Raw genomic sequence first — 228614 nt, forward strand, 5'->3', positions numbered from 1 at the left:
TCTACTCAAACGGAACAAAACCTGGGACACTTCAGAACACGGCACTCCGATCACGAACATGACAATGCCGTAGAGGTGGGCGTCGAAAAGCACTGTAGATGCGGCCGTCGATTGCCCGACGACGCCTAGTGGGATCCAGGCTGTACCTGCGGCTGCGCCACTTGGGTGGTAACGGTGGCGCATGAATGACCAAAAGCAATAGGCAAACAGCGGAATTGCCGTTGTCAACGTGAGCCAGAAACACACCACACCGACATAGTGGTAGAGCGCTCCATGCTCATCGGATAGCTGCCCTCCAGACGTTGCGGCCACCATTGGCGTGACCAACGCAAGGCCCCAGGGAAACGCAGGTTTTCCATAGAGGCTCGGTCGCTTCCAAAACGCCCAAAGCTGCCACAAACACACTAGTGCGGAAAGCGGTGCACCGATCCACCAACTGGCCAACTGGAATCCATCGTTACCGGTCAGCGCGGTCCACGCTGAGCCGCAAGACAGTAGCCCCATCGTGTACATGCCCCACGCCGCCATATTTTGGTGGCGAGGAGGCTCATGTCGAGCGCCCACCGTAAAAACCGCAAGCAACACAGCGGCACACAGGGCGAACGCGATCTGGCAGAGACGAAAGCCATGCAAACCAGACAAGGTGGAGGCAATTGAAGTGCCCATCAAGGCACCGGCCCACGCCGGACCGTACTTTGGCAACTGCATGATAGCCACGCTATGCCTGTTCCCAACCTATTAGCGAATCTGTGTGTGCAGCTCCCCCGATTGTTGCCTCTGCTGTTCTCGCTCACTGCAATGGTCATGAGACTTCAATAGGCATCGCTTCACCAAAATCCGGAGCGGCTATCCTACCGGCGTGCAGAAACTTTCTGGTGGCCTCCTCGCCGCGCTGGCTTTGTTTACCGCCTCTGGCCCCCTGGGCATCGACATGTACCTCCCGGGCATGCCAGAGCTTGCGACGAGTTTGTCGACGTCACACTCATTTGCCCAGATGACCATTACCGGGTTCATGCTCGGTATGGCCCTTGGCAATCTCTTGTTTGGGGCGATTTCCGACGGGACCGGACGAAAGCCTGTCATTATTGTGGCTTCCGCCGTTGCCCTTGTTGCCTCGGTGGCTTGCGCGCTAGCCGATTCCATCGCATTCCTCATTTGCGCCCGCTTCTTCCAAGGCCTCGCAGGTGGATGCGCGATCGTCGTTGCTCGTGCTGTCGTCCCCGACATTGCTCACGGAAAACAAGCCGCGCGCGGACTTTCAGCGCTCATGGCGATCTCCGGGTTTATGCCTGCAATCGCCCCGGTGCTTGGTGGCCTCATCATTCCCGCATTCACCTGGCGCGGCGTTTTTTGGACAATCGCTGCAGTCAATCTTGCGCAGCTCGTTGTCGCTTTGTGGCTCGTTCCCGAGACGCTGCCCTCCCACAAGCGGACAAGTGGCACCTTGCGCCAGATGTTTCCGCGGATGGGGCGCTGTCTACAACGTCCCGCGTTCACTGGATACATGGTGGCTGCAGGTTTGGGCTTTGGCACGCTCTTTTCCTACATCGCGGCTTCTCCCCTAGTCCTCCAATTGCAGCTCGGTCTGAGCCCAACCACATTCTCTCTCGTCTTCGGGAGCATCGCGTTGCTCATTCCACTGAGCAACACGCTCAACATGCGGCTGCTCAAGCGGCACCAGCCGCGCGCGCTCCTTACCGTCGCACTCGGAGTTGATCTCACAGTGGGTGCGATACTCCTCGCATTTTCCATTTTGGGTCCAAGCACCGCAATGATTCCTTTTATCGCAATCCTCTCCGCGATGGCGGGATTCATCATGGCGAATGCTTCCGCTCTCGCTATCGAGGAAGTGCGAGACATCGGTACCGGAGCCGGAACCGGTGTCATGGGGTTCTTCCAATTCATTATCGGTGGACTCGTTCCACCACTTGTTGCGCTCGGCCCAAACCCAGCCGCTGCGATGGCGCTCGGCGTGCTCACCTGCGCTGGTTTGGCGCTTACGGGAGCACGCATCAGCTCACGCTTTCACCGAAGCTGATCAGCTTCAACCCACCACGTTCCAAAACCACGAGGCCAGAAACAAAACCGCTTTACAATTAACGACGATGCTTACCCCCAACACCTCAGACCAGCTTCCCGACTCGATCGACACGCAGGTATTGATTGGGCCGGTTCTTCCACCTGGGGAGTGCGAGACACGCTTGATTGGTATTGCTTCGCTCACCGGGGTTGCCGCAATCGAGGGAGCATCTGCCGGCTTGGGAAATGCGACCGATTTCGCATTGCTCAACGCCCTTCGCGTGTGGTCTGATGCAGTGCTCGTTGGTGCGGAAACGGTACGAAAGGAAGACTACTTCGGTGCGCGAGTCTCGCCAGAGAAACAGCAACAACGGAAGGAAAACGGGCAGTCTGTCGCGCCTCCGATTGTGGTGTTAAGCCGCAGCCTCGGTTTTGATACGTCCTCGCAGCTCTTCTCCAATAGTCTCGCAGCGCCGATATTCGCCGTCCCCCAGGATATGCTCGATACACCTGAGGTTGCTGCTCGCGCACATGACATCACCGAGGCTGGTGGCAGCATCCTCCCGCTCGTAGATGACTCCATGCGAACAGCAATTGAAGCGCTGCACATGCACGGTATGTCCCGCATCGTTTGCGAGGGAGGTCCACAGCTCAACACCCAGATGCTGAATGAAGACGCGGTAGACGTATTTCATTACACCATCAGCCCTCACGCAGTGCTGCAGCCTTCTGAAGTGAGGTTGTTCGGGCACAGTGACGACGATCGCAACATCCCCTTTGTTCTCGAGTCGGTTAAAGCAACAAGCGATTCCCTGCTGTTTTGCCGTTACCGAAGGGTGCGGGACCGAAAAGGCTAATCGAGCCGGTACGGTATCACCCGTGATGTTGCAAACTCGCCTCCATGATTTTTGGGTCGCCCCAGCGCCCGTCGCGACGCGTTCCCACGCGGAGGTACCAACCTCCACGCTTCGAGGCGCAGGTGCTTTGGCTTGGCCACTGGCAGTCATCTTGATCGTGCACAGGCTTTTTGTCCTCGCACGCACCGGATCGGTGACCGACGACTTCACTACGGTCTGGTCGGCGGCACGCCGCTTCGTCGACCGAGTACCTGTGTACAACGAGATTTACGAGCACGTTGACCCGCACTACCTCTATAACCCGGGTGCTACGCTGCTACTTTCTCCTCTTGGGATGCTTCCAAGTATGGAAAGCGCGAGGCCATTTTTCATCCTGTTCAACGCGCTTTGCATTATTGCTGCAGTCACATGGCTTACGCGGCTAGCGGGCTTCCGCATGTCTCACCCGGTGCTTCCAATCGCATTAGCCCTTGCATTTATGACGGAAGCCGTGACAAATACCTTGGTGTTTTCGAACATCAACGGCGTACTGCTTCTCGCCCTGACTGCGTTTATCGCGTTGTTTCTCGCTAGGCGTGATGTCGGTGCGGGTATCGTGCTCGGGCTGGCGGTCGTCGTCAAGCCAATGTTCGCTCCGCTTCTCGTACTGCCACTGATGAAAATGCGGTGGAAGGTAGTTGCTAGCGGTGTCGCCGTACCTGTATTCCTCAACGTCATTGCCTGGCCGCTGACTCCAGGTGCTCGCGACTACATCGGCGTTGTTGTGCCGTATCTAGGCATCACACGCGACTATGCCAACTCTTCGCTCGCAGGTTTTGCCGTCTATTTCGGTATGCCTGCCTGGGCGCACACCATCCTCTTTGTCGTCGCTGCATCTGCTGTTGCGGCGGCGATCATTGGTTTAGCCCGCTGGCGTTATAGCGACGAATGGCTTTGGCTGACCCTGAGCACCGGCGTCCTGCTCGCAGGCGTATGCCTACTGTCCTCACTCGGACAGGCGTACTACTCGATGATGCTCTTCCCCGCCCTGTTTACTGTGTTTCACCGCGCCAGCCCCCTGCACACTTGGCCAACGTGGCTGGGCGCCGTTTTATGTCTCGCGCCACTGAGTTGGGTTACGCCTGACGCGATACTGCTTGGACGGTGGCTGAACACTTTTCTTCCCACATTTGGATGGGCCGTGTTTATTGTCGCGGTGGCATCGTGGGTATGGTCTACTCAAATCACATCGGCGCCACAAAAGGAGAGGACGCGACAATGAGCGAATCCAAACCAAATTACAAGGACTTCACCGAAGCACAGTGGCGAGAAAAACTTAGCCCTGAAGAGTTTCGGGTCCTGCGGGAGGCCGGCACCGAGGCACCCGGTGTGGGCGAATACACCAACACCACCACTGAAGGTGTCTACCGTTGTAGAGCATGTGGTGAGGAACTGTTTCGGTCCTCAGAAAAGTTCGACGCACACTGCGGGTGGCCAGCATTCTTTTCCCCACTGGCGGGCGATCGGATTATTGAGCGCGAAGACCGCTCTCACGGAATGATCCGTACGGAAGTACTCTGCGCGAACTGTGGCTCTCATCTCGGCCACGTGTTTGCCGGCGAGGGTTTTGACACCCCCACCGACCTGCGTTACTGCATCAACTCCATTAGCCTGACGCTGGAAGAGGCCTAGGGCCTCATCCGGCCTACGGCAGGATGTTGATGATCTCCGCGATGTCGCTGACGCGACGTCCGGTCTGGAACGGAACCTCCTCGCGCACGTGCAGGCGGGCCTCGGTGTAGCGCATCGTCTTCATCAGGGCCTCAATGCGCTCGAGCGTTGGCGCCTCAAATGCCAGCATCCACTCGTAGTCGCCGAGCGTAAACGCCTCGACGGTGTTCGCGCGCACGTCCGCAAAGTCGCGGGCGGCTTGGCCGTGTTCAGAAAGAATTCGGCGACGCTTCTGGGGGTCCATGATGTACCAGTCATACGAGCGAACGAAGGGGTAGACCGTGATCCAGTCACCCGGTTCCTCCCCCATAATGAAACTCGGCAGGTGGGACTTGTTGAACTCTGCAGGACGGTGCAAACCGTTGCCAAGCCAGCTCACCTCAACGAGCTGACCGAACGCAGTCTCACGTCGGAAATCAGCCAGTGCCTTTTGTAGGTCGGAAAACTCTTCTGCGTGCCACCAGATCATGAAGTCTGCATCAGCACGAATGCCGGTGTTGTCGTAGATGCCACGAACAACAACGACGCCCTCTTCTTCAAGCTTGCGGAAGAAAGCCTGCGCTTCTTCGATGATACGAGTACGTTCCGTCCCAAGAGCACCGGGAATTGCACGGAACACTGCAAACTGCAGATAACGCTGCGTGGCGTTGAGTTTCGCAAAGTCAAGCTTGGCCATGATGACGCTCCTTCCCTGCCGATACGGCAGATCAAACTAAAGTCGTAATGAGTCTACGCTGTCGCACATTGCGTCTCGACGATATGTCGGCGCGCCTCCCCCACCACACGCAACGGGTCTATACCTTTATGCGTGTGATGAATCCGGACACCACCCCCCAGACCTCCACACATAGTGCGGATACGCTCGGGGAAGGCGCAAACGAGAACTGGCCGGCGGATTTTTCTAAGGCCGTCGAGTCAATGCATGCAGCCCAGCTTCGTCCTGAGATTTCCCTCGGGACTATCCGACCGCCGCAGCGACCAGCACCGTTTAGCCATGCTGTGGGGCTCGAAGTAGTCCACCCGAACGAGGACGGTGACAACATCCCGGTCGATTCAGAAGGCGATGCTTTCGGCCGACTAATCCTGCTGCACTCCCCTGCCGCCGAGGAGGCCTGGGAGGGCACCATGCGGCTGGTGGCCTATATCCAAGCGGACATGGATGATGCTGTGGCGTCAGACCCGTTGCTACCTGACGTCGCTTGGCAGTGGCTCAATGAATCGCTCGCGGAGACCAGTGCTGGGTTCACCAATCTTGGCGGCACGGTTACGTCGACCGCATCAGTACGCTTCGGTGAGATCGGTGGACCTCCCCGCGCATACCAGTTGGAGATGCGCGCCTCCTGGACTGCTGAGGGGATCGACTTGAAGAGCCACGTCGAGGCTTTTTCCAAGGTTTTGGCACATGTTGCCGGGCTTCCACCAGAGGGTGTGACACAGCTCAACGCACGCTAGGGCATACTTACGCAACATGACATCCCAGGTGCAGTACCACCTCGTAGAAACTCCCGAGCAATTCTCTCGCGCAGCGGCGGCATTGGCAGAAGGTCGAGGCGCTTACGCCATCGATACCGAGCGCGCAGCGTCATTTCGTTATGACGACCGAGCGTTCCTCGTGCAGATTTATCGACGAGATACCGATACGTACCTGTTCGCCCCGGAAGGCAACCGGGACGCGCTTCATGATGCCCTCGCTCCCGTCATCAACGGTGAGGACTGGATTATCCACGCTGCCGTCGATGATCTTAAGTCGCTCGCAATGCTCGGTCTCTACCCAGGCACAATCTTTGACACAGAACTCGCATCCCGCTTCGCAGGGTTTAATAGGCCAAATTTGGCGGCGATGGTGCAGCACTTCGTGGGAGTAGAACTTAAAAAAGGTCACGGCCACGAGGACTGGTCCACCACACCTCTGCCACCAACGTGGCAAGAATACGCCGCGTTAGATGTCGCACACCTCCACGATCTCGCAGAGGCTCTCGCCGAGCAATTGGACAACGAAGGCAAGCTTTCGTTCGCCGAGCAGGAGTTTGAGCGGATTGTCAACGAGCTCGGACCGGACAACGCACCCTTTAATGAGACATGGCGTGACATGAAGGGAGTGTCAGGGCTACGCTCCGCCAGGAGCCTGCAGCTCGCTAAAACGCTGTGGACCGCCCGCGACGAGCATTGCCGAAAAGAAGACATCTCTCCCGGTCACATGCTCTCGAGCGAATCAATCGTCACCATCGCTCGTACTGTGCCATCCTCCCCATGGGAACTACGAAACTGCCTGCGCTACCGATCGCTCAATACAACGAAAGCCAAATTCTGGTTTAGTCTCGTCGAACAGGCGCTCGCTGAGAACCCCGAACAATGGCCAACCCCCGCGCAGCCTGCACCGACTGACCCTCCCGCAAAAATTGTGTGGGAACACGACTACCCACGTTCCTGGCACGCATTGCAGTCGGCGCGAAAGTACGTATCTGAAGTGGCGGCGCAACAAAACATCCGTCCAGATATGCTGCTCTCTTCTGCAGTGCTGCGACAAGTTATGTGGACCGCCCCAGACTCCGACGCCGTATGGAGCACTGACGCTGCTGCTATGCAACTGAAGCGTGCTGGGGCACGCCCATGGCAGATCGCCCTTACGGCACCGCTGCTCGCACGGGCCCAAGCTGAAGCGAAAGCAGCAGGAATCCCGCAGGGCAAAACCCCGTCATCTGGGCGAGCTGCAGCACGTCGCCGTCGCAGGAAGCGCGCTCAATAGCGCCTTACTCGCTGTCAGCGAGTCGCTGTGCCCACTCTCTAATCTGCAGGGCGGCAGACTCCGCATCGAGTCCATACTCCTCGAGGATTTCGTCGCGGGACCCGTGCAGGGGGAACACATCCGGAAACGCGAGTTGGCGTAGCGGTGTGTCCACCTCTGCTGCCGAAAACGCCTCAGCGATAGCAGATCCGACGCCGCCTCGAATGATGCCGTCTTCATAGACCACAACCATGTCAGCTTCGACAGCCAGGTCACACAGCGCGGCGTTGACCGGAATGATCCAACGGGGATCGACAACAGTTACGCGGATACCGTCGTCGACAAGCGCATCTGCAATCTCGAGCGCGGCCTGACCAAATGCGCCGACGGCAACGAGTAGCACGTCGATTTCTGAATCGCTGCTATCACCTGTGGGTTCGGCGAGGATATCTACACCGCCGACGTTTCGCAGTGCCGGGATCGTCGGGCCGGCAGAGCCCTTCGGGAACCGTACGATCGTCGGGGCGTCGTCGACAAGAAGGGCCTCCCTGAACTCTTCGCGCAACGACTGAGTGTCTCGAGGTGCGGCGATACGGACACCCGGGACGATCGATGCGATCGCCATATCCCAAACACCGTTATGGCTTGCGCCGTCGGAGCCAGTTACGCCTGCACGGTCCAGCACTAACGTAACCGGCTGGTGGAGCAAACCTGCATCCATAAGCAACTGGTCAAAAGCACGATTGAGGAAAGTCGAGTAAATCGCCACAACTGGGTGCAATCCACCGAGTGCCATACCAGCGGCAGACGTCACTGCGTGCTGTTCCGCAATCCCCACATCGAAGAACCTGTCTGGGAACTGCTCACCAAATGGCTGCAGACCGGTTGGCCCCGCCATTGCCGCAGTGATCGCAACGATGTCATCGCGTTCGTGGCCTGCGCGAAGCAGCTCTTCGGTGAAAGCGGCGGTCCAACCTGGCTTAGAGGTGGCCAGTGCTTTTCCTGTTACAGGGTCGATCACGCCGGTAGAGTGCATCTGGTCGGCTACGTCATTGACTGCCGGGGCGAAACCGTGGCCTTTCTCAGTGACAACATGCACGATCAACGGCCCCTCGTAGCGCTTGGCATACTTAAAGGCGTTGAGCAGTGCCTTGAGATCATGCCCCTCGACTGGACCGACATATTTCATACCAAGGTCCGGGAACATTTCGGTTGGAAGAACCTGATACTTCACGCCCTCCTTGAGCGCATGCAACGCATCAAAGGTCTTCTCTCCGACCCACCCCATAGATTTGAGGGTCTTTTTCCCAGACTCCATGACCTCGTCGTAGCCAGGCTGGATCCGAATAGCGGCAAGCTGGTCACGGAGCTTGGTCAGGTTATTGGCCAGCCCGCCAATCGTCGGAGAGTACGAACGGCCGTTGTCGTTAACCACGATGACGACGTTGCGGTTTCCAGCCGCGATGTTGTTGAGTGCTTCCCAACACATGCCACCTGTGAGCGCTCCGTCACCGACAACTGCGATGACGTGATCGTCCGAATTACCGGTGAGTTCCTTCGCTTTGGCAAGACCGTCCGCATAGGACAGCGAGGCGCTGGCGTGGGAAGATTCGGTCCAGTCGTGTTCTGATTCAGATCGCGACGTGTACCCAGAAAGACCGCCCTTCTTGCGCAAGGAATCGAACTGGTTCGCACGTCCAGTCAAAATCTTGTGCACATACGACTGATGCGACGTGTCAAAGATGATTGGGTCGTTCGGGGAATCGAAAACGTAATGCAGCGCCAGTGTCAGCTCAACAACGCCGAGGTTCGGTCCGAGGTGTCCTCCGGTTGCTGACACTTTCTGGATGAGCAGCTGCCGGATCTCGTCCGCGAGCGCGTTGAGCTGGCTCGGCGCGAGCTTCTGCACGTCTGCCGGTGTCTCAATATGCTCGAGCAGTCCCACTATCCTGTCGCTCTCCTTCAGGTTTTTCGCCGCGATGCGGTCCGCATCTGCGGTGTTCCCGTATGGTTTCCGCACGTTGCGTAGTGCGGAATCGGTTCTGGTCAGCTTACACTCCGAAATTGGTTGGCCCTATTCCTCCGCACCACTATTGTGGTCAGGCACAAGTGATGCCATGACCTCAAAATGGTGAGTATTGGGAAAAGCATCGATAAGAGCAATGTGCTCGACTCTAAATCCGTGCGCGCCAAAGCCTGCGAGGTCGCGCGCAAAGGTTGCTGGATCACAACCGATGTGAATGATGCGTTCTGGAGCCGCTTGCGCAATCTTGTCGACGACATCACGCCCTGCCCCTGACCGAGGCGGATCTAAGACAACAAGTCCCGGAGCCGGAAGCTCGCTGATTCCAACTTCCACCTTCACATTGTGGCGATGCACATCAAACTCGTCTTCCACTGGCTGTGGGTTCGCCGTCGCCGAAGCGGAGTAATCAACACTGTCGATCCTGCCGCCGCCGATTGCCTCATTGATCGCAGGCACAAATGCACCAACGCCTCCGTACAGATCCCATCCGTTACGGTGCGTGTAGTTGTCGCTTCCCCATTCTTTAATGAGGTCGCTATAGGTTTGCGCCGCGTTGAGGTGCGCTTGCCAAAATGCTGTCGGGGGAAAGGAAAACTCGTGACCGTCTACCACCTCGGTGACCAACCCCGGGCCTTCAAGCACCTTGTGAATACGCTCAACGCGTCGGCCACGCTGCGCCGACTGTGTTTCCACAACGTGACGTTTCCCGCGGGCATCCACGACCGCCACAATCTCACTGCCGGGCGTGTATCGAGCCGCGTCGTCGCCAATGATGCCGTCGAGCACTTGCGGCGCGACCTGACTACACACGACACCACCGACAACGTCTGTCGATTTCAGTGCACGCATTCCGGCTCGTCCTTGCGGGTCAACGCCCATGCGGACACGGGTGCGCCAACCAGTTCTGGGTTCAAGCTCCACAACCCGCAATTGCTTCTCGACGACATCCGCCTCGACAACACCACTCTTGCTCGCAAGCGCACCGAGTTGGCCAAGAAGAACGTCGCGTTTGAGCGATACCTGTACCGCCGGGTCAATGTGCGCGAAGTCGCAGCACCCCGCACCTGCTGCTGCCGCAGGACAAGCCGATCTGACCCGGTGAGGCGATGGATCCACTACTCTGACAAGCTCTGCACGTGCCCAGCGTTTTTTCACACGGGTCAGTCGCGCTTCAACCGTGTCGCCGGGAATTGCGCCCGCGATGAAAACGACGCGCCCGTCTGGGGCGTCGGCGATGCCTTCTCCCCCGTGCGCCATTGCCCTCACAGACAACTTCAGCACGAGGCCGGCAGTAATCTCGTCAGTCACAGCTACTCGGACTTACCGCGTCCGGCTTGGCGCTGAGCGCGCTGCGCCTCACGGAATTCGCGGAGCTGCTTTTGGCCTTCGACATTTTGAGCGATGATCTTCTGCAACGCGTCGCTCAGCACGTTCGGGTTACCCTCCGCGGGGGCTTCCTGAGCGCCCTGAGCCTGCTGAGCACGCGCCTCCACAGCCTCTTGCACCTGCTTTGCCAGCTGCTCAGGAAGCACAACGGGGAGAGAGTTTCCAGCAAGAATCGGGTCGTCGCCACGGTAAACAAACGAGCGCGCGACCGTTTCACGACCAAGTTGCGCAAGCTGGTCTTCCGAACCGGACGGAGCAGCAAGTGTCACGCGGTAGAGCCAGCGCGGCCCCTCCACACCGATGATTCGAATGACGCCGTTAGTACCGGTTCCGACGATCTCTTGACCCCAGGGTCCCTGCTCAACTTCGACGGGCATACCCTCAGAACGCATACCTTCGATGATCTCTTCGGAAGATTCCTCCCACAAACCACCGGTTCGCGGAGCAGCAAACGCCACCGGGGTCAGGCGGCCGAAGCGGGTGACGATGTGAACCATCTTGGGGCCCTGCTCGCCCATCTCCACCTGGACCTGGGATTCCTTCGGCAGTGGAATCCGGATGGATCCGAGGTTCAGCGTGGCCTGGGAGAAGTCCGAAAAGTCAAAGTCATCAATGTTGACGTTATCGCCATCGAACGGACCCGTGGAGCCATTGATCGGGTCATAATCTGTAAGGACCTGCACGCCTTCTGCCACACGAAGCTCCGGCGCCTCTACCTGCGCATCTGCCGTAGCAGATGCCGACTGGGTATCAGCAACCGGTTCGGGCGCCTCAGCCTCGGACGCTGCCGGTGCCGCGGTTGACTCCTCTACAACCTTCTGCGGTTCCGGGGTTGTTTCGGCTTTCTTCTTCCTCCTGAACGGCCAGATTGCCATTGCAGGTACCTCCTCTAAATTCTCAGTACGTTTTCGTCGCTAAAGACTGTAGCCCCCAGAGCGACACAGAGTTAGTTCGTGCCAGTCGATCCGTAGCCGCCAGCGCCTCGGACCGTCTCATCGAGCTCGTCCACTTCTTGAAAGCTTGCCAGTTCCACACGTTGCACGACGAGTTGTGCGATACGCATTCCACGTGTGATGACAATCGGCTCAGACCGGTCGGTGTTAATGAGGCACACCTTGAGCTCGCCCCGGTACCCTGCATCGACGGTTCCGGGAGTATTCACAATGCTCAAGCCCTGCTTTGCTGCGAGCCCGGAACGCGGGTGAATCAATCCCACTGTGCCTACAGGAAGCGCAATCGCAATTCCTGTGCCAATAAGCGCTCGCTCACCTGGCTGGAGCATCACATCCTCTGCGGAGTAAAGGTCAGCTCCGGCATCTTCCGGGTGAGCCCGGTGAGGCAAGGGCAAATCAGGGTCAAGTCGCTTAACTGCGATTGGGCCGATGGTGTCGTCGATACGCGCGATTGATTGTTGCTCTTCCACGCTGCCAACCATACGGCAGCTGGGTTCCTCCGATATCAATGCCTAAGGTATGAGGGGTGACTACGAACCCAGTGAATCCTTCCGACACTTCCGCTCCGGATGCAGCGAAAGTGCTGTATACCGAGCGCCAATGGGTGCCTTGGTACTGGTGGGCTGCAGTTGCAGGCCTGACGCTGCTCCTCGCAGGCGAGCTCGCACTGAACCGCAACATGTGGTGGTTTGTCGGCGGCTTTGTTGTCGCAGGCGCGTTGGCGGTCTGGTTTTTAGTATGGCTGTCGCGCTACACCCTAACCGTTGAGCAGGACCCTGACGGGACCCGCTGGTTGCTCGCCGGGGATGCGAACTTGCCCAGTACGGTCGTGGACCGCGCGACGGTTGTGCCGGCTTCCGCCCGCCAGAATGCTTTGGGTAGGCAACTCGATCCGGCAGCGTTCCTCATCACGCGGTCGTGGGTGCCCGAGCATGTTCTTCTCGTGCTCGATGACCCAGAGGATCCGACGCCGTATTGGCTCATTTCAGCAAAAGACCCGGAAGCCGTGCTTGATGCATTCGTTCCGGGCCTTAAGGACCGCTCCTAATCCCCGCGAGGAGCGGATAACGGCTTGCGCCGCCTGGTACTAATTACTCGCAGTCGAGGCAGATCTTGGAGCCGTCGTCCTCGACATAGGCGAGGCGCTTGTTCTTTTGCACCAAGAAGCAGGACGCACAGGTGAATTCGTCTTCCTGGCGTGGCTTGACCTCAACATTGAGTTCCTCACCCGAGAGGTCCTGCGTCGGGGGCTCGACAGGCTCAACGATTTCCCCATCATCGTCCATGCTGCTGCCTGCAACCTCTGCTGCCTTCAGGCCTTCGAGGGAGTCGGTTTCGATGTCGTCGTCCATGCGGCGGCGCGGCGCATCGTAATCGGTGGCCATGCTTGATGTTCCTCCAGCTCAACGTCGTGCTTGATCGCGCCTCTACACGCGACATTTGAGCGGAATACTAAAGCACGTCCATGCTTCTGTCATCTTTGCTGGTAGAAACTCATTTTTTCGACATCATCCGCACAAGGGTGCAAGTTTGTACACTGCGCACATGACCTCACCTCAACCACACAACGAGTCGCACGCACCACGCACGATCCAGTCCTCTCCCCGGTTCGGCTTTGGAGTTGACGTTGGAGGCTCCTCTTTGAAGGCTGCGGTTGTCGACCTTCACAGTGGCGAATTACACGGTGAAAGACTTGAGGTGCCTACGCCACAATCGGCGACCCCTAACGCTATTGCAGAGGCCGTCGCGCAGTTAACGCGTCAAGCAGCATGGACCGGCCCTGTTGGGATTGCACTTCCGAGCGTGATTGTCCGCAACATTGCTCGCACTGCGGCGAATATTGACCCGACCTGGGTGGGCACGGATGTGGTTGAGCTCTTCTCTACCGTGCTGGGGCAGCACGATGTCACTGTGCTCAACGATGCCGACGCAGCCGGGCTTGCGGAGGTGTCTTTCGGATGCCCCGAAGCACAGCGCGGCTCTGCCTTGTTTCTGACGTTTGGCACGGGCATCGGCTCAGCGCTTCTAGCTAACGGTCAGCTCTTTGCCAATAGCGAGCTCGGGCATCTGCTTATCGACGACACCGAGGCCGAACACCTTGCGTCATCCGCCGTGCGCACGAGGGAAGGCCTTTCTTACGCCGATTGGGCCAAGCGCGTGGAAACTGTTCTTTGCGAATACGAACGACTCCTCAACCCGGATGTCATCATCGTTGGCGGCGGTGTTTCGGACAACAGTGACCAGTGGGTTCCACTGCTGAACGTCAACACTCCAGTAGTTGTGGCCAAGTTACTGAATCGAGCAGGCATCGTGGGCGCTGCCAAGGCCGGTGCCGGTCATGTCGCTGGCTCACCTCATAGGTAAATCCTGTAGGGTGTTGACATTCTGCATATTCGGGCTACGCGCCCATACGTGCAGTAGGCACATAAAAATGGAACGTTCACCTGCTTGCTAGGATGGGCGTTCTGAAAATTTTTATGTGCTTGCGTACCCTGGTTTTCCAGTGGTAGCAAACACTGCACCAACTGCACTTCACAACGATGAAGTGCACATCGCAGTGGTTGTGGGCCGAACCTCTTGCTAGGTTCCGGCCCCGAGATAGTCTGATGAGTCGAAAGGGCGTACGTGGTAGCCAGCGAAGCTTCAAGCAACAACACCGTTCATGGCGAGCCTGTGGATCCGTCAAACGGTGGCGAGAGCAACGGTTCCGGTACCGACTCGAAGCCTGCCAAGAAGACGGTGAAGAAAGTAGCCAAAAAAGCAGTGAAGAAGACCGCGAAAAAGACTGCTAAAAAGACTGCGAAGAAAACCGCGAAAAAGACAGCCAAGAAGACGGTAAAGAAGTCCGCGAAGAAAACTGTCCGTAAGTCTGCGGCGAAGCGCACCACAAAGGCTGCTCAAACCGCTGCAGCGAAGGCGGACGAAGCCGAGACCGAGGATCTCGAGGCAACAAGCGCGGACGACGAGTCCTTGGATCCGACCGATGCCGAGGATTACGACCCGGACATGGGCGACGATGAGGACGACGCGTTCGACGAAGATCTCGACGGTGCCATGGACGACGCCGACGAGACCGAAGACGAAGATGACGAGGAAGAAGAGGACGACGGTTCTTCTGTCTGGGACATTGAAGAATCCGCTGCCCTGCGCCAAGCACGCAAGGATGCTCAGCTGACCGCATCCGCGGACTCTGTTCGTGCCTACCTCAAGCAAATCGGCAAGGTTGCACTTCTCGATGCAGAGCAAGAGGTCTCTCTTGCGAAGCGCATCGAGGCAGGACTCTACGCACAGCACCGTCTCGACGAGATGGCACGTGCTGCTGCAGAAGGCGACAAGGATGCAAAGCTCACGCCTGCGGTAAAGCGTGATCTCCGCGCGGTTGCTCGTGATGGCCGCAAGGCAAAGAACCATCTGCTCGAGGCGAACTTGCGTCTCGTCGTGTCGCTGGCCAAGCGTTACACCGGCCGCGGGATGGCATTCCTGGATCTGATTCAGGAAGGAAACCTTGGCCTCATCCGTGCCGTTGAGAAGTTCGACTATTCCAAGGGCTACAAGTTCTCCACCTATGCCACGTGGTGGATCCGCCAGGCAATTACGCGTGCTATGGCAGACCAGGCCCGCACCATTCGTATTCCGGTGCACATGGTCGAGGTCATCAACAAGCTTGGCCGCATTCAGCGTGAGCTGCTGCAGGACCTCGGTCGCGAGCCAACGCCGCTCGAACTGGCAAAGGAAATGGATATCACCGAGGAGAAGGTCCTCGAGATCCAGCAGTACGCTCGTGAGCCGATTTCGCTCGACCAGACGATTGGTGACGAGGGCGATAGCCAGCTCGGCGACTTCATCGAAGACTCCGAGGCAGTCGTTGCCGTGGATGCCGTGTCCTTCACGCTTCTACAGGATCAGCTGCAAGACGTTCTGCACACGCTCACCGAACGTGAGGCTGGCGTCGTTCGCCTGCGCTTCGGCTTGAGCGATGGCATGCCGCGCACCTTAGATGAGATTGGTCAGGTCTACGGCGTCACGCGTGAACGTATCCGCCAGATCGAGTCGAAGACGATGTCGAAGTTGCGTCACCCGTCGCGCTCCCAGGTGTTGCGCGACTACCTGGACTAAATTTTCACGCGACAAAGCTCAGCGCCCCGGCCAGATCATGTATCTGCCGGGGCGCTGAGCTTGCGCTTTACTCGGTGCTACTCGTTTACGGCGAGTATCACCGCGGTCTTTAGTTCGAGGACCCTTCCATTTCATTTATCTTTTCATTGAAGCCATCTTCGATGCACTTCTGGTATGCAGCGTTGTCCGATTGGTACTGTTCACAATCGCCGATGATGTCCTTGGCAAAGTACACACCCCAGAAGATCATCACCGCAGTTGCGATCATTGCGAAAGCGCCTAGGACCAGGCCGGTCACCGCCATGCCTTTGCGGGAACCCGGCCCCACGATGTTCTTCGATTTACGGATACCAACGATGCCGAGGATCACCGCGATGACACCAAGAATGATGGCACCGAACAACGTGAACATGGCAGGGATCGAGAGAATGCCGAAAATCAGGGCTGCCATTGCAACGCCATTAGGTTTCTGCTCCCCTACCGGCGCTGTGCCGTAGGGCGCGCCGTAAGCGGAGGGGCTCTGGGCCGTGTCATAGCCCGCTGGTGCCTCATAGCCCGCGTAGTTGTTCGCTGTGTCGTAGCCTTCCGGCTGCGGCTGGTTATAGGGCGAGACTCCCTCAGGGTGGCCGTTCGGGTCGTTCGGGTAACCGTTGGGGTTGTAGCGGTCAGTCATTCGTTTCTCCTCGTTTTACGTAATGTGCCCGCCCACTGTACCGACTTCGGTGTCACCAGTCACGAAGGTATGCGATGCGTTCTCGGAGCTGTTCCGCGCTACACAGTGCAGTCGGTGGACCTCCGCAGGCCTTTCGTACCTCGGTGTGGATCGCACCGTGTGGGCGACCAGTTTTGCTGGCGACGATGGATACGCGCGCGTTGAGTTCGCTGCGTAGCTGAGGGAGTTCGTCAGCTGCAGTTGCGCTTTGGGGCGTGTCCTCCACCGGCTGTGTTACCTTCTGCGGCTCCCCGAGGATCTCTGCTCGTTCACGAGCGCGTCGTTCCTCTGCCCGGCGCGCTTTTTCTTCAGCATCGCGTGCGTCGAGTTGGTCGGCCTGGCGTTTGGCCAGCAGGGTGCGTACTTGCTCGGCGTCGAGGAGGCCGGGCAGTCCGAGGAAGTCTTGTTCCTCTGCAGAGCCGGCGACTGTTGGGGTGCCGTAGGTGGATCCGTCGAAGATCAGCGAGTCGAGCTCCGCTGATGCTCCGATGGTTTCGTATCCGGAGGTTTCGTCGGGTTCGTTTTGGGTGCGGTTGGCCTGCTCGAGCAGTTCGTCGGACCAGCCGGATTCGCGGTGAGGTTTGCCTAGGACGTGGTCGCGTGAAACCTCCATTTCCTCAGCCAGGCGCAGCAGCACTGGGACGGAGGGCAGGAAGACGGAGGCCGATTCGCCGGGCATGCGGGAACGGACGAAGCGTCCGATGGCCTGGGCGAAGAACAATGGTGTGGATGCTGAGGTTGCGTAGACGCCGACGGATAGGCGTGGCACGTCGACGCCTTCGGACACCATGCGGACAGCGACCATCCATTCGTCGCGGGATGCCGAGAATTCATCAATGCGGTCGGAGGCGCCTGGTTCGTCGGAAAGAACGAGCGTGACTGGGGTGTTGGAAAGTTTTTCCAGGATTTTCGCGTACGCGCGGGCGGTGGTTTTGTTGGTGGCGATGACTAGTCCGCCAGCGTCTGGCATGTTTGCGCGGACTTTCATCAGGCGGGTGTGTGCAGCATTAAGGACGGCTGCGACCCAGTCACCTTTCGGGTCCAGTGCGGTCTTCCATGCACGTGCGGTTTGTTCGGCGTTCAGTGGTTCGCCGAGGCGAGCTGAGTACTCCTCCCCTGCTGAGTCCTTCCATTGTGCTTCGCCGGAGTATGCAAGGAACACCACGGGTCGGACGACGCCATCGGCAAGTGCGTGGGAATAGCCGTAGGTGTAGTCCGATTCTGAGACGAGGTGGCCGGCGCCGTCTTCGACGTAGCGCACGAAAGGAATCTGCGAGTCGTCGGAGCGAAACGGTGTACCGGTCAGAGCGAGTCGGTGTTCGACGTCGTTGTATGCCTCGTAGACACCATCACCCCAGCTCTTGGAGTCACCTGCGTGGTGGATCTCGTCGAGAATCACCAGCGTGCGTCGTGCTGAAGCGACAGCATGGTGTTTGAAGGGGTGCATACCTACTTGCGCATACGTGACGACGATGCCGTCGTAGGCGGCGTTGACTGCCGAAGAGTTGGTGAAGTTGGGGTCCAACGACATTCCGAACCGCTTGGCGGCGTCCGACCACTGGTGCTTGAGGTGTTCGGTCGGTACGACAACGATAATGCGCTGAACGGTGCGGTCAGCGAGCAGGGTCGAGGCAAGCGTGAGCGCGAAGGTGGTCTTACCTGCGCCGGGCGTTGCCACAGCCATGAAGTCGCGTGGCTTGGTACTCAGAAACGAATCGAGGGCCTCCTGCTGCCATTTGCGCAGCGAAGGCCCAGAAGACGCGGCTGTCACTTGCGGCGCAGCCCCTTATAGATCCGCTCGCAGTCCGGGCACACCGGAGAGCCGGGCTTTGCTTGTTTTTTCACCGGGAAGGTTTCGCCACACAGGGCGACGACCATTTTGCCGGAAATCGCAGAGTCGACAATTTGGTCTTTTTTGACGTAGTGGAAAAACTTCGGGGTTCCGTCGTCGGTTGTCGACGAGGTATCTTCCCGCAAATCCGGGCGTTCAAGTGTCTTCGTCGTCGTGTTCACGCGCTCTATCATGCCCCAAATTGAGCGAGAGGTTAAGCCGGAGGGCTAACCTCGACGCATATGAGCACCAATGAGAACGTTTCCCCCGATTCTGATCCGCGGGACCGAGCCCGTGACGGGTTGTTCTCTAGTTTGAGCCAGGACGATCAGACGGTTGACGCTCAAGCCGAGGATGTCGTCGACTCCTCTGTGCCTCACTCGCGTCGGCGTCGTCGCATGGCCCGCGCTTTGATCACAGACGCGGTGACGAGTCCTGAACAAAACCGGCAGTCTCGTGAGAAGCAGTACGCCATTTTGCAGGGGCTTCGCCTACCGTTCATCCTCGCCGCGATCTGGGCTGCGTGGATGAGCTGGTGGGTGCTGGCGGCAATATTGTTCGTCGTCTCGGTACCGCTGCCTTGGATTGCGGTGGTGTTGGGCAACGCACAGGGCGAGAAGCGGGATGCACGCTCAAAAAACGTGTACAAGCCTGCGGTAGTGCGTGAGGAGATTCGGTTGGAGAATTCTCGTCGTACGGCGCTCGAGAGTTCGTCGTCAAGTACGGCAAACGTGCCCGATATCATCGATCACGACGACGGTGGGGATGATGCAACAGGAGACAACGATGAGTGATTCAGTAACGGTAAGCCCGGAGACAGCGAAAACTCTTGCCCAAGCATTGGCAAAGGCCGGTTTTACGTCCGCAGGGATTGCTGAGCACCTTGGGCCAGCCGCGACGCAGGCGATGTTTCGCGGTGAGCCTGGAGTAGTGCGCCACGCGTGCCAGGATGGGTCCCGTTTGTCGCGGTTGATCCGGTTTTTTATCTTGCGCGAGCCATGCACCGCAGCGGAACTCAGTGATGTGCTGTCGCAAGAGCTCGTGCAGCTGCTTATCGACGACTGCGTGGTCGCCCCTGCAACCGACAATGCCGAACTTCACATCGCACTCGATGTGCGCCCGCATGCGATCGCAGATAAGGAGCGCTTTGTCTTTTCCGATCTCGACGCGTCGATGACCGACATCGTCCCAGGACACGATCATGTTCTCGGCGTTGGCGCCGCTTCCTTATCACTGCTTTCGGCTGCGCCTCAGACACCGGTGTCATCTGTATTGGATTTGGGAACGGGCTCGGGGGTGCAGGCACTTGCACAGGCCCACGTTGCTAAGAGAGTTGTCGCGACAGATGTTCACGGTCGAGCGCTGGACTTAGCTCGAGCGACGTTTGCTGCCAACGGTGTAGACAATGTGGAACTGAGGCAAGGAAGTTGGTTTGAACCTGTTGCGAGCGAACGGTTCGACCGCATTGTGGCCAACCCCCCATTTGTTGTCGGACTACCCGAGGTGGGCCATGTCTACCGCGATTCAGGCTTGGATCTTGATGCGGCCTCCGAACTCGTTGTCTCCGGCGCAGTGGAACATCTTGCCGAAGGCGGCCGTGCTTTCATCCTGGGTTCCTGGGTGCACAGCAAGGATGCGTCCTGGCAGTCTCGGGTGGCGTCGTGGTTGCCCAGCACAGGAGTGAACGCCTGGGTGCTGCAACGCGATGTTGTGGATCCGGGGATGTACGTCTCCACGTGGCTTCGCGACGAATCCATCGACCCCCGCTCTGCTGAAGGCATCGAACGCACCGAACGGTGGCTGGAGCACTTTGCGCAAAATAACGTCACTGGAATCGGATTCGGGTGGATCGTCTTGGAAGATATCGGCGATGCCTCAACTGAGGTCACCGCTGAGGAACTATCCCAGCATTTCACTGACCGCTTAGCACCGGAGGTTGAAGAATACTTCCTGCGTAGCGATTGGCTGCGTGGAAAATCCTTCGCCGAAGTTCTTGATGCCCAATACATGCTGCGCCCAGGGGTCGCGCTTGAGGAGGTCAGTTTGGCCGACACCGAAACCGGTATCGGCTTCGCACCCGAGGTCATCCGTGTGACTCGCACGGACGGGCCACGGTTTACCCATACCGTGGATGCTGGGGTGCTCTCCGTACTTCGTGGGCTGCACCCGCAAGGCCTTGCGCTTCGCGACGTCACTGGGCTCTACGCTGCTGCCAACGGTATTAACGACGAAGCTGCACTACATGAGCTTGAGCAATCCAGCTCGGCAGCCATAGTTGATCTTGTCCGTCATGGCGTTGTCCTACCCGCAGAAATCGCCGCTATCTGATCAGAAACAGAGGAATATCCTGTGAAAGCCGTCCTGACCCGCGTTTCCGAGGCTTCCGTCACCGTCGACGGCGACGTTGTCGGCGCTATCAATTGCGCTGAGACAGGCGGAATCCTCGCCCTTGTCGGCGTTGGCCGCGAAGACGACGAAGAAGCCTGGCAAAAGATGGCCCGCAAAATTGCAGAACTGCGCATTCTCGACGGGGAAAAGTCCGTTGAAGACGTCAATGCTCCGGTGCTTTTAGTCAGCCAGTTCACGCTTTTAGGCCGCACTGCCAAGGGTCGCCGCCCATCGTGGGGAGACGCTGCCCCTGGCGAAGTTGCGGAGCCAATCATCGCAAAGATCGCGTCGGCACTGCGTGAACGCGGAATTCATGTCGAAGAAGGGCGATTCGGCGCCAACATGCAAGTCCAGAGTGTCAACGAAGGGCCGTTCACCGTGTTGGTAGAAACGTAACGCTCAGTGAATATAAATGGTGCCCGCGGGAACACCTCTTCACCTCGGACCGTTGGTCTATCAGATTGCACCGATGCAACATGAAGTGTTTCACCCCAGTCCGAGGAGGCGTTGTCACATGACCCAGCCGGATCGTGCCACAGAAAAAGAAGAGAACGTCGACCGCGGTAGCCGACGTAATCAGACCAACGACAACCCATCCGCAGACCTTGTACGCGTTTATCTCAACGGCATCGGCAAAACCGCCCTACTCAACGCTGAAGAAGAGGTCGAGCTTGCCCAACAGATCGAAGTTGGCCTCTACGCTCAGCATCTTCTCGACGATCCGGAGGTGAAACTCACCCGGGCAAAAAAGCGCGACCTGACAATCCTCGCTAAGCAAGGCCGCAAGGCGCGCGCGCACCTCCTCGAGGCGAACCTGCGCCTGGTCGTATCGCTTGCGAAGCGCTACACCGGCCGCGGAATGCCACTGTTGGACCTCATCCAAGAAGGCAACCTCGGCCTTATTCGTGCGATGGAAAAGTTTGACTACGCCAAGGGCTTTAAGTTTTCCACCTACGCCACCTGGTGGATCCGCCAAGCAATCACGCGAGGTATGGCTGACCAGTCCCGCACAATCCGCCTCCCTGTGCACCTTGTCGAACAGGTCAACAAGCTCTCACGTATTCGTCGCGAAATGTATCAATCTCTCGGCCGTGAGCCGACGAACGAGGAACTGTCCGAAGAGTCCGGCATCGAAGAGTCCAAGATCGAAATGCTGCTGCGCCAATCCCGCGACCCCGTCAGCTTGGATATGCCGGTCGGTGCAGATGAAGAGGCGCCTTTGGGTGACTTCATCGAGGACGCGGAAGCCACCGACGCCGAAGACGCCGTCGTGACTACGCTGCGCCATGACGACATTCAAGACATCATTAACGGCCTTGAGCAGCGCGAACAGGATGTCATCCGCATGCGCTATGGACTGACTGACGGTGTGCCGCGCACCTTGGACCAGATTGGCCGACAGTACGGACTATCCCGGGAACGCGTACGTCAGATCGAACGCGAAGTCATGGCGAAGCTTCGTGTGGGCGAACGTGCAGACCGTCTTCGCGATTACGCAATGTAGCCATTAGGAAAAACAACAACTACGCCCAGTGATGGGACTTAGGTCACTATCGCTGGGCTACAGTATTTGTCGAACGTTCGTTATAGCAGCAACAGCCGCTGCCTCGTCGAGTGGAAGGAACCAACAACCGTGCGTGACCTCGTCGACACCACAGAAATGTACTTGCGAACGGTCTACGAGCTGGAAGAAGAGGGCATCACTCCCCTTCGCGCTCGCATCGCTGAACGGCTTGAGCAGTCTGGCCCCACCGTGTCGCAAACTGTGGCACGCATGGAGCGCGACGGACTTATCGTTGTTGAGCAAGACCGTTCCCTCTCCCTCACTGAGGAAGGGCGCGCACTCGCAACCGCGGTGATGCGCAAACACCGTCTCGCGGAACGTCTTCTGACCGACGTGCTGCGCCTTGATATTGAGAAAGTGCACGACGAGGCATGTCGCTGGGAACACGTCATGAGCGAAGAGGTCGAACGTCGCCTTGTCGCAGTGTTGGATAACCCCACCCACTCCCCATTTGGTAACCCGATCCCCGCACTGGAAGAGCTGGGAGCACCACAGGGGGTGCCCGAGACACGCGGAACTCGAGCGACCGATCTTCGAATCCAGGAACCGACCAGAGCGCGTGTTGTGCAGATTTCGGAAATTCTTCAGGTCCCGTTGACAGACGGTGTCTCCCTTGCAGGCATCGGTCACTTCGTCGGCCAAGAAGTGACGTTGACTCCATTTGAAGACGGCGCGCTGGAAGTCAAGACCGCCAACGGAGAAACTGTTGTACTTCCATCTGAGCTAGCACACGCGCTGCGCGTCGAACCGCTCAACTAACGCTTCGAGGAGAAACCCCATGAAACTTGTAGTCACAGGCGGCGCAGGATACGTCGGAAGTGTGTGCGCGCAAGCACTGCTTGAAGCAGGCCACGACGTCACCGTTATCGACGATTTCAGCACTGGAAACCGCTACGCTGTCCCTGAGCAGGCTGTGCTCGTTGAGGGAAACATTGTCGATGTTATCGACGACGTACTGGCTGACGGTGACGTCGATGGCGTACTGCATTTCGCTGCACGCTCGCTTGTCGGCGAGTCGATGGAGGATCCCGCCAAGTACTGGCATGGCAATGTCGGAGTATCACTCGCGTTGCTCGACGCAATGCGCAAGCACGACGTGAAATCCCTGGTGTTTTCCTCGACCGCTGCCACCTACGGTGAACCAGACACCGTGCCGATTACCGAAGATGCGCCAACACGTCCAACGAATCCCTACGGCGCCTCCAAGCTAGCGATTGACCACGCAATCACGTCCTACGCCAATGCGTACGGCCTCGGCGCAACGAGTCTGCGCTACTTCAACGTCGCCGGCGCACACAACGGTGTTGGTGAAAACCACATCACTGAAACCCACCTCATCCCCATTGTGTTGCAGGTTGCCATGGGCTACCGCGACAAGATCATGATGTACGGCGATGACTGGCCAACAAACGACGGTACTTGCGTGCGCGACTACATTCACATCCGCGACCTCGCCGACGCCCACATGCTCGCTTTGGAAAACAACACGCCTGGCCAACACAAGATCTATAACCTTGGTTCCGGTGCTGGCTATTCGGTGCGAGAAGTTGTGGAGATGTGTCGCGAAGTCACCGTCCATCCCATCCCAGCTGAGGTAGCTCCTCGCCGTGCAGGCGATCCGGCTGTGCTCATCGCGTCGTCCGAAAAGATCAAAAGTGAGCTTGGTTGGAACCCCACCCGCACAGATCTACGCCGAATCGTCGAGGACGCATGGGCGTTCACCCGCGAACTGGGAAGCCGTTCGCACTCGGCGCGTTAACCTCCGAATTCGAGCCACGTGTCTCTGCATGCTCGACTGCTCACTTCAAGAATCTCTTCTGCCTTGCCCGCCAGCATCACTTGCAGCAGCAGATTCGACAGCGCATGACCTGGAACTTCCTCGTCTGCGCACCGCAACGCAGTGCCCGCCCATGCGTACAAGCGTTGGGAAAGGGCAACCATCGCCCAAAGACACAACGCGTTGGCCCGAATGGCTCCGGTGAAGTTCCTCGCGATACACAACATCACCGCGGATGCCCCGAACGGGTATGCAAGCGCGTCGACGATTAAGCAGTCGCGCAACCGGCTTCTGCTCAGCATCGCGGCGATAAGTTCGACTTCGTCATCCGACTGAAACACATCGCTCAGTTCAACGTATCCATCCCCGTCAATGATCGAATCCGCTGGCGTTGAGACGAAGAGCTCGCAGGCCCGCTCGACGTCCCGGCGCGCAAGAGCAGGTGCCACTGAGACCAGATCCATTAGGTCAAGGCCTCGTCGATACGCAGCGGGCGCGACCTCGTCGCAACGCACAGCATCGCTGAGCAATAGCGGGTCGAAGTGCTCGAACGTATCCGCGCGATCGAGCTCCGGCAGCAAGCCGTTATCGATGTACGGCCGCATCGCCGGCGACGCGATCACCGAAGCGACCGTACCCGAAGCGAATGTGTCCTCCCACCCCCAGATCTGTGCGTTCTCCGTCTCGTTGGAGAACGCGAGGCGGTACGGGGTGCCATCAGCGACTTCCGAAACTAACCAGCACGCGTCGACCAGTGGCACAATCCCCTGATAACTGTCTCGCAACTCCTTAACGGCCTGTTTGACCATCTCCGAATCAGGGACTCGGCTAATGATCACGCCAAACGTCGCCACACGTTGCGTTATTGGCAGTTGCTCAAGCATGTTGCGAAGCTGCTCTGTGCTGCCCAAATCAGAGCATAAGTACGGCCCAACATCCAAGATGTCAGGTTCCCCCGGACGCGCTTGCAAGGTGATCAGCGAAACAGTTTCAGTTGGAAAGTAACCGAGAGTTCCAGGAAGTGATGCAATCAAGTGCGCGGGCGATTGCAATGTGTAGGTGTCGTGGTGCGCCGCGCCAGCACCATCCGATGAATGAGTTCCTTGTGGTTGAGTGTCTGTCATAAATATCAGACGCACTGAAGCAGTGTTCGGTTCCATCCAAAAACATAACGGGGAATGTTTTGCTCGCTTCCTTCGTTGTGGTGGGGGAATCAGCGATACCATTTCAGGAGATCTACAACCGTGACTTACGATCAGCAGATGTACGAGCTTGAGTACCCCTCGCCCACCGTGGACAGCACCTCCCAATCGGGCCCGGCGCTGATTATTGCCATGCACGGCTACGCCGACGCAGGTCACGCAGTTGAGTCTGCAGCCGACCATCTTAAGGCCGCGCTAGAGACCCATACGGTGGCGACGTTTAGCAACGACGAGCTCATCGACTACCGCTCACGACGCCCAACGGTGACACTCGCCCATGCTGAAATCGCAGACGTTGCAGACCTGCAACTCGATATGCGGGTCCTGCGCGACAGCAAGGGCAAGTCTTTCTTGCTCCTGTCCGGGCCTGAACCGGATCTTCGCTGGGAAGCGTTTAGCAATGCAGTCGCCGACCTCGTCGAGCGTTTCAATGTGGATAAAACGATCTGCCTCTACGCTGCCCCTATGGGCGCGCCACACACTCGCCCCCTTGTGGTATCAGCACACGGCAACGACACCGACCTCGTCGGCTCGATGTACACCTTCGACGGTATGGTGAGCGTTCCTGGCTCCGCCGCAATTCTCATTGAGCGCGAACTCCACAAGCGTGGGCGAAATGTCGCAGGCTACACAGCGCACGTCCCGCACTATGTCGCTGCTTCTCCGTACCCGCACGCAACTTTCCAGCTCTTGCAGTCGGTAGAGGATTCCACCACGTTGACCTTCCCGCTTGGTTCGTTGGAAGGCGACATGAAGCGGGTCTCCCAGCAACTTGCAGAACAAACGACGAACTCCGCTGAGATCACCCATGTGGTCCAGGCCTTGGAGGAACACTATGACCAGGAGATGGAGGAATACCGTCGCCACCACCCGCAAGCCATGATGCCCGGTGAGGCACAGATGCCCTCGGGTGAGGAAATCAGCGAGGCTTTTGAGAACTACCTCACCGCCATCGAGGACCGAGACCGCAACCGTGGTCAACAGCGCAGTCTGCCTCACGATGAGGACACTGATCGGCGCTTGCGTGACTACTACTTCATCGACCCCGACGCTGAAGAAGGTGACGGCGACAGTGACGACGACAGCGAAGGTGACACCGGCGCAACATCCTAAATGCTGATGGGATGTCGGGGCGGTCAGCTACGGTGGTGAGCGTGACGCTCACTGATATGCTCTCCGACATTGCCGAAGCACCTGAGTCCCTCTTCGAGGACGTGGTGTGGGACTCGTTTACCTCGTGGACCGAGTCCCGCGGTATCAGCCTCTACCCTGCTCAAGAGGAAGCTTCGCTAGCGTTGCTCGCTGGCGACAACGTTATCTTGGCTACCCCAACTGGATCCGGGAAGTCCATGGTGGCCAACGCGGCGCATTTCATTGCCCTCGCCCGTGGACAACGATCGTTTTATACGGCGCCGATTAAGGCACTGGTAAGCGAGAAGTTTTTCGCGCTGTGCGAGATTTTCGGCGCTGAAAACGTCGGCATGATGACCGGTGACGCAACGGTGAACTCCAATGCGCCAATCATTGCAGCCACAGCGGAGATCGTCGCAAATATCGCGCTACGAGAGGGCGAGCATGCACGGATCGACCAGGTCGTCATGGACGAGTTCCATTACTATTCCGAGCCGGAGCGCGGATGGGCCTGGCAGGTTCCGCTCCTCGAGTTGCCAAAGGCACAGTTTCTGCTGATGTCGGCGACACTAGGCGATACTGCGTGGCTCGAGGAGGACCTGACGAAACGCACCGGGCGCACCACCACTTATGTGGGCGGCGCTGAGCGTCCCGTTCCGCTGGATTTCCACTATGTGTTCACGCCGGTGCACGAGACGATTGAGGAGCTGCTCGCCGACGGCAAGGCACCGATCTACGTTGTGCATTTCTCTCAGCGCGAAGCCACCGAACGAGCGCAGGCGCTGACCAGCATGAAAATCATTACGGATGAGGAAAAGCAGCGGATCGCTGAAGAGATTGGCAATTTCCGCTTTACCACCACGTTTGGCAAGACGCTGTCCAAACTTGTGCGTCGTGGCATCGGAATCCACCACGCAGGCATGTTGCCGAAGTACCGTCGCCTTGTCGAACGGCTTTCCCAAACCGGCTTACTGAAGGTCATCTGCGGTACAGACACGCTCGGTGTGGGGATTAACGTGCCGATTCGTACAGTGCTCATCACTGGGTTGGCCAAATACGACGGAACTCGCCAGCGCATCTTGAAGTCGCGTGAATTCCACCAAATCGCAGGCCGCGCAGGTCGCGCAGGCTACGACACCGAAGGCACTGTAGTGGTGGAAGCACCCGAACACGAGATAGAAAACGTAAAGCTGCGCCGCAAGGCGGGTGATGATCCGAAGAAACTCAAGAAGATACGGAAGAAATCTGCCCGCGACGGTGAAGTTTCCTGGTCTGAGAACACTTTTGAACGTCTGAAGGTCGCTGAACCCGAAGAGCTGACAAGCCAGTTCAAGGTGAGCAACTCGATGCTGCTCAACGTGGTGGCACGCCCTGGTGACGGCTACGAGCACATGCGCAAGTTACTGCGCGACAACCACGACAACCGTGCGAAGCAGAACAGGGACATCCTCACCGCAGTGGAGCTATTCCGTGGGCTGATTAACGCTGGAGTGGTGGAACGTACTCCGGACTCTCCCGCGTTTCGCCCATACACGCTGACGCAGGAGCTCGACCGCGACTTTGCGCTAAATCAACCTCTCGCTCCGTTCGCACTGGCGTTTCTTACCCTGCTGGATCCGGAATCGGATACATACACCCTTGATGTCATCTCAGCATTTGAAGCGATCCTCGACGACCCGAGGCAACTCCTCCAAGCGCAAGAGAAAGCCGCTCGTGGAGAAGAAATTGCTGCGCTAAAGGCTGAAGGTGTTGACTACACCGAGCGCATGGCGATTATTGAGGATGTCACCTATCCGAAGCCATTGACCGACGAGTTGGACGAAGCGTTCGATACCTTCACCCAAGGCAACCCATGGGCGAAGGAGTTCGAGCCGTCGCCGAAGTCTGTGGTGCGGGACATGATCGAGCACGCAATGACGTTCTCCGATCTCATTTCCACATATGGGCTGGCGCGCTCCGAGGGTGTGGTGCTTCGCTACCTCACCGATGCTTGGCGCACGCTCTCCTACTCCATCCCCGATGCCTACATGAACGACGAGCTCGAGGACATCGTCGTATGGCTCGGCGAGATGATTCGTCAGGTGGACTCGTCGCTCATCGACGAATGGGCGCACATGACCGGAGAAGACGAACCTGTCAGCCAGGAAACCATCGACCGAGAGCTGGCGTTTGGTGTACAAGACCCATCCGCACTGACCGCCAACCGTCGTGCGTTCACAATCATGGTCCGCAACTACTTCTTCCGAATGGTCGAACTGTTCGCTTATGAGAAAGAAGATGAGTTGGCCGAGATGCTCGACTACCTAGAAACAGACGAGCGGGTGGATTGGCCGGGGGCGATGGACGACTACTTCGACGAGTACGACGATGTCGATCTTGGCCCAGACGCACGCGGTCCTGAATTCTTCCACATCGGTGATCAATCCGGCAGATCCTGGCAGGTCACCCAGATTATTAACGACCCCGAAGGCGACAACGCGTTCCAGATTCACGGTGTGGTGGATCTCGACGCATCCGATGAAGCGGGTGAGGTTCGGGTCTCCTCGTTGGAGGTTCGGGGGCAGTAGAAGTGCTCGCATGAAACGGAAAGTTCTAATTTGCCCCAAAACACATCCACCCCGGCTAGATTGTGTGGGGCAAACTTTGGTTCTAGCGTGACAAGGAGCACAACGTGACGCGCACAATTGTTGTCGGCGCCGGCATGACCGGTCTGTCAACCGCATGGCATCTGCAGGAATATGGCCATGAGGTGGAAGTTCTCGAACGCATCGATGTTGCGGCCGGTTCTTCCTGGGGCAACGCCGGCTGGTTGGCACCGGGCAAGACGATCCCGCTGTCCAACTCGAGCCTGTGGGCATACGGCCCGACCGCACTGTTTGATAAGCACGCTGCTTTGGATGTGCCGGTGCGTTTCGACCCGAAACTGTGGCGCTTCTGCGCCAACTTCATGGCACACGCGACGGGACGCGCATGGGACAAGACCATGGCTCGCCTCACTAAGGCAGATATTGCTTCCCTCGCTGCTTTCGACGAGCTCGAAGCAGGTGGTGTGAAGGCCTCCACACATGAGGGTCCGTTCATCATCGGTTTCGAAAACGAGAGCAAAGCCGCCGGCTTCCTCAAGGAAGTCGAAGGCGCTCAGCGTCACGGCCAAGATATTCCTTTCGAGCAGATCACGCTTGACGACGCCCGCACTGACGCCCCGATGCTGACCGAGAAGGTCGGCGCAACCTACCGCATGGGCGGTCAGCGCTTCATCGAGCCGGGTCCGTACTGCCGGGCCATTGCAGATTCGATTATCGAGCGCGGTGGCAAGATCACGACGGGTGTTGAGGTCGTAGAGGTCACCTCCACCCGCAAGCCAGCCGTGAAGCTTTCCACCGGGGAGTGGCTGCAGGCCGACAACGTTGTTTTGGCAACCGGTGCGTGGCTTCCGTCCTTGGCTAAACAGCTTGGTGTGAACACGATGATTCAGGCTGGTCGCGGCTACTCCTTCTCGGTTGTGACAGCTGAGCCTGCTACCTGCCCGGTGTATCTGCCGGATCCAAAGATCGCCTGCACCCCGTACCAGGGTCGCTTCCGCATTGCAGGCACGATGGAGTTCCGCGGCCCGGATGAGCCGTTCCAGCCAGGCCGTATTGCCTCGATGATTCACTCGACGAAGCCGTTCTTCCGTGGCATCGACTGGGAAGATCGCCAGGACGAGTGGGTCGGTTCCCGCCCGGTCACTCCGGACGGTCTCCCACTGGTTGGCGCGACGAAGGTGCCAAACGTGTACACCAACGGTGGTCACGGCATGTGGGGCATCATCCTGGGCCCGCTGTCCGGCAAGATGCTGGCAAAGCAGATTGTGACCGGCGAGATCGACGAGACGATCAAGCCATTCGACCCGCTGCGCGGCCCGTTCGGTGGCCTGTAACGCACCAACGTTTCAAACCCCGTCACTGCACTATGCATGTGGCGGGGTTATTTTTATCCCCCGTTTTCCCCACCCGTCAACGCTGTGCGCTGCAGGTTTCCTCGCACGACTCGTGCGACGGCATCTAATTGCATTGAAAATCGCAGTTGTGCCTTATCTTAATCCCTGTCACATTGGTCAGTTTTGAGTGATAAGGAACACAAATGCCACAACTGAGCACCAACCAGATCGCGCCGTCGAATAGCGATGACCTCGAGGCAGTAATCGAGGCAGCTGTTGCTCGCGCCTACCACTGGATGGAAGCTACCGCCGAAGCAGACGCCGACGACGCCTCCACCCAGCAGCTCGCTGAGTTGCTTCGCGACGAAAACGGTGTCCGCTTCACCATGGACTTCGTTGACCGCGTCATGCGACCGGAAAGCAACCGTGTCGCAGCACACGCACTGCGAGCGATCACGCGCGGTGTCGACGCCCGATTCCTCGGCCAGATCAACTCTCTGCTCGTCGGAATTGGTGCTTTCGTCGGCCCATTCCTGCCAAACGTAGTTGTTCCTGCGGCACGTGCCCGTCTCCGCCAGCTCGTTGGCCACCTGGTTCTCGATGCCGAAAGTGACGCACTGAACAAGCTTCTCGACAACGCACAGAAGCGTGGTGAGCAGCTCAACTTGAACCTGCTCGGTGAGGCCGTCCTCGGCGAGAAGGAAGCAACAGATCGTGCAGAACGCACCCTCAATTTGATCAAGAACCCACGCGTTACCTATGTGTCCGTCAAGGCATCGTCGATGGTGTCGCAGCTCAACCACTGGGATTACGACGAATGCGTTCGATTGGTCAAGGACCGCATCCGCCCGCTGTACCGCGCTGCGCGCGACCGTAGCCCTCAGGTGTTCATCAACATGGACATGGAGGAGTACCACGACCTGCATCTCACGCTGGACGTGTTCACGCAGCTGCTCAGCGAAGAGGAGTTCAAGGACTACCAGGGCGGCATTGTGCTTCAGGCGTACTTGCCGGACACGCTTGGTGCTCTCGAGTACCTGGCCGACTTCGCCCAGAAGCGTGTGACCGACGGTGGCTCCAAGATCAAGATCCGTCTGGTCAAGGGTGCGAACCTGTCCATGGAACGCCACCACGCTGAAGTCAAGGGTTGGGAGCAGGCTCCGTACCTGACCAAGGATGAGGTGGACGCAAACTACTACCGCCTGCTGGATTTCATCCTGCGCCCTGAGTTTGCAGATGCGGTTTCTATCGGTATCGCCTCGCACAACCTGTTCACGTCTGCGTTGGCATACGAGTTGGCACAGCGTCGCGGTGTCACCGCGATGATCGACTCTGAGATGCTGCAGGGCATGTCCCCTGCGCAGCAGGAAATCGTGCGCGAGGTGTACGGCGACCAGATCCTGTACACCCCGGTTGTCGGCCGCGATGACTTCGACGTGGCGGTGAGCTACCTGGTGCGTCGTCTCGAGGAGAACGCTGCCCCGCAGAACTTCCTGCATGCCCTGTTCGCTCCGAAGACTGAGGACCGTGATCCGATTAAGGAGCAAGAGAACGTCTTCCGCTGGGCTGTCGGCAACCGTTGGGACGTGCACAATGGCCCGAACCGCACGCAAGACCGTAATACGGAAACTGAGCGCCACGTCGCACATGCTTCCGCAACGACCGGCCGCTTCTTCAACGAGCCGGATACGGATCCTGCCCTTGAGGCCAACCGTGCTTGGGCGATCAAGCACCTGAGCACTCCGCCATCGATCGACACCGGTGAGGAGATCACCGATCCTGCTGCTATCCGTGACAACATCGAGCGCGCTCTCGAGGCGCAGAAGAAGTGGGGTGCCCTGTCCGCCAACGAGCGTGCAGAGGTGCTGGAGGCGATTGGCGACGAGATCGCACGCCGCCGTGGCGAGTTCGTCTCCGTTGCGGCTCACGAGGCCGGCAAGACTGTCGACCAGTCTGACCCAGAGATCTCCGAGGCGATCGACTTCTGCGACTACTATGCAGATAGCGCCCGTCACCTCGACGACATTGAGGCAGAGTTCGAACCGAACAAGCTCACGGTGGTTGTTCCGCCGTGGAACTTCCCGGTCGCTATTCCGACCGGTGGTGTCATGGCGGCGTTGGCGGCAGGCTCTGCTGTGATCCTGAAGCCGGCACCGCAGGTAACGCAGTGTGCCAAGCTGATCGCGGATTGCATCCAGGCAGTCTTCGCAGAGAAGGGCATCGACCCGGATACGGTGCAGTACGTTCGCGCTGACGAAGGTGAGGCGGGCAAGGCACTGCTTACCGACGACGCCGTGGACGCCATCATCCTCACCGGCGCATCTGAGACAGCCCAGCTGTTTAAGTCGTGGAACCCGCAACTTAACGTCATGGCTGAGACCTCGGGCAAGAACGCCATCATCATCACGCCGTCCGCCGACCCGGATCTGGCGATCAACGACCTGTATCTGTCGGCATTCGGCCACTCCGGCCAGAAATGCTCCGCGGCGTCGCTGGCAATTCTCGTCGGCTCCGCGGCCGAGTCTGAGCGTATTCGTGGCCAGCTCCTTGACGCTGCTTCCACTCTCGTGGTCGGCCCAGGCACCGAGCTCTCCACCACGATGAACGGCTTGATTGAAGCTCCGGGCGAGAAGCTGCAGCGCGGTTTGACCAAGCTCGAACCGGGCGAGAAGTGGTTGCTCCGGCCGAAGAAGCTCGATGATGAAGGCAAGTTCTGGAGCCCCGGTATCCGCGACAACGTTAAGCCTGGCTCCTGGTACCACCAGAACGAGTGCTTCGGACCGGTCCTGGGCATCATGCACGCCAAGGACCTCGATGAGGCTATTGAGTGGCAGAACTCCACCGGCTACGGCTTGACTGCGGGTATTCACACCCTTGACGGCGACGAGATCAATACCTGGCTCGACCGTGTGGAAGCTGGCAACGTCTACGTCAATCGCGGTATCACCGGTGCGATCGTGCAGCGTCAGCCGTTCGGTGGCTGGAAGAAGTCTTCGGTCGGCCCAGGCGCGAAGGCTGGTGGCCCGAACTATGTGGCACAGATGGGCACGTGGCGTGACCGCGATGGTGTGGCTCCGTCGCCGGGCGTGAGCATCTCCGCCGATATCCAGGAGCAGCTGGAGGCGTTCCGCCCGAACGTCGATGCGGAGGACTACGGCTGGCTCTCCCGTGCTGCTGAGTACGACCAGCGCGCATGGGACCGCGAGTTCGGTCGTGGTCACGACCACTCTGGTCTTCGCTCGGAGGCGAACATCTTCCGTTACCGCAACACGCTCGAGCCGGTCGTGATCTACGTCGGTGAGAACTACCGCTTGCGCGATGTCTACCGCCAGCTGCTCGCAGCAGCGATCACCGGCTCCGAGATCCGTGTCGTTGCTCCTGCGGAAATCGCCTCGGATCTGGAGGCTGCTGCGATCACGGTCGATGCGAACCGTGTGGAAGGCACCCCGTCGCGCATCCGCGTTATCGGTGATGCCCCAGCAGACATCTACGGCGACATCACCACCGCCGTTTTTGATAGCCCGGCGCTCATCGACGGTCGACGTGAGTTGCTCCCGTACCTACTGGAGCAGGCCATCTCCGCAACCCTGCACCGTTTCGGCGTCATCCACGACCCGGCCGGCATCAGGAACTAGTCCCCCACTAACCGACACAACCCTGGGAGAACCCGATGACTACGAAACCACCACCATCGGAAGCATCAACTCGTCCTAAAGCTGGCGTCATTCCTGACGAAGACGCCGGCTTGCAGAAAGGGCTGTCCACCCGTCAGATCAACATGATCGCAATTGGCTCGGCGATCGGTACCGGTCTGTTCCTTGGCGCAGGTTCGCGCCTTGAGGCCGCCGGACCGTCGCTAGCCCTGATGTACCTGCTCTGCGGTTTCATCGGATACCTCATCCTGCGGAGTCTGGGTGAGCTCATTGTCCACCGTCCAACCTCGGGTTCGTTCGTGTCCTACACTCGCGAATTCTTTGGCGAGAAGGCCGCATACGTCTCGGGCTGGTTGTACTGGTTCAACTGGGCAGCGACCGCCGTTGCTGACGCGACAGCGCTTGCGATCTACATTCGCTGGTTCGGCCAGTTCTACGGTTGGATTAACGACATTCCGCAGTGGGTCATCGCACTTGCGATCATCGCTCTTGTGACGGGGATGAATCTCGTCTCGGTGAAGTTCTTTGGCGAGATGGAGTTCTGGTTCTCCCTGATCAAGGTGGCGTTCCTGCTCACGTTCCTCGCGGTCGGCATCTTCATGGTCATCTTCGGCAATCCGAGTGGTGATCTGACTGGCCTGACGCTCATCTCCGATCACGGTGGCTGGTTCCCGAACGGCGTACTGCCGGCACTGATCGTGATCCAAGGCGTCGTGTTCGCTTACGCAGGTATCGAGCTGCTGGGCACGACCTCTGGTGAGGCAAAGAACCCCCGTAAGGACATCCCGAAGGCGATTAATGCTGTTGTCTTCCGCCTGCTGGTGTTCTACTTCGGCTCCGTGCTCCTGCTGTGCATGCTGCTGCCGTACACCCAGTACTCCGGTGACGAGTCACCGTTTGTGACTTTCTTCAACTCCATCGGCGTGCCGTACGCCGGTCCTATCACTCAGTTGGTGGTCATCACCGCTGCGTTGTCCTCCCTGAACGCCGGCCTCTACTCCACGGGCCGCATCATGTACTCGCTGTCCAAGGCCGGTTCCGCACCGCAGTGGGCAGGCAAGGTCACCAAGGGTGGTGTGCCCTACGGTGGCATTCTGATGACCACCGGCGTCGCCCTGTTCGGCGTTGTGCTCAACTACTTCGTGCCGGAGGCAGCGTTCGAGGTTGTGTTGAATATCGCGGCACTTGGCACGATGGCGTCCTGGGCGGCAATTTCCCTGTCGCACATGCGCTTTGTGCGGCTGGCCCGGCAGGGCAAGTACACCCGTCCGGATTACCGCGCACCATTCTCGCCGTTCACCGATATTGTCTCGCTGCTGTTCCTTGGGCTGGTTGTCGTGCTCATGGCCTTCGACTACCCAATTGGCACCTGGACACTGATTGTGTCGCTGCTGATGTGGCCGGCGCTTGCGTTCGGCTGGTTCAAGGTCCGCGATCGCGTCGAGTTCATTTCACGCTCGCACGTAAACTACGAGCACGTCACTGGTGAACAAGCCCCTGATATCGATCCCCCAATCGTTGCCCATTAATTCCCCACATTTTTGAAAGGAACTACCCGTATGACTCAACTCGTCGACGTCACCAACATGTGCCGCTGGATCGACCACCACGGTGTGGAGAAGATCATCGCCGGCATCCTCGAATACATCGAAAAGGACTTCGTCCGCTGGGAAGAATTCGACAAAATTCCGCGCGTGGCTAGCCACACCCCGATCGGTGTCATCGAACTGATGCCCACCTCCGACTCAGTCGAGTACGGATTCAAGTACGTCAACGGCCACCCGTCGAACCCGGCTCGTGGCTTCCAAACTGTGACCGCTTTCGGTTTCCTGGCTGACGTAGACAACGGCTACCCCACGTTTGAAGCCGAGATGACCTTGCTCACTGCACTTCGTACTGCTGCAACCTCCGCAATGGCGGCAAAGTACCTCGCCCGCAAGGACTCTGAGGTCATGGCGATGATTGGCTCCGGTTCGCAGTCGGAGTTCCAGGCACTCGGGTTCCGTGCGGCGCTGGGCATCGAGCGGGTTCGCATCTTCGATATCGACCCGAACGCTATGGAGAAGTTCCGCCGCAATATCGAGCCACTCGGCATCGAGGTCTACATCGCCGACAGCGTTGAGGATGCGCTCGAAGGCGCAGACATCATTACGACCTGCACCGCCGACAAGGCCCAGAACACCATCCTGGACTACTCGTTGGTTCGCCCGGGCGTCCACATCAATGGTGTGGGCGGCGACTGCCCCGGCAAGACGGAGCTTGATCCGCGCATTCTTGACGACGCCACCGTGTTCGTCGAGTTCCCTCCACAGACCCGCATCGAAGGCGAGATCCAGAACAAGGACGAGGACTTCGAGGTTGTCGAACTGTGGAAGGTCATCGCAGGCAAGGTCCCGGGCCGCTCCAGCGATGAGGAGATCACGCTGTTCGACTCCGTGGGCTTTGCTATCGAGGACTTCTCCGCCCTGCGCTACCTGCGCGACTCGACTGCTGGCACCGACTTCCAGACCTATATTGAGTTGGTCGCCGATCCGGATGATCCGAAGGACCTGTTCTCGCTGACCACCAAGGTGCTCAGCCCCATGTAGCGCGCTCTGCTTAACGACGAAACGCCGCTGGCTCCGAACAGAAAGGTTCGGGGCCAGCGGCGTTTAATCGTCGATACGCGCTAGTGGCTTAGCGTGCGTCTTCGATGGTGATCGTCTGGGCAACAGCCTGGACAACACCGGCAATCTTGATGGATTCCCAGACTTGTTCCTTGGTCAGGCCTTCCTCGCGGACGGTGTTGGCGTGGGCGACAGCGCAGTGCTCGCAACCATTGATGGTGGAAACGGCGAGCGACCACAGCTCGAAATCAGCCTTTTCCACGCCCGGCTTGGAGATGATGTTCATGCGAAGACCGAACTTCACGTTGGCGTAGTCGTCACCCAACCAGCCCTTAGCGCGGTACGCGACGTTGTTCATCGCCATGACAGTGGCCGCACCGAAGGCTGCGTCGATGGCCTCCTCGGAGAGGTGCTCCTTGGCCTCGTCGGTGATCTCGGAGATGACGGTTGCGTTGCGGGTCGCGGCCGCGGAGGCGACGAGCGTGCCCCACAGTTGCTGCTCATTCAGCTCGGTCGAGCGGGTCAGCGAACCAAGGTTGAGCTTCTGGTCCTTTGCGTACTCGGGAAGTGCGTTGCGCAGGTTATCGATAGACATACGTTGATCCTTTCGGTTGGTATGGGAATGCCCCGCCACTCCAGCGTTAAGGAGCGCGGGGCGGCACGGAAACTAAAGTTCGGGTGCTACTTCAGGGACTCCTGGACCACAGCCATCTTGTCGATGTTCTTGGTCGGGTCGTTCTTCTGCCAATCGCAAGCGCAGACCTCTTCAGACTGCAGAGCGTCGAGGACACGCAGGACCTCGTCGACGTTACGGCCAACAGCGTCCGGGGTGACGGACACGAACTGGATGATGCCGTCCGGGTCGATGATGAAGGTTGCACGGTCTGCGACACCGTCAGCGTTCTCAACACCGAGGGCGCGGATCAGGTCGTGGCGGATGTCCGAGAACATCGGGAACGGGATGTCCAGCAGTTCCTCGTGGGTTGCACGCCAGTTGAAGTGCGAGAACTCGTTATCGATGGAGCCGCCGAGCACCTGGGTGTCGCGGTCCTCGAACTCCTCGTTGAGCTTGCCGAATGCGGCGATCTCGGTCGGGCAAACGAAGGTGAAGTCCTTCGGGTAGAAGAAGATGACCTTCCACTTGCCCTCGTACTTATCCAGGGAGACGCGCTCGAAGTAGTCGTCCGGGGAAGCAGCGTTAGCTTCCTTCAGGTTGCCACCCTTCAGTGCGAGAAGGTCGAACTCCGGAAAACGCTCTCCAACGGTCATGATCGGCATGATGATCCTCCAAAAGAATCTGGTCAAACGAATGTGTTTCGGACGTAAAACAGTATGACACAGTTCGCAGAAGGTTGCAACCAAAAACCTATTAGCCGGTGTAGGATTCATAAGTATGAGCAATCGAGAGTATAAACCGACACTCGCACAGATCCGTACCTTTGTCACGGTTGCAGAACAGAAACACTTTGTGAGCGCAGCAGCGAAACTTGGCATCTCCCAGCCTTCCCTGTCACAGGCTTTGGCGTCGCTTGAAAATGGTCTTGGCCTGCAACTTATCGAGCGTTCCACCCGGCGCGTGATCGTCACCCCCACCGGTGAAGCGCTGTTGCCATATGCGAAGGCAACCCTCGACGCTGCCGATGCTTTTCTTGCCCAGTCGCGCGGAGCGCTCGGCGAGCTCGCCGGCCCACTGAACATTGGCATCATCCCTACAATTGCGCCGTATCTCCTTCCGGGAGTGCTTATTGGGATCGAGGAAAACTACCCGGATTTGGAACCGCGCATCGTAGAAAACCAAACGGATCAACTGTTACAAATGTTGCGCGACGGGCAACTCGATCTGGCAGTGCTTGCCACTCCGACGCACGCACCAGGTTTGGAGCAATTGCCGCTTTACGACGAGCCGTTTGTGGCAGTGACCAATCCGGACGATCCACTTGCCGGCCGCACCGATTTGGGGCTGGACAGCCTGAAGGACCTCAACCTTTTACTACTGGATGACGGCCACTGTCTGCGGGATCAGATTGTGGAGCTGTGCAAGATCGCTGAGGCAACTCCCGGCGCGCGCAAGCATGCTGTGACACGCGCATCGTCACTGACCACGATCGTCCAGTTGGTCGTGGCAGGGCTGGGGTCAACGTTGATTCCGGCCTCCGCGGTAGGCACTGAGTGCTCTCGCCCCGGAGTCGCTTCCGCAACGTTTGCAAACGGCGTACAGGCGCAACGCACGGTGAGCTTGGTCTACCGCGCGTCCTCGCAGCGTGTTGCGGAGTTCGAGCAGTTAGGGCAACTCGCGAAGGCTTCGTATGAGCGAGCCCTGGAATCAGGTAAATCCCTGCTTCCGCGCTAAGCTCTGCCTCTGGCTATGACTGATCATTCTTCCTCCTCCCCCGCCCCGCCGAAGCCGCAGCTCTACGATGCGCTCGATGCTGTACCGATTGCGGATGTTCGACGGTTCCGTAGGCGACTCAAAAATGCGAGCGCGCCGGATGCGCTGCGGGCGATTGGGAAGGATATTGAGAGGGCACGGGGTGTCGTCGAGAAGCGCGATGCTCTGATCCCTGAAATTACTTACCCGGAAAACCTGCCGGTGTCTGCGCGCCGCGACGACATCATGGAACTGGTGCGCGACAACCAGGTCGTTGTTATCGCCGGCGAGACGGGATCGGGCAAGACCACCCAGATTCCAAAGATGCTGCTGGAGATGGGGCGTGGCCGGCGTGGACTGATTGGACACACGCAGCCGCGCAGACTCGCCGCTCGCACCGTTGCGGAGCGCATCGCCGACGAGCTCGGCCAGGACATCGGTGAATCTGTCGGCTACGCCATTCGTTTCGACGACAAAGTATCCCCGTCTACTGCGGTCAAGCTGATGACGGACGGCATCTTGCTCACAGAGATGCAGCGCGATCGCTTCCTCAACGCGTACGACACGATCATTATCGACGAGGCCCACGAGCGCTCACTCAACATCGACTTCCTGCTGGGCTACCTCAAGCGACTGCTGCCCAAGCGGCCGGACCTCAAAGTGATTGTCACATCTGCGACCATTGACCCGGAGGCATTTGCCAGCCACTTCGCCGACGCCGAGGGCAACCCAGCTCCGATTATCGAGGTCTCCGGGCGTACTTACCCAGTCGAAATCCGCTACCGACCACTGGTTGAGCAGATTCAGAAAAAAGACGGCTCCATCAAGGAGATTGACACCGACTTGATCGACGGTGTCGTCGCCGCCTGCAAAGAACTTATGGGTGAGGGCAACGGCGACATTCTGTGTTTCTTCTCTTCAGAGCGCGACATCCGTGACTGCATGGAGGCGATTGAGAAGCAGCACTGGCGTGGCGTTGAGGTTGTTCCGCTGTTCGGTCGCCTCTCCAACGCGGAGCAGCACCGTGTGTTCTCCCCACACTCGGGTCGTCGCATTGTGTTGTCGACAAACATCGCCGAAACGTCTCTGACCGTGCCGGGCATCCACTATGTGGTGGACACTGGCCTGGCGCGTATCTCGAGGTATTCGACACGCACCAAGGTCCAACGTCTGCCTATCGAGGAAATCTCCCAGGCTTCCGCGAACCAGCGTTCGGGCCGATCAGGCCGTACCGCCGACGGCATTGCCATCCGCCTGTATTCGGAGGAGAACTTCGAAGCGCGCCCAGAGTTCACTGACCCGGAGATTCTGCGCACAAACTTGGCGTCAGTCATCTTGCAGATGATCTCGCTGCGGCTTGGGGATATCAATGAGTTCCCCTTCATCCAGGCGCCTGACCATAAGGCGGTCCGCGACGGACTTATGCTGCTGCACGAATTGGGGGCGATCTCGCAAAAAGAACGTGGTGGCGCACCGACCCTCACCAACGTTGGCCGCGATATTTCCCGCATTCCTGTGGACCCCAAGATGGCCCGCATGCTGGTGGAGGCCAATCGCCTCGGCGTGCTCGATGACGTCACTGTCATCGTCGCAGCCATGACCATCCAGGATGTTCGAGAACGCCCCTTGGAGTACCAGGCCCAGGCCGACCAAGCACACGCCCGCTTCAAGGACAAAGAGTCCGACTTCCTGTCATCGCTGAAACTGTGGGATTACATCGGCGATTCCCGCGACGAGCTGTCCGGCAACGCATTCCGTAAGCGTATGAAGCGCGAGTTCCTCCACTACATGCGCATCCGTGAGTGGCGCGATCTTGTCCGCCAATTGCGCGACGTGGAGCGACAGCTCGGCTGGTCTCCCGCCGATAGTGTCGCGGGTGAGCGCGATGCAGCTGCAGTCCACCAGTCGCTCTTGACTGGTTTGCTCTCCAATATCGGCGCGCGTGACGGCAATTCCAAAGAGTTTCAGGGAGCGCGCGGGACACGGTTTATGGTCTTTCCCGGCTCGTCGCTGGCTAAGCGGCCTCCGGAGTTTCTCATGGCCGCTGAACTCGTCGAAACGTCACGGCTCTGGGCTCGTGACGTAGCCAAGATCGAACCTGTTTGGGTTGAGCGTGCCGCCGGCGACCTGCTCAAACACTCCTATTCGGAACCTGTGTGGTCGCGTAAGCGTTCCGCAGCGATGGTCCACGAAAAATCCATGCTTTACGGCGTGACCATCGTGCGTGATCGGCTTGTTCCCTACCACCGGGTGGATCCTGCCGCTGCGCGCACAATGTTCATCCGCCACGCGTTGCTGGAGGGCGATTGGAACCGTCACCATAAGTTCATCGACCACAATGAAGCGTTGCTTGCGGAAGCAGCCGAGGTCGAGGAAAAGGTTCGCCGCCGCGGCCTTGTCGTCGACGAAGATACGTTGTTCGACTTTTACGACGCTCGCCTGCCCGACAATGTCACCACCGCTCGCCACTTTGATTCGTGGTGGAAGAAACAGCGTGCGAAAGACAAGCATTATTTGGACTTCGATCCGAACGCATTGCTTGACGACGACAACGTTGACGCCTCTGCGACCGCCTTTCCCGAGGCCAAGCGCCAGGGCTCCGTGGAATACGCACTGCGCTACAAGTTCGAACCGGGCGACCCGTTTGATGGAGTCACTGTCGAGGTACCCGTGCCACTCCTGGCAAACCTTGACCCTGACGGCTTCGATTGGCTCGTCCCAGGCTTGCGCTCTGAACTCGCTGCCGAGATGATCCGCACCCTACCGAAGGCGTTACGTAAAACCGTCGTCCCCGCCCCCGACTTTGCGCAGCGTGCACTCGAGGTAATGCCCGAGGACGTCAACACGGACATCCCGTTTACTGAAGCGCTCGCCGATGCGCTTCGAAGCGTTGGTGGCCGCGGTATTAACGCCACGGATTTCAACCCCCAGGCGTTGCCACCGCACTTGCAGGTTACCTATGCGGCAATCGACCGCCGCGGCAAGATCGTCGACCACGACAAGGATCTCGCAGCGTTAAAACGCCGTCAGGCGGGCAAGATTAAGTCGTCTGTATCCAAAGCTGGACGCCAATCGGAGTCTGAGTCTGTAAAAAAGTGGACGTCGGACTCGCTCGGCGCTGTACCGGAGACTGTGACCACAACAATCGACGGTAACGAGGTTGATGCTTACCCAGCACTCGAAGCTACAAAAGACGGTGTCAAGGTCACGGTGCATCCGACGAAGGCTGCCGCCGACGCGTCGATGGTCACTGCGACACTGACGTTGCTGTTGCGCGAAATCAACGTGAATGCGCAGCAGATGACCAAGGGCCTACCGCTGCGCCACAAGGTCGCTGTTGACCGCTATCCCCACGGCGGAGCAAATGACCTGGTCGAGGATGCTCGTGTAGCAGTGATTCGCGATCTGATGATGTCGCACGGGGGCCCGGTGCGCACTCCGGAGGAGTTCGACGCCCTTCTCGCCGAGATTAAGCCACAGGTCTCGGGTGGTGTAAGGCGTGCTGTGGTCAACACTGCTCCAGCGCTTGCCGCGTACGCCGACATTTCGGTGGAGCTCGATCAGTGGGAGGGGCCTGCGATTGATGACATGCGTTCGCAGCTCGTCTTCTACCTCCCCCGTCACGCAATAACGGTTCATGGGGTGCAGCACTTGCAGCATTTGCCGCGCTATATCGATGCGATGCGGATCCGGCTGGAGGATATGCGTCTGGACCCGGACCGAGATGCTGACCGCCAGGAAGTTGTCGATGGGGTGAAACGCTACCTTGCTGATCATATGAAGCGACTTCCCGCACAACGGTCGAAGACGCGGGCCTACAAGGATATTCTTTGGCTCATTGAGGAGTTGCGGGTCAGTTTGTTCGCGCAGCGACTTGGCACTCCCCGACCGGTCAGCCAGCGCCGGATTGAGAAGAAAATTGATGCGCTGCGCTAGCGATATTCTTCGCGGTCGCGCCGACGCATAAGCCTGATTTCCGACTCGAAATCGTCGGCACTTTCAAACGACTTATACACAGATGCGAAGCGCAGGTATGCAACCTCGTCAAGCGCACGAAGTGGCTCGAGTACTGCCAAACCAATCTCGTGAGCAGGAACCTGCGAGCTGCCCTGCGCACGCACGATTTCTTCGACTTCTTGTGCGAGGCGCTTCAGTGCATCGTCGGAAACGTCCCGACCTTGACATGCACGCCGCACACCAACGATGAGCTTGTCGCGGTCGAACGGCTCACTTACTCCATTACGTTTGACGACGGTGAGTACCGCGTTTTCAACAGTGGTGAATCGACCACCGCATTCTGTACATTCACGGCGACGGCGAATTGCAGAGCCTGCTTCGACAAGTCTGGAGTCAGCGACTCTGGTCTGTTCGTTATGACAGAAGGGGCAATACATAGGGCTCAGACTACCCCTCTAGCGGACCACCTCAGAGTCTGCGATGAAAACCGGCTGGGACGACCCCGGCACCTGGCCTGCATCACTAAACACTCCACCAAACGCAGAGCCGGCTAAAAGCGCTCCAGTCAGCAACGCTGCTAAGACGAAACCTTCCTTGCCCTCGCGGTGAGATTCGAATGCCTCAGATACATATTCCCGACGTCCATGACCTAGGTTCTCTGTACGCTCACCCTTTCGATCAATAACGTCAAGCGTTCGAACACCGCTATAAACACCGCTACGATCTCGTCCTGGATTAAGGTCCCACACCTCGACCGGCTGCGCTAACCGAGGCGTCCGAGATACACCGCAATCGCTCCCATACCCACTGTTCACTGCTGGATTAATCGTTACCGACATTTCACTCTCCTTCAATCTCGTGCACCACTGTACGAATGCACTCGACATGTTCGAATATGTAATCGTTTGTATGTTCGATTCCGCTTACATGTTCGATTTATAGCAAAGCGAGCAAATACTGTCTAGCCCAAAGTGGAAAATATCGAACAAACTTGCCCTATCTGGTAGGTTCTATGCCTACAGACCTAGAAACAGAGACACGCGGAAAGAGGAAAAGCAGTGGCAAAGAAAAAATCTGACGCAGGCAATCTCGACATGAGCACACTTTCAGACAGGCAACGTCGAATCCTTCAGGTCATCCAAGACGCCGTTGTGCTCCGCGGCTACCCGCCAAGCATCCGTGAGATCGGCGACGCTACCGGGCTGCAATCAACCTCATCCGTGGCATACCAGCTCAAGGAACTGGAGAAGAAGGGATTCCTGCGCCGCGACCCCAATAAGCCGCGTGCCGTGGATCTGCGCCACCTGCAACAGACAACCAAACCGAAGCGCAAGACCCCCCAGCAGGACACACCCGAGGACGCCACTCCCGCGCGTTACGTTCCAGTTTTGGGACAGATAGCAGCTGGCGCGCCAATCCTGGCCGAAGAAAACGTCGACACGTATTACCCACTTCCTAGTGACCTACTCGGCGATGGCGACGTTTTCATGCTTCAGGTTGTTGGAGAGTCCATGCGCGATGCTGGCATCCTCAACGGCGACTGGGTTGTTGTACGTTCGCAGCCTGTTGCCGAGGAAGGCGAGTTCGTCGCTGCATTGCTTGACGGCGAGGCGACAGTCAAAGAGTTCCACCGCGATTCCACCGGTGTGTGGCTCCTTCCCCACAATGATGCTTTTGCCCCAATCAAGGGCGATAACGCAGAGATCATGGGGCGTGTTATTTCCGTTTTCCGCACCCTTTAGCGGGAATCTGCCCTCCTTTAGGGGCAAAACAAACACAATCGCAGACATCCGGGCATGAATGTCTGAAATACTGAGTACTCCGACCAAAACGATTGAGGAGTGCGATGTACGCCGAGGAGCGCAAACGCCAGATTGCGTCACTTACTGCTGTGGAAGGCAGGGTGAGCGTCGCTGAACTCGCGGAGAAGTTCGATGTCACTGCCGAAACGATCCGCCGCGACCTCACCGCACTTCACGCCGATGGGATTGTGCACCGCGTACATGGTGGTGCTGTTGCAAACCAAGCGTTTCTCACCTCTGAACTCCCGCTCGATGCCCGGTCTCGTGCGGCATCTGATGCGAAAACCGCGATCGCGAAAGCTGCACTGGATTTTCTCCCCCGCCACGACAACGCCGCGATTTTTCTGGATTCTGGCTCTACAACCAGTTACTTTGCACAGTTGCTTTGCGAGGGCACCCGCGCTCAAGACTGCTCTATCGTGACAAATTCGCTGCCAATCGCCCTGGATCTTTCCTCCGCAGGCCTTGATGGCGTACAGCTTCTTGGAGGGTCAGTTCGTGCAATCACGCAAGCGGTAGTTGGTGCGACCGCACTACGAACGTTGGCATTGCTCCGCGCCGATGTCGCATTCATTGGTACCAATGCACTGACAATTGACCACGGCCTGTCTACCGCCGACTCTCAGGAAGCAGCCGTGAAATCGGCCATGGTCACAAATGCCCAGAAGGTCGTGGTCTTGTGTGATTCATCGAAGATCGGCAACGATTACCTTGTCAGTTTCGCACCCCTCGATGCCATCGACATCGTCATTACCGATAGTGGTGCACCTGAGACATTCCTCGAAGATCTCGAGCGCAATGATATTGAGGTCGTTCTTGCGCCGGTGACATCCAGCGCACATTAGTTCCGATTGTGTGGGATTCGTTGCAAAAACGGATACAATCGGACACACTGGTTGTGTGAGCAGCACAAAGAACACGGTGCGGGTAGTCACCCTCACCCCAAACCCCAGCATGGATGTGACCGTAAACGTCCCCGTGCTTAAACGCGGTGAGGTTGCGCGGATTTCCCAGACCCGAAAAGAGGCGGGTGGAAAAGGGGTCAATGTCGCGCACGCGTGTGCCAAAGCGGGCATTCGAACCATCGCGATTGCCCCCTGTGCCCCCTCCGATCCGTTTGCGGACGTCATCCGTAAACTGCCGGTGCAGTTTCACCCCGTTGCTATCGCGGCATCGGTGCGAACCAATACTGCGATCGTTGAAGATGACGCAACAACGACAAAGATCAACGAACCAGGAGCGAGGCTTTGCGACGACGAAAAGGCGGCCGTTGAATCAGCTATAGATTCAGTCGTCGCAGACGCTGAAGCCGTCGTTCTTGCAGGATCGCTTCCCCCTGGTGTCCCAACTGACTGGTACGCAGATCTTGTGGAGCGCATCCGTCGGGTTAATGCTGGCGCGCTGGTCGCAGTGGATACTTCCGATGCACCGCTGCAGGCAATTGGTGAGCGACTCGATACGAGCGCGCCGGACGTGTTGAAGCCAAACGCGTTTGAGCTCGCGCAGCTCACCGGTGGCGACGGCAGCGCATTGGAGCGCAGCGCTTCCGAGGGCGACTACGCCGCCATCGTTTCGGCAGCACAGAAACTGATTGACCACGGGGTCAACGAAGCACTGGTCACCTTAGGCGGCGCCGGTGCATGCTTAGTTACTCGCGCTGGCGCATGGGCGGCGAACCCACCTCCAGTCACGGTGCTCTCAACCGTCGGCGCTGGTGATAGTTCGTTGGCTGGCTACCTGATGGCACGGATCGCCGGGGATGAACCAGCCGAGTGCCTCCGCCGTGCAGTGGCGTACGGCTCGGCTGCGGCGTCGCTGCCGGGCACTGGCATCCCCTCTCCTTCCGATATCGACCTTGAACACACTCACGTATTCCCCGTATAGCTGCATGAAAGAAGACAACGTGAATCAACCTCTCATCACGCCAAAACTTGTCACGCTTGATGCTGACCTTGGCATTTCTCCCTCCGATGTCATTGGCCAGCTCGCTGCACGTATCGCAGATTCTGGCCGTGCGACTGATGCCGCAGCGGTGGCTGAGGCAGCCGTCGCGCGCGAGGCTAAGGCCGGCACCGGCGTGAACGGACGGGTCGCTATCCCGCACTGCCGTAGTGCCGCTGTCACCGAACCCACGCTTGCGTTTGCCCGGCTGTCCAACCCTGTTGACTTCAACGGCCCCGACGGTGACGCCGAGCTGGTGTTTCTCATTGCAGCACCTGAAGGCGGCGGCAAGGCACACTTAAAGATTCTCTCGAAGCTCGCCCGCGCACTTGTCCGCGGCGATTTCGTTGATAACCTCCGCTCCGCCGCGTCTGAGCAGGAGATTGTGGATCTTGTGCACGGCGTGGTCAATGCTGAACCGAAGAAGGCTGAACCGAAGAAGGCTGAACCGAAGAAGAAGGCCGATGCGGTGGTGTCGTCGCAAAGCAATGCGCCAATTCGTATTGCAGCGGTCACATCGTGTGCGACCGGCATTGCGCACACCTACATGGCAGCGGATGCACTGACGCAAGCAGCTAGCAAGCGCGACAATGCTGATCTTCGTGTCGAGCCGCAAGGCTCCTCCGGTGGGGATCCGCTCGACCAGGCGTTTATCGATTCCGCTGATGTGGTGATTTTCGCCCATGATGTCGCTGTTCGCGGAAAGAGTCGCTTCGCGGGTAAGCCCGTGGTCGACAGTCCAGTCAAGCGTGGTGTCAACGAACCGGACGCGATCATCGATGAGGCGATCGCCGCATCGAAGGACCCAAACGCACCTCGAGTAGCTGCAGCGTCGAAGGCAGATAGTGACGACACCGCGTCTGCCGCGACACAGAGCTGGCCAAAGCGTATCCAGCAAGCGATCATGACCGGCGTTTCCTACATGGTGCCGTTCGTCGCCGCCGGTGGCCTGCTGTTGGCCCTCGGATTTCTCTTCGGCGGCGCGGACATGGCGAATGGCTGGCAGGCACTGGTCACCGAGCACTCCCCGACCAACCTGCCGGGCAATCAGATCACTGTGGACGGCGAACTCATTGCGTTCAGCCGCTCCGGCTGGTTGCTCTACCTCGGCGCAGTGCTCTTCGCCACTGGGCAGATGGCTATGCAATTCGTCGTGCCGGCACTGTCCGGCTACATCGGCTACGGACTCGCTGGGCGCCCGGGTATCGCACCTGGCTTCGTCGGCGGCGCAATCTCCGTGATGGTCGGCGCTGGCTTCATCGGTGGCCTGATCACCGGTTTGCTCGCAGGTGTGATCGCCCACTGGATTCAGACCTGGAAGGTTCCGCGCTGGCTGAGCTCGCTCATGCCGGTGGTGATCATCCCGCTGCTGACATCGCTGTTCATCGGCGTACTGATGTTCCTGCTGCTGGGCCGTCCGCTCGGCGCTGTCATGGAAGGACTCACCGCGTGGCTGGAGTCCATGTCCGGTTCGTCTGCCGTGCTGCTTGGCGTGATCATCGGTCTGATGATGTGCTTCGACCTGGGTGGTCCGGTGAACAAGGCTGCTTACCTGTTCGGCACCGCTGGCTTGTCTGCGGGTACCCAGGGTGCGTACGAAATCATGGCTGCGGTGATGATCTCGGGCATGGTGCCGCCGATCGCGCTGTCTATCGCCACCTTCCTGCGTTCCTCGCTGTTTACCCCGGCTGAGCAGGAGAACGGCAAATCTGCCTGGCTGTTGGGATTGTCGTTCGTGTCAGAAGGCGCAATTCCGTTCGCAGCTGCAGATCCGTTCCGTGTGATCCCTTCGATGATGCTTGGCGGTGCAACCGCAGGTGCGGTCTCGATGGCCCTTGGTGTGGGTGCGCAGGCACCGCACGGTGGCGTGTTTGTGATCATCGCCTACCACCCGTGGTGGGGCATGCTCGTGGCGTTGGCTGCCGGTGTCGCGGTGGCAACGCTCGCTGTTGTGGCGCTCAAACAGTGGTGGCCTAACGATGAGATCCGAAAGGCTGCGAAACGCGAGGAAGAACTCGTGTCGGCTTAAGCACAAGGGCGTACACTCAACTGCAAAACGCATTCTTGAAAAACCGCGTGAAAGGAAAGTTGCATTATGGCTTCGAAGACGGTCAAGGTCGGTTCCACGGTTGGTCTGCACGCTCGTCCGGCGACGGTGATTGCGGACGCTGCTGGTGAGTACGATGACGAGATCCTGCTTACCCTGGTCGGCGGCGACGAGGACGATGAGACTGATGCTGCGTCCTCGCTCATGATCATGGCGATGGGTGCAGAGCACGGCGATGAGGTCATCGTCACCTCTGATAATGCCGAGGCGGTTGAGAAGATCGCCGCACTGATCGCGAAAAATCTCGACGACGAGTAAAAGCTTCTTGCTTAGCGACGACTACGCCCGGGCAACCACAGTGGTTGCCCGGGCGTAGTCTTTTTGATGGGTGAGGTTAGCGGAACTGGCCTTCACCAATATGGTCGTAAGCCCACCGCATCAGCGGATAGATAACGATGATGCCGACGGAGCCGAGGGCGATGCCTTCCAGGGTGACCTGCCCGACCTCGAAGGTGAGGTTGCCGATGCCGACAATCAGCGCGACGGCAGCTGCGGTGAGGTTCGCCGGGTCAGTGAAGTCGACCTTGTTGTCCTGCCAGATACGCACGCCAAGCATGCCGATCAGGCCGTAGAGCACCAAGCACGCGCCACCGAGCACGCCGGCGGGAATGGTGAAGATGACGGCGCCGAACTTCGGGATGAACGCGAGGATGATCGCGAAGGTGGCAGCCACCCAGTACGCAGCGGTGGAATACACCTTGGTCGCGGCCATGACTCCAATGTTTTCGGCGTAAGTAGTGGTGCCGGAGCCGCCGAAGCCACCCGCCAGGGTCGTGGCGATGCCATCGCCGATCAGTGCCCAGCCCTGCATGTGGTCCAGGTTGCGGTGGGTCATCTCGGCGACCGCCTTGACGTGTCCGACGTTTTCAGCAATGAGCACAACAAGCACCGGAAGTGTCACTAGCACGGCAGAAAGGTGGAACTCCGGAGTGTGGAACTGCGGCAGGCCAACCCAGGCGGCGTCACCGATTGTGGCCAACGCGTCCTCGCTCAAACCGCCAGTGAGCGCAGCGAAGAGCCAACCCACCAACACACCAATCAGGATGGACAGTCGGGAAAGCATCCCGCGCGTTGCAACCGTGACCACCACGATGGTCAGCAAAGTCACGCCTGCAACAGCAGGCTGGGTTTGTACGTTACTGACCGCAGTCGGTGCGAGGTTAAAGCCGATCAACGCCACAATCGCCCCTGTGACTACAGGGGGCATTACGGCGTCAATGACGCGTTTGCCGGCTTTTTGCACGATCACGCCGACAAGGATGAGCGCCACACCCGTCAGCAGCACGCCACCGAGTTGCGATCCAATGCCATACTGCTGAGACGCGGTCAGCGGGGCGATGAAGGCAAAAGAAGAGCCGAGGTAGCTCGGCAACTGGTTCCGGGTGATCAGCAGGAAGATAATCGTGCCAAGTCCGGAAAACAGCAACGTGGTGTTTACTGGGAAGCCAGTGAGCGTGGGCACCAGCAGTGTTGCGCCAAACATAGCCACCACATGCTGCATGCCGATGCCGATGGTGCGCGACCACGACAGTCGTTCGTCGGGAGCGACAACCGCCCCGGGTTTCACATGGCGTCCGTCGCCATGCAGGGTCCAACCAATTGAGTTCGTCACGAGTCTTCATTATGGCCCTCGCGCGCTTTGCATAGCTAATCGCAGCCGCAGCAGTTCGAGCGGGTAAGTTGCTCCTCATGGACATCATCATTCGACGCACCCCCGAGGAAGTCGGCACATACGCCGCCGATTGCATCGAGCCGTTCGCACGCCAAGGCGCCACCATCGGCCTTGCGACCGGATCCTCACCCAACCCAACCTATAAAGAGCTCATCCGCCGACACCGCGAAGAAGGCTTGAGCTTCGCCAACTGCAAGGCCTTCTTGCTGGACGAGTACTACGGCATCCCTCGTGACCACGAGCAGTCTTACTACTCGACGATTCGCCGCGAGTTCACCGGCTCTATCGACATTCCGGATTCGTCCGTTGCGTCTCCCGACGGCGAGGCCGCCAACCCCCAGGCAGCAGCTACCTCCTACGACCACGCCATCCGCCACGCGGGCGGTGTAGATATCCAAATTCTCGGCATTGGCGCAAACGGACACATTGCGTTCAACGAGCCGACGAGTTCGCTGCGCTCCCGTACCCGTCTCATCGACCTGCATCCACGCACGATCGAGGACAATGCACGCTTCTTCGATTCTGCCGACGAGGTCCCGCGCCAAGCCCTGACACAGGGCATCGGCACCATCCTTGAGGCACGCCACCTGGTGCTTATCGCCACTGGCCCGGCGAAGGCTAACGCGGTACAAGCACTCGTCGAGGGGCCTCTGTCCGCATCGTGCCCGGCATCGGCACTGCAGCTGCACAACGCCGCGAAGGTTGTCGTAGACGAAAGCGCCGCCGAGATGCTCACCGGGGCCGAAACCTACAAGGCGTTCGACCCTTACTGGCGCTAACACCGGGGTCAACGCCAACCCGAACCGCCAGGCTTAGGAGACGACGAACTCCGCATACTGGTCGGCGAGGACACGTGGCAGGCGGACGTCGATACGCGTGCCCTCTGCCTCGTACTCCTCGGAGCGCACTGTGCCCTCCTCGTGCACGCGGCTTACCACATCACCGCGGGTGTAGGGCACGACCATGGTCACGTGCGCGTCGATGGAGTTGAGGTGCTGCTCGATGCGCGCCTCTAGCTCGTCGATTCCCTCCCCCGTCAGCGCGGACACAAACACCGCGGTGCGGCCGGTTTTTTCAAAGGCGTGGCGAAGTTCGGCGAGCACGATCGGGTCAGCGTCGTCGATCTTGTTCACCACAACGATCTCCGGCGGCATCTCCTCGCCCGAGTCGCGTGTGACCTCTGCAAGGACCGCATTGACTGCTTCGATCTGCTTCAGTGGGAACGGATCCGAACCGTCCACGACGTGCAGGACAAGGTCGGCGCCGCTGACCTCTTCGAGCGTGGACTTAAACGCCTCAACCAGCTGGGTAGGCAGGTGGCGCACAAACCCGACAGTGTCGGTCAGCACTACGTTGCGCCCGTCTGCCAACTTGGCCTTGCGCGTCGATGGGTCGAGAGTGGCAAACAGCGCGTCCTCCACCAGCACGCCCGCACCCGTCATCGCGTTGATCAACGAGGATTTACCTGCGTTGGTGTAGCCCGCGATCGCGATCTTCGGGATAGTGGAGCGCTGGCGCTGCGCGCGCTTGATCTCTCGGGCAGTCTCCATATCGCGCAGCTGGTGGCGCAGTTTGGCCATCTCGGTGCGCAGGCGGCGACGGTCGGCCTCGATACGCGTCTCACCAGGACCACGCAGGCCCACACCGCCGTTGGAGCCAGCACGACCGCCCGCCTGACGCGACAGGTTGCCACCCCAACCGCGGGTACGGCTGTAGAGGTACTCCATCTGCGCAAGGCTGACCTGTGCTTTGCCCTCTTTACTCTTCGCGTGCTGGGCGAAGATATCGAGAATTAACATCGTGCGGTCGATCACCTTGATCTTGAGGGCTTCCTCCAGCGCGATCATCTGCGACGGCGAAAGCTCACCATCAAAAATCACCGTGTCAACGCCGGTAGACAGCACAATCTCACGCAACTCCGCAACCTTGCCGGAGCCGATATACGTACCCGGATCAGGTTTGTCGCGCTTTTGATACAGCATGTCGACGACTTCAGCGCCGGCTGTTTCCGCCAGTGCTGAAAGCTCCCACATGCGAGCCTCAATCTCTGCAAGGGTGCCTTCGGTCCACGCGCCAACGAGCAAGACCTGTTCGATGCGGAGTTTGCGGTACTCCACCTCGGTGATGTCTTTTTGGTCCTGCGAGCGGATCTCGGTCGACCCGGTCACGGAACGAAACGCGTTGCGCTCCTCCAGGTCAAGCGCGCCTACCGTCGGTGCGGATTCGTCAGGGACGGTGTTGTGCCGAAAAGCCTCACGGAGAAGTTCGTCGTGGGCGCGTTGCTCGGGCGTGGTGTCGTCGTCACGCAAAAAGCGCTCACGGCTACCGCCGAAACGGTCAAGGTGGGGTTCAGTCATTACATCCTTTAATGGAGCTTGAAATGTCCTCTTCATATCTACCCCATTAAACGCAGATACGGCCGAGATTCTTCCCCGTGTGCGACTGCGACTATTATCGGGCGCCATGAGCACAGCAATCAGCAACGACCTCGCCGCAATCGGCTTGAACTTTGATAAGTGGCAGGACGCTGTGGAAGCCGCCATTGCCACCGACCGTCTCGCAGTCACCGGTGAAGTGCGCGGCGGCCAACTGATCCAATACGCCGACCCCTCAGGTGCGCAGCTCAACATTTTGGCAGTTGAGCCGTTCGCTACCTTTGCAGGATTCGATTCCGTGACCCGCACCTACGCGCACGTCACCCCAATCAACGACGTAGTTGCGCTCGCCGACGTCGTCGACCCGCGCGGCAACGCCATGGCATCGCTGACGGTGAATCTTGCACAGGGGCCATTGCTTGTCGACGAGCCCACCCTCCAATGGCAAGAACTCTCCGTCACCGCCCTCGCACTGTCGGTGGAGAACTACACCTCCACCGACGCATACCTCGCCCTGCACCCGGGAGCGGTCGTTGGCACGGTAACCTCCCCGGGCGCCGAAGCAGTCGCATCCGGTGCCGCCGCTACCCCGGACGCACGCGCCGAATTCTCCGGCCGCGTACTGGATGCGGAATACCGCACCTCCGAACTGACCGGCCAGCGCTTCATCCACGTCTCCGTCGACGCCGCGTTCCCGTTCGACGTATGCCTGCCCGACGGCGACCTGCCGTCCCGCGACTCCGTCATCGCAGGCACCGCAGTGATGGCCGGCTCCATCCCCACTCCGACCGGTGGCGGCTGCGGCGGTTGCGGCGGATCCTGCGGTTGCGGCGGCCATTAATCCCGTAGGGCTTGAACCATGAGTTCACCGGACAAAGACCTCTCGCGAGCACTACTCGGCGCGCTCGTACTCGCCGCCTCAGTAGTGCTTGTCTTGACGTTGAAACTACCCGGTCTGCTCGTGTCTGCCCTACTGATTGTTTGTGCATTCTTCATCAGCCGACATCTGCAGCCTGACCCCGAAGTGGCAGCAATGCGCTCGTCACTGCAGTACGCGCGCGACGACATCCTCGAAATTCTCGACGCGTACGAAAAGCTCCAAAACGGCGCATCAGCCGCCGACATCGCAGACCGCACGCTGCACTACCCCGCCCTGGCAAACCCCGATAACTCTGTGCCCCAAATCAACGAGTTTCTGCTTCGAGCATCCTCTGCGCGACGCTTCATTGAGCGCGTCGACGGTTATCTCGAATCCCCCGGCACCGACAAAACCCAGCTAGAGCGCATTCTCATGGTTGCCGACGAGCGTGCCTTCGAGCTTCAGGAGGCCTGGGACGACGCACGCCGGGCCGCAAAGGAGATCGGCCCGGCGTAACGGTTTGAAGTTGCTGGTTTAGAACGGCAACTTGATCCCAAGCTGCGGCGCAAACGACAGGTGCATTGTAAGCAGGAACACACACCCATGCGCTGGGTTTTGAAAAACTCCTCGTTAAAGCGCGCTGGTCAGTTCTCCTCGAAACACGATGGTGGCCGGGCCGGTCATGGTGGCTTCGCCGTCGTTGAGCTCGACCTTGACTGCGCCACCGGGCACGTTGATGGTGACGGCACCGTTTTCAATTCCGGCGTCTGCAAGCACTGCCTGAGCTGCGGCAACCGTGCCGGTGCCGCAGGAGCGGGTCTCCCCGACGCCGCGCTCCCAGACGCGCATGTGCGCTTCGCCGTCGCGAAGTTCGGTAAGCACTTCGACGTTGACGCCTTCGGGGAAGAACTCGGGGTCGAAGGTCGGGGCGACAAAATCCATTTCCGCAAGCCCCTCAGGGGTCAGGCTCGGGATCACACAGGCGAGGTGTGGGTTGCCCACGTCCACGCCGATGCCAGCGAACTGGTTCTCCCCCATCGATGCGGTGGATACACCGGTGACCTGAACCGCCCCCATGCCGACGGAGACGACGGCGTTGGCGTCGTCAGCTTCAAGCACGCGGATGTGCTTCACCCCGGCGCGGGTGTCCACGTCGAACTCGCGGGCATCTTCAAGCCCTTCGGCGACGAGCACATGGGAGAAGGCACGGATGCCGTTGCCACACATCTCGGCGATGGAGCCGTCGGCGTTTCGGTAGTCCATGAACCACATACCGTCACGTCGGACGACACGCAGCAGGCCGTCGCCGCCGACGCCAGCGCGACGGTCGCAGAGGAAGGCGACCTGCTCAGGGGTGATGTCGAGTTGGTCGTCGACATCGATCAGGACGACGAAATCGTTTTCGGTGGCATGTGCTTTCAGGAACTTCACGCCAGCGAGTCTAACGCGAGATCCACCACGTTCGAATCGGCAGCGTCGAGCCACACCGTGCGCGGGTCGCGGTTAAACCAGGAGCGTTGCCGGCGCACGTAGCGGCGAGTACCAGTGATGGTCTGTTCGAGTGCTTGTTCTTCGGTGAGTTCCCCGTCGAACATTGCGAGAACCTGCGCGTAGCCGATGGCTCGCCCGGCAGTGGAATTGCGGACGAGGCCGTCTGTGACCAGGGCGCGGGTTTCGTCGATAAGCCCATGCTCGAACATCGTGCGGGTGCGCAGCTCGATGCGGGGGTTGAGCCACTCGGCGTTCGTGCGCAGTCCAAGAATGCGCGTGCCCCAACGTGGAGGTGCATTTTTCGGCGGTTGGGAAGCCTTGAACGGTTTGCCGGTCAATTCGATGACTTCGAGGGCGCGCACGGTGCGGCGCGGGTCTTTGTCCTCGATGATGCTGGCTGCTTCCGGATCAACCTCGGCGAGTTCGGCGTGCAGTGCGTCGACGCCGATCTCCTGCAGGCGCGCTTCATAGCGGGCGCGCACGGCGGGGTCGGTGGGTGGGAAGGACCAGGCGTCGATAAGCGACTGCACATACAGCATCGAACCACCCACCAGCACCGGCATCTTGCCGCGCGCCATAATCTCCTCAACCGTGGCCACGGCAAGTGCCTGATACTCCGCGACGGAGGCGGTCTTGGTCACGTCCCAAATATCCAACAGGTGGTGCGGTATGCCTTCGCGCTCCTCCACCGGCAACTTCGCGGTGCCGATATCCATGCCCCGGTAGAGCTGCATCGAATCCACGTTGACCACTTCCCCGCCGAACTCGTGCGCAAGCGCAATGCCAAGCGCGGACTTGCCGCTGGCGGTAGGACCTACAACTGCAATGGGATTCATACGCTCCACTCCGCTACATACCGTCCGACACCCAGCGTGTCATCGGCATCGATCAACCGCGCATCCTTGCGCTCAAGTCCTGCGAGTTCGCGCCACAGTTCCGGTTCGAGCACCTGCGTATCGACGAGCACAGCTTCACCACCGTCCAACCACCGCACAATGGCCTCGTGCGTCTCCGGCGCGCCGGGCACCAAGGCCAGCGGGGCGCGCGGAGTTAACCCCGCAGGCCCGTCGACGACGACAACGGTGATGGCGGCGGGGTCAGGGTCGTCAATGCGCGAACGTACCTCGCGAACCTCCGGGTCCCCCAGCGCAAACCTAGCGACCAGCTCTCCTAAGTGGTTCCCACACCGCACCGTGATGTCCGGGCCGCCCCAGGCACGAAACGATCCGGTGTGCGCCGTGTGCCACTGCTCGTCGAGGCAGCAGACGATATCGATCGGGTGGCCACCTGCAGTTTCTGCCAACGCACGGGTGGCGGCCAGGAGGCGCTGCGAGGCGTCGTCGTGAGGCGAGAGCGCCAACGCAGGCGATCCGGGGATGATCCAAAGGTTTGCTCTCACCCGCCCAACCCTACCCAGAGACCCAAATCACCCCGCAGCGATGTGTGTGGCTGTACGATCGCATGCATTGCGCAAAGGCAGCCGCGGCGCGCGGCACAGTGCGGCCCCAAGGCCGCGGAAAGGACGACCACCATGACCGAGTCGAACCCCACCAACACCTCTGGCAAGATCCCCTCGCCTGCCGCCATGGCGAAGAAGGGTCCGAAGCCTCGGCCACGCCCGGCCGCGGCGCCTGCCGCCCCGTCAGTGACACCGGCGCCTGTTCCGGCGCGTACGCCGTCGGACCCGTCGAAGTTTGGCCGTGTTGATGCAGACGGCAACGTCTTCCTCACCCGCGGCGGCACTGAACGCCAGATCGCGTCCTGGCAGGCAGGTACGCCCGAGGAAGGCCTCGCACACTACGGGCAGCGTTACGACGACCTGGTTACCGAAGTCGAACTCATCGAGACTCGCCTGCGCGCTCACCCGGAAGACGCCGATGCGATCCGCAAATCCGCAGAGGCACTCAAGGCATCGCTTGACGACGCCGCAGTGATCGGCGACCTCGACGCCGTCGAAGCCCGCCTCGATGCTGCCATCGCCGCATCCGCCGATGCGCGTGAGCAGGCCAAGGAGCAGAAGGCGGAGCGACGTAAGGCAGCGATCGCCCGCAAGGAAGCCCTCGCCGCCGAGGCCGAAGACCTGGCGGAAAACTCCACCGAATGGAAGCGCGCCGGCGACCGCATCCGCGACATCCTCGAGGAGTGGCGTGGCATCCGCGGCATCGACCGCGCAACCGACGACGAACTGTGGAAGCGCTACTCCCGCGCCCGCGACAGCTTCAACCGCCGCCGCGGCGCCCACTTCGCCGAGTTGGACCGCAACCGCGCCCAAGCCAAGAAGGTCAAGGAAGAACTCGTCGACCGTGCCGAAGCACTCAAGGACTCCACGGATTGGGGCAGCACCGCCCGCGCCTACCGCGACCTGATGACGGAATGGAAGGCCGCCGGCCGCGCCCCACGCGAGGTAGACGACAAGCTCTGGGAGCGCTTCCGCGCAGCCCAGGACCACTTCTTCGAAGCCCGCAACGCCGTCAACGCCGAGCGCGACCGCGAATTCGAGGCCAACGCGGAAGCCAAGGATGCGCTCATCGCTGAGTACGACGCACAGATCGACCCCGCCAAGGGCCTCGGCGCCGCAAAGGCGAAACTACGCGAACTGCAAGACAAGTGGGACGAGATCGGCTTCGTCCCCCGTGGTCGCGTCCGCGAATACGAGGACAAGATCGCCCGCATCGAACAACGCGTCTCCGAGGCCGAAGACTCCCGCTGGCGCAAGACCAACCCTGCCCAGCAGGACAAGGTCAACCAGTTCCAGGTCAAGGCCGACGACTTCGAGCGCCAGGCTCAGGAGGCGGAGGCCAAGGGCAACGCCGCCAAGGCAGCAACGCTGCGTGAGCAGGCGAAGCAGTGGCAGGAGTTCGCCGACGTTGCTGCGAAGGCTGTGAACGAGGGCTAGTGCTCACACCACAGCAGTACGTCCCCCGGCCCAGCTCATCGGAGGCAGTGGTCGGGGGTTACGCATTTTCCGCCACGCTCGCCATCCAAGACATCACAGGCCTTGCCACCTCTGGTGTGTCCGCATCGCACATTGCGAAGCGCCTCGAGCCGTCCGCCGAGTCGGAAGCAATCCTCTTCGCGCTCACCTCCCAGCAGGCACCCCGCCCTGTGACGGATTTGGGCTACCGCGAACTTTTCGACGACGACCTCGACCACACCGACGCCTGGCTCTTCATCTCCCTGCCTTTGCTCGAAGACCGTCGCGTGATCGAAGCGAACTTCACCTTCGACGCCGAGATCGCGCCCATGCCCGGCGAAGATGAACCGCCCGAACCGTGGGCCGCAGCGCTGTTGCTTCTCGACGACCTCTCCACCCGCCTCGAACGCCCCATCCGCCAACTCTGGGTGACACACCTGCCCGACGCTCCGGCATCCCCCGCGTTGACCGAAGCCGGCTACACGGCGGCCTTCCGGGAAGACCAGGCCACGTTCGAGATCAGTGCACTGGATGCCCTGCCTCGTACTGTGGCCGCCGAGTTCGCAGTCATCGAAGGCCCAGGGTTCTTCTCCAAACGCAAAGCAGGCGCCGACGAGGTAGAGCAGTTCTCCAGTCTGCTCACCGCGGCATCGCGCGACTACCCTCGCGGCGACCTGGTGATGGACACCATCAACTGGGACCTTGAGCGCATCCGCGACGCCGGCGCGAGGCTGCAAGACCGAGGCGGCTCGCAACTGACCGGGCTGGCCTACGTCGACGGCGTCATCGTCGGGCTCTGCGAAGTCGTGCGCTTCCACGCCGACGACCCGAAGGTCTGCGAACTCGGTCTTGTCTACGTCCTGCCAGAGCACCGCGGCCGTGGCATCGGCAAATCCCTGCTGCGCGCTTCACTCGAGCGAGCACACGCAACCTGGGAAGACTTGGAGACGGTGTACTGCTCCTACCCCGCCGACTCCGCGCCAGCAGCCGCCATCATGAAAACGGTCGTCGCGGAAGTGGTTTCCGCGACGACCGGGTGGCAGAAATTAGAGACATAAGCGACTTTAGCGGCTGCCAATGCTCCCTATACCGAGTTGCTTAGCATCTTTCTGAATTCGGGTTGCAAATATTTGGATAGGTCCGGAGAGTTCACGGCCCATTCTTCCCGAATCGTTTGCGTTGGATAAAAAACAGTATGTCTCACAGCATGTATAGAGTCCTTCCAAATCTTCGTATGTCATGGGTTCATTCTCCTGTAGCCCCAGGGAACTGGACAGTCGAACCAACGCCTCCTGAGTTTTGGAAAGACACTGATCGAGCCATTTTCTTCGAAATCTAGAGAATCGCCGCCTGAGAAGAATTGCTTGATACAGCTCCTTTAGGTCACCCTCGATCCTGCCGATGGACTCGATTATCAATGAATTTACGCTAAACGCCTCGGTTTCCTGCAGCCGACGGTCCAGCAGTCTCAAGTCTGCACCAAATTCAAACACGGCCAGTTCGTATTCGCTGTCTGCATTTCGCTTGCTTTTGCGGGTGCCGAGAACTTCAGTTGTAACGGCGCCTAAGACCCCACCAGTAACTGCGGCGCTGGAAAAAGCCCCTGCAGCCGAAATAATTTCCACACTGCGGACGTCGAATATCAGTTGATCTAGCAAGTTCACGAGGCGTCCTTAATGCGAATTCCCACCCTTTCCAAGAGCTCCTCCCCGCTTTGTTCTGTAAGTTCTAAAATGGCGGTTGGCACCCCGATAAGATCCATTAATTTATCCACGGCGAGAGCAGCCTTCCCAAATTCCCTCAAGTGTAGAACTACCAGTTGCGTAGTTGTTGGCGGAACCTGACGGAGGTCGTTACACAGAAGTTTACTCAACTCTTGTGATTTCTCAGACTCTTCTATATAAAGGATATTTTCTTCAATCGCCCAAAAATTTTGAGATACCTGCGCAAATTGAAGCTTCGAGAGCATAAGTTTTGCCTGTGTAATGTTAGGTCTCAACCCCGTAAACTCGATGTTTTCGGCGAATTTCTCGAGAGCGTCAGCGAACAGAATGTAGGTAGAACTACCCAACAGTTGGGGTTTTAAATCGAGCTGATAAATGTTCGAAAGCTCTCCATACGATATTAAACGGTGATCCAGGTGGCTCAACTCGGTGCTAATTCTCCCTAAGAGGCCTAGCTGACGGTAAAATTTATCAAACTCGTCTGAAATCCCGACAGACTCTTGCTGCACTTCAGGAACGTTTTCAGGCCCGACTAAAATCCGCACTCTGAACAGTTCGTGACTCAAATCCGCCAAGGGGCTATTCGATTTATCACGCTTAAAGGTGAAAGGATTCTTAAAGAGCTTCATTGAAGCTCCTCGCCAGCTGTATCTTAGCGTGTAAAACTCTATCGATATCGTTTTCGGTACTATCAAAGAATCCAGCTGGCCACTGGGCAAGGTCGCCGTATGTGTCCAGAGCGAGGGGGCTAATGGTGAACCCCAATTCATCTGCTGCCAATTGCGACCAAAGAAACGAAACATTCGGAAGCTGCCCGTGCACAGCTGGTGAAATATTAGATTCTAATATTCTCAACCGAAGGCGATTCATCAGATAGTCGCTATGCGTCTCAACAATTAGCGATTTATCGTTTGCATGTCGCAGCAAAACGTCACCGATTCTTGATTGCATGGCAGGATGCAAATGAACTTCTGGCTGCTCAATTACGACTACAGAACCGGGCGGGCTTGAATTTAAGAGAACCAAAATCGGCAGCACTTGAGACACCCCTGTCCCTAAGTCGGTCACGTTCCACGTTCCGTGTTCATTCTCTACCTGTAGCTCGTAACCGATTTTTCCTCGAGCAAACGACAAGACGCGTTCGCCCGCTCCGATCGAGATCAGATCCGATTCGATCCCATCAAGAATCTCTTGAGGACTAATAGCACTCTCTCTACGCGCCTCGCTCCAGGCACCGGCTCGAGAGGCGGCAGCTCGGACGCTATCTAAAAAGGACGCTGTGCTACCCCCTGTAATACCCAAAGGCGTGGTTCGAGAATTAACTTCGACTCCGTACGCAGGCTTTGCTTCTGCCCTTAGTGGTCCAATATATCTAATACGGTTAGCTAACTCGGCTATCGAAGCCAGGACTGCTCGTACGATCGCTACAGAGCGTACAAGCGGCAGCAATTCTGTTTTCAGACTAGCTGCTGCATCGCCTAAGAGTGGCAAGACAAGATAGTCGGACTCGCCCGCAGTAGCATCCAGGTACGCACGTATTGTCGAACCTACGGTAGGATCCGTTGGCTCGGCGACTCCATCCAGGGCTGCTTGCAGGAGGTTCTCGATCTCGTACAGCGAATCCTCTCGCCGGTTGGTGATTCTACTCCGGAACACTCTCCCTTTTTCCGCAAATGAGTCACTACCGACTAAAACTTGTAGAGTAGATGACACACGATCTATATCCTGCTTATCGATACCCTCAGTGGGTACGACAAGGAGCTTCAAAAGTTCTTCCACCGAAAGTACGCAGAACGCATCTGCGATCCTCGAATTCTCTATCCGAATAAAACTGCGAATGTCTGAGGCTTTCGACGTCGTCACTTCGTAGAAATACCCGGCCTGTTTAAGGTCTGAATCGGAATCTTCTTGATCTCCACTTGCCCCCGCAGCCTTGGAAGCAGTAGAAAGATCCAGCCAATCCAACGAGTGCACAAGTCTCAACTGAATTTCTCCAGGGGCGAAAGCACTTTTGTCGCGATCGAGATTAACGACCATCCGCTGAAGATTAAGTCGAGTGGTATCGTAGATGTCTACACCGTATTCGAGCTCGGTCTCCGCCTGAGAAGCTTCACCGGAATCCAAAATTTCCTTCCAATCAAAACCTTTAACGTCGCGGAAGCTAGGTGGCCGAAAATGAAAACGTCGTGCTCGATGCATCAGCGGATTAGCAGGAAATGCAAATCTAAAGTACGTTCTTCTTTCCCGGTCCGCCCTATTACTTAACTCCCTTGCATTCCCTAGCAATACGACTTCACCGTTTGCATTTAAACTTTCTACCTCACTCTGTGCCAATAATAAGAGTGATTGAAGAAACGATGACTTACCCGAACTATTCGGACCAGCAAGAACTGCCAAATCTTCGATGGGAACCGTTGCGAGACGGACCCCCTTGAAGCCCTCTAATTGAAAGTTAGACTTTTTCGCCGAACTCAAGCTCATACTGTGACAATTTAGCGCCACTTTAGTTGATGTATCTAGCGACCGCTTTGCTGGCGCTGGTAACGGCTGGTTTTGTAGCGCTGTGCCGCGCGGGCGCGGCGGTCGTCGACAAGCAACGGGTTCTCCTCACGTGCGTTCGCCTGATACGTCGCGGACTGCTGTAAGAGCGCCACGTCGTCACGCACCTGCGCCTTCGCACGCGCATCGGCCGCCTTCACCTGGGATTCAGACCGGGAAAGCAACAGCGGAAACAGCGTGAACACCGCAACAAACACAGCCAACATGGCCAGGTAATAACCGATGCCACGCGAAGTATCCGGGGCACTCTGGTTACGCAGCCAAATACCAAGAATGGAAAACACGGCAGAGACCGTCGTGATCATCCAGGCGGGGACGATGACAGCGAATCGTCGCAAAGCAACTGCGAGCGATGCCAACACTCCAACACCAATGAAGGAAAACCACACAAACAGGTACTCAGTAACAGTGGTGCTCGCATCGCGTGACGCCTGCGTCAGCCCCAAAACCTGCCAACCGGCCACCCCGCCCGCAAACGGCAACACCAAAGCTACGAGATACACCACTGCACACACGGCGAGCACCCACCGTCGCGTACCCATCGTGATCTGCGATGCGGCGGACTTCTCCGCGCGAGCCAACGTCTGCGAATCCTGCTGCGTCATAGCAGCCACTGTAGCCCCTAGCAGCCGCAGGACGAATCGCCGGTGGGCTGCTTGGGCGGTTGACCGATCGTCGGTAAGCCAAGCCCCACGCCGACAGGTGCAGTCGTCGGCACCTGGCCCGCCGCCGAATTGTCGCCGGCCTTCGTACGACGGTGATCACGCACCCCAGAATCTGCGATAAGGAAGTGCGGCTTGGACTCAGTGATGGTGACAGTGACGTAATCGCCCGGGCGGATCTCGCCATCAATGTCACCCTCAACCGCGAAGTGCACCAGGCGGCCATCGCGAGCGCGACCCGACATGCGGTGCGTGCGATCATTCTTGCGTCCACCACCCGCTTGCACGAGCAACTCCTGCTCCGTGCCAATCAGCTTCTCGTTCTCCTCAGCACTAATACGATCCTGCAAGGCAAGCAGGCGCTCGAAACGATCCTGCACCACAGCCTTCGGGATCTGCTGCTCCATCTCCGCAGCCAGCGTGCCCGGACGCGGCGAATACTGGAACGTAAACGCAGAGGTAAAACGAGCCTTCTCCACCACATCGAGCGTCGCCTGGAAATCCTCCTCAGTCTCACCCGGGAACCCGACAATGATGTCAGTGGTGATGGAAGCGTGCGGAAGCTTCTCACGCACCTCCTCCAAAATCCCAAGGAACTTCCTCGACCGGTAGGAACGGCGCATGTCCTTGAGCACCTTGTCGGAGCCCGACTGCAACGGCATATGCAGCTGCGGGCACACGTTCGGAGTCTCCACCATCGCGTCAATCACATCCGAGGTGAACTCCGCCGGGTGCGGCGACGTAAAACGCACACGCTCCAAGCCCTCGATGTCGCCACAGGCACGCAAGAGCTTGGAGAACGCAGAACGGTCGCGCTCCATGTCCTCGTCGACAAAGTTCACGCCATACGCGTTCACATTCTGACCAAGCAGCGTCACCTCGGACACACCCTGATCGACGAGCGCCTGCACCTCCGCCAAAATATCGCCCGGGCGGCGATCCTGCTCCTTACCACGCAACGACGGCACGATGCAGAACGTACACGTGTTATTGCAGCCCACCGACACGGACACCCAACCGGCGTAGGCAGACTCGCGCTTCGCCGGCAGGACAGACGGAAACACCTCGAGCGACTCAACAATCTCTACCTGGGCTTCGTCCTCCACCCGTGCGCGATCGAGCAACGCCGGCAATGCGGAGATGTTGTGCGTGCCAAAGACGGCGTCGACCCACGGTGCCTTCTCAATCACCGTGTCGCGATCCTTCTGCGCCAAACACCCGCCGACCGCAATCTGCATGCCCGGATGATTCGCCTTCGTGTTCTTCAACTGTCCGAGCGAGCCATACAGGCGCTGATCCGCGTTTTCACGCACCGCACAGGTATTGAAGACCACCAGGTCGGGCTCAGTCCCCTCGTCTGCCGCCACGTACCCAGCATCCTCGAGCAGACCCGAAAGACGCTCAGAATCGTGCACGTTCATCTGGCAGCCGAACGTCCGCACCTCATAGGTGCGCGAAGTGGTGTTTTCAGAGGTATTTGCCGTAGTCACGGCGAGACAGTCTAACCAGGCAAAGCGCCCAAACCTAACCGCAAATGACAAACACTTTCCCAGTTTTGGTCACCCGCATCACAGTTTTGGCCTACTGTGCCTTGTATGACACAGGAGATTGCCGAACCCATGATTCGCATGGTGGGTGTGGAGAAGTACTTCGACGACTTCCACGCACTACAAAACATCAACCTTGAAGTCCCCCGCGGACAAGTAGTCGTAGTGCTGGGACCGTCCGGATCGGGAAAGTCCACCCTGTGTCGGACGATCAACCGCCTCGAAACCATCGAGGAAGGCACGATCGAAATTGACGGCCGTACCCTCCCCGCCGAAGGGAAGGAACTGGCCCACCTCCGTTCAGACGTAGGCATGGTGTTCCAACAGTTCAACCTGTTTCCGCACCTGACCATTCTGGACAACGTCACCCTGGGCCCCATCAAGGTCCGCAAGGTGAAAAAGACCGACGCCACCGCACGCGCTCGCGAACTGCTCGACCGCGTGGGGATCGGCAACCAGGCAGAAAACTATCCGGCACAGCTCTCCGGCGGCCAGCAGCAGCGCGTCGCAATCGCACGCGCCCTTGCGATGGAGCCGAAAGTCATGCTTTTCGACGAACCCACCTCCGCCCTCGACCCCGAAATGGTCGGCGAGGTCCTCGACGTCATGACAGAACTGGCCGAAAGCGGCATGACCATGGTCGTGGTCACCCACGAAATGGGCTTCGCCCGCAAAGTTGCCGACCGCATCTTGTTCATGGCCGATGGCGAAATCGTCGAAGACACCGACCCCGAGTCGTTCTTCACCAACCCGCAGTCCAGCCGTGCACGAGACTTCCTCGGCAAGATCCTGCCCCATTAACCCACCCACGTTTCTTACAAGGAGAATCACCATGAAGCGCACCGCACGTTTCGCATCGACCACTGCCGCAGCTCTGCTCGCGGCCACCACACTCGTCGCCTGCGGCGGCGACTCCGCCGGCGACGCCGAAGGCCTTCTCGCACAGATCGAGGCCGGCAACGTCACCCTCGGCACTAAGTACGACCAGCCGGGCCTAGGCCTGCGCGAAGCCGACGGCTCCATGACCGGCCTCGACGTCGACGTCGCCACCTACGTGGTCAACCACATTGCCGACGAAAACGGCTGGGAGCATCCAGAAATCACCTGGCGCGAAACCCCCTCGGCACAGCGCGAAACCGTGCTGCAAAACGGTGAAGTCGCAGCAATCGCCGCGACCTACTCCATCAATAAGTCACGCTCCGAAGCAGTCGACTTCGGAGGCCCCTACCTGCTGACCCACCAGGCCCTGCTCGTCCGTTCCGACGACGCCGAGATCACCGGCCTCGAAGCCCTCGACGGCCGCATCCTCTGCTCCGTCACCGGCTCCACCCCGGCACAGAAGGTCAAGGACACCCTGCCGGGCGTCCAGCTCCAGGAATACGACACCTACTCCTCCTGCGTCGAAGCCCTGCGCAACGGCAACGTCGACGCCCTCACCACCGACGCAACCATCCTCGGCGGCTACTCCGCACAGTCCCCGGGCGACTTCAAGGTCGTCGAGCTGAAGAAGGACGGCGAGCAGTTCACCAACGAGCACTACGGCGTCGGCCTGAAGAAGGAAGACCCGGGCGCACTCGAGGCCGTCAACAAGGCACTCAACGCCCTTTACGAGGACGGATCCTTTGACAAGTTCGTCAACGACAACCTCGACGGCGGCCAAGGTGTTGAAAAGGACAAGGTCGGCGACCTGTCCTTCGTCGAGTAGCACCTGCCGTGTGGCTGGGTGAACCCCACCCGGCCACCGAGCCCCAACCTTTCTTCATCTCCTTCACGTATTGGAAGTTCCCGCCATGGATGCAATGTGGGCTGATCTCGCGCCCAAACTGTGGCCAGCATTCTGGACCACAATCAAGCTGACGTTCTACTCCGCCATCGGATCAATGATCCTGGGCACCCTGCTCACCGCATTGCGGGTCTCCCCCGTTGCCATCCTGCGAAACCTGTCAGCGTTTTACATCAACACCGTCCGCAATACCCCGCTGACGCTGGTGATCCTGTTCTGCTCGTTTGGCCTCTACCAAAACCTTGGCCTTGAGCTCGCGAGCCGCGAATCCAGCACCTACCTTGCAGACCAAAACTTCCGCCTCGCAATCCTCGGCTTCATCCTGTACACCTCGTGCTTCGTCGCCGAATCGCTCCGAAGCGGCATCAACACCGTTCACTTCGGACAAGCCGAAGCCGCACGCTCCCTCGGACTGAGCTTCGGGCAGATCTTCTCGTTGATTATCTTCCCCCAAGCTCTGCGTGCAGCAATCGTTCCGCTGGGCAACACGCTGATCGCTTTGACGAAGAACACCACGATCGCATCGGTCATCGGCGTCGCGGAAGCATCGCTGCTGATGAAATCCACCATCGAATTCCACGCAAACCAGCTCTTCGCCATTTTCGGCATCTTCGCCCTCGGCTTCATCGTGCTCACACTGCCAACAGGGCTCGTCATCGGCTGGCTGTCTAACCGTCTGGCGGTGAAACGCTAATGCCATCCTCACTCCGCGCAACCGTGCTTTACGACGCCCCCGGGCCCAAAGCCGTACGCCGCAACTACATTTACACCGCAATCACCATCGCTGTCCTACTTCTCGTCGGCTGGTGGGTACTGAGCAAACTAGCCACACACGGCCAACTCGATGCTGAGCGCTGGACCCCCTTCACCCAGGGAAACACCTGGACCACCTACATCATCCCCGGCCTCGTCGGCACCATTAAGGCCGCCGTCGTATCGGTGCTGCTCGCAATTGTCTTCGGCGTGTTTTTCGGGCTTGGCCGGCTCGCCCCGAACAAACTCGTACGCGGGTTCTGCGCTGTGGTTGTCGAGTTCTTCCGCGCCATTCCAGTGCTGCTACTCATGATCTTCCTGTACCAGGTCTTCGCGGTATACAAGATCGTTCCACCAGCGTCGCTCGCGTTTTGGGCCGTCGTTGTGGCACTGACGCTCTACAACGGCTCCGTTATCGCCGAGATCCTCCGCGCCGGCATCAAATCGCTACCCCGCGGGCAAACGGAAGCAGCCCAGGCGCTTGGGCTTAGCCACTGGCAAACCATGGGCAAGATCTTGCTGCCCCAGTCCGTCGCAGCCATGCTGCCGGCACTGATTTCCCAGATGGTCATTGCGCTGAAGGATTCCGCCCTGGGCTACCAAATTGGCTACGTCGAGGTTGTCCGCTCCGGCACGCAGGTCGCCTCTGCAAACCGGAACTACTTGGCGTCGCTCATCGTGGTGGCCATCATCATGATCCTGATCAACTACGCGCTGACAATGCTCGCAACCCGCGTCGAGCGCCAACTACGCGCCGGCCGAGCGCGCCGCAACCCCTTTGCCAAGGTGCCCACCGCTGGCAAGGAAGTGGGCCTGGACACCAAGGACACCGTCAACCTCGACTGGCAAGCCCCTGGGTACCAGCAGATCGACAACCCCGTGGAGAAACACTAACCCCGCGTGCGGAGTCACCACCCCGCGTCACGCGTGGGCTTCGCACTCGGCGATGCGTTCGTCGAGCGCTTCCCGGCCCAGGCGCATTGCCAGCCCCTGGTGAAACCCACGGCGGGCAAGCGCCCCAACGATCCGGCGCAAAAACTTGTCGTACTCTGCCCGATCCTCGGGTGCGTGTTTCACCTTGCGCGCCGCCTTTTCGGCGACCCCGCGGGCGATGCGCTCTTCGTCGTCGTCTGTGATCTGCTCGAGCGCAGCCGCACGGTCCGCACTACCCACCCCTTTGTCACGCAGCTCCATATCGAGCGCACGAGCAGACTTTCCGCGACGCGCAGCGCGCTGACGCACCCACTCAGAAGCAAATGCTGCGTCGTTGAGCAGGCCTGAGCTGGCGAGGTCGTCGAGAACTTCGTCGACAAGCATGGGCTCAAACTCAGCCTTGATCAGCCGACCACGCAGCTCCTCACGCGAGCGCGCCCGCTGATCCAGCAGCCCTAATGCGCGTTTGCGTACCGGCGCCTTCGCCTCCTCATGTGCGTGGTCGATGAAACCCGACCCCGGCTCGTACGCCTCGAGAGCAGCTTTGAGGCGCGCAATCTTTTCGGGGTCTGCCATATGCTACTTCTCGTCCGCCTTGGCGTCGTCTTCGTCGTCAAAATCGATGTTGGGCACCATGTCTACGGGATCATCCGACAAGGCATCGTCGTCAACATTGGCATACTTGCCCACACCAAGCGCGCGGAAGATTTTGTCTTCGATTTCGTCGGCCAGGTCCGGGTTGTCTTTGAGGAACAGGCGCGCCTTTTCCTTACCCTGCCCCAACTGGTCGCCCTCGTAGGTGAACCACGAGCCGGACTTCTTCACAATGCCGTTTTCCACGCCCATGTCGATGATGGAGGACTCCCGCGAGATGCCCTCGCCGTACATGATGTCGAACTCGGCGATCTTGAACGGCGGGGAAACCTTGTTCTTCACAACCTTCATCCTGGTGCGGTTACCGATGGAATCCTGGCCGTCCTTCAGGGTTTGAATACGGCGGACATCGCAACGCACAGACGCGTAGAACTTCAAGGCCTTACCGCCAGTGGTCGTCTCCGGGGAGCCGAACATCACGCCGATCTTCTCGCGCAGCTGGTTAATGAAGATAGCGGTAGTCCCGGAGTTGTACAGCGCACCGGTCATCTTGCGCAGTGCCTGCGACATCAAACGTGCCTGGAGGCCGACATGGGAGTCACCCATCTCGCCCTCGATTTCAGCCTTCGGGGTCAGCGCTGCAACAGAGTCGATCACGATCATGTCGATAGCACCAGAACGCACCAGCATGTCCGCGATCTCAAGCGCCTGCTCGCCCGTATCCGGCTGGGAGACCAGCAAATTGTCGGTGTCCACGCCGAGCTTGCGGGCGTAGTCAGGGTCGAGGGCGTGCTCGGCATCGATGAACGCCGCGATGCCGCCTGCGCGCTGCGCCTCCGCAATCGCATGCAGGGCAACGGTCGTCTTACCGGACGACTCCGGGCCGTAGATCTCCACGACCCTGCCGCGTGGCCAGCCGCCGATACCAAGGGCAACGTCGATAGCAGTGTTGCCGGAAGAGATGGACTGAATCGGCGGGCGATTCTCGTCGCCCAAGCGCATGACGGCGCCCTTGCCAAAGTCCTTCTCAATCATCGCAAGCGCAGCGTCGAGCGCGTTCTGGCGCGAGTTCGCGGCGGAAGCGGCAGTCTTCTTCTTCGTTGCCATGTGGTGTTTTCCTCCAAATTGTCGGTGGTGCGACGGTTGCCGCATCCACACTGTGTGTTAGTCCGTGCCTATTAGACGCACGCGCCTACCCTTCGGTTCCCTCCAAAACAAGGAAAGTTCCTCGGGGGGCGAATACAGGAGCCACTTTAGAATGCGGCTACGACATCGAACACTGTACACGCAAGCGTGTTCGAACGGGAATTCAAAACCCGGGCCTGTCAATGCCAAGTCGGCGCTCTTCCGGAATGTCAAACGCTTCACAGAGTCCGCGCCACGCCTCGCGGGGATCGACACCACTTTCGATCATGTCCGCCGCGGTGCGCTCGTAGCCCGGTATCACCTGCGTATCGATAATCCACTTGGCTCGACCCGCGCCAAATTCGTCCTCGACCAGTTGATGAAACTCCGTCAAACGCATGACTCAACACGCTACCCGAACACGCGTTATTGAACGGCGTTCAGGTACACTGCCGCGCATGAGTAAATCTTCCACCGCGCAGGACATTGCGCTCATCGCCGTCTTCGCGGCCATCATCATCGCTCTCGGCTTCGTCTCCATCCCCGTCGGCGCCGCAGGCGTGCCTATCGTGCTGCAAAACGCAGCCATCATCCTCGCCGGCCTCGTCCTCGGCTGGCGCCGCGGCCTGTTCACCGCAGGTATCTTCCTCCTGGTCGGCCTCGCACTACCCGTGCTTGCAGGCGGCCGCACCGTCATCTCCGCACTCGGCGGCACGACCGTGGGCTACCTTGTGGGCTACCTCGTCTCCGCTACCGTCGCGGGCCTGATCGCCTACCGTGCGCCATTCCGCCGCAACACCGCAGCTACGATCGGCGTCCTCATCGTCGCCGGCTACGTTGCCCTGTTCTTCCAGTACCTCTGCGGCGTATTCGGCCTCATGGCCCGCGCTGAGATGTCCTTCGGCGCAGCATGGGCCGCACAGGTGCCATTCCTGCTGCCTGACGCCGGCAAGGTCGCTCTCATGATCGCCATCGCAATCGCGGTGCACCAGGCGTTCCCTGACCTGCGCGGTAGTCGTCGATAAGCACGATGCCCGTCATCGAATTCAAAGGCGCAGCCGTCACCTACGACGGCAACACCGTCCTCCAACCACTCACCACGCGCCTCAGCGAACAGCGCATCGGCATCATCGGCTCCAACGGATCCGGCAAATCCACCACCGTGCGCCTCATCAACGGACTCATCGAACCCACTTCAGGGCAAGTGCTTTACGACGACCTCTCGCCCACCACCCAAGGCCGCGACGTCCGCAAACGCGTCGGCTTCGTATTCTCCGACGCCGAATCCCAAATCGTCATGCCACGCGTCTCCGACGACGTCGCCTTCTCTCTTCGCCGCTTCAAACTCCCCCGCGACGAAGTGCGATCGCGTGTCGACGACGCTCTCGCCCGCTTCGAACTCACCGACCTCGCCGAAAACTCACCACACACCCTGTCGGGCGGCGAAAAACAGATGCTCGCACTTGCATCCGTGATGGTGATCGAACCAGACACCATCATCGCAGACGAACCCACGACACTGCTTGACCTGCGCAACCGCAAACGAATCGTGCGCGAACTTAACGCACTCGAGCAGCAACTCATCGTGGTCACACACGACCTGGACATGCTGCGCGACTTCGAACGCGTCCTCGTCATCGACGACGGCACACTCGTCTACGACAGCAACCCCGCCGACGCCATCGCGTTCTACACCGACCTCATGGATAAAAAACCATGATCCGCGAACTCCCCCTCGGCGTCTACATCCCCGGCGACACACTGCTCCACCGCATCCAGCCAGCGCTGAAGTTCGTGCTGCTGGTGGTCTTCATCATCGGGGTCACTGTCCTGCCCACCCGGCCCTGGCACGCAGCCGCCGCACTCGGGTTTGTGCTGGTGCTCTACTTGTGGGCACGCATCCCAATGAAGATTGCGTGGCGCCAACTCGTGCCACTCCTGCCCTTCCTGATCTTTTTAGGCGCGTTCATGGTGTGGCAAAACGGCGTCGAATCGGCGCCGACGCTACTCATCGGGCTGCTTGCCACCATCGCGGCGGCGAACCTGCTCACACTGACCACCCCGGTCCAGGAACTCCTTGACGCCCTCGACCGAGCACTCGCACCGTTGGGACGCACAGGCGAACTCATCTCGCTCACCATTGCACTCACCATTCGCCTGATTCCGCTGACACTCGCGACCGCGAACGAAGTCCTCGACGCCCGCAAAGCCCGCGGGGCTGGCTTCTCCCTCCTAGCGTTCGGCACTCCCCTGGTCATCCGCTCCGTGCGGCGGGCGAAGATGATCGGTGAAGCGCTCATGGCGCGCGGCGCCGTCGACTAACCCCACGCAGTGAAAAGGCCCGAAGCGATGTGCTTCGGGCCTTCGACGTTGTGATTTACTCGCCGCGCAGTTCGCGCATGCGCTGCGCAACCGCGTCGTCGCTGACGTTAGCGTCGGTAGCGGACTGCCCCGGCTCAATCGCCTGTTTCTTGCCAGCGGTGAGCTCGCCTGCCATCTCCGCACGCAGCTGCTCCAAGCGGCCGTGACCAGCCATCTGGATACCGGCCTGCTCAACCTCAGCCATACGACCCTGAATGGAGTTCTGCGCCAACTCGGCGGCACCAAGCGCGTTAGCGTAACGACGCTCAATCTTCTCACGAACCTGATCCAAGTTCGGACCGGACGCAGTAATCGAGTTCATCGACTGCATCGTCTCCGAAACCTTCTCCTGCATCTTCGCCTGCTCAAGCTGCGACAGGAGCTTCGAGCGCTCAGCAACCTGCTGCTGCAAGTGTGCCGCGTTACGCTCCACAGCCTGCTTCGCCTGAGCTGCCTGCTGCAGCGCCTGGTCGTGGAGCTGCTTAGTATCCTCCACACCCTGCTCAGCGGTGACCAGCTGTGCCGCAAACGCCTCCGCGGCGTTTTCGTACTCCTGTGCCTTCTGCGCGTTGCCCTCGCCGCGAGCTTTATCAGCAAGCTTGAGCGCCTGGCGGGCATTCGCCTGCAGCTTCTCAACATCCTCGAGGCGACGGTTGAGCTGCATCTCCAACTGACGCTGGTTACCAATCACCGCGGCAGCCTGCTGCGACAGTGCCTGGTGCTGGCGCTGCGCCTCGTTGATGGCCTGCTCAATCTGGATCTTCGGGTCAGCGTTCTCTTCGATCTTGTTATCGAAGAGAGCCATCAGGTAGTTCCAGAACTTGGAAAAGGGGTTCGCCATGGCTAATCACCGCGACCTTTCATCTTCATTAGTTAGTGCGTCAAACTCCACCCACAATAGTCGGGTGAGCTCCGTTACGCTTCCGCAGCCGCCGGAGAGGTAACCGCGAGTTCCTCGTTGAAGGAATGCAGCGACATATTCGCCACCGCTTCCAGCAACACCTCAGACACCGTGGTGTCCAGTGCCTCGCACAGCGCTGCAAGCAGTTCAGAGGACACTTCCTTGCGACCGCGCTCCAGCTCCGAGATGTAGCCGGAAGACACGCGAGCCTCCTTCGCCAACGTGCGAAGAGTTACGCCCTTATCAGCGCGAAAAGCGCGCAGCGACATACCGAGGGCTTCGCGGAACAGCGGCTCACGCGCTGGGGCGGATGCAATCGGCAGTTCTACCGGGGCTTCGTAAAGCAGAGTCGTAGTTGTCATCAGCTGCTCCAACGATCGGTGGTCTAGTTTTGTTCCTGAACGCCAGTCAGCGCACCAACCAGGGCCGCTTCGACCGCGCGTCGGCGAATCTCGTTGCGCGACCCTGCGAGGACTCGGACAGGGGACGCATGTCCATCGACAAGCGCATACCGGCCCGCTTCCGAATCGAGCAGTTCCGCAGCTTGCGACGACGCCGTCCACTGCGGCCCAGCCAGCCCAATCCACACCGTGCCAGCCGGCATACCGTCTTGCGCACCGGGCCCTGCGACGCCAGTAAGCGCAACCGCCCAATCCGTCCCGCACACCTTACGAGCACCGCGCGCCATCTCCCGGGCCACCGCAGCAGAGACCACGCCCTCTTGCTCGATCAACTCTGCCGGAACGTGGGCCAACTCGGTTTTGAGCTCCGCCGAGTACGTCACCAAACCGCCGACGAGTACGTCGGAAGCACCCGGCACGTCCGCAAGGGTCGCAGCAGCAAGCCCGGCAGTCAGCGACTCGCAAAAAGCGATGGTTTGGTTCCGGGAACGTAGTTCGTCGATAAGCAATTGCGCCGTCGTCATTTGTTCGCCTTTCCTGCATCAACCAAATACTGCACACCCGTAACCACGGTGACCGCCACCGCGAGCAACATCACCACAAACACCGGCGTATCCGCCCATGCGGGCAACGGACACAAGTACAGGCCAACCGCCAGCGACTGCAGGACAGTCTTCACCTTGCCGCCCTTCGACGCCGGCACCACCAGACCGCGACGCAACATCCACATACGCCACACCGTGATCCCCAGCTCACGAGCCACGATCACCACAGTGACCCACACCGGCAACGGCCCCGCAATATTCAACGTAACCAGCGCAGTAATCATCAACGCCTTGTCCGCGATCGGATCAGCAATCTTGCCGAAATCCGTAATCAGCCCCCGCGCACGAGCAATATCCCCGTCAAGCTTATCTGTGATCATCAACGCCACAAACAGGCCAAACGCCCACCACCAGCGCTCCGAAAGCACCAGCCACGCGAACACAGGAATGAACAGAATCCGCAGAGACGTCAACACATTCGGCAGATTCCAATTCGACGGCTTATCCGTTTGCATCACGCGATCCACCATACCCATCTCACGCGTTCCACCTAGACTGCCCTCCATGAAGTATTTCGCAGCAACCTACACCTACGGCGAGCAAACGCTTGTCGACGACACCCGCCCCGCCCACCGCGAATTCATCTCCTCGCAACTCGCACTCGGACGCATCGTGGGATCCGGTCCTTTTATCGGCGTCAATCAAGCCCTAATCATCCTGCAACTGCCCGACACTGCCACTGAAGCTGATGCGGCGGCCGTGCTGGATCAAGACCCATACACGACCGCCGGCGCACTCGCAGCGCGCGAGATCCGGGAGTGGAACCCGGTGATGAATATCTTCGGCTAAGCCTTCCTACCGCCACGCGCGACATCGAGGTGGGCGGTCTCGCGCGATCCGGTCGCGGTGTGATCGCCCTTGCCAGAGGTCGCCGGGTCGTCGATCCACTCAACATGGTGGCCGTGACGGTCGACCTTGCGGCGGTTGCCGTGGTCGTCGAAATCAATGTGGTACTGGTTTTCGTTCGGATCACGAACACCAGCCTTCACGTCAGCGCGGTCCTTGATCACCGAGGCAATCGCGGTGATCGCGAGCACGCCGACGATGATCAGCAGCGAGGCGACAGTGCCGACCTCCGGCACGTCGAGACCCTCGCCGCCATTGATGAACGACAGGTTGTTCTCGTGCAGCGCGTGCAACAGCAGCTTCACGCCGATGAAGCCGAGCACCACCGCGAGGCCGTACGGCAGGTATACCAGGCGGTCGAGCAGGCCGTTGAGCAGAAAGTAGAGCTGGCGCAGGCCCAGCAGCGCGAACGCGTTGGCGGTGAACACGAGGAAGGATTCCTGGGTGATGCCGTAGATCGCCGGGATGGAGTCGAAGGCGAACATCACGTCGATGAAACCGATGGACAGCAGGGCGACGAACAGCGGCGTGACAGCCTTCTTTCCGGCCTGAGTCCTCGAAACGAGACGGTCGGAGTGGTACGACTTGGTTACCGGGATGACCTTGCGTAGCGTCTTGACCACCATCATGTCGTTCGGATCCGGATCCTCTTGGTCCGTCACCTCGTCGTACACCATCTTGATCGCGGTGTAGATCAGGAAGGCGGCGAAGATGTAGAACACGTCCGACCAGGCCTCGATGATCACGGCACCCAGCAGAATGAATACGAGACGGCAGATCAGCGCGATCACGATGCCGATCAGCAACACCTTTTGCTGATACGCGCGTGGGATCTTGAACGCACCCATGATCAGCGCGAACACGAAAAGGTTATCCACCGACAGCGACAGCTCAGTGATGTAGCCGGTGAAGAACTGCATGCCGTGTTCGCCGTCCCACAGCCACCACACGATCCCGCCGAAAATGCAGGCCATGGTCATGTAGAACAGGGCCCAGCCGCCCGATTCCTTCATCGTCGGCTCGTGCGGGGTACGCACGTGCGAGACGAAGTCAAAGATGAAAAATCCCAGGATCACCGCAGAGGTGATCAGCCAAATACTTAACGGCACATGCATGCGTTTAATCCTCCGGTAGCAGAAACAACCGGAGGTCTCCCCCACCCAAGTGGGCTGTTCGGACCGGGGCCATCACTTTTCGACGACACCGTGTTGACGATCCAGAACACTTCCGGGGTACTCCCCTCCAAGTGGGTAACACAATACACACACTTTTTTGGTGTCGCGAATGTGGATAACCACCCCAGTTTGTTGACGTGTCAACGCGGTTATCCACAAGGGCCCTGCCAGGCATTGCGCAACTGGTTTAACGTGCGAGGCATGAGCCCATTTGAAACCTTCCTCGCGGACCTACCCACGGTGGATAGCCTGCAAGGCTTCAACCGTGCAGCCGCACTTGCCAGCCGCTGCCGGCCAGCAACCGTGACCGCCTGGGGCCGCATCCACGACGTCTACTTCGGCGCCACAAAGTGGACCAAGCAGCAGCGCCGAGCCCTGGAGGCGGCCCGCGCTGGCGCGTTCGACTTGGACCGGCTGTCGTACATCGAGAACCGGCTGACTGCAATCGACGATGAGGGCGAACGTTGGCGCGTGCGCCACAAGCTCCTCGCCGTCCACGGCAGCTTCGCCGCACTGCGCCAGGCCGCAAAAGACCTCATCCCACCCACGGCGCCGAGGATGCCGAAGGCACAGGTCACGTTCTCCTGCTCCACCCTTGGGATGCGGACGATGAGGGTCACCGCCTCCGAGCGAGACATCGCGGATCTCGAGCACGCCCTGCGCCAGCACGTGGACAGCTCACGGCCCGCGGCACCGCAGATGCTTGACGCCTTTCTCTCACTGCTTCGCGACGGCACCTCCATCCCACACGCCGCTCCCCGCCCTATAGTGCTCGCACCGCTACTTGAGCACATCCAGATCCTCTCCGGCGACGGCGAGGATGTGACCCTCGTACTTACCGACGGCACCACCATGACCGGAGCCGAGTACCTCAATCTCACCTTCGGCGAAATCGCCCTGTTCCACCCGCAAGCCGGGGCGGTGAACCTCTACCGGACACAGCGCTTCGCCAACCAAAAGCAGCGCGACCTCGCACGCCTGCTCATGCCTCGTTGTCCCTTCCCCTCTTGCCGTCATGGAGCTGACTCGTGCGAGATTCACCACATCACGGCCTGGAAGCACGGCGGCGAAACCAACATGGATAACCTCGCACCCCTGTGCAGCTACCACAACCGGGTCAACGACGACGACCCTTGGTACACCAGTCGAGGGCGCATCGAAATCATCAACGGCACCCCGACGTGGGTCTCGCCAAGTGGTGTGCCGGTTCCCGTGACCGAAGCGGGGGCGATGCAGCAACTCTTCGGCTAGCGGCTGCTTAACGACGAAAACCCGCACACGGCGGGTTATTCGACATGCCCTCAGACAGGCTAGAAGGCTCCCCCAGTGGGGTTGTACGTGGCGGTGACGGTGCGGGTGTCGCCGTCGGTGCCGCCAGTGTCACTGCCAGAGTCAGGGCCGTCGGTGGTGGTGTCGTCGTCAAGCATGACGTCCTTGGGTGCCTCAGCCGGATCGGCGCCCTTGATCATCCAGATGATCGTCTCCAACTCCTCCGGCTTGACCAACACCTCGCGAGCCTTCGACCCCTCAGACGGGCCGACCACACCGCGAGATTCCATCAGGTCCATCAGGCGGCCAGCCTTGGCGAAACCGATACGCAACTTGCGCTGCAGCATCGACGTCGAACCCAGCTGGGAGGTCACCACCAGCTCGACGGCCTCGAGGAGGTCGTCCATGTCCTTACCGATGTCGTCGTCAATGACCTTGGCTTCCGCCTGCTTATCCTCCGTGACGCCCTCAACGTAGTCGGGTTCGTCCTGTTGGGACTTCGCAGCGTCGACAACCGCCTGGATCTCCTCGTCCGAAACGAACGCGCCCTGCATACGCTGCGGCTTGCCGGCACCCTGCGGGATGAACAAACCATCACCCATACCGATGAGCCTCTCGGCACCGCCCTGGTCGAGGATCACGCGAGAGTCCGTCAACGACGAGGTCGCAAACGCAAGACGCGACGGCACGTTCGTCTTAATCAGACCAGTCACCACATCCACGGACGGACGCTGGGTCGCAAGCACCAAGTGGATACCGGCCGCACGCGCCTTCTGCGTGATACGAACGATCGAGTCCTCGATTTCCTTCGGCGCCGTCATCATCAGGTCTGCCAACTCGTCGACAACACACACGATGAACGGGTACGGACGCATCTCACGCTCCGACCCCGGAGGGGCCGTCAGCTCACCAGAGCGCACCTTGCGGTTGAAGTCCTTGATATGGCGCACGCGCGCGGACTTCATGTCCATATAGCGCTGCTCCATCTCCTCCACCAACCACTGCAAGGCTGCGGCCGCCTTCTTCGGCTGAGTGATAATCGGCGTGATCAGGTGCGGGATACCCTCGTACGGGGTCAGTTCCACCATCTTCGGGTCCACCAAGATGAGGCGGACCTCCTCAGGGGTGGCGCGCGTGAGCAACGAGATGAGCATGGAGTTCACGAACGCTGACTTACCGGAACCCGTCGAACCCGCAACCAGCAGGTGCGGCATCTTCTGTACCGACGACGCGATGAAGTCGCCTTCGATGTCCTTGCCCAGACCGATGAGCATCGGATCGTCCTGCGACGCCACGTTCGGTGCGTCGAGCACGTCGCGCAGGCGCACCATTTCGCGGTCAGCGTTGGGTACCTCGATGCCGACGGCGGATTTGCCGGGGATCGGGGTGAGCAGGCGGACGTTGTCGGTGGCCACCGCATAGGCGAGGTTGGACTGCAGGTTGGTGATCTTGGAGACCTTCACACCTGGGCCAAGTTCGACCTCGTAACGGGTCACTGTCGGGCCGCGGGAGAAGCCGGTGACTTGTGCGTTGACGTTGAATTCTTCGAAGACATCGGTGATGGCTTCGATCATGCGGTCGTTGGCTTCGGTGCGCGTCTTCGGCGGGTTGCCGGGGATGAGCAGGTCGGTTGAGGGCAGGGTGTAGTCGCCCTGCGGGATCTTGCGTACCTGCTTCGGTGCCGGTGGTTGGGTTTCGGACTTTGGGGTGGTTGCAGGGATCTTGGAGGCGTCGATGCCGGAGCGTGCGGCGATGGCTTTCGCCATCTGCTCGCGCGAGGTCTCGACGGCATCGGGGGCCACTGCTTGTCGACGATCCGACGTCTCTTCCGGGCGCTCCAACACCTTCGTCTCGTTGGGGTTGTTGTCGGCGCGGGTCGTCTGCGCTGGTGCCGGCGCTGGCGTCGGTGCAGGGCGACGCTTCGGACGAGGAACGACCGTGGTCGCCTCCGGTTCTGGTTCTGGTTCGGAGGTGTCGTCGGTGTCGTCGGTGTCGTTAAGGTCGTCGGCGAAGTCGAACAGGTCGTCGTCTTCGTCCTCGTTGGTGGGGTAACTCTCCATCGGCGTGCGCGGGCGGCGCGGACGAGGCATCAGACGTGGCGCTGGACGCGACGCGCGTGGGCGTGGGCGGTCGCGGCCTTCTGCAATGTCATCGAGGTCTGCGTCGACGTGCGAGTACGGGTCGTCGTCCTCATCGTCTTCTGCGTTGAGCATGCCGGTAACGAGGCCCTTGACGTAGTCGTAGGCCTCGCGCACCGTAATACCTGTCGCTTTGAGCGCGCCGTACAGCACGATCAAGCCCAGCAGCGGCACGGCAACGAACGAGGAAAAACCAGCAGCGAGCAAACCACCGGTGAAGGCACCGATCGCGCCGCCAGCGATCCGGCGGTCTTCCCATGCCGAAGGGTTGCCGGCAAACACGTGGATGAGGCCAAGCATCGCCACTGCGATGATGCTGAAGCCCAGAGCGGCGCGTGCGCGAACCTCGTCGCTCGCGCGCACGTTAAGCATGAGCGCAATAGCGACGCCGACGAGCACGACCGGCAGGATCAGCGCACCCGCACCGATCAACCAGTGCGTGCCGGTGGAGATCAAATCCCCGACCGGGCCCGCAACATCGAACCACACTGAGCCGCCGATGACGGCCGCGAGGCCGATAAGTACAAGACCCCATGCGTCGGCGTGGTGCTCGAAGGTGCTGGAACGCGGCGTGGGGTCGTCGTCACGCTGCTCGAGCTCGTCGTGGTCGTCGTACTGGTCGCGTCGCGGGCGACGGCGTGAGGTACTCAGATTCTCTTCTTCCTGCTCATGGTGGCGCGGCTCGCGCCGGAGAAACGAACCGACGCCGCGGGCTGCGGCGCCGAGGGAACTACCGACCACTTTGTACGCAGAGCCGACGCGCTCATCGGCAGTGTCGGCGGCCACGGTGGAAGAGGTCGGCGGGTGTGTCATCGACACCGGCCCGCCGTAGCGGGTGCCGTCCGCCGAGCGGCGTGAAGAAGACCGCGAGTTACGCGGTGCGGTGTTTTTGACAGACATGGGTGTAACTCTAACGCCTTAAGTCACATTTTCCCCATACGCCACACCAGAGGCGCGGTGTCAAGCGTTAAATCTTGACATCCAGACCATCGAGCGCTTCCAATGCGCCGGTCAGTTCAATCTCCGCAGCGTTGCGACCCGATACCCACAACAGCAATTCGCCGGGTGCCCCGCTGACGCGCACGACGTCGTCGCCACGCTGTGCCACCCCTGCCTTATCCCCGAGAGTCACCGGCGGCAGGTCCGGCGGTGTCAGAATCACGGGCGCTTGAGCCTTGCGCAACGTCATCGCGCCGAAGCGCTTCGCCAGCGCCAAAAGCTGCGCGTTCACCGTGCGAGAAAAGTCGCGCGGGCGCACCTCTCCCCCACCCCGGCGCACATCCTCGTGGTGAATAAAGTGCTCGGCAGTGTTCATTGCAGCATCGAACGGCTTGATCCACACCGGCGGGCCGGCCGCCCACTCGTTCACCACCTCGGTGTATGGGCGGGCCTTCACCTTTGAGGTTTCCTTCTCCGTCATACCCGACAGTGCGTCCACGAACATGCCCGGCAACGCCAAGGGCTTCGACTCGCGGATCAGCAGGTGTGCGGCCAAGTCGAAGGTGTTCCACCCTTCGTTCAAGGTGGGCGCATCAGGGCCTACCTCAAGGAACAACTCGGCCAGACGTGAGCGTTCTCGTTGTGCAAAAGACATGCCAACGAGCATAGCCACGAGCTTTTAGAGCAGCTGCGCGCTCCGGAACACGCTAAAGAGATTCTGCTCGATATTGATGAACACTCGGAGTACAGGTGCGAACATCGCCCACGTCTTGTCAGTGGTCACGACCCGACCCGACGCGCCGTAACCCAAATCGGTGACCGTCTGACCTTCGACGTAGCACCCCTGCATGCCACCTTTGTAGTGTGCGCACAGGATCTGGTCGCCGTCGAAACGACCCAGCACGCGAATCGCATCGTTATTAGCCGAGTAGTAGTCCTTATCACCAGGGCGCACAACGTCGTGGCTCATCCAGTATCCGGTGTAGCCCGGATCGTACGGAACCGGTGTCCCCTCCGGCAGCGGATGTGCTCGCTCGTCGGCAAGTGCAGGCGTGGCTGTGAGAAGGGTCGCGGTGGCGGTGAGTGCTACGAGTGACTTTTTCATACCTCTGAAATAGCAAAATCGGGGCCCGGCGTTACGGCCAGACCCCGATTTGGGGGTTAACGCAGCGAACTAGCGGGACTCGCGGGTAGCGGCGATTTCCTCCTCAGTCGCGATGTGGTTGTCGGACGACATCGGCACAACGGTCGGCAGGATCACAGGCTGACGCTTGTAGTTCTGCTCGATCGCGCGCGAGACCTTGCGGCGGATCTGCTGCACCATGCGGAACGGATCGTTCTCGCCTTCCGCAGCGAGGTCACCCATGACGGCTTCAACACCTTCGACGACCTTCTTGTTGAAGTCGCGGTCATCGTCGGAGTAGCCGGTCGTCGATACGCGAGGTGCTTCAAGGAGACGACCCGTGGCGTCGTCGATAACACAGGTAATCGACACGACACCGCCGGATGCCAGCGACGTACGATCCGCCAACACGTCCGGGTCGACGTCACCCATGGTCACGCCGTCAACGTAGAGCTGGCCCACCTGGTACTGGCCGGCAACCTTGATGTTGCCCTTGTGCATATCGACGACAACACCATTCTGGGCAAGCGCCGTGTTATTCGGCTTCACACCAGTAGAGATCGCGAGCTCCTTGTTCGCGCGCATGTGACGCCATTCGCCGTGCACCGGCATGGCGTTGCGCGGGCGTGCTGCGTTGTACAGCGCAAGCAGCTCGCCAGCGTAGCCGTGGCCGGACGCGTGAACGTGCGCCTCAGCGTTGGTGATCACGTTCGCACCGATCTGGGCGAGGTTGTTAATCACCGCAAACACGGCCTCCTCGTTGCCCGGAATGAGCGAGGACGACAGGATGATCGTGTCGCCGTCATGGATGGTGATCTGACGGTGCTCGCGGCGAGACATGCGCGACAGTGCCGCCATCGGCTCACCCTGCGTACCTGTGGTGATCAGCAGCGTCTTGTGCGGAGCCATCTTCGCGGCTTCTTCGATCGGAATGATCGTGCCCTTCGGAGCCTTGAGCAGGTTCATCTTCTCCGCAATCTCCATGTTGCGGAGCATGGATCGGCCGTTGAAGGCAACCTTGCGGTTGTTGGCCACAGCGGCGTTGACCGCCATCTGCACACGTGCAACGTTGGAGGCGAACGAGGCAATGACAACGCGCTGGCGAGCATTACCGACGAGGCGGATCAGCGTCTCCTCAATACCCGCCTCAGAGGCGGAGATGCCCGGGATGGTGGCGTTGGTGGAGTCACACATGAACAGGTCGATGCCCTCGTCGCCAAGACGCGACAGGGCCGGCAGGTCGGTCGGCTTGCCGTCGTACGGGGTCTGGTCAACCTTGACGTCGCCGGTCATCACGACGTGTCCGGCACCGGTCTTGATGGACACGCCGAGGCACTCCGGAATGGAGTGGTTGACGTGCCAGAAGCGCAGGCGGAACGGGCCGACGGTGACCTCGGAGTCCTTGTTCACGTCGTTGAGCTTCGGACGCTGGCGGTGCTCCTGCGTCTTTGCCTTGATCAGGGCGTTGGTGAACTTGGACGAGTAGATCGGGATGTCGTGGCGCAGCTTCAGCAGCCACGGGATCGCACCGATGTGGTCTTCGTGGCCGTGGGTGACGATGAGCGCGTCGATCTTGTCCAGCTTGTTCTCAATCGGGCCGAAGTCCGGCAGGACCAGGTCCACGCCCGGCTCGTCGGAGTTCGGGAACAGCACGCCACAGTCCACGATAAGCAGACGGCCGTTGTATTCGAAGACCGTCATGTTGCGGCCGATTTCGGAAATGCCACCAAGTGCGTAGATACGCAGGGTGTCCTTGGCCAGTTTCGGCGGGGCTGGCAAGCGCTTGGTCAGATCGGCGCCTTGCATTCCCTTCACCGGGTTGCGACGACCGCCGCCCTGGTTGCCACCGCGACCACGGCCACGGCGACGGTTTCGGCTGCTGCCACCACCGTTGCCGCCACCACCGTTGTTGCCGCCGTTACCACCACGGTTGCCGCGCGGCCTTTCGCCGCCATTGCGACCACCGTCGCGACCGCCATCACGGCCCGCGTCGCCGCCATTATCGGCGGTGTTCTTCTGTGCGTTTGTGTCCGGGGTCTCCGGAGCTTGGAAGACCGGCTGTTGATCAGCCGGTTCCGGGGGTCCTGCCTTGCGCGTCACCTTACGGGCGCGGTTGCGGGGTTCGTTCATATTTATAGGACTCCAGCCTGTTTCATATCTTCTTGGAGCCGCTTGACCTGATCGGCTGTCGCTGGTGCGACAGGCAGGCGCGGGTCTCCCACTTCGATGCCCTGCAGTCGCAGAGCTGCTTTTGCAAATGTCACGCCACCCAGCTCGGCCTGCTGCCGTGCGAGGACGTTGAGTACGTTGGCGTTGATTTCCCGTGCGCGGGTGAGGTCGCCAGCCTCGAATGCGTCCACGAGTCCCCGCAGCGCTTGTGGTGCTGCGTGTCCGACGACGGAGATAACTCCGGTTGCGCCGAGTGTGAGCCAGGGCAGGTTGAGCGGGTCGTCGCCTGAGTACCACGCCAGGCCTGTCTCTTGGATGAGCCCTGCGGCTTCGAAGAGGTCGCCGCGGGCGTCTTTCATTGCCTGAATGTTGTCGACCTCGGCGAGTTCGCGGATCGATTCGGCAGTGATGGGGATCCCGGAGCGTCCCGGGATGTCGTAGAGGCAGACGGGTAGGTCGGTTGCGGCTGCGATTGCTTTGAAGTGCGCGACTACTCCGGCCTGTGAGGGCTTGGAGTAGTACGGGGTGACTGCGAGCAGGGCGTCTGCGCCCGCGTCTGCAGCTTGTTGTGCCAGCGTGACTGCGTGGCGGGTGTTGTTGGAGCCGGCTCCAGCGACGATTTTTGCGTTGGTGCCAACTTCTTCGCGCACTGCTTTGAGCAGCTCAACTTTTTCTTCTGCGCTGGTTGTTGGGGATTCGCCGGTGGTTCCGGCGAGGACGAGTGTGTCGATTCCGTTTTCTACAAGGTGGGCAGCAAGCCGACGTCCTGCGGCGAGGTCGAGGTTGCCGTCGGAATCAAACGGCGTAACCATGGCGACGCAGACGGTGCCGAATGTGTTGGCACCTGTATCAACTTTGCATGATGAGCCCATGAGCAAGAAGAATACCTCCTATTGACACGTATGTGCTTATCGACGTTCCCCTGCCGCCAAATCTTCAAACACCAAGGGTGCTTCCGGCTGGAGCACATCGAGGCACGCGCGTGCGATCATTCTGATTTCTTTGTCTTCATATTTTCCGCTGTGCTTTTCGACGAAACCACGCCACGCCCCGTACGACCCCGTGATTACCAGTTGCGTTGCGGTGGCTAACGGCAAAAGAGAACGGGCTGCTTCGGCGGCTCGTTTGCGCCGAGAGAGCAGGTTGGGGTCGTCGACAAGCACGTGCTCGAGACCGTCGAGGAGTTCTTGGCGGATGAATGCAATGTGTTCGATGGCGGTGTCAAACAGGTTGACGAGGTCCTCGTCTTCCGCGATGAGGTGTGGGACGACCGCGCCGTCGTCGTCACGCAGGCTCACCGCGAAACCGGGGTGTGCATGGATGATTTCTGCCGCGGCGCGCGATACCCCGTACACGTGGAGGGTGGCGCTGGCGTGGGCGAGAAGGTCGGTGCGGTCGTCGTCGATAAGCCTGCGCAGCACTGTTTCGGCGCCGTGGGACGACATTGCGGCGTGCGCGATAACCGCCTCTGCGTCGGTGACATCGGTGCCGCCTGCGGGGCGGGTGTTGCGCAGGGCGGTTGCGGCGACGAGTTCGGCACGCATTTAGAGCCCGAGGTACTCGTCGAGGCCGATCGTCAGACCTGGGCGGTTGGCCACTTCGCGCACACCAGTCAAAACACCTGGGACGAAGGATTCACGGCCGTAAGAGTCCTGACGGATGGTCAGTGACTGATCGGTGGTGCCGAAAATGACCTCTTCGTGCGCGACCATGCCCTGCATGCGTACCGCGTGGACGGGCACACCATCGACATCGGCGCCGCGGGAGCCGTCGAGTGCTTGCTCGGTTGCGTCCGGCATGGTGCCCATGCCGGCTTCCTTGCGGGCCTGCGCAATCCCCTGCGCTGTCTTGACCGCGGTGCCGCTCGGCGCGTCGAGTTTGTTCGGGTGGTGGAACTCGACGACCTCCGCCGACTCGAAGAATGGCGCCGCCTGGCGGGCAAACGCCATGGTGAGTACCGCAGAGATGGCGAAGTTCGGAGCGATGAGCACGCCGACGCCCTCGTTGGCGGCGCACCAGTCGCGGACCTGCTGGTAGCGGGCATCGTCGAAGCCAGTCGTGCCAACAACGCAGTGGATGCCGTTGTTAATGCAGAACTCCAGGTTGTCCATCACCGCGTTCGGGGTGGTGAAATCGACGATGACGTCGACGCCTTCGTCGACAAGCGTTTGTAGCGAGTCCCCCTTGTTGATCTCCACCGCCAGCTCGAGATCGTCCGCCTTCTTCACCCCGGCGACGACTGCCGAGCCGACCTTGCCCTGTGCGCCAAGCACTCCAACCTTGATCATGTGCATCCTTTCTTTCGCTCGCCCGCAATGGTAGCGCCACCTAAGCTGGGCGACTATGAAACGCCACACGACACTACTTATCCCGGGTGCCATTGCGGCGCTGCTGCTCGGCGCGTGCTCTGCGGACAACGACACCGGCACTGATTCCAATACCGACGCCACCGTTACAGCACCAACGTCGCAGAGCACGACCGCTACCTCGAGCGAAGCGGCGACGACCACTGACGTCTCCCCCGCCGCAGCAGCTGCCCCCGTAGAGCCACCCACCAAAGATGGGTTCTCGCTCGAAGACACACACATCCAGTCCGAGCAACTCGCCGAGATGATGATCGAAGACGTGCGTGCTGGTTCGCACGAGGGATACGACCGCCTCGTAGTGGAACTGTCTGGCACCGGTTCGCCGAGCGTGATCGCCGGGTACGACACCGACCCGCGCCAGCAGGCTTCCGGGCTCCCACTGAAACCCGCCGGTAATGCGTACTTCACGCTGATCATCCAGGGTGTGCCGCTAAGCATGTCTGCAGATGAGGCAGTCTTGGCTAAGTCCAGCCCCGCCGGCGTTGCGGCCGGCAGCATCACGGAGATCGCGGACGGCGGCGTGTACGAAGCGGACGCCCAGTACGTTGTCGGTTTGGACAAGCAGCGCCCGTACAAGCTCAGCGTGCTTGAAAACCCGACCCGCATCGTCGTGGACTTTCAGAAGTAATGAACGCCACATCGTGGCTTGGGCTCGCCTTCGTCATCGGGGTGAGTGTCCTTGGGTTGTTCGTCTTGTGGCGCAAGTTGCGCGAGATTCAGCGCAGCGATCTTGACGACGACGCCAAGCGCCGCTGGGGCCTGCTTTTCGGTATCTCGCCGCTTGCCGGATTGTTTACGTGGAATCGTCGCGAAGAATTGCTCGGCCATCGTGACGATTCGGAAGAAACTTCCAGTGAGACAGGTCAAGGGAGAGCGTGATTGTGTTACGCTTCACACCATGCCAAGGCCACAGCCATCCGATAGCTTCGACGACCTGCTCGACGGCAGTGTCAAAACCGGCAAGCGCGACGTAAAACGCGCACCGCTCGGCCCTGACTCGCTGCTGTGGAAATGGGGCGCCGACAACCGCATTCAACTCCTGCGCGGCTACACCGGCGTGCTGCAGAATATGCACCCAGCCATCGGCCAGTCACTGCTGGATCACTCGAAGTTTTTCGAGGAGCCTTTCGCACGCCTTGAGCGCTCCACCCCGCAAATCATCGCGTCGATTTACGACGACCAGGACGTGATCGGTAAACAAATCCGCGATTACCACGTAGATATCAAGGGCAAGCTCCGCGACGGCAAGCGCTACCACTCGCTCAACCCAGAAACCTACTGGTGGGCACACGCAACATTCGTCTACCGTGTCATCCTCGCTCAGGAACTGTTCGGGACCCCGTTTACCCACGCGGAGAAAGACCAGATCGTGCGCGAGGGCGTGACCTGGTGGGACATGTACGGCCTGTCCGAGCGCCCTGTCATTGACAACTACGACGACCTGATCGCCTACATCGAAGAGATGGAAGACACCGTGCTTGAGCGCAACGATACGGTCGATTTCGCGCTGCGTACCGCCCGCGTCGAACCGGTAAAGGCGCCGGATGGTGTCCCCGAGGCTGTGTGGAAGGTCATCTGGAAGCCGATCATGCGCAGCGTGATTTGGCTGACGGTGGGCACGCTCAACGACAAGGAGCGCCAGATCCTCGACCTTGAGTGGACGCACCGCGACCAGCGCCGCTTCAACCGAATCGCAAGGTTCATCCGCAGTGTGTTCAAAATCCTGCCTGAGGACAAGCGCTACATGGAGCCAGGGCGCTCGCTGATGATCAAAAACGGCATGATCTCCGGCAAGTACAAGGAACCGAAACTGATCACCCCGTACTCTCCGAAGAGCCAAGACGCAACGTCCGGCGGTTGCCCCGTCTAGCATCGGCGTTATGCTGCCAAAACGCCTCCGCGAACAACCACTGCCCGCACACCTTCAGAGCGAGCTCGTCGCCCTGACGACGAACCACGGCGGCGAGGTGATCTCCGTCGCATCTCCGCTTATCGACGAGCCCCTCGGCACCGTCCCCGCAGGCACCACAGACGACGTGGATGAAGCGTTTCGCCGCGCCCGTGTGGCGCAGCGTGCGTGGGCGGAGCGCAGCCTGGCGGATCGCACCGCGGTGTTTGACGCGTTCCATTCGCTGGTCTACCGGCACCGCGACGTGCTGGCGGACATCGTGCAGCTCGAGACCGGCAAGGACCGAACGGCAGCGTTCGACGAAGTGCTCGACGTGCTCAATAATGCCCGGTACTACGCCCGCAACGCAGCGACGTTCCTCTCAGAGAAACGACGCCCGGGGGCACTGCCACTGCTCACCCGTGCGCGGGAACAACGCGTCCCTGTTGGTGTTGTGGGGCAGATCAGTCCGTGGAACTATCCGCTTTCCCTGGCTATTTCTGATGCCATCCCGGCTCTTATCGCTGGCAACGCTGTGGTGGCGAAGCCGGATTCGAAGACGCCGTTTTCGTGTCTCGTCGTCAAGCAACTGATCGTGGAGGCTGGCCTTCCAGCGGACGTGTTCCAAGTCGTGACAGGCTCCGGCCAAAAAGTCGGCGGTGCGATAGCCGAGCGGTGCGACTACCTGATGTTCACCGGCTCCACCGCCACCGGCAAGAAACTGGGCCGCACTGTCGGCGAACGGCTCATCGGCTATTCCGCGGAACTCGGCGGCAAAAACACGATGATCGTCGCGCCGGACGCCGACGTACAAAAGCACGCGCGCACGATGGCTATCGCGTGCTTCTCCAACGCGGGTCAGTTGTGTGTGTCCATCGAACGCATCTACGTCCACACAGACATTTACGACGACTTCCTGCACGCGTTCACCCACGCCACCGAATCACTCACCTTGGGCAAGGGACTGAACTGGGACTATGACATGGGCTCGCTTATCGACGACACCCAGCTCAAACGGGTGCAGACCTACGTCGACGACGCCGTAGCGAAGGGTGCACGGGTGGTCACCGGTGGCACACCTCGCCCCGATGTTGGCCCTCTCCACTTCGCGCCTACCGTTCTCGCAGACCTACCCGCTGACGCGAACCTGCGTGAGGAAGAGGTGTTCGGCCCCGTCGTGTATGTCCAGCGTGTGGGCAGCGTCGATGAGGCGATCGATCTGGCCAACGCCCTCCCCTACGGACTTAACGCCTCCGTGTTTGCATCCCCGCACACCGCCTGGGAGATCGCGCGCCGCGTTGAAGCCGGCAGCGTGACGATCAACGACGGCTACGCCGCTACATGGGGCTCGATGGCAACCCCGCTGGGCGGGGTAAAGGAATCCGGGATGGGCCGGCGCCACGGACGCGACGGGATGACCAAGTACACCGAGGTGAAAAACATCGCACAGCAACGCATCGTGACTATGCGCGGCCCACACGCAATGCCGAAGAGGCTCTACGGCCCGCTCATGACCTCGGCACTGGCGCTTGGCAAAAGGTTGCGTCTTCTGCCCTAGCAAGACAAAACGGGCGCTTCCCCAACTGGGAAGCGCCCATAATGTTTGCGAAAAACTACGCGTTATCCTCCACCGGGACAAGCGAGATCTTGCCACGGTTATCGATGTCGCGGATCTCAACCTCGACCTTGTCGCCGACGTTGATGACGTCCTCGACCTTCTCCACACGGGTGTTACCACCCAGGTTGGAGATGTGGATCAGGCCATCGGTGCCCGGGGTGATGGACACGAACGCGCCGAACGCCACGGTCTTGACCACGGTGCCCAGGTAGCGCTCGCCCACCTTCGGCATCTGCGGGTTCGCGATCGCATTGACCTTCTCAATCGCGGCGTCGGCAGCCTCACCAGAGGTGGCGGAGACGAACACGGTGCCATCGTCCTCGATGGAGATGTCTGCGCCGGTGTCCTCGGTGATCTGGTTGATGGTCTTGCCCTTCGGGCCGATCAGCTCGCCGATCTTGGATACCGGGATCTTCACGGTGGTGATCTTCGGTGCGAGCGGGTTCATCTCGTCCGGGCCGTCGATGACCTCAGCCATGGTGTCCAGGATAGCCTCGCGGGCGTCGCGGGCCTGGTTCAGCGCATCTGCAAGAACGCTGGACGGAATGCCGTCGAGCTTGGTGTCTAGCTGCAGGGCGGTGATGAACTCGCGGGTACCGGCGACCTTAAAGTCCATGTCGCCGAACGCGTCTTCGGCACCGAGGATGTCGGTCAACGCAACGTATTCGGTTTCACCGTTGACCTCGCCGGAGACCAGACCCATCGCGATACCCGCAACCGGTGCTGCCAGCGGCACACCAGCGTTGTACAGCGACAGCGTGGAAGCACACACGGATCCCATCGAGGTCGAGCCGTTAGAACCGAGCGCCTCGGAAACCTGACGGATCGTGTACGGGAACGCCTCACGCGACGGGATCACCGGCTCAAGGGCACGCTCGGCGAGCGCACCGTGGCCGATTTCGCGGCGCTTCGGAGAGCCGACGCGTCCGGTCTCACCAGTGGAGTACGGCGGGAAGTTGTAGTGGTGGATGTAGCGCTTGGACTCCTCCGGGTGCAGCGAGTCGAGGTGCTGCTCCATCTTCAGCATGTCCAGGGTGGTCACGCCGAGAATCTGGGTCTCGCCACGCTCGAACAACGCAGAGCCGTGGGCACGCGGGATGAGCTCCACCTCGACGCCGAGGTCGCGGATATCGGTCACGCCGCGGCCGTCGATACGGAAGCCCTCGGTGAGGATCTTCTCGCGCACGATCTGCTTCTGCAATGCGTTGTACGCGGCGCGGATTTCCTTCGATGCTGCGTCGCGCTCCTCGCGCTCGTCATCGTCGATATCGAAGGAGTCGAACAGATCTTCCTCGATGTCTTCCATGTACTCGTTGGTGGCGTTCTCACGCTCAGCCTTCGATGCAATGGTCATCAGCTTGGCCAGCTTCTTCGCAGCCTTCTTCTCAACGGCCTTGAACACCTTCTCGGAGTACGCCGGGAAGAGCGGGAATTCCTTCTGCTCGGTGGAAACCTCGCTGGTAAGCGCACGCTGCGCACGGCACAGGGTCTCGATGTACGGCTTGGCAGCCTCGAGACCTTCTGCAACGGTCTTCTCAGTCGGGGCTGGGTAGCCCTTCTTGATCTGCTCGACCACGTTCACGCCGGCGCCAGCCTCCACCATCATGATGGCGACATCTTCCTCGGTCTTGCGGCCACGCTTGCGCTCAACCATGCGGCCAGCAACGACCATTTCGAACAGGCAACGCTCGTGCTGCTCATAGTTCGGGAATGCGACCCACTGGCCCTCGGGGTGCTTATCGTCGGCAAGCAGTGCCATGCGCACGCCACCAACCGGGCCGGACACCGGCAGGCCGGAAAGCTGCGTCGCGGCGGACGCACCGTTGATGGCGACGACGTCGTAGTACTCCTCCGGGTGCTGCGACAGCACCGTGATGACAACCTGCACCTCGTTACGCAGGCCCTTAACAAAGGTCGGGCGCAGCGGGCGGTCAATCAGGCGGCATGCCAGGATCGCCTGGGTAGACGGGCGACCCTCGCGGCGGAAGAACGAACCCGGGATCTTGCCCGCGGCGTACATGCGCTCTTCAACGTCAACGGTCAGCGGGAAGAAATCGAATCCTTCGCGCGGCTGGTTGGATGCGGTGGTGGTGGCCAGCATCATGGTCTCTTCGTCGAGGTACGTGGTGACGGAACCGTCGGCCTGGCGCGCGAGCTGGCCGGTCTCGAAACGAATGGTGCGGGTGCCGAAGTCGCCGTTATCCAGCGTGGCAACCGCTTCGGTGACTCCGAAGTCTTCATCTACGTGGACATCAAACGAGTTGTTTGGCTTAAAGTTGCGCAAAAGATCCCTCTCCTTCGAAGGCGTGTTGGCGATCATCGGTGCCGCCATGTCATAGGTGTTCTTGCAACGGGCAGCAATAATAGCAAAAAACGCCCCACCGTGCAGGTGAGGCGTTATTTTTTGCGCTATTGCTTAGCGACGAAGACCCAGACGGGCAATGAGATCACGGTAGCGATCAACATTGTTCTCGCGCAGGTACTTCAGCAGACCACGACGACGACCAACGAGCAGCAGCAGGCCACGACGAGAGTGGTGATCGTGCTGGTGGTCCTTCAGGTGCTCGGTCAGGTTGTTGATACGCGCGGTGAGCAGCGCAACCTGTGCCTCGGTGGAACCGGTGTCGGTCTCGTGGATGCCGTACTCCTTGAGGATTTCGGCCTTCTTCTCAGTGGACAGTGCCATGAGGTGCTCCTTGGTTGTTTCAGTTCGCGTTCTACGGAAAAAGTCTGTGCTGCACCATAACTGCCGCGAACCACAGTCGTCTGGCGCAAGACCTCAAAGAGGTTACACGACCGGCGTGGACTGCGCCAAACTCGTCAGACGTCGCATGAACTCCTCGAGAAAACCTGCGGTGTCTACCGTGACGGCCACTGCGGCGGACTTGTCCGGGTCGTTCAGGCGGGTTTCGTCGCCAATCGTGCGCCCACGCGTCTCGCCCTCGGTGTCCACCTTCATGTTGATGCCAAGCGTGTCCACCAAACCCGGCTGGATAGCCACGGCAACCGCCAACGGGTCGTGCAGTCCGCAGCCGCCAAGGTGTGGCGAGGTGGTCTTGTAGGCGTCGATGTAGTAGTTCGTGATGTCGGCCAGGAATGTGCCACCGGTGGTGCCCAATTCGGCCCACGTCGCGGTTTCTTTGGTGGTCAACAGGGTTTGTAGCGTGACGTCGAGACCGATCATGGTGACGTTGCGCAGCTGGCGGAACAGCAGGTCGGTTGCTTCGGGGTCCTGGTTGATGTTCGCTTCGGACCAGGCGGTGACGTTGCCTGGGACGGTGAGCGCGCCGCCCATCATCACGATGTTGGCATTTTCACGGAACACGTTGGATGCCTCGACCGCTGCCGCGATTGTGGTGGACGGGCCTGTGGGCACGATGATGAGGTCATCGCCGTACGCCGTAACCGATTCGACGAGGAAGTCCACCGCAGACGTCGATTCCACCTGACGCGTCGGATCAGGGATCTCCACCTCGCCAATGCCATTTTTGCCGTGGATGAACGCGGAGATCTCCTGGACCTCGAAGGAGTCCTTCGCGCGCGCGTGGTCTGGGCCTGCGAACACCGGAATGTCTGTGCGGCCAAACAGCTCCAAGATGGCGAGGGTGTTGCGCACTGAATCCTCGACAACCACGTTGCCGTAGGTGCAGGTCACGCCGATGAGTTCTACTTCGGGCGACGCGAGTGCGTACGCCAGTGCCAGGGCATCGTCGATGCCGGTGTCTAGGTCCAGGATCAGCTTCGTGGTCATGCACCGAGAATATCGCGGGTGGTGGCCACATCGCGCGCCATGTGCTCAAGTAATTCCTCAACGGAGTCAAACTTGACCATGTCGCGAACCTTGCCCACGAACTCCACTCGGGCCATCCGCCCGTACAGGTCGGCGTCGCGGTCGAGCACAAACGACTCAACGCTGCGCCGGTTGTCGCCAAACGTGGGGTTCGTCCCCACGGAGATCGCCGCTGGGTAGCGCACGCCGGGTTCCATGTCGCCGTCGATGGGGGCGTCGTCGATGATGGTGAGCCAGCCCGCGTAGACACCGTCAGCCGGGATCGCGGCCGCATCGGATGCGTACTGGTTGGCCGTCGGGTATCCCAGTTCCTTGCCGCCACGGCCGGCACCACGTTCAATCGGTGCGATCACAGAGAACGGCCGTCCCATGTAGTCGGTCGCCGTTTGTACGTTTCCGCCGGAGAGTTCGTCGCGGATGGCGGTGGAGCAGACCTTGACGCCGCCGTCGGAAAGCAATCGCACAATCGTCACGTCGATGCCTGCGCGCTCCCCTAGCTGCGCCATGGTTGTAGCGGTACCTGCGGCATCTTTTCCAAAGGTGAAATTCTCCCCCACCAGCACGTGGCGGGCGCGCAGTTTGCCCACGAGGACATCCTCCACGTACCCCTCGGGCGAAACCCCGCCGAGCTCGTGCCGGAAATCAATGACAAGCAAGTAGTCCACGCCCAACTCAGCGATGTGGCGGGCGCGCTCCTCAAGCGACATCAGCGCCGCAGGCGTGTGACCTGGTGCGAATACCGTCACGGGGTGCGGGTCAAAGGTCATGACCACGCTCGGCACACCGAGTTCACGTGCGGTATCCACGGCCTTCGAGATCAGCAGTTGGTGGCCTCTGTGCACACCGTCAAAGACGCCGATAGTGACGACGGTGCCACCAGGCTCGCCAAATGTTTCCGGCACTGCGTCGAGGCCACGCAAAATATCCACGGAGGACACAGTACGGCATACTTCAGAACCATGAACGATCCCCTCGAAAAGTCCGGCATTGTTGTCGTCGATAAGCCTCAGGGCTTGACGAGTCATGACGTGGTCGCGCGACTGCGCCGCTTCTTTGGCACGCGCAAGGTTGGCCACGCTGGCACGCTCGACCCGATGGCCACGGGCGTGCTTGTCGCAGGCATTGAGCGCGGCACGAAGCTGCTGGCGCACCTGGTCGCAGAGGACAAGGTCTACGAAACGACGATCCGCCTCGGTGCGTCCACGACCACAGACGATGCGGAGGGCGAGATCACCGAAACGCACGACGCGTCCGCGGTTACCGACGACGCGATCCACGAGCAGATCGCACTGCTGACCGGCGATATCACGCAGGTTCCGTCGAAGGTGTCCGCGATCAAGATCGATGGGCGCCGAGCCCACGAACTGGTGCGCGCCGGTGAGGAGGTCACCATTCCTCCCCGCCCCGTGACCGTCCACGCTTTCGATGTCAGCGAGATCCGCCACCACGATGGCGTCGTCGACATCGACGCCCGCGTGCATTGTTCCTCCGGCACCTATATCCGCTCGCTGGGCCGCGACCTCGGCGCGGCGTTGGGGGTTGGCGGGCATTTGATTGCTTTGCGACGAACCTCCGTCGGCCCATTCTCCATCGACGACGCCCACCCCCTCGACGCGTTGGAAGACAATGCTGTGTTGTCACTGACCATGGATGAGACACTGACCCGCTCGTGGCCGGTGCTTGATGTCACTACTGATGAATACGCGGCGCTCTCCATGGGCAAATGGCTCGAGCCGCGCGGTTTGAAGGGCGTGCACGCCGCCGTCGGACCAGACGGCAAAGCAGTCGCCCTAGTGAAAGAGCAGGGCAAGCGCCTAGCCACGGTGTTTGTGGCGCGGCCATCCACGCTTTAGCTCTTAGCGCACGTACGTGGAAGCCACCACGTAGCCACCACGGACCACCCAGCGGCCCTCAAACACCGGCACCGGCGCGGGACGGGCGAGGAGCTGCGAGACAAACGTGCCGTCGGCGCGCAACTCAATTTCGGCTTCGTCGAAATCTAGCCAACGCCGTGTCATCGGAAACCAGCACTTGTAGGTCGCTTCCTTGGCGCAAAACAGCAGCCGGTCGGCCCATTGCTGCCCCTGCTCACGCATGCCGTTGACCATCGCGATCTCAGTATCACTGGCAATCGACTCCAGCACCCCGTCTGGCAGCGATTCTGCCGGCTCCGCATCGAGCCCCATCGACAGTACGTACCGGGTTGGTGCTGCGACAGCGGCGCGCAGGCCATCGGTATGGGTCAGCGAGCCGGTAAACCCCTCTGGCCACAACGGCATACCGCGTTCCCCACGCAGGATTGCACCTGCAGATTCCACGCCCAGTTCGCGCAGTGCCTGGTGTGCGCACCAGCGGGCATCGCCGAACTCTCCCTTGCGCAGGTCCACCGCAGTCTTTACTTCCTGGCGCTCTGCCGGGTGGAGGTGGTCGTAGCGGGTGAGGTCGCCGGCGTCGTCGGTAAGTAAAAAGACGCAGCGTGCTTCTGGAGGAAACAGCGAAATATCTTGCATCACTATTCAACCTCCATGACCGGGTACGGGAATTGCCGCGTGGACGGGTGGTGGCGCCACTCGCGCGGATAGCCCAGGGAAACCTCAATGTGGTCGACGCCATCGACCTTGGTCACCCCCGGCATGTGCAGGTGACCGTACACCACTGCCTGCGCGTTGTAGCGCTTGGGCCATGTCCTGGTGTGCCGGGTCCCGCACCACAGGGCGATTTCAGACCACATCATGCGCTGCACCGGCTCCTGCACCAGCGGCCAGTGGTTGACCAGAATCGTCGGCCCGCTAATGCGGGATAAGCGTTTGGTGGTGTAGGCCAAACGGTCCCAGCACCAGCCACGGATATCCACAAATGGTGCGATGGCAAACTCGTCTGTCATCACCACGTTGTTGTCGTGGGCGGCCTGCAGGGCTTCGTCGACAGTCATTTCCCTGCTGCGGAACGAATAGTCGTACAGCGTAAATAGCGGCGCGATGGTCACTCCGCCGAACACCGGATAGCGATCTTCCGGGGTAATCACACCGATAGCGCGCATCGCTTGAACCAGCATGGCGTACTTTTCTCGGCCGCGGTACCTGTCCGCAGAACGGCAAAATAGCTCGTGGTTGCCGGGCACCCAGATGACGGTGTCGAACCGACTGGCCAGTTCTGTCATCACTTCAACGATGAGTTCGAACCGTTCGGCCACGTCGCCAGCGACGATGAGCCAGTCAGACGGGTCAGTAGGCTGGATGTCGTCGATTTTTGGGCCGTTGAGCTTCACTGCGGCGTGCAGGTCGCTGACTGCCCAGAGTGTCGTGGTCATGCGTCATTCCTACCATCACCGCTTGTCACTGCCCATCGCATGGAACGGAACCTGTGCACTACACCTACGAGGCGCACAAGGACTTGGCCGAGTTGTCCGACCCAAATACCGGTCAGGCCCCAGCCAAAGAAACCGGAAGCGATGATGATCGGCAGCGCAACCCCGAGCAGCGAAAACAGTGTCAGGTTGCGCAGGTACGCCGCATCCGCCGCACCAAGCAGCACACCGTCGAGCGCAAACACCGCTCCCCCGGCGATGATCATGGCGATAAACAACAGCCACGGCAGCTGCAGCGTATCGACGACCGCCTGATCCTGCGTAAACAAACCCAGAATCGGCTCACGGAACAACGCGAACACCACGGCCAGCACGACCGCGAAGACCATCGAGTACTTCAATGCGTGCTCACCAACGGCGCGTGCGTCCTGCGCCCCTGCCCGCCCCAAAGCCGAGCCGGTCAGGGTCTGCGCCGCAATAGCCAGCGAATCAAGCACGAGTGTGAGGAAGTTCCACAGCTGCAGCATCAACTGGTGAGCAGCAAGCGCAACCACGCCGAAGCGACCAGCAACTGCAGCAGCGGTCAGCAACGAGACTTGAAACGATAACGACCGCAAAATCAGGTCGCGGCCTAACACGAGCTGCTTGGAAATCACCGACCACTGCGGCGCCCAGCCCCGGCCCGACGTCCGGTGCTCCCTGATCAGGAACACCACGAACAACGTTGATGTGATCCCCATGCCAATCACGTTGGATATCGCGGAGCCCACAAGCCCGTACTGGTTCACCAATAACGGCAACGAGATCGCGCCGGGAATGAGGCCACACAGCGTTAAGTAGAACGGCAATCGCGTATTTTGCACGCCGCGCATCCAGCCATTTCCGGCCATGATGATCAGCGTCATCGGGATGGCGAATGCGGACACACGCATCCAGGACGCAGCGCGCACACTCGTGTCAACGTCACCTGCAAGCGCCATCGCCAACGGTTGGGCGAACACCCACACAATCAGCGCCAAGATCGCGCCGACCCCGAGCGCTACCCAGGTAGCTTGTACACCTTCCTCGACTGCCTGATCGCGTTTTCCGGCACCATAAAACCGCGAGCTTCGCGCCGTCGTGCCATAGGACAAAAACGTTAATTGGGTTGTCACGGTCGACTGGATGGCAGCGCCTGCAGCGAGTGCAGCCAGCTGCGCGGTGCCGAGCCTGCCAACGACAGCGGTATCCAGCAACAGGTACAGCGGGTTGGCTGCCAGCACGCCGAGCGCGGGCAGCGCGAGCATCAAGATATCCCGCGCGGTTGGTGTGCGGGCAGCGTCCGCGCCCCTCATCGGTCGGCGGGTTCTGGCAACGCGTCGAGCAGGTCGCGGACGACCTCAGAGCGCGAACCGGTGGCCGAGTACCCCGCTGCTGCCTTGTGTCCGCCACCGCCAAGAGAGCGCGCGACGGTTGAAACGTTCAGCACCGTAGAACGCAGCGACATCGCCCAATGCTTGCTGCTGTACTGCTTCAACACCACGCCGACGTCGGTGCCTTCAAGGGCACGGGCGTAGTCGATGATCGCCTCGACCGTTGGCTGGCTCATGCGCGCTAACAACCCCGTGGGAATGGTGAGCACTGCAACGGAGAGCCCCTTGACCGGAATGATCTGGGTTTCCGCCAACACCGCGCCCATGAGCTGGAGGTCAGTCGCACTCATCGTGTCCATCAGGTCCAGCGCAATCTGGCGAGTATTCAGGCCGTAGCCCATCAGCTCCGCGGCCAAACGGTGCATCCTCGGTGTGCCCCACCGGAAGCTGCCGGTGTCGGTGACCAAGCCCGCGTACAGGCAGTACGCGATGTCCTCGTCAAGCTCCACCCCAAGATGATCAAGCAACTCGCGGATCATCGTTGTGGTCGATTCGGACTCGACGATCAAATTCATGTCGCCGAAACCGGGGTTGGTGTTGTGGTGATCGATGACAACAACGCGCGACGGGTTATCCGTAACATCAATCAGGAATGCTCCTGTGCGATCTGCGGAGGCACAATCCACGGTGACAACAAGGCCATCCTCCGGCAGAGTTTCGCCGTAGATGATCTCATCGACTCCCGGGATAGTGCGCATATTCGCCGGGTGCGGCAACGGCTGGCCAATGTAAACGTCGTTGTCGATACCAAGCGCCGTGAGCCCCTTTGCGAGCGCACACGCCGACCCGATCGCATCCGCATCGGGGTTGATGTGTGCGACCACGTTGACGCGGTCCGCAGCGCGGATACGCTCGGCAACCTCGGCAAATAGCGGAGCATGCTCCGCAAACAGCTGGCTGTTCAGGGCACTACTCCCCTTCACCGGAGCGCTTGTACGGGTCAGCATCGCCAGCCGGCTTCGCATTTGCGCGCAGCTTTGCTAGCTCCTCGTCACGCGCGCGTGCACGGTTGAGCAGCTCCTCCATGTGCGCGGAAGCTTCCGGCACGGTATCGCGCTCAAACGAGATGGTCGGCGTGAACCGAACCGAAAGCTGATCTCCCACGATCTTGCGGATCTGCCCGCGAGCACGGTTGAGCGCCTCGGCGGCCTGCTCGTAGTCAGGTTCGTCGTCGATCTCTTGGCCACGCACTGTGTAGTAAATGGTGGCGTCATGAAGGTCCCCGGTGACTCGGGTGTCGGTCACAGTGACCAACTCCAGCCGGCGGTCCTTAATCTCCCGCTCAATCGCGGAAGCAACAATCGTCTGAATCTGCTTCGCCAACCGCTGGGCGCGGGTGTTATCAGCCATGTCACTCCTCCTCAAAACTTCTGCATAGTGTAACCCCCGCCGAGCACGTGCGTGCGGGGCGGGGGTTTCGTCGATAAGCAATTGCTTTGCGACGACTAGTCGCGCGGGACCTCGACCATCTCGTAGGTCTGAATGATGTCGCCCACCTGGATATCCGGGTAGGACAGCACCATGCCGCACTCGTAGCCCTTGGCTACCTCGTTGACGTCGTCCTTCTCGCGGCGCAGCGAATCGATCGACGCATCCGGAGTAATGACGTTGCCGTCGCGGACCAGGCGCAGCTTCGCACCGCGCTTGACCTTGCCCTCGGTAACCATGCAACCTGCGATGAGGCCGACTGCGGAAGCCTTGAAGATCTGACGGATCTCGGCTTCGCCCAGGTCGCGCTCTTCGTAGATCGGCTTGAGCATGCCCTTGAGCGCCTGCTCCACATCCTCGATCGCCTGGTAGATGACCGAGTAGTAGCGGATCTCCACGCCTTCGGCATTCGCCTCTTCCGTGGCCTTGCCGTCCGCGCGGACGTTGAAGCCAATGATGATGGCGTCGGATGCCGCCGCGAGGGTGACGTTGGTCTGGGTCACAGCCCCGACGCCACGGTCGATGATGTTGACCTGCACCTCGTCGTCGACCTCGATCTTGAGCAGCGCCTCCTCGAGGGCTTCCACCGAACCGGCGTTGTCGCCCTTGAGGATGAGGTTGAGCTGGCTGCGCTCCTTGAGAGCCTGATCCAGGTTCTCCAAAGAGACACGCTTCTTACGACGTGCCTGCATCGCCGCACGCTGACGAGCGTCACGCTGCGCAGCAATCTGGCGAGCCACACGGTCATCCTCAACCACGAGCAAGTTGTCGCCCGGGCCAGGAACACCGTTGAGGCCCTGGACCTGAACCGGACGGGACGGGCCTGCCTCTTCCACGTCCTCGCCCCACTCGTCGACCATGCGACGCACGCGACCGAAGTTGCCGCCGACGACAATGGAGTCGCCGACACGCAAGGTACCGCGCTGCACGATCACGGTGGACACCGGGCCACGGCCACGGTCCAGGTGGGACTCGATGGCAACACCCTGCGCGTCCATGTCTGGGTTCGCCGTGAGCTCAAGCGCCGCATCTGCGGTCAGGAGCACAGCCTCCAGCAGGTCATCAATACCGGTGCCCTGCTTCGCAGAGATGTCGATGAACATGGTGTCACCGCCGTACTCCTCCGGCACGAGGCCGTACTCAGTGAGCTGGCCGCGGATCTTGTCCGGCGATGCCTCCGGCTTATCCACCTTGTTCACTGCGACCACGATCGGCAGTTCCGCAGCCTTGGCGTGGTTAATCGCCTCCACGGTCTGCGGCATGACACCGTCGTCCGCTGCCACCACGAGGATGGCCAAGTCGGTCGACTTCGCACCACGGGCACGCATGGCGGTAAACGCCTCGTGGCCCGGGGTATCCAGGAACGTGATCTTACGCGGGTGGCCGTCGAGGGTGACCTCGGTCTGGTATGCACCAATGCCCTGGGTAATACCGCCGGCCTCGCCACGACCCACGTTTGCCTTGCGGATGGAGTCCAACAGGCGGGTCTTACCGTGGTCGACGTGACCCATGACGGAGACCACTGGAGGACGCTGCTCGAGCTCCTCTTCGCCGCCTTCGTCCTCACCGAACTGCAGGTCGAAGGATTCGAGCAGTTCACGGTCCTCGTCCTCCGGCGAGACAATCTGGACCTCGTAGTTGATCTCAGCGCCGAGCAGCTGCAGGGTGTCCTCAGACACGGACTGCGTTGCCGTCACCATCTCACCGAGGTTGAATAGTGCCTGCACCAGCGACGATGCATCGGTGTTGATCTTCTCAGCGAGGTCAGACAGGGTCGCGCCTTGGCGCAAGCGAACGGTCTTGCCGCCGCCGTCGGGGAGACGAACGCCACCGATGACGTTCGGCTTGTGCATCTCCTCGTACTCAGCCCTCTTCTGGCCCTTGGACTTGCGGCGCTTGCCGGGTGCACCACCCGGACGGCCGAATGCACCTGCGGTACCGCCGCGACGTCCGCCGCGACCGCGGAAACCGCCACCCGGTCCGCCGAAACCGCCACGCTGTGGCCCGTTCTGGCCACCACGACCACGACCACGGCCACCGCCGCGGCCACCGGCCGGTGCAGCCTTCGCAGGCATTTGTGTCGGCGACGGACCTGCCGGCATATCCGCCGGCGACGGACGGTTGCCGCCACCCTGACGGGCACCACCCGGGCGTGGGCCGCCCTGGCCCTGGCCACCGCGACCCTGCCCCGGACGTCCACCCGGACGCGGCGGGCGCTGCCCACCTCCGGTGTTGGACGAGAACGGGTTGTTAGCAACGCGCGGGCGTCCACCAGGCTTCGGCATCGGGCGAGGCATACCGCCCGGAGTCGGGCCGTCCTTCTTCGCAGCAGCCGGCTTCGGCGCTGCAGGCTTTGGAGCTGCGGGCTTTGGAGCTGCGGGTTTAGGTGCGCCTGGCTTCGGGGCGGAACCCGCAGGCTTCGGCGCTGCAGGCTTCGGTGCGCCCGGCTTCGGGGCGCCTGGCTTCTGGGCCGGCTCACCCGCAGCCTTCGCAGCCGGTGCCTTCGGAGCAGCCGGAGCCGGCTTCGGCTTCGCAGCCTCGCCCGGCTTTGGTGCGGAACCGGCGGGCTTCGGCGCTGCAGGCTTGGCACGGTTCTGGCCAGGCTTCTTCAGCGGCGGTTTCGCCGGAGTCGGTGCTTCCTTCTTTTCGTTGTCGTCTGCGCCACCGCCATTGAGCTTGGCGTAGTGCGCCTTCATCTTCTTGATGACAGGCGGCTCAATGGTCGACGACGCCGTCTTCACAAACTCACCCTGTTCTTTCAGGGTTGCGAGTAATTCCTTACTTGTTACGCCGAGCTGCTTAGCCAACTCGTGTACGCGTAGCTTTCCGGACACATGTCTCCTTGTTGTTCATGCTAGGAGCCCAGTGCCCTTCGGCTACCGGCCCCTAGACGTGGTCAGTGACTTTCATCGCTGATGCTGCTTCATGGTTGCGTACTCATCAGTGTTCGGTCTTTCCTTCATTCTCTGGGTCGACCGCCTCGGCGCTTCTGCTTTGCGACGAGGCGAGGTACGTACGTACATGACCTAGGTCTACTTTCGCAGACAGACGGAGCGCTCGCCCAAAGGCTCGGCGTTGTTCCGCCAGCTCGACTGCGTCCAACGACGGGGTAATCCATGCTCCCCGACCAGGCAGTTTCCGGTCCGGGTCGGCGAGGATCTTCCCCGGCACGTCCGGATCGGCGACCACGCGCAACAGTTCGACGTCGGGGTGAGTTTTTCGGGTGGCAATACAGGTACGTGTGCGGATGGGGTGCTTACGCATTCCGCTCATTCGCATCCTTCCCGCAACCTATCTGCCGTCTAACACTGTGCCGTTATGTCTCACACCGGCGCACTCGTGTGCGTGGTGGGCCGCCGCACCCAACGTGCGGACGCAAAGCCGTTAAACACTGTACGCGAAAACCCGCAGAATCTGTACTTCCTGCGGGTTTCATAAACGTTGGCAAAGACCTTATTCGTCGTCGGCGATATCAGCGTCGGAGCGGATGTCGATCTTCCAGCCGGTCAGGCGGGCGGCCAGGCGGGCGTTTTGGCCTTCCTTGCCGATGGCCAAGGAGAGCTGATAGTCCGGCACCGTCACGCGAGCCGCTTGCATATCCGCATCGAGCACCGTGACATCCACCACTTTCGAGGGGGCCAGGGAGTTACCGACGTACTTCGCCGGGTCCGCATCCCAATCGATGATGTCGATCTTTTCGCCGCCGAGCTGCTGCATGATGTTGGTCACGCGAGCACCACGAGGCCCGATACACGCCCCCTTGGCGTTGACACCCTTGACAGTTGCGCGCACCGCAACCTTGGAGCGGTGGCCTGCCTCGCGCGCGATGCTGACAATCTCTACCGAACCGTCGGCTACCTCCGGCACCTCGAGCGCGAATAGGCCGCGAACCAGCTCCGGGTGCGTGCGCGACAGGTTGACCTGCACGCGCTTGTCGCCCTTGTTCACACCAACGACGTAAGCCTTGATGCGATCGCCGTGGCGCAGAACCTCGCCCGGGATCTTCTCCGCTGGTAGCAGGATGCCGTCCTGTGGATCAGCCTCAGTACCAAGTTGGACGATGCTGATACCGCGCGCCTCGGCGTGGGCATCACGCTGGACCAGACCAGAGACAATCTGGCCTTCGAGTTCTGCGTACTCGCCGTACACACGGCCCGCCTCCGCTTGGCGCAGACGGCCCTTGATCGCGTCACGCACGGCGACGGAACCAATTCGGGAGAAGTTCACCGGCGTGTCGTCGTATTCAGAGACGACTTCGCCTTCGGCGTCGAGCTCGCTGACGATAACGGCAACGTCGCCCGTTTCGGTGTCAATGTCCACACGCGCCTTGGAACGCTCGGTACCGCTTTCCTCCTTGAACTCGCGGTATGAAAACAGCAGCGCGTTTGCGATGGTGGTCAGCAGGTCCTCCATCGAAATGCCTTGCTGCTCTTCGATGGTTTTCAGCGCGTTCAAGTCGATATTCACTTGTTTCCTTCCTGTGCCGCCGCTGCGGCTTCGAGCTCTGCAAACGTCTGATCCGCCAGCTCGACTTCTGCTGCTGGCGGCGCGTTGAACTCAATTTCTACCACTGCACCAGCGATTTCTGAAACCGGTGCAATTCGCACCTCATCGCCCTTTTTCGACGAACGCACCAGCGCAACATGCTCCTGCGCCTCATCCAGTACGGCGATGCGCCACTTCTGCTCACCCGCCTTAATCAGACGGCCCTGGTTGCGACGGAAGTGTCGCGGCTGCGTCAGCGGCATATCCACACCAGGGGTGGTCAGTTCAAGCGTGTATCCGGCGCCGAAGTTGACTTCCCCGCGCTGCTCGAGGTCGTCGAAAAGCGTTGATAGCTCATTGGACACTTCCTCCAACTCATCCAGCGTCGGGTGCGTATCCGAGTCGAGCGCAATAACGACCTGCGATTTCTTCCCCGCCTTGACGGTGCGAATGTTCTCAATGTCCATCGCGTACGCCTTCACGACAGGGGCGACCAATTGTTCAAGTTCGTTATTTGTGGGAAATGCCATGCGTCAAACCTAGCGTGTAACGTACAGCGGGTGAAGAAACTGCGTGTTTTGCCAGCTGTACTGCTCCTGACCAGTTGCACAGTGATGGATGTTGTCGGCCCTCGCGCCAACGGCGAGATCATGTCGCTGGCCAAGCAAGCCTCCGCTGATTGGGTGTTCGGGGAGAACCCCGAGTGGGCGGAACTGCGCAAGTTCCAGAGCGAGCAGCTTCAAGACGAAGCCCTGCGCCTGTGCGGCACGGACGAAACTGGACAGACCCCGCAGTCCTGCAACGTCGGGTATGGCGACACCGACCTTCCGGCAGCCGCGGACGGCGCAGCCCTTTTGGAGCACACCGTCACCGCCGCCGACAAGGTGCCTGACGATTCGGTTGACCTCGTAGTAGCCCAAGCCATCGATGCGCTTGCGCTCACTCCTGTCAAGATTGAGATCGAGGGCCCGCTTGACGACGACGCCGCGACCCAATCCGCCGCCGACCTCCTCGCCCGCGAAAACGCGATGTATTACGGCCTCGGCCTCGCGCTCGCCCATGCCGACGAGGCTTTGCGCACCCGCATTAGCGAGCTGCGCGAGGCATCCCACGAACGCACCGAGGCGCTTACGGAACTGCTCGGCGACACAGACGGCCAATCGTTAGTTCCCGCCGCCGGATACACCTTCGCGGACGGCTACAACGACCCCCAGACAACGCAAGAGGCCACCGCGCTCGTCGAAACGATGCACGGTGACCTTGTCAAACAGTGGCGCTACGCCGCCGCTCACGCAGAGACCAAGCAGTGGCGCAAGGCGGCAATCCAACTCGCTGCCCACGCCCAGCGGGCCTAGCCTTCACACCCAGATTTATCGCCTAGCCGCGGCGCTCTGCGACCAGTTCCTGGACCTTCGCCACGATGTCGTCGGCCGGGTCCTCAAGGGTCTCGCCCCCGCGGATGCGCAGTTCGACGTTGCCGTCAGCGAACGCGCGACCGAGGATCACGATGAACGGCATACCGAGCAGTTCCGCATCCTTGAACTTGACGCCTGGGGAGACCTTCGGGCGGTCGTCGAAAAGCACCTCGAGCCCGGCGTCGGAGAGTTCAGCCGCGATGCGGTCGCCTGCCTCGAGCGCAGCAGCGTCCTTGTTCGCCACAGCCACATGCACCTGGTACGGGGCGATCTCCACCGGCCAGACCAGGCCCTTGTCGTCGTGGCGCTGCTCCGCCACCACAGCGAGCATGCGAGAGATACCGATGCCGTAGGAACCCATGGTCGGCACGGCACGCTTGCCGTTTTCGTCCAGGATCTGCACGTCCATGGCTTCGGTGTACTTGCGGCCCAGCTGGAAGATGTGGCCAAGCTCGATGCCGCGGGCGAGTTTCACGGTGCCGTTGCCGGACGGCGACGGGTCGCCTTCCTTGATCTCGGCGGCCTCGATGTAGCCATCGACAGTGAAGTCGCGACCAGCGACCAGTCCGACGACGTGCTTCTGCGGAGCGTCCGCACCGGTGATCCACGCGGAGCCGTCAACCACGCGCGGGTCTGCGAGCACACGCACACCGTTGGCCTGGAGCGCACGCGGGCCAACGTAGCCCTTGACCAGGAAATCATTCTTGGCAAAGTCTTCGTCGCTTGCCAACTCGAAGGTCGCCGGCTCGAGCGATGATTCCAGGCGCTTCTCGTCCAGTTCGCGGTCGCCCGGGATGAGCACGCCGACCAACTGTGGGCCGACCGGCTTGCCGTCCTCATCCACGGCGCGCGGATCGTTGACCTTGATCATCATGCACTTGAGGGTGTCGGAGGCTTCGGCAGGGCGGTCGTCGATAAGCACTCCTGCGCTCCGCGCCCACTCCACGAGTGCCGCGATGGTCTCGGACTTCGGGGTGTCGTGCTCGACAGCCTCGGGCAGCCCTTCGATCGGGCGTGCTTCCGGAGCAACCGTGGTCACGGCCTCGACGTTGGCGGCGTAATCGCCCGCGGTGGACACCACGAAAGTGTCCTCGCCGTTGTCGGAGTACGCGAGGAACTCCTCGGATGCGGAGCCACCCATGGCACCGGAGGTGGCCTGGCAGATCTCGTACTTCAGTCCCACACGGTCGAAGATGCGCTGGTAGGTCGCACGGTGGTTTGCATACGACTCATCCAGACCCTCGTCCGACATGTCGAAGGAGTAGGAATCCTTCATCACAAACTCACGCCCGCGAAGGATGCCCGCGCGCGGACGTGCCTCATCGCGGTACTTCGTCTGAATCTGGTACAGCGTGACCGGGAAATCCTTATACGACGAGTACAGATCCTTCACCGCCGTAGTGAACATCTCCTCATGCGTCGGGCCGAGCAGCATGTCCGCACCCTTACGGTCCTTCAGGCGGAACAGGTCATCGCCGTATTCGGTCCAGCGGTTCGTCGCCTCGTAGGGCTCGCGCGGCAGCAGTGCCGGAAACAGCAGTTCCTGGCCACCCATTGCGTCCATCTCCTCGCGCACCACACCCTCGATCTTGCGCAGCGCACGCAAACCAAGCGGCAACCAGGAGTACACGCCCGGCGCGGCGCGGCGGACGTAACCAGCACGGACAAGCAGTTTGTGGCTCGGCACTTCAGCGTCGGCCGGGTCTTCGCGCAGAGTGCGCAGGAACAGCGTGGACAGGCGAGTAATCATGCGGGGCAGTTTACCCGGTAGCTTGTTCGTCATGCTGATCGTCCTCCCTCCTTCCGAAACCAAAGCGCCCGGCGGCACCGACGCTGCGATGGCGTTGTCGTTTCCGTCGTTGGATCCCATTCGCAATTCGCTTCTCGACGAACTCACCCACACCCTCGTCGACACCCCCGCCTCCAAGCAGGCAGAGGCGGAGGAAAACCTCACGTTGCGTGACAATCCGGTGATGCCTGCCATCAAGCGCTACACGGGTGTGCTGTACGACTCGCTCGATGCCTCCACGTTGTCCGCCGATGCGCTATCGCGCCTTGCCGTTGGCTCCGCGCTGTTCGGCGTGGTTCGGGCAGGCGACCTCATCCCCCGCTACCGCCTGTCCGCCGGAATGAAACTGGACGGCAAAACGTTGCGCGCCTGGTGGGGCTCCGCCGTGACGGATGCACTTGCAGACTGCGGCTTTGTCATCGACATGCGCTCCGGCGCCTACCAGAACCTCGGCCCTGTGCCCGGCGCGCTGACCATCCGCGTGGAACAGGCCGACACCGGCAAGGTGGTCAGCCACTTCAACAAGAAGTACAAGGGCGAGCTGGCCCGGGTACTGGCGCCACACGACGCGTCGTCTGCTTCGGAGGTCGTGGACCTGTCCGTGGCTGCGGGCTTCGACGTGTCTGTCGACGGCACGCTGCTGACCATGCGTGTGTAGGTGTCACGCCGCCTGGGTGTGTGCTGCCCCGTTGTCTGCTTCTCGCGCCTGGGCGAGGGCGAGCAGGGCGCGGGCGTCGTCGACAAACTCGTCTTCCTTAAACAACAGATCATGCGGCGACGCCCTGAGCAGGAACACACCACGTTTGAGCAGATGTTTCTCCCGCTTGCGCTCTTGTCGCAGCGTCTCGTCGGTTTTCTTAAACGTGACCCCGTCGTATTTGTAATCCCCGTCGATCTCCAGGATCAGCGCCCCGAGGCGAAGATCTACCTCGTAGCCGGCGAACATGCCGTTGACGATCCAGCCGTCGGCCACCCGCTCAATCAACACCGCGCGTGCGTACGATTCGAACGGCGACCGCGAGTTACCCACTGCGTATCGCAGCACTTTCCGCAATACACCTATCCCCTTGACACGGCCAAGCTTGTCGGCTTCCGCCTCCACGGTCGCACGATCGGTGTGGTGTTTGAGCACCCAGTCCATCGCCACCAGCCCCTCCCTGAACCCGTAGCGCAGGGCGATCTCGAATGCGGTGGTCAGCTCGTCGGTAACGCGCAATGTGTCAAAGTGCTTGATCACGGCCGCGCGGTTACGCGCTTCGTGGTAGACGGTGTTTGCTGGCCATTGTTTCCTCGACGGCGCCTTGCCACTGGGCAGCACAAGCTCTACAGGTTCGTTGGGGTCGGTAGTTACCAGCCACATCCCCAGTACACGCGCCGCAGACCTGCCGGCGAGCGCCGCCTTCCTCGCTGCCTGACCTGCTGCAACCGCCTGCACCCAGCGCTTTTCGTAAAACGCCAACGCACGAAAGTCGGCCTGCAGCATCGCATGCCTTGCCGACAACGCCACTGCCCTGCCTGATTGTGTATCCCTGCGGTCGATCACCTTGCTCAGGATCTCCCGTTGCCTCCCCATATCCATGCCACAACGATTGCAGAGATCCCGTGTCGGCGGAAGACCCCGCCCGTTTTTGTGGATAACTTCGCGACTGTTATCCACAGCCTAAATTCCGATATCGGGTTTTGAAGGTGCCGCGTTTGCAAACCCGCAGGTCGCTATCCGCCCTGTGCGCCAAATCCCGATATCGGGTTTTGGGTTGTGTCTAAGCTCGCCTACATGCCTGCCCATTACCGTCGCTATGCCCTCGCTGCTCTGGCCTACGCAGCCGCGTTCGCGTACATCCTGCTGCGTTGGGACGCGATCCCCGACCCGGTGCCGGTCCATTTCAACGTCAACGGCGACGCGGACGGATTCGAACCGAAAACCCTGCTTCACGCGACGTTCTTGATCACAATCGGCATCGTCATCTCCATATCGATGCTCGCGTGCCTGCCGCCGAAAACCCTCGCACGACAGACCGTGGACGTACCGGAGGACAAGGCGTTGCCGTATTCGGAGACGGCGGCGGCGCGCGTCGAGAAGCTGTGCGATGCAACAGCCGACTTCATGTCGAAGACCCTCCTCGCTATGGCGGTCTTGTTCGCGCTGACCAACGTCTCGATGATGCTGCCGGACATCTCGCTGCCATTCTGGCTGGAGATCGCACTGTGGATCGCATTCACCGTCTACATCGTCGTCGTAGCAATCCGCATGACCACGGCCAAGGACGGCATCGAACCCGACGAAGCGGAGCAACAACGCAACCACCTGCTGCGGATGCAGGGTGGCATGGGCACCTACAAGGAGCCGAACGACCCAATGCTCGCCGCGGTGCTGCCGCAGGCCCCGGGCAAGATCTCGGTCAACACGGCACACGCGCCGGGCAAGCGTTACCTGTGGCGTGTGATGACAAGCGTCGTCGCAGTCCTGGTGGTCTGTCTCCTGTTTGTGTTTATCTAACGGCTACAGCACGTTGAGGAACACCGTCACCACGAGGATGTTGACGAAGTCGATGAACATCCCGCCGACGATTGGTAAAACGAAAAACGCTAGGCGCGACGGCGAGTACTTCTGCACCACCGACTCCATGTTGGCCACACCGTTGGGGGTTGCGCCCATGCCAAAACCGCAGTGGCCGGCGGACAGGACGGCGGCGTCGTAGTCGCTGCCCATCGCTCGGAATGTGACAAAGCGGGCGAAGAGGAGCATCAGCACGGTCTGGGCGATGAGCAGAATGACAAGCGGGATGGCAAGGTCTGCCAGTTCCCACAGTTTGATCGTCATCAGTGCTTGCGCGAGGAAAAGTGCGAGCGCAACACTGCCGATGATCTCCACCTCTTGTGTGGGCACAAACTCGTGGTACTGGCGCTGGTTGCGCGTGTCTGAGATGTAGCGGAACAGAATGCCAATGAGCATGGCACCCAGGTAGTTCGGGAAGGCGGCTTTGTCGGTGAACTGGCTGATGATCCAGTTGATGCCGTCGGTGATGTAGGTGCCGATAAACATCGCGATGAGGATGACGATGAAGGCTTGCATGACCTGGTCGCTGCGCAGGTCTCGTCGATACGCAGTGAGCAAACTATCGTCCACGTCGACATTGCGGGTGCCGCTGGATTGGAGGCGGTTGCGTTTGATCAGACGGTCGCCGACAGGCCCGCCTATGAGCGAGCCCATCAGCAGGCCGAACGTTGCTGCGGTGTAGGCGACGGTTTCTGCGCGCTCCACACCCTGCGCCTCCACGAGCGGGGCCATACCACCGGAAACACCGTGGCCGCCGGTCATGGACACAGACCCGGTCATGAGCGCGAGCGCGGACGGGATGTCCACAATCGGCGCGAGCAGCACCGCAAGAAGGTTCTGTAGCACCACCAGCACAGAGGCGACGAGAAGGAAGCGGGTGACCATCTTGCCGGCTTTGCCAAGAAGCGCGACACTGGCGCCGAAGCCGACGGTGGTGAAGAACATCGTCATGAAGAAGCCCTGCAAGGTGGTGTCGAAGGTGATGTCCACCCAACCGGTGAGTTTGAACACCAGGTTGAACAGGGCGAAAAGGAACCCGCCGATCACCGGCGCTGGGATGGCGAAGCGCTCAAAGAACGCCACGTTGTTGCGCAGCCAGCGTCCAACGACGAGCAGGAGCACGGCGAAGCCGATGGTTTGGATCATGTTGAATTCAATCGCCATCGGCGGCCACCTCTCTGTTAGATGTCTGTCGATCTCGAAGAGTCTAAAGCGCGCACACGGTTTGTGACAAAGAACACGCTCCTTTGCTTCTCCCGGTAGCGTTTAAACCATGACCACAATCGACAACGCCCGCGCACTACTCGCCGACGCCAGCCGTATCGAGGTCTTCACCGGCGCCGGCATGAGCGCCGACAGTGGCCTTGTGACCTATCGCGACGCACAAACCGGGTTGTGGGAGAACGTGGACCCACAGGCCATGGCGTCTATCGACGCCTGGCACACCGACCCGGACACAATGCTCGCCTGGTACCTCTGGCGCGCCCAACTCGCCCAGCGCGCCGAGCCAAATGCAGGACATCTCGCCATCGCGCAATCGCCGAAGACGACGGTAACCACGCAAAACATCGACAACCTTCACGAGCGTGCTGGCAGCGACAATGTCGTCCACCTGCACGGCTCGCTCTTCGCGTTTCGCTGTTCGCTTTGCGACGAGCCCTACACCGACCCAATCCCACTGCCCGAGGAGCCTGTCCCGACGATCACTCCGCCCCAGTGCCCGTTATGTGGCGGGCCGGTGCGTCCCGGCGTGGTGTGGTTCGGCGAGATGTTGCCCCAAGCCGAGTGGAAGGAGGCGGAGCGTCGCATGCGCACCGCTGACGCGTTGATCATCGTCGGCACTTCTGGCGTGGTCTACCCCGCCGCTGGCCTGCCTTTAATGGCGCACGCGCGCGAAATCCCCATCATTGAGGTCACCCCGATGCGCACGGACCTGTCGCATATCGCCGACGTGGTCATCGAGGACACCGCCGCCAACGCCCTGCCGAAGCTGCTGGGTTAGTAGTGGTACCGGGCTTGGAGAATCACCAAATCTGTCCCAGCGACCGTATAGACCAAGCGGTGTTCTTGCGTGATCCTCCTCGACCACGCCCCTTCAGCTCCGTACTTCAGCGGTTCGGGTTTCCCTATGCCTTCAAACGGATCCCTTAAGGTGTCGCGCAGAAGCTGGTTGACTCGCCTCAGTGTTTTCTTGTCGTTGCCCTGCCAGTACAGGTAGTCCTCCCACGCGTTGGTGGTCCACACAAGCCGCATTACGCGTCCAGGTCGATGTCGTGTTCGGCCACCGCCCCGTTGAGTGCTTCCTCGTAGGCCTGAGTCAGGCGTCGAGCATTCTCTGGCGACTTAAACAGGTAGGCAGTCTCAACCCATGCCGCGTAGTCATCTGCAGCCATCAATACTGCATTACCGTGACGCGACACGATTTCAACGGGATCGCGATCATTGTTCACACGCTCGATGAGCGGATATAGCGTGCGCCGCGCTTCAGATGCACTGATAGACATCACAACCTCCTCCGTGTGGTACCGCAATACGGTACCACACTCTAGAGTGAAGCACGCAGGACCGTGAAGGTCTTATCGCGGGTGACCTGCTCCACGGCGCCGAACCTTTGCTCCACCTCGCCGCGGTAACGCAGGTGCGAATTGTGGACCAGGTAGAGCGTGCCGCCCGGCGCGAGTAGTCGCTTGGAGGCGTCGAGGAGGTGCTGGACGAGGGTTGCGTCGACGGTGGTACCGTCGTGGAACGGTGGGTTGAGCGCAATGGTGTCGAAGGAGCCGTCCGGGAACTGTGAGCCGGCGTCATCCCAGGTCGCTTCCAGCCCGATGGCGCGGGCGGAGAGCACCGCGTCTGCGTCAGCGTCTGTGGCCACTGCCTCCAAGCCACGCGCGACAGAGCCGTTGCCGCACCCCAGGTCCAACAGTCGTCCAGGCTCTGCCGGCAGGCAGGAGCGCAGCAGTTCCCCACCACGGTCGGGCTTCGCCCCTGAGAACACGCCTCCGATGGCGACAAGTCCATCGCCGCGTACGGGCTCATAGGACACCTCGCGCGGCCCAGACGCCACAAGACAGCGAAACTTCCCGCGCCCACGGGAGGCCGCCACCTGGTCGAACGATTCGCCCAGCACCACATTCATGCCACGAGACAAGTGTTTATTGTTCGCGCCGAACACCACTCGCGCCGAAGCAAACCCAGCTCCCGCAATCGAGCGTGCCAGGTAGTCCAGCCGCGCCAGGGACTTCGGCATCTCCCCAATGGCAACGACTGTGCCTGAAGAACCGGCAAGGTAGTCGTCGATACGCATATCGCCCGCAATCTCCGCACCGAGCGACGCTGCTTCCTGGCAGCGTGAGTAGTCGGAGTCCAAAAACACGACCTTCGCCCCAGCAGCGAGTGCGGTGCGAGTGAGATCGAGTGTCGGGTCGTTGCACACGAGGACTGTCTCAGCCTGAGCAACATCGGCCGTGTCCCAAATCAGACTATCCAGTGTGCGCAAGGCCTGCGACCTCCCCAAACACGTACACGGCAGGTGAGGTCACATCGTTGTTCTCCATCACATCCGGCAGGGTGGCCGCGGTAGCGAAGAACACGCGCTGCGCGTCGGTTTCGCCTTCCTGGATCACCGCTGCGGGCGTATCCGGGGACAGCGATGCCTCCAGCAGCTTCTCGACGATCGCACGCACGTTGCGCACCCCCATCACCACCACGATGGTGCCGCCGACCTGTGCAAGCGCGGACCAATCCACGAGCGACTTGGGATGCTCCGGCGGCAGGTGTCCCGACACCACGGTGAACGCGTGCGTCACCCCGCGTTGCGTCACGGGCACGTTTGCCGCCGCAGGAACGGACACCGCGGACGTCACGCCCGGGATTACCGAGCACTCAAGACCGGCAGCCGCGCATGCCTGCAGCTCCTCAAAGCCGCGACCGAACACGTACGGGTCGCCGCCTTTGAGCCGCACGACCTGCTTGCCCTCACGCGCATAGGACACCAGCATCTCGTTGATACGCTCCTGCGCGACCTGGCGTGCATAGGGCAACTTGGCCACGTCTACGACTTCTTTGCCGGTCAGATCCAGAAAATCCTCAAGCTCCGCGGCCGGCCCAAGATGGTCCGCAAGGATTACGTCCGCTGCTTCCAGCGCGCGCAAGCCTCGGATGGTGAGCAGGTCCCATGCGCCTGGGCCGCCGCCGACAAGAGTGATGTGGCCTTTCGTCATAGCGACACAGTCTAGGGTGGCACCATGACACGACCCCAGCTCGACCACACATTCGCCGAGAACCTGCCCGAGCTCGCCCACGCTGAACCAGGCAGAAGGTTTGAGAACCCGCAGATGGTTGCTCTCAACGAGCCTCTCGCACAAGAACTTGGGCTCGATGTCGCTTGGTTGCGTAGCAGCGACGGCCTCGCCTGGCTTACCGGCGCCCAGGGCGGGCACGCATTGGCATATGCGGGCCATCAGTTCGGTCAGTTTGTGCCATTGCTTGGCGACGGCCGCGCGTTGCTGCTCGGCAACATCGCCGGCCACGAGATCCAACTCAAAGGATCCGGCCTGACAGTGTTTTCACGGCGTGGATCTGACGGCGTCGGTGCGATCGGCCCGATGTTGCGCGAACACCTCGTCTCTACGTTCATGCACGCCGTCGGCGTACCGACGACACGTTCCCTCGCAGTACTTACCACCGGCGAAAAGGTGATCCGCCAAAACGGCGCCGTACCCGGCGGCATCGTGGTCCGCGTGGCGAAAAGCCATCTTCGTGTCGGCAGCGTCCAGTACGCGGCAACGCAATCCGAGGACCTTGTACGCCAGATCGTCACCGCTGCCGGTTTCGACAATGCAGCCAGCCTGCTCGAAACCGTCACCCGCCGCCACTTCGACCTGGTTGCGCACTGGATGCGCATCGGTTTCGTCCACGGGGTGATGAACACCGACAACGTGGCACTCTCAGGCGAAACGATCGACTACGGGCCATGCGCGTTCACGGAGCGCTTCGACGCCGCAGCGTCGTTTTCATCTATCGACAGGCAAGGCCGCTACGCCTTTGGCAACCAACCGAGCATCATCGCCTGGAACATGGCTCGCCTGGCAGAGGCGCTTTACCCCTTGCTGGGTCAGGATTATGTTGACGCCTACATCAAAACAGCCCAGCCAACCTGGGACGAGGCGTGGCAGCGTTGGATCGGCGACGACCACGAGGGGCTCAACAACGCCATCGACATCACCACCTACAACCGCGAACACGGCATCAACGGCGATCCAGGACCGATCTTCGTCCCGCGCAACCACATGCTGCAGGACGCGATAGACGCCGCTGAGTTGCACGGTGATTACGCGAAGTACAACGAACTGCTCGCGGCAGTATCCGACCCGTACAACGAACAGGCCGGGCCCGAATGGATGACCCGGCCGGAAGGACAAATGCCCTACGTCACCTTCTGCGGGACGTAGGGCAGCCAGTTCAGTTGAGCGCGGGGATTAATCCTCGAGCTTCAGCGTCTTCTGGGTCCATGCCCACTGCTCCTCATACGCCTTCTGGTCGTGCTTGAGCGACTTGCCGTACGTGGGGAACATCTCGTGGAGCTTGTCAGCCCACTCAATCATGCGCTCACCGAAGCAACGCTCCAACAGCTCGAGCATCGCAGCCGGGGTAATCGACGCGCCCGGGGATGCGCCGAGGATGCCCGCGATGGTGCCGTTCTGGTCGTTGACCAGAGCGGTACCGAACTCCAAGGTGCCGAAACGCGGGAATGCTGCCGGCTTGATCACCTGCACGCGCTGGCCGGCGACGACAACGTCCCAGTCCTTGCCGTCTGCCATCGGGTAGTACTCGTGCAGCACGTCCATCTTGCCGTCGAAGTTACGGAAAACCTCCTCAACCAGGTACTTGACCAGGCCGATGTTGGTTGCCGCGACACCGAGGTAGGACGGGATGTTGTCCAGACGGATGGACTTGAACAGGTCCAGGTAGGAGCCTTCCTTCAAGAACTTCGGGGTCCAGCCGCCGTATGGGCCGAAGAGCAGGGACTCTTCGCCATCGACGACGCGCAGGTCCAGGTGCGGAACGGACATCGGCGGGGCACCAACCTTGGCCTTGCCGTACACCTTTGCCTTGTGCTGCTGGACGAGTTCCGGGTTGGTGGTCTTGAGCCACAAACCGGAGATCGGGAAGCCCGCGTAGCCGTGAACCTCTGGAACGCCTGCCTTGCGCAGCAGGTCCAGGGCGTAGCCGCCAGCGCCGATGAACACGAAGCGTGCACGGACGACCTGCTTGTCACCGGTGCGAACGTTCTTCACGGTGACCTTCCAGAAGTTGCCCTCACGCTTGAGGTTGAGCACTTCGTGGCCGTAGCGGATCTTGGTGCCGCTTTCCTGAGCGGACTCCAGGAACTGCTTGGTCAGGGAACCGTAGTTGATGTCAGTGCCGGCATCAGTCCAGGAAATTGCGACCGGCTCAGCGTCGAAGTCGCGGCCTTGCGCCATCAGCGGCAGCTTCTCAGCGAACTTCTCGCGGTCATCGGTGAACTGCATCTCCGGGAACATGTGGTTCGCAGAAAGCTTGTCGTAGCGCTTACGCAGGTATGCAATCTGGTCTTCGCCCTGGGCGAAGGAAACGTGCGGCACCGGGTTGATAAAGGCGCGCGGGTCCTTGATCACACCGTTTTCTACCTGGTGGGACCAAAACTGGCGAGCGACCTGGAACTTCTCGTTGATCGCCATCGCCTTAGAGACGTCGATTCGACCGTTCTTTTCCGGGGTGTAGTTCAGTTCGCAGAGAGCGGAGTGACCCGTACCAGCGTTGTTGAACGCGTACGAGGATTCCTCGGCGGGACCATCGAGGCGCTCGAAGATCACCTGGCTCCACTCGGGCTCCAGTTCGTGCAACATCGAGCACAGGGTGGCGCTCATAATGCCAGCGCCAACGTGCAGGATGTCCACCTCGTCCGCGTACTTATTACCACCGTTGTCAGACATGCGTAGTCATCCTTATAGTGTTTCGACAATTTTTGGAGTACAGACATTCTACGTCTATCTGCACCGGAACGTGCATAGGCCCGAATTATGACACGGCCCACACCCGCTTTCGGGTCAGTATCATCAGCCCCATGAATCAAACAGAAGAAGCATCCCTCGACACACTTACCTGGAAACCGGACGTGCTCGGTAAAAATTACGAGCATGCGCGTCTGCAATTAGATAAGGACCCCGACACGGGACATGCGCCAGAGGCGGTGTTGGTCCGGGACGTGAGGTCGTCGACAAGCAACAAGCCCGCGGTGCTGTGGGTCCACGGCATGTCGGACTACTTCTTCCACAACCATGTTGCCGACGAGTTTGCCCAGCACGATTTCCCCTTTTACGCCTTGGATCTGCGCCGTTGTGGCCGCGCGCACACGAAGGGCCAGCGCTTCCACTTCACGCTGGATATGCGTCGTTACTTCGAGGAACTCACGACGGCGCTGCGGCTCATCGCGCGCGAGCATGGCTCGGTCGTTGTGCTCGCACACTCCACTGGCGGGTTGATTGTTCCGCTGTGGGCGGATCATTTACGACGAGAATCGCCCGCGGATCATGCACTGCTTCAAGGAATCGCGCTCAACAGCCCGTGGTTGGACCTGCAGTACCCGACCTGGCAGGTGAAGCTCCTGCGCCCAGTACTGAACACGCTTGGAGCCATTTTCCCGTCTATCCCACTGCCGGGCGGCGGGCTGGGTACCTATGGCACCTCTATCCACGAGAGCAAACACGGCGAATGGAGCTTCAACACCACCTGGAAACCGCTGGTCGGTCACCGCAAGTACTTCGGCTGGATCCGGGCAGTACTTAAAGGACAGGAACAAATCCACAAGGGCAACGTTGATACCGGCGTGCCAACGCTGACCCTGTGCTCTTCGCACTCATACCTGGGCAAGGAGTACTCCCCCGCTGCCGACACGGCCGATACCGTGCTTGATGTCGACCAGATCCAGCGTTGGGCCCCGACACTTGGGAAAGATTCACAAGTGCGAGTTATCGACGGCGCCCGCCACGACGTTTTCCTCTCCGAACGCCATGCCCGCGAGTCCGCGTTCAAGGCAACGTTTACGTGGCTAGACGATCTCACCGGGGCGCAGTAACGTCTAAACCCAATCCATACATATATATAGAGGAGACGAGCATGTCTGCTGCGGCGACGAATTCCACCCACTACGACCTCATTATCGTGGGCACCGGTTCCGGCAACTCGATCCTGACCCCGGACTTCGATGACAAGAAGGTCGCTATCGTCGAAAAGGGCAAATTCGGTGGAACGTGCCTGAACGTGGGTTGCATCCCGACGAAGATGTACGTCCTGGCCGCCGAGCACGCCTTTGCCGCACGCGAGGCCGGCAAACTCGGTGTTGATCTTGAGTTCCATGGCGCCGACTGGGATGCCATCAAGGAACGTGTTTTTGATAACCGGATCGACCTCATCGCTAAGGGCGGCGAAAACTACCGCCGCAATGAGTGCGACAACGTCACCGTCTACGACATGGAGGCCTCCTTTGTCGGGCCGAAGACCCTAAAGACGGGTCGCGGCGGCGTAGAGGAAACGATTACCGCAGACACGATCATTCTCGCCGCCGGTGCGCGTCCGTTTATCCCCGAGTGGGCCAAGGGCGTCACCTATCACACCAACGAGGACGTCATGCGCCTCGACGAACTGCCAAAGTCGATGACCATCGTTGGCGGCGGCTTTATCGCCATGGAGTTTGCGCACGTCTTCGATGCCCTGGGCACCGACGTAACCATCATCAGCCGCTCTCCCCTGCTGCGTCCGCTCGACGAGGATCTGCGCGATCCGTTCAACGAGATCGCCACACAGCGCTACACCACCCACATCGGCCGCACGGTCGCATCAGCCACCGAGAATGGCGGCCAGGTGACGCTCACGCTTGACGACGACACCCAGGTGACCTCCGACGCCCTCCTCATCGCCACCGGTCGCATCCCGAACAGTGACACCCTCAACGTTGTAGCGGGTGGCATCGAAACGCATGACGACGGCCGCGTAAAAGTCGACGAGTTCGGCCGCACGACCGCTGAGGGTGTGTGGTCGCTTGGTGATCTCTCTTCCCCCTACCAACTCAAGCACGTTGCCAACGCCGAGATGCGTGCGGTGACCCACAACGTGCTTGCCACCTGGCGCGACAACGGCGCGCTCGTTCCGATGCCGCACGACCACGTGCCGTCGGCGATCTTCACCCACCCGCAGATCGCCACCGTCGGCCTGACCGAGCAGCAAGCAATCGAGGCCGACCACGATGTCACCGTCAAGGTCCAGAACTATGGCGACGTTGCATACGGCTGGGCGCTGGAGGACAGCACCGGACTGGTGAAGCTCATCGCGGATCGCACCACAGGCAAACTGCTGGGCGCCCACTACATGGGCCCACAGGCATCGACCTTGATCCAGCAAATGATCACCGTCATGGCTTACGACCTCGACCTTCGCGAGTTCCCACGCAGCCAATACTGGATCCATCCAGCACTGGCCGAAGTGACGGAAAACGCGATCCTGGGCCTCGACCTGACCTTCAAAGAAGTCTAAACCTATCCTTCACCCCCTAATTTGGGGGCCATTCAACAAAACCGCTGGGACAACTGCCCAAGAAGCGAAAAGCGCACGTTGCGATTGTTATCCACCCGCAATCATTCCCAGCGGACACACAGAGACTCCAACCTTTTGATGATCTTTGCATCAAATCGCACACCAAACTTGCACGATGCTGGAAACGATCGGCTATTGTCGTTGCAGACACCGGGACCGAGCCTCTAAGGCTTGCTATCGGTCCTAGGAGCTCAATGCCCCTGGACTTCTTTGAATTCCACCCGGACGTCGTGCAAGAACTATCAGAGAAGGATTTCGTTTCATGCGTAATTTCCGTAAGGCAGCCCTCGCCGGCGCAACCGCCGTCGCTGTGGCATTCGGCTCCACCGCAGTCGCAACCGCTGAGACCGACCCGTCGGGCACCCCGGCACCGGAGGCTCCCTACACCGCACCGGTCCGCGAGGTCACGGACAAGGACAGCAAGGAAGGCGTCAAGCCGGGTTCCTCCCACAAGATCACCCAGTCCGAGTGGCTCGAGTTCCGCAACAAGGACGGCAACCTGCGCGGCACCGACGGCAAGGAGATCTTCGGCAAGGATAAGGACCACTTCGGTAAGCAGCCGCGCTACGCACGCCTGGCGTACGGTGCAACCATCTTCGCCACTGTTTCCGCAGTCCTCGGCCTCATTGTTGGCCCGCTGTACAACTTCATCGTTCACGGCCCGGTCAAGTTCTAATAACGCGGATTTCCGCTAACCACTTCCAATTCACATTTCGAAAGAAGGAAAAAGATGCGTAACTTCCGCACCGCTGCAGTTGCTTCCGCAACCGCTCTGACCGTCTTCGTTGGCGGCACCGCTATCGCTTCCGCTCAGTCTTCTGAGAAGCCGGAGACCACCGCTACTGCCGAGCAGAACGGCCAGGACGACACCAAGAAGCCGGAAGAGAAGAAGTCCGACAAGGACAAGCAGGTCATCTTCGCTGGCAAGCAGGAGGACGACAAGTCCTTCGGCGACGTTGTCAAGGACGGCACCGCAGGCCTGTTCAACGGCAAGGGTTCCTCCAAGTACTTCGACGAGAAGGACACCGAGCGCGATTTCTACCCGACCGATGCTTTCGGCAAGAAGACCAACCCTGAGGCTGTCCCGCAGTGGGCACGCTACTGGATCGACGGCACCATCGTCGCTGGTATCGGTGCTCTCGTCGGCCTCGTGATCGCTGGCATCAACTTCGCTTCCTACAACGGCTTCATCCAGCTGCCGAAGTTCTAAGTCAACTTCGTCGTAGGACGAAACAGAGCCCGCTGCTTCGGCAGCGGGTTTTTGCTTTGGCCGGTGCTGGCCCTTGCAGCATACAAAAGTGTGCCCCGCAGGGAACGTTCCCTGCGGGGCACATATGCATCTACCAGTGCGACGCCTACTCCCCCAGCATGTGCTGGCCTGCTGCTACATCGGCGTCCGGGATCGTGAGAATCTCGTTGCCATCGTCAGTGATCACGATGGTGTGCTCGAACTGCGCGGTGTACTCACCATCGACGTTCTGTACCGTCCAGCCGTCGTCCCACACGGTGTACGGCAACTCACCCAAGTTGATCATTGGCTCGACGGTCAGCGTCATTCCCGGCTCGAGAACATCCGTGTATGCATCCGAGTCATAGTGCAGGACGACGAGACCGTTGTGGAACGTCGTACCCACACCGTGTCCGGTGAAGTCGGTGACCACGTTGTAGCCGAAACGCTTCGCGTACGCCTCGATGACGCGCCCGATGACGTTGATCTCGCGGCCCGGCTTCGCCGCCTTGATGCCGCGCATCATGGCCTGGTAGGTACGGTTCACAAGGTCCTTGTGTTCCTGTGCAACCTCGCCCGCGAAGAACGTGGCGTTGGTGTCGCCGTGCACACCGTTCTTGTATGCGGTGACGTCAATATTGACGATGTCGCCCTCCTGGATCACAGTCGTATCCGGGATGCCGTGGCACACAATCTCATTGAGCGACACGCAGGAAGACTTTGTAAAGCCTCGGTAGCCAAGCGTGGAGGGGTATGCGCCGTGCTCGATCAGGTAGTCGTGCACAATGCCGTCGATCTCATCAGTGGTTTTGCCCGGCGCAACCGCCGCACCGGCAAGGGCAAGGGCGTTCGCGGCGATCTTGGATGCCTCGCGCATCGCTTCAATCGTCTCGGGGGTTTGGATGACCGGTTCGCCGACGTTTTCTTGGACGTCGTCTTTCCAGGCGTACTCCGGACGCTCAATGTGCTCCGGGACCTTACGCACTGGGGTTGGTTTACCTGGTGTTAGTAGTCCTCTTGGATTCATAAAGGCCATGGTAGTACCGCAGCCAAATTGGCCCTGCGGCAGCTAGCCAGCTTTCTGATCTACCCCAGCGGCAAGTTGGCAAGCATCGTGTTCGTCAGCGCGACTGCCGCTTCAGAACCACCGCCGAGGACCACCAGGGTTGCAAACGCGATGTCGTCTTCCACGCGGTAGCCGGTGAACCAGGAGTGGGACCCACCGTTGATTTCGGCCTCGCCGGTTTTGCCGCGAATATCGCCGCCGGCACTCATGCCGCCTGCGGTACCGCCCGGCCCGGTCACGGCAGCCATGATCTGGCGCAGCTGATCGATCGCTTCCGGTGGAAGGGGCTGCACGTCCTCGCTGAGTTTCGTTTCCTCGCCCTGCACCAGGTACGGCACCGGCAATGACCCACGCGCGGCCGTCGCAGAAACCAATGCCATGCCGAAAGGGCTGGCAAGGTCGAGGCCCTGGCCGTAGCCGGCCTCAGTGCGGTCGAGGGGCTCCTCCCCGACCGGGATCGAGCCAGTGATTGTCTCTACCCCTGGGATCTGCATATCGACCCCGAGACCAAACTGCTTACCCACGTCCTGCAACTCACCTGGGGCGAGACGCGTCGACATGTCCGCAAACGTGGTGTTGCACGAACGCGCAAACGCCGTCTCCAACGGCACGGTGCCGAGGCTGAAGCCTCCGTAGTTGGTCACGATGCGCCCATACAGGTTCATCGGGCCCGGACACGGCACCGGCGAGCCTGGTGTGAGCCCTTGCCGTGCAAGCCCCGCCGCTGCGGTGATGATCTTAAATGTCGAGCCAGGCGGGTACTGGCCCATCGTCGCCAGATTGCCTTGCGCATCCGCAGCCGGGGTCTGCGCAATAGCCAGAATCCCGCCCGTAGACGGCCTGATGGCCACAATCATGGCCTGCTGCCCGGCAACGGGTTCGAGCGCACGCTCAGCGGCTTCCTGGACGCGGTGATCCAAGCTGATGTGCACCGCCGGCGCCGGTGCGGGATCCTGACGGGTGATCTCCTCGTACGACGCACCATTTTCGTTGACAATGTCGACGCTCCAGCCGGAATCACCAACCAGATCATCGCGCACCAACTCGCCCACGCGCGCCATAATGTCGGGCGCGAAACCCGGCTTTGCGTTGACCATGGCGGCTTCTTCGTTGAGCCGGACACCGGGTTCGTCGCTAAGCGCTGCTTCAACAGCATCTCGCGCTGCTGCCGGCACCACCGCCACCGAATACACACCGGAGGCGCGCTCGAGCTCGTCCTTCAACGTGTCTGCATCGCGGAGCGGCACGCCACGGTCCTGCTCGTGCGCCCGGGCGAGAGCACCGCTGATCGCAGATGCCGCAGCACCGGCGGTGCGCATCTCGTTGGTATCCACCAACACCCGATACGCGATGCCGGGCTTTAACAACTCCACCCCATCAGAGGACACGACACTCGCCTGTGCGGGAGCGATCGCGCGCAGCTCCAAATGCTGGTGCGCACCCAGACGCGGGTGCAACACCGACGGCTGCCAGCGCACCGTCCACTTCTCGCCAGATTGTGTCAGCGTCATCTGCGCGTCGTACTTCAACTCACGGTCACGCGGCAATTGCCACGCCAACTCGTACGTCGCGGTGGCTAGATTCTCCTCCTGGCGCACATCTTTCAGCGTCGCCGTGACGTCTTCTGCCTGCAAACCATCCCAGGTCGCGTTCGTGGAATCAGCCGCGGACGTCGGATTGTCAATCGCAGACGACTCGACGTCGCGACGCTCCAGCGCCTCCAAAAACGCACTCGCTGCTGGCTCAGCATCATTGGGGCGCGGGGTGCATGCGCTTATCGACGACGCAAGCACCACCCCGGCAACAACTGCGACGACACGACGCATACTAGCGGGTGACCTTGACCTCAGCCTTGGCGCCAGCGACCTCCTCGAGGCCCTGCTCCTCAGCAATACGCAGCGCGTGAGCAATCAGCGTTTCCACAATCTTCGACTCCGGCACGGTCTCCACAACCTCGCCCTTGACAAAGATCTGGCCCTTACCGTTGCCGGAAGCCACACCAAGGTCAGCGTCGCGCGCCTCGCCCGGACCGTTGACAACACAGCCCATGACGGCCACACGCAGCGGGAACTCCATACCATCCAGGCCAGCGGTGACCTCTTCGGCCAACTTGTACACGTCCACCTGGGCGCGACCACAGGACGGGCAGGAAACGATCTCTAACTTGCGCGGACGCAAGTTCATCGACTGCAGAATCTGGTCACCGACCTTGATCTCTTCCACCGGGTCAGCGGAAAGAGACACACGAATCGTGTCGCCGATACCCTGCGACAACAGGGCACCGAAGGCGACGGACGACTTAATCGTGCCCATGAACTTCGGACCAGCTTCCGTCACACCGAGGTGCAACGGGTAATCCGTCTTCTCTGCCAACTGGCGGTACGCCTCGACCATCAGCACCGGGTCCGAGTGCTTTACGGAAATCGCAATATCGCCGTAGCCGTACTCTTCGAACAAGCCAGCCTCGTAGATCGCGGACTCCACCAGCGCTTCTGGCGTGGCCTTGCCGTACTTCTCCAGCAGGCGCTTATCCAGCGAGCCACCGTTGACGCCGATACGGATCGGGATGCCTGCGTCACCGGCTGCCTTTGCAACCTCCTTGACGCGGCCGTCGAACTCCTTGATGTTGCCCGGGTTCACACGCACAGCTGCGCAACCGGCGTCGATTGCAGCGAAGATGTACTTCGGCTGGAAGTGAATATCGGCGATCACCGGGATCGGCGACTTTGCAGCAATTGCTGGCAACGCTTCCGCATCGACCGTCTTCGGGCATGCGACACGCACAATGTCGCAGCCAGCCGTGGTCAACTGCGCGATCTGCTGCAAGGTGGCGTTGATGTCGTGCGTCTTCGTCGTGGTCATCGACTGCACCGTGATCGGGTGATCGGAGCCAACACCGACACCTCCAACCATCAGTTGGCGGGTCTTACGACGTGGGGCCAGGGTGGGTGCCGGACCTTCAGGGATGCCTAATCCGATGGGGGTACTCATGGTGGATAACTCTAGCACCGTCACCCAAAAAGATTGACGGGGTTGACCACGTCTGCCGCCATCACCAACACACCGACAACAAGCAGCAGCGCCGCCATGAAATAGGTCAGTGGCATCAGCTTCTCGTAGTTTGCCGGGCCGGCTGGTGGCAGGCCACGGAGTCGTCGCAAAGCATTGCGAATCTTCTCGTAAATCACCACCGCAATATGCCCACCATCAAGCGGTGGAAGCGGCACGAGATTAAACAACGCCAGAAAGAAGTTCAGGCTGGCCAGCATCATCCAAAACGCCGGCCACTGGTCGCGTTCCACCAGCTCACCGCCGGTGCGCGAGGCCCCAATCACACTGATCGGGCCCTCAATGTCGCGCTCCCCGCCAAAGATCGACGCGACAACCCCCGGGATCTTGCCCGGAAATGCCATCAACCCGTCAACGGACGCACGAAGCATCTGACCGGTGAACTTGGCCGTCGCCGGCACCGCCTCGACAGGCCCGAATTGCTTCACCGCATCCTTGACCGGAGCTGCGGCGATGCCCACCGCGCCGACGTCGATACGCTCGCCCGTCGAAGGATCGATGCGCTCGACCCGCGCCACGGGGACATCAATGCTTTGCGACGACCCACCGCGCTCCACCTCAAGCGCGACCGTCTCCCCAGGACGCTGCGCAACATAAGTACGCAGGTCCGCGAATGTCTCGATTGGTTCGTCGTCGACCGCCACCAAAGTGTCGCCGACGCGCACACCCGCTTGGCCCGCAGGACCAGGTCCGCTGCACTCCGCCAGAGTTTTCTCATCCACCTGGTCGGCAACACAGACGACCTGGCCCACCTTCGGGGTGAAATCCGCGTACGGGTTCCGGATACCTGATGAGACAGCAACCCCAAAAATGATCACGACGCCGATCAAGATGTTCATCACGATCCCGCCGGAGAGCACCGCAATACGCTGCGACGCAGACTTTTTCACCATCGCGTGTGGCGCTTCCTCCTCGGTGACCGGATCCATCGCCGTCATCCCGGCAATGTCACAGAACCCACCGAACGGCAGCGCAGCAACCCCATACTCTGTGCCGCCCCGTTTCACCGACCACAACGTTGGCCCGAAACCGACGAAAAACCGGCGCACTCGCATGCCAAACGCACGCGCAGTGAACATGTGGCCTGCTTCGTGCAGCGCAATCGAAGCAGTGATTGCAAGCGCGAAAAGCACAATCCCCAACACACTCATCGCGCGTCACCCCACAGCACACACAGCGAAGAGGTGCGGGCACACCGCCCGCACCTCAAGGGTCTAACGCTCAATGCGCGCAATCGCCGCGGCGACTCGCTCACGCGTACGGGATTCAACCCGCATCACATCAAACACATCGCTCGGGACTGCGGCGAACTCGTCGGCCTCGTCCAGGACCTCCCCGATAATGTCCACGATCTCCGGGAACTTAATGCGACCCGCGAAGAACGCCTCTACCGCTGCTTCGTTAGCAGCGTTGTAAATAGCCGGGTACGGATCACCCTTCTTGGCCACCTCACGGGCCAGACACACAGCAGGGAACACCTCGTTGTCCAGCGGCTCAAACTCCCACGAGAATGCCTGCGAGAAATCCAACGGCTCCTGCACATCCGGCACACGGTTCGGCCAATCCAGCGCGTGCGCGATAGGCAGCTTCATCGACGGCGGCGAAGCCTGCGCAAGCGTTGCACCGTCCGTAAACGTGACCAACGAGTGAATCACGGACTGCGGGTGAATCGTGACGTCGATCTTGTCCGGATCCATGTCGAACAACATGGCCGCCTCAATCAGCTCAAGGCCCTTGTTCACCAGAGTCGAAGAGTTAATGGTGTTCATCGTTCCCATCGACCAGGTCGGGTGTACCACGGCTTCTTCCGTGGTCACCTCCATGAGACCCTCGCGCTCCCAGCCACGGAACGGACCACCCGATGCGGTAAGAACAAGGCGAGCGATTTCGCTACGGCGAGTGCCGCGCATGCACTGCGCCATTGCCGAGTGCTCCGAATCAACCGGAACAATCTGACCCGGCTTTGCAGCGTCGAGCACGATACGGCCACCCGCTACAAGCGATTCTTTGTTAGCCAACGCAAGTGTCGCATCCGAGCGCAGCGCAGCCATGGTTGCCGGCAGGCCCGAGGCACCAACGAGTGCGTTGAGCACCACGTCAGCTTCCTGCGATTCAACGAGCGCAGCAGCGGAGTTCTCGCCAGTGATCACGTAACCGCCAAGCGCACGGGAGACTTCCTTCGCACCCTCAATATTGCGCACGGCAATCTGGTCGGCGCTCAGGCCAAACTCCTGCGCCTGCTCAATAGCAGCCTTAGGATTGGCGCCACCAATGGCAATCCCGACAATGTTGAACTTGTCGCGGTTTTCGCGGATCACCTCCACAGCCTGTGAGCCAATGGAACCGGTCGAACCTAAAATTACAACGTTTCGCACGCAACCATTGTGACACGTTTTGATTCATTTCGGCACTTGAACTGGATTAAACCCCCGAGGTGGTGCGAAAGTTTGAACACATTGGGGGCTATTGTCACCTTTTTCGCGCTCTGTGTGCGATGATGGGCAGCGATAGTTTCATCATTTCCAGGTGATCGTGTTTGCGATCGATCCCGTGTTAACAAGGAGCGTTGCAGTGGCCCACGCAAAGGAAAGCGCACCCCAGGTGTACAACGGTGTATCCGAGGCTGACGTCCCGTCCGCCAAATTTGGTTGGAGTGCGCTGAGCGACCGCGCCATCCAGCTGGCAGGTTGGATTTCCGTCGCGTTCCTCGTCGCCTACAACTTTGGCAACCACCAGGGCCACGTTGAGACCATTTGGCTCATCGCACTGGCCGTCCTCATTGCTCTCGCACTGATCCTTCTGGCTACCAAGCCGAAGCTCAACCAGGTGCGCACCGTGACGTCGCACAACAAGCCGGTCGGCTACGTGGAGCGTGACTGGACCTACGACCAGGCCACCCTCTCCGGCGACGTCTACGAGTCGCTGACCGATAGCCAGCTGCGCGCCCTCAACATCGAGCCGAGCCGTGTTGCACACCTGCGCAACACTGCACCGGCGCAGGCACGCGAGAACGTAGAGGTCATCGAGGTCGAGTCCAAGACCGGCAAGCACGCCCTCTAAATTCTTTTCGACGAAATACCGCCGCACCTTCCAACGAAGGTGCGGCGGTATTTTCATGCCGTCTGTCTGAGCGGACTAGCCAGTTTTTTCGTCGGCTGCCAACTGCCCGCAGGCAGCCGCGATCTCCTGGCCCTTGGTGTCGCGCACCGTGCAAGGCACGCCTTGGGCGATCACACGGCGGACGAACTCGTCCTGCCGATCCTTCGGCGACGCATCCCACTTCGATCCCGGTGTCGGGTTGAGCGGAATGAGATTGACGTGCACCAGCGAACCCAACGCGCTGTGAAGCTTCTTGCCCAACATGTCAGCGCGGAAGTTCTGATCGTTCATGTCGCGAATCAAGGCGTACTCAATGGAGACACGGCGCCCCGTCTGGTCCGCGTAGTAGCGGGCCGCATCAAGCACTTCGGCTACCTCGAAGCGGTTGTTGACCGGGACCAACTCGTCGCGCAATTCATCGTCCGGTGTGTGCAGACTCACTGCGAGTGTGCAGGACAGCCCTTCATCCGCGAGCATACGAATCTGCGGTGCAAGTCCGACAGTGGATACCGTCACGTTGCGCTGAGAGATGCCAAAGCCAGCAGGCGACGGCTGCGTAATCTGGCGAACAGCAGAGACCACACGCTTGTAGTTAGCCAGCGGCTCCCCCATCCCCATAAACACAATGTTGGATAGGCGGGAGCCTTCCGCCTCCATCATCGCGGCTGCAGCGCGCACCTGGTCCACGATCTCCGCGGTGGACAGGTTACGGTCCAGGCCACCCTGACCGGTCGCACAGAACGGGCATGCCATGCCGCAGCCAGCCTGCGAGGAGATGCACAACGTCGCGCGACCTGGGTAACGCATCAGCACCGACTCCAGCAAGATGCCATCGTGCAGACGCCACAGCGTCTTCGTGGTATCACCGTTGTCGGTCTCCACGGTGCGCACGGGAGTCAACAACGTGGGAAAAAGTGCGTCCTTGACAAGCTGACGCTGGTTCTCGGGCAGATCCGTCATCGTCAGCGGATCTGCCTCAAACTTGCCGTAATAGTGACGCGCGATCTGATCAGCACGGAACTTCGGCAGCCCGAGTTCCTTCAACGCGTCGATTCGCTCCTGTGCCGACAGATCAGCGAAGTGCTTTGGCGGCATGCCACGCTTTGGGGCGAGCAGTTTGATCTCGGGAAAATCACTCATAGTGCGCCCCATCTTTGCATGTCGCACGAATGTTTTCGAATTACTAGGTCTGTGCTTAGGCGCTCATAAGCGTGATGGTCGTGAGCAAGATGTAGGTCGCCGCTGCTGCGGGAAGCATCCCGTCAAGTCGATCCATGATGCCACCATGCCCTGGCAGCAGGTTGGACATGTCTTTGATGCCCAGTTCACGCTTGAACTGGCTTTCCACCAAATCTCCCATCGTCGCGCAAATCACTAAAGCGATGCCGAGCACTACGCCCATCCACCACGGGCCGTGAATGAGCAGCGTGACCACCAAGATGCCGGTAATACTTCCGGCAACGATCGACCCAGCGAAGCCTTCCCAGGACTTGTTCGGGCTAATTGCCGGCGCCATCGGGTGCGAGCCAAACATCACGCCTGCAGCAAAACCACCCACATCGCTGGCAACAACGCACAGCATGAACGCCACAATGTAGGCGGAACCATCCACCCCACCTTGGCTAATCAAGGAAATCATTGCGGCGAACGTGCCGAACAGTGGAATCCACGCAAGCACGAACAGGCTCACTGCCGTGTCGCGCAGGTAGTTCTCTGGTCGTTTATTTCTACCTTGGTGGAACATCCCCCAGAACATGACGACCAAAACGGTGAAGGCAAAGCCCGCCACGAGTCCTGTCGTGCCATATGGCACGGAGGACCACAGCATGATCTGGGCCATGATGATCAGCAGTGTGCGCGGCTGTTGGTAGCCAGCTTCCCGCAGCCGGGTCATCACCTCCCACATCGCTCCCGCTACAGCGATAGCAACGAGGGGGTACCAGGCTTTGGGCCCGACCCATACGGCGGCAATGACAATCGCGCCGAGCACAACACCGGTCGTAATGGCGGTCGGCAGATCACGCCCCGGGTTGTTCTTCGGCTTCGGCGCATGCACCGGCCAGCGGCTCGGCGTGGCGCGCTCCTCCTGATCAGCAGCAGGCACGCTAGACCTCCAGCAGTTCGGCTTCCTTACGCTGAACGATCTCATCGACCTGAGCAACGTAGGACTGGGTGGTCTTGTCCAGCGCCTTCTCGGCGGTTACGACCTCATCCTCACCAGCGTCGCCGTCTTTCTGAATCTTCTTCAGCGCTTCCATGCCCTGGCGACGGATATTACGGATGGCAATCTTGCCGTCCTCGCCCTTCTGCTTCGCCTGCTTGACCAGGTCACGGCGGCGTTCCTCGGTGAGCTGCGGGATAGACACACGGATGACCTGGCCGTCATCCGTCGGGTTCACACCGAGATCAGAGTTACGGATTGCGTTCTCGATCTCACCCATGGTGGACATGTCGTACGGCTTGATCAGCAGCATGCGCGGCTCCGGCACGGAAATCGTCGCCATCTGGTTAATCGGCGTCGGTGCACCGTAGAAGTCAGCCATCACACCGTTGAACATCGCCGGGTTCGCACGTCCGGTACGAATCGTGGCCAACTCGTCACGAGCGTGCTCAACAGAGGCGGTCATGCGCTCTTCGGCATCCAGCAATACGTCATCAATCATGGGGAAAACCCTACCTTTTCTCTATTCGGCGTCCCTACTAACCTACCAGCGCGACTGGCACCTACACTGGCGCCATGCTGCATCCCGCGTTCACGTTGCCCCCAAGCACACACACGCGGCCGCGCCCAAACGTCGGACGTCTGGCTGGTTGGCAGATTCCGGTCAAAGACGGCACCGACGTTGCTGGCATGACCACTACCCACGGCAGCCCTGCACGCGCCTACACCGCAACAGCAACCGATCCGTTTATCTCCAATCTTTTGGCGCAGGGCGTCGCCATCCACGGCAAGACGCTGACCTCGGAGCTGGGCGCGACCTGCTACGCAGAGCGCCCTGACGTTCCCGTGCTCGAGTCGCCGGCCTACCCCGGCTGTACCCCAGGTGGATCTTCTACTGGCGCCGCAGTTGTGGTGGCCGACGGCACCGTTCGCGCCGCACACGGCACCGATGCCGGCGGATCCATACGCGTGCCAGCTGCAGCGTGCGAGATCGTCGGCTTCAAACCCGCAAGCAAAGGTATCGCCGCGCATGGGTTTCTCACCCAAGACGTCGCGGATCAATTCACGTTGTGGGGTTGGCACCGCCGCATCAAAGGCAAGCGGCTCCGAATCGGTGTGCTTACCGACGGTATCTTCGCGCGGCCGGATGTGGAGGATCGGCGAGGTGCGCTCGTCGAAAAGCTTGCGAGTGCTCTCGACTTTGAAGTGGTGCAGCTCAAGCCGTATCGCGAATCGCTGGAAACCTACGCCCACTTCACGACCACAATCACCGCGAGTTTCAACCTGACGGATCCGCTCGACAGCGAATACATCGGCTGGCTCGTCGAGCAATCCCACAAGCTGACCAACAGCGACCTTGACGCCGCCGAGCAACACCGCCGGGATTTGCCTCACCTCATCGCCTCCCAATGGGACGTCGATGTAGTGCTCTCCCCCACGCTCGCATTCGCACCACCCCGGATCGGCTATTTCCCCTCTCTCACGCCAGAAGCGAGCTTCCACGCGCAAACCGAATGGTCACCGTGGTGCTCGCTGTACAACATGCTCGGCACCCCTGCGATTGCACTCGGCGGGGTGCACCTTGGCAGCCTTACGCTCACCGGGCCGGAACTGCTCACGGTGGCGCAGCATATTGAGACGCTGTTAGGCGACTAGCGTACCTACCTGCTCGCCACCAACCGCGCGGGCGATGTTTCCTTCCTTGAGCAGGTTAAACACCAGGATCGGCATGTTGTTGTCCATACAGAGACTAAATGCGGTGGCATCCGCAACCTTGAGGCCAAGTTCAATGACCTCGCGAGGGGAAATCTCTGAGTAGAGCTTCGCATCGGGGTTCTCGCGCGGGTCGGAGTCGTAGACACCGTCCACACCCTTAGCCATGAGCAGCACCTCGCAGCCGATCTCCAGCGCACGCTGCGCAGCCGTGGTGTCCGTGGAGAAGTACGGCATACCCATACCCGCACCGAAGATGACCACGCGGCCCTTCTCCAGGTGGCGTGCTGCACGCAGTGGCAGGTACGGCTCTGCAATCTGCGCCATGTTAATCGAAGTTTGGACGCGGCAATCGATGCCCATCTGCTGCAAGAAGTCCTGCAGCGCAAGGCAGTTCATGACAGTGCCGAGCATGCCCATGTAGTCCGAGCGCGCACGGTCCATGCCGCGCTGCTGCAGCTGAGCGCCGCGGAAGAAGTTGCCGCCACCGATCACGACAGCGACCTCGGTGCCGGAGCGCGCGACATCTGCGATCTGGCGGGCGACGGACTCGACTACGTCGGGGTCGATGCCAACCTTGCCGCCGCCGAACATCTCACCCCCCAGCTTCAGCATGACTCGCTTGAAACCTGTGCGGTTGGGGTTGAGGTCAGTCACCGAAAACGCTCCTTTGCGCGGATCAGCCAATTGCAAAATGTTCGGAACCGATCTTAGCCACGCAACGCGTTGAGTTCAGAACTGCTTGCTTAACGACGACAACCCCGCACCACCCGTCCCCCTAATCGGGACAGACAGTACGGGGTTGCACCGCGTGTGAGGCTATGAAACCTCTCGCCTGGCTTATGCCTGGCCGACCTCGAAGCGGACGAAGTCGGTGATCTCGATGCCGTTCTCGTCAGCGAACTGCTTCACGGTCTTCTTGGAGTCAGCCAGCGACGGCTGGTCGAGCAGGACAACGTCCTTGAAGAAGCCACCCATGCGGCCCTCGACAATCTTCTCGATGGCAGCTTCCGGCTTGCCCTCGTTGCGGGTGATCTCTTCCTGAACCGCACGCTCCTTCTCAACAACGTCGGCCGGGACAGCCTCCTTGTTGAGGTAACGAGCCTTCATAGCAGCGATCTGCAGAGCCACCTGGTGTGCAGCCTCAGCGTTGTCACCGTTGTAGGCAACGAGTACGCCAACTGCCGGCGGAAGGTCAGCAGCCTTCTGGTGCAGGTACTTGGCAATGTTGTCGCCTTCGATGGTGGCAGCGCGACGCAGCTCGAGCTTCTCGCCGATCTTTGCGGAGAGGCGCTCCAGCACCTCGTGTGCGGTCTCACCGTTGACGTCGGCCTTTGCCAGCTCCTCCTGGGAGTTCGCCTTCACTGCAGCAGCAGCCTCAGCGATCTGGCTGGCGATGTCCTTGAACTCCTGGTTCTTCGCCACGAAGTCGGTCTCGGAGTTGATCTCCACGATGGTGTTGCCGGAAACAGCAACGAGGCCCTCGAGGGCGTTGCGCTCAGCGCGCTTGCCCACGTCCTTCGCACCCTTGATGCGGAGGTTCTCAACGGCCTTGTCGAAGTCGCCGTCGGTTTCCTCGAGTGCCTTCTTGCAGTCGAGCATGCCGGAGCCGGTGATCTCGCGGAGCTTCTTGACGTCAGCAGCAGTGTAGTTCGCCATATTGGGCGATCCTCCTCGTGAAAGTTTTACGTAAAGGTATTCAACCGTTTCAAGCGTAGCCGACGATCTGGCCGGCGGCATGACTTGCCACGTGTGGAAAATACGAACACCCCGGTCCGCCGCGTCCCGGCCGGTAATCGGCGGACGTGAGCGGAACGCGGGGTGTGCGTGAATCCTGGCCGAAGCCAGGCGGCTTACGCCTGGGTTGCGGACTTGCAGTGTCCTTGAGACTTAGGCGTCCTTGCCCTCAGCCTGCTCAGCAGCGCGGACGGCTGCCGGCTGCTCGACCTCTGCAACTTCCTGCGGAGCAGCGGTCTCTGCAGCAACAGCGGCCTTAGCAGCATCGGCTGCGGAAACCTCGTCGGAAGCAGCGGCCTGTGCAGCAGCCTCGGCTGCCTCAGCCTGACGCTTCGCGTCGGTGTCGCCTGCAGCGTCACGTGCAGCTGCGAGCTGACGCTCTTCGCGCTGCTGCTTACCAGCGATGACAGCCTCGCCCACGACGTGGGTGAGCAGCTTGACAGCGCCGATGGCGTCGTCGTTGCCCGGGATCGGGAAATCGACAACATCCGGGTCGCAGTTCGTGTCCAGAACAGCGACGACCGGGATGCGAAGCTTCTGCGCCTCGTTGACGGCGATGTGCTCCTTGTTGGTGTCCACGATCCAGAGAGCGGATGGAGCCTTGGTCATCTCAGAGATGCCACCCAGGACACGCTCGAGCTTCACGCGTTCGCGGGTCAGCATGAGGATTTCCTTCTTGCCGCGACCTGCGTAGCCGTCCTCGGCTGCGTCCATCGCCTGAAGTTCCTTCATGCGACCGATACGCTTGGATACGGTCTGGAAGTTGGTGAGCATGCCACCCAGCCAGCGGTGCGTGACGTACGGCATGCCGACGCGCTGCGCCTCTTCCTGGATCGGCTCCTGTGCCTGCTTCTTGGTGCCGACGAACAGGATGGTGCCGCCGTGTGCGACGGTTTCCTTGACAAACTCGTATGCCTCATCGATGTAGGTCAGCGTCTGCTGCAGGTCGATGATGTAGATGCCGTTGCGCTCCGTGAAGATGAAGCGACGCATCTTCGGGTTCCAGCGACGCGTCTGGTGACCAAAGTGGACACCTGCGTCGAGGAGTTCACGCATGGTTACAACTGCCATGGGAATGTCTCCTTCGGAGAAAGTAGTTCGGTTACTTATAAGTCTCACGTGCGGGTTTTTATCCCTCACCCTGGCACCGTGCCTGCCCCGCACCCCTGTGAGAGGGACCGTTACTGAGCAGCCATTGTTCGGCGCGCGTAGTCAATTTATGCAGCGCTCTACGGTGCTGCACAAACTGCCCCGGCAACCTTACCCGCATGAGCCCTAAAAACCTAAACTCATCTGCGACGTTGTGGATAACTTCCCCTAGAGTCACACTAACCACTCCCGTTATCCACAGATTTTGCGAAGACCCTGTTCTTTTCCGCGCCGCAATGGTCCTTTGAGAGCATGCATTGCCTATCGACGACGCCACGCACCACCACAGCCACCATCCTGCTCGGAGCCCTACTGTGGTGCTCCCCCGCCACCGCCCTTGCCTGGGTCGATCCCGCGGCAGGCACACCGTATCCCCGCGCGGTATCCCGTCCTGCGTCAATCCCGGAGGAAAATTGGAAGCCCGGCCACCGTGGCGTGGATCTGCCTTTGAAGCTCAACGCGCCTGTGCTCGCCGCGGGCGACGGGATTGTGGCGTTCGTCGGCACCGTCGCGGGCACTCCTGTGATCTCGATTGACCACCCAGGGGGCATTCGCACGACCTACCAGCCAGTGCGCTCAGACCTCAAGGCTGGCGACAACGTTACGGAAGGCCACATCATTGGCAGACTTGCGCGCGCCACAAGCCACTTTGCTGGCGAACACGACGGACTGCACTGGGGTGCGCTTACAGGACCTGACAAGTACATCGATCCGCTCACGCTGCTGGAGCCACCGAGAATACGACTTAAGCCCGTGGATGCGCCTGGTCGTAGACGTTTTTGAGCCGCTGCGCCGAGACGTGCGTGTAGATTTGCGTGGTTTGCAGGCTTGAGTGCCCAAGCATTTCCTGCACAACACGCAGATCCGCTCCGCCTTCGAGCATGTGCGTCGCGGCCGTGTGGCGAAGGGTGTGCGGACTGATGTCGCTGACACCGGCACGTTGCCCGGCGCGCTCGACAACGCGGCGCACTTGGCGTTGGTCGATGCGCCCGCCACGGGATCCGACGAATACCGCATCCTCTGCTTTGCCATTGGCCAGTTCGGAGCGCCCGAACTCGAGCCACTCGTTGAGCGCCAGTGTTGCTTCGCGCCCGAACGGGACGACGCGTTGTTTGTTGCCTTTGCCGGTCACGCGGGCAAGCCCGCGCGCCAGGTCAATGTCGGAGAGGTTGAGACCGGTGAGTTCGCCAACACGCATGCCGGTGGCGTAGAGCAGCTCGAGCATGGCTCGGTCACGGAGGTGTTCGGCGGGGTGGGCGTCGTCGGCGGTATCCGCCTCGACGAGTTCTGTGGCACGCTCCCCGCGTACGACGTTGGGCAGCGCGCGATTCACTTTTGGTGTTTTGAGGCGGGCTGCTGCGTCGTGGTCGATGTAGCCCTGGCGGTACGCCCAGGTAGAGAATGCGCGCGCGGCTGCGGTACGGCGCGCAAGGGTGGCTCGGCTGCGCCCGGCGGTCAGTGCGTCGGCCAGCCAGGTGCGAAGCGCCTCCAGGGTGAACGCGTCGAAGGTGTCTGCGTACCCGGCGAGTGTCGCCAGGTCGGAGACATACCCCTTCACTGTGTTTGGGGAGCGCCCGAGCACAAGCGAGGCGTAGTCGGCGAAATCGCCGACGCCCGCTTGCACTTGCCCTACGCTTTCACTCATGTCGCAGGAGTTTACTCGCTAACCAATATTCACTTGGTTATTCACTCGGTGCGGGACCATTCCTTCCGCTCGCGCTGCACCACTCCCCGCTTGGCCAGGTCCATCAGAATGTGCACCGTCAGTCCGATGGAAAGGCCAGCGTCTGCCGCGATCTCTTCAGCCGTTCGCGATCCTTCGCCTGCTCGTGGCAGTGCGTCGTAAATGCGCAGTTCGTTGTGGCTGAGTTGCTGCGTCAATGTCGGCGGGTACTTCATTTCCATCTGCTCGCCCGCATCGAAATCCCCCGTATGCACGATGTGCTCGTGAATCTGGTCGGCGTTGAGCACCATCGCCGCCTGCTTGTTCTGAATGGCGAGGTTCGTGCCGAGCGACTCCGTTGCAGTTATGGGGCCCGGCACTGCCATCGTTTGTTTATTCATTGCATTGGCCCACTTCAGCGTGTTTAACGCACCTGAGCGAAACGCCGCTTCCACCAGCAGGGTGCCCTGGGTCAGCCCTGCTACGAGACGGTTACGGGTGAGGAACCTGTGCCGGTCCGGGGTCGTGCCGGGTGGGTACTCGGTGACAATGGCTCCCCCGGCGCGCACAACCCGATCGAAGAGTGGCTCGTTGCTCAGCGGGTAGACGTACCCCGGCCCGCAGGCAGCGACCACGATGGTGGGTGCGCCGCAGTCGAGGGCCGCCTGGTGTGCGATCGTGTCGATGCCCAGTGCACCACCGGAGACGATCGTGTACTGGTGTTTTGCCAAACCCCGCACAAGGTCATCGGTAGCGTGACGTCCATACTGCGTTGCTGTTCGTGTACCGACAACGCCGACCGACTGTGCAAGTAGCTTCGCAAGGTCTGCTTCACCTTTTACCCACAGCGCGTGTGGTGCAACCGCTTCTTCGTTCAGGGAAAGCTTTCGATCATCGTCCGGATACTCACAGTGGAACGTGGGCTTGATGTTCTCTCCAGGCCAGCCTGGCGAGTCTGGAGTCAGCAACGTATACCCAGCGGCCTGGGCACGAGCGAGATCCTGCGCAGGGTGGTCCCAGGTATAGCGGTTTTGCGTCTGCGGTCCTAGGGCCCCGATCCAGCTTGCACGCGTGCGCACACCGTGGGCAATCTCGTCCGCGCTTCGCCCGTTGGTAATGAACTCCTGAATGTGGATCGAGGGTCCCTCGACAACACGGCTGAGATACGCCCAGGATTCTGGCGAACTTACATTCCTCATGCCGCCACCTCCTCTGGTGCGGTGCGCATATCGACCGCGCGAGCCACATGGTCGATATCCGGTTGCGCCACGCCTTCCAGATCCGCAAGCGTCCACGCCACCTTCAGGCTCCGATCCACGCCACGCTGCGTGATACTTCCGGTGCGCAGCAGCGAGGACAGGTAGGCCATCGCTGCTTCGTCCGCGGGAAATTGCTTGCGGATCAAAGTTGGGGCAACGCGAGCGTTGACGGACTCGTCGATACCAGCCTGCGACCAGCGCTCTTGGGCACGCTCGCGCGCCTGCATGACACGCTCGGCGATGACTGCCGACGACTCCGCGTCACCCGGGGTAACCACCGTGGAATCCGCTGAGGTCTGGATGAACACATCCAGCCGGTCGAGCAACGGGCCGGAAACGTTGGATAAGTGCCGGGCCCGCTCAGCCACCCGACACGTGCAATTGCCGTTGACCCGCTGGCACGCACACGGGTTCGCAGCCAGAACGATTTGCGTATCAGCCGGGTAGACAACTTCCCGGCGCGAGCGCGTCAGGCGCACCTCACGCTTTTCTAGCGGGATCCGAAGCGCGTCGAGAACGTGCGCAGAAATCTCCGAGGCTTCGTCGAGGAACAGCACCCCATGGTGGGCCTGGCTGACCACCCCGGGGCGAGGCACTCCTGAACCGCCGCCGATGAGCGCCGCCCTGGTCAACGACGGATGTGGGGCGATAAACGGCCGGTTGGACACAATGCCGCCACTGGAAATTCCCGCAGCCGAGTGCAGCGCCGTGACTTCCACCATCTCCTCGATGTTCAGCGGCGGCAAGATAGAAGGCAGCCGCTCTGCCAGCATCGACTTGCCGGAGCCAGGCGGGCCGATCATCATCACGTGGTGCCCACCGGCTGCGGCGACCTCGAGGGCCTCGCGCTCCACAGTCATTCCGGCGATGTCACTGAAGTCCGCGACCGCTGCAGCGTGTTGGACCTCCGGCTCGCCGACGGTATCCAGCGTTGTCTCCCCGATGAGCCACTGCCACACCTGCGCCAGCGAATCTGCCACAAGGATGTTCTTCATGCCGAGCAGTGAGGCTTCTGCGGCGTTCTCTCGTGGAACGACGACGATGTCGGGTCCGGTGGTGGAGTCGTCGTGAAGCATTGCAATCAGCATCGGCAACACGCCGTCCACTCGGCGCAACGAACCATCCAACGCCAGCTCTCCGAGCAGCATTGTGCTCTCTAGTCTGCGCTGCACCCGCGGATCCAAACTGCCCAAGACGGCAGCTGCAATCGGTAAGTCGAAGTGCGAGCCCGTCTTCGGCAAATGCGCCGGCGACAACGACACCATGATCTTCGTACGTGGCCAAGGAAGCTGCGAGTTGGAGATCGCAGTGCGAATCCGGTCGCGCGACTCTTTCACCGCAGCATCGCCCAACCCCACCATGTGGATCCCCGGAAGACCCGGGCCGACGTTGGCCTCCACAGTGACAAGCCGAGCCGTGATGCCCTCAACTGTTGCGCTGATCGTGCTAGCAAGCGGCATCTTCCACCCCCAAGTAACGACGAAGGACGAAATCATCGCCATCGGTGACGCACTCCACGACGTCGAAACGGATAGCGCGAACCCCCAACGCAGGATGCTCTCGCATCCACTGCGCAGCGCAACGACGCATCGTGCGCAACTTCTTCGCAGTGACCGCCTCCGCGGCACCGAACGCGCCACCCCTGCGCGACTTCACCTCGACGAACACAATCGTGCCGTCTTCGTCTTCAACGACTGCGTCAATCTCCCCCGCAGCAACGCGTTCTCGCTGACCAAGGACGGTATACCCTTGCTCCGCGTACCAGCGAGCCGCGGCACGTTCCCCCAATACGCCCAACTCCTGTTGGGCCGCATACCTGGCGTGCATACATTCCCCCTTATTGTCTTTTAGGACCAAAACATCTGGTGCCTATTAGACGGGCAAATGCACGCCCCGGTTCCCTACTCCGGGAATGTCAGTTCAGGTTTATCCAACTCTTCGATGTTGACGTCCTTGTAGGTGATCACACGCACGTAACGCACAAAGCGCACCGCACGGTACATGTCCCACACCCACGCATCCGACATGAGGACCTCGTAGTAGACGTCGCCACCCTCCGTGTGCGGAATCAGCTTCACCGCATTAGCCAGGTAGAAGCGGCGGTCCGTCTCCACAACGTAGGAGAACTGGCTCGCCACGTCGCGGTACTCGCGGTACAGGGACAGCTCAACTTCTGCCTCGTAGTTGTCAAGATCCTCGGCGCTCATACATGACCCCTTAGCTCAGTGTGAAACCTGTCAGCGTCCCTGACGTTCGCATAACTATAACGATGTTCCGGGCTCGCCCCGTGGCGGCGCACCGCGTCCATATGCACCTTTGTTGAATAGCCCTTGTGGCCCTCCAACCCGTACTGCGGATAGTCCCGAGCCATCTCCACAACGAGCCTGTCGCGGCTCACCTTTGCCAGCACACTCGCCGCAGCGATACAACGCGCGGTGTAGTCACCGCCGACAACTGGCAGTTGCGGTGCGCGAAGCCCCGGCACACGAAACGCGTCCACGAGCACGTAACCCGGATCGACATCCAAGCCTGCGACGGCGCGCCGGGCCCCATCAAGGTTGGCGTGTTGGATCCCGCGCCGATCAATCTCTGCCGCAGGGATATGAATGACGTGGTAGGAGACGGCGGCGTTGCGGATTTCGTCGAAAAGCAACTCGCGCTTTTTCGCCGAGAGTTTCTTCGAATCCGTCAACCCCTCAAGCGCAGCAATCGGCTTGATGGGCAAGACGCACGCAGCGATGGTCACAGGGCCGAAGCACGCGCCCCGACCAGCCTCATCGACCCCCGCCACCGGCCCCAGCCCGGCCTTGTCCAACGCGACCTCGTAGGTGCGTAACTGCTTAAGACGGCGCACTACCCTACTGCTGAATGTCCGGGTCCGACACACCCTGAAGGCGGTTCAGCGGGAAGACAACCGCCTGCACCTTGCCGCGGATATTCTCCTCCGGAATAGTTCCCTGGAACTGATCCCCCAAGTGGTAGCGAGAGTCCAGCGAGTTGGTGCGGTTATCGCCCATCATGAAGTAGTGGCCTTCCGGCACCGTCACCGGGCCGAAGTACGGACCACCACACGCATCCGATCCGGTCTCCTCATCCACCGGGTAGAAGTTCGGCTGCAAGATGTACGACTGATCGATCGGCTTACCATCAACCATGACCGCCGGGTCGCCCGCCTGACACGAGACAGTCTGTCCGCCGGTAGCGATGATGCGCTTGACCAACGTGTTTTCATCCTTGGGCACCAAACCAACCCAGGAACCCACCTCCTGCAACCCACGAATCGCAGGGTTCGAAGAACGGTTGGAGGAAAAACCCGTGTTCCACGAATCCGTACCGGCGAACACGATGACATCACCCGGCTCAGGGTCCGAGAAGTAATAGCTGACCTTCTCCACAAAAATGCGGTCGCCCGAACCGTCCTCGCCGTGCAGCGTTGGCTCCATCGACGCCGACGGAATGACATACAGCCGGCCGATAAACGTTTGCAGCACGAACATGATCACCAACGTGAGCACAACTACCACCGGGATCTCGACGTACCAGGGAAGGTTCTGCTTCTCGTCGCTGCTGTCAGCGCCATTTGCAGCGCCGTTTGCAGGGCGGTCTGCAGCGTTCACCTCATACGATGCATCCTCGGCAGCGTACGGGTTGTGCGGCTTAGGGGTCTGGGGCTGCCCGTTGGCGGGCACATTCGCGTTGGTCACGCCGGATAGGTTAGCACCGCACCCCGACACCCTGAGAACGCAACGTGCCCCGCCCGAGAAACTCGGACGGGGCACGTGGTGCGGCTAAAACTAGCGACGCTCCTTAATACGAGCAGCCTTACCGCGCAGATCGCGCATGTAGTACAGCTTCGCACGACGGACGTCACCCTTGCGGACGACCTCAATCTTCTCCAGGTTCGGGGAGTGCACCGGGAAGGTACGCTCAACGCCGATGCCGAAGGAAACCTTGCGGACGGTGAAGGTCTCGCGGATACCGCTGCCCTGGCGACGCACAACGAAGCCAGTGAACACCTGAGTACGGGTCACAGAACCCTCGATAACCTTAACGTGAACGTCGAGGGTATCGCCCGGGCGGAAGTCCGGGATATCGTCACGGAGCTGGCCTGCGTCAACCAGATCAATAATGCCGTTGCTCATGAAAGCAATCCTTTTCGTTTTCGGACAGAGGACCCTGGCGGCACTTCCCTAATCAGGGCGCTCGGCCGGTTCGTGTCGATTACAACAACCTGCAGCATTCTACATACTGCCCGGTCACTTCCCAAATCCGGCACGCTTGAGCGCGTCCGCCATCGAGCCAGATGCTTGACGACGATCACCGCCCCGGTTCTGGTTTCGCCCCTGGCGCTGCTTCTGACCGCCACGGTTCTGGCCACGGTTCTGGCCACTGCGCTGTTTCTGGCTGTTGGGCTGGCCGGGCTGGCCGGGCTCGTCGTCAAGCCGCAGGCTCAACCCGATGCGGTTGCGAGCGACATCCACATCCATCACCTTGACCTTGACTACTTCGCCGGAGCGCACCACCTCGTGAGGGTCGGAAACAAACTTGTGGCTCATCGCGGAGACGTGAACCAGACCATCCTGGTGCACACCCACATCCACGAACGCGCCAAAAGCCGCAACATTGGTCACGGTTCCCTCGAGGATCATGCCGGGCTTGAGATCCTTGACCTCGTTGACGCCTTCCTTGAACTCCGCAGTTTTAAACTCAGGGCGCGGGTCGCGCCCCGGCTTGTCCAGCTCGGCGAGAATGTCGGTCACGGTAGGCACACCGAAGGTGTCGTCAGCGAAATCCGCCGGCTTGAGTTTGGTGAGTACCGCCGTGTTGCCAATGAGTTGCTCGGTGTTCAGACCCGTCGCCTGGGCGACGCGCTCCACCACCGGGTAAGCCTCCGGGTGTACCGCTGAGCCATCGAGCGGGTTCGTCCCGCCCTGGATACGCAGGAAGCCAGCGGCCTGCTCGAAAGCCTTCGGCCCCAGACGCGGAACCTTGCCCAACTCCTTGCGGGTAGCAAAACTGCCGTGCTCGTCGCGGTACGCCACGATGTTCTTCGCCACCGTGCCGGACAGACCAGCGACACGCTCAAGCAGCGGTGCCGAAGCGGTATTGACGTCCACGCCAACTGAGTTCACCGCATCCTCCACCACAGCGTCCAACGTCTGTGCGAGCGCCGTTTGATTCACGTCGTGCTGGTACTGGCCTACGCCGATCGACTTCGGGTCAACCTTGACCAGTTCCGCCAAAGGGTCCTGCAGGCGGCGCGCAATGGACACTGCGGAGCGCAGCGAGACATCCATGTCTGGGAACTCTTCGGCTGCGATTGGGCTTGCCGAATAGACCGACGCGCCTGATTCGGACACAACCACCGGAGTCGGGCGCTTGCCGCCAGCCTGTGCGATGAGGTCCGCTACCTCGCCGGCGAGCTTCTCCGATTCGCGCGAAGCGGTGCCGTTGCCAATAGCGATGAGCTCGACTCCGTGCTGGGCAGCCAGCGACGCTAACTCGGCACGCGACGCGTCCCAACGGTTCTGCGGCTGGTGCGGGTAGACGATTGTCGTGGCCAGCACCTTGCCGGTGCCGTCCACAACCGCGCACTTCACGCCGTTGCGATAGCCCGGGTCAAGCGCGAGCGTTGCGCGCTGACCTGCGGGGGCGGCGAGCAACACGTCACGCAGGTTGGTCTTGAACACCTGCAGCGCGCCCTCCTCGGCCTTTTCCTTCAGACGCATGCGGGTATCTAGGTTGGCCGACACCTGCAGTTTCGTGCGCCAACCCCACTGCACCGCCTTGGCCAGCCAGGCGGAGTCTTTCACCGGAAGATCGAAACGATCCGCAATCATGCCCTCAAAAACAGACTCGTCGCCCGGGTCAAGGTTGAGCGTGAGCACGCCCTCGTTCTCCCCGCGAAGCAGCGCCAAAATGCGGTGGCTGGGCAGTTTGTCGAACGGCTCCGAGAAGTCGAAGTAGTCCGCGAACTTCGCACCTTCCTGTTCTTTGCCCTCAACGACCGAGGAGCGCATGGTGCCCTGCTCGTACACGCGGTCACGCACCGCACCGACCAGGTCGGCGTCGGTGGCGAACCGGTCCACCAAAATCGAACGAGCACCGTCGAGTGCAGCCTTCGTGTCCGGGAATCCTTCGGAGAGGTACCTCTCGGCGAGGGTCTCGGGGGTGGCGGTGGGGTCGTCGATAAGCAATTGCGTCAAATCCTCAAGACCTGCCTCGCGGGCGATATCCGCCTTAGTCTTGCGACGCTTCTTGTAGGGCAAGTACAGGTCCTCAACACGCGCCTTCGTATCGGCTGCGAGAATCTCGCGTTTGAGATCGTCGGTAAGTTTGCCCTGCTCCTCAATACTTTCGAGCACCGCGGTCTTGCGCTCAGCGAGCTCGACGAGGTAGATGTTGCGCTCCTCAATGTGGCGCAACTGCCCGTCGTCGAGCCCACCGGTGGCTTCCTTGCGGTAGCGGGAAATGAACGGCACGGTGTTGCCCTCGGCGAGCAGTTTCAGCGCCTGCTCGACCTGAGATTCCCGAATGTTGAGTTCGTTCGCGATGGTGACTGCGATTGATGTCATTCGGGCGATCTTAGTCGCGCCGTTGTTGTGCCAGCTTTACAGCAGCACCTGCGCCAGAATCGAGCCCACCACGCACGAAGTGAACACCGAGATCGCACCCGGAATCAGGAACGAGTGGTTGATCACGAACTTGCCAATTCGGGTGGTGCCGGTGCGGTCGAAGCCGATGCAAGCCAGGTCGGACGGGTAGGTGGGCAGGATCCAGTAGCCATACGCCGCGCCGTAGAAGCCAACAATGACCTTCGGGTCGATGCCCAAGGCAAGCCCGATCGGGGCAATAGCGACCAGCGCCGCAGCCTGGGAGTTCACCAACTTGGACACAATCAGCAACACGATGGCATACGCCCACGGGGCAGCTTCCACAACAGAACCGAGGCTGGATTCGAGCTGGTCGATGTGCGCCGCGAAGAACGTATCCGCCATCCAGGCCACGCCAAACACGGAGAACACCGCGGTCATGCCCGCCTTAAATACCGGAGTCGAGGCGATCTTCTTGTGATCCACCTTGCAGAACAGCAAGATGATCGCACCGGCAAAGAGCATCACCATCTGGATGGCGAGGTTCATGGACAGCGGCTTCATGCCACCGTCACCGTCGTCGAACGCGGGACGCAGGCCCTCAAACGCGCCGAGAACAACCACGAACGCGATCGCACCGAGGAAGATCCACACCGCGTTGCGGGCGGACTTTGGAAAGACCTCGCCCAAAAGCGAGTGGCTGGACTGCTTGATGGACTCCGCAAACGCCGGATCTTGCATACGCTCCTGGAACACCGGGTCCTTGTCCAGGTCCTTGCCGCGACGCAGCGACCACAGCGCGGCCAGGATGACACCGGAAAGCGAAGCCGGAATGGCAACCATAAGAATCTGCGGGATCGAATACGCCTTATCGATCACTCCGGCGTTCTCCGCCAAAATCGACGCGAGCGACACGGTGGCAACCGACACCGGCGAGGCAGTAATACCCATCTGCGCCGAAGTAGAAGCAACCGCCATGGGACGCTCCGGGCGAATTCCCTTCTTCACCGCGATGTCTTCGATAATCGGGAACATGGTGTAGACCACGTGGCCGGTACCGCACAGCACGGTGAGGAACCATGTGGTCACCGGAGCCAGCAGGGTGATCCGTTCGGGGTGGGCGCGAAGGAGCTTCTCGGCTTGCTGCATCATCACCTCCAATCCGCGCGATTGTTGGAGGGTCGCCGCACAGCCGATGACTGCGATGATGGTGAGCATAACGCCCACCGGTGGTTCGCCCGGCTCCAGACCGAAGACGAAGACCATGAGCATAAGGCCGATGCCAGAGATCAGACCGAGCCCAAGGCCCCCGTACCGCGTACCGAGCAGAAGAGCGCCAAGAATAACGGCGATTTGAAGGACAATTGCGAGCCCCGAGGTGGGGTCGAGCACTGACGCGAGCATGGGTGTCCTTTCGTTTTGCAACGCGTGTAACACACCCAACTCTAAGCGAACAATGATCTGACCTTTAAATTATTGTGGGGTGATTTTCACCACCTCAGCAGGCATTACCCTGCCGTGTACCCGCTCCACTGCGTGCCCTTCGGCAACGCATCCGCAACCGCTTGCGTCGCATCCTCCAGCGACAGCGCGGTTCGCCCTTTTACCGTAAGCGTCGTTTCGTTCCGCTCGATCGTCTCCGCGCGGTAGCCTGCCTGTTTCAGCGCCCGTCGCAGTTGCTTTGCGACGACCCGCTGTCCGCCCACCTCGAACACCGACACAACCTCACGCGAATCCAGCATGAACCGGTCCTCTTCACTGAGCTCCACCTGTTCGAGCAATTCGGGCCTGACGGCACGGGTGCGTTTCAGCGACTGCTCACGGCGCCACGCTTCAACCTTCTTGTGGTCGCCAGAGGTAAGCACCTCCGGAGCCTCGATCCCCCGCCATACTCGTGGTTTTGTATAACTCGGGCCCTCAAGCAACCCATCCGAGAAGCTGTCCTCCTCGTGGCTTTCAGTGTTGCCAAGCACTCCGGGGATCAACCGGGTGACTGCCTCCGCGATGACCAGTACGGCGACCTCGCCACCAATGAGTACATAGTCACCAATGGACACCTCACGCACCCGGTAGCGCTGCTTCGCATCCTCGAAGACACGCTGGTCGATTCCCTCGTAGCGCCCGCAAGCGAACACAATGTGTTCCTCGCGCGACCAGGCACGGGCATCCGCCTGCGTAAATGGCTTTCCGGCCGGTGTGGGAACGAGCAACAGCGGCTTTGAGGCGTCATCGCCTGCCACTGGGGATTCGTAAGGGCGTGGTGCAACGTTTGCGACATCGTCGTGACGCAACTTGTCATTCCGGTGCTTGGCCGCCGAGTCCAGCTCCGTGCCTGTGCGTCCCGCAGCGATATCGTCGAGCGCCGGCCCCCACACTTCCGGCTTCATCACCATGCCAGGACCACCGCCCAGAGGGGGCGCGTCTACCGACTTGTGGTTACCCGTCGCCCAATCACGCAGGTCATGCACTCCAACGGACAGGATGCCCTGCTCAATCGCCTTGCCCAGCAGCGCGTGGCGCAACGGGTCCAAGTACTCCGGGAAAATGGTGACGACATCGAGGCGAAGCACCGGCTTCGGGTTAGACATCAAGCAGTCCCTCCGGCGGCGTAATCACCAGGTAGCCATCAGCGAGGTCAATATCCGGCACAAACTCCATAACGAAGGGCACTAGGACTTCCTTGCCGTGATAGTCGATCTCCAGAATCTTGCGATTCGGCGCATCCATCACGCCAGTAACCGCGCCAACTTCATCGCCGTCATGGCGGACCTTCAACCCGATGAGTTCGTGGTTGTAGTACTCGTCGGAATCCGCGTCGCGCTCCAGAGGTTCTGCAAAAAACTTCATGCCACGCAGACTGTCCGCGGCAGTGCGGTCTGGCACCTCCTCAAAACTGACGAGGAGGCGCTTCTGATGAGGCCGAACCGTCTTCACAGTCAAGTGCTGTTCCTTGCCAGCCTGGCGGCCAGTGAGCACCTCGCCGACAACAATGTGGTCTTCAGACTCGTCGGCGAGTAGCTCGACTGCTACCTCACCCTTCACGCCATGCGACTTCACGACGCGGCCAATGTTGAGCTCCATAATCGGCTACGGTAGCAGCCCCACAAATTGCCCTTGTCGGCCTACCAGACCTTGTCGCCACGAACTGTGGCGTCGAAGCCGCCGTCGATAAAGACAACCTGGCCGCACAGGTGGGTATTCTCCTCACTGGTCAGCCATGCAATGAAGCTGGCCGCAGCCTCTGCCGGCATCCAACCGTTCAGCGGCATCGGCACCTGTGCCAACTGCGCACGACCTTCGTCGGTGTTGCGCAGCTCTTCAGTCATCGGGGAAATCACAACGGCCGGCGCAATAGCGTTCAGCGCAATGCCCTTGCCAGCCCACTCCTCGGAGATCGCGTTCTTGCGCACCCAACGAGCAATGGCCTGCTTAGAGGACGAGTAGTTAAGGTATGCAACCTCGGGGCCCTGGTCAGCAAGTTCCTGGCCACGCTTAACGGTAGCTTCCTCATCATCCGCCAGCATCGCCTCAATGAGCTGATCGTCAGCCGGCTGCAGTGATGCGATCGACGCCGTCACCACAGCGCGCGGCGCATCCGACTTCTCCAGCAGCGGACGAAGCCCCTCAAGCGTTGCCACCGCGCCGAAGTAGTTCACCTGCGCGGTCTTCGGCGTCGGCGCCTGCATACCGGCATTCGCAATGACGCCGTCGAGCTTCCCTTCGGAAAGCTTGGTTGCCTCATCGACGAGTGCCTGCCGGCCCTCAACAGTTGTGAGGTCCGCATTGATATTCGCATTCGCAATATCGGCAGTAATCACCTTGTGACCGCGAGAGGTAAGCAACTCCGCAGTCGCCTTGCCAATGCCGCCCGCGCCACCAGTCACCAAAAACGTACGAGCCATGATCCGCTCCCCTTTCGATTAGGAAATGTCTGCATGCCCAACCGTACGCAAGTTTTGCAAAGCTGCAGCACGAAAAACCCCGCACCGGCACGAAATGTGTGCGGTGCGGGGTGTCGTCGATAAGCGAAAGGCTTATGCCTCCTCGGCCGGAGCCTCCTCAGACTCAGCCTCTGCAGCCTCGCCCTCAGCCTCTGCAGCCTCGGCCTCTGCGGCAGCTGCAGCCTCAGCAGCTGCCTTAGCCTCAGCGTCTTCCTTAGCCTTCTTGCGCTTCTCGGTGATCGCCTCAGCGGTCGGGCCGTTCTTAGCCTCTTCCAGAGCCTGGTTGAACAGGTCGAGCTTGGACGGCTTCTCCTCAGCAACCTTGAGGGTGCCCTCAGCACCGTCGAGGCCCTTGTGCTTCTGCCAGTCGCCGGTCACCTTCAGCAGCGCGAGCACCGGCTCGGTCGGCTGTGCGCCGACACCCAGCCAGTACTGAGCGCGCTCGGAATCGATGCGGATGAGCGACGGCTCTTCCTTCGGGTGGTAGATGCCGATGTTCTCGATGACAGCACCGTCACGACGGGTGCGAGCATCAGCGATGACGACACGGTACTGAGCGTTGCGGATCTTGCCAACGCGCTGCAGCTTGATCTTTACAGCCATGGTGTACTTCCTTTAGGTCACTGGGCAGTGCAGACACTCGCCGCTTCTCGACGAGCCGGTTCAACCCTTCTTATTTACCCTGCGCGTGCCTGGCCGGTCGACCATCCCCTCCCAGGCAACCTGAGAAGGATCCAGACGGATCCGGCGCGTACGCAGTTATAGACTTGTCGTGCCAAACGCCAACAATGACGTCAGACAACCTTTGACACCTTACGGGCTAAAACCCCAAGACACCAAACTCCCGCACGGCAATGCCTTGCAATGCCCCGGTGTGGCTGGTTCGGTCATGCAAAGTTCAGACTGTATGGTCTTTACCGATTGCGACGCGCATTGCCAGCTGCAATACACGTCGCCTGTAACGAAATAGAAGTAGTTGACAAGGTTGGACACGATGGCAGGACAATCGGCACAGTCGACAAAAGGCTCGACCGCATACCGCGTCGACCTCGATGGGCTGCGTGGATACGCCATCGCACTCGTCGTCCTGTTCCACGTCTTCGTCGGACGTGTCTCTGGTGGCGTCGACGTCTTCCTGCTGCTGTCCGGTTACTTTTTCCTTGGCGGGCAACTGCGATACGCTCTGCGTCCGAACCCAAACCTGAACCCGTGGTGGCCCCTGTGGCGCACCATCCGCCGACTCGTACCGGCGCTCGCACTTGTCATCGTTAGCGTTGTCCTTCTCGTTCTCGCGTTTACGCCAGAACTGATGAGCCAGCAGCTCGCGAGCCAAGTCACAGCGTCGATGCTGTACTACCAAAACTGGGAACTCATCGCCCAAAATGCCGACTACGCTGCAGCAAGCCAGGAAACATCCCCGCTACAGCACTTGTGGTCAATGTCGGTCCAGGGCCAGTTCTACATCTTCGGCATCCTCATGGGCACCCTGCTGGCCTTTGCGGTATCGAAGCTCAAAGCCAACCCTGTCTGGGCACGGCGCGTAGCTATCGGGGTGCTGGCGCTCATCACTATCGCCTCCTTCGCCTGGGCCTCCCGCTTCGGTTTCGTCGGCACCGGCGCCAACTACTACTCCACGTTCTCTCGCGCATGGGAACTCTCCCTCGGCGCACTGCTCGCCTTCGTACCAGCCGAGCGATTCTTCCCACAGCGTTTCGCCTGGTTCACTGCGCTACTCGGCGTCGCAATGATCACCATCACCGGCATCGTTATCCCAACGTCGCTCGCATTCCCCGGCCCCCTCACACTGCTGCCACTGACCGGTGCCGCACTGGTCATCCTGTCAGGCAACAGCAACGCTGTCTCCGGCGTGCTGGCATCTGCACCCATGACCTGGCTGGGCAAGATCGCTTACTCGCTCTACCTTTGGCACTGGCCGCTTTTGATCATCGTCACCGCCCTCGGCGGATACGCCGTTCCCCCAGCATGGCTCGGCGCATGTGTCATCGCCGTGTCCCTCGCCCTCGCACACATCACCCACATGCTGGTGGAAGATCCACTACGCCAGCATCGTGCGCGCCCGCGTGCCATGGATACGCCGGTGCGCGACGCGGGGTCGTCGCTACGCACGTGGCCCGGAAAATTCCGCGCAACGGGTGGTGTGCTCACCGCCGCTTTGTTTGCCGCAGCACTTGCCATCCAGCCAATCTGGAACGATCGTATCGACGACGCCGACAAACCCCTCGACCCCGCCATCTACCCAGGCGCACTCGCACTCGCCGGCGCCGAAGTCCCCGACGTCGAAGCCCGACCAGACCCGAACCTGGTTGCAGGCATCTACCCACCAATCGGGCTGGACAACTGCATGGTCTTCCTCCCCGAAGGCCCAGGCATCATGCCGGGACCTCACTGCGTATACGGTGACCTGGAAGCCGACACCACCATCGCACTGGTCGGCGGCTCCCACATCGAACCATTCGGCATCCCACTGGACATCCTTGGCAAACGCCACGGCTTCAAAGCTGCAACATTCGTGCGCCAAGAATGCCCACTCGTCGTCGGAGGCCCCTGGGACCCCGCCAACGCCGACATTGTCTCGCCAGAATGCGCAGAATGGGGCGAGAACGCGTTCGCAGAACTCGTCGAACTCAACCCTGCCATGGTGATCTCCACCTCCACACGCCCCGCAGGTCACGCAGGCGGTGGCATCGCCTCTCAGGACTACGTGCCTGACGCATACGCAAACTTCTGGCAACGCCTCGCTGAATACGGCATCCCATTCGTCGGCCTGCGCGACAACCCATGGATGTTCAACCCCGACGGCGACCCAATGGACCCCAACCTGTGCCTCGTAGCCGGATACTCCGAAGCCGACTGCTCCATGGACGCACACGTGGTCTACTCCCCTGAAGACCCTGCGAAGTACTTCCTCGACGGCGGCTACAACCAGTGGGAAATCGACACCGCCAGCTGGTACTGCATCGACGGCATCTGCCCGCCGCAGATCGGCAACATTTACATCTACCGCGACCAGAATCACATCTCCAACGCGTACGCCGAATCGCTCGCCCCATTGATGTGGGAAGAGCTCACCCCGATCTTCAACAAGCTTGGGCTTATCGACGACACCACGCTGGCCCCCGAAACCGCCACCGACTCTGCCCAAGATGGCGAAGAGGCCAACACCCTCTAAAGTGCTGGCCTCTCCCCCCTTTGATCTGTGAAGCGTTCGCGCTGCGGCGCGCTGCGCGCTAGAAGAACTTCCCCTTCTGCATACGCTTCATCGCCTCGTTGAAATCGAGGTTGTTGAGATCCATGCCCTGCATGCCCGCAGGAAGCTGGCTCTGCAACTTTTCCAAATCCTTCATATCCGGCATACCGCCACCCATGCCCGGCATTCCTGGCATTCCTGGCATCCCTGGCATCTTCGGCATGCCCTGATTTCCACCGCGCTTCACCGGCTTGCGCTTGCCGTTCTTGCCCCGGCGCCCCTTCGGCTTCTTCTTGGTAGCGCTTCGGCCCATGCCAGGCATACCCGGCAAGCCGAACTGGCTGGCCATCTGCCCCATCATCTTCTTCGCCTCGAAGAAGCGCTCCACCAACTGGTTCACATCCGAGACCTTCACACCGGAACCGTTAGCGATGCGCTTGCGGCGCGATGCGTTCAAAATCTTCGGATCCTGGCGCTCCTGAGGAGTCATACCGCGAATGATGGCCTGGATACGGTCGAGCTGCTTCTCGTCGACCATGTCCGCCATCTGGTTCATCTGCTTGCCGCCAGGCATCATCTTGAGCAGGTTGCCAATCGGCCCCATGCGACGAATCATGAGCAACTGGTCGAGGAAGTCCTCCAGTGTGAGTTCGCCGGAAGCCAACTTGGTTGCGGCTGCCTCAGCGTCCTGCTCGTTATAAGTCTGCTCAGCCTGCTCAATCAGCGACAGCAGATCACCCATGCCGAGAATACGGCTGGACATGCGGTCCGGGTGGAACACGTCGAAGTCGTCGAGCTTCTCGCCAGACGACGCAAACAGAATCGGCTTGCCCGTGACCTCACGGATGGACAGCGCGGCACCGCCACGGGCGTCGCCATCAAGTTTGGTCAGTGCAACACCAGTGAAGTCGACGCCAGCAGCGAACGCCTCGGCGGTAGACACCGCATCCTGACCGATCATCGCATCAATAACGAAAATGACCTCATCCGGATTCACTGCATCACGGATGTTGCGGGCCTGAGTCATCAGGGTCTCATCGATACCGAGGCGGCCCGCAGTATCGATGATGACCACATCGTTTTTGTTCTGCTTGGCGTGCTCAATACCCTGCTGCGCCACCGCAACCGGATCACCGTGCGAGGTGCCCATCTCGTGCTCATACGAGTCGATGGACGTACCCGGATCCGGGGCAAACGTCGGCACACCAGCGCGCTCACCAACAATCTGGAGCTGCTGCACCGCACCCGGGCGCTGCAAGTCACACGCCACCAACATCGGGGTGTGGCCCTGCTTAGCCAAGTGCTTAGCCAACTTACCTGCCAGGGTGGTCTTACCAGCACCTTGCAGACCGGCGAGCATAATCACGGTCGGCGGGTTCTTCGCCAAATTCAACCGGCGAGTCTCACCGCCGAGAATGTTTGTCAGTTCCTCATCAACAATCTTGATGACCTGCTGCGCCGGATTCAGCGCTGCCGAAACATCGGCACCGAGGGCACGCTCCTTGACGCGCTTAATAAACGCACGCACAACCGGAAGCGACACGTCCGCCTCCAGCAACGCGATACGAATCTCGCGAGCCGTGGCGTTAATATCCTCCTCGGTGAGCTTGCCCTTGCCTCGCAGACCACCCAGGGCTGATTGGAGGCGGTCGGACAGTGACTCGAACACGGTGTGCACGCTCCCTTTTGCTTCTAGCGGAAAAGAATCCCCACAAGACTAGCGCGCGCCCCGGGTGATGGGCACATCACCGGGGGCGCGGGGTCGTCGACAAGCAAGCGCTTAGCCGAGAAGAGCGTCGACGAAACTCTCAACCTCAAACGGCGCAAGATCGTCCGCGCCCTCACCAAGACCAACCAGCTTTACCGGCACACCAAGTTCCTCCTGAACCTGGAAAACGATACCGCCCTTGGCGGTGCCGTCGAGCTTGGTCAGCACCACACCCGTGATGTCAACAACCTCACGGAAGACACGCGCCTGCGCAATGCCGTTCTGCCCCACCGTCGCGTCGAGCACCAGCAACACCTCATCGACGTTGCTCTTCTTCTCCACGACGCGCTTGACCTTGCCCAGCTGATCCATCAGACCCGTGGAGGTGTGCAGGCGGCCCGCCGTATCGACGAGCACCACATCAGCACCCTCGTCAACACCAGTTGCCACAGCATCGAAGGCCACCGAAGCCGGGTCCGCACCCTCCTTGCCACGAACCGTGGAAGCGCCGACGCGCTTGCCCCAGGTCTCCAACTGGTCCGCAGCCGCCGCGCGGAACGTATCCGCAGCACCAAGCACCACCGAGTGCCCCATAGACACGAGCACACGAGCAAGCTTGCCGGTAGTCGTCGTCTTACCGGTGCCGTTGACACCGACAACCAAGATCACGGCCGGTTTGCCGTCATTCGGCATCGCCTTAATCGAACGGTCGAGCTCCGGACGGGCAGCCTCAATCAGAGTTTCGCGCAGCATCGCACGAGCCTGCGCTTCGTTTTCCACACCACGCTCAGCGATCTTCTCGCGCAGGTTGTCCGTGATCTTCATCGTCAGACCCGCACCGATATCGGCCAAGATCAGCGTGTCTTCAATCTCCTCCCACGCGTCCTCGTCCAGATCGCCAGCGGAAAGAATGCCAAGCAGACCCTGGCCGATGGCGTTCTGAGAACGGGAAAGGCGGCCACGAAGCTTGCCCATGCGACCTGCTGCTGGAGCGATGTCATCGATCGGTTCGCTCGCGGGGGCCTCAACAACGACAGCCTCATCGGAAACCTCAGCGCCATCCTGGAGCGCCTCTTCAGCACCCTCTTGAGCCACTACAGCAGCCGCAGCAGCCTCCTCTGCCTCCGCCGTGTCTGGTGTGTCTGGCGCATCGGGCGTTTCCGATTCGGCCTCAGGGGTTTCTGCCTCATCGACAGCAGGTTCCGGCTCCGGTTCTGGAGCTGGCTTCGGCTCTGCTACCGGCTCAGGTTCTGGTGCCGGCTCCGGTTCTGGCACGGCACATTCTTCAACGACAGGCTCCTCCACAGGCCGCTCGGACGGCTCTGGCTGATCTACCTCCGTGCTGGTGGTGTCGTCGACAAGCAATGGCTCTTCATCAGGCGCAACTGCTTTCTCGATAACAGTCTTCGGCTCCTGCTCGGCCTTTTCAGGCTCGACTACCGGCAGAACCGGCTGGTCACGACGAATCGGCTCCGGCTGCTTCGGCTGAGCATCCGCCGGTGCGAAATTGAAACCGCCCTTCGCCTGATAATTGCCGGATTTCTCCTGCTGAGTGAGCTCCTTCGGCTCCTCCGGCTTCTCAAACGAAACGGTCTTCGACTCCTTGCGCTTCTTCCCCGCAACGACGATGCCCACGATGATCAGCACGGCAACGACGACCGCAACCGCCACCCAAAGGGCCGGGGAGTTCATCAACTCAGTGGTATTCATGCGTTCTAGTGTGCCAGCCGCCACGACACAAGGTGGAACAGCAATAGACACATTGCTTATCGACGAATCAACGCTGCAGGTCAGGCCCATCCATACGAACGGGTGTTCGAATGTGTGGCGATCGTGTCGGCCTGGTCTGTAGCTTCATTTTCAACTCAGTTAGCAGCACACGTAGCCGAGAGGGGGACCCATGACAACCATCATCGACCAACACGTCAACCAGATCACCGCTGGACTAGAAGCGCTGTCCAACCTCATGATGGAACCCGACTCCCTCCACCTCCTCGGCACCCACCAAGCAATAGAGCGGCTACACGGCTCATTGCCACTGTTCGGAAACGTCAACGCCGCCTTCGCACATCTCTGCACAAGGGACAATGCCGGATCCCTGGTCGGCGCCAACCATCCCGTGGAATACCTCACGCAACGCCTCGGCCTCTCCCGTGCCCAGGCGTTCGACCTCCTCAACCACGGCAAGCGCCTCTTCGGCGAGCCCGACATCCCAGTCCCACCAACTAACCCGGAACAAACCGAAGAGGACAAGCGAGCCGCAGAAGAAGAAGCACAACGACGCAAAGAACAAGAAAAGAAAGCCCAGGAACGCGCCCGCAAGGCTGCACGAGAAAAGAAAGCCTCCGAAGAAAAGAAGCGCATTATCTCCAACGCGCTCAAGGACCTCAACGAACACGCCAACCCGGGCTACCTCGAGTGCTACTCCCAAGCCATGGAAGCCGCAGCACGCATGACCCCCGAAGAGCTCCGGAAGTTCGTCACCGACCTCGTCCGCAAAGCCAACCGCGCGGGGCTGGACTACGAAAAGAAAAAGGACCCCCTAGCCGCGTTTAAAAAACGAGGCATCTCCTTCGGACCCACCGATGCAGACGGCGGCTCCTACGCCCGGCTCTACCTTGACGCCGCATCACGCGCAAAATTCGAAGCAGCCCTCGCCGCCGGAGAAGCCCCCGGCTCTCACCTACCCGACGGCTCCAAAGACACCCGCACGAAACAACAACGCCGCTTCGACCAACTCATGCACATCCTGGATAACTACTCCCAGGCACGTATCACGCGCGACCGCGGCATCGGAACCGTTGTGGTGACACTGACCCTGGAAGATCTGGTCGGTGCTGATTGGCAAACACGCTTTTCCACCAATACCAGTGTGGATCTCACTGCCCTCGACATTCTTCACCTGGGCTTAGCAGGAGACACTTTTGCTCTCCAACTCGACTCTGCAACCGGTGTGCCACTATCACTCGGACGCGCCCGCCTCGCTTCGATTGAACAGCGCCTCGTCCTACTCGCTACCCAAGGTGTCTGCGCCTGGAACGGGTGCACCAAACCTGGCGTCGAACTCGAAGCCCACCACCTGCAGTCCTACCTCCACGGAGGTGTCACTGACCTCAATAACCTGATACTGCTATGTCGCGAACACCACAGATGCAACAACGACAACAGAGACGGAGCCGGTGGTAAGGGACACTTCGAGAAAGACCCCGACACCTGGGACATCACCCACCATCCAGCCGACGGCGGGCCACCGACCACGACCAGCACATGGCAGTTCGAACAGTCACCCGGTCAGCGGCATAAACGAAAAATTCGGGACAAACACCCAAGTTTCGACGACCAAGAACTACCGGGAACAGATCCACCCCTGTTCGCACCGGACACCGGGTAGCCATCTTGCGCTGTGCTACGCCCCAGGTGCTACACCCCAGGTGCTACACCCCAGGCGCTGCACCGGCAGGTTGCATGCGTTGAGACAGCACTCGAGTGACGCCATCGCCACGCATAGTCACGCCATAAAGCACGTTCGCAACATCCATCGTTGGCTTCTGGTGCGTGATCACAATGAGCTGCGAATCCTGACGGAGTTCCTCCAGAAGGGCAATGAGCCGGCGCAGGTTGACGTCGTCGAGCGCCGCCTCAACTTCGTCGAGCACATAAAACGGACTTGGACGCGCACGGAAGATAGCGACCAGAAACGCCAAGGCTGTCAGCGATTTTTCACCACCGGAAAGCAGCGAAAGCCGCTTGACACGCTTCCCCGGTGGCCGGGCTTCAATTTCAATGCCGGTGGCCAACATGTCGTCTGGCTCGGTGAGCACCAAGCGCGCCTCACCACCCGGGAAGAGCGTCTGGAACACTCGCGGGAACTCGGCCTCCACATCCGTCCAGGCATCGGTGAACAACTGCAAGATCTGTGCGTCAACGTCCTCTATCACACCAGTGAGGTCTTTGCGCGCCTGAATAACATCATCAAGCTGCGTAGAAAGAAACGAATACCGCTCCTCCAACGCCTTGTATTCCTCCAAGGCCAGCGGGTTGACCTTACCCAGCGCGCGCAGATCCTTTTCTGCCCGCTTGAGACGTTTCTCTTCTGCTTCGCGGTCAAAGTCCTCACCTGGGGTGTACCCATCAAGCAGATCGGCTACGGCGATGCCCAGGGTGGAGGTGATGTTGGCTTCGGCTTCGTCGATACGCACCTGTGCTTGCGAGCGGGCAATATCGGATGCGTGTGCGTTGTCGGTCAATCGAGACAATTGTTGGCGCGTGGCATTGACCTGCTGACGAGCTTGCTGCAACTGTCCCTGCAGGCTCGCCGTCTGGGCGGAGAGCTCATCGCGTTGCGCCGTCGCGCGTGCCAACGCGTCCTCGATTCGGGCGGCAAGGTCGCGCGCGTGCTTCTCGACGACCCCCGCTAGCTCTGCCTCTGCTCGACGCCTTGCCATCGCAGCGTCATGGCGGGCTTTCGCCTGACGTTCTTGCTCGGCTTGGCGGCGTAGCGCGTCTCCCTTGCCCACTTCCGCCTCTGCCCGCTGTTGTGCAGTACGCGCGGCGAGAACGGCCTCCATTTCCATGGATTTGATGTGGTTTAGCGCGTTTCGGGCAGCGTCGCGTTCGGCAGATGACGGCTCCTCGGGTGAGGCGGATACGTCCGTGTCCACTCGGGTGAGGCGGTCGCGAGTTTCTTCCAGTTCGGTGCGGCGTTGCGCAAGCCGTGCGTCAGCTTCGTTGGCGCGCTGCGCAGCTCGTTCGTGCTCCGACTTGTTCGCTTCAGCTTGCTTGACCAAGCGGGTGCGATCGCGTCGCCAGGCTTCGAGTTCGGTGTCGTGCTCTCGAAGAGACGCACGCGCCGACGCGGCGTTGACTCGGGCTTCTTCCGCCGCAACCTTCGCACCTTCAAACGTGCCTGCGAGTTCGCTGAGTTGTTGGCGGGCCGTTTCAAGTTCCACGCGAGCAGCCTCGATGCGGGCGGAGACTTCAACCGTGGTTGCTTGCCCGGAGCCGGCTGCGATCCAGCCTTCGCCGACAAGTACGCCGTCGTGTGTGACGGCTCGCAACCTTGGGTCCTGCTCGACGACGGCACGTGCCGCCGCGACATTTTTTGCGACCACAGTGTCAGCGAGCAAACGTGTCACCGGACCAGCCACTGCATCGTCCAGCGTAACGTGGTCGAGCAGCCAGTCCACCTCAACGTCGGTCTCCAGGCGCCATGTCGAGCCGCCGCGTGTATCGACGACCACCGTACGACTCGCATTCCCCAACCGCGACACGGTCTCGTCGGACACATCACCTGCGAGCGCTTCGGCATAGTCGCCGAGGGCCGCCGCAAGCGCCGTTTCCAAACCTGCCTCTGTAGTCAGCAAACCCGCGAGCGGTGAGAAACCGTCGAGCAATTCGGCGGCATCCATTTTCGGCGTCTGCTCAGACAGCGTTGCAATGCGCGATTCAAGCGTTGCTACGTTGCGTTCGTGTTCGCGCTGCTCAGAACGAAGTTGTTCGAGGCGCTTCTCTGCAGCGTCAGATTCGGTGTGGGCGCGGGCGAATGCGGCGTCGAGTGGAGCGCGTTCCGCCTCAAACGCCGCGATGCGTTCCTCAACGGACACAACCTCAGCGTCAGCTTGGCGTGCACGTTCACGGGTTTCTTGAAGCGTCTCGTCGAAACGCCGAATCTCCTCCTCAGCAGCTTCAACCGCTTGCGCCTGCGATTCTTCTTGAGCAAGCAGTCGCACTACGCCTTCGCGACGGTCCGCGATCGCACGCACCTGCGCCATGTGTTCGCGCTCAGCTTCATCGAAAGCTTCCTGTCGTTCCGCGACTTCTTCTCGTACCGTTTCCAGCTGTTCTGCTGCTTCTTCGGCTGCTTCGACGGCTTCCGCGTAGCGTTCGTCGGCAATCCGTGCCCGTGCTTCGAGGTCTTCCGGGTCTTGCCCGGCATAGGCAACATCCGCGTTGTGGCTCCGAGCACGCTCCGATGCGATGCGTTCCGTAGCACTCGCCCGTTCCGCCAGCGTCGATAGCGCAAACCACACCTGCTGTGCTTCTTGTGCTTTGGGCTGTACTTCCTGCTGCTGTGCTTCGATGCTCTCCTGCGCTTCGGTGTATTCCTCGAGTTGCGCGGTAACGGTTTCTACCTGTTCTTCGAGGAGTTCGGCAGCACGGGCGGCGTCGGAAAGCTTCGCTCGCAAACGCACGACTTGGTCACCTGCGAGCTTGAGTTTGGCGTCGCGCAGTTCGGCCTGCACCGCCGCCCCACGTTTCGCGGCTTCTGCCTGCCGCGCCAACGGTTTGAGTTGCTTGCCCAGTTCGTCGGTGAGGTCGGTGAGGCGATCCAGGTTCGCCTGCATGCCGACAAGTTTGCGCTGTGCCTTCTCTTTACGACGACGGTGCTTCAGTACACCAGCGGCTTCTTCGATAAACGCGCGACGTTCTTCAGGGCGCGAATCAAGGATTTCGGAGAGTTTGCCCTGGCCGACAATGATGTGCATTTCGCGGCCGATACCGGAGTCGGACAGCAGCTCCTGAATGTCCATGAGACGTGCTTTGGAGCCGTTGATTTCGTATTCGGACGCACCGTCGCGGAACATGCGGCGAGTGATTGCTACATCGGTGTAGTCGATGGGCAATCGTTTGTCGGTGTTGTCGAAAGTAAGCGTGACTTCGGCACGTCCGAGTGGTTTGCGCCCGCCGGCACCGGCGAAGATGACGTCTTCCATCTTCCCGCCACGCAGGTTTTTCGCACCTTGCTCGCCCATCACCCACGCGAGTGCATCGACGACGTTGGATTTTCCCGAGCCGTTCGGCCCGACGACGGCGCAAATGCCCGGTTCGAATTTCATGGTTGTCGCGGACGCGAAAGACTTAAATCCTTTGAGCGTCAGCGATTTCAGGTGCATTCGCGCAATATTACCCGCTCGGGCGCGGCTTTTAGCGTTCGTCGAACCCTACCGCACCCTTCGGTGCGCTGTACTGGGCTTGCACATGGTTCACGCGCCCAGGGCGCCCCGAACCAGAGGGTGTTTCCCGCAAGAGCTTTTCAAGCTTTTCGACGCCACCCTGCTCCCCCTCCGCAACCACTTCAACGCGGCCATCTGCAAGGTTCTTGGCGTATCCCGCAAGCCCAAGTTCGAGGGCGCGGGAGCGTGTCCACCAGCGAAACCCAACCCCCTGGACTTCGCCGTGGACGTGGGCGGTCATGCGTTTCTCAGCCATACCGCCCGAGAATACAACTTAGATGCGGTCGTCTGCGCTGCGTCGGGTGACGGGGTCGGAGCCGTCCCAGAACTCAACGTTCTTGACTTCCGGCAGCATGTCGCGGTGGAAGACAGGGTCTTCTCCTCGGCGACGCTGTTCGTTGTAGTTCTTCAGCAGCTTCAGCGCTACCCCGCCGAGCGGAACGATTGCGATGATGTTGAAAAGCGCCAGAAGACCGGCCATCGTGTCGCCGAGGGCCCAAACGAGCGGCACAGATCCGAACGCACCGAAGATGACGAAGCCGAGAACAACAATGCGGAACGTGGTCAACGCGGACTTGGAGTCGGTGAGGTACTGCAAATTAGCTTGCGCCAAGTAGTAGTTACCGATCACGGAAGAAAACGCCAGGAAGAACAGGATGAACGTGATGGCGTGTGCGCCCCAGGCGCCGACAGAATCGGCGAGTGCAGACTGCGTCAGCGAGGCACCCTGGATGTCATCGCGGCCATAGGTGATTGCGGGGCCGAGCAGTACAACAAACGCGGTGATGGAGCACACGAGCAGGGTGTCAAAGTACACGCCGAGGGCCTGCACAAGACCCTGCTTAACGGGGTGAGACACGGTCGCAGTCGCGGCAGCGTTTGGTGCCGAACCCATGCCTGCTTCGTTGGAGAACAAACCACGACGCATACCGTGTGCGAAGGCTGCGCCAACGGTCGCGCCCGCAACCTGCTTGAGGCCGAGAGCGTGGCCAACGATGAGTTCGAACATGCCTGGGATCTCGCGCCAATTGATCACCAGCACCGCGAGGCCAATCAAGATGTAGGCACCGGCCATGAACGGAACGATCACCTGGGTCCAAGATGCAATGCGGGTAACGCCACCGAAGATGATGAGCGCGGTGAGTGCGGCGACGACACCCGCCACGATGGTTTTCACAGCGACAGAGTCGTTGCCCAACGAACCGGAAACCGCTTCAGCAATCGAGTTGGTTTGGATGGCGTTGTATACAAAGCCGTAAGTGATGGCGAGGAAGGCAGAGAACAGCACCGCGAGTGGCTTCCATCCGAGGCCCCGGGTCATGTAGTAGGCCGGACCGCCGTGGTAGTTGCCGTCGCTGTCCTTGGTTTTCCACAGCTGGGCCAGCGTGGATTCGACGAATGCGGTCGCACCACCGAGCAAGGCGAGCATCCACATCCAGAACACGGCACCCGGGCCACCGATGGAGATTGCCAGTGCGACACCGGCGATGTTGCCGGTGCCGACACGAGAGGCGGCAGAGATGGTGAAAGCCTTGAAGGCCGACAAGCCACCGTACTCTTCATCGAGGTCTCGACCTTCGCGGTCTTTGCCCTTCGGGGTTTCTGCAACGGCTTTGAGCATGTCCGGGAACATGCGGATTTGAACGAATAATGTGCGCAAGCCGAAGTAGATGCCGGCAGCAACGAGGAACCACGGTACGAGGCTCCAAATCACGCCATTGAGCGATCCCTCGACAAATGAGGTAGCTGAATCCATGGCGGGCAGCTTATCCCTGGGTTGTCTCAATTACCCAACGTGATCGAGCGCACTACCCCTCTATGGATTTGGTCTGTACCTCTCCGGGTTGGATTGGCCCGTGGGTGCCAAACTCGCGTTGCCAGTACAGCAGCGGGCAGTTTGCGGTAACTTCGGTGGCAGTGACGTCAACCAAGACGAGGAAGTGGTCCCCTGCTTCGATGATGCGGCTAACGTTGCCGGCGATCCAGGTGTGGTCGCCGGCAAGTTTCGGTGCGCCGTCGGCAATGCGCCAATCCACCCCCGCGAAACGATCCTCGAGCTTGTCAGCGAACCTGCGCGCCAACTCGTTCTGTTCGGTGGACAGCACGTTGATACCGATCGGTGAGCCGATCTCCAACCTCGCGAGCAGCGATGACTTCTGGTCTAGCGAGACCAGCACCATCGGTGGTTCGAGAGAAAGTGACATGAATGCGCTGACCGTTGTGCCGTGTGCCGATGCTTGCGTCCCTGTCGTCACAATGGCAACTGCAGCGGCAACCTGGGACATCGCGACTTTGAACGTCTGCTGATCAACCATGTCTTCTAACCTAGAGCACTTGGCAAACCGGGCAGTAATAACTGGAACGGCCGTTGATCACGGTGCGGGCGATCTCCGTTCCGCATCGCGCACAGGGTTTTCCGGCTTGACCGTATGCATTGTATCCGGAGGCTCCGTTGACGTTGACATAGAGGGCATCGAAGCTCGTTCCGCCTTGCTCGAGCGCCCGGGCCATTACGTCACGCGATGCCTCAAGCACTGCTTCGGCGTCGCGTTGTCGCATGGTGCGCGCTTTACGCCAGGGTTTGAGGTTTGCAGCCCACATTGCTTCATCGGCGTAGATCGAGCCGATTCCACTGACAATTTCTTGGTTGAGCAGCACCGTTTTCAGAGCCGAATTCTTCCGGCGCATCGCGCGCGCTGTCTCTCGCACATCAAATGCATCCTCGAAAGGGTCCGGCGCAATATGGCCCGCAGGACGAGGCACCCCGTCGACGAGGTCGGTGTATTGCCAGAATCCGAACGTGCGCTGGTCGACGAAACACAGCTCACATGTGCCCATGTCTGCGCGAATTCGCAAATGCGGCGATGTCACTTCGCCATGCTTTGCGACGAGCATCTGTCCACTCATCCTCAAATGCACCAGCACCGCTGCCCCATTGTCCAGCAGTAGCCACAAGTACTTGCCCCGTCGGCCCGTATCCACGACGGTACGTCCCGGCAGCACACGCTCAAGATCAACTTCGTTGCCACGCGATGCACGTGGGTGAAGCACTTCGACGCGGCCGAACGTGAGGCCGACTATGTGTTGTTGGAGCCCCCGGCGGACCACCTCAACTTCTGGCAGTTCAGGCATGTCCCAGGGTGGCCTCGGCAGCGTGGTCGCGCAGGTATACCAGTGCTTGTTGGGCCGCTTCCTGCTCCGCGAGTTTCTTGTTCGGCCCCACGCCCTTACCTCGCACGACACCGTTGATCAGCGTTTCGGCGTGGAAGGTTTGCTCGTGGTCCGGACCGGTCGCCTCAGAGCGATACTCTGCAACAGGGAGCTTCAGTTCTGCCACACGAACTTGCAGTGCGGTCTTCCAGTCCTTGTTCTTTTTGCTTACCGTGGCGTGACGCAGTTTCTCGTCAAAAAGCCGCAGGATCACGTCGCGGGCAGTCGCGAATCCATGCTCGAGATATATCGCGCCGAGCACAGCCTCTGTTGTGTCGGCAAGAATCGACTCTTTATCGCGCCCACCAGTCAGTTCTTCACCTTTGCCAATGAGAACGTGCTGGCCGAGGTTGATCTCACGGGCGATGTCGGACAAGCCGTAACGCGACACAATCGCTGCGCGCATTGGAGAAAGATCGGACTCGGGACGCGACGGGTAAAGCTCAAAGAGCTTAGTTGCCACGGTCAGACCTAAGATGGCGTCGCCGACGAACTCGAGTCGCTCGTTGTTGGGCAGTTGGTTGTGTTCGTTGGCGAACGAGCGGTGAGTCAGCGCAAGTTTGAGATTGTCGCGCTCGATGTTGACGCCCAGTTTTTCCAGCAGTGGCGCATGGTCTACTGCCCCATAGGCGTCTTCCCATGCCTGTTCGGCGTTGGCGGGTTTCCTGCGTGAACGGCTCACAGGAACTTCTCCAGATCTGCCCAACGCGGGTCGACAAGGTTGTTTTCTTCGCCCGATACACCGTCCGGCACGGGAACGTCGGTATCGCCGGCGCATTCTGGCTGGCAGGTCGGGTTGAACGGCAGGTTAAGCCCAGCTTCGTTCACAAACGCTTGCTCTAGGTCGACAGTATCGCCTTCGACACGGGCAATTTCGTCCCCCGAGCCACGGTCTTCTTCTTCCTCTGCGTCTCCGGTGATGAAATCATCTGAAGTGGAAAACACTTCGGAGATCTGGAGCGTTTCGGTGGGGGTCAGATCTTTAAGGCAGCGCACACACTGGCCTACAAATTCGGCAGTCAGGGTCGCATCGACCATGATGCCGGAGCCAAGTGGGGTCAGGGTGGCTTCTATCTTGACCTCTCGGCCTTCAGGAATAGCGATCATTTCCGGGCCGATACGCGACGGGGATGGCCCCGTCTGCGTCAGGGTTTCCGGCAGTCCGTCGCCTTTGAGGACGCCGGAAACATCAAATACGAAAGGATTGTTAGCCATAGCCCTTTCAGACTACAACGAATCGCTTCCCTTGCTAGTACTCGTCGGCTTCACCCTGGCCACGGCGAGCGCGGTCTGCACCGGAGACGCCCGCCCCACGACGCAGCGCGGAGCGGTCGGTGGAGACAGTGCGCAGCACGGTGTTGAGGGTCTCCTCGAACTCTGCGAGCTTGGAGTCGACATAGTCGTCGCACTCTGCGCGCAGGCGGGAGGATTCAGCGTGTGCGTCTTCGACGAGGCGATGTGCCTCTTCGTCTGCGCGACGCATGACCTCAGACTCGGAGATCAAGCGCTTCTGCTCCTTCAGGCCCTGGTCGACGGAGCGCTGGTATTCCTCGTTGCCGGTTTCCACAAGGTGATCGGCTTCGCGCTGAGCACTGTTGATGGTGGTTTCTGCAATGTCGCGAGCGCGGGTGATCATCATGTTCGACTCTTCCTCGGCGCCCGAGACGAGTCGAGTTGCGTGGTCCTGGGCGTCCGACAGCACCGTCTCCGATTCGGCTTGGGCGTCGGAAACGATGCGACGGGCGTCCTCTTCGGCGTCGCCAACGAGAACGTCGGCGCGTTCCTGGGCCCCGCGCAGGATTTCGTCCTGCTTGTCCAGAACGTCCTGGGCGTCGTCTAGATCGCCGGGCAGGGCGTTGCGGAGGTCGTCGAGAAGAGCGAGCATCTCATTGCGGGGCACCATGCAGTTGGAGGTCATCGGCACGCCGTAGGCCTGCTCCATCGTCTGCACTAACTCATCGAGGGCTTCAAAAACGCGGTACATAGTTGCACAGCGTACTGGATGAAGCTCTAAATCACGCCTTGCGCCAGCATCGCGTCGGCAACCTTTTTAAACCCAGCGATATTTGCGCCCACAACATAGTCGCCCGCGCGGTCATATTGCTCTGCGGTTCGTGCCGCGGTCTTGAAGATGTTGGACATGATGCGCTGCAGACGGTCGTCGGTGTATTCGAAGGACCAGGAGTCACGGGAAGCGTTTTGCTGCATCTCCAGGGCAGAGGTAGCAACACCACCGGCATTAGCCGCTTTACCTGGGCCGAAAGAGACCCTATTAGCCCGGAAGACCTCGGTCGCTTCGTGCGTGGACGGCATATTGGCGCCCTCCGCGACGTACTTCACACCGTTGTCGACGAGGCGTTGGGCATGCTCGCCGTTGAGCTCATTTTGGGTTGCGCACGGCAACGCCACGTCAGCTTCGAGGTCCCAAATGGAGCCGTCGGTGTGGTAGGTCGCCCCGGTGGCTTCTGCGACATAGTCGGAAACGCGTCCGCGACGGTTTTCCTTGATGTCGATCAGGAGCTCAGTATCAACCCCATTCGGGGTCTCCACCCAACCGGAGGAGTCGGAGAAGCCAACGACAGTTGCACCAAGCGCCTGCGCCTTCTTGATCGCATAGGTGGCAACGTTGCCGGAGCCGGAGACAATCACGCGTGCACCGTCAATGGATTCGCCGTTGGTACGCATCATTTCGTCGGTGAAGTACACAGCGCCGTAGCCCGTGGCTTCCTTGCGCACGAGGGAGCCACCCCATGTCAGCCCCTTACCGGTGAGCACGCCCGACTCGTGCTGGTCCACCAGGCGGCGGTACTGGCCAAACAGGAAGCCGATTTCGCGCCCACCCACGCCGATGTCACCCGCGGGGACGTCGCGGTATTCGCCGATGTGGCGCCACAGTTCAGTCATGAAGGATTGGCAGAAGCGCATGATCTCAGCGTCGGACTTGCCCTTCGGGTCGAAGTCGGACCCGCCTTTGCCGCCGCCGATGGGCAGACCGGTGAGCGAGTTTTTGAAGATCTGTTCAAAGCCAAGGAATTTGATGATGCCCAGGTTCACGCTCGGGTGGAATCGCAGACCGCCCTTATAGGGGCCGAGCGCGGAGTTGAACTGGACACGGAAGCCGCGGTTGACGCGCACGTTGTTGTCATCGTCGATCCACGGGACGCGGAAGATGATCTGACGCTCCGGCTCGCAGAGGCGCTCGATGAGGCCGTAGTCGGCGTAGTGCGGGTCTTTTTCCAGGACGATCTTCAGAGAGTCGAGCACCTCGGCAACTGCTTGGTGGAACTCGGGTTCTCCCGCGTTTCGCTCGAGCACCCTGTCGTAAAAACTCGCAACTTCCTGGTCGATTGCACTCATGTGACCCCGCCTCCAATTTCTATAGGCTTGCAGAATTGTTTACCGGAAAGATGCTACAACACATCTCGCCCGCCCGCGGAATTTTGCGGTCTTCCGGTTAAACTTGCCCGCATGTCTTCCTCTTTCGACCCGGCTCCGTCGCCGAAAATCGTCATCGCCCCGGATTCGTTTAAGTCCACTGCTACTGCGCAGGAGGCTGCTGAATGGCTGGCAGAGGGTGTGACAAGCGTGATCCGCGATGCCCAAATCATCCTTGCCCCGATGGCCGACGGTGGCGAGGGCACGTCCGCGTTGTTTGAGGGGGAACGCATTTGCTTACCGACGACCACAGCAGACGGTCGCCTTACCGAAGCCGAATACACATTCCACGCCCCCTCCTCCACCGCCTATATCGATGTGTCTGCTGCTTCTGGGTTGCCCGCTGTGGAAAAGCCGGTCCCGCTGACCGGCGACACTTACGGCACCGGTGTGCTCATCGCTGATGCGGAGACCCGCGGCGCGAAACGTATCGTGCTTGGTCTCGGTGGCACCGCAACGGTCGATGGCGGTACCGGCATTCTGGTGGCGCTCGGTGTCAACCCCCTCGACGCTGCTGGCTATCAGCTAAAACCTGGCGGTGGCGCTTTGGAAAACCTTGCGGATTTCGACACTGCCAAAGTCAATGTCCCTGCTGGCGCTATGGAGTGGGTGCTGCTCACTGACACGTCTGCACCAGCAACAGGCCCGAACGGTGCAGCTCACGTGTTCGGCCCACAAAAGGGCGCGACCGCCGACGATGTTGAACTCTTGGACCGTGGTCTTGCTCGACTGTGCGAGGTCGCAGAGATCGACCCCACAACCCCGGGGCTTGGTGCGGCGGGCGGCGTGGGCATCGGCCTGACATGGCTTTCCACCATGCTGCACGGGACCGATTCCCACGTGCATATCGTGCCCGGCGCGCGCGTTGTCGCAGATTCCAACGGGCTGACTGAGCAGATCGATGGCGCTGCGTTGGTGATCACCGGCGAAGGTCGCTTCGATGGACAGACAGGCACCGGCAAGGTGGCGTCTGTGGTCGGCGAGCTTGCTGCGGAAGCAGGTGCGGTATTCGCGATTGCTGCAGGGCGTTTCGACGAGCAGCCCGCCGACGGAACTCTCGCAGTGACGCTGCCCGAGATTGACGACGTCCGCGAGCAGCTCGTTCGCGCCGGTGCGGAGATTGCGGTCGCTTACCTCAACACTTCAACTGTCCAGGGATAAATCGACGGGGCCTCGAACTTGTCCTGGTCCTCGAGCGCCACGGGGTCGCGTGGCAGGTCGCGCTTGGGGGTCAGGATGCGTGAGAGCCCCATAGCGAGGCGGTTAATACTGTCCGCGCCTTCGGACTCGATGCGGTAGCGGTGGATTTCAGCGTCGTCGGCTGGCTCGCCGCGGTCGTGTTCATAGGTTTCGGCGAGCTGGGCGTGCACGGTGTCGTCGATACGCACTTGCTCCATTGTCACGCTGCCGGAGGTGAGCATCTCGCGGCGCACCAGGATGTCGAGGGCGCGCTGGAATGCGTCGCGTACCTCTGGAGCTGCCGCGGGTGGGACGAGGACGTCGAATTGAATGACAGACATGGGCATAAGGCTAGACGCTCGGGGCGGTAGGGTGTCGTTCATGTCTCACGCTGCTGTCAACCCGACGCCCGCGCAGCACACAGCGCTGCAACGCATGAAGGACGGCACGTTAAAGCAGGTCAATCCGTTCACCGGAACCCATGTGTGGACGGTGCCTGGCCGTGGCAACCGTCCGCTTCACACCCAGCCGAACGAACCTGCAGCACTTGGCCCCGGCGCGCACACCGATACGTGTAATTTCTGCGCGGACCGCATGCTGCATACTCCCCCGGAGCGTTCGCGGCTGGTGACTACCAGCACGGGTTTCGACATTCTGCGCAATGTCATGCCGGATGAACTCGATGCGACACAGGCCGACTTTCGGCGCGTGCCCAACCTGTTCGAGATCGTTTCTTACGACTACTGGCGCGAAAACTATGGTGCGGAAATGCCAAAAGATTGGCAGGAGCACATGGAGCGCTACCTGTCGGACCCGTCTGGCCGACACCACGTGTTGGATATTGTGCGCACGCGCTTGTCTGCGTCGGGTCAGGATCCGGATCTGCCGGACGAGCAACTGCTCAGCATCGCGCCTGCTTATTTTGGTGGTGGGCACGACGTCATCATTGCAAGGCGGCACTTTATCGACGACGCCCGCGATACCTCCGACCTCGCAGGCTCAGGCTCGCTCACTGCGGATGAGCATTACCAGTTCATCGCCTTCACCGTCGATTCGTTGCACGACCTCATCACTCACCACCGTCACGCCCGCTATGTTGTGGTGTTTCAAAACTGGCTCGCCGCAGCCGGCGCGTCGTTTGAGCACCTGCATAAGCAGTTGGTTGCTATCGACGAGCATGGCGTCAACGCTGAGTCCGAAATCGCCAAGTTGCAGCAGCACCCGAACATGTACAACGACTGGGGTGTGAACCCCGCTTTCGACAACAACCTGGTCATCGCGGAGAACGACCACGCCGTCCTAGTTGCCGGTGTGGGGCACCGCTACCCCACGATGACGGTGTATTCGAAGTCGGAAGCATGCGAGCCATGGCTGCACACTGACGACGAGGTCCGTGCCATGTCGGACCTGCTCCACGCCGCACACGCCGCGACCGGTACCCGTGTGGCCACGAACGAAGAGTGGCACTACAAACCACACGATGTCGAGGTGCCAATGCCGTGGCGTATCAATGTGAAGTGGCGCATCTCTACTGTTGCGGGTTTTGAGGGCGGCACGCAGATCTTCGTCAATACGCTTTCGCCCTTTGATGTCCACGACCGCGTCACCACGGAACTGGAGCGCTTGCGTGCCGTGGGAACGGTCGCGCCTAGTATCCGTATAGGCCAAGAATGCACGCCTAGGCCGAACGTGCTGCGCTATACCCAAGGTTTGGCCCCGAACGTAGAGAGGTAACGAGACTATGAGCAACATCGCCGACATCTTGGATACTTACCAGGTTGATGCAGCCTGGCAGCGCCGACTCTACGAGGAACTGCACGCTAACCCGGAGCTCTCCATGCACGAGGAGGAGACCTACCAGCGAATCCTGCATGAGTTGAAGCCGCTTGATTGCGAGGTTGTTGCCCCGATTGGCAAGTACGGCATCTGCGCAGTCTTTCGCAACGGCGAAGGCCCGACAGCGCTCTACCGCGCCGACTTTGATGGCCTTCCGGTCACGGAGCGCACCGGCGTACCGTTCGCTTCCCGCAAGGTGGTCACCACTGCGGATGGGCACACGACCGGCACGATGCACGCATGTGGTCATGACATTCACACCACGGCTCTGCTGAGCTTGTGCCACGTCATGGACAACACGCGCGACCACTGGTCGGGCACGTTTATCGCATTGTTCCAGCCTGGCGAGGAGCTGGCTGCGGGCGCCCAAGACATGGCCGATGGCGGCCTGGCTGAGAAGGTGCCCACCCCGGACGTGGTGTTGGGCCTGCACGTGATGCCTGGTCGCGCTGGCGAGGTCATGTCCAAGCCCGGCCCGCAGTTCGCTGCTTGTGATTCGATCAGGGTGCACATTCCCGGCCGTTCGGCCCACGGTTCGATGCCGCACAACTCGGTGGATCCCACGTTTACTGCCGCGATGATTATCGCTCGTCTGCAGGCGATTGTGGGGCGTGAGGTCAATCCGGCGGATTTCGCGGTGGTCACCGTCGGCAGCATGAGTGCTGGGCGCGCGATCAATATCATTCCAGGGTCGGCGGAGTTGGTGCTCAACTGCCGTTTCTACGACGACAAGGTCAAGGCACGCGTGTATGCCGCCATCGAGCGTGTTGTCCATGCCGAGGTAGCTGCCTCGGGCGCGGAGGGCACGGCTGGCATCGAGTACTTTGCTCACGGCGAACTGTTGGACAACGACGAGGCGGTCTTTTCCGCAGTGCGCGCGAACTTCGATGCGGTGTTCGGTGAGGACTCGGTCACGTCGGATCCGAAGACGGTTTCCGAGGACTTCCCGATCATCGGTCAAACGTTTGGGGCGCCGTACCTCTTCTGGCTCATCGGATGCACCCCGCGCGACGTGTGGGATCGTGCTGTCGCGGAGGATAGGGTTGCCGAGGATGTTCCGGTCAACCATATGCCGAACTTCCTGCCGGATTATGAGCCCACGATTTCTGCTGCCACACGCTCGGCCGCAGTTGCTGTCTTGACCTACCTAGCTGGCTAACTGGCGGTACGCTTGGGCGCCATGACGTTCTCCAAGCAGTCACCCGCATTTGAGCAGACGATCGCAGGCCATGTCCGTGGCTTTGCCGGCAAGTCGCCGCAAGCCGCAACCGTAAAGAAGTTTTGGACCGGCTTGTCGGCCGCTGTCGTTGAGCAGATCGCCGACGATTGGGATGAAACTCGCAACACCTACCGCAAGACTCGTCGCGCTGCGTATTTCTCGGCGGAGTTTTTGCAGGGCCGTGCGCTGCTGAACAATCTGACGAACCTTGGGCTCGTCGATAAGGCTGAGGCTGTGGCCCGCGAGTTGGGCCACGAGCTCTCCGACGTGTTGGAGGCAGAACACGACGCGGCACTGGGCAATGGCGGGCTCGGCCGCCTCGCCGCCTGCTTCTTGGATTCGGCAGCGACGCAGGACTATCCGCTGACCGGCTATGGCCTGCTGTACCGCTACGGGTTGTTCCGCCAGGAGTTCGAGGACGGCTTCCAGCGCGAGCACCCGGACCGTTGGAAGGAATCGTTCTACCCGTTTATCGTGCGTCGTGGCTCTGAGCAGCGCATTGTTCATTTCGACGACATGGATGTGCGCGCAATTCCGTACGACATGCCGATCACGGGTTACGGCACGAACAATGTGGGCACACTGCGTCTGTGGGACGCTTCCCCGATCGATGAGTTCGACTATGACGCGTTCAATTCTCAGCGCTTTGCCGACGCGATCCTTGAGCGCGAGGCTGTCCACGACATCACGCGTGTGCTCTACCCGAACGACACCACGTACGCCGGCAAGTTGCTGCGCGTGCGTCAGCAATACTTCTTCGTGTCTGCATCGTTGCAGGAACTTATCGACGACTACCGCGCCGCACACGGCGACGACCTGCGCAACTTCCACAAGTACAACTCGATCCAGCTCAACGACACACACCCGGTGCTCGGCATTCCTGAGCTGATGCGTTTGCTTATGGACGAGCACGGACTCGGCTGGGACGACGCCTGGGAAGTCACCACCAACACGTTTGCCTACACCAACCACACGGTGCTGCAGGAGGCGCTGGAGACCTGGGAAGAGTCCATCTTCAAGCAGCTCTTCTGGCGCATCTGGGAGATTGTGGAAGAGATTGACCGCCGTTACCGCCTTGATATGGAGGCCCGCGGGGTGGATCCAGAAACGGCGCACCACCACTCCCCGATCCACGACGGTCGCGTCCACATGGCATGGATCGCCTGCTACGCCTCCTATTCGGTCAATGGTGTGGCTGCGCTTCACACGGAGATCATCAAACGCGACACGCTCGGCTTCTGGCACGGGCTGTATCCGGAACGCTTTAACAACAAAACCAACGGTGTGACCCCTCGCCGTTGGCTGCGTATGTGCAACCCGCGATTGTCCGAGCTTTTGGACCGTCTCGCGGGATCGGATGAGTGGGTCACGGACCTGTCCAAGCTGCAGGAACTGCGCCGCTTCGCGGATGACCCGGATATCATGCGCGAGCTGCGCGAGATCAAGGCAGCGAACAAGCGAGACTTCGCCGGATGGATCAACGCCCGCCAGGGTGCGGTGATCGACCCAGACTCGATCTTTGACACCCAGATCAAGCGTCTGCATGAGTACAAGCGCCAGTTGATGAACGCCCTGTACATCTTGGATTTGTACTTCCGGATCACCAAGGATGGCGAGCACAACATTCCGAAGCGCACGTTCATCTTTGGTGCGAAGGCGGCCCCGGGTTACGTCACGGCGAAGGGCATCATCAAGCTCATCAACACCATCGCAAACCTGGTGAACAATGATCCGGTTGCTTCCCAGTTCATCCACGTGGTGTTCGTGGAGAACTACAACGTCTCCCCCGCCGAGCAGATCATCCCGGCAACGGATGTCTCTGAGCAGATTTCCACCGCTGGCAAAGAGGCGTCGGGAACCTCGAATATGAAGTTCATGATGAATGGCGCTCTCACCTTGGGCACGATGGACGGCGCGAATGTGGAGATCGTCGATGCTGTTGGCGAGGACAACGCCTACATCTTCGGCGCCCGCGAGGAGGACCTGCCGGAGTTGAAGGCGCACTACAACCCGCGCCAGGTTGCGGAGCAGACCCCAGGGCTCATGCGCGCACTCGATGCGCTTGTCGACGGCACCTTGGATGACCGTGGCACCGGAGCCTTCCACGACATTCGCGCATCGCTTCTCGACGACAACGGCTACGGCGAGCGCGACGTCTTCTACGTCTTAGGCGACTTCGCTGATTTCCGTGCGACTCGCGACCGTATGGCCGCTGACTACTACGCCGACCAGGACGAGTGGGCGCGGAAGTGCTGGATCAACATTTGCGAGTCTGGCCGATTCTCCTCCGACCGCACCATCCGCGACTACGCCGACGAGGTCTGGAAGATCAGCCCAACCCCGATCAACTAATCGCGCACCATGCGTTTGGTGGTGATCTTGTCCCGCTCATGGGTTTTCGACTCACCATCAAACGCAAAGCCTTGCTTGGTGTAGAAGGCCTGGGCGCGGTCGTTGAAGTCTGCCACCCAGAGAAATGCTGGTTCGCCGGGGTGGATGACGGCGTCGAGAAGCTTCGGCGCCACTCCGGTCCCTGCTGCGTCCTCGAGCAGGTACAGGTTGCGAAGTTCGGTGCGCTCGCCTGGGATGCCGTACGCCAACCCGATGATCTTTCCGTCAAACTCCGCGATTGCGACGCGGCCGTTCGGGTTGCGGAAGTACTCGACCCACTGTTGTTCGAGTGCTGCGTGATCGTCGAGGACGTCGTCGTCAATATGCCCCCGGAATGCTTGGGCACGGGAGCGGTAGTGCATGTCGGCAATGGCGATGGCGTCTTGTGCGCTTGCTTGTCGGATGCTGGCGTCCATGCGCGTCAACGCTATACGATTCCGAATCGATGATCCTGCTCATTGACAATTACGATTCATACACGTTCAACCTCGCCCACCTCATCGCCGAGGCTGCCGGCCGCGAACCACTCGTTGTGCCTGCTGGCGAGGGTGCTGACCTTCCACAGCGTGTGCGCGCCGGCGAGTTCAGCCACGTTGTGATCTCCCCCGGGCCAGGTACCCCCGAACGCGAGGAAGACTTTGGTACGTCCCGGCGCGTGATTGAGGCTGCCGCCGATTCCGGGGTCCCGCTGCTGGGCGTGTGTCTGGGACACCAGGGTCTGGCGATGCTCGCAGGGGCCTCCGTCACTCGTGCTCCGGAGCCTCGCCACGGGTTCGTTTCCACAATTACCCATTCCGGTGAGGGCATTTTCGCCGGTATTCCGCAGGGTTTTCAGGTGGTGCGCTACCACTCTCTGCACGTCGAGGAAATCCCCGGCGTCACCGTGCACGCTCGCAGCGAAGACGGCGTCATCCAGGCGCTCAAGGTCGATGGCGCTCCGCATTGGGGTGTGCAGTTCCACCCCGAATCGGTGCTGACTGAGCACGGCGCCGCGATCATGCGTAACTTCCTCGGCGGCTGGCGGTTGCTGCACCGCGAGGTGCCCGGCGCACTCGACTGCCAGCGCGTCTTCAACGCGATCAAGCGCGACGGCAACGATGCGTTCTTCCTGGATTCGGCCGACCCCCGTGGGCGTTTCTCCATCCTCGGCGATACCGCGGGTTCCTTGTCGCGCTCGTTTCGCTATTCGCTTGGCGAGGACCCCGATATCCTCCACACCCTCCAACGCGAACTGTCCACCCCACTCCACGATGCGCCTGACCTGCCCTTTACCGGCGGCGTCATCGGGTACCTCGGCTACGAGTGCGCGGAACTTACGCTCCCGATCACGCTGCGCCACCGCTCCCCGTACCCGGATGCGTACTTTGTGCGCCCGCAGTCGTTCATCGTTTACGACCACGAGGCAGAAACCGCCCACTTGTGTGCACTCGCCGGCGACGGCACGGATGCACTCCTTGACCGCCTCGAGCAGACCTTGGAGGGGGCGGACGGTGCGCGGGGGTCGTCGATTAGCAACGGTTCCTGGAGCAACCCCGACTACCTCGAGTGCATCGAGCAGGCCCAGGACCTGCTGCGCGCGGGCGAGAGTTACGAGGTCTGCCTGACCGACACCTACACCGCCGAAGCGACCGGCGAGATCTATGCGCCGCTGCGTGAGCACAACCCCGCACCGTATGCTGCGCACCTCATTTTCGACGGTGTGGAGGTCGCCAGCGCCTCGCCCGAACGTTTCCTCACCGTGCGTGGCCGCGAGGTGGAGGCCAAGCCGATCAAGGGCACCATTCCCGCTGATCAGGACCCCGCATTGCTTCACGACGACAAAACCCGCGCCGAAAACCTCATGATCGTCGACCTGCTGCGCAACGATCTTTCCCGCGTCTGCGAACCCGGCAGCGTACAGGTCCCGGGTCTGATGCAGGTGGAGTCGTATGCCACCGTGCACCAACTGGTTTCCACCATCACCGGGCAGCTACGCGAGGGAGCCACTGCCGTCGACGCCATCCGTGCCACCTTCCCGCCCGGTTCCATGACCGGCGCACCGAAACTACGGACGTGCGAAATCATCGACCGGCTGGAAACCTCCCCGCGCGGCGTCTACTCAGGCGCGCTCGGCTACATCGGGTTCGACGGCCAAGCCGACCTGTCGGTGGTCATCCGCACCGCAGTACGCGCCGGCTCCACTGTGACAGTCGGTGCAGGTGGCGCGATCGTGCTCGCCTCCGACCCTTCCGCTGAGATCGCCGAGCGCAACCTGAAGGCCCAGTCCGTTTTAGGAGCGTGGGATGCGTAAGTACGCCTGGTACGGCGCGTTTGTTCCGCGCGACTTCTCCGACGGCCCCCTGGACGTCGCCGATTCTTGGCGCCACTCCTCCGGCCGCACCAACGGCCTCAGCCTGCACATCGAGCGCTTCACTCGCACCGCCGGTCCGCTCCCCGCCGGGTTTGTCGACGCGATGCTGCCGCTGCTCAGCGAAGGCGAACTCTTCCCCCGCATCGCGCTCTCCTCAGGGCTTTTGCTTCTCGACGTCCGCCCCGCCCCATCCCCTCGCCCCACCACCTCACTGACCTACACGCAAGCCCCAGACCCGCGCACCCAGCCCGAGGTGAAAGGCCCCGACTTCGGCGCGTTCCGCGCGTACCGTTCGCGGTACCAGGTGGAGGGGACGGACGACACGGTGATCGTCGATAAGCATGGCTCCATGCTGGAGACCACCACCGGCGCGCTCGTGATGTGGGACGGCGACTCCCTGTGTCTGCCCGACGGAGTGTGGCTGCCGAGTGTCACACTGCACCAGGTTGTCGCGCGCGCCGAGAAGTTAGATATGCGGGTGGAGCGCCGTCAGCTCAAACCCGAACTCGCCGCCAAGCACCCGTTGTGGTTCCTCAACTCGCTCCACGGCATTAGCCCCGTCAGCGAACTGCATGTAGGCGACGATGTGATCACTCCGCCGGTCCACCCAAGTTTCAACGAGTGGCGCGACTGGTGGTGGGGCAGTTTTACGACCGAATGGCACATCGAGGCATAGCGAAACACCGTGGGTCCCCAGGACTATGCCGCTGCATAGTCTCTACAACCGGCTGCACACTATGCCGCTGCATAGCGTCGCACCACCGCCGGGTCCGAAACCCAGCGAGCCCCCGGGACTATGCCGACCGCTCGGCGAGCACGCGCCCTGTTGCGGTGTCGCACTTTGCGAGCTCTGACGGGGTGCCCGAAGCCACAACTTGTCCGCCGTCGGCGCCAGCGCCGGGGCCCATCTCGATGACACGGTCCGCCTGCGCGATCACGGAGACGTCATGCTCGACCACGATCACGGTTTGGCCCGCTTCGACGAGGCTGTTGAGTTCCTTGACTAGCAGTGAGATGTCGGCGGGATGCAGGCCGGTGGTGGGCTCGTCGAGGAGGTACACGGTGTAGCCCCGGCGCGAGTTGCGGGAGCGCTGCAACTCGGTGGCGAGTTTGATGCGCTGTGCCTCGCCACCGGACAGTTCGGGCGCGCCCTGGCCGAGGCGCAGGTAACCCAGCCCCACGGCTTGCAGAGTTTCGACGGCGCGCAGGATCTTCGGTTCGTCGGCGAATACGTCCGCGGCTTCGTCGACGGTCAACTCCAGCACCTGAGCGATGGTGAGGCCCTCCCAGGTCACTTCGAGGGTTTCGTCGTTGTAGCGTGCACCGCCGCAGTCGGGGCAGGTGGTGTACGAGCCGGGCAGGAACACTAGCTCGACTTCGATCTTGCCGGCACCGCCGCAGGTCGGGCACTGTCCTTGCTTGACGTTGTAGGAAAAGCGCGACACGCTCCATTTGCGTCGCTTTGCTTCGTCGGTTGCGGCGAAGAGTTTGCGCACGCCGTCGAAGAGTCCGGTGTAGGTGGCCAGGGTTGACCGCGGGGTGCGCCCGATCGGCTTTTGGGTAATTTGCACGACGCGGGTGACAGCGTCAAAGCCATCATGCTTATCGACGCCCCACTCGCCCTCCTGTCCCACCTCATCGTCTTCATCAACAACGGTAGAGGCGGCGTCGCGAAGGACACCGGCGAGAACGGTGCTGACCAGCGTCGACTTGCCTGAACCAGACACACCAGCCACGGCGGTGAACTGCCCCATCCCAAACGACACATCCAGGCCGTCGATGGAGCGGGCCGAGACACCGGACAGGGAAAGTTCGCCGGTGGCGGCGCGGGGGTCGTCGTTAAGCGAGAGCTTGCGGTTGGCAAGCGCGCGGGCAGTTGGCGCATCGCCGGAGTATTCGCTGGTGGGGCCGGAATAGACCACTTCGCCGCCGCGCTCACCCGCGAGCGGCCCGACGTCGACGAGCCAGTCAGTCTGGGCAACGAGTTCCATGTCGTGTTCCACCAAGAGAACGGAATTGCCTGCGTCGATGAATCGGCGGCAAATATCCAGCACCGCACCACGCTCGGACGGGTGTAGGCCCGCTGACGGCTCATCGAGCACGTACGCCACACCGAACAGGCCGGAGCGCAGCTGCGAGGACAAACGGATGCGCTGCAACTCACCCGCGGACAACGTGGGCGCGGGCCGATCCAGGCTCAAGTGCGCAAGCCCCAGGTCGAGTGCGGACTGCACCGCGGGCAAAATCTGTTTGAGCAGCAAGTCTTCGGCGGAGCCCTCCGAGGGCTTCTGTGCCGCGAGTACCTCATAGACACGGTCGAGAGGCAAGGCGCCGAGTTGGTCGATGGGCATGCCAGCATAGGTAACCTTGAGTGCTTCCGGGTTGAGGCGACGGCCGTGGCAGGTCTCGCAGACGCGTGACTCCATGTAGGACAGCACGCGTTTGCGCAGGGTATCGGACTGTGTTTCGGCGAGTGTACTGGTCAGATACGACGCCACAGATCGCCAGGTGCCTTTGTAGTTTCGCTGGATCTGGTCCGCGCCGCGCAGCGGTTTCACGGTCACCACGGGGCGCTCGTCGGTGAACAGGATCCAGTCACGGTCCTTCTTCGGCAGATCCTGCCAGGGTGAATCGAGGTCGTAGCCCAGCGTCTGCAAAATGTCGTGGAAGTTCTTACCTGCCCACGCGCCAGGCCAGGCTTGGATCGCGCCCTCCTCGATGGATAGCGTCGGGTCCGGCACCATCGACTCTTCGGTTGGCTCGTGCACGACACCTGTGCCCTGGCACGTCGGGCACATGCCTTCCGGCGTGTTGGGCGAAAACGAGTCGGAGTACAGCCCCTTCGGGTTATCGCCAGCGCGCGAGTACAGCAGACGAATGCTGTTGGACAGCGCCGAGACCGTCCCCACCGTCGAGCGCGCCCCGCCCCCGGAGGTGGACTGTTCGAGCGCCACGGTCGGCGGCAGTCCCTCAACCGCGCCGACCTGCGGGTCTACTGCAGAACCAATCAGGCGACGCGCAAACGGCGCCACCGACTCCAGGTAGCGCCGTTGCCCCTCCCCGTGGATGGTGCCGAACGCCAGCGACGACTTACCGGAGCCTGACACCCCTGTCACCGCAACGAGAGTGCCGCGTGGGATATCCACGTCCACGTTGCGCAGGTTGTGTAGGTGGGCATCGCGTACTTGGATTCCGGCATGTGTTTCAGGCATGCCCACCAGGGTAACGCGTTAGGGGTTTCGCGTGTCCTCGCCGAGTTGGTGCACGAGGATCGTGTTGGTAGTGCCCGCAACTCCTGGCGGGGTGCCCGCGACGACCACCATGGTGTCGCCTTCGTGGTACTGGTCCATGGCTAGCAATTGCTTGTCCACAACTTTGACCATCTCGTCGGTGCTGTTGACCTCATCGCACAGGAACGTCTCCGCACCCCAGGTCATGGCCAATTGCGAACGCACCTGCTGCACCGGTGTGAACACGAGCAGTGGCAGGTCCGGGTGCAGACGCGCCACGCGGCGTGCAGTATCGCCGGAGGTCGTAAACGTGACAATGGCACGCGCGTTGAGTCGCCGCGCAATGTCGTTCGCCGAGTAGGACACCACGCCACGCTTGGTGCGCGGAATGTGGTTCAGCGGCGGGACGTTGCCCATCGTTTCCGCAGAACGCACGATGCGGCTCATGGTGCGTACCACGTTGTGTGGATCCACGCCGACGGATGTCTCGCCGGACAGCATCACGGCATCCGCGCCGTCGAGCACCGCGTTGGCTACGTCGGAGGCCTCCGCACGGGTGGGGCGGGAGTTCTCAATCATCGAATCGAGCATCTGCGTTGCGACGATCACCGGCTTCGCATTCTCACGCGCGATCTGAATCACACGCTTCTGCACAGCCGGCACCTGCTCGAGCGGGATCTCCACGCCCAGGTCACCACGAGCGACCATCACCGCGTCGAATGCAAGGATGATGGACTCCAACGCGTCGACAGCCTCGGGCTTTTCCAGCTTTGCGACGACCGGCACGCGCCGGCCGACCTCATCCATGATCTCGTGCACGAGGTCGACATCAGACGGCGAACGGACGAACGACAACGCAATAATGTCCACGCCGAGCTTCAGCGCGAACCGCAGATCTTCCTTGTCCTTCTCGCTCAGCGCAGGCACGGAGATGTCCATACCGGGAAGCGACACGCCCTTGTTGTTCGACACCGGGCCGCCTTCGGTGACGCGGCAGACCACGTCGTTGCCGTCGATGTCGGTGCAGACGAGGCCGACCTTGCCGTCGTCGACAAGCAAACGATCCCCCGGCTTCGCATCCTTGGCCAGCTGCTTGTACGTCGTAGACACACGGTCGTGCGTACCTACAACATCGTCGACGGTGATGCGGACGGTTTCGCCCGTCTCCCAGTAGGTTTTGCCGTCGCCTTCAAAGCGGCCAAGGCGAATCTTCGGGCCCTGCAAGTCCGCCAAAATGCCGACCGCATGGCCGGTCTCATCAGTGGCTTCGCGCACCCAACGGTAATTCTGCTCGTGATCCGGGTAATCGCCGTGCGAAAAGTTCAGGCGCGCGACATCCATGCCGTCGCGCACGAGTCCTAAGATCGCATCCTTGCTGGCCACAGCGGGACCGAGCGTACAAACGATCTTCGTTTTCCTATCCACGTTTTCCAACCTCACCTTCGTAGGCTTCTCGCGTGTCTTCCACCGCAACACGGTACTCCGGATTGTCCTCTTCTGCCGTGGACGGTGCGTTGTAATCCGGATCGACCTCTTCCGGGGTCTCGCGCCCCTTCGGTGTGCGCATGAACATCACCACCGCGATGATGAACAAGATTGCGGTCATCCAGGTGTTGACGCGCAGGCCGAGGATGAGCGTGGCTTCGTCGCTACGCATCAGCTCGATGAAGAACCGGCCAAGGGTATAACCCGCGACATAGAGCCAAAACACGCTGCCGTGGCCAAGGCGCCGGCGGCGGTCAATCCAGATGAGCAGGAAGAACACCGCAACGTTCCAGATCAGCTCGTAGAGGAACGTCGGGTGCACGCTCGCGATCACCTCACCGGTGGACCGGCCGGTCAGCGGCGCGAACTCCCCCGCCTCGTTGACGCGGTAGTAAATATCCAGCGCCCACGGCACATTGGTTTCGGCCCCATAGAGCTCCTGGTTGAAGTAATTGCCCAACCGGCCGATGCCTTGGGCGAGAATCACCGTCGGCGCAACTGCATCCGCAAGTGGCGCGAACGGAAGGCCCTTGCGGCGCATCATCACCCACACGCACAGGGTTCCCAGCGCGACTGCGCCGATGATGCCCAACCCACCCGAGGTGATGTCGAAGGCCTTCCACGGGTTCTTGCCCTCACCGAAGTACTTATCGTAATCCGTGATCACGTGGTAAAGGCGCCCGCCGATAATGCCGGTCGGGATAATCACGATCGCTGCATCCCAGATCGTCTCCGGATTACCACCGCGGGCCTTGTAGCGACGCAGGGAAATCAACAGCGCGACAACAATGCCCGCCATGATGCACAGCGCATAGGCACGAATCGGAATCGGTCCGAGCTGCCACACCCCCTGCGGCGGGGAAGGAATGTTTGCCAGAAGTGTTGTTTGCACGCCCAACAGTGTGCCAGTTTAATTCCGCGATGGACAGGCTGGGTGCTGTCCCGCGGCCGCCAAAGAGCGGGTTGCCTCGTACACATCGCCAGACGCCATCACAGCCTCCGCTGCCAACACGGCATCCGCACCACACGCGGCGGCGTCCATCAGGTCACGCGGAGTGGTCACACCACCCAGGCTGATCTTGATCACTTCGGTGGGAAGCCCCGGCGCGATATCCGCAAAGGCGTTGCGGTTGAGGTCGTTGGTGTCAAAGGTCCAGGAGTTCACCGCGATCACACTCACGCCGGCCTTAAGGGCCCGATCCGCCTCCGCTGGCGTGCGCACCTCGGCCACACCGACCATGCCCAGCGATTCCACTCGGTCCAGCAGTGCCTCCAGGCGCGGCTGCTCGAGGATGCCTACCTGCAGCGGGAGCATGTCGGCGCCGTAGCAACGGGCCTCGTGGATCTGGTACGGGTCGACGATGACATCGCGACACACCATCGGCAGGCTTACGGCTGCGCGGGCGTTGGCCAGATCTGCCAGGGAGCCGTCGAAACGCAGCCGCTCTGTCTGGCAAGCGATGAGGTGGGCGCCACCGCGCTCGATGTCTTGGGCAACCGACTCGATCGAGCGTCTGCCTACCGCGGTTGGGCCAAAAACTGGCGAGTTGCGTTTGATCTCCACGATGACCCCGCAGCCGTGGCGCAAAAGTGCTGCTTTAGCATCGCGGGTTGGGGGCATGTCGCGCGAGCGGGCCTTGATTTCCTGGAACGGCACGACCGCTTCGCGTTTTTCGACATCACGGAGCACACCAGCGACAACGTTTGATACTGCGCTCGGTGCCGACATGCGCCTACCTCCAGGTGATACGGCCTATAGCGCTATAGGTTAGCGGTTGCCCTGCGTAGGACGAAAATCCTCGTCACCAGTTTCGGTCGGGTCGATATCCGCGTCGAGCGCATCCCACATCACGCGTCCGGAATCCGGCTCCTCTTTCAGGTCGTGACGGATGGTTTCTTTGCGCACAGCTTCCTTCTCGTATTTGTGTTGCTTCGGCGTATCCTCGCCAGGCTTGACGACGAGCATCGCACCGCCAATCACCCCCAGCACACATCCCACGATCGTGAGTACTGGGCCTACCACAGCAACGTCGGCGGCGGTGATCTCCGCCCAGTTCGCAATAGCAGCGGAGGACGTATCCGTGGCTGCCTGTTCCGCCCCTGCCGTCAAGATGGCGTGGATACGCTCATGGTCAGCACCACGCGCCAGAAGCGCTGCTGCTGGGATGACAGCAGCAGCGGCGGCGAGCGCGCAAATTCCGCCGATAACACGACGACCGACCTTGCGCAACGCAAACGCGGCAATCGCACCGGCGAGCAGCAGCACCGCCACTGCGGTGATCTCGGTGGACCACTCCGCGCCGGTGATGGTTGCTACACCTTCGCCGGAGAGGTCGTCGTTGTACTTCGCGGTCACCCAGTCCATGCGGGAAAAGCCCCACATCACCGCACCCGCCACACCGAGCAGCAGTGCGCCGGTTTTGTTCTTCTTCATCTGAAGCGTCCTTCCGCTACTTTGCAACCATCTGGATCGCATCGAGCACAGTACGATGCGCATGCGGTGTACCGATAACCACACCGGCGGTGATCGGAGTCCATTCCGAACCATCAAACGCGCTTGCGTTCGCCCCTGCACTGCGTGCCAACAACACACCAGCTGCGTTATCCCAGATGTGCGGGGAAAAACTGACCGCAGCCTGGTAGATCCCCTGCGCGACGAAGGCCAGGTCAACGCCGACCGATCCGCTGATGCGCGGCCGCAGGTGCGAATCCGTGAGTGCGCCTGCCAAGTCGAGACGGAACGATGCTGGGTATCGCTGCCTATCCGCCGAGGCCAACGAGCCAATCCCCACCTGCTCCGCAGCGGAAGTCAGCGCACCAACCGGTGGCAAGGCGTTGCCGTTGAGGTGCACGGGCTCGCCATCGACCGCGGTGAGGCGCATGTTCAGCAGCGGCGCATCGGTAATCGCTGCGACCGGTTTTCCACCAAGCAGCAGCGTGCACAGGATGGCGCAGTTCGGATTGCCGGACGAGTAGTTCGACGTACCGTCGATCGGGTCAACAACCCAGCACGCCTCCGGATCAAACGACCCGCCTTGTTCCTCGCCGTACACCGCAATGCCAGTCGTGTCCGTCAGACGCTTGCGCAACAGCTTCTCAATGATCAGATCAGCCTCTGTGGCAAAGTCGCCGGCCCCCTTGCGCAGTGCAGGAGCAGCCCCCACTTTGTCGACGAATACCTCACGCGCCTCATCAACCGCGCACAATGCAGCATCAAGCAGCTCCGCCGGCTTATGCATGAGACACCTCCGGCTGCAGCTGCTGCACCCAGTTGCCCAGCACGCTCACACCAACCTCACCGGACATGGCTGGGTCGAACGCCATCGCCCACAATGGCCCATTTTCTACAGCGGCAAGGATGCGCTCGCCGTTGATGTCTGCCCAAGACAGTTTCGGGTAGGCGATGAAGTCATCCTCTACCAACGGGAACGACTTCACGGCTTGTGGCGCGTCGAAGAACACGTCTCCAACAATTCCGGCCAGCAGCTTCGAACCATCTGCCGCCACGACGGGGTACTCCCCCGCTTCAAATGCTGCCTCCACAACTTGGCCCGGCCACTCCCCAAGGCCTGGTGTGGTGCGGCTGCCGGTCACGGCGTCGTCGAAAAGCACGTGCATTCCAGTGCCGACCGCAAGCAGTGCCCTACCCCCTGCCAGACGCTGGCCTACGATGCGATCCCCTTTGATGCGCTTGATCGCCGCAGCAGCGTCTGCAAACGATGCCCCACCAGGCAGGACAAGACCGCTTGCCTGCACAGCCTTGTCGGGGTCAGTGGTGGCAAAAGCATCAGCACCTGCATTCACCAAAGCACTGACAAGGCTGGTGGTGGTCTCACTGCCGAGGTAATCAAGTACCGCGACTGTCGGGCTTGCCGGGGTGTTCGTCATGGTTGCGTAGTGTATCCGCTCCCCCGATTACTGGTTCTTCGGCTGCTTCTTATTCTTCGACGGATAACGACGCGGCGCCTGCACAGCCTTCAAACGAGCCGACAGATTGTTAACTTCCACCACACGGTGACGGCCCAACTGACGGTCAAGCAACGTGACAATCAGCCCAATCGCGATGACACCGGAGGCGATGCCAAACATCGGCGCGAACGCCATCGTGGCAATGAGCATGCCGTAGAAGGTAGAACCCAGGCCCGTCCCGCCGTCGAAAGCAATGTTCCAGATAGCAGAAGCTTCCGAGGTCTTCGAGCGCGGCAGGCGGTAGAACATCATGGTCAGTGCCTCGTTTTGCACCGCGCCGAAGCCTGCGCCGTAACACAGGGCGGCCAGCAGCATGGTCCAAACCGGTAGCTCAAGCGCCAAGATGGCTGCCATGAGCAACACGCCGAGTGCACAAAGGACCTGGCATGGGATGAGCACGGTGCCAGGCTGCCCACGACGGTCCATGATCTTGCCTGCCGTGTAGCGCGAGATCATCGACGCAAAGTTCATCACGCCGAGCATTACGCCGCCCATCGCGGCACCCGTGGCCGGGTCGAGATCACGCATGGAGACCGGCAAGAAGTTCGTGATCGCACCGTAAGCAGTGGTCACAAACATCAACGCGAGTGCCGGCACGAGCACCAGATGCCACATGGGCACATGGACCATGTTTGTGGTCTCTGGCTCGGGATCCGGTGGTGGAATAGCAGGGATCGCCGCACAGGCAATGAGCGAGATGCCACCGATCGATGCGGCGATAATATACACGGCGTCGTACCCAATCCTGTCCACCAGGGCTAAGCCCGATGGCAGCGCAATCATCTGAGCAAGGCCGACAACACCACCGAAAATTCCCGTGGCACTGCCGAGCAGGCGCAGCGGTACCAGCTCCGCGATAATCGCCGCTTCAGCCACGGACAATGCACCGAAGCCGATGCCACGAATCGCACTAACCGTCAGCAGCGGCGCTGCATCCATGCCGATGATGTACCCCAACGCCGGGATACCCAGAAGCATTGAGGCCACTGCCATGATGATGCTGTAGCCGAACCTCCGCAGAGCCCACGGTGTACAAACTTGTGTGAGCACTGTTGCCAGCATGAACACACCAGTGGACAGCCCGGCAAGGGATGCAGACTGTCCGGCATCGATGACGGCTGTGGGCACTACCGGCAACAGAAGCGACCAGGCGGCGAAGGCGGATGCAACGGCGACGAGCACCGGGATCAAACCACGGGCCCGCCACACATTGGTTAGCGAATCAACCTCGTCGCGGGTAAGGGGCCGAACTCCGAACATCTCACATCACCTCCACCAACACCAGCACACCACCTAGGGCTGCCATAACTGCAAGAAGCGCGAGGACGGCAGTCACCGCTCTTGAGGAGCCGTTCTGATACGACGACCACACTCCACCGACGAGGATGCCTGCAAGGAGGAACAGCAAAAGAATGAAGAATGTGTTTCCGGCACCTGCCACTGGGCGAACCTCCTGCGTTATTGGCGCGTTCAAGCTGTGTACGCCGTCAGTGTAACGACGCAGTCCGATTCCGGCCGTTCGGGGCCTTACAGACGGCTGTCGTCATCCCCGCGTGGTTCACGCGCATAGGCGCGCAGGTTGCCGATCCAAAACACCAGACCAGCTGTCAGCGGCGCAACAGCCCACCCGACCCCCGGCGAAACCGGCGGGACAAGCGTGAAGCTCGATCCGGTTTCCAAGACATCGTGGGTAGGCCTGGGGTGCAGTTTGAGGCTCAACCAGTCACCAAACAAGTAGATCGAGATCGCGCCGAGTACGGCAACGGTCATGATCCACAGCATCCACCACACAGAACCGCCGACCCTGCCGCGGCGCACGCTGCGCCACCCCACGGCGCCAAGCACCACCCCGAGCAGGAGTGCCAGCAGCACAAACCACGCAAACCCTGTGAACTGTACATTCACAGGGCTTGCCACTTCGTCGACCCCGATACCGCCGCTTTCTGTGATCACGCCGACGTATGCGGGACGAAGACCACCCCAGGCGAAACCTCCAGCGATACCGAGGAGCAGGGCTAGCGCGAGCAGCCCTGCACCAGATCCCATCACTAGTTGCAGAACTTCCAGCGGCCGTCTTCCTTCTCGAAGATCATGACCTGGGTTTCTTCACCGTTTGCGTTCTTTGCAGTCAGGTTGGCAGACGCACGGTTACCGTCCACACGAACGTCGGAAATGCTGACCTCGGACTTCGGCAGCTCGAGCGCCTGGCCCTGCTGCTCAGCAAGGCGGCCCGCCTCTTCAACCTGCTCAAGGGTCAGACCCTGACGCTCCAGTTCCTCCATCATCGGGTCAGCGACTGCCTTACAGGAATTGTCCAAGATGGTGCGGGTCCAGTCAGCGAAAGAACCCGGGTTAAGCACAGCACGTGCAGTGTCTTCCATCTGCTTGCGGTCTTCGTCGGTACCTTCCTGTGCGCCCTCGAGCGGCTGGTTGGTGTTTTCCGGCATGCCGTTCTCAAACGGATTGGCAAGGGTCGGGGCCTCGCCCTGGTTGCCGCCCTCTTCCTTCGACTCCTTCTTCTTCGAAGTCGTGGCGGTTGCCTTCTTCTCGTCCTTCTTTGCGTCGTCCTTCTTTCCTTCGCTCTTATCGGCATTCTCGGACACCGTGGACTCGACAGCCGTATCGGCCGGAGCAGCCTCAGCAGCGGTGGACAGCCCTCCGGACTTGCCTTCGTCGGAGGATCCGCATGCCGAAAGCGGAAGTACGAGCATTGCTGCAGCTACGCATGCTGCCATGCCGGACGTAGTGTTCATTTTCATCTTTGACTACCTTCCTAGTTTCACCCCATCCGTTCGCTGGACGCGGGCAACCGTCTTGGGCGTGGATTGGCGCCACGACGGGACGTTCGTTCCAAAGAGTACCAACGCAACGCTTACCTGACGGTTGAACGTCCGTACTATTGTTCTGAATGGTTCCTGTGAAGTCACGTAAACCCATGTTTCGGCCACTTCGGTCTAGGGTGGTGTGTCATGCAATTGTCTCGCGAGCGCATCACGCAGGCGGCGCTTGAGCTGCTGTCTGGGTACGGTTTGGCTGATGTTTCCATGCGGCGTGTGGCGTCGTCGCTGGGCGTCGCCCCCGGCGCGTTGTACTGGCATATCGCCAACAAGCAGGAGTTGCTCGCGTCGTTGGCGGAGCATATTGTGCGCCCTCTCATGAGCGATCCAGTTGCCGACCCAGCTGAGCTAAGTCGCGCGCTGCGGGAAGCGGTGCTCGGCATCCGCGATGGCGCAGAGGTGCTTGTGGCTGCAGTGAGTCAGCCGGACGCTGAGGTTCGCGCCCAGTTGTCGGAATTGTTTATTGCGTCGGTGCGTGAGTATTCGGGTGAGGGGTCGTCGTCAAGCGAGATGCGTGCTGTGGCTCTCGGCCTGTTGCATTTGACGCTTGGGGATGCCGCCGTGCACCAAGCAAGCACACAACTTGCGGAAGCGACCGGCAGTGTTTCGGACACGTACGAAGACGATTCTGCGCAGACGCATGCTGCGGCCGTGAAGTTTTTGCTGGACGGTTTGGCGCAGCATTCGTAGCCCGGGCAGTGTCGAGCGGGTGCACTATGCTCGGGCAGCATGACTGAGACGACGCATCCGGATCTGCAGCAGCAAGTCTGGCCTGGCTCCGCACATCCGCTGGGCTCGACGTTTGATGGGGCGGGGACGAACTTTGCACTGTTTTCGGGGGTTGCTGATGCAGTTGAGCTTTGTCTTATCGACGACACCGGCGCCGAAACGCGTATCGCCCTCGACGAGGTGGATAACCATGTCTGGCACGCTTACCTGCCCGGTGTTGGCCCAGGTCAGCGTTATGGCTACCGCGTGCACGGGCCGTGGGACCCGGCCGACGGCAAGCGTTGCGATCCCAGCAAGCTGCTCGTGGACCCGTACGCGCGCGCCTTTGATGGGGAGTTTGATCAGCATTCCTCGCTGTTTTCCTACGACGTCAACGCAGAAGAACCTGGTACCGGTCGCAATGAAGAAGACTCGCTCGGCCACACGATGTTGTCGGTGGTGATCAACCCGTTCTTCGACTGGGGCGACGACCGCGCGCCGAAGATCCCTGATGAGGAGATGGTGATCTACGAGTGCCATGTCAAGGGCATGACACAGACCCACCCGGGCATTCCTGAGCAGTTGCGCGGCACCTATGCGGGTATGGCGCACCCGGTAATGGTGGATTACCTCACCGACCTTGGTGTGACCTCGATTGAGTTGCTGCCGGTGCACCAATTTTTGCAAGACGACCGCCTACTCAAACTCGGGTTGCGCAACTACTGGGGCTACAACACGTTCGGTTTCTTCGCCCCGGAGCACAGCTACGCCTCCTCCTCTGCCCCTGGCGATGCCGTGGCCGAGTTCAAACAGATGGTGCGCGCCTACCACGAGGCCGGCATCGAGGTGATCCTGGATGTGGTATACAACCACACCGCGGAGGGCAACCACATGGGCCCGACAATTGCGTTTCGTGGCATTGATAACGAGGCGTATTACAGGCTTGTCGACGACAACCGGTTCCTCTATATGGACTACACCGGCACCGGAAACTCACTGAACGTGCGCTACCCGCACTCCCTGCAGTTGATTATGGATTCGCTGCGGTACTGGGTCACCGAGATGCACGTCGACGGGTTCCGCTTCGACCTCGCATCGACCCTTGCGCGCGAGTTTTCCGACGTGGACCGCCTCGCCACCTTCTTCGACCTCGTCCAACAGGATCCGGTGGTCAGCCAGGTCAAACTCATCGCTGAACCGTGGGATGTGGGCGAAGGCGGCTACCAGGTAGGTAACTTCCCTGCCCTGTGGAGCGAGTGGAACGGCAAATACCGCGACACCATGCGCGACTTTTGGCGCGGCGAGGACTCCACCCTCGGTGAGTTTGCCTCGCGCCTCACCGGCTCATCGGACCTGTACCAGCACAACGGGCGCCGCCCTACCGCGTCGATCAACTTCATCACAGCCCACGACGGGTTCACCCTGAATGACCTGGTGTCCTACAACGACAAACACAACGAAGCCAACGGCGAAGACAGCCGCGATGGCGAGAACCACAACCGGTCCTGGAACTGTGGTGTGGAGGGCCACACGGACGACCCTGTGGTGCTCGACCTGCGAGCACGGCAACGCCGCAACTTCCTGACCACACTCTTGCTATCTCAGGGCACCCCGATGCTCGCTCACGGCGACGAGATCGCACGCACCCAGGGCGGTAACAACAACGTGTACTGCCAGGACAACGAGACGGCTTGGATGGACTGGCCCAACCTTGAAAGCGCAGCAGACCTGCACGAATTCACGCGTCGGCTCATCGCTTTGCGCCGAGATCATCCGGTGTTTCGCCGCCGCAGGTTCCTCGAGGGCGGTGCGCTTGGCGACGACGAACACGGCCGAGAGATCGCTTGGCTCACCCCCGACTGCCGTCTCATGACACAAGACGATTGGAACGCCGCCTTCGGCCGTGCACTTATGGTTCACCTCGATGGCGAAGCCATCGCCGAGCCCGATAGTCGAGGACAGCGCATCGTGGACGACTCCTTCCTCCTGATGTTCAACGCCCACTATGAGGACATCGACTTCACAGTCCCCGGCGCGAGGTTTGGTGACGAGTGGGAGATCGTCGTCGATACGACTGGCCCCCTCGGCTACCGTGAAGGCGCACAGCCCATCGGTCCGGATTCGACTGTCACCGTCGGCCAGCGCTCGACCGTGGTGCTGCGCCGTACGCAACCGCCCGCTGGAGCGGGCCGAAAGGAAGACAACGCCTAAATGATTTCCGCTCATGGTGCAACGTTGACTGTGACCAACGACGCCCTCACCGTGACCCCAACTGCCCTCCTCGCCTCGCTGCGCGGCGACTCCTCGGACCGCACCGTCAGTATTGCGGATATCACCGACGTGGATATCACCGAAGGTGACGCATGGTCGCCGACCAAAGTGGATGTTGCCACCACCGGTGCTCCGCTGACCGTCTGGTTCGCACCGGGAGACGTCGATGGCGCAAAGAAGTTGCGCACGCTTCTCGACGACGCCAAGCACGGCAAGGCCCCCACCACCGCTACCGCCGACGGCGGAGCAGGCATTCCTGGCTTCTCCTTCGTCGGTTTCGATGTGGAAACCGCGAACCGTCGCTGGGGCTCGATCTGTCAGATCGGGTTGGTCAAGATTGTCGACGGCGAAGAGGTCGAGCGAAAGTCTTGGTTATGTAAGCCGCCTGCCGGTTTAGACGAGTTCGAATCCGGCAACGTTGCTATCCACGGCATTTCTGCTGAGGATGTCACTGATGCCCCAGACGTACGCGACTGTATCGCGGAAATGAGCGCCTTTGTCGGGGATTTACCCCTTGTCGCGCACAACGCACAGTTCGATGCCTCCGCACTTCGCGATGCTTGCTTGGCCTCCTCCATCGCCGTCCCGAAGATGCTGTTCGCGTGCACGTTGGCACAGGCCCGCGCTACCAAGCTGGATGTGGCAAATCACAAGCTTCCAACCCTTGCGCAGCACTTCGGCGTTTCCTTGGACAACCACCACGATGCCTGCGAAGATGCCGCTGCGTGCGCCGGTGTGATGGTTGGTCTCGCCCGGGAGGCCGGCCACACTGGCAGCCTGATGAGCTTCATCCACGACACCGGGTTCACGCTCGGATCGATCGACGACGCCCGCGTCACCCCTGTCCTCCGCGACCGCTCCGGTGCCGGCCGCGCGGTGCAGGCGAAGCAGGTCGCCGAAGGTGGTGTCGCTGCTGCCGTTGCCGCCACCGCCGAGCCACGTGGTTCCAACCAGGCCGGGCCGGTGAAGAAGGAGCGCAAACCCGCTCCGTGGCAGTCGGTGGCCACCCCGGACACCGTGCCGGAGCCAGATGCTCAAGCCGACCCGAACGCTCCTCTGTACGGCGAGCACGTCACCTTAACCGGTGAGTTCGAACCGCACGATAAGGGCGAGTTGTGGGACGCGATTGCGAAGCAGGGCGCGCAGGTGGGCAAGAACGTCACCAAGAAAACGACCATCTTGGTTGTCGGCGAATGGTCGAGTGTGACCTCGAAGGAAAAGCGAGCCCGCGAACTGCAGGAAAAGGGCCAGGACATTCAGATTTGGCAGGCCCCGAAACTCCTCGAGGTACTCGGTCTGTAAAAAGTTTTGGTTCGGATGGAACCGGGGCGGTGTTGGCTACGTCTAACTGAGTATGTACGTAGTAGAAACTCTTCCCCGCCCTGTCCACCAAGATGCTATTGAATTGCGGCTGGCGCGTCGCGACGACGTCGCGCCATCGTCGTCGTCACGTTCCTGGCTCACGCCTGGCTTTTCGGCCTCGACCGCGTTTATCAACCTTGCACCGCGCCTGGTGTGTGTCTTTACCGTCGACGACGGTCCGGCGCTGACCCACCAACAAATCGGTGAGCTCACGCCGAGCATGAACCAGCTCTGGAATGGTGCCGCTGACCGGTTGGCGAAGCGGGCGCTCGTCGACACGGGCGTCGAGTTTTTGGTGCGCAATCCCGCTGCCGCGCTGGAGCAGACCGGCCTTCCGCCCGGTTTAGAGGTAGGTGGACACGGTGTGCCACCCACCGCGTGGCTCGCTCACCCGAAAACGTTTACGGTGATGCACCGCCATTTCCAGACGGTGCTCGACCCCCACCACGAGCTGGTCTACGCCACCCGCGACGACCAGGAACTGTTTATCTTCGACGCACCGCTGCATCACGTCCGCGACATCCTGGGGCGCGGCGCGCTGATGACATACTCGGTCGGCTTCCCGCTAATGCACGATCCACCAGTTTCCGGGTAAGCTCACCCGCCGACATGAGCACTTCAAAACAACCGGCCAAGCGAAACAAGGAAGCTGACGACACAATCGCACGTCTCGGCTCCACCTACTTCGCTTGGGTAAACGCACACGAGGACGTGGCGATGACCTTCCGCCACGCCCTCCATGAACTCATGCGCGATGCCGGCGTGAATTTCGACCGCGTAGATGCACGAGTAAAGTCCTGGACCTCGTTGAAGGAAAAAGCCCGCAAAACTCGCGACGGTGAGTTGCTCTACCCCGACCCGTGGCACGACATCAAAGACATCATCGGCGCCCGAATCACCGTGCTGCACTCGACCGAGATCCCTGCAGTGCAGCGCCTGCTCGCCGACGAGTTTGAGGTGTTGCGCAGCGTGGACAAAGCCGAAGAAACCCGAGTCGCCGGCAACTTCGGCTACGGCTCGCACCACCTTGTCGTCCGTGTTGAGGAGCAATCCGAGGGCCTTGAGGAGTTCGTCGGCCAAGTCTTCGAGGTGCAGATTCGTACAGTGCTGCAGCATGCGTGGGCGGAGTTTGAGCACGACATCAGGTACAAACGCTCAGCGGAAAAACTCGACCCGCAGGTGGACCGCGCGTTCACCCTCGCCGCAGGGCTTATCGAGCTAGCCGATCAGCAGTTTGACCAAATTTCAACCTTGGCAGACCCGCAGGAAAAGGTGCACACCGACGTGGACACCGAAATCTCGCCTGAGACACTGCCGGGCATTCTGACCGTGTTGCTTGGCAGCCAGTTTCCGCTCTCACGCGCGGGCGACTACCGCTTCCTCACCGAGTTGCTGCGTGCCCACGGCATTGAGCTTGTCTCGGACGTTGCGGACCTGACCAACCCGGCAGACATCGAGGCTGTGTCCAACTCGATGAACTACTCATTCGTCCCGGGGCAAGTGCGCATTATCGACGATCTCCTGCTCAACCGGTTCGGCACCGAACACATCGAGAAAACCTGGGATTCGGGAAACCGCCCAGAGGTGCGCCGCAAGCGGCTCAACGGCCGTCTAGCCCGGCTACGCGGCAGCATCGATTAGCTGCGTTTAGTCCCGCCGCCCCATCAGGCGATCAATCTCGCGGCGTTCCTTCTTCGTGGGGCGCCCGGTCCCGCGATCGCGCACAGGAGGTGCCGCGAAGAGTTCACGCGGTGGTGGTGGCGGACTGTGGTCGATGTAGCAGGTGCGCGCCACCGGGGCGCCAACGCGCTTCGACACCGTCGCCGTAACCTCGAGAATGTACTCGTGGTGGTTCTTCCATACCCGCACCGTGTCTCCCGGCACGACCTGGACGGCAGGTTTGACTGCCTTGCCACCGATCTTGACGTGCCCAGCACGAACGGCTTCGGCGGCCTGGCTGCGTGTTTTGAAGATCCGCACGGCCCACAGCCAGGCGTCGATACGGACGGCTTTGCCTGACGGTTCGATCAAGGCGCTAGTAACGGTCCTGGTGGTTGACGATCTTTTGGACTTTGTTCCAATTCACAAAACCACCCGCAACTCCGATGACGAGCCCAAGCACCAGGATCGTCCAGGACTGCATCAGCAGACCGAACGCGATGCCGCCGGCGAGGCCGCCGCCGGCCCACACCAGCGCGTCGCGCGAGTATTTGCGCACGGCGGCTTTTCGTTGGTCGATCGGGTTGTTTGGGCGCGGCTGCATAGTCATGGCATGCAATTCTAGCGCGAAGTAGACAACTCGCCCCACCGTGGTCCGAGCGTTTTGCTTTCTGCTTTGCCTTGGGTGGCGGCGGCGAGGAGGTCGTCGATACGCTCACGCTCCCCCGGCTCGAACGCAAGCGTGTATGTGGCGGCAGCGCCGTATTCGACGTCTACGACTTCCACCCCAGCGTTGCGTAGTTCTGCTTCGATTCGGCCGGCTTCAGCATGCGGAAGGTCCACGGCAACTTGCTCACGCATGGCACGTGTGGTGGTGACAACGCTCGGCAGTGTTTCAGACACCGCGTTCGTATACGCACTCACAAGGCCGCCTGTGCCAAGCTTGATGCCACCAAAGTAGCGAATAACCACGGCGACAATGTCGGACATACCTGATCCTTTGAGCACCTCAAGCATCGGCTTTCCTGCCGTGCCGGAGGGCTCACCGTCGTCGGAAGAGCGCTCGATCGGCTGTGCGTCGTCGACATGAACGATGAACGCCGAACAATGGTGGCGCGCATCCGGGTACGCCTCACGCGCGGCATGGATGACCTCGCGCGCTTCCTCCTCAGTGGTCGCACGCGTCACCCAGGTAATAAACCGCGAACGCTTGATTTCAAGTTCGTGGATGGCAGTCTCGCCTGCCTTCGGGCGAACGTAGGACGTAACCATTTAACCTGCGACGATGAAGTCGTACTCCGGCGTTCCCGGCTCTAGACGGCGGCAGCCGATCAGCGATCCGTCCATGCGCTCTAGAAGCGGGGCAAGGTCGTCCGCATGCGCAAGTTCAATACCGACGAGCGCAGCACCGGTTTCGCGGTTGTTCTTCTTCAGGTACTCAAACAAGACGATGTCGTCTTCCTCACCCAGGATCTCCCGCAGGAACATGCGAAGCTGCCCTGGCTCTTGGGGGAAGTTGACCAGGAAGTAGTGGCGCAGTCCACGGTGGACCAAGGAGCGCTCCATGACCTCCGCGTAGCGCAGCACATCGTTGTTGCCTCCGGAAATGATGCAAACGACGGTCGAGCCGGGCTTAATCGTCGTTTGTGCAAGGCCCGCAACCGACAGCGCACCCGCGGGCTCAGCGATGATGCCTTCGTTTTGGTACAGCGAGAGCATCTCCGTGCACACTGCCCCTTCGTCGCAAGAAAGCACCTCAGCACGATCTTTGTGTGCTTGGAATACCTGCCAGGGAGTGTCACCGATCCGCTTCACCGCCGCACCGTCTACGAATGGGTCGATAGATTCCAGCGTCACCGGCTCGCCCGCCTCAATCGCAGCGCGTAACGACGACGCCCCCACCGGCTCAACACCAACCACCCTCGTCGACGGCGACATGTCCGCCACATACGACATCACACCTGACATCAGGCCACCGCCACCGACCGGCACAAGAACAGTGTCGAGCTGCTTGCCCATACTGGACAATTGCGCGACGATCTCGGCCGCGACGGTGCCTTGCCCGACCACGGTATTGCGCGAGTCGAACGGCTCAATCACCGTCGCTCCCCGTGCCGCAGCGTCTTCGCGCGCAGCCTGGGCAGCCTCGTCAAACGTGTTGCCCGTAACGACGAGCTCAATCGCATCACCGCCGTGCACCAAAATGCGGTCACGCTTCTGCTTCGGGGTGGGTTTCGGGACAAAGATCTTGCCCTGAATCCCAAGCGCACGGCACGCGTACGCCACGCCTTGGGCGTGATTGCCTGCCGACGCCGCCACTACGCCAGCCTCCCGCTCCTCCGGGGTTAGCTGCGAAATGCCAAAGTACGCCCCGCGAATCTTGTACGAACGCACATCCTGCAGGTCTTCACGCTTGAGATAAATCTCAGCACCGTACTGCTGAGACAGCCGCGGGCAGTACTGCAGCGGCGACGGAGTAATGACAGAAGAAATCCTTCCCTGCGCGAACTGGATATCGGCGGCATGGACCTCTCGGAATGTGTCGGATGGGCGCATGGTCGATCAGTGTACGCGCGACGAGTTTTCAGTTTGTTCAAACCTCGATTTACCCCACCCCCATAGAACTTAGACATATAGATGATTTGGGGTACACTGCTCGCCGTGACCAAACCCCTGACTTCCAGGTGTTGGCCAATCCGATGCGGGGAACACTGAAAACATTGCCTATATCACTATGTTTTCTTCTGGGAACCTGCTAGGTTCTTCCGAGTGATCTGTCGAGCGCACGGTCGACAGCGACAAACCCCCTAAATTTCCATAGGAGTTTTTCATAATGAAGCGCATTTCTTCTGCAATGGTCGCTGCCGCGACCGCGCTGACCCTGGCTGTTACCCCGGCTTACGCTGAGGACGCCAAGAACACCGGCAACGAGGCCACCGACACCCACACCACCGCTCCGGTTGACCAGCCCGAGGACAACAAGGGCGAAACCGACAAGCCGGGCGAGGGCGAGCAGCCGGGCAAGGGCGAGGACAACAAGGACGAGACCAACAACCCGCCGGCTCCCCAGAAGCAGACTTCCGGTTCCTCCCAAGGTCACATCATCGGCGCAGTGTCTGGCACCCTCGCTGCGGTTCTGACCACCGGTCTGATCGTGTTCTCTGACCCGCGTGGCATCAACAAGATCATCGACGCACTGAACCGCGAGTTCCACCTGGGCATCCCGCACGTCCACGTGCCGCAGGTCCAGCTCCCGAAGCTCCCGTTCTAAACCTCCACCCCAGCTAGGAATATTCAAGCATGAAGCTCCGCACTCTGTTGGTTTCCGCAGCCGGTGCCGCCGTCGCCGCTGGCGCTCTTGGCACTTCAGCTCTCGCTGCAGAGACCACCACATCCGAACCCACTTCGGCAACTACCACCGCCACCTCGGAACCGGCACCGACGACGACCACTGAGGCGCCGGCGGAACCGGCACCTTCCGAGGGCACGGAGGAAACCACCACCTCGACGACGACCACTGAGACGTCGGAGGAAACCACCACCAACCAGTCGACCGAAACCACGACGAAGGAGACCACGACCGCTCCTACACCGACAAAGGTGACCGCTGAGCCTTCGGCAACGCTGGCTCCGCACGGAAGCATCGGCCCTGTCGATAACGAGGAAAAGATCCTGAAATCAATCACGACTATCAGCGTGATTGTGACGACGCTTGGTGCTGCAATTGGCAGCCTGGTTGTCTTCATCAACTCGATCCCTGGTGGTCGCGAGGCACTGCGTAAGTTCTTCAAGTAAGACACGCGCTTCATCTCCTCATGCCCGCTGTGCAATATGCCAGCGGGCATTTTGCTGTGCCGACTATGCAGCGGCATAGTTTCCCCTAACCCAACATCCCGGTTCCCAAGGCGTCACCCGACAAGCTCGCGGCGCGGTACGCCCGCAGAGAATCACCGAAGCCGACTATGCAGCAGCATAGTCACTACCGCTGGATCCTCGAGCCCGCGCACTATGCAGCGGCATAGTTTCCCCTAGCCCAAGATCCCCGCACCCAGGGTTGCCTTGAGATCACCCATCAGGCTCGCAGAACGGTGCACTCGCAGATGGTCGCCGAGGATCATCAGTTGACTGTGTTCGCCGTTGACCAGGTTGAGATAGACGTCTGAGTCGCCTGGGTTGTTCGACAGCACTCCCTTGAGTTTCGAAATGTTGTCGATGGTGCACTGGTCCGTCCGCAGCGTTAGACGAAGCGGTAGGCCAGCACCGTTGCCGGGGCCAAGTTCGGGGACTTTGACGTCGTCGCCAAACAAGCTCATGCGCTCGTCACGAATTGAGACATGTGCTCTGACCAAAATGATGTTGTCCTCCACAATTTGCGGAGCGACGAGCGCGTACACCTTGTTGAAGAGCAGCACATCCACCTGTGCGCCGTGGTGATCCTCGATGGTCACAATCGCCCAGGGGGAACCGTCCTTCTTAGAGAAGCGTCGGTCCACATTCGAAATCAACCCACCGATGGTGACCTCTGCGCCGTTACGCAGTTCACCGGACAGGATGGTGGTGAGCTGCGTATCGGTCTGTGCATCGATGGCTTCCTCGTACCCATCAAGCGGGTGCCCGGACACGTATAGGCCAAGCATTTCGCGCTCGAGGGCGAGTTTGTGCTTACGGTCCCATTCGTCTTCAGGTACTTCGATGGCAAACGCAGAGTTCGCGGAACCGTCCTCGCCGCCAAGGCCCGCGAAGAGGTCGAATTGGCCCTTGTCGGCGGCCTTCTTCGTCGCCAAGACTGAGTCCACCGCGTCTTCCTGGATCAGCATCAAGCCTTTACGCGGGTGACCCAAAGAATCGAACGCGCCTGCCTTGATCAGCGATTCCGTGATGCGCTTGTTGCACGGAAGGAGATCGATCTTGTCCAGGTAGTCAGAGAAGCTGGTGAAGTGCCCCTTGGACTTGCGGGTCTCTTTGATGGACTCCACCACTTCCGCACCGACGTTTCGCACAGCCGCAAGTCCGTAACGGATGTCTTTGCCGACAGCCATGAAGTTCTCTTCAGACTCGTTAATATCTGGCTGCAACACGCTAATGCCCAAGTGGCGGCAATCCGCCAGGTAAATCGCGGACTTGTCCTTCTTATCACCAACAGAGGTCAGCAGCGCGGCCATGTACTCAGCGGCGTAATTCGCCTTCATGTAGGCAGTCCAGTACGACACCAACGCATAGCCTGCGGCGTGCGACTTGTTAAACGCGTACGACGCGAACGGCTCAATCGTTCCCCACAGTGCATCGACGGCTTCCTTGGAGTAGCCGTTTTCAAACATGCCGGCAGAAAACGTCTCGTACTCCTTCGCCAGCACCTCCGGCTTCTTCTTACCCATGGCTTTACGGAAGCCGTCTGCCTGACCAGCCGTGTAGTTGGCTACCTTCTGCGAGATGTTCATGATCTGCTCTTGGTAGACGATCAGGCCGTAGGTTTCGTCGAGAATCTCGCGCAGCGGCTCCTCAAGCTCCGGGTGAATCGGAGTGATCGGCTTGCGCCCATTCTTGCGGTCGGCGTAGTCCCAGTGAGCGTTCACACCCATCGGGCCCGGACGGTACAGAGCGAGCGAGGCGACAATATCGTTAAAGCCCGTCGGCTTCATACGCTTGAGAAGCTCCTGCATACCTCCGGAGTCGAGCTGGAACACTCCAAGGGTGTCGCCACGAGACAGCAACTCGTACACCGCCTCGTCGTCGGTGTCCAAGGCTTCAAGGTCGATGGTCTCGCCGCGGTTCTTCTCCACGTTCTCCAGCGCGTCGCCAAGCACTGTCAGGTTGCGTAGGCCGAGGAAGTCCATCTTCAGCAGGCCAATGGCCTCGCACGCCGGATAGTCCCAACCGGTAATGATCGCACCGTCGGCAGGACGCTTCCACATCGGAATGTGGTCCATCAGCGGCACCGACGCCATAATCACCGCACATGCGTGCACACCTGCTTGGCGCACAACGCCTTCAAGTCCACGGGCGGTTTCATAGATCTTGGCCACATCCGGATCTGTCTCGATCAGCGAGCGAACCTCAGCCGCTTCCGCGTAGCGCTCGTGCTCCGGGTCCGTGATGCCGGACAGCGGAATATCCTTCGCCATAATTGCTGGTGGCAAGGCACCGTTGATGCGGTCGGCCATCTGGAAGCCCGGCTGGCCGAAGTTCACCTTCGCCGAGTCCTTAATCGCCTGCTTTGTCTTCACCGTGCCAAAGGTGATCACCTGGGCGATCTTGTCCTCGCCCCAACGCTCGGCGGCGTAGGTGATCATTTCTCCGCGGCGGCGATCGTCGAAGTCGATATCGATATCCGGTGCGGACGGACGCTCCGGGTTGAGGAATCGCTCGAAGAGCAGGCCGTGCTCCATCGGGTCAATATTTGTAATGGTCAACGCATACGCAACCAACGAACCAGCGGCGGAACCACGACCCGGACCAACGCGAATGCCGATCTCGCGGGCGTGCTTAATCAGCTCCGCAACGATCAGGAAGTAGGAGGGGTAGCCCTTCATGTCGATGACGTCGATCTCGTAATTCGCACGCTCGGTGTATTCCTGCGGAACCTCTCCCCCGTTGAAACGCTCCGACAGTCCGCGGCGAACCTCCTCACGCAGCCACGTCGTCGGGGTGTGTCCCTCCGGAACGTCCGCGATCGGCATGCGATCGTGCGGGTGTTCCTCCCACAACTCGCTGTAGTCGCCGACACGCTCCGTGATCCACAGGGTGTTGTCGCACCCGTCAGGCACGGTGGAGTCCCACAACTCACGCATCTGTTCGGCAGTCTTGATGTAGTAGCCGGAGCCATCAAACTTGAAGCGGTCCGGATCCAGCAGCGTCTTGCCTGTCTGGACACACAGCATTGCCTCGTGCGCGGGCGCCTGGGATTCGAGGACGTAGTGGCAGTCGTTGGTCACCAGCGGCGGCAGTTCAAGCATCTCTCCGATGCGCAACAGGTCGTCGCGCACGCGGCGTTCGATGTGCAACCCGTGGTCCATCAGTTCAAGGAAGTAGTTGTCCTTGCCGTAGATGTCCTGCCACATCGCCGCAGCCTCCAACGCGGCGTCAAACTGGCCTAGACGCAGGCGAGTTTGCACGTCACCGGACGGGCAGCCAGTGGTCGCGATAATGCCGTCAGCATGCTCGGCGATAAGTTCCGCATCCATGCGAGGCCACTTGCCCAACTGTCCCTCGTACGACGCAAGGGAGCTCAGCTTGAACAGGTTGCGCAGACCCGTCGCGTTCTCGGCGAGCATGGTCTGGTGGAGGTATGCGCCGGACGCGGAGACATCGTCACGCTTTTGATCCGGCGTACCCCACAGCACACGCTTCTTATTAAAACGAGAGTCCGGTGCCATGTAAGACTCAATGCCGATGATCGGCTTCACACCAGCATCGACCATGCGACGGTAAAACGCATTGGAGCCGAACATGTTGCCGTGGTCGGTCATGCCGACTGCTGGCATGCCCTGGCGGGACACCTCCTCAGCCAGCAAGTCCACCTTTGCCATGCCGTCCAACATGGAGAACTCGGTGTGGTTATGAAGATGAACGAAGGAGGATTTTTTGGCCATGCGGCTCATCTTAGACGGCTACGCAAGTCCGAATTATTCGTAGCGCAGCGCGTCGATGGGCTGCATCTTCGCGGCCTTCGACGCAGGGTATGCGCCGAAGAACACACCGGTCGCCAGCGAGAACAGCAGCGCGAACACCACGGCTCCGATCGGTGGCCATGTCATTTCCAAAAGCGCCGAGCTGGCGATCATGCCGACAGCGCCACCTAGGATGACGCCAATGACGCCGCCGATGAGGCACACCAGCATCGCCTCGACGATGAACTGGACACGAATATCATTGTGGGTTGCGCCGAGCGCTTTACGCACGCCGATTTCGCGGGTGCGTTCAGTAACCGTGATCAGCATGATGTTCATCACGCCGATACCGCCGACGAGGAGCGAGATGCCGCCGATTGCGGAGAGCACGGTCGACAGGGTGCGGAAGATCGTCGTCAAGCCTTCGAGGCTCGCTGAGATATCGAACACCTCGGCCTCGTAGTTGTCGTTACCGGCGTACATGCGATCCAGGTACGTTTGCAGGTCTGCGCGGAACGCCTCCGGGTCCTCATCCACAGCAGCACGCACGCTAAACGACGACACCCAGTCCGCCTCCAAGCCAACCCTGTCCGCGGCCGTGACCGGAATGTAGGCGTCCGCAAACGCGGTTTCCCCGAACATGGGCTGGCTCTCCGATTTTTCCAGCACACCGATGATGGTGAACACCGCCGGCTTGCCGTGGATGATGAGGTCGAAGCGGGAGCCGAGCGCCTTGCTCGGATCGTTGTCGAACAACGCCTCGACCAGCTCTGGCGATACAACGGCAACGGGGCGACGACTATCAATGATGTCTTGATCCAACCCGCGACCGTACTGAACCTTCAGGCCACGCATGTCGAGCGAGCTCGCAAGCGACGGGTAGATCGACACACTTGAAGTGTTGTCCCCGACCTGTGCGTCACCACCACCGGAAAGCTCCAGATCGATGCCTTGCACGCGGTCGCCGAACGACGCTTGCAGCTCGTTGAGCTGATCAAACGTGACAGCATCGTTCTCGTTTGTCGGCGGGGCAAGATCAAACGCCGCAAACGGGTCCTCGGATTTCTCGCCTTCTTCCGCGCGTTCGTGCACCATCACCGGGTACGTGGTCGTGCCGGCGTCTTCCAGACCACCCATCACATCGTTCTCGAGGGCACGGCCCAACGTCATGATGATGATCACGGCCATGATGCCGATGATGATGCCCAAAAGCGTCAGCAGCGAGCGCAACTTGTTGGTATTCAGGCTGGACAGCGCCAACCGTAGCGATTCGCGAATATTCACCTAGTTCACCCCACCCGGCTGGCGCACACGAGCGATTTTTCCGTCCATCATTTCCACGATCCGGCCGGTTTCTTCAGCCAACTCCGGGTTGTGGGTAATAAACACGATGGCTTTGCCCAGTTCCTGGTTGAGTTCGTGGAACAGATCCATGACCATGCGTCCGGTTTTGGAATCCAGGGCGCCCGTGGGCTCGTCGGCAAGCAGCAGCCCTGGGTCATTGGCCAGGCTGCGTGCGATTGCCACACGCTGCTTCTGGCCACCCGAAAGTTCGTTGGGGTTGTGGTGCAACCGATCCCCCATGCCCATGCGATCCAGCAGTTCGGCGGCGCGCTCCTCGCGCTCGCGCTTCGGCACACCGGCGTACATCATCGGCATGGCCACGTTCTGCAGCGCGTCGATGCGGCCCACGAGGTTGAAGTTCTGAAAAATGAATCCGATGTTTTGGCTGCGGTAATGCGCCAGTTCCTTGTCCTGCTTCGCGTACACAGGTTCGCCGTTGAAGGCATACGCACCTTCCGTGGGGCGATCAAGCATGCCGATTAGGTTCATCAACGTCGATTTACCGCAGCCCGAAGGACCCACGATAGAAACAAATTCGCCCTGTTCAGCGTAGAAATCCACGCCGTGCAGTACGGTCAGTTCGCTCGGCTCGCCAACGTTGTACGTCTTCACGATCCGGCGCATGTCGATCAACCTGCCGGTGTTCTCCATGCGCGGCTGCGTATCGACGACTTCCTCCACCGGGACAGTTTCAACTACCGGTTCGTCTTCATCGGCTGGGTCTTCTTCGCCGTCGAGGAAGAACGGGTCGTGGGTGTCTGTCGTGTCGGTCAGGGTGTCGTCGTCAAGCGGACGCTTTTTCCTGCGAAACACTTACGGCTGCTCCTTCTCGCCGTCCTGCTTCTTCTTGCCTTCGCGAGCCTCGCGGACCTTCTCCGGGTCGAAGTTCGGGTCGTTGATCTCAACGGTCTCCCCGATACGCTCGCGGTACTCGTCCGGCCAGTTCACGACAATATCGCCAGCCTTGAGGTCGCCGCCCGTAATGGCAATGTCGACGTCGTTGGACGCACCGGTTTTCACGATGCGTTCCTCGACCTTGCCAGAGGTCGCATCTTCGCCCTCGGTTGCCATGACGAGAACCTTCTTCTTGCCGTCCTCCTCATACACGGCGTCGAGCGGGACGTTGAGCGCGTCCTTCGCCTCAGCGGTAATGATCTCCGCACGCGCGGTACCACCCAGCAGCAGACCTTCCTTGTCGCCGGTGATTTCGATCTCGACCGGGAACGTCACCTCGCTCGAATTTTGCGATCCGCCGCCGCCCATCGCCATGCCAGGAACCTCAGCAGAACCAGAACCGCTCGCGGCCGGCGCAATGCGCGTGACCTTGCCCTTGAACTGCTTCTTGCCAGTTGCGGTCGACGTGAAATCAACCCGGTCCCCGACCGAGATGTTTGGCACGTCCGACTCACGGACGTCTGCCCGGATGACCAGGGAGGAATCGTCGGCAATACTGAGCAATTTGCCTTGCGGGATGTCGCCTTCGTGCACGGAAACCTCGGTCACCAATCCCGCGATCGGGGCGTACACGGTGCCTTCACGGACTTGGTATTCGAGGGTGCCGTCGCCCTCGCCAAGCTGCGCCGACTCGGCCTGACGGGTAGCGGAGCTCACCTGCGCCTGCAACTGGTCACGTTCCTGCGCCGCCTGCGCACGTGCGGACTCAAGTTCCGCCTGAGCCTGCTGCAGCGCCGCCTGAGCCTCCTGCTTGCTCAACGAACCACCAGCGAGCTGCGCCGGAGCTTGCGGTGCCGGTTGTGCCGGCTGTGCCGGTGGTGCTGGAACACCCGGCTTTGCCGTCGCATTGCCAAGCGAAGAGATCTGACCCGCCATCTGCTCCACAGCCGCCATGCCGCGGTTGATCAAGCGCGGGCCACCCTCTGCAGCAACAGCTGCGTTATAAGCCGCCTGCGCCTGGTCGACCTGCGCTTGAGCAGCAGCAATCGCCGGGTGCGTCCCGTTATTGATGCTTGCCTGATACGCGTTCAACTGCTGCTGCGCCTGCTGCACGTTGGCCTGCGCATCAGCCTGCGCGTTCGCCTGCTGCTTTTGCTGGACCGCCAACTGGCGCTCCAGCTCCTCGGTATTCATGGCAACGAGGAACTGCTGCGCCTGGACCCTGTCACCAGCCTTCACTGCAACATTCTTTACCTCAGACTGCACCGCCGAGGTGATGTTGACAGTGCGCACCGGCTCAATCTTGCCGGAGACGACAACACTGTCAGAGACGCCTTCCTGGGACACGACGGTGTAATCGCCGGGCTGCAGCCCGTCACCTTCGCCTTCGCCGTTGCCATCGCCACCGAATCCGCACGCGCCGAGCAGCAGTGCGGACGACGTGACAATTGCCAGGCTCACGCGTGTCAGCCGGCGACGTGCGGTCGAGTGATTGGTCTCGGAAGCCAAGGGGTCTCCTCCCGGTAGCAGGCATATAACTCCGCAAACTATACACGGCCCCCAGAGACGTTTCGGGTCAATGCAAACGCTCCCCACACAGCATCAGAAGGCAATACTTCCACGGCGAAAACAGCTGGCTGTTCGGCAACCGCGCGGAGTTCATCGCCTGAACCGTAAACGATCACTGCGTCAATTGGCTGCGTGGTTGCTTGCTGGAAGATTTCGTCACGTAGCTGCTCCGCAAGCGGTTCACCAACCGCGATAGGCGCTCCGCCGTTCGCGACCAGAGCACTCGCCCGGCGCGCCGGCGCAACCGTCACCGCAGCATCGTGAACAGATAATGCTGTATCGAACGTCACAAGCGCGAACGCGGGGGCGTCAGCGGCACGCAAGGTGTCGTCGGCGCGTTGCTTGTAGTTCTCTTCCCCGTCTTCGGGCCCGAGGGTGTCGCCTTGCAGCACAGATGGCAGTGGTGGCGTCGCAACGCCAATCGCCCACAACGCTGAGAGCGCAACACCAGCTGCAAGCAGCGTTGCGACGACCCGCCTACCCGTTACGGACCGCATCAAGCGCCACACGAAGGTCCTCCGGATACTCGGAGGTGACCTCCATATATTCACCGGTACGCGGGTGGACGAACCCAAGGCTGGTGGCATGCAGCCACTGACGCTTCAACCCGAGTTGCTTCGACAGAGTCGGGTCCGACCCATACATCGGATCTCCCACGCAGGGATGGCCCACCGAGGACATATGCACTCTGATCTGGTGGGTCCGGCCCGTTTCTAGGTGCACCTCGATGAGACTCGCCCGGCGGAACGCTTCAATTACCTCGTAGTGGGTCACGCTCGGCCGGCCGTCCTGCGTGACGGCAAACTTCCACCCGGCGGAAGGGTGGCGTCCGATCGGTGCATCGATTGTGCCAACTGTCGGGTCCGGCAGCCCCTGCACCAACGCGTTATAGGTCTTGTCCACGGTGCGTTCTTTAAAGGCGCGTTTCAACGCGGAGTAAGCGGGCACGCTTGCGGCAACGATCATGACGCCGGATGTGCCGACGTCGAGACGCTGCACGATGCCCTTGCGCTCCGGCGGGCCGGCATCGGGAAGCGTGAATCCCATGGCTTGCAACCCACCGACCACATCGGGGCCTTCCCAGCCCAAGGTCGGGTGCGCCGCCACGCCCACAGGCTTATCCACCGCGATGACGTCGGCATCCTTGTACAGGATCTCCAGACCTTCAACGAGTTCGGTGACCGGCTGCGGCGCCCGCTTCGGCTCCGGCAGAGTGACCTCCAGCATGGCGCCTGTGTGGACTCGTTCCGATTTCTGTGCAGCAGTGCCGTTGACAAGCACGTCACCGTTCGCGGCAATTTCTGCGGCGACGGCACGGGAGACACCGAACAGCTTCGACATCGCAGCATCGACACGCATCCCGTCCAGCCCTTCCGGCACTGGAAGCGCCCGGAACTTACCCATCGTTGTCCCCCTTCCGCTCTGCTACAAAGGTGGCCACGACAAACACCACCACACCGACCGTAATAGCAGCATCGGCCAGGTTAAACACCGCGAAACTGCCTACGGAGATGTAGTCCACCACATGTCCGAACCAGAATCCAGGCTCACGGAACAACCTGTCGCACAGGTTGCCCAGTGCGCCACCTGCGACCAGCGCTAGACCAAACGCCTCCCAACGTGTGGACATGCGAGGACCAAACCACAGCGCACCAATGACAAACGCAAGTTGGAGGGTGGTGAATAACCACGTCGAATTCTGCCCCATCGAAAATGCGGCGCCCGGGTTAAACAGCAGGTAGAAGCGGAACCAATCTCCGATCACTGGGTGGGGCACTCCGGGTTCCAGCCATGCGACCATGATGATTTTCAGGAGCTGGTCCAGCGCCGCCACGATGAGCATCACAGCGATCACGACACCAAGGTAGCGGGGTGTCGAGCGGGGTTTCGTTGCCTGTTCCATCGCCGTCCCACCTTAGCGCCTCGGACGCTACCCCTGCGTATGCCGTGCGGTACGTTCTTAAAGATGTCTCGTTTAACTGCCGCCGTTGCCGCCGTTGCTTTGTCACTGTCCCTCACCGCATGCGCGGGCGAGGAAGACCTGATCGAGGGCGTGCCCGCGTTCCCTGTGGACGAGCCGGGTGTCACTGTCGTCGATACGGGCGAACATGCTCGCGTGTTGTCGTACACCGAGAACGCCGAGCCCTGGTCCACCACGGTTGCGGTCTCGTCCGGTGTCGCGCAGACAGTGGGCGATCAGGTCCGGGGCGGCGATGTGGCGATCACGACGTTGCCGCTGGACATCTCGGTTGGTGACGCACCTGAACCCGGCGAGGGAGAAGCAGCTGCTTCTCGACGAATCGACTTCACCGTCGGCTCCGGCAAACACTCCAACCTGGACATCGGCCAGGACGTCGCCGCCACTGAAGGCTTCCGCATGAGCTGGCGTGGCGACGACTCTGGGAAGATCTCCACCATCAAACTGCTCACCCCACCGGAAGCACCGGAGCGCGGCCTGCAGCATTTGGAGCCCGCCCTGCTGGCGCTGATCACCCAAAACGTCGTGTTCCCCACCGAACCAATCGGTGAGGGTGGCGTGTGGAAGGTGGAAAACCGAGTCGCCGGCGACAACACGATGTTGCGCACCACCACCTACACTGTCGAGTCGCTTACCGATTCCACCGTTGACCTCGCCGTCGACATCGAGGAACGCCCCTCGGAAAAGGACATGACGATCGACGCCGATGCCGCCGGGGACCTCAACGGCCAGCACATCGAGGTGGAGTCCTCTTCCACCACGTCGAAGGGGCACATCACCGTCGATTTCTCCCGCCCGTTGCCAGTGTCAGGCGAGGTGGAAGCGACAACCCACCTGGTGTACTCCGGCGGGGAGCAAACAACCCGCGTGGTCCAAGACATCACGCGGGCTGTGCGGTACGGCGCTTAACTTACAGGCCAGGAGCTGCCGGAGGCGCCTGCTCGGCTGGGGCTTCGGCCGGGGCCTCAGCCGGTGCGGCCGGTGCGGCCGGTGCGCCGGTGTTGCACATGTCCGGCACCTGCTCCGGCGGCAAGGTGTTGCTGACCAGGAAGCACGCCCAGCTTTGCGAGATCTTCCAGTGGCCCTCCTCGTACACAAACTCCACATCCTCAGCCAGCTGCGATTCCGCGTCCGGTCGGGTGAAGTTCACCGTCGCCAACACCGAGTTGGTGGTGTAGCCCGGCAACACCGGGTTGACCACCTGGAAGTTCGCGCCTGATTCCTGCTGAGACTGGGTCATCAGATCGAACAGTTCCGGCGTGGTTTCGCCACCCTGGACGGTGTTCGCGCGTTCTGCGATGGGCAGGTTCGGGTCGGCAGCGCGCTGCAGGACTGCGTTGAGCTCTTCTGCGGTGGGCATTTCTGCCACGGGCGCTGCGTCGGATGCGCTTGCCTGTTCGGCTGCGGTGGTGGTGTTCTCCGTGTTGTCGGACTCGCCCGAGCAGGCGGTCAGACCCAGCGCGAGGCTGGCCGCTGCAAGTGCCGCAGCAAATCGCTGTGCTTTCACGTGTTCTCCTTGCATACCTTGATTGACTTGCTCAACGTTACTGCACTGAAGCCCATTTCTGGCACTCTGGTGCACATGACCGTCTACGTTGTCTCCACCGGAGGCACCATCGCCTCCACCGCCGATGTGTCCGGGGCGCTTGTGCCGATCTTGTCCGCCGATGAACTTGTCGCCCGTAGCGAAACCACCCGTGACGTGCAAACTCGGGAGATTGCGAGTCTGGATTCGTCGTCAATGGGGCTCGCCGACATCGACCGCCTTCGTGCGCTGACTAGCACATTGCTTCACGACGACACCCTCACCGGCCTCGTCATCACCCACGGCACCGACTCCATGGCAGAAACCGCCCTCGCGTTAGACCTCGTCCACCGCGATGAACGTCCCGTCGTGTTGACCGGTGCGATGCGCTCCGCCGATCATCCCCACCCTGACGGGCCCGCGAACCTGCGTGGCGCGATCGAGGTGGCCGCCACCCAACGCGGCGGTGGCGCCTTCGTTCACTTCGGTGGCGCAACCTTGCCTGCACGCGGCCTACGCAAGCGGCACACTACCGATCTGGACGCCTTCGACGTCCCCGTTTCACTGCGCCGACCTATGCCTGTCCCCGCTGCACCATTGGATGGCTTGTTCGTGCCGATCCTGCGTGCGTGGCCGGGTGACGACGGCACCGTTGCACATCTTGTCGCCTCGAAGTCCCCCGACGGCGTCATTGTCGAGGCCCTCGGTGCCGGCAACGTCTCCGACGGCACCGGCGAAGCACTTCGCGACATGCTGCGCCGCGGCATCCCCGTAGTGATTGCCACTTCTGCCCCCTACGGTGCAGTGACCTTCGCCTACGGCGGCGCAGGTGGCGGCTCTACCCTCGGCGACCTCGGCGCGCTGCCCGCCGGCCATCTCTCCCCCGGCCAAGCTCGTATCGCACTGCTCACCGCCCTGGCCACCGGTGTGAATCCCAGCTCACTGCTCTGACAGCCAGTCCTCCCACGCCAACGAATCGACGGGGTCGGCCGGGACGAGCGCGGGATCGTCGCTACGCAAGCTCTTGACCCTGCCAGGCCCCGTCGCGCGAGTTTCAAACCGCACCGTGACCCACCCTTTGCCGGCCCCTTGCACCCAACCGTGCCCAAACTCAGGGTGAAACACGTCCTGGGTAGCGCGCCACTGCCCTGGCGTGTCTCCCATCTCTGAGACCACCTCGAGTCCAGCCGGTGCGGCATGATCACTCACCCCAGTTTCGTAGTCCTCCGCCACCGGCGCCGGCTTCACAATCTCCTGATCCAACTCCGGAAACAACACATCCTGCAGCGCATCCTCCAGGCCCGAATACGACACCCCCACAAGCCTGATTGGCCCGACTTCGTCCGGGTAACGCACCAGTCGAAACGCCGTTGCGAGCAGGGTTTCCGCATCGTCGGTTGCATACGGCAGGGTCGCCGAGCGGGATTCGATGCGAAAGTCCGCCATCCGCAGCTTCACTGTCACCGTGCGAGCCCCTCTCCCGTCCTTGAGCAACCGTCGATGCGAATCCGCTGCCGCACGTTCCAGCGCAGTGTCTACCTCCGACGGCTGGGTTAAATCGTTCGGGTAGGTGTGCTCGGAGGAGATCTGCTTCGCCACAGCACGCGGGGCAACCGGCCGCTCATCCACACCGCGAGCAAGCCACCACAGCTGCTTGCCCACCGCACCACCAATCGCGATATCGAGTTCTTTCTCGGTCAGCGCCGCCAAATCCCCAATCGTCTCGATCCCCGCCGACGCTAACTTCGCCTCCGTCACCGGCCCCACACCCCACAACTCATTGACCGGCATCGGATGCAGGATCTCTAACTGTTCTTCATGCGGGATGACAAACACTCCGTCCGGTTTCGCGCGGCCCGAACCAATCTTGGCGTATTGCTTGCCCGCCCCAGCTCCGATCGAGCTCGGCAAGCCAGTCTCCTCCTTGATCTCCGCGCGCAACTGGTTCGCCCACTCACGCACCTCGTCAGGGGTAGCACCAATGAGCTCAGCTGGCTCCATGAAGGCTTCATCGATGGACAGTTGCTCCACCACATCAACGTGCTTGCTAATCACCTCGAACACTCGCCTCGACGCGGTCGTGTACACCGCCCGCCGGGGTGCCACAAGAACTGCTTTTGGCCCCACCAGACGTGCCGCCCGGTGTGTTGGCATGGCGGAGCGCGCCCCATACTTTCTTGCCTCGTAACTGGCGCCCGCCACGACCCCGCGGCCGGTCACACCCGCAACGAGCACTGGCCGCCCTTTCAGCGTGGGACGGGTGAGCTGCTCACATGACGCGTAGAACGCGTCCATGTCGATATGCAGCACCCAGCGAGTCATGCCACCACTGTGCACCACCGCTACCGCCGAGTTCCAATTTCGTCATTCATCGAATGAGGTACCCGTGATGAAATCCAGGCGACGCGGCAACCCTCGCCCGCGGGAAACAAACCGCGCACCATCGTTAAACGTGAAGAACAGGTCGGTTCCCCTGCTTTCAATTGTGATCGTCCCGTGGCTAACCTGCGAGTGACAACTCGAGCACAGTGGAATGAGGTTATCCATGTTGGTCGAGCCACCATGCTCCCATTCTCGGATGTGGTGGATCTCAATAAACCGGCGATGCGAGCACCCAGGCATGGCACATTGATACCCCCACGTTGCTAGCAACGCCTGCACCTGGCCGTCAGTGGCGAACCGCTGTGCACGGCCGACGTTGATGGTCAGCCCATGTTTGTCCATCAAGTGCAACCGCACCACGGCGTTAGCAAGGTAGCTTCGCACATCCTCTGACCGTGCGGCACGGTTTTCGGGCATCCAACAGCCCCCGCCCTGATTCACCATGAGATTGACCTGCACACCGGGGCTACGAAGCGGACTAATCGGGTGAGCCCGCACCATATCCACCATGGCCAGCAACGCTGCGTAAACGTCCTGTTTCTCCGGAGGCCCGTAGCGCGAAACCGTCTTCGCGATGTCTTCGGCGGTGATCTTTGTCCGTTTCCGTGGTTCGCGATCCTGCTCAGAGGCGACAGCATCCTTGGCGTTGGTGGCGTCGTCGATAAGCAGTTGCACCTTTTCAGGATCGTTGAGATCCTCCGGATCGACGTCCTCCAGACCAAAACTGGCCAACTGCGCCATTTTCAGCGCGGTCAGAAGTTTCTGCCCAGCCACGGCGGGAAGACGGGCCTCGAACGCAAGCATGCCATCGTCGCACTCGCTGGCCCGGGCGAAGGGCTCGGTCGGCTCATCGTCTTTCGGCCCGGCACCGGCGAGCACAAGTTTCAGGTCCGAAAACGCCAGAGACAACGCAAGAGCGACAAGCTCCTCTTCGTTTTGCTCGTCCAGAAACTGCAGGACAAAACGAACCGTCGAATACGGCATCACCCCAGACTCAAACGCCTCGAATAACCGGCGATACCTGCGCAGGCCCCGGGCAACCCTCACATACTCAAAGGCCGTCGGTTCGGGCAGGTTGAGTTCCCTACGCAACCACGTCGCGGTCGACTTCTCCCCATACTGCGACGCGAGATCCTGCTCATCGAACTGCCCGACTGCTTCAAGCATCCGCGCACGATGGTGATTGGCCGAAAGGTGGTTGACCTTAATCCGGTCTTCGAGCACCTCTGCCGACAAATCATTCGTTCGATCAGCCACCCACTGGCTCACTGCAACTGTCATGTTCACACCCCTTGTTTACAAACATTGACACCTTTATATATCGTATAGGTGTTCGAGTCAATAGTTTTCCTCAAATCTACCCAAAGAGGCCATTCCCCCACCTTGGCTGCGCAGCTTTTTCACTATGCCGCTGCATAGTTTGGAGCAGACGGCGGTTCTTTGTTCGAAAAACTATGCCGCTGCATAGTCGACACATTCGTCGCCACGATGTGTCACCATGACATCTGTGAAGATCATCCAAACGTTAATCTCGGTAGCGCTCGCATCCGCGACCACGCTCACTGCGCTCACTGCCTGTTCCGGTGCAGAAGATATCGCCGCCGATGCTCCCGAGACCAAACTGACACCGACTGAGGTCGCCGAATTATGTCAGAACGCCGCCAGAAACGCGTCCACCGCCGACGGCGTTGCCTACGACGCCCTAACGGTCTATGCACACGAAGTGCCCACTGACGCAATCACAGGACAGACGTTCGACAGCGAGATCTCCGGTTTTCTCAGCAATGACGAATACATCGGTGAATTCACATTACGCTGCACGATCGACGGCTCCGACGCCCAAGTGAGCAATTTTTATTTCCCTCCCGAGAACTTTCTCGCCCCGCAATCGGAATCCAGCCCCACAAGGCAAGCACAGCGACAGCACGCACAGCCGCAGCAACCACAGGCACAGGCCGTGGATCCGCAACGCATCGACCCACGAAACAACGGCGCGGGAGTAACCGGCAGGGACGACAACCTGGGCATTTACTATCACAACAAACAGGACTGGCTGTTTCTCGAGGCTCCGGGCAAGGTTGTACCTGGCGCGAAGATTTACAACGTGAACAAAAGCTACTGCTCTACTGGTTTTATCGCGTCGCGGGAAAACCGCACATTCATCGTTACTGCCGGGCACTGCGGCGATGTGGGTGACCAGTACTACGTCAATGACCAATACGGCGGGTCACTGGTTGTGGGCGAGATGGTCGAATCCTTCTACGAGCGCGACAACACGGGCTTTATCGGCACCGACATCGGACTGATTGAGATTTACGACGATGCCAAGCCGTACGTGGATTCCGCACTGCCCGTAAATTCCCGATTGAAGGGCTGGATCACCCCAACACAAGCGGGGCAAGGCAACATGACCATTTGCCGTCTCGGTGCCACCACTGGCTACTCCTGCGGCAAATTCGTCGAGGTAGATAGGGCCGGCCAATTCGTGTTTCGCAACATCGCTGACAGAGGCGATTCCGGAGGCGCGATCTTCGCGTTCGACGGCACGGACGCATGGGCGCTAGGGGTGACGTCGAACGGCAGCGACTACAACAAGACGCTCACCAGCGGCATGGAAATCGCCGGCGCAATGCAGCACTGGGGCCTCACGCTTCACGGCTAGCCCCTAAAAACACTATGCCGCTGCATAGTGGTCCGGGTCAGGATCCACTATGCAGCGGCATAGTCCGTCAGCGCCTAATTCTTGCGAACGGTGGCGGTCACACCGTCGACAACATCATGGCCTTCGACTGGTTCGGTGACCACATCGAAGGAGGTTGCCAAGGTTTCGGCGGCAATGTGCTCTGCGTGACGACGAGCCCACTCCTCCTTCTCCGCCGGCACTGCAAGCACAACCGCAATGCGATCGGAGACCTCAAGGCCCTCACGCTTGCGCGCATCCTGCAGGCCACGGATGACATCGGCGGCCCAGCCTTCAGCCTCGAGTTCCTCAGTGACGTTGGTGTCCAGGACGACGAGGCCGACGGCGGCGTCGGCGTCGACACGCGCAGTGCTCTCCGGGTTCTCGGCGACGAGACGCTCGGTGTAGAGCTCCGGAGTCAGCACGATGTCTCCGTCGACCACCACGTCGTCGCCACGACGCTCATAGTTGCCAGCCTTGACGTTCTTGATCGCGCGCTGGACATCCTTGCCCAGCTTCGGACCAGCAATCTTCGCATTAACGACGACCTCGAACGAACCAGCCGAGTCCACATCCGCGGTGAGCTCAACGTCCTTGACGTTCACTTCGTCGCGAATGGTGGAGCGGAACGGCTTAAGTAGATCAGCCTCTGGCAGAGCAACAGTGAGCTTCGGCAGTGGAAGACGGTTACGCAGCTTGTTCGCCTTGCGTACCGACGACGCCGCCGAACACACCGCACGCGTCGCATCCATCGCAGCGACCAGGTCAGCATCCGCCGGCAGGTTGTCTGTCTTCGGGAAGTCAGTCAGGTGCACGGAACGGCCACCGGTCAGGCCACGCCAGATCACCTCAGAGATGTACGGCAGCAACGGCGCGACGGTACGGGTCACGACTTCAAGCACCGTGTAAAGCGTATTGAACGCCTCCGGGTGCGCCTCCTGGCCTTCCCAGAAACGATCACGGGAGCGACGCACGTACCAGTTGGTCAGGGTGTCCGCGAAGCGACGCACCTCATCGCAAGCATCGGCGATGCGCGTGTCGTCGAGAGCCTCGCCCACGGCCTCCACCAAGTCGTGGGTCTTGGCCAGGATGTAACGGTCGAGCACGTTGTCGGAATCCACCGACCACTGAGCGTCCTCAGAGGAGTACAGCTGCAGGAAGGTGTACGCGTTCCAGATCGGCAGCAGCGCCTGGCGCACGCCCTCGCGGATGCCCTGCTCAGTGACGATCAGGTTGCCACCACGCAGGATCGGCGAAGACATCAGGAACCAACGCATCGCGTCGGAACCGTCGCGGTCGAAAACCTCGTTGACGTTCGGGTAGTTGCCCTTGGACTTGGACATCTTCTGGCCGTCGGAACCAAGCACGATGCCGTGGGCGACGACCTTCTTGTACGCCACACGGTCGAACAGCGCGGTAGACAGCACGTGCTGGACGTAGAACCAGCCACGGGTCTGGCCCGAGTACTCGACGATGAAGTCAGCCGGCTGGCGAGCGTCGTGCTCTTCGCGGTTCTCAAACGGGTAGTGGTACTGCGCAAACGGCATAGAGCCGGATTCGAACCAGCAGTCGAGCACGTCCGGCACGCGGCGCATCATGGACTTACCAGTCGGGTCGTCCGGGTTCGGACGCACCAGTTCATCAATGTGCGGACGGTGCAGCGACTTGGGGCGCTCACCGAAGTCACGCTCGAGCTCATCGAGGGAACCGTAGACATCCACGCGCGGGTACTCCGGGTTATCGGATACCCACGCCGGCACCGGGGAGCCCCAGTAGCGGGTACGCGAAATGTTCCAATCGCGAGCGCCTTCGAGCCACTTGCCAAACTGGCCATCGCGGATGTGCGACGGGATCCAGTCGATCTCCTGGTTGAGCTCGACCATGCGGTCGCGGATGTCCGTGACCTTCACAAACCAAGCCGGCAGCGCCATGTAGATCAGTGGCTCGCCGGAGCGCCAGGAGTGCGGGTAAGAGTGGACGATGGTCTGGTCACGCACGACACGGCCCTTGGCGCGCAGGTCGCGGATGATGTCGCGGTTCGCGTCGAAGACCAACTTGCCTTCGTAGTCCGGAACCAGCGAGGTGAACTTGCCGTCGGCGTCGACGGGGATGACCAAATCGATGCCGTAGTCCTGGCAGGTGAACATATCGTCTTCACCGAAGGCGGGCGCCTGGTGGACGACACCGGTGCCGTCCTCGGTGGTGACGTAGTCCGCGTTAAGCACCATGAACGCGTTCTCGTGGTCGCGGAAGTAGTCAAAGACCGGCTCGTACTCCAGGCCCTCGAGCTGGGCGCCGGTGAACGTGGAGATGACCTCGTACTCGCCGAGTTCCTTCGCGTATGCGCCGAGCAGGTTCGTCGCCAAGAGCAATGGCGTATCGACGACACCCTCATCCCCCGGCTTCACCAACGAGTACTCAACCTCCGGGTGAACCGCCAACGCCAAGTTCGACGGCAGCGTCCACGGCGTAGTGGTCCAGGCGATCGCAGCCGCATCGTGCAGTTCAGGGTGCTCAGCCCACGTCTTCTCCGCAGCGTAGCCGGCGCGGCCGCCGGTGAACGGCATGGTGACGGTGACGGTAGGGTCCTGGCGGTCGCGGTAGGAATCGTCGAGACGCGTCTCCTGGTTGGACAGCGGCGTGTGCTCTGCCCAGGAGTACGGCAGCACACGGAAGCCCTGGTAGATCAAGCCCTTGTCGTAGAGCTCCTTGAACGCCCACATGACGGATTCCATGTACTCCGGGTCCATGGTCTTGTAGCCGTTCTCAAAGTCCACCCAACGAGCCTGACGGGTGACGTACTCTTCCCACTCGCCGGCGTAGTTCATGACGGACTTCGCGCAGTATTCGTTGAACTTCTCCAGGCCCATGTCCTCGATCTGGGCTTTGTCAGTGATGCCGAGCTGCTTTTCTGCCTCCAACTCGGCCGGCAGACCGTGGCAGTCCCAGCCGAACACACGCGGCACATGGAAGCCAGTCATCGTGCGGTAGCGCGGAACGATGTCCTTGACGTAGCCCGTCAGCAGGTGGCCGTAGTGAGGCAGACCGTTAGCAAACGGCGGGCCGTCATTGAACACGTATTCTTCGCAACCTTCACGCTGCTCAAGCGATGCCTGGAACGTTTCATCCTTGTTCCAGTAGTCGAGCACAGCGCGTTCCATCTCGGGAAACTTGTCGCTGCCTCCGGTCATATCGACCTTAGGGTAGACGTTGCCAACCATGACACTCCTCCACACACAATCTGCAGGGACGCATGTGCTGCGCGGTACCACCCTGCTTGGGGCGAAAGCCCCCACTTCATTTGTGGTGAAGGAAGTGACGTCTTCCCATTTAACGTCCGGTTCTAATAAGCGTAATGCCGTTCTTCCGGAATGCTCCCCGGTGATAGCCGGATCAAAGCGTTACGCCCGGAAGTGTAGCACTCCCGGGCGTTGAGGTTTTACTTCTCGTTCGGCGCCGTAGTTGAGCGGGCCTCGAGTTCCTCGAGCTGGGACTCAAGCAGCGTCTTCAGGCGAGTACGGTACTCGCGCTCGAAGGTGCGCAGCTCCGCAATGCGATTCTCCAGCGCAGTCTGCTGCTGCTTCACCGTGTTCATAATCTCGGTGTGCTTGCGCTCTGCATCTGCCTTGAGCTTGTTGGCCTTCTCCTCCGCTTGGCGGATCTGGGCCTCGGCGCGGGAAGCGGCCTCGCCAGTGGTCTCCTCGGCCTTCTTCTGGGCCTCGGCGACGAGCTGCTTGGCGCGAGTCTCCGCCTCCTGCAGCTGAGACTGGGAGCGGGTCTGAGCGTCCTGCAGTTGCTTCTTGGACTTCGCCTCAGCCTCGGCCACCTCACGCTCTGCAGCGCTGCGTGCGTCTGCCAGCATGGAGGTTGCCTCTGCCTGGGCATCGCTGGTCAGACGGTCTGCCATCTCCTGTGCAAGGCCGAGCACCTTGGCAGCCTGGATGTGCGAATCCTGCGAAGGCTCTGCCTTCTGCGGGGCGGTGTTGACCGCCTTGGACACGCCTTCAGCCGGACGCTTCGCAGCCTGTGCGCGAGCTTCCTCAGCCTGCTTGCGGGCTGCTGCCGCATCTTCCTTGGCAGCCTTAGCCTCAGCCTCGGCCTTGTCCTTGGCTTCCTTCGCGGAACGCAGCTGCGCCTCGTAGTCAGCGCGGATCTTCTGCTCCACCTCGCGGCGGATTGCAGCCTCGTCTGCGGAAGAACCGGCTGCTGCCGGTGCCGCTACGCCAGCGCCACCCTCTTCGAGTCGTGCGCGGAGCTCTTCGTTTTCATCCTGGAGCTGTGCAAGCGCGTCTTCAACCAGGTCGAGGAACTGATCAACTTCGTCCTCGTTGTAGCCCCGCTTGCCAATCGGGGGCTTGCTGAAAGCGACATTGTGCACGTCAGCTGGCGTCAACGGCATTTGCGTTCCCTTCATGTTCTTGTAACGGACCCGCGTCTGCGGGTCGCGAATGCGCCCCACGTTACGGGAACGTACTTAATTTGTCTGCTGAATTGTAACTGTTTCGTCTACACAACGCACATGACAGCGCGCTAATGCAGTGCCGGAACGATCATCGTCGCCCGGATAACCATCTGGAGCAGGGAAAGTGCCAGGAAAAGCACGATCACGCTCACATCGAGCCCTACTCCCCCGTTCAACCTCAACGGGGGGATGAGCTTGCGTAATGCAAACACTGGAGGGTCGGTGATCTTGAACAGTGGTTCCGCCACCATGATGAACCAGTGGGGCGGGTCGAAGTGCTTCGAAAATGCCTGAATCATCTCAATGATGATGCGCACGACGACAATCAGCGAGTAGATGCCGATGACGGCGTAAAGAATTGCTCCGATAAGTGCCACGCGTTCACACCCTACAGGTTGTCTAGCGCAGGCCCGCGGAGCGCTTCAGCGCTTCCTTGTCCACATTGCCGTGCTCCGGGACGATCGCGAACAGACGCTTGCGGGTCTCCTCGCCACGGGACAGGTTGTGCATGCTGCCACGCAAGCCAAAGCATAGGCCGGCGGCGAAGTCGACGATGCGCTTTGCATCGGCGGTGTCCAGATCGGTGAGGTCCATCACCACTGCGTCGCCATCGCGGAACGGCTCGCCGATCTCCTTGGCATCGTTGTAATTACGCGGAGACACGTTGACGATGCGTGGGGTCGGACGGTAGCTGGCGCGTGTCGACGACACCTCGCGGTGGTCACGCTCATAACGCGACGGACGCTCAGCACGGTCGTACGCGCCAGCGCCAGCAGTCGAGGAAGCTTCGGAGTAGCGCGAATCCTCAAAGTAGGCGTCGTCCTCGTTGTTCTCGATCGGACCGAGGCCGAAGAATTCCTTTGCGCTGCCAAAGAAGGACATAGTGGGGCTCCTTGGGGGTGGTTTTGCGATGAAGGTCAGCCTACGGGGCGGGGCCCGAGCAGCGCTGTTCCGACACGCACCAGGTCTGAACCGCACGCGATTGCTACCTCAAAGTCGCCGCTCATGCCGGCCGACAAGATGAGGTCGCGGCCGAGGCGTGCGGAGGTGTCGTCGACAAGCGCACGCGCCCTGCGGAACACCGCCTCGGGATCAGAGTCCAGCGGTGGCACGACCATGAACCCGTCGAGGCGAAGGTGTTCGGAGTGTTCGACTGCTTCGATGATGTCGGCAACGTCATCGTAGGAGGCGCCGCCACGGGCGGTATCGCCGTCGTCGGAAAGCTGGATCAGGCACGGCAGGGTGTCCGTGGTGCGGTCGCCACGCTCGAGGGCAAGCGCCATGCCACGGTCGAGGCCGTGCGCCAACTTCACAGAGTCAAGCGAGTGTACTTGCGCGGCCCAGCGCGCCACAGCGTTGGCTTTCTTGGACTGGATCTGGCCGATCATCGCGATCTCGCAACGGCCGTCCAGAGCTTCTGCCTTCGCGCGTGCTTCCTGCTCGCGGTTTTCGCCGACGAGGGTGATGCCTGCGTCGGCAAGTTCGATGATGCGCTCCACCGGGTGGAACTTGGTCACAGGTAGCAGTCGCACACTGCCTTCCGGGCGACCTGCGGCACGCTCGGCGTCGTGAATCTGCTGGGTTACTTTTTCGAGGTTATGCATCTGGCATCCAAATCACGCCGGCTTGACGTCCGGTGACGCCATCGCGGCGATGGGAGAAGAAATCGGTATCGGTGATGGTATCGCGCGGATCCGCATCGATGTGGGTCACGCCCATGCCCATGAGCTGGCGCACAAGCCCGGCACGGACGTCGATGCCCGCGGTCCCCTGCTTGGTGGTTGTGCGCGAGCCGGGCAAATGCTTTTCGACGTCCGCAGCCATCTCGGCAGGCACCTCATAGGACTCACCTGCCGCCGCCGGCCCGAGCAGCACCTGGATACGCTCCGGGGCTGCGCCAAGCGCCACCATCTCCTCGACGGTGCGGCGCACAATGCCGTTGCGAGCTCCCATACGGCCCGCGTGGGCTGCGGCGATCACACCTGCGCTGTGGTCGGACAGCAGCACGGGGGTGCAGTCCGCAACCAGCACGCACAGCGCGAGGTTTTTCTTGCGAGTCACGATCGCGTCAGTGGTCGCAACCGGCTCATCCGCAGGCCCGTCGACCACGGTGACGGTGTTGGTGTGGAGTTGTTCCATCCACACGAAACGCTCGGCGGGAAGGCCCAAGATGTCGGCGAGACGCTGACGGTTCGCGGCGACGTCGGCTGGGTCGTCGCCAACATGCGTTCCCAGGTTGAACGCATCGTACGGAGAACGCGAAACCCCGCCAGCACGGGAAGTAAACACCATGCGGACGGGGCGGTTGGAAAGATCTGGCATGCCAGCCAGTCTAACTAGCGCATGAAATCAGGCACATCCAAGTCGTCGAAGCCGCCGCCGAACTCCTCGTCGCGGCGCGGACGGGAGTCCTCACGGTCCGTAAACAGGCCACGGTTTGGCTCGTAGCGGTGACGAGCCTGGTAGCTCTCCGACGGCTGCTCGGCGCGGGTCTCGGTCCGGGTCTCAGTGCGTGGCTCGGCCGGCTTCTCCGGCTGGGACTCAAGCTCCTCGGCCGGAGCGACGACGCTTGCCTGCGGGGCGTCCTCGGCAGGACGAGCGTTGGCCTTCTCGTCGAAGCCAGTGGCGATGATGGTCACGCGGACCTCGTCGCCCAGGTTGTCGTCGATAATCGTGCCGAAGATGATGTTGGCATCGTCGTCGGCCTTCTCCTCCACGATGGAAGCAGCGTTGTTAACTTCCATCAGGCCGAGGTCGGAGCCACCGGCGACGGAGATGAGCACGCCCTTGGCGCCCTCCATGGTGGTCTCCAGCAGCGGGGAGTTGATGGCCTGTTCAGTTGCGGTCATCACACGGTTCTCGCCGCGCGCAGAGCCGACGCCCATGAGCGCGGAGCCAGCGTCAGCCATAACGGAGCGCACGTCCGCAAAGTCGACGTTGATCATGCCCGGGATGGTGATCAGATTGGTAATACCCTGAACACCGTTGTAGAGCACCTCGTCAGCCGCGCGGAACGCTTCCATCATGGAGAGCTCCGCGTCTCCCAGCTGCAGGAGGCGGTCGTTCGGGATCACGATGACGGTGTCGCAAACTTCCTTCAGGTTCTCAATGCCAGCCAGCGCCTGGCGGGTACGGCGCTTGCCCTCAAAGGTGAACGGGCGGGTCACAACACCAATAGTCAGTGCGCCCATCTTCTTTGCAATACCTGCGACGACCGGGGCCGCACCAGTACCGGTGCCGCCGCCTTCGCCTGCGGTAACGAAGACCATGTCGGAGCCCTTCAGGGACTCCTCAATCTCCTGCTTGTGGTCCTCGGCGGAAGTGCGGCCAACCTCGGGGTTCGCGCCTGCGCCCAGCCCACGGGTGGCTTCTCGACCAATGTCGAGCTTGGTGTCGGCATCGGTAAACAGCAGCGCCTGCGAGTCAGTGTTGATGGCGACGAATTCGACGCCCTTCAACCCCTCCTCAATCATTCGGTTCACAGCGTTGACGCCGCCCCCGCCGACACCGACGACGCGGATCATGGCGAGGTAGTTGGCGGGAGAAGTCATAGCGTAAGTCTCGCCTTTCAAAACTCGGGTGTTCAGTTGCGTCCCATCATGTTTGAAAGCGAAGCATTTTTTGTGTTCTCCCCCGGCGTGTCACAACCCTAAACCTGTACTTTAGGGTTGTGACCTGGGGTTTTAGCGCGAGGTCACCAACTCGGGGTTAGAAATATTGAACTCGTGGCCTTCCAACTGGAGCACGGTTTCGAGCGCCAGCGCCTTATTCGCATTGTCGGTTGCAGCTCCCCACTGGACTACGCGGTCGTCGTCAAGCACGAGCGTGTAGGTGTAGTCACCGTTGGCTTTGAGCGCGCGGACGCGAGGCCGGGCAACATCGCTAATCGACGACGCCACCTCCACCGCCTGCGCAAACCGCTCCTGGGCCACCCCCTGGATCTCCACAGCGCCTGCGGGCGGCGCCGCAACGATGAAATCGCGGCCCTCCCGGTCGATCAGGTGCGGCTGGCCATCAATGTCCACCCACGCCACCGGATCATGCTCTGTGATCTCCACACTGACACCGTTCGGCCACGCGCGCGACACTGTTGCGGAATCCACCCAGGGGTTTGCGGCAACATTCTCGGCGGCTCGGCGCGGCTTCACCTTGCCTATCGGCGTGCCGTAATCAATCCCGGTGAGGTTGCGTACTTCCTCCTCGGGCAGGTTCACGGACCCCTCGACGGCAATATCGTTCACGCTCATCAGCGGCGTGAACGGCACGGCCGCGCACACAGCCACAACAATGGCCACCGTTGCTGCGATCGCACCGTACGGGATCTTCCGGTGCTTCGGCTGCTCCTCGGTTGAATCAGGCATGGGAACTTTCGTGGACATTACTTGCCCGCCAACGCATCCAGGATCTCGTCTGCCAGCATGGTCACACTGCCCGCCCCCATCGTGAGCACCAAGTCACCCGGCTCGGTCACGGACGCAACGGTTGCAGGAGCAGCAGAGAAGTCCGGTTCAAGGTGCACCGGGATGGTCATTTCGTCGCTAATAATGCGCGAGGTCACACCCTCAACCGGGGTTTCACGGGCACCGTAGATATCTAACAGCACGCACTCGTCTGCCAGCGACAATGCCTTAGCAAACTCGCTGGAGAACTCCTGGGTGCGCGAGTACAGGTGTGGCTGGAAGCACACGACCACACGCGCACCGTTGCCTTCTGCTTCCACCTTGTCGCGGGCCGCGGTAAGCACCGCCTCCACCTCGGTCGGGTGGTGGGCGTAGTCGTCGTACACGCGAGTCTCGCCGACGCTGCCTTTGTACTCGAAACGACGGCGCACGCCCGTGAACTCGCTGAGCCCCTGGGCGAGCTTCTCCGGATTCGCGCCGACGAGTACCCCACCGAGCAGCGCTGCTGCCGAGTTGAGCACCATGTGGCGGCCCGGGATAGCCATGCTGTAGGTGACCTCGCCGGAGACATCAGGCGTGCGCAAACGCACACCGACTGCGGTGTGCTCGCCTTCCTGGCGCTCTTCGGTAATCACCGCCGCTGCCGGCACGCTCGGGTGGCGCTTTGCGGCTTCTTCAGTGCCGTATCCGTAAACCGTCAGACCACGCTCGATTGCGCGCGCACCGCAAGCTGCGGCGTGTTCGTCATCTAGGCACACCACGATGTTCTTCGCAATGTCCGCAAAATCATCGAACACCTTGAAATACGCCTCACGCGTGCCGTAGAAGTCCAGGTGATCCGGCTCAATGTTCGTAATCACGGCGACATCTGGGGAGTAACGCAACAGCGACGCGTCCGACTCGTCGGCCTCCGCGACAAAAACCTCGCCCTGGCCGTGATGAGCGTTCGTGCCAGCACGGTTGAGTTGCCCGCCGATCGCGAACGACGGGTCTTGCCCTGCTGCTTGCAACGCCACGACCGCCATCGACGTCGTCGAAGTCTTGCCGTGCGTGCCAGCGAGCAACAGCTGAGTACGGCCCTCCATCAACTCGGCCAGCAGGTCCGAGCGGCGCAGCAGCGGAACACCCTCCCGCTTGGCGCGGACGAGTTCGGGGTTGTCCTGCGGGATAGCAGCAAAGCTCGTCACCACCGCGGTGGGAAGCTCACCAGAGAGCTCCAGGTTGGCCTCGTCGTGGCCAAGCGCCACCTTCGCGCCCTTGGCCTTCAGTGCGCGAACCGGACGAGAGTCCTTCGCGTCAGAGCCAGTCACGGTTGCGCCTCGGTCCAACAAGATATGCGCCACGCCCGACATGCCGGCACCGCCGATGCCAATGAGGTGCACGCGTGAGAGATCCGTCATCAGTTTTCCTTTCCAGCCGCATCAGCAATGCGGCGCGCGAGGTCCTCGGCAACATTGCCGGCACCGGATTGAGCAATTGCGCGACGCATCTCGGCACGCGCATCGTCGTTATTGAGCAAAGGCAGCAGCTTCTCGACGAGTACGTCGCCGTTCAGCTCCGCGTCGTCGATACGCAATGCCGCCCCTGTGGCCACCAAGTGTGCCGAGTTCAACCCCTGCTCGCCATTGCCATGCGGCAACGGGATGTAGATCGCCGGCACTCCGGCCGCGGAGTTCTCCGCAACCGTCATCGCACCAGAGCGACACACGACGACTTCCGCGACCGCATAGGCCGCCTCCATATCGTCGATGTACGGCACGGCCGTATACCCCTCATGAGGTGCAGGTGCGTCGTTCTTGCGCCCGTAAGCATGTAACACCTGGTGACCCGCAGCGGTGATGCGCTCAACCGCGCCAGCGAGCGCCGTGTTGATGCTCACCGCACCCTGGGAACCACCAGTGACGAGGACAGTCGTCTTCTCCGGATCAAGGCCCCACGTGCGTAGGCCACGCTCACGCTTTGCCCCATCCGGGTCGACCCCGACACCGGGACGCACCGGAATGCCGACGACGTCGCCGGCCATGCCCGAGTTCGCCACCGCATTCAGGCCAACGCCACCGAGCTTGACCCCAAGCTTGTTCGCCATCCCCGCAAGCGCATTTGTTTCCAGCACGAAAAACGGCAGCCGCAGCGACTTCGCCGCCAAGTATGCCGGCGCGGACACATACCCGCCGGTACCGAGCACCACCTGAGCACCCGAAGACTTCATCGCCTCCTTGGCCTGATTGACCGAACGCAGCAGCTTCGCCGGCACCGCAGCCAACTTCCACGGCTTCTTGCGCGGAATGGGCACCGGATCAATCAACGCCAACTGAAAACCGCGGGCGGGAACAATCGTGGTTTCCAAACCACGCTCCGTGCCCAACGCGACAACATTGGCACCGAACTGATCACGCAACACCTCCCCCACGGCGAGCGCCGGCTCAATATGGCCTGCGGTGCCGCCGCCTGCCAAGACGACGTTGAGTTCACTCATGTAATCCTCCTGCTATCTACGCACGCGGCGCGGCCCACCAGTGGCTTGACGCACCGGCGCCGTCGGGCGGTGATTGCGCTGTACCTGCTCACGTGGGTGCTCGCGAGGCTGGCGTTGCTGTGTGATCGGACGGGGCTCCTGGACGCCAAGCATGCGGTCGAACACTGGGCGGCCGTAGTTCTGCATCGCGGAAATCGCATCCGGCTCGTGGCGAGCCACGTTTGCCAACACACCCATCGCACCCAGGGTGATCACCGCCGAGGTACCGCCGGCAGAGAGCATCGGCAGCTGAATGCCGGTCACCGGCAGCAGACCGATGACGTAGCCGATGTTGACAAACGCCTGCGAAACAACCGCTGCCGTCAGCGCCGCCGCCATCAGCGTCTGGTACTGCGACTGCGCACGCCGAGCGGTACGGAAACCGAAAAAGCCGAGCAAGGCGAACAGGGAAATAACCAAGGTGCCGCCCCACAGGCCGAGCTCTTCGCCGATGATCGCGAAAATAAAGTCGTTGCGTGCCTCAGGCAGGTAGAACCACTTCGCGCGGGACTGGCCAAGACCGACACCGAAAATGTGACCGTCTGCGAGCGACAAAAAGCCTTGGTGGGACTGGAACGCAATACCTTGCGTGTCATCGAAGTGGCCGCGCAGTGCGTCGAAGTACACGTGGAAACGCGCAGAGCGGAAACCTCCGGACAAGAACGCCACAATCAGTGAGAACGCGCCACCAATTCCCAGGTAAACGATTGCCTTCTTTGGCACACCCGCGAAGATCAGGATGAAGGCGACCACAACCGCGAACGACAAAGCCATACCCATGTCGCCCTGTGCGGCAATCAACGCGACACAGATTGCAGCCACGATAAAGAACGCGAGGAAACCGTTGTTGGCCTGGAACAAACGTTGCGGATTTCTGTGTTCGAGCACCTTCGCGCCCCACATCGCGATAGCCACACGGGCCACCTCCGATGGCTGCAGGCGCAGCGGGCCCAGCACAATCCACGACTGGGAACCTACCTCTTCGCGGCCGGTGCCCAAGGGCGTGAGCACCAAGATCAGCAAAATAACGGAAGCGGCCATCAGGACAGCGGAGAAGCTGCGCAGCCGCTCAGGCGGCGTTTTCAGCGCCACCCAAAACGCGATCAGGCCACCGATGACCATGACGGTTTGACGGATGGCCACGCCCCAGACGCTCTCGGAATCTGCGAACGACGTCGCCATTGACGACGACATCACCATGACCACACCAAGACCTGCAAGCACCAGGACAATGCTGCGGATCATGGTGTAGTCGATGAGCGGCCGGGAATCCAGAAACTCCTCAAATCTGCGCACCTTAAGCGCCAATTTTGAGGTTGGCTCGGTCGATCGCGGGGCACGCCGCGTTGTCCCCTGTTGCACCGCCATGCAGCTGCCCTTTCATTCGAGAAGTCTCAACGTGAAGTTGAGCTTACTTGTTATCCGGGCTCCAGTGTCGCATCGCTGCCGCTGCGAAGGCGTCGCCACGCGCTGACATGCCCGAAAACATATCCAAGCTCGCAGCAGCCGGCGCCAACAGCACCGTATCGCCCGGCTGCGCCTGGGTCGCCGCCCACGCAACAACCTCATCCATGGCTTGTTCCGGATCCGTGGAGTCAGAGACAAACACCGGAACGTCCGGGGCGGCCGCGTTGACAGACGCGCGGATGAGCTCACGATCCACACCGAGCAGAGCAACGGCGCGGAACTGATCAGCGTGTGCTTTGACGACACCGTCGACGGCAGCGCCTTTGAGCTGTCCTCCCGCGACCCACACCACCGTGCCCGCACCGGTGAGCGCAGAATCCGCCGCGTGCGGGTTAGTGGCCTTGGAGTTATCCACCCAATCCACACCGCCGCCGGAGTGCACCACCGCCCCACGGTGACCGGCCACGCGGTACTTCTCCAGTGCCCGCTGGATGTGATGCGGCTTGGCCCCCTGGGTCAACGCCACCGCAGCGGCCGCGAGTGCGTCAAGCAGACCGGCGGCTCCGGCGGGCTCGATGCCGTCGGCACTTGCAACGTCGATAGTTTCGCCGCCGAGTTTGGCCACGATCCTGCCGCCCGAAACACCGACCTGGTTGTCGCCAGGCTCTTGAAGTGTGAACCCGATGATGTCGTCGCGACCAGTCTGCTCAGCTAAACGCTGCACCTCCGTATCGTCGATACCTGCAACCGCATGCGTTGCTTGCAATACCTTCGCCTTCGACGCGGCGTATTCCGCAAACGAGCCGTGCCAGTCAATGTGGTCTTCAGCCAGGTTCAGCAGCACGCCAGCATCCGGCACGAGCTCGGAGGACCAGTGCAGCTGGAAGCTGGACAGTTCGGCAACGAGGACATCGACGTGTTCGTCGAGAAGCAGCACCTCTCCGACCGCGGTGCCGATGTTGCCGCAGGCACGTGCGATACGGCCGGAGTCGGCGCCGACTTCGGTCATCATCGCCGCCAGCATGCCCGTGGTCGTGGTTTTGCCGTTGGTGCCCGTGACGACGAGCCACGTCCTCGGTGCGCCAAACACGCCGGCGCGGTCAAGGCGGAAGCACAGTTCAACATCGCCGATGACGTCGATGCCGGCGGCGGTGGCGTCGACAAGCAATGGCGTATCAGGTCGCCACCCGGGCGAGGTGACCACAAGGCCAGTGTCAGCGAAGCGCTCGCGCGCTTCAGCGCTGGAACACACCGCGAAGCCTTTTGCGGTAGCGGCTGCGCGCCCATCCGGGTTGTCGTCGACAACCGTGCAATTCGCACCCGCCTTCGTCAGCAAGTGCGCTGCGCCGAGACCAGAAACACCAGCACCGGCGACTAAAACATGATCTGGCAGCGTCACAGGCCCGCTCCGTTCAACGAGAGCCACTCACCATAAAACGCGGCGAGGCCAAGCATGACCGACATCCCGGAGATGATCCAGAAACGCACCACTACGGCAGTCTCTGGCCAGCCGCCGTTTTCAAAGTGGTGGTGGAACGGCGCCATGCGGAACACTCGCTTGCCGGTGGTCTTGAAGGACGCAACCTGAATCACCACGGAGGCGGCCTCCAGGACGAACAACGCGCCAATGACAACCATCAGCAACTCGGTGCGCGAAGCAACCGACAGGCCCGCAACAAGGCCACCGAGTGCCAGCGAGCCAGTATCCCCCATAAAGATCTTCGCGGGTGCGGCATTCCACCACAGGAAACCCACGCAGGCACCAAAACCGGCCGCCGCGAGGATAGCCAGGTCCAACGGGTCGCGCACCGAGTAACAGCCAGCGGTCGCGACAGCGTCACAAGAGTTACGGAACTGCCAGAACGTAATGCCCGAGTAGGCAGCCATCACAAGTGCCGTCGTACCAGCGGCCAACCCGTCGAGACCGTCAGTCAGGTTCACTGCATTCGACCACGCGGCGAGCAGGATGTAGATGAACACTAGGAAGATGATGGTGCCCACCACACCCCCGCCGATGGCGAGGTTGATCGTGTCGATGTCGCGCACGAACGACAAGAACGTCGAGCCAGGTGTCAGACCGTTCTCGTCCGGGAACTGCAAGATAAGCAGCCCGAAGGCGATCGAAATGGCAAACTGCGCCACAAGCTTCGCCGTCTTATTGAGGCCAAGGTTGCGGTGCATGAACAACTTAATGCCGTCATCGGCAAAACCTACGAGGCCGAGCGTCAGCGTAAGCCCCAGCACGATCAGGCCCGAGGCAGTAAACGCCGTGTGGCCCGTAGCCAAGGCTGAGAGACTGCCGCCGACGTAGCCAAGCGCGATTGCTAACAAAATAGCGATGCCGCCCATTGTTGGCGTGCCACGCTTGCGGGCGTGCGACTTCGGGCCGTCCTCGCGGATCTCCTGCCCCATCTCGCGGCGATGGAAATATCTAATGAGCAGCGGGGTCACAAAAATCGAGACCAGGAAACTAAGAATCCCGGCGCAAATGACTTGAACCATGAAGTGTTACCTCGCTGCTGTTTCGTTATTCATGTTGAACTATCTAAGCGTATGCCCTTGCAGTAGCGCCTCGGCCACTGCCCACAGTCGCGCAACGTTTGATGCTTTTACCAGCACGACATCGCGGTGGGTGCGCGACTGCCAGTCGTCGATACCCGCTGGCGGCATGGCCAACAGTTCGCGCACTACCTCGCTGGCTTCGGCAGCATCGGCGACGCCGCTGGTGCGGATGCCGAATTGCTCAGCACGCTCGGCCAGCGCTTCCATCGACGCATTATTCCCGACAGTGATGAGGTCGGTGACGCTGT

At 60.7% G+C, this 228614-nt stretch carries 214 protein-coding genes (1 of these 214 running past the window's edge); 77 read left to right on the forward strand and 137 right to left on the reverse strand.

Annotated elements, in window-relative coordinates; all coding sequences use genetic code 11:
• A partial coding sequence (locus HMPREF3048_RS05035) for an SLAC1 family transporter (protein ID WP_070771571.1) occupies positions 1-708 on the reverse strand: 708 nt, incomplete at its 3' end.
• A 151-nt stretch (positions 709-859) separates the two neighbouring features.
• On the opposite strand from HMPREF3048_RS05035, the gene HMPREF3048_RS05040 reads away from it, so the two are divergent.
• From HMPREF3048_RS05040 to msrB, 4 genes are all read left to right on the forward strand, one after another.
• Positions 860-2038, forward strand: coding sequence for a multidrug effflux MFS transporter (locus HMPREF3048_RS05040; protein ID WP_070771382.1), 1179 nt, complete (start codon positions 860-862; stop codon positions 2036-2038).
• Between the two features lie 67 nt (positions 2039-2105).
• On the forward strand, positions 2106-2876 hold the full coding sequence (locus HMPREF3048_RS05045) for a pyrimidine reductase family protein (RefSeq protein ID WP_070614504.1): 771 nt from the start codon (positions 2106-2108) through the stop codon (positions 2874-2876).
• Positions 2877-2901: 25 nt separating this feature from the next.
• Positions 2902-4137 carry a glycosyltransferase family 87 protein gene (locus HMPREF3048_RS05050; RefSeq protein WP_070771383.1) on the forward strand — a complete coding sequence of 412 codons (1236 nt, stop codon included), beginning with the start codon at positions 2902-2904 and terminating at the stop codon, positions 4135-4137.
• On the forward strand, positions 4134-4547 hold the full coding sequence (gene msrB, locus HMPREF3048_RS05055; RefSeq protein ID WP_070483781.1) for a peptide-methionine (R)-S-oxide reductase MsrB: 414 nt from the start codon (positions 4134-4136) through the stop codon (positions 4545-4547). Before HMPREF3048_RS05050 ends, msrB begins: the two co-directional genes overlap by 4 nt.
• Before the next feature lie 13 nt (positions 4548-4560).
• Here the strand turns inward: msrB and hemQ are convergent, their stop codons facing one another.
• Entirely contained in the window at positions 4561-5265 is a 705-nt protein-coding gene (hemQ, locus tag HMPREF3048_RS05060; RefSeq protein WP_180950015.1) for a hydrogen peroxide-dependent heme synthase, read from the reverse strand.
• A 134-nt stretch (positions 5266-5399) separates the two neighbouring features.
• Here hemQ and HMPREF3048_RS05065 point away from each other — a divergent pair, with 134 nt between their 5' ends.
• Positions 5400-6038 (forward strand): DUF3000 domain-containing protein, encoded by a 639-nt coding sequence (locus HMPREF3048_RS05065; RefSeq protein ID WP_371325696.1) that lies wholly within the window; start codon positions 5400-5402, stop codon positions 6036-6038.
• A 16-nt stretch (positions 6039-6054) separates the two neighbouring features.
• On the forward strand, positions 6055-7332 hold the full coding sequence (locus tag HMPREF3048_RS05070) for an HRDC domain-containing protein (protein ID WP_070771384.1): 1278 nt from the start codon (positions 6055-6057) through the stop codon (positions 7330-7332).
• 4 nt (positions 7333-7336) lie between these two features.
• On the opposite strand, the gene dxs is transcribed toward HMPREF3048_RS05070, so the two are convergent.
• The 4 genes from dxs to dut all read right to left on the reverse strand — a co-directional run bounded on the left by dxs (position 7337) and on the right by dut (position 12146).
• Positions 7337-9256, reverse strand: a complete 1920-nt coding sequence (gene dxs / locus HMPREF3048_RS05075; protein ID WP_070771385.1) for a 1-deoxy-D-xylulose-5-phosphate synthase — start codon at positions 9254-9256, stop codon at positions 7337-7339.
• A gap of 129 nt (positions 9257-9385) precedes the next feature.
• The gene (locus HMPREF3048_RS05080) at positions 9386-10645 is read right to left on the reverse strand and encodes a class I SAM-dependent RNA methyltransferase (protein ID WP_246818855.1); all 1260 of its coding nucleotides are present in this window, start codon (positions 10643-10645) and stop codon (positions 9386-9388) included.
• Between the two features lie 2 nt (positions 10646-10647).
• Positions 10648-11598, reverse strand: a complete 951-nt coding sequence (locus HMPREF3048_RS11790; RefSeq protein WP_083316760.1) for a DUF3710 domain-containing protein — start codon at positions 11596-11598, stop codon at positions 10648-10650.
• A 71-nt stretch (positions 11599-11669) separates the two neighbouring features.
• The gene (gene dut / locus HMPREF3048_RS05090) at positions 11670-12146 is read right to left on the reverse strand and encodes a dUTP diphosphatase (protein ID WP_246818856.1); all 477 of its coding nucleotides are present in this window, start codon (positions 12144-12146) and stop codon (positions 11670-11672) included.
• A gap of 56 nt (positions 12147-12202) precedes the next feature.
• Between dut and HMPREF3048_RS05095 the strand changes: the two genes are divergently transcribed.
• Positions 12203-12724: a DUF3093 domain-containing protein gene (locus HMPREF3048_RS05095; protein WP_070422360.1), complete on the forward strand. Its 522-nt coding sequence runs from the start codon at positions 12203-12205 to the stop codon at positions 12722-12724.
• Positions 12725-12767: 43 nt separating this feature from the next.
• Here the strand turns inward: HMPREF3048_RS05095 and HMPREF3048_RS05100 are convergent, their stop codons facing one another.
• Positions 12768-13061 (reverse strand): DUF4193 domain-containing protein, encoded by a 294-nt coding sequence (locus HMPREF3048_RS05100; RefSeq protein WP_070422359.1) that lies wholly within the window; start codon positions 13059-13061, stop codon positions 12768-12770.
• 160 nt (positions 13062-13221) lie between these two features.
• Here HMPREF3048_RS05100 and ppgK point away from each other — a divergent pair, with 160 nt between their 5' ends.
• Both ppgK and HMPREF3048_RS05110 read left to right on the forward strand, forming a co-directional pair.
• The gene (gene ppgK / locus HMPREF3048_RS05105) at positions 13222-14040 is read left to right on the forward strand and encodes a polyphosphate--glucose phosphotransferase (RefSeq protein ID WP_070771387.1); all 819 of its coding nucleotides are present in this window, start codon (positions 13222-13224) and stop codon (positions 14038-14040) included.
• Positions 14041-14349: 309 nt separating this feature from the next.
• Positions 14350-15792: an RNA polymerase sigma factor gene (locus HMPREF3048_RS05110; RefSeq protein ID WP_070771575.1), complete on the forward strand. Its 1443-nt coding sequence runs from the start codon at positions 14350-14352 to the stop codon at positions 15790-15792.
• A gap of 109 nt (positions 15793-15901) precedes the next feature.
• On the opposite strand, the gene HMPREF3048_RS05115 is transcribed toward HMPREF3048_RS05110, so the two are convergent.
• The 3 genes from HMPREF3048_RS05115 to HMPREF3048_RS05125 are packed head-to-tail and all read right to left on the reverse strand — an operon-like array spanning position 15902 to position 18529.
• A complete protein-coding gene (locus HMPREF3048_RS05115) occupies positions 15902-16465 on the reverse strand; it encodes a DUF4190 domain-containing protein (RefSeq protein WP_070451290.1) in 564 nt (187 codons plus the stop codon).
• A 52-nt stretch (positions 16466-16517) separates the two neighbouring features.
• Positions 16518-18275: a DEAD/DEAH box helicase gene (locus HMPREF3048_RS05120; protein WP_070771388.1), complete on the reverse strand. Its 1758-nt coding sequence runs from the start codon at positions 18273-18275 to the stop codon at positions 16518-16520.
• A complete protein-coding gene (locus HMPREF3048_RS05125) occupies positions 18272-18529 on the reverse strand; it encodes a DUF3039 domain-containing protein (RefSeq protein WP_070422354.1) in 258 nt (85 codons plus the stop codon). Before HMPREF3048_RS05125 ends, HMPREF3048_RS05120 begins: the two co-directional genes overlap by 4 nt.
• A 48-nt stretch (positions 18530-18577) precedes the next feature.
• Between HMPREF3048_RS05125 and HMPREF3048_RS05130 the strand changes: the two genes are divergently transcribed.
• From HMPREF3048_RS05130 to galE, 6 genes are all read left to right on the forward strand, one after another.
• Positions 18578-19129, forward strand: coding sequence for a DUF3099 domain-containing protein (locus HMPREF3048_RS05130; protein WP_083279411.1), 552 nt, complete (start codon positions 18578-18580; stop codon positions 19127-19129).
• A complete protein-coding gene (locus HMPREF3048_RS05135; protein ID WP_070771389.1) occupies positions 19122-20663 on the forward strand; it encodes a DUF7782 domain-containing protein in 1542 nt (513 codons plus the stop codon). The genes HMPREF3048_RS05130 and HMPREF3048_RS05135 overlap by 8 nt, the downstream gene beginning before the upstream one ends.
• 21 nt (positions 20664-20684) lie before the next feature.
• Positions 20685-21119 (forward strand): D-aminoacyl-tRNA deacylase, encoded by a 435-nt coding sequence (gene dtd / locus HMPREF3048_RS05140; RefSeq protein WP_070422352.1) that lies wholly within the window; start codon positions 20685-20687, stop codon positions 21117-21119.
• A gap of 118 nt (positions 21120-21237) precedes the next feature.
• A complete protein-coding gene (locus tag HMPREF3048_RS05145) occupies positions 21238-22227 on the forward strand; it encodes a sigma-70 family RNA polymerase sigma factor (RefSeq protein ID WP_070422351.1) in 990 nt (329 codons plus the stop codon).
• Positions 22228-22356: 129 nt separating this feature from the next.
• Positions 22357-23046 carry a metal-dependent transcriptional regulator gene (locus HMPREF3048_RS05150; RefSeq protein WP_070422350.1) on the forward strand — a complete coding sequence of 230 codons (690 nt, stop codon included), beginning with the start codon at positions 22357-22359 and terminating at the stop codon, positions 23044-23046.
• A 19-nt stretch (positions 23047-23065) separates the two neighbouring features.
• Positions 23066-24046 carry a UDP-glucose 4-epimerase GalE gene (galE, locus tag HMPREF3048_RS05155; protein ID WP_070771390.1) on the forward strand — a complete coding sequence of 327 codons (981 nt, stop codon included), beginning with the start codon at positions 23066-23068 and terminating at the stop codon, positions 24044-24046.
• Here galE and HMPREF3048_RS05160 read toward each other — a convergent pair.
• A complete protein-coding gene (locus HMPREF3048_RS05160) occupies positions 24043-25290 on the reverse strand; it encodes a DUF4192 domain-containing protein (RefSeq protein ID WP_083316782.1) in 1248 nt (415 codons plus the stop codon). The two genes, galE and HMPREF3048_RS05160, sit on opposite strands and share 4 nt — an antisense overlap.
• Before the next feature lie 36 nt (positions 25291-25326).
• On the opposite strand from HMPREF3048_RS05160, the gene HMPREF3048_RS05165 reads away from it, so the two are divergent.
• From HMPREF3048_RS05165 to HMPREF3048_RS05190, 6 genes are all read left to right on the forward strand, one after another.
• Positions 25327-26379: a PAC2 family protein gene (locus HMPREF3048_RS05165; RefSeq protein WP_070614511.1), complete on the forward strand. Its 1053-nt coding sequence runs from the start codon at positions 25327-25329 to the stop codon at positions 26377-26379.
• 56 nt (positions 26380-26435) lie between these two features.
• Positions 26436-28964: a DEAD/DEAH box helicase gene (locus HMPREF3048_RS05170; protein ID WP_070771391.1), complete on the forward strand. Its 2529-nt coding sequence runs from the start codon at positions 26436-26438 to the stop codon at positions 28962-28964.
• A gap of 104 nt (positions 28965-29068) precedes the next feature.
• Positions 29069-30316, forward strand: a complete 1248-nt coding sequence (locus tag HMPREF3048_RS05175) for an NAD(P)/FAD-dependent oxidoreductase (RefSeq protein WP_083316764.1) — start codon at positions 29069-29071, stop codon at positions 30314-30316.
• Positions 30317-30519: 203 nt separating this feature from the next.
• On the forward strand, positions 30520-33951 hold the full coding sequence (locus HMPREF3048_RS05180) for a bifunctional proline dehydrogenase/L-glutamate gamma-semialdehyde dehydrogenase (RefSeq protein WP_070771392.1): 3432 nt from the start codon (positions 30520-30522) through the stop codon (positions 33949-33951).
• Positions 33952-33986: 35 nt separating this feature from the next.
• The gene (locus HMPREF3048_RS05185) at positions 33987-35498 is read left to right on the forward strand and encodes an amino acid permease (RefSeq protein WP_083316765.1); all 1512 of its coding nucleotides are present in this window, start codon (positions 33987-33989) and stop codon (positions 35496-35498) included.
• Positions 35499-35528: 30 nt separating this feature from the next.
• Entirely contained in the window at positions 35529-36557 is a 1029-nt protein-coding gene (locus tag HMPREF3048_RS05190; RefSeq protein WP_070771393.1) for an ornithine cyclodeaminase, read from the forward strand.
• Positions 36558-36645: 88 nt separating this feature from the next.
• Here the strand turns inward: HMPREF3048_RS05190 and HMPREF3048_RS05195 are convergent, their stop codons facing one another.
• A complete protein-coding gene (locus HMPREF3048_RS05195) occupies positions 36646-37170 on the reverse strand; it encodes an alkylhydroperoxidase, AhpD family (protein ID WP_070451048.1) in 525 nt (174 codons plus the stop codon).
• Between the two features lie 86 nt (positions 37171-37256).
• Positions 37257-37853 carry a peroxiredoxin gene (locus HMPREF3048_RS05200; protein ID WP_070422344.1) on the reverse strand — a complete coding sequence of 199 codons (597 nt, stop codon included), beginning with the start codon at positions 37851-37853 and terminating at the stop codon, positions 37257-37259.
• A gap of 115 nt (positions 37854-37968) precedes the next feature.
• Here HMPREF3048_RS05200 and HMPREF3048_RS05205 point away from each other — a divergent pair, with 115 nt between their 5' ends.
• Together HMPREF3048_RS05205 and hrpA are read left to right on the forward strand one after the other, a co-directional pair.
• Positions 37969-38925, forward strand: a complete 957-nt coding sequence (locus tag HMPREF3048_RS05205; RefSeq protein WP_070771394.1) for a hydrogen peroxide-inducible genes activator — start codon at positions 37969-37971, stop codon at positions 38923-38925.
• Positions 38926-38940: 15 nt separating this feature from the next.
• The gene (hrpA, locus tag HMPREF3048_RS05210) at positions 38941-42879 is read left to right on the forward strand and encodes an ATP-dependent RNA helicase HrpA (RefSeq protein ID WP_070771395.1); all 3939 of its coding nucleotides are present in this window, start codon (positions 38941-38943) and stop codon (positions 42877-42879) included.
• Here hrpA and nrdR read toward each other — a convergent pair.
• Positions 42876-43337: a transcriptional regulator NrdR gene (gene nrdR, locus HMPREF3048_RS05215; RefSeq protein WP_070422341.1), complete on the reverse strand. Its 462-nt coding sequence runs from the start codon at positions 43335-43337 to the stop codon at positions 42876-42878. The genes hrpA and nrdR overlap by 4 nt on opposite strands.
• Before the next feature lie 657 nt (positions 43338-43994).
• Between nrdR and lexA the strand changes: the two genes are divergently transcribed.
• From lexA to HMPREF3048_RS05240, 5 genes are all read left to right on the forward strand, one after another.
• On the forward strand, positions 43995-44642 hold the full coding sequence (gene lexA / locus HMPREF3048_RS05220; RefSeq protein ID WP_070422402.1) for a transcriptional repressor LexA: 648 nt from the start codon (positions 43995-43997) through the stop codon (positions 44640-44642).
• A gap of 104 nt (positions 44643-44746) precedes the next feature.
• Complete coding sequence (locus HMPREF3048_RS05225; RefSeq protein WP_070771396.1) at positions 44747-45547, forward strand: DeoR/GlpR family DNA-binding transcription regulator; 801 nt, start codon at positions 44747-44749, stop codon at positions 45545-45547.
• 55 nt (positions 45548-45602) lie between these two features.
• Complete coding sequence (locus HMPREF3048_RS05230; RefSeq protein ID WP_256380736.1) at positions 45603-46586, forward strand: 1-phosphofructokinase family hexose kinase; 984 nt, start codon at positions 45603-45605, stop codon at positions 46584-46586.
• A gap of 19 nt (positions 46587-46605) precedes the next feature.
• Positions 46606-48672, forward strand: a complete 2067-nt coding sequence (locus HMPREF3048_RS05235; protein WP_141758862.1) for a PTS fructose transporter subunit IIABC — start codon at positions 46606-46608, stop codon at positions 48670-48672.
• Between the two features lie 66 nt (positions 48673-48738).
• Positions 48739-49008, forward strand: a complete 270-nt coding sequence (locus HMPREF3048_RS05240) for an HPr family phosphocarrier protein (RefSeq protein ID WP_070422337.1) — start codon at positions 48739-48741, stop codon at positions 49006-49008.
• Positions 49009-49084: 76 nt separating this feature from the next.
• Here HMPREF3048_RS05240 and HMPREF3048_RS05245 read toward each other — a convergent pair whose 3' ends face one another.
• Complete coding sequence (locus HMPREF3048_RS05245; protein ID WP_070771399.1) at positions 49085-50362, reverse strand: uracil-xanthine permease family protein; 1278 nt, start codon at positions 50360-50362, stop codon at positions 49085-49087.
• Between the two features lie 77 nt (positions 50363-50439).
• Here HMPREF3048_RS05245 and nagB point away from each other — a divergent pair, with 77 nt between their 5' ends.
• On the forward strand, positions 50440-51201 hold the full coding sequence (gene nagB, locus HMPREF3048_RS05250; protein ID WP_070422335.1) for a glucosamine-6-phosphate deaminase: 762 nt from the start codon (positions 50440-50442) through the stop codon (positions 51199-51201).
• Positions 51202-51234: 33 nt separating this feature from the next.
• Here nagB and hflX read toward each other — a convergent pair whose 3' ends face one another.
• Positions 51235-52779, reverse strand: a complete 1545-nt coding sequence (hflX, locus tag HMPREF3048_RS05255) for a GTPase HflX (protein WP_083279406.1) — start codon at positions 52777-52779, stop codon at positions 51235-51237.
• Positions 52780-52897: 118 nt separating this feature from the next.
• Between hflX and HMPREF3048_RS05260 the strand changes: the two genes are divergently transcribed.
• Both HMPREF3048_RS05260 and HMPREF3048_RS05265 read left to right on the forward strand, forming a co-directional pair.
• Positions 52898-53638, forward strand: a complete 741-nt coding sequence (locus HMPREF3048_RS05260; RefSeq protein WP_070771578.1) for a hypothetical protein — start codon at positions 52898-52900, stop codon at positions 53636-53638.
• A gap of 18 nt (positions 53639-53656) precedes the next feature.
• The gene (locus tag HMPREF3048_RS05265; RefSeq protein WP_070483813.1) at positions 53657-54172 is read left to right on the forward strand and encodes a hypothetical protein; all 516 of its coding nucleotides are present in this window, start codon (positions 53657-53659) and stop codon (positions 54170-54172) included.
• A 114-nt stretch (positions 54173-54286) separates the two neighbouring features.
• Here HMPREF3048_RS05265 and dapF read toward each other — a convergent pair whose 3' ends face one another.
• Genes dapF through HMPREF3048_RS05280 form a run of 3 tightly spaced genes read right to left on the reverse strand, consistent with a single transcriptional unit; the run spans position 54287 to position 56546 of the window.
• Positions 54287-55087, reverse strand: coding sequence for a diaminopimelate epimerase (gene dapF / locus HMPREF3048_RS05270; RefSeq protein ID WP_070771400.1), 801 nt, complete (start codon positions 55085-55087; stop codon positions 54287-54289).
• Positions 55084-55983: a tRNA (adenosine(37)-N6)-dimethylallyltransferase MiaA gene (gene miaA, locus HMPREF3048_RS05275; RefSeq protein WP_070771401.1), complete on the reverse strand. Its 900-nt coding sequence runs from the start codon at positions 55981-55983 to the stop codon at positions 55084-55086. The genes dapF and miaA overlap by 4 nt, the downstream gene beginning before the upstream one ends.
• Positions 55980-56546, reverse strand: coding sequence for a hypothetical protein (locus HMPREF3048_RS05280; protein ID WP_070771402.1), 567 nt, complete (start codon positions 56544-56546; stop codon positions 55980-55982). Before HMPREF3048_RS05280 ends, miaA begins: the two co-directional genes overlap by 4 nt.
• A 132-nt stretch (positions 56547-56678) precedes the next feature.
• On the opposite strand from HMPREF3048_RS05280, the gene HMPREF3048_RS05285 reads away from it, so the two are divergent.
• Both HMPREF3048_RS05285 and HMPREF3048_RS05290 read left to right on the forward strand, forming a co-directional pair.
• Positions 56679-58043: a DUF349 domain-containing protein gene (locus HMPREF3048_RS05285; RefSeq protein WP_070771403.1), complete on the forward strand. Its 1365-nt coding sequence runs from the start codon at positions 56679-56681 to the stop codon at positions 58041-58043.
• Entirely contained in the window at positions 58043-59119 is a 1077-nt protein-coding gene (locus HMPREF3048_RS05290) for a GNAT family N-acetyltransferase (RefSeq protein ID WP_070771404.1), read from the forward strand. Before HMPREF3048_RS05285 ends, HMPREF3048_RS05290 begins: the two co-directional genes overlap by 1 nt.
• A gap of 6 nt (positions 59120-59125) precedes the next feature.
• Here the strand turns inward: HMPREF3048_RS05290 and HMPREF3048_RS05295 are convergent, their stop codons facing one another.
• The 5 genes from HMPREF3048_RS05295 to miaB are packed head-to-tail and all read right to left on the reverse strand — an operon-like array spanning position 59126 to position 64496.
• Positions 59126-59725, reverse strand: coding sequence for a hypothetical protein (locus HMPREF3048_RS05295; protein WP_070771405.1), 600 nt, complete (start codon positions 59723-59725; stop codon positions 59126-59128).
• Positions 59722-60414 (reverse strand): hypothetical protein, encoded by a 693-nt coding sequence (locus HMPREF3048_RS05300; protein WP_070771406.1) that lies wholly within the window; start codon positions 60412-60414, stop codon positions 59722-59724. The genes HMPREF3048_RS05295 and HMPREF3048_RS05300 overlap by 4 nt, the downstream gene beginning before the upstream one ends.
• Positions 60401-62266, reverse strand: coding sequence for an AAA family ATPase (locus HMPREF3048_RS05305; RefSeq protein WP_083316767.1), 1866 nt, complete (start codon positions 62264-62266; stop codon positions 60401-60403). The genes HMPREF3048_RS05300 and HMPREF3048_RS05305 overlap by 14 nt, the downstream gene beginning before the upstream one ends.
• Positions 62267-62301: 35 nt before the next feature.
• Complete coding sequence (locus HMPREF3048_RS05310) at positions 62302-62949, reverse strand: Rv2732c family membrane protein (RefSeq protein ID WP_070771408.1); 648 nt, start codon at positions 62947-62949, stop codon at positions 62302-62304.
• Positions 62950-62966: 17 nt separating this feature from the next.
• On the reverse strand, positions 62967-64496 hold the full coding sequence (gene miaB / locus HMPREF3048_RS05315) for a tRNA (N6-isopentenyl adenosine(37)-C2)-methylthiotransferase MiaB (protein WP_070771409.1): 1530 nt from the start codon (positions 64494-64496) through the stop codon (positions 62967-62969).
• A gap of 129 nt (positions 64497-64625) precedes the next feature.
• Here miaB and gluA point away from each other — a divergent pair, with 129 nt between their 5' ends.
• The 4 genes from gluA (at position 64626) to HMPREF3048_RS05335 (ending at position 67983) form a co-directional block, all read left to right on the forward strand.
• Positions 64626-65354 (forward strand): glutamate ABC transporter ATP-binding protein GluA, encoded by a 729-nt coding sequence (gene gluA / locus HMPREF3048_RS05320; protein ID WP_168167340.1) that lies wholly within the window; start codon positions 64626-64628, stop codon positions 65352-65354.
• Positions 65355-65385: 31 nt separating this feature from the next.
• Complete coding sequence (locus HMPREF3048_RS05325) at positions 65386-66258, forward strand: glutamate ABC transporter substrate-binding protein (protein ID WP_070422324.1); 873 nt, start codon at positions 65386-65388, stop codon at positions 66256-66258.
• Positions 66259-66343: 85 nt separating this feature from the next.
• Positions 66344-67030, forward strand: coding sequence for an amino acid ABC transporter permease (locus tag HMPREF3048_RS05330; RefSeq protein WP_070771411.1), 687 nt, complete (start codon positions 66344-66346; stop codon positions 67028-67030).
• Entirely contained in the window at positions 67030-67983 is a 954-nt protein-coding gene (locus HMPREF3048_RS05335; protein WP_070771412.1) for an amino acid ABC transporter permease, read from the forward strand. The genes HMPREF3048_RS05330 and HMPREF3048_RS05335 overlap by 1 nt, the downstream gene beginning before the upstream one ends.
• Positions 67984-68010: 27 nt before the next feature.
• Here HMPREF3048_RS05335 and recX read toward each other — a convergent pair whose 3' ends face one another.
• From recX to HMPREF3048_RS05350, 3 genes are all read right to left on the reverse strand, one after another.
• Complete coding sequence (gene recX / locus HMPREF3048_RS05340; protein WP_070771413.1) at positions 68011-68598, reverse strand: recombination regulator RecX; 588 nt, start codon at positions 68596-68598, stop codon at positions 68011-68013.
• 3 nt (positions 68599-68601) lie between these two features.
• Positions 68602-69723, reverse strand: coding sequence for a recombinase RecA (gene recA, locus HMPREF3048_RS05345; protein ID WP_070422320.1), 1122 nt, complete (start codon positions 69721-69723; stop codon positions 68602-68604).
• Between the two features lie 202 nt (positions 69724-69925).
• The gene (locus HMPREF3048_RS05350; RefSeq protein WP_070422319.1) at positions 69926-70141 is read right to left on the reverse strand and encodes a DUF3046 domain-containing protein; all 216 of its coding nucleotides are present in this window, start codon (positions 70139-70141) and stop codon (positions 69926-69928) included.
• A 58-nt stretch (positions 70142-70199) separates the two neighbouring features.
• Here HMPREF3048_RS05350 and HMPREF3048_RS05355 point away from each other — a divergent pair, with 58 nt between their 5' ends.
• The 3 genes from HMPREF3048_RS05355 to HMPREF3048_RS05365 are packed head-to-tail and all read left to right on the forward strand — an operon-like array spanning position 70200 to position 72063.
• On the forward strand, positions 70200-70766 hold the full coding sequence (locus HMPREF3048_RS05355) for a biotin transporter BioY (RefSeq protein WP_070422318.1): 567 nt from the start codon (positions 70200-70202) through the stop codon (positions 70764-70766).
• Between the two features lie 5 nt (positions 70767-70771).
• A complete protein-coding gene (locus tag HMPREF3048_RS05360; RefSeq protein WP_070771414.1) occupies positions 70772-71461 on the forward strand; it encodes an energy-coupling factor ABC transporter ATP-binding protein in 690 nt (229 codons plus the stop codon).
• Positions 71458-72063 carry an energy-coupling factor transporter transmembrane component T family protein gene (locus tag HMPREF3048_RS05365; protein WP_070771415.1) on the forward strand — a complete coding sequence of 202 codons (606 nt, stop codon included), beginning with the start codon at positions 71458-71460 and terminating at the stop codon, positions 72061-72063. Before HMPREF3048_RS05360 ends, HMPREF3048_RS05365 begins: the two co-directional genes overlap by 4 nt.
• Positions 72064-72118: 55 nt before the next feature.
• Here HMPREF3048_RS05365 and HMPREF3048_RS05370 read toward each other — a convergent pair whose 3' ends face one another.
• The 4 genes from HMPREF3048_RS05370 to pgsA all read right to left on the reverse strand — a co-directional run bounded on the left by HMPREF3048_RS05370 (position 72119) and on the right by pgsA (position 74464).
• Positions 72119-72943 carry a PspA/IM30 family protein gene (locus tag HMPREF3048_RS05370; protein ID WP_070451023.1) on the reverse strand — a complete coding sequence of 275 codons (825 nt, stop codon included), beginning with the start codon at positions 72941-72943 and terminating at the stop codon, positions 72119-72121.
• 74 nt (positions 72944-73017) lie between these two features.
• Entirely contained in the window at positions 73018-73365 is a 348-nt protein-coding gene (locus tag HMPREF3048_RS05375) for a helix-turn-helix domain-containing protein (protein WP_070422314.1), read from the reverse strand.
• Positions 73366-73388: 23 nt separating this feature from the next.
• Entirely contained in the window at positions 73389-73928 is a 540-nt protein-coding gene (locus tag HMPREF3048_RS05380) for a CinA family protein (RefSeq protein WP_070771416.1), read from the reverse strand.
• On the reverse strand, positions 73925-74464 hold the full coding sequence (gene pgsA / locus HMPREF3048_RS05385) for a CDP-diacylglycerol--glycerol-3-phosphate 3-phosphatidyltransferase (RefSeq protein WP_083279421.1): 540 nt from the start codon (positions 74462-74464) through the stop codon (positions 73925-73927). Before pgsA ends, HMPREF3048_RS05380 begins: the two co-directional genes overlap by 4 nt.
• Before the next feature lie 49 nt (positions 74465-74513).
• On the opposite strand from pgsA, the gene HMPREF3048_RS05390 reads away from it, so the two are divergent.
• The gene (locus tag HMPREF3048_RS05390) at positions 74514-74798 is read left to right on the forward strand and encodes a YciI family protein (protein WP_070422311.1); all 285 of its coding nucleotides are present in this window, start codon (positions 74514-74516) and stop codon (positions 74796-74798) included.
• Here HMPREF3048_RS05390 and HMPREF3048_RS05395 read toward each other — a convergent pair.
• The gene (locus HMPREF3048_RS05395; RefSeq protein ID WP_070771417.1) at positions 74795-75970 is read right to left on the reverse strand and encodes a TerC family protein; all 1176 of its coding nucleotides are present in this window, start codon (positions 75968-75970) and stop codon (positions 74795-74797) included. The two genes, HMPREF3048_RS05390 and HMPREF3048_RS05395, sit on opposite strands and share 4 nt — an antisense overlap.
• A gap of 261 nt (positions 75971-76231) precedes the next feature.
• On the opposite strand from HMPREF3048_RS05395, the gene HMPREF3048_RS05400 reads away from it, so the two are divergent.
• On the forward strand, positions 76232-77281 hold the full coding sequence (locus HMPREF3048_RS05400) for an HNH endonuclease signature motif containing protein (protein WP_070771418.1): 1050 nt from the start codon (positions 76232-76234) through the stop codon (positions 77279-77281).
• 59 nt (positions 77282-77340) lie between these two features.
• On the opposite strand, the gene HMPREF3048_RS05405 is transcribed toward HMPREF3048_RS05400, so the two are convergent.
• The 7 genes from HMPREF3048_RS05405 to dapB form a co-directional block, all read right to left on the reverse strand.
• Positions 77341-80337, reverse strand: a complete 2997-nt coding sequence (locus HMPREF3048_RS05405) for an FtsK/SpoIIIE family DNA translocase (RefSeq protein ID WP_070771419.1) — start codon at positions 80335-80337, stop codon at positions 77341-77343.
• Between the two features lie 67 nt (positions 80338-80404).
• A complete protein-coding gene (locus HMPREF3048_RS05410) occupies positions 80405-81031 on the reverse strand; it encodes a TIGR03085 family metal-binding protein (protein WP_083316784.1) in 627 nt (208 codons plus the stop codon).
• 24 nt (positions 81032-81055) lie between these two features.
• Positions 81056-81481, reverse strand: coding sequence for a hypothetical protein (locus HMPREF3048_RS05415; RefSeq protein WP_070771421.1), 426 nt, complete (start codon positions 81479-81481; stop codon positions 81056-81058).
• 69 nt (positions 81482-81550) lie between these two features.
• On the reverse strand, positions 81551-83629 hold the full coding sequence (locus tag HMPREF3048_RS05420) for a ribonuclease J (RefSeq protein ID WP_070771422.1): 2079 nt from the start codon (positions 83627-83629) through the stop codon (positions 81551-81553).
• Positions 83630-83631: 2 nt separating this feature from the next.
• Complete coding sequence (dapA, locus tag HMPREF3048_RS05425; RefSeq protein WP_070483851.1) at positions 83632-84540, reverse strand: 4-hydroxy-tetrahydrodipicolinate synthase; 909 nt, start codon at positions 84538-84540, stop codon at positions 83632-83634.
• A 36-nt stretch (positions 84541-84576) separates the two neighbouring features.
• Positions 84577-85212, reverse strand: coding sequence for an FAD-dependent thymidylate synthase (locus HMPREF3048_RS05430; protein ID WP_070771423.1), 636 nt, complete (start codon positions 85210-85212; stop codon positions 84577-84579).
• On the reverse strand, positions 85213-85956 hold the full coding sequence (gene dapB, locus HMPREF3048_RS05435; protein ID WP_070771424.1) for a 4-hydroxy-tetrahydrodipicolinate reductase: 744 nt from the start codon (positions 85954-85956) through the stop codon (positions 85213-85215). It abuts the gene before it with no gap.
• Between the two features lie 55 nt (positions 85957-86011).
• Between dapB and HMPREF3048_RS05440 the strand changes: the two genes are divergently transcribed.
• Genes HMPREF3048_RS05440 through HMPREF3048_RS05455 form a run of 4 tightly spaced genes read left to right on the forward strand, consistent with a single transcriptional unit; the run spans position 86012 to position 89480 of the window.
• The gene (locus HMPREF3048_RS05440) at positions 86012-86662 is read left to right on the forward strand and encodes an AMIN-like domain-containing (lipo)protein (RefSeq protein ID WP_070771425.1); all 651 of its coding nucleotides are present in this window, start codon (positions 86012-86014) and stop codon (positions 86660-86662) included.
• The gene (locus HMPREF3048_RS05445) at positions 86662-86913 is read left to right on the forward strand and encodes a hypothetical protein (RefSeq protein ID WP_070422300.1); all 252 of its coding nucleotides are present in this window, start codon (positions 86662-86664) and stop codon (positions 86911-86913) included. The genes HMPREF3048_RS05440 and HMPREF3048_RS05445 overlap by 1 nt, the downstream gene beginning before the upstream one ends.
• A gap of 19 nt (positions 86914-86932) precedes the next feature.
• Positions 86933-87904 carry an oxygenase MpaB family protein gene (locus tag HMPREF3048_RS05450; RefSeq protein ID WP_070771426.1) on the forward strand — a complete coding sequence of 324 codons (972 nt, stop codon included), beginning with the start codon at positions 86933-86935 and terminating at the stop codon, positions 87902-87904.
• Positions 87905-87914: 10 nt separating this feature from the next.
• Positions 87915-89480: a succinic semialdehyde dehydrogenase gene (locus HMPREF3048_RS05455; RefSeq protein WP_141758864.1), complete on the forward strand. Its 1566-nt coding sequence runs from the start codon at positions 87915-87917 to the stop codon at positions 89478-89480.
• A 55-nt stretch (positions 89481-89535) separates the two neighbouring features.
• On the opposite strand, the gene HMPREF3048_RS05460 is transcribed toward HMPREF3048_RS05455, so the two are convergent.
• The 4 genes from HMPREF3048_RS05460 to HMPREF3048_RS05475 all read right to left on the reverse strand — a co-directional run bounded on the left by HMPREF3048_RS05460 (position 89536) and on the right by HMPREF3048_RS05475 (position 94268).
• Complete coding sequence (locus HMPREF3048_RS05460) at positions 89536-91860, reverse strand: polyribonucleotide nucleotidyltransferase (protein ID WP_070422398.1); 2325 nt, start codon at positions 91858-91860, stop codon at positions 89536-89538.
• Positions 91861-91956: 96 nt separating this feature from the next.
• Positions 91957-92226 carry a 30S ribosomal protein S15 gene (rpsO, locus tag HMPREF3048_RS05465; RefSeq protein ID WP_070422298.1) on the reverse strand — a complete coding sequence of 90 codons (270 nt, stop codon included), beginning with the start codon at positions 92224-92226 and terminating at the stop codon, positions 91957-91959.
• Between the two features lie 102 nt (positions 92227-92328).
• Positions 92329-93291 carry a nucleoside hydrolase gene (locus tag HMPREF3048_RS05470; RefSeq protein WP_070771427.1) on the reverse strand — a complete coding sequence of 321 codons (963 nt, stop codon included), beginning with the start codon at positions 93289-93291 and terminating at the stop codon, positions 92329-92331.
• Positions 93288-94268, reverse strand: a complete 981-nt coding sequence (locus HMPREF3048_RS05475; protein ID WP_141758865.1) for a bifunctional riboflavin kinase/FAD synthetase — start codon at positions 94266-94268, stop codon at positions 93288-93290. The genes HMPREF3048_RS05470 and HMPREF3048_RS05475 overlap by 4 nt, the downstream gene beginning before the upstream one ends.
• Before the next feature lie 21 nt (positions 94269-94289).
• Between HMPREF3048_RS05475 and truB the strand changes: the two genes are divergently transcribed.
• Positions 94290-95183: a tRNA pseudouridine(55) synthase TruB gene (gene truB, locus HMPREF3048_RS05480; protein WP_070771428.1), complete on the forward strand. Its 894-nt coding sequence runs from the start codon at positions 94290-94292 to the stop codon at positions 95181-95183.
• A 3-nt stretch (positions 95184-95186) separates the two neighbouring features.
• Here the strand turns inward: truB and HMPREF3048_RS05485 are convergent, their stop codons facing one another.
• The 9 genes from HMPREF3048_RS05485 to rimP all read right to left on the reverse strand — a co-directional run bounded on the left by HMPREF3048_RS05485 (position 95187) and on the right by rimP (position 104492).
• On the reverse strand, positions 95187-95840 hold the full coding sequence (locus HMPREF3048_RS05485; RefSeq protein WP_070771429.1) for a 4'-phosphopantetheinyl transferase family protein: 654 nt from the start codon (positions 95838-95840) through the stop codon (positions 95187-95189).
• Between the two features lie 2 nt (positions 95841-95842).
• Complete coding sequence (locus HMPREF3048_RS05490) at positions 95843-96640, reverse strand: metallophosphoesterase family protein (RefSeq protein WP_070422294.1); 798 nt, start codon at positions 96638-96640, stop codon at positions 95843-95845.
• Complete coding sequence (locus tag HMPREF3048_RS05495) at positions 96637-97971, reverse strand: MATE family efflux transporter (RefSeq protein ID WP_070614540.1); 1335 nt, start codon at positions 97969-97971, stop codon at positions 96637-96639. The genes HMPREF3048_RS05490 and HMPREF3048_RS05495 overlap by 4 nt, the downstream gene beginning before the upstream one ends.
• Positions 97968-98972, reverse strand: a complete 1005-nt coding sequence (locus HMPREF3048_RS05500; RefSeq protein WP_246818857.1) for a DHH family phosphoesterase — start codon at positions 98970-98972, stop codon at positions 97968-97970. Before HMPREF3048_RS05500 ends, HMPREF3048_RS05495 begins: the two co-directional genes overlap by 4 nt.
• Positions 98959-99399, reverse strand: a complete 441-nt coding sequence (gene rbfA / locus HMPREF3048_RS05505) for a 30S ribosome-binding factor RbfA (protein WP_070422292.1) — start codon at positions 99397-99399, stop codon at positions 98959-98961. The genes HMPREF3048_RS05500 and rbfA overlap by 14 nt, the downstream gene beginning before the upstream one ends.
• 95 nt (positions 99400-99494) lie before the next feature.
• The gene (infB, locus tag HMPREF3048_RS05510; RefSeq protein ID WP_070771430.1) at positions 99495-102311 is read right to left on the reverse strand and encodes a translation initiation factor IF-2; all 2817 of its coding nucleotides are present in this window, start codon (positions 102309-102311) and stop codon (positions 99495-99497) included.
• Positions 102312-102417: 106 nt separating this feature from the next.
• A complete protein-coding gene (locus HMPREF3048_RS05515) occupies positions 102418-102741 on the reverse strand; it encodes a YlxR family protein (RefSeq protein WP_070451066.1) in 324 nt (107 codons plus the stop codon).
• 189 nt (positions 102742-102930) lie between these two features.
• Complete coding sequence (nusA, locus tag HMPREF3048_RS05520) at positions 102931-103944, reverse strand: transcription termination factor NusA (protein WP_070771431.1); 1014 nt, start codon at positions 103942-103944, stop codon at positions 102931-102933.
• Positions 103941-104492: a ribosome maturation factor RimP gene (rimP, locus tag HMPREF3048_RS05525; protein ID WP_070422288.1), complete on the reverse strand. Its 552-nt coding sequence runs from the start codon at positions 104490-104492 to the stop codon at positions 103941-103943. The genes nusA and rimP overlap by 4 nt, the downstream gene beginning before the upstream one ends.
• 30 nt (positions 104493-104522) lie before the next feature.
• On the opposite strand from rimP, the gene HMPREF3048_RS05530 reads away from it, so the two are divergent.
• Positions 104523-105317: a DUF4439 domain-containing protein gene (locus tag HMPREF3048_RS05530; RefSeq protein WP_246818858.1), complete on the forward strand. Its 795-nt coding sequence runs from the start codon at positions 104523-104525 to the stop codon at positions 105315-105317.
• A gap of 22 nt (positions 105318-105339) precedes the next feature.
• Here HMPREF3048_RS05530 and HMPREF3048_RS05535 read toward each other — a convergent pair whose 3' ends face one another.
• Positions 105340-107127, reverse strand: a complete 1788-nt coding sequence (locus HMPREF3048_RS05535; protein ID WP_070771585.1) for a proline--tRNA ligase — start codon at positions 107125-107127, stop codon at positions 105340-105342.
• 31 nt (positions 107128-107158) lie between these two features.
• On the opposite strand from HMPREF3048_RS05535, the gene HMPREF3048_RS05540 reads away from it, so the two are divergent.
• Complete coding sequence (locus HMPREF3048_RS05540; protein ID WP_070771587.1) at positions 107159-107824, forward strand: YaaA family protein; 666 nt, start codon at positions 107159-107161, stop codon at positions 107822-107824.
• A gap of 3 nt (positions 107825-107827) precedes the next feature.
• Here HMPREF3048_RS05540 and HMPREF3048_RS05545 read toward each other — a convergent pair whose 3' ends face one another.
• Positions 107828-108745 carry a hypothetical protein gene (locus HMPREF3048_RS05545; protein ID WP_141758866.1) on the reverse strand — a complete coding sequence of 306 codons (918 nt, stop codon included), beginning with the start codon at positions 108743-108745 and terminating at the stop codon, positions 107828-107830.
• Positions 108746-108940: 195 nt separating this feature from the next.
• Here HMPREF3048_RS05545 and HMPREF3048_RS05550 point away from each other — a divergent pair, with 195 nt between their 5' ends.
• On the forward strand, positions 108941-109663 hold the full coding sequence (locus tag HMPREF3048_RS05550) for a DUF1648 domain-containing protein (protein ID WP_070771433.1): 723 nt from the start codon (positions 108941-108943) through the stop codon (positions 109661-109663).
• A 3-nt stretch (positions 109664-109666) separates the two neighbouring features.
• Here HMPREF3048_RS05550 and gltS read toward each other — a convergent pair whose 3' ends face one another.
• Positions 109667-110887, reverse strand: a complete 1221-nt coding sequence (gene gltS / locus HMPREF3048_RS05555; RefSeq protein WP_070771434.1) for a sodium/glutamate symporter — start codon at positions 110885-110887, stop codon at positions 109667-109669.
• 109 nt (positions 110888-110996) lie between these two features.
• Here gltS and HMPREF3048_RS05560 point away from each other — a divergent pair, with 109 nt between their 5' ends.
• A complete protein-coding gene (locus HMPREF3048_RS05560) occupies positions 110997-111725 on the forward strand; it encodes an NAD-dependent deacylase (RefSeq protein WP_070422283.1) in 729 nt (242 codons plus the stop codon).
• On the opposite strand, the gene HMPREF3048_RS05565 is transcribed toward HMPREF3048_RS05560, so the two are convergent.
• From HMPREF3048_RS05565 to cobA, 4 genes are read right to left on the reverse strand one after another with little or no spacing between them, the layout of a single operon-like run.
• On the reverse strand, positions 111722-111976 hold the full coding sequence (locus HMPREF3048_RS05565) for a Txe/YoeB family addiction module toxin (protein ID WP_070422282.1): 255 nt from the start codon (positions 111974-111976) through the stop codon (positions 111722-111724). The two genes, HMPREF3048_RS05560 and HMPREF3048_RS05565, sit on opposite strands and share 4 nt — an antisense overlap.
• Entirely contained in the window at positions 111976-112227 is a 252-nt protein-coding gene (locus HMPREF3048_RS05570) for a type II toxin-antitoxin system Phd/YefM family antitoxin (RefSeq protein ID WP_070422281.1), read from the reverse strand. The genes HMPREF3048_RS05565 and HMPREF3048_RS05570 overlap by 1 nt, the downstream gene beginning before the upstream one ends.
• Positions 112228-112268: 41 nt before the next feature.
• Complete coding sequence (locus HMPREF3048_RS05575; RefSeq protein ID WP_070771435.1) at positions 112269-113219, reverse strand: class I SAM-dependent methyltransferase; 951 nt, start codon at positions 113217-113219, stop codon at positions 112269-112271.
• Positions 113203-113943 (reverse strand): uroporphyrinogen-III C-methyltransferase, encoded by a 741-nt coding sequence (cobA, locus tag HMPREF3048_RS05580; RefSeq protein ID WP_070771436.1) that lies wholly within the window; start codon positions 113941-113943, stop codon positions 113203-113205. Before cobA ends, HMPREF3048_RS05575 begins: the two co-directional genes overlap by 17 nt.
• Before the next feature lie 24 nt (positions 113944-113967).
• Here cobA and HMPREF3048_RS05585 point away from each other — a divergent pair, with 24 nt between their 5' ends.
• Positions 113968-115173: a protein adenylyltransferase SelO family protein gene (locus tag HMPREF3048_RS05585; protein ID WP_070771437.1), complete on the forward strand. Its 1206-nt coding sequence runs from the start codon at positions 113968-113970 to the stop codon at positions 115171-115173.
• A 27-nt stretch (positions 115174-115200) separates the two neighbouring features.
• On the opposite strand, the gene mqo is transcribed toward HMPREF3048_RS05585, so the two are convergent.
• A complete protein-coding gene (mqo, locus tag HMPREF3048_RS05590; protein ID WP_070422277.1) occupies positions 115201-116697 on the reverse strand; it encodes a malate dehydrogenase (quinone) in 1497 nt (498 codons plus the stop codon).
• Positions 116698-116828: 131 nt separating this feature from the next.
• On the opposite strand from mqo, the gene HMPREF3048_RS05595 reads away from it, so the two are divergent.
• The 4 genes from HMPREF3048_RS05595 (at position 116829) to HMPREF3048_RS05610 (ending at position 120563) form a co-directional block, all read left to right on the forward strand.
• Positions 116829-117839: an alpha/beta hydrolase gene (locus tag HMPREF3048_RS05595; RefSeq protein ID WP_070483884.1), complete on the forward strand. Its 1011-nt coding sequence runs from the start codon at positions 116829-116831 to the stop codon at positions 117837-117839.
• Between the two features lie 41 nt (positions 117840-117880).
• A complete protein-coding gene (mtr, locus tag HMPREF3048_RS05600) occupies positions 117881-119293 on the forward strand; it encodes a mycothione reductase (RefSeq protein ID WP_070771438.1) in 1413 nt (470 codons plus the stop codon).
• Positions 119294-119615: 322 nt separating this feature from the next.
• The gene (locus HMPREF3048_RS05605) at positions 119616-120029 is read left to right on the forward strand and encodes a hypothetical protein (RefSeq protein WP_070771439.1); all 414 of its coding nucleotides are present in this window, start codon (positions 119616-119618) and stop codon (positions 120027-120029) included.
• 54 nt (positions 120030-120083) lie between these two features.
• Positions 120084-120563, forward strand: a complete 480-nt coding sequence (locus HMPREF3048_RS05610) for a hypothetical protein (RefSeq protein ID WP_070771440.1) — start codon at positions 120084-120086, stop codon at positions 120561-120563.
• A gap of 145 nt (positions 120564-120708) precedes the next feature.
• Here HMPREF3048_RS05610 and map read toward each other — a convergent pair whose 3' ends face one another.
• The 5 genes from map to dxr all read right to left on the reverse strand — a co-directional run bounded on the left by map (position 120709) and on the right by dxr (position 127091).
• Positions 120709-121608, reverse strand: a complete 900-nt coding sequence (map, locus tag HMPREF3048_RS05615; protein WP_168167339.1) for a type I methionyl aminopeptidase — start codon at positions 121606-121608, stop codon at positions 120709-120711.
• Positions 121609-121667: 59 nt separating this feature from the next.
• Entirely contained in the window at positions 121668-123473 is a 1806-nt protein-coding gene (locus HMPREF3048_RS05620) for a penicillin-binding transpeptidase domain-containing protein (RefSeq protein WP_070483889.1), read from the reverse strand.
• 1 nt (position 123474) lies between these two features.
• Entirely contained in the window at positions 123475-124638 is a 1164-nt protein-coding gene (ispG, locus tag HMPREF3048_RS05625) for a flavodoxin-dependent (E)-4-hydroxy-3-methylbut-2-enyl-diphosphate synthase (RefSeq protein WP_070422393.1), read from the reverse strand.
• A gap of 20 nt (positions 124639-124658) precedes the next feature.
• A complete protein-coding gene (locus HMPREF3048_RS05630; RefSeq protein WP_070771442.1) occupies positions 124659-125867 on the reverse strand; it encodes a M50 family metallopeptidase in 1209 nt (402 codons plus the stop codon).
• A gap of 63 nt (positions 125868-125930) precedes the next feature.
• Entirely contained in the window at positions 125931-127091 is a 1161-nt protein-coding gene (gene dxr / locus HMPREF3048_RS05635) for a 1-deoxy-D-xylulose-5-phosphate reductoisomerase (protein ID WP_070483892.1), read from the reverse strand.
• Between the two features lie 196 nt (positions 127092-127287).
• Between dxr and HMPREF3048_RS05640 the strand changes: the two genes are divergently transcribed.
• On the forward strand, positions 127288-127776 hold the full coding sequence (locus HMPREF3048_RS05640; RefSeq protein WP_083292009.1) for a DUF2631 domain-containing protein: 489 nt from the start codon (positions 127288-127290) through the stop codon (positions 127774-127776).
• 75 nt (positions 127777-127851) lie between these two features.
• Here HMPREF3048_RS05640 and rlmN read toward each other — a convergent pair whose 3' ends face one another.
• The 3 genes from rlmN to frr are packed head-to-tail and all read right to left on the reverse strand — an operon-like array spanning position 127852 to position 130478.
• Positions 127852-128955: a dual-specificity RNA methyltransferase RlmN gene (gene rlmN / locus HMPREF3048_RS05645; protein ID WP_070422268.1), complete on the reverse strand. Its 1104-nt coding sequence runs from the start codon at positions 128953-128955 to the stop codon at positions 127852-127854.
• A 55-nt stretch (positions 128956-129010) separates the two neighbouring features.
• Positions 129011-129919: a phosphatidate cytidylyltransferase gene (locus HMPREF3048_RS05650; RefSeq protein ID WP_070771443.1), complete on the reverse strand. Its 909-nt coding sequence runs from the start codon at positions 129917-129919 to the stop codon at positions 129011-129013.
• 1 nt (position 129920) lies between these two features.
• Positions 129921-130478: a ribosome recycling factor gene (gene frr, locus HMPREF3048_RS05655; protein WP_070422266.1), complete on the reverse strand. Its 558-nt coding sequence runs from the start codon at positions 130476-130478 to the stop codon at positions 129921-129923.
• Between the two features lie 74 nt (positions 130479-130552).
• On the opposite strand from frr, the gene HMPREF3048_RS05660 reads away from it, so the two are divergent.
• Positions 130553-131632, forward strand: a complete 1080-nt coding sequence (locus HMPREF3048_RS05660) for an amidase family protein (RefSeq protein ID WP_141758867.1) — start codon at positions 130553-130555, stop codon at positions 131630-131632.
• Here the strand turns inward: HMPREF3048_RS05660 and pyrH are convergent.
• The 3 genes from pyrH to rpsB all read right to left on the reverse strand — a co-directional run bounded on the left by pyrH (position 131621) and on the right by rpsB (position 134497).
• Positions 131621-132304, reverse strand: coding sequence for a UMP kinase (pyrH, locus tag HMPREF3048_RS05665; RefSeq protein ID WP_070422390.1), 684 nt, complete (start codon positions 132302-132304; stop codon positions 131621-131623). The genes HMPREF3048_RS05660 and pyrH overlap by 12 nt on opposite strands.
• 225 nt (positions 132305-132529) lie before the next feature.
• Positions 132530-133348 carry a translation elongation factor Ts gene (gene tsf / locus HMPREF3048_RS05670; protein WP_070450990.1) on the reverse strand — a complete coding sequence of 273 codons (819 nt, stop codon included), beginning with the start codon at positions 133346-133348 and terminating at the stop codon, positions 132530-132532.
• 231 nt (positions 133349-133579) lie between these two features.
• A complete protein-coding gene (gene rpsB / locus HMPREF3048_RS05675; protein WP_070422264.1) occupies positions 133580-134497 on the reverse strand; it encodes a 30S ribosomal protein S2 in 918 nt (305 codons plus the stop codon).
• Positions 134498-134827: 330 nt separating this feature from the next.
• Between rpsB and HMPREF3048_RS05680 the strand changes: the two genes are divergently transcribed.
• Positions 134828-135358, forward strand: a complete 531-nt coding sequence (locus tag HMPREF3048_RS05680) for a M23 family metallopeptidase (protein ID WP_083316773.1) — start codon at positions 134828-134830, stop codon at positions 135356-135358.
• Here HMPREF3048_RS05680 and HMPREF3048_RS05685 read toward each other — a convergent pair.
• From HMPREF3048_RS05685 to rpsP, 14 genes are all read right to left on the reverse strand, one after another.
• Positions 135321-136220 (reverse strand): tyrosine recombinase XerC, encoded by a 900-nt coding sequence (locus tag HMPREF3048_RS05685; RefSeq protein ID WP_070771445.1) that lies wholly within the window; start codon positions 136218-136220, stop codon positions 135321-135323. The genes HMPREF3048_RS05680 and HMPREF3048_RS05685 overlap by 38 nt on opposite strands.
• A 41-nt stretch (positions 136221-136261) precedes the next feature.
• Positions 136262-137437 carry a DNA-processing protein DprA gene (gene dprA, locus HMPREF3048_RS05690; RefSeq protein WP_070771446.1) on the reverse strand — a complete coding sequence of 392 codons (1176 nt, stop codon included), beginning with the start codon at positions 137435-137437 and terminating at the stop codon, positions 136262-136264.
• On the reverse strand, positions 137434-138957 hold the full coding sequence (locus HMPREF3048_RS05695) for a YifB family Mg chelatase-like AAA ATPase (RefSeq protein ID WP_070483901.1): 1524 nt from the start codon (positions 138955-138957) through the stop codon (positions 137434-137436). Before HMPREF3048_RS05695 ends, dprA begins: the two co-directional genes overlap by 4 nt.
• A complete protein-coding gene (locus HMPREF3048_RS05700; RefSeq protein WP_070422259.1) occupies positions 138944-139324 on the reverse strand; it encodes a YraN family protein in 381 nt (126 codons plus the stop codon). Before HMPREF3048_RS05700 ends, HMPREF3048_RS05695 begins: the two co-directional genes overlap by 14 nt.
• A gap of 74 nt (positions 139325-139398) precedes the next feature.
• Positions 139399-139704 (reverse strand): DUF2469 domain-containing protein, encoded by a 306-nt coding sequence (locus HMPREF3048_RS05705; RefSeq protein ID WP_070422258.1) that lies wholly within the window; start codon positions 139702-139704, stop codon positions 139399-139401.
• Positions 139701-140351, reverse strand: coding sequence for a ribonuclease HII (locus tag HMPREF3048_RS05710; protein ID WP_070450984.1), 651 nt, complete (start codon positions 140349-140351; stop codon positions 139701-139703). Before HMPREF3048_RS05710 ends, HMPREF3048_RS05705 begins: the two co-directional genes overlap by 4 nt.
• A 4-nt stretch (positions 140352-140355) precedes the next feature.
• Positions 140356-141114, reverse strand: a complete 759-nt coding sequence (gene lepB / locus HMPREF3048_RS05715; RefSeq protein ID WP_070771591.1) for a signal peptidase I — start codon at positions 141112-141114, stop codon at positions 140356-140358.
• Between the two features lie 177 nt (positions 141115-141291).
• The gene (gene rplS / locus HMPREF3048_RS05720) at positions 141292-141639 is read right to left on the reverse strand and encodes a 50S ribosomal protein L19 (protein WP_070422256.1); all 348 of its coding nucleotides are present in this window, start codon (positions 141637-141639) and stop codon (positions 141292-141294) included.
• Between the two features lie 114 nt (positions 141640-141753).
• On the reverse strand, positions 141754-144072 hold the full coding sequence (locus HMPREF3048_RS05725; RefSeq protein WP_070771447.1) for a Tex family protein: 2319 nt from the start codon (positions 144070-144072) through the stop codon (positions 141754-141756).
• Between the two features lie 36 nt (positions 144073-144108).
• The gene (locus HMPREF3048_RS05730; RefSeq protein WP_070771448.1) at positions 144109-145494 is read right to left on the reverse strand and encodes an anaerobic C4-dicarboxylate transporter; all 1386 of its coding nucleotides are present in this window, start codon (positions 145492-145494) and stop codon (positions 144109-144111) included.
• A gap of 104 nt (positions 145495-145598) precedes the next feature.
• Positions 145599-146678, reverse strand: a complete 1080-nt coding sequence (trmD, locus tag HMPREF3048_RS05735) for a tRNA (guanosine(37)-N1)-methyltransferase TrmD (RefSeq protein WP_070483908.1) — start codon at positions 146676-146678, stop codon at positions 145599-145601.
• Positions 146671-147171 (reverse strand): ribosome maturation factor RimM, encoded by a 501-nt coding sequence (gene rimM, locus HMPREF3048_RS05740; RefSeq protein ID WP_070771449.1) that lies wholly within the window; start codon positions 147169-147171, stop codon positions 146671-146673. Before rimM ends, trmD begins: the two co-directional genes overlap by 8 nt.
• 41 nt (positions 147172-147212) lie before the next feature.
• A complete protein-coding gene (locus HMPREF3048_RS05745) occupies positions 147213-147992 on the reverse strand; it encodes an SDR family NAD(P)-dependent oxidoreductase (protein WP_070771450.1) in 780 nt (259 codons plus the stop codon).
• Positions 147993-148124: 132 nt separating this feature from the next.
• Positions 148125-148634, reverse strand: coding sequence for a 30S ribosomal protein S16 (rpsP, locus tag HMPREF3048_RS05750; protein WP_070483912.1), 510 nt, complete (start codon positions 148632-148634; stop codon positions 148125-148127).
• A 391-nt stretch (positions 148635-149025) separates the two neighbouring features.
• On the opposite strand from rpsP, the gene HMPREF3048_RS05755 reads away from it, so the two are divergent.
• Positions 149026-151221 (forward strand): acyltransferase family protein, encoded by a 2196-nt coding sequence (locus HMPREF3048_RS05755; RefSeq protein WP_070771451.1) that lies wholly within the window; start codon positions 149026-149028, stop codon positions 151219-151221.
• 58 nt (positions 151222-151279) lie between these two features.
• On the opposite strand, the gene ffh is transcribed toward HMPREF3048_RS05755, so the two are convergent.
• Both ffh and ftsY read right to left on the reverse strand, forming a co-directional pair.
• Entirely contained in the window at positions 151280-152908 is a 1629-nt protein-coding gene (gene ffh, locus HMPREF3048_RS05760) for a signal recognition particle protein (RefSeq protein ID WP_070422388.1), read from the reverse strand.
• 111 nt (positions 152909-153019) lie between these two features.
• Positions 153020-154657, reverse strand: a complete 1638-nt coding sequence (ftsY, locus tag HMPREF3048_RS05765) for a signal recognition particle-docking protein FtsY (RefSeq protein ID WP_246818859.1) — start codon at positions 154655-154657, stop codon at positions 153020-153022.
• Between the two features lie 190 nt (positions 154658-154847).
• On the opposite strand from ftsY, the gene HMPREF3048_RS05770 reads away from it, so the two are divergent.
• Entirely contained in the window at positions 154848-156338 is a 1491-nt protein-coding gene (locus HMPREF3048_RS05770) for an HNH endonuclease signature motif containing protein (RefSeq protein ID WP_070771452.1), read from the forward strand.
• A gap of 43 nt (positions 156339-156381) precedes the next feature.
• Here the strand turns inward: HMPREF3048_RS05770 and smc are convergent, their stop codons facing one another.
• Genes smc through gdhA form a run of 9 tightly spaced genes read right to left on the reverse strand, consistent with a single transcriptional unit; the run spans position 156382 to position 166467 of the window.
• Positions 156382-159840 (reverse strand): chromosome segregation protein SMC, encoded by a 3459-nt coding sequence (gene smc, locus HMPREF3048_RS05775; protein WP_070771453.1) that lies wholly within the window; start codon positions 159838-159840, stop codon positions 156382-156384.
• Positions 159841-159871: 31 nt separating this feature from the next.
• Entirely contained in the window at positions 159872-160156 is a 285-nt protein-coding gene (locus tag HMPREF3048_RS05780; protein ID WP_070422246.1) for an acylphosphatase, read from the reverse strand.
• Positions 160157-160174: 18 nt separating this feature from the next.
• Entirely contained in the window at positions 160175-161656 is a 1482-nt protein-coding gene (locus HMPREF3048_RS05785) for an alanine/glycine:cation symporter family protein (protein ID WP_070570032.1), read from the reverse strand.
• 52 nt (positions 161657-161708) lie between these two features.
• Positions 161709-162215, reverse strand: a complete 507-nt coding sequence (locus tag HMPREF3048_RS05790; protein ID WP_070422244.1) for a flavin reductase family protein — start codon at positions 162213-162215, stop codon at positions 161709-161711.
• Positions 162216-162225: 10 nt separating this feature from the next.
• The gene (gene mutM / locus HMPREF3048_RS05795) at positions 162226-163032 is read right to left on the reverse strand and encodes a bifunctional DNA-formamidopyrimidine glycosylase/DNA-(apurinic or apyrimidinic site) lyase (protein WP_070771455.1); all 807 of its coding nucleotides are present in this window, start codon (positions 163030-163032) and stop codon (positions 162226-162228) included.
• Positions 163025-163792: a ribonuclease III gene (rnc, locus tag HMPREF3048_RS05800; protein ID WP_070450962.1), complete on the reverse strand. Its 768-nt coding sequence runs from the start codon at positions 163790-163792 to the stop codon at positions 163025-163027. Before rnc ends, mutM begins: the two co-directional genes overlap by 8 nt.
• A complete protein-coding gene (locus HMPREF3048_RS05805) occupies positions 163789-164325 on the reverse strand; it encodes a YceD family protein (RefSeq protein WP_070771456.1) in 537 nt (178 codons plus the stop codon). Before HMPREF3048_RS05805 ends, rnc begins: the two co-directional genes overlap by 4 nt.
• Positions 164326-164359: 34 nt before the next feature.
• The gene (locus HMPREF3048_RS05810; RefSeq protein ID WP_070422240.1) at positions 164360-165094 is read right to left on the reverse strand and encodes a DivIVA domain-containing protein; all 735 of its coding nucleotides are present in this window, start codon (positions 165092-165094) and stop codon (positions 164360-164362) included.
• Between the two features lie 26 nt (positions 165095-165120).
• Positions 165121-166467 (reverse strand): NADP-specific glutamate dehydrogenase, encoded by a 1347-nt coding sequence (gdhA, locus tag HMPREF3048_RS05815; RefSeq protein WP_070771458.1) that lies wholly within the window; start codon positions 166465-166467, stop codon positions 165121-165123.
• A 111-nt stretch (positions 166468-166578) separates the two neighbouring features.
• Between gdhA and HMPREF3048_RS05820 the strand changes: the two genes are divergently transcribed.
• Entirely contained in the window at positions 166579-167706 is a 1128-nt protein-coding gene (locus HMPREF3048_RS05820; RefSeq protein ID WP_070483925.1) for a glycerate kinase, read from the forward strand.
• Here the strand turns inward: HMPREF3048_RS05820 and HMPREF3048_RS05825 are convergent.
• Positions 167676-168065, reverse strand: coding sequence for a hypothetical protein (locus HMPREF3048_RS05825; RefSeq protein WP_070422386.1), 390 nt, complete (start codon positions 168063-168065; stop codon positions 167676-167678). The genes HMPREF3048_RS05820 and HMPREF3048_RS05825 overlap by 31 nt on opposite strands.
• Positions 168066-168105: 40 nt before the next feature.
• On the opposite strand from HMPREF3048_RS05825, the gene HMPREF3048_RS05830 reads away from it, so the two are divergent.
• Genes HMPREF3048_RS05830 through HMPREF3048_RS05840 form a run of 3 tightly spaced genes read left to right on the forward strand, consistent with a single transcriptional unit; the run spans position 168106 to position 173131 of the window.
• On the forward strand, positions 168106-169458 hold the full coding sequence (locus tag HMPREF3048_RS05830) for a DUF4921 family protein (RefSeq protein ID WP_244268616.1): 1353 nt from the start codon (positions 168106-168108) through the stop codon (positions 169456-169458).
• Positions 169459-169465: 7 nt separating this feature from the next.
• Positions 169466-170719, forward strand: a complete 1254-nt coding sequence (locus HMPREF3048_RS05835) for an amidohydrolase (protein WP_070422237.1) — start codon at positions 169466-169468, stop codon at positions 170717-170719.
• A gap of 21 nt (positions 170720-170740) precedes the next feature.
• Positions 170741-173131, forward strand: a complete 2391-nt coding sequence (locus HMPREF3048_RS05840; protein ID WP_070771460.1) for a glycogen/starch/alpha-glucan phosphorylase — start codon at positions 170741-170743, stop codon at positions 173129-173131.
• Here the strand turns inward: HMPREF3048_RS05840 and HMPREF3048_RS05845 are convergent.
• Positions 173128-173586, reverse strand: coding sequence for a GNAT family N-acetyltransferase (locus tag HMPREF3048_RS05845; protein ID WP_070450949.1), 459 nt, complete (start codon positions 173584-173586; stop codon positions 173128-173130). The two genes, HMPREF3048_RS05840 and HMPREF3048_RS05845, sit on opposite strands and share 4 nt — an antisense overlap.
• Before the next feature lie 29 nt (positions 173587-173615).
• On the opposite strand from HMPREF3048_RS05845, the gene HMPREF3048_RS05850 reads away from it, so the two are divergent.
• Together HMPREF3048_RS05850 and HMPREF3048_RS05855 are read left to right on the forward strand one after the other, a co-directional pair.
• Positions 173616-175460 (forward strand): chorismate-binding protein, encoded by a 1845-nt coding sequence (locus HMPREF3048_RS05850; RefSeq protein WP_070771462.1) that lies wholly within the window; start codon positions 173616-173618, stop codon positions 175458-175460.
• Complete coding sequence (locus tag HMPREF3048_RS05855; RefSeq protein WP_070771463.1) at positions 175453-176196, forward strand: aminotransferase class IV; 744 nt, start codon at positions 175453-175455, stop codon at positions 176194-176196. The genes HMPREF3048_RS05850 and HMPREF3048_RS05855 overlap by 8 nt, the downstream gene beginning before the upstream one ends.
• Before the next feature lie 118 nt (positions 176197-176314).
• On the opposite strand, the gene HMPREF3048_RS05860 is transcribed toward HMPREF3048_RS05855, so the two are convergent.
• From HMPREF3048_RS05860 to HMPREF3048_RS05910, 11 genes are all read right to left on the reverse strand, one after another.
• Complete coding sequence (locus HMPREF3048_RS05860) at positions 176315-178732, reverse strand: excinuclease ABC subunit UvrA (protein ID WP_070771465.1); 2418 nt, start codon at positions 178730-178732, stop codon at positions 176315-176317.
• Between the two features lie 18 nt (positions 178733-178750).
• On the reverse strand, positions 178751-180175 hold the full coding sequence (gene pyk / locus HMPREF3048_RS05865; RefSeq protein ID WP_070483934.1) for a pyruvate kinase: 1425 nt from the start codon (positions 180173-180175) through the stop codon (positions 178751-178753).
• Positions 180168-181127: a prolipoprotein diacylglyceryl transferase gene (gene lgt, locus HMPREF3048_RS05870; RefSeq protein WP_070422383.1), complete on the reverse strand. Its 960-nt coding sequence runs from the start codon at positions 181125-181127 to the stop codon at positions 180168-180170. Before lgt ends, pyk begins: the two co-directional genes overlap by 8 nt.
• Before the next feature lie 18 nt (positions 181128-181145).
• Positions 181146-181964, reverse strand: a complete 819-nt coding sequence (locus HMPREF3048_RS05875) for an indole-3-glycerol phosphate synthase TrpC (RefSeq protein WP_070422231.1) — start codon at positions 181962-181964, stop codon at positions 181146-181148.
• Between the two features lie 39 nt (positions 181965-182003).
• Entirely contained in the window at positions 182004-182669 is a 666-nt protein-coding gene (locus tag HMPREF3048_RS05880) for a TIGR02234 family membrane protein (RefSeq protein WP_070771467.1), read from the reverse strand.
• Positions 182670-182685: 16 nt separating this feature from the next.
• A complete protein-coding gene (locus HMPREF3048_RS05885) occupies positions 182686-183474 on the reverse strand; it encodes an inositol monophosphatase family protein (protein ID WP_070771468.1) in 789 nt (262 codons plus the stop codon).
• Entirely contained in the window at positions 183467-184123 is a 657-nt protein-coding gene (locus HMPREF3048_RS05890; RefSeq protein ID WP_070771470.1) for a type 1 glutamine amidotransferase family protein, read from the reverse strand. Before HMPREF3048_RS05890 ends, HMPREF3048_RS05885 begins: the two co-directional genes overlap by 8 nt.
• A gap of 27 nt (positions 184124-184150) precedes the next feature.
• A complete protein-coding gene (locus tag HMPREF3048_RS05895; protein ID WP_070570048.1) occupies positions 184151-185464 on the reverse strand; it encodes an MFS transporter in 1314 nt (437 codons plus the stop codon).
• Between the two features lies 1 nt (position 185465).
• The gene (locus HMPREF3048_RS05900; protein WP_070771472.1) at positions 185466-185645 is read right to left on the reverse strand and encodes a hypothetical protein; all 180 of its coding nucleotides are present in this window, start codon (positions 185643-185645) and stop codon (positions 185466-185468) included.
• Positions 185646-185731: 86 nt separating this feature from the next.
• Positions 185732-186253, reverse strand: coding sequence for a hypothetical protein (locus HMPREF3048_RS05905; RefSeq protein WP_141758868.1), 522 nt, complete (start codon positions 186251-186253; stop codon positions 185732-185734).
• Positions 186253-186963 carry a hypothetical protein gene (locus tag HMPREF3048_RS05910; RefSeq protein ID WP_070422224.1) on the reverse strand — a complete coding sequence of 237 codons (711 nt, stop codon included), beginning with the start codon at positions 186961-186963 and terminating at the stop codon, positions 186253-186255. Before HMPREF3048_RS05910 ends, HMPREF3048_RS05905 begins: the two co-directional genes overlap by 1 nt.
• A gap of 210 nt (positions 186964-187173) precedes the next feature.
• Here HMPREF3048_RS05910 and HMPREF3048_RS05915 point away from each other — a divergent pair, with 210 nt between their 5' ends.
• The 5 genes from HMPREF3048_RS05915 (at position 187174) to HMPREF3048_RS05935 (ending at position 193023) form a co-directional block, all read left to right on the forward strand.
• Positions 187174-187731, forward strand: a complete 558-nt coding sequence (locus tag HMPREF3048_RS05915) for a TetR/AcrR family transcriptional regulator (protein WP_070483943.1) — start codon at positions 187174-187176, stop codon at positions 187729-187731.
• Positions 187732-187770: 39 nt separating this feature from the next.
• Complete coding sequence (gene glgX, locus HMPREF3048_RS05920; protein WP_070771474.1) at positions 187771-189960, forward strand: glycogen debranching protein GlgX; 2190 nt, start codon at positions 187771-187773, stop codon at positions 189958-189960.
• Complete coding sequence (locus tag HMPREF3048_RS05925; RefSeq protein WP_070771476.1) at positions 189961-191322, forward strand: exonuclease domain-containing protein; 1362 nt, start codon at positions 189961-189963, stop codon at positions 191320-191322. It begins immediately after the preceding gene.
• 103 nt (positions 191323-191425) lie between these two features.
• Positions 191426-191977 (forward strand): hypothetical protein, encoded by a 552-nt coding sequence (locus HMPREF3048_RS05930; protein WP_070450928.1) that lies wholly within the window; start codon positions 191426-191428, stop codon positions 191975-191977.
• A gap of 14 nt (positions 191978-191991) precedes the next feature.
• Positions 191992-193023, forward strand: coding sequence for a GTP pyrophosphokinase (locus tag HMPREF3048_RS05935; RefSeq protein WP_070771478.1), 1032 nt, complete (start codon positions 191992-191994; stop codon positions 193021-193023).
• Positions 193024-193029: 6 nt separating this feature from the next.
• Here HMPREF3048_RS05935 and HMPREF3048_RS05940 read toward each other — a convergent pair whose 3' ends face one another.
• Genes HMPREF3048_RS05940 through ilvA form a run of 4 tightly spaced genes read right to left on the reverse strand, consistent with a single transcriptional unit; the run spans position 193030 to position 195597 of the window.
• Positions 193030-193413: an RNA-binding S4 domain-containing protein gene (locus HMPREF3048_RS05940; RefSeq protein ID WP_070422218.1), complete on the reverse strand. Its 384-nt coding sequence runs from the start codon at positions 193411-193413 to the stop codon at positions 193030-193032.
• 4 nt (positions 193414-193417) lie between these two features.
• Positions 193418-193651, reverse strand: coding sequence for a hypothetical protein (locus tag HMPREF3048_RS05945; RefSeq protein WP_070422217.1), 234 nt, complete (start codon positions 193649-193651; stop codon positions 193418-193420).
• 11 nt (positions 193652-193662) lie between these two features.
• The gene (locus HMPREF3048_RS05950) at positions 193663-194313 is read right to left on the reverse strand and encodes a YigZ family protein (RefSeq protein WP_070771479.1); all 651 of its coding nucleotides are present in this window, start codon (positions 194311-194313) and stop codon (positions 193663-193665) included.
• The gene (ilvA, locus tag HMPREF3048_RS05955) at positions 194314-195597 is read right to left on the reverse strand and encodes a threonine ammonia-lyase IlvA (protein WP_070771480.1); all 1284 of its coding nucleotides are present in this window, start codon (positions 195595-195597) and stop codon (positions 194314-194316) included.
• 277 nt (positions 195598-195874) lie between these two features.
• On the opposite strand from ilvA, the gene HMPREF3048_RS05960 reads away from it, so the two are divergent.
• Together HMPREF3048_RS05960 and HMPREF3048_RS05965 are read left to right on the forward strand one after the other, a co-directional pair.
• Positions 195875-196312 (forward strand): hypothetical protein, encoded by a 438-nt coding sequence (locus tag HMPREF3048_RS05960; protein ID WP_141758869.1) that lies wholly within the window; start codon positions 195875-195877, stop codon positions 196310-196312.
• Between the two features lie 29 nt (positions 196313-196341).
• Positions 196342-196836 (forward strand): hypothetical protein, encoded by a 495-nt coding sequence (locus HMPREF3048_RS05965; RefSeq protein WP_070771485.1) that lies wholly within the window; start codon positions 196342-196344, stop codon positions 196834-196836.
• A 233-nt stretch (positions 196837-197069) separates the two neighbouring features.
• Here the strand turns inward: HMPREF3048_RS05965 and dnaE are convergent, their stop codons facing one another.
• The 7 genes from dnaE to lspA form a co-directional block, all read right to left on the reverse strand.
• Complete coding sequence (gene dnaE / locus HMPREF3048_RS05970; protein WP_070771593.1) at positions 197070-200630, reverse strand: DNA polymerase III subunit alpha; 3561 nt, start codon at positions 200628-200630, stop codon at positions 197070-197072.
• Positions 200631-200663: 33 nt separating this feature from the next.
• Positions 200664-201932, reverse strand: a complete 1269-nt coding sequence (locus HMPREF3048_RS05975; RefSeq protein WP_070771487.1) for an ABC transporter permease — start codon at positions 201930-201932, stop codon at positions 200664-200666.
• Positions 201933-202643: an ABC transporter ATP-binding protein gene (locus tag HMPREF3048_RS05980; protein WP_070422382.1), complete on the reverse strand. Its 711-nt coding sequence runs from the start codon at positions 202641-202643 to the stop codon at positions 201933-201935.
• Between the two features lie 162 nt (positions 202644-202805).
• Positions 202806-204395, reverse strand: coding sequence for an efflux RND transporter periplasmic adaptor subunit (locus HMPREF3048_RS05985; RefSeq protein WP_070450906.1), 1590 nt, complete (start codon positions 204393-204395; stop codon positions 202806-202808).
• A gap of 38 nt (positions 204396-204433) precedes the next feature.
• The gene (locus HMPREF3048_RS05990) at positions 204434-204952 is read right to left on the reverse strand and encodes a hypothetical protein (protein ID WP_070771489.1); all 519 of its coding nucleotides are present in this window, start codon (positions 204950-204952) and stop codon (positions 204434-204436) included.
• Positions 204933-205859, reverse strand: coding sequence for an RluA family pseudouridine synthase (locus tag HMPREF3048_RS05995; protein WP_070422209.1), 927 nt, complete (start codon positions 205857-205859; stop codon positions 204933-204935). The genes HMPREF3048_RS05990 and HMPREF3048_RS05995 overlap by 20 nt, the downstream gene beginning before the upstream one ends.
• Positions 205852-206358: a signal peptidase II gene (gene lspA, locus HMPREF3048_RS06000; protein ID WP_070422208.1), complete on the reverse strand. Its 507-nt coding sequence runs from the start codon at positions 206356-206358 to the stop codon at positions 205852-205854. Before lspA ends, HMPREF3048_RS05995 begins: the two co-directional genes overlap by 8 nt.
• Positions 206359-206421: 63 nt before the next feature.
• On the opposite strand from lspA, the gene HMPREF3048_RS06005 reads away from it, so the two are divergent.
• Positions 206422-207342, forward strand: coding sequence for a hypothetical protein (locus tag HMPREF3048_RS06005; protein WP_083316775.1), 921 nt, complete (start codon positions 206422-206424; stop codon positions 207340-207342).
• A 1-nt stretch (position 207343) separates the two neighbouring features.
• Here HMPREF3048_RS06005 and HMPREF3048_RS06010 read toward each other — a convergent pair whose 3' ends face one another.
• Positions 207344-207940 carry a WKL family lipoprotein gene (locus tag HMPREF3048_RS06010; protein ID WP_070570073.1) on the reverse strand — a complete coding sequence of 199 codons (597 nt, stop codon included), beginning with the start codon at positions 207938-207940 and terminating at the stop codon, positions 207344-207346.
• Positions 207941-208015: 75 nt separating this feature from the next.
• Between HMPREF3048_RS06010 and HMPREF3048_RS06015 the strand changes: the two genes are divergently transcribed.
• Positions 208016-208909: an asparaginase gene (locus HMPREF3048_RS06015; protein WP_070771596.1), complete on the forward strand. Its 894-nt coding sequence runs from the start codon at positions 208016-208018 to the stop codon at positions 208907-208909.
• On the opposite strand, the gene HMPREF3048_RS06020 is transcribed toward HMPREF3048_RS06015, so the two are convergent.
• A complete protein-coding gene (locus HMPREF3048_RS06020; protein ID WP_070771491.1) occupies positions 208898-210280 on the reverse strand; it encodes a DNA polymerase IV in 1383 nt (460 codons plus the stop codon). The genes HMPREF3048_RS06015 and HMPREF3048_RS06020 overlap by 12 nt on opposite strands.
• Before the next feature lie 42 nt (positions 210281-210322).
• Positions 210323-211621: an HNH endonuclease signature motif containing protein gene (locus HMPREF3048_RS06025; RefSeq protein WP_070422205.1), complete on the reverse strand. Its 1299-nt coding sequence runs from the start codon at positions 211619-211621 to the stop codon at positions 210323-210325.
• 217 nt (positions 211622-211838) lie between these two features.
• On the opposite strand from HMPREF3048_RS06025, the gene HMPREF3048_RS06030 reads away from it, so the two are divergent.
• Positions 211839-213002, forward strand: coding sequence for a S1 family peptidase (locus tag HMPREF3048_RS06030; protein ID WP_070771493.1), 1164 nt, complete (start codon positions 211839-211841; stop codon positions 213000-213002).
• Between the two features lie 74 nt (positions 213003-213076).
• On the opposite strand, the gene ileS is transcribed toward HMPREF3048_RS06030, so the two are convergent.
• The 14 genes from ileS to murF all read right to left on the reverse strand — a co-directional run.
• On the reverse strand, positions 213077-216241 hold the full coding sequence (gene ileS / locus HMPREF3048_RS06035; protein WP_070771495.1) for an isoleucine--tRNA ligase: 3165 nt from the start codon (positions 216239-216241) through the stop codon (positions 213077-213079).
• 218 nt (positions 216242-216459) lie between these two features.
• Entirely contained in the window at positions 216460-217419 is a 960-nt protein-coding gene (locus HMPREF3048_RS06040) for a DivIVA domain-containing protein (RefSeq protein ID WP_070570081.1), read from the reverse strand.
• Between the two features lie 131 nt (positions 217420-217550).
• Positions 217551-217859, reverse strand: coding sequence for a YggT family protein (locus HMPREF3048_RS06045; protein WP_070422201.1), 309 nt, complete (start codon positions 217857-217859; stop codon positions 217551-217553).
• Positions 217860-217881: 22 nt separating this feature from the next.
• Positions 217882-218364 carry a cell division protein SepF gene (locus HMPREF3048_RS06050; protein WP_070771498.1) on the reverse strand — a complete coding sequence of 161 codons (483 nt, stop codon included), beginning with the start codon at positions 218362-218364 and terminating at the stop codon, positions 217882-217884.
• Between the two features lie 35 nt (positions 218365-218399).
• Positions 218400-219086: a YggS family pyridoxal phosphate-dependent enzyme gene (locus HMPREF3048_RS06055; RefSeq protein WP_070771500.1), complete on the reverse strand. Its 687-nt coding sequence runs from the start codon at positions 219084-219086 to the stop codon at positions 218400-218402.
• Complete coding sequence (gene pgeF, locus HMPREF3048_RS06060) at positions 219079-219804, reverse strand: peptidoglycan editing factor PgeF (protein ID WP_070771502.1); 726 nt, start codon at positions 219802-219804, stop codon at positions 219079-219081. The genes HMPREF3048_RS06055 and pgeF overlap by 8 nt, the downstream gene beginning before the upstream one ends.
• 14 nt (positions 219805-219818) lie before the next feature.
• Positions 219819-221033, reverse strand: coding sequence for a cell division protein FtsZ (ftsZ, locus tag HMPREF3048_RS06065; RefSeq protein WP_070422197.1), 1215 nt, complete (start codon positions 221031-221033; stop codon positions 219819-219821).
• 132 nt (positions 221034-221165) lie between these two features.
• A complete protein-coding gene (locus HMPREF3048_RS06070; protein WP_070422196.1) occupies positions 221166-221843 on the reverse strand; it encodes a cell division protein FtsQ/DivIB in 678 nt (225 codons plus the stop codon).
• A 17-nt stretch (positions 221844-221860) separates the two neighbouring features.
• Positions 221861-223282 (reverse strand): UDP-N-acetylmuramate--L-alanine ligase, encoded by a 1422-nt coding sequence (gene murC, locus HMPREF3048_RS06075; protein WP_070771504.1) that lies wholly within the window; start codon positions 223280-223282, stop codon positions 221861-221863.
• The gene (locus tag HMPREF3048_RS06080) at positions 223282-224358 is read right to left on the reverse strand and encodes a UDP-N-acetylglucosamine--N-acetylmuramyl-(pentapeptide) pyrophosphoryl-undecaprenol N-acetylglucosamine transferase (protein WP_070771506.1); all 1077 of its coding nucleotides are present in this window, start codon (positions 224356-224358) and stop codon (positions 223282-223284) included. Before HMPREF3048_RS06080 ends, murC begins: the two co-directional genes overlap by 1 nt.
• A gap of 12 nt (positions 224359-224370) precedes the next feature.
• A complete protein-coding gene (locus HMPREF3048_RS06085) occupies positions 224371-225765 on the reverse strand; it encodes an FtsW/RodA/SpoVE family cell cycle protein (RefSeq protein WP_070771508.1) in 1395 nt (464 codons plus the stop codon).
• Between the two features lie 43 nt (positions 225766-225808).
• Positions 225809-227203 carry a UDP-N-acetylmuramoyl-L-alanine--D-glutamate ligase gene (gene murD / locus HMPREF3048_RS06090; protein WP_210384153.1) on the reverse strand — a complete coding sequence of 465 codons (1395 nt, stop codon included), beginning with the start codon at positions 227201-227203 and terminating at the stop codon, positions 225809-225811.
• Positions 227200-228306: a phospho-N-acetylmuramoyl-pentapeptide-transferase gene (gene mraY, locus HMPREF3048_RS06095; RefSeq protein WP_070771512.1), complete on the reverse strand. Its 1107-nt coding sequence runs from the start codon at positions 228304-228306 to the stop codon at positions 227200-227202. Before mraY ends, murD begins: the two co-directional genes overlap by 4 nt.
• A 39-nt stretch (positions 228307-228345) precedes the next feature.
• Positions 228346-228614, reverse strand: the 3' end of a protein-coding gene (gene murF / locus HMPREF3048_RS06100; protein WP_070771514.1) for a UDP-N-acetylmuramoyl-tripeptide--D-alanyl-D-alanine ligase. 1252 nt of this gene lie beyond the right edge of the window; only the last 269 of its 1521 coding nucleotides appear in the window; the start codon falls outside the window, past its right edge — the gene reads right to left on this strand; its stop codon occupies positions 228346-228348.

The sequence above is a fragment of the Corynebacterium sp. HMSC075D04 genome (assembly GCF_001815635.1).
GTDB classification, from domain to species: Bacteria; Actinomycetota; Actinomycetes; order Mycobacteriales; family Mycobacteriaceae; genus Corynebacterium; species Corynebacterium coyleae.

What these genes read in the sequence shown, in the direction of transcription:
- HMPREF3048_RS05225 (WP_070771396.1), top strand. Translation starts at nt 44,747, where the DNA reads ATGTACGCCGAGGAGCGCAAACGCCAGATTGCGTCACTTACTGCTGTG.
- HMPREF3048_RS06080 (WP_070771506.1), bottom strand. Translation starts at nt 224,358, where the DNA reads ATGAGTGAACTCAACGTCGTCTTGGCAGGCGGCGGCACCGCAGGCCAT.
- HMPREF3048_RS05620 (WP_070483889.1), bottom strand. Translation starts at nt 123,473, where the DNA reads ATGCGTCGTGTCGTCGCAGTTGTTGCCGGGGTGGTGCTTGCGTCGTCG.
- HMPREF3048_RS05265 (WP_070483813.1), top strand. Translation starts at nt 53,657, where the DNA reads ATGAGTTCACCGGACAAAGACCTCTCGCGAGCACTACTCGGCGCGCTC.
- HMPREF3048_RS05330 (WP_070771411.1), top strand. Translation starts at nt 66,344, where the DNA reads ATGGATGCAATGTGGGCTGATCTCGCGCCCAAACTGTGGCCAGCATTC.
- mutM (WP_070771455.1), bottom strand. Translation starts at nt 163,032, where the DNA reads ATGCCTGAACTGCCAGAAGTTGAGGTGGTCCGCCGGGGGCTCCAACAA.
- HMPREF3048_RS05185 (WP_083316765.1), top strand. Translation starts at nt 33,987, where the DNA reads ATGACTACGAAACCACCACCATCGGAAGCATCAACTCGTCCTAAAGCT.
- HMPREF3048_RS05850 (WP_070771462.1), top strand. Translation starts at nt 173,616, where the DNA reads ATGATCCTGCTCATTGACAATTACGATTCATACACGTTCAACCTCGCC.
- HMPREF3048_RS05310 (WP_070771408.1), bottom strand. Translation starts at nt 62,949, where the DNA reads ATGACGCAGCAGGATTCGCAGACGTTGGCTCGCGCGGAGAAGTCCGCC.
- HMPREF3048_RS05445 (WP_070422300.1), top strand. Translation starts at nt 86,662, where the DNA reads ATGAACGCCACATCGTGGCTTGGGCTCGCCTTCGTCATCGGGGTGAGT.
- mqo (WP_070422277.1), bottom strand. Translation starts at nt 116,697, where the DNA reads ATGTCTGACAACGGTGGTAATAAGTACGCGGACGAGGTGGACATCCTG.
- HMPREF3048_RS05485 (WP_070771429.1), bottom strand. Translation starts at nt 95,840, where the DNA reads ATGCAAGATATTTCGCTGTTTCCTCCAGAAGCACGCTGCGTCTTTTTA.
- HMPREF3048_RS05145 (WP_070422351.1), top strand. Translation starts at nt 21,238, where the DNA reads ATGACCCAGCCGGATCGTGCCACAGAAAAAGAAGAGAACGTCGACCGC.
- ftsZ (WP_070422197.1), bottom strand. Translation starts at nt 221,033, where the DNA reads ATGACTTCTCCCGCCAACTACCTCGCCATGATCCGCGTCGTCGGTGTC.
- dapA (WP_070483851.1), bottom strand. Translation starts at nt 84,540, where the DNA reads ATGGGCTCATCATGCAAAGTTGATACAGGTGCCAACACATTCGGCACC.
- HMPREF3048_RS05825 (WP_070422386.1), bottom strand. Translation starts at nt 168,065, where the DNA reads ATGTCTGTCATTCAATTCGACGTCCTCGTCCCACCCGCGGCAGCTCCA.
- cobA (WP_070771436.1), bottom strand. Translation starts at nt 113,943, where the DNA reads ATGACGAAAGGCCACATCACTCTTGTCGGCGGCGGCCCAGGCGCATGG.
- HMPREF3048_RS05430 (WP_070771423.1), bottom strand. Translation starts at nt 85,212, where the DNA reads ATGCGTGCCGAACTCGTCGCCGCAACCGCCCTGCGCAACACCCGCCCC.
- HMPREF3048_RS05835 (WP_070422237.1), top strand. Translation starts at nt 169,466, where the DNA reads ATGAGCAACATCGCCGACATCTTGGATACTTACCAGGTTGATGCAGCC.
- HMPREF3048_RS05570 (WP_070422281.1), bottom strand. Translation starts at nt 112,227, where the DNA reads ATGTCTATCAGTGCATCTGAAGCGCGGCGCACGCTATATCCGCTCATC.
- HMPREF3048_RS05890 (WP_070771470.1), bottom strand. Translation starts at nt 184,123, where the DNA reads ATGACGAACACCCCGGCAAGCCCGACAGTCGCGGTACTTGATTACCTC.
- HMPREF3048_RS05115 (WP_070451290.1), bottom strand. Translation starts at nt 16,465, where the DNA reads ATGACTGACCGCTACAACCCCAACGGTTACCCGAACGACCCGAACGGC.
- HMPREF3048_RS05190 (WP_070771393.1), top strand. Translation starts at nt 35,529, where the DNA reads ATGACTCAACTCGTCGACGTCACCAACATGTGCCGCTGGATCGACCAC.
- HMPREF3048_RS05990 (WP_070771489.1), bottom strand. Translation starts at nt 204,952, where the DNA reads ATGCGGTCCGTAACGGGTAGGCGGGTCGTCGCAACGCTGCTTGCAGCT.
- ftsY (WP_246818859.1), bottom strand. Translation starts at nt 154,657, where the DNA reads ATGAATACCACTGAGTTGATGAACTCCCCGGCCCTTTGGGTGGCGGTT.
- HMPREF3048_RS05195 (WP_070451048.1), bottom strand. Translation starts at nt 37,170, where the DNA reads ATGTCTATCGATAACCTGCGCAACGCACTTCCCGAGTACGCAAAGGAC.
- HMPREF3048_RS05560 (WP_070422283.1), top strand. Translation starts at nt 110,997, where the DNA reads ATGACCACAATCGACAACGCCCGCGCACTACTCGCCGACGCCAGCCGT.
- hflX (WP_083279406.1), bottom strand. Translation starts at nt 52,779, where the DNA reads ATGACTGAACCCCACCTTGACCGTTTCGGCGGTAGCCGTGAGCGCTTT.
- HMPREF3048_RS05350 (WP_070422319.1), bottom strand. Translation starts at nt 70,141, where the DNA reads ATGCGTTTGACGGAGTTTCATCAACTGGTCGAGGACGAATTTGGCGCG.
- HMPREF3048_RS06050 (WP_070771498.1), bottom strand. Translation starts at nt 218,364, where the DNA reads ATGTCCTTCTTTGGCAGCGCAAAGGAATTCTTCGGCCTCGGTCCGATC.
- HMPREF3048_RS05770 (WP_070771452.1), top strand. Translation starts at nt 154,848, where the DNA reads ATGACAACCATCATCGACCAACACGTCAACCAGATCACCGCTGGACTA.
- miaA (WP_070771401.1), bottom strand. Translation starts at nt 55,983, where the DNA reads ATGAATCCCATTGCAGTTGTAGGTCCTACCGCCAGCGGCAAGTCCGCG.
- HMPREF3048_RS05790 (WP_070422244.1), bottom strand. Translation starts at nt 162,215, where the DNA reads ATGGTTGATCAGCAGACGTTCAAAGTCGCGATGTCCCAGGTTGCCGCT.
- HMPREF3048_RS05810 (WP_070422240.1), bottom strand. Translation starts at nt 165,094, where the DNA reads ATGTACCGCGTTTTTGAAGCCCTCGATGAGTTAGTGCAGACGATGGAG.
- HMPREF3048_RS05705 (WP_070422258.1), bottom strand. Translation starts at nt 139,704, where the DNA reads ATGAGCGCCGAGGATCTTGACAACTACGAGGCAGAAGTTGAGCTGTCC.
- truB (WP_070771428.1), top strand. Translation starts at nt 94,290, where the DNA reads ATGAACGATCCCCTCGAAAAGTCCGGCATTGTTGTCGTCGATAAGCCT.
- HMPREF3048_RS05915 (WP_070483943.1), top strand. Translation starts at nt 187,174, where the DNA reads ATGCAATTGTCTCGCGAGCGCATCACGCAGGCGGCGCTTGAGCTGCTG.
- HMPREF3048_RS05945 (WP_070422217.1), bottom strand. Translation starts at nt 193,651, where the DNA reads ATGACTATGCAGCCGCGCCCAAACAACCCGATCGACCAACGAAAAGCC.
- gluA (WP_168167340.1), top strand. Translation starts at nt 64,626, where the DNA reads ATGATTCGCATGGTGGGTGTGGAGAAGTACTTCGACGACTTCCACGCA.
- HMPREF3048_RS05540 (WP_070771587.1), top strand. Translation starts at nt 107,159, where the DNA reads ATGCTGATCGTCCTCCCTCCTTCCGAAACCAAAGCGCCCGGCGGCACC.
- lspA (WP_070422208.1), bottom strand. Translation starts at nt 206,358, where the DNA reads ATGGAACAGGCAACGAAACCCCGCTCGACACCCCGCTACCTTGGTGTC.
- pgeF (WP_070771502.1), bottom strand. Translation starts at nt 219,804, where the DNA reads ATGCCAGATCTTTCCAACCGCCCCGTCCGCATGGTGTTTACTTCCCGT.
- HMPREF3048_RS05630 (WP_070771442.1), bottom strand. Translation starts at nt 125,867, where the DNA reads ATGAGTGTGTTGGGGATTGTGCTTTTCGCGCTTGCAATCACTGCTTCG.
- galE (WP_070771390.1), top strand. Translation starts at nt 23,066, where the DNA reads ATGAAACTTGTAGTCACAGGCGGCGCAGGATACGTCGGAAGTGTGTGC.
- HMPREF3048_RS05490 (WP_070422294.1), bottom strand. Translation starts at nt 96,640, where the DNA reads ATGACCACGACACTCTGGGCAGTCAGCGACCTGCACGCCGCAGTGAAG.
- HMPREF3048_RS05680 (WP_083316773.1), top strand. Translation starts at nt 134,828, where the DNA reads ATGCATTGCCTATCGACGACGCCACGCACCACCACAGCCACCATCCTG.
- mtr (WP_070771438.1), top strand. Translation starts at nt 117,881, where the DNA reads ATGTCTGCTGCGGCGACGAATTCCACCCACTACGACCTCATTATCGTG.
- HMPREF3048_RS05805 (WP_070771456.1), bottom strand. Translation starts at nt 164,325, where the DNA reads ATGGCTAACAATCCTTTCGTATTTGATGTTTCCGGCGTCCTCAAAGGC.
- mraY (WP_070771512.1), bottom strand. Translation starts at nt 228,306, where the DNA reads ATGGTTCAAGTCATTTGCGCCGGGATTCTTAGTTTCCTGGTCTCGATT.
- HMPREF3048_RS05400 (WP_070771418.1), top strand. Translation starts at nt 76,232, where the DNA reads ATGAGCCCATTTGAAACCTTCCTCGCGGACCTACCCACGGTGGATAGC.
- rpsP (WP_070483912.1), bottom strand. Translation starts at nt 148,634, where the DNA reads ATGGCTGTAAAGATCAAGCTGCAGCGCGTTGGCAAGATCCGCAACGCT.
- rimM (WP_070771449.1), bottom strand. Translation starts at nt 147,171, where the DNA reads ATGGAGCTCAACATTGGCCGCGTCGTGAAGTCGCATGGCGTGAAGGGT.
- smc (WP_070771453.1), bottom strand. Translation starts at nt 159,840, where the DNA reads ATGCACCTGAAATCGCTGACGCTCAAAGGATTTAAGTCTTTCGCGTCC.
- trmD (WP_070483908.1), bottom strand. Translation starts at nt 146,678, where the DNA reads ATGTCTAACCCGAAGCCGGTGCTTCGCCTCGATGTCGTCACCATTTTC.
- ispG (WP_070422393.1), bottom strand. Translation starts at nt 124,638, where the DNA reads ATGAGTACCCCCATCGGATTAGGCATCCCTGAAGGTCCGGCACCCACC.
- HMPREF3048_RS05355 (WP_070422318.1), top strand. Translation starts at nt 70,200, where the DNA reads ATGAGTAAATCTTCCACCGCGCAGGACATTGCGCTCATCGCCGTCTTC.
- HMPREF3048_RS05325 (WP_070422324.1), top strand. Translation starts at nt 65,386, where the DNA reads ATGAAGCGCACCGCACGTTTCGCATCGACCACTGCCGCAGCTCTGCTC.
- rpsB (WP_070422264.1), bottom strand. Translation starts at nt 134,497, where the DNA reads ATGGCAGTTGTAACCATGCGTGAACTCCTCGACGCAGGTGTCCACTTT.
- HMPREF3048_RS06040 (WP_070570081.1), bottom strand. Translation starts at nt 217,419, where the DNA reads ATGCCGTTGACGCCAGCTGACGTGCACAATGTCGCTTTCAGCAAGCCC.
- gdhA (WP_070771458.1), bottom strand. Translation starts at nt 166,467, where the DNA reads ATGAGTGCAATCGACCAGGAAGTTGCGAGTTTTTACGACAGGGTGCTC.
- HMPREF3048_RS05910 (WP_070422224.1), bottom strand. Translation starts at nt 186,963, where the DNA reads ATGAAAATGAACACTACGTCCGGCATGGCAGCATGCGTAGCTGCAGCA.
- HMPREF3048_RS05535 (WP_070771585.1), bottom strand. Translation starts at nt 107,127, where the DNA reads ATGATTACTCGCCTGTCCACGCTGTTCCTGCGCACTCTGCGCGAAGAC.
- HMPREF3048_RS05840 (WP_070771460.1), top strand. Translation starts at nt 170,741, where the DNA reads ATGACGTTCTCCAAGCAGTCACCCGCATTTGAGCAGACGATCGCAGGC.
- HMPREF3048_RS05410 (WP_083316784.1), bottom strand. Translation starts at nt 81,031, where the DNA reads ATGTCTTTTGCACAACGAGAACGCTCACGTCTGGCCGAGTTGTTCCTT.
- HMPREF3048_RS05285 (WP_070771403.1), top strand. Translation starts at nt 56,679, where the DNA reads ATGACCGAGTCGAACCCCACCAACACCTCTGGCAAGATCCCCTCGCCT.
- HMPREF3048_RS05495 (WP_070614540.1), bottom strand. Translation starts at nt 97,971, where the DNA reads ATGAGGGGCGCGGACGCTGCCCGCACACCAACCGCGCGGGATATCTTG.
- pgsA (WP_083279421.1), bottom strand. Translation starts at nt 74,464, where the DNA reads ATGCAAACGGATAAGCCGTCGAATTGGAATCTGCCGAATGTGTTGACG.
- HMPREF3048_RS05415 (WP_070771421.1), bottom strand. Translation starts at nt 81,481, where the DNA reads ATGAAAAAGTCACTCGTAGCACTCACCGCCACCGCGACCCTTCTCACA.
- HMPREF3048_RS05995 (WP_070422209.1), bottom strand. Translation starts at nt 205,859, where the DNA reads ATGGGTAAGTTCCGGGCGCTTCCAGTGCCGGAAGGGCTGGACGGGATG.
- HMPREF3048_RS05450 (WP_070771426.1), top strand. Translation starts at nt 86,933, where the DNA reads ATGCCAAGGCCACAGCCATCCGATAGCTTCGACGACCTGCTCGACGGC.
- HMPREF3048_RS05845 (WP_070450949.1), bottom strand. Translation starts at nt 173,586, where the DNA reads ATGGACGCCAGCATCCGACAAGCAAGCGCACAAGACGCCATCGCCATT.
- HMPREF3048_RS05610 (WP_070771440.1), top strand. Translation starts at nt 120,084, where the DNA reads ATGCGTAACTTCCGCACCGCTGCAGTTGCTTCCGCAACCGCTCTGACC.
- HMPREF3048_RS05685 (WP_070771445.1), bottom strand. Translation starts at nt 136,220, where the DNA reads ATGAGTGAAAGCGTAGGGCAAGTGCAAGCGGGCGTCGGCGATTTCGCC.
- HMPREF3048_RS05050 (WP_070771383.1), top strand. Translation starts at nt 2,902, where the DNA reads ATGTTGCAAACTCGCCTCCATGATTTTTGGGTCGCCCCAGCGCCCGTC.
- HMPREF3048_RS05595 (WP_070483884.1), top strand. Translation starts at nt 116,829, where the DNA reads ATGAATCAAACAGAAGAAGCATCCCTCGACACACTTACCTGGAAACCG.
- HMPREF3048_RS05875 (WP_070422231.1), bottom strand. Translation starts at nt 181,964, where the DNA reads ATGTCGGCACCGAGCGCAGTATCAAACGTTGTCGCTGGTGTGCTCCGT.
- HMPREF3048_RS05375 (WP_070422314.1), bottom strand. Translation starts at nt 73,365, where the DNA reads ATGACAACTACGACTCTGCTTTACGAAGCCCCGGTAGAACTGCCGATT.
- HMPREF3048_RS05980 (WP_070422382.1), bottom strand. Translation starts at nt 202,643, where the DNA reads ATGGAGAACACCGGCAGGTTGATCGACATGCGCCGGATCGTGAAGACG.
- HMPREF3048_RS05460 (WP_070422398.1), bottom strand. Translation starts at nt 91,860, where the DNA reads ATGATCGCCAACACGCCTTCGAAGGAGAGGGATCTTTTGCGCAACTTT.
- HMPREF3048_RS05335 (WP_070771412.1), top strand. Translation starts at nt 67,030, where the DNA reads ATGCCATCCTCACTCCGCGCAACCGTGCTTTACGACGCCCCCGGGCCC.
- HMPREF3048_RS05515 (WP_070451066.1), bottom strand. Translation starts at nt 102,741, where the DNA reads ATGCGTAAGCACCCCATCCGCACACGTACCTGTATTGCCACCCGAAAA.
- HMPREF3048_RS05755 (WP_070771451.1), top strand. Translation starts at nt 149,026, where the DNA reads ATGGCAGGACAATCGGCACAGTCGACAAAAGGCTCGACCGCATACCGC.
- gltS (WP_070771434.1), bottom strand. Translation starts at nt 110,887, where the DNA reads ATGGCGATTGAATTCAACATGATCCAAACCATCGGCTTCGCCGTGCTC.
- HMPREF3048_RS05100 (WP_070422359.1), bottom strand. Translation starts at nt 13,061, where the DNA reads ATGGCCACCGATTACGATGCGCCGCGCCGCCGCATGGACGACGACATC.
- map (WP_168167339.1), bottom strand. Translation starts at nt 121,608, where the DNA reads ATGAATCCAAGAGGACTACTAACACCAGGTAAACCAACCCCAGTGCGT.
- murC (WP_070771504.1), bottom strand. Translation starts at nt 223,282, where the DNA reads ATGACGGATCTCTCACGCGTGCACCTCATTGGCATCGGCGGTGCCGGC.
- hrpA (WP_070771395.1), top strand. Translation starts at nt 38,941, where the DNA reads ATGACTGATCATTCTTCCTCCTCCCCCGCCCCGCCGAAGCCGCAGCTC.
- HMPREF3048_RS05965 (WP_070771485.1), top strand. Translation starts at nt 196,342, where the DNA reads ATGAAGCTCCGCACTCTGTTGGTTTCCGCAGCCGGTGCCGCCGTCGCC.
- HMPREF3048_RS05725 (WP_070771447.1), bottom strand. Translation starts at nt 144,072, where the DNA reads ATGACATCAATCGCAGTCACCATCGCGAACGAACTCAACATTCGGGAA.
- HMPREF3048_RS05395 (WP_070771417.1), bottom strand. Translation starts at nt 75,970, where the DNA reads ATGCATGTGCCGTTAAGTATTTGGCTGATCACCTCTGCGGTGATCCTG.
- HMPREF3048_RS05070 (WP_070771384.1), top strand. Translation starts at nt 6,055, where the DNA reads ATGACATCCCAGGTGCAGTACCACCTCGTAGAAACTCCCGAGCAATTC.
- HMPREF3048_RS05065 (WP_371325696.1), top strand. Translation starts at nt 5,400, where the DNA reads ATGAATCCGGACACCACCCCCCAGACCTCCACACATAGTGCGGATACG.
- HMPREF3048_RS05695 (WP_070483901.1), bottom strand. Translation starts at nt 138,957, where the DNA reads ATGCCGCTTGCTAGCACGATCAGCGCAACAGTTGAGGGCATCACGGCT.
- HMPREF3048_RS05565 (WP_070422282.1), bottom strand. Translation starts at nt 111,976, where the DNA reads ATGCGGCTTGTGTGGACCACCAACGCGTGGGAGGACTACCTGTACTGG.
- glgX (WP_070771474.1), top strand. Translation starts at nt 187,771, where the DNA reads ATGACTGAGACGACGCATCCGGATCTGCAGCAGCAAGTCTGGCCTGGC.
- HMPREF3048_RS05935 (WP_070771478.1), top strand. Translation starts at nt 191,992, where the DNA reads ATGAGCACTTCAAAACAACCGGCCAAGCGAAACAAGGAAGCTGACGAC.
- HMPREF3048_RS05855 (WP_070771463.1), top strand. Translation starts at nt 175,453, where the DNA reads ATGCGTAAGTACGCCTGGTACGGCGCGTTTGTTCCGCGCGACTTCTCC.
- HMPREF3048_RS05360 (WP_070771414.1), top strand. Translation starts at nt 70,772, where the DNA reads ATGCCCGTCATCGAATTCAAAGGCGCAGCCGTCACCTACGACGGCAAC.
- HMPREF3048_RS05130 (WP_083279411.1), top strand. Translation starts at nt 18,578, where the DNA reads ATGAGCACCAATGAGAACGTTTCCCCCGATTCTGATCCGCGGGACCGA.
- nrdR (WP_070422341.1), bottom strand. Translation starts at nt 43,337, where the DNA reads ATGTATTGCCCCTTCTGTCATAACGAACAGACCAGAGTCGCTGACTCC.
- HMPREF3048_RS05205 (WP_070771394.1), top strand. Translation starts at nt 37,969, where the DNA reads ATGAGCAATCGAGAGTATAAACCGACACTCGCACAGATCCGTACCTTT.
- HMPREF3048_RS05135 (WP_070771389.1), top strand. Translation starts at nt 19,122, where the DNA reads ATGAGTGATTCAGTAACGGTAAGCCCGGAGACAGCGAAAACTCTTGCC.
- HMPREF3048_RS05160 (WP_083316782.1), bottom strand. Translation starts at nt 25,290, where the DNA reads ATGGTATCGCTGATTCCCCCACCACAACGAAGGAAGCGAGCAAAACAT.
- HMPREF3048_RS05405 (WP_070771419.1), bottom strand. Translation starts at nt 80,337, where the DNA reads ATGTCTGTCAAAAACACCGCACCGCGTAACTCGCGGTCTTCTTCACGC.
- ileS (WP_070771495.1), bottom strand. Translation starts at nt 216,241, where the DNA reads ATGGTTGGCAACGTCTACCCTAAGGTCGATATGACCGGAGGCAGCGAC.
- HMPREF3048_RS05365 (WP_070771415.1), top strand. Translation starts at nt 71,458, where the DNA reads ATGATCCGCGAACTCCCCCTCGGCGTCTACATCCCCGGCGACACACTG.
- dprA (WP_070771446.1), bottom strand. Translation starts at nt 137,437, where the DNA reads ATGAGGAATGTAAGTTCGCCAGAATCCTGGGCGTATCTCAGCCGTGTT.
- pyrH (WP_070422390.1), bottom strand. Translation starts at nt 132,304, where the DNA reads ATGCTGAAGCTGGGGGGTGAGATGTTCGGCGGCGGCAAGGTTGGCATC.
- HMPREF3048_RS05550 (WP_070771433.1), top strand. Translation starts at nt 108,941, where the DNA reads ATGCCTGCCCATTACCGTCGCTATGCCCTCGCTGCTCTGGCCTACGCA.
- HMPREF3048_RS05730 (WP_070771448.1), bottom strand. Translation starts at nt 145,494, where the DNA reads ATGCTCGCGTCAGTGCTCGACCCCACCTCGGGGCTCGCAATTGTCCTT.
- rplS (WP_070422256.1), bottom strand. Translation starts at nt 141,639, where the DNA reads ATGAGCAACGGCATTATTGATCTGGTTGACGCAGGCCAGCTCCGTGAC.
- rpsO (WP_070422298.1), bottom strand. Translation starts at nt 92,226, where the DNA reads ATGGCACTGTCCACTGAGAAGAAGGCCGAAATCCTCAAGGAGTACGGC.
- rlmN (WP_070422268.1), bottom strand. Translation starts at nt 128,955, where the DNA reads ATGAGTGATTTTCCCGAGATCAAACTGCTCGCCCCAAAGCGTGGCATG.
- HMPREF3048_RS05470 (WP_070771427.1), bottom strand. Translation starts at nt 93,291, where the DNA reads ATGACCACGAAGCTGATCCTGGACCTAGACACCGGCATCGACGATGCC.
- HMPREF3048_RS05165 (WP_070614511.1), top strand. Translation starts at nt 25,327, where the DNA reads ATGTACGAGCTTGAGTACCCCTCGCCCACCGTGGACAGCACCTCCCAA.
- HMPREF3048_RS05585 (WP_070771437.1), top strand. Translation starts at nt 113,968, where the DNA reads ATGACACGACCCCAGCTCGACCACACATTCGCCGAGAACCTGCCCGAG.
- dnaE (WP_070771593.1), bottom strand. Translation starts at nt 200,630, where the DNA reads ATGGCCAAAAAATCCTCCTTCGTTCATCTTCATAACCACACCGAGTTC.
- HMPREF3048_RS05380 (WP_070771416.1), bottom strand. Translation starts at nt 73,928, where the DNA reads ATGACGACGGCGCAATTGCTTATCGACGAACTACGTTCCCGGAACCAA.
- nagB (WP_070422335.1), top strand. Translation starts at nt 50,440, where the DNA reads ATGGACATCATCATTCGACGCACCCCCGAGGAAGTCGGCACATACGCC.
- recX (WP_070771413.1), bottom strand. Translation starts at nt 68,598, where the DNA reads ATGGCAGACCCCGAAAAGATTGCGCGCCTCAAAGCTGCTCTCGAGGCG.
- HMPREF3048_RS05605 (WP_070771439.1), top strand. Translation starts at nt 119,616, where the DNA reads ATGCGTAATTTCCGTAAGGCAGCCCTCGCCGGCGCAACCGCCGTCGCT.
- HMPREF3048_RS05925 (WP_070771476.1), top strand. Translation starts at nt 189,961, where the DNA reads ATGATTTCCGCTCATGGTGCAACGTTGACTGTGACCAACGACGCCCTC.
- HMPREF3048_RS05830 (WP_244268616.1), top strand. Translation starts at nt 168,106, where the DNA reads ATGTCTCACGCTGCTGTCAACCCGACGCCCGCGCAGCACACAGCGCTG.
- HMPREF3048_RS05895 (WP_070570048.1), bottom strand. Translation starts at nt 185,464, where the DNA reads ATGTTCGGAGTTCGGCCCCTTACCCGCGACGAGGTTGATTCGCTAACC.
- HMPREF3048_RS05440 (WP_070771425.1), top strand. Translation starts at nt 86,012, where the DNA reads ATGAAACGCCACACGACACTACTTATCCCGGGTGCCATTGCGGCGCTG.
- HMPREF3048_RS05780 (WP_070422246.1), bottom strand. Translation starts at nt 160,156, where the DNA reads ATGGCTGAGAAACGCATGACCGCCCACGTCCACGGCGAAGTCCAGGGG.
- HMPREF3048_RS05420 (WP_070771422.1), bottom strand. Translation starts at nt 83,629, where the DNA reads ATGAACGAACCCCGCAACCGCGCCCGTAAGGTGACGCGCAAGGCAGGA.
- recA (WP_070422320.1), bottom strand. Translation starts at nt 69,723, where the DNA reads ATGGCAACGAAGAAGAAGACTGCCGCTTCCGCCGCGAACTCGCGCCAG.
- HMPREF3048_RS06025 (WP_070422205.1), bottom strand. Translation starts at nt 211,621, where the DNA reads ATGACAGTTGCAGTGAGCCAGTGGGTGGCTGATCGAACGAATGATTTG.
- HMPREF3048_RS05045 (WP_070614504.1), top strand. Translation starts at nt 2,106, where the DNA reads ATGCTTACCCCCAACACCTCAGACCAGCTTCCCGACTCGATCGACACG.
- rbfA (WP_070422292.1), bottom strand. Translation starts at nt 99,399, where the DNA reads ATGGCTGATAACACCCGCGCCCAGCGGTTGGCGAAGCAGATTCAGACG.
- HMPREF3048_RS05820 (WP_070483925.1), top strand. Translation starts at nt 166,579, where the DNA reads ATGTCTTCCTCTTTCGACCCGGCTCCGTCGCCGAAAATCGTCATCGCC.
- HMPREF3048_RS06015 (WP_070771596.1), top strand. Translation starts at nt 208,016, where the DNA reads ATGACCGTCTACGTTGTCTCCACCGGAGGCACCATCGCCTCCACCGCC.
- HMPREF3048_RS05885 (WP_070771468.1), bottom strand. Translation starts at nt 183,474, where the DNA reads ATGCATAAGCCGGCGGAGCTGCTTGATGCTGCATTGTGCGCGGTTGAT.
- HMPREF3048_RS05370 (WP_070451023.1), bottom strand. Translation starts at nt 72,943, where the DNA reads ATGGCGAACCCCTTTTCCAAGTTCTGGAACTACCTGATGGCTCTCTTC.
- HMPREF3048_RS05960 (WP_141758869.1), top strand. Translation starts at nt 195,875, where the DNA reads ATGAAGCGCATTTCTTCTGCAATGGTCGCTGCCGCGACCGCGCTGACC.
- HMPREF3048_RS05180 (WP_070771392.1), top strand. Translation starts at nt 30,520, where the DNA reads ATGCCACAACTGAGCACCAACCAGATCGCGCCGTCGAATAGCGATGAC.
- HMPREF3048_RS05950 (WP_070771479.1), bottom strand. Translation starts at nt 194,313, where the DNA reads ATGGTTACGTCCTACGTTCGCCCGAAGGCAGGCGAGACTGCCATCCAC.
- HMPREF3048_RS06055 (WP_070771500.1), bottom strand. Translation starts at nt 219,086, where the DNA reads ATGCATAACCTCGAAAAAGTAACCCAGCAGATTCACGACGCCGAGCGT.
- HMPREF3048_RS06020 (WP_070771491.1), bottom strand. Translation starts at nt 210,280, where the DNA reads ATGACTCGCTGGGTGCTGCATATCGACATGGACGCGTTCTACGCGTCA.
- ilvA (WP_070771480.1), bottom strand. Translation starts at nt 195,597, where the DNA reads ATGCGCCCATCCGACACATTCCGAGAGGTCCATGCCGCCGATATCCAG.
- tsf (WP_070450990.1), bottom strand. Translation starts at nt 133,348, where the DNA reads ATGGCGAACTACACTGCTGCTGACGTCAAGAAGCTCCGCGAGATCACC.
- lexA (WP_070422402.1), top strand. Translation starts at nt 43,995, where the DNA reads ATGAGCACACTTTCAGACAGGCAACGTCGAATCCTTCAGGTCATCCAA.
- dapB (WP_070771424.1), bottom strand. Translation starts at nt 85,956, where the DNA reads ATGATCAAGGTTGGAGTGCTTGGCGCACAGGGCAAGGTCGGCTCGGCA.
- HMPREF3048_RS05390 (WP_070422311.1), top strand. Translation starts at nt 74,514, where the DNA reads ATGAAGTATTTCGCAGCAACCTACACCTACGGCGAGCAAACGCTTGTC.
- HMPREF3048_RS11790 (WP_083316760.1), bottom strand. Translation starts at nt 11,598, where the DNA reads ATGGCAATCTGGCCGTTCAGGAGGAAGAAGAAAGCCGAAACAACCCCG.
- HMPREF3048_RS05170 (WP_070771391.1), top strand. Translation starts at nt 26,436, where the DNA reads ATGCTCTCCGACATTGCCGAAGCACCTGAGTCCCTCTTCGAGGACGTG.
- HMPREF3048_RS05860 (WP_070771465.1), bottom strand. Translation starts at nt 178,732, where the DNA reads ATGCCTGAAACACATGCCGGAATCCAAGTACGCGATGCCCACCTACAC.
- frr (WP_070422266.1), bottom strand. Translation starts at nt 130,478, where the DNA reads ATGATTGATGACGTATTGCTGGATGCCGAAGAGCGCATGACCGCCTCT.
- HMPREF3048_RS06030 (WP_070771493.1), top strand. Translation starts at nt 211,839, where the DNA reads ATGACATCTGTGAAGATCATCCAAACGTTAATCTCGGTAGCGCTCGCA.
- HMPREF3048_RS05700 (WP_070422259.1), bottom strand. Translation starts at nt 139,324, where the DNA reads ATGCACGCCAGGTATGCGGCCCAACAGGAGTTGGGCGTATTGGGGGAA.
- HMPREF3048_RS06085 (WP_070771508.1), bottom strand. Translation starts at nt 225,765, where the DNA reads ATGGCGGTGCAACAGGGGACAACGCGGCGTGCCCCGCGATCGACCGAG.
- HMPREF3048_RS05300 (WP_070771406.1), bottom strand. Translation starts at nt 60,414, where the DNA reads ATGAAGCTCTTTAAGAATCCTTTCACCTTTAAGCGTGATAAATCGAAT.
- HMPREF3048_RS05125 (WP_070422354.1), bottom strand. Translation starts at nt 18,529, where the DNA reads ATGATAGAGCGCGTGAACACGACGACGAAGACACTTGAACGCCCGGAT.
- HMPREF3048_RS05200 (WP_070422344.1), bottom strand. Translation starts at nt 37,853, where the DNA reads ATGCCGATCATGACCGTTGGAGAGCGTTTTCCGGAGTTCGACCTTCTC.
- ppgK (WP_070771387.1), top strand. Translation starts at nt 13,222, where the DNA reads ATGACCTCACCTCAACCACACAACGAGTCGCACGCACCACGCACGATC.
- HMPREF3048_RS06005 (WP_083316775.1), top strand. Translation starts at nt 206,422, where the DNA reads ATGTCTCGTTTAACTGCCGCCGTTGCCGCCGTTGCTTTGTCACTGTCC.
- HMPREF3048_RS05785 (WP_070570032.1), bottom strand. Translation starts at nt 161,656, where the DNA reads ATGGATTCAGCTACCTCATTTGTCGAGGGATCGCTCAATGGCGTGATT.
- HMPREF3048_RS05880 (WP_070771467.1), bottom strand. Translation starts at nt 182,669, where the DNA reads ATGAAGAAGAACAAAACCGGCGCACTGCTGCTCGGTGTGGCGGGTGCG.
- HMPREF3048_RS05305 (WP_083316767.1), bottom strand. Translation starts at nt 62,266, where the DNA reads ATGAGCTTGAGTTCGGCGAAAAAGTCTAACTTTCAATTAGAGGGCTTC.
- msrB (WP_070483781.1), top strand. Translation starts at nt 4,134, where the DNA reads ATGAGCGAATCCAAACCAAATTACAAGGACTTCACCGAAGCACAGTGG.
- HMPREF3048_RS05660 (WP_141758867.1), top strand. Translation starts at nt 130,553, where the DNA reads ATGCTGCATCCCGCGTTCACGTTGCCCCCAAGCACACACACGCGGCCG.
- HMPREF3048_RS05545 (WP_141758866.1), bottom strand. Translation starts at nt 108,745, where the DNA reads ATGGATATGGGGAGGCAACGGGAGATCCTGAGCAAGGTGATCGACCGC.
- HMPREF3048_RS05455 (WP_141758864.1), top strand. Translation starts at nt 87,915, where the DNA reads ATGCTGCCAAAACGCCTCCGCGAACAACCACTGCCCGCACACCTTCAG.
- HMPREF3048_RS06070 (WP_070422196.1), bottom strand. Translation starts at nt 221,843, where the DNA reads ATGCCTGATTCAACCGAGGAGCAGCCGAAGCACCGGAAGATCCCGTAC.
- rimP (WP_070422288.1), bottom strand. Translation starts at nt 104,492, where the DNA reads ATGGCATTTCCCACAAATAACGAACTTGAACAATTGGTCGCCCCTGTC.
- HMPREF3048_RS05745 (WP_070771450.1), bottom strand. Translation starts at nt 147,992, where the DNA reads ATGGCTCGTACGTTTTTGGTGACTGGTGGCGCGGGCGGCATTGGCAAG.
- HMPREF3048_RS05240 (WP_070422337.1), top strand. Translation starts at nt 48,739, where the DNA reads ATGGCTTCGAAGACGGTCAAGGTCGGTTCCACGGTTGGTCTGCACGCT.